Here is a 226,448-nt window from a genome sequence, read left to right on the forward strand (position 1 = left end):
GATCCGGGGTCCCGCTTCTTCTTGTGGAGCGGGGCAAATAGCGGGACCCCGGATCAAGTCCGGGGTGACGAAGGGCGGGCTCTTGCCACCACGCCCCATTTCCCCTACACGCCCACCCACGTTCCACCACGGAATGCGATCGATGGAGCGCCTACGGGTGCACGCTGGCCGGCGAGGTTTCGCCCGCCGGCGTCTTTTGCGTTGTGTGGTATGATGAGGATTTGAGGCGATGTTCGACAGTCTGAGCGACCGGCTTGGCGGCGTATTCGACCGCCTCCGCGGCCGTGGCGCGCTGACCGAGGCCGATGTGCGGACCGCGATGCGCGAAGTGCGCGTCGCGCTGCTCGAGGCGGACGTCGCGCTGCCGGTCGCCCGCCAGTTCGTCGACAAGGTCACCGAGGAAGCGGTCGGGCAGAACGTCCTGCGCTCGGTCACGCCGGGGCAGCAGGTCGTCAAGATCGTCAACGACGCGCTGGTCGAGATGCTCGGCGCGGACGAAAGCGAGCTGAACCTGTCGGTCACGCCGCCCGCGGTCGTGATGATGGTCGGCCTGCAGGGCTCGGGCAAGACCACCAGCACCGCCAAGATCGCCAAGCGCCTGTCGGGCCGCGACCGCAAGAAGGTGCTGATGGCGTCGCTCGACGTCAATCGCCCGGCGGCGCAGGAACAGCTCGCGACGCTCGGCAAGCAGATCGACGTCGCGACGCTGCCGATCGTTGCCGGCCAGCAGCCGGTCGACATCGCCCGCCGCGCACTCCAGTCGGCGAAGCTCCAGGGCTTCGACGTGCTGATGCTCGACACCGCCGGCCGTCTGCACGTCGATCAGGCGCTGATGGACGAGATGAAGGCGGTCGCCGACATCGCGACGCCGCAGGAAATCCTGCTCGTCGTCGACAGCCTGACCGGCCAGGATGCGGTCAACGTCGCGACCAACTTCTCCGAACAGGTGCCGCTGACCGGCGTCGTGCTGACCCGCATGGACGGCGATGCGCGCGGCGGTGCGGCGCTGTCGATGCGCGCCGTCACCGGCAAGCCGATCAAGTTCGCCGGCACCGGCGAAAAGATGGACGCGCTGGAGGCCTTCCACCCCAGCCGCGTCGCCGGTCGCATCCTCGGCATGGGCGACGTCGTCAGCCTCGTCGAGCGCGCCGCGGAATCGATCCAGCAGGAAGACGCCGAGCGGATGACCGCACGGCTGGCCAAGGGTCAGTTCGACATGAACGACCTGCGCGGCCAGCTGGCGCAGATGCGCCGCATGGGCGGCCTCGGCGCGCTCGCGGGCATGATGCCGGGGATGAAGAAGGCACAGGGCGCGCTCGCGCAGGCGGGTGGCGACAAGGTGCTCATCCACATGGACGCGATGATCGGGTCGATGACCGTGAAGGAGCGCTCCAAGCCCGAACTGATCAACGCCAAGCGCAAGATCCGCATTGCCAAGGGCTCGGGCACGACGGTGCAGGAGGTGAACAAGCTCCTGAAGATGCACCAGGAAATGTCCACCGCCATGAAGAAGATCAAGAAGATGGGCGGTCTGAAGGGCATGATGGCGATGCTCGGCAAGGGCGGCATGGGCGGCCTCGGCAACGCGCTCGGCGGCGCCGGCCTCGGCGAGATGATGGACAAGGCGGGCGGTGGCCTCCCCAAGGGCCTGCCCGGCCTCGGCGGCGGTCAGGACGGCATGCCCAAGCTGCCCCCCGGCTTCGAAAATCTTTTGAAGAAGAAGTAACCCACGCCCCAAACCGTCATCCCAGCGAAGGCTGGGATCTCCCGGAAAGGGCGAAACACCAACCAAAGACCCCAGCCTTCGCTGGGGTGACGATTACGAAGAAGGACAACTACAATGGCACTCAGCATTCGTCTGTCGCGTGGCGGCTCCAAGAAGCGCCCCTACTACCGCATCGTCGTTGCCGATGCGCGCAGCCCCCGCGACGGCAAGTTCATCGAGAAGATCGGCAACTACAACCCGCTGCTCGCCAAGGACGCCGAGAACCGCGTCGTGCTCGACGCCGATCGCGCCAAGTACTGGCTGTCGAACGGCGCGCAGCCGACCGACCGCGTCGCGCGCTTCCTCGATCAGGCGGGCGTGCGTGAGCGCGCCGCCCGTTCGAACCCGAACAAGGGCAAGCCGGGCGAAAAGGCCACCGAGCGCGCCGAAGAGCGTGCCGAGAAGCTGAAGGCGCAGGAAGAAGCGGCCGCCGCCGCTGCTGCCGCCCCGGCGGAAGAGGCTCCGGCCGAAGAGACCACCGAAGCCTAAGCATCGATACCGACCATGGTGCGTTGAGCCCCTCCTACCCGAGGAGGTTCACGCACCATGGCCATCGATCCCGATCCCCGCACCGCCCCCGACGAGACGTTCGAGGACGCTGCGGCTGACGCGCCCAATCAGGGCGTATCCTCCACCGATCCCGCCGAAGGGGATGACGATGCCCCAGCAGGAACCGACGGATCGCCCGACCAGGCCTGACGCGCCGGGTGCCGACGCGCCCGTGACCTTGGCCGTGGTGATTGGCGCACACGGCATCCACGGCCAGGTCCGCCTGAAGGTCTTCGCCGACGATATCGGCGCCTATAAGAGCTTCAACGGCGGCGCGCTGACGCTGAAATCCGCGCAGCCCGGCGCCAACGGCACGATCGCGCGCTTCGCCGAAATCCCCGACCGCACCGCCGCCGAGGCGATGCGCGGTACCGAACTCACCGTCCCCCGCTCGGCGCTGCCGCCGCTAGGTGAGGGCGAATATTACCACGCCGATCTGATCGGCCTGCCCGCCGTGTCCGCCACTGGCGAAGACCTCGGCCGCGTCGTGCTCGTCGAGAATTTCGGCGCCGGCGACGTGCTCGAAATCGAACGCGCCAATGGCAAGCGCTTCATGATCCCCATGAACGCCGACGCCGTGCCGGAGTGGAACCACGACGCGCTGACGGTGAACGCCGACTTCGTGGAGTAACGGTTCCCCAAACCCACCGTCACCCCGGACTCGGTCCGGGGTCCACTCCGCGGCGATGGGGGGCGGCTAGAGGCTTCGTCGTTCCCCTGCGGCCCGGTGGACCCCGGACCAAGTCCGGGGTGACGGGGTGGGGGTGGAAGCCGCGCCTCACCTCATCGCCACAAGCGCCCACGCTCCGCCAGCAAGTTCCGGATCGTCGTCGCCGCCACGCCTGCTTCGCCCATCGCATGGCTGATCTGGTCCAGCCCCTTCACCACGTCGCCCGCCGCGAATAGCCCGGGCACGCTGGTGCGCTGGTGGTCGTCCACCTCCAGGCACCCTTCGTCACTCGCCCGCGCCCCCGCCGCGATCGCCAGATGCGATCGGATCCGCGATCCCAGCGCCGGGTAGACGCTGTCGAATGCCATCCGCCCGCCCGCGGTATCGAGCGCGATCCGATCGCCCTCGATCGCCCAGCCGCCGCACGGGCCATCGACGCGCGCGATGCCCGCCTCGTCCAGCTTGGCCGCGCAGGCCGCGTCCAGCGCATGCTCCGCCTCGGGTGCGATCAGCGTCACGTCGCGCGTATAGCCACGCAGGAACAGCGCCTCACGCATGCCGTGGTCGCCGGTGCCGATCACGCCGACGCGTTTGTCGGTCACCTCATACCCGTCGCAGATGGGGCAATAGCGGATCAGCCCGCGTTCCAGCGCCGGGTCATGCACCTCGGGCAGGATTTTGGGCCGGTGGTTCACCACGCCCGTCGCCAGCAGGACGGTGCGCGCGCAAAAGTCGCCATCGTCGGTGACGATGCGGAAATCGTCGCCCTCCGGCAGGATCGCCGTGACCTTCTTTTCCTCGCGGTACGCGCCGTATTTTTCGGCCTGCTCGCGCATCCGCCGCAGCAGCTCCTTGCCCGCGATCCCCTCCGGATAGCCGGCATGGTTGCGCGTGCACGGGATCATCGCCGCGCGGCTCGACCCGCTGTCGAACAGCCGGATGGAGAGGTGGAACCGCGCCAGATAGATCGCCGCGGTCAGCCCTGCCGGCCCCGCGCCGATGATGATGCAATCGTCCAAGCCGTCGTCCCCTGAGCCGTCGCCTTGCCCCACGTCCGTCATGTATATACATTCCGTCTATACGGAGGCATGGCATGGGTAACGAATATCGCGCCAAGGTGTTCAAATCAGGCAATTCGGTCGCGCTGCGCCTGCCCAAGGCGCTCGGCCTGAAGGACGGCGACGAGATGCTGCTGCGCGAGGAGCGGGGCAGTTTCATCGTCGAACCCGCGCCGGTCGCCCGCCGGAAAATCGATCTGACCGGAATCTGGGGCTCCTGTCCCGATCTGAAGCCGCTCACGCCTGAGGAGCGGCTGTTCGATGATCCCCCTCGCATTTGGGACGATCCCGAATGGAAGGGTTGGCAGGGCGACGACCGATGAGGGTCATGCTCGACACCAACGCCCTGATCGCGGTGCTTGGCGGCGAACCCGAGATCCTGCGCGCTCGGGTGAGCGATTGTGAGGCGGGTGACGTTGGCCTGTCGTCGATCGTCTTTGCGGAGGTTGCGATCGGCAGCTGGAACGGCAAGCGCCCGCCGTGGGACGTGCTCGATCAGGTGTCGAGCCGGTTCGAGGTAGCGCCGTTCGATCATCTGGCCGCGAAAGCGTACGCCCGGTTGCCGTTCAAGCGCGGCAGCTTCGATCGCCTGATCGCCGCCCATGCCGTCGCGCTCGGATGTATCCTTGTCACCAACAACGAGGCCGACTTCGCCGACATCCCCGGCCTCGTAATCGAAAACTGGACCCAATGACCTTCGCCGCCACCGTCCTGACCCTCTACCCGGAGATGTTCCCGGGTCCCTTGGGCGTCTCGCTCGCCGGCCGCGCGCTGCGGGAAGGGGGCTGGACCTGCGATCCCGTCCAGATCCGCGACTTCGCCACCGACAGGCACCGCTCGGTCGACGATACGCCCGCGGGCGGCGGCGCCGGCATGGTGCTACGCGCCGACGTGCTCGCCGCGGCGGTGGACAGCGTCGCCGACGGCCGCCCGATCCTCGCCATGACCCCGCGCGGCGCCCCGCTCACCCAACAGCGCGTCCGCGCGCTCGCGAACGGCCCCGGCGTCATCATCCTGTGCGGCCGGTTCGAAGGCTTCGACGAACGGCTGTTCGAGGCGCGAAACATCGAACAGGTCTCGATCGGCGACTATATCCTGTCGGGTGGCGAGATGGGGGCGCTGGTGCTGCTCGACGCTTGCATTCGGCTGCGTCCCGGCGTAATGGGCGCGCCTTCCAGCGGGGATGACGAGAGCTTCGAAACGGGGCTGCTCGAATATCCGCAATATACCCGCCCCTATGAATGGGAAGGGCGCACGATCCCCGAAGTGCTGCGATCGGGGGATCGTGCGAAGATCGCGGCCTGGCGGCAACACCAGGCAGAGGTCGATACACGGCTACGGAGGCCGGACCTTTGGGAGCGCCATGAGGGCGCTCGGGTCCAACCTCCCTCTGGCGCGCGGCGACGTAAGGACTGAGACTCATGAACCTCATTCAGCAGCTCGAAGCCGAGCAGATCGAAAAGCTGACCGCCAAGCGCGCGATCCCCGAATTCCGTCCCGGCGACACGCTGAAGGTCGGCGTGAAGGTCGTCGAAGGCGAGCGTACCCGCGTCCAGAACTACGAAGGCGTGTGCATCGCGCGTTCGAACAAGGGCATGGGCTCGTCGTTCACCGTCCGCAAGATCAGCTTCGGCGAGGGCGTCGAGCGCGTCTTCCCGCTCTATTCGCCGAACATCGATTCGATCGACGTCGTCCGCAAGGGCGCCGTGCGTCGCGCGAAGCTCTATTATCTGCGTGGCCGCACCGGCAAGTCGGCGCGTATCGCCGAGCGCCGCGACACGCGCCCCGCGAAGGGCACCGCCGCCGCGGAGTAATCCGCAGCGTCGCGAGACACGAAGGGCGCGGGGGGCAACTCCCGCGCCCTTTTTCGTGCGTCCTGTCGTCACGCGCCGAAGCCGTCACCCCAGCGAAGGCTGGGGTCTCTTACGGCTCCTGGCGCACGCGATAACCGGGAGATCCCAGCCTTCGCTGGGGTGACGGCTATACCGACGGGAGTGCTCCAGACCCCGGACACGCCCGCCACCGTCACGCCGCTGAGGCCGGGCCGCCCATCGCCTCCACGAACGCCTGCCACGCCCCACTCGGCTCCAACCGCGTCCGTGCCGCGGCCGGCACGCGCACGCCCACCACGCGCGTCAGGTCGAACCCCGCCAGCGCCGCCATCGCGACGCCCGGCACGCACAGGCTGTACGGCATCACCGTGATCCCCAAACCCGCCGCGACATAGGCGCTCGCGCGGTCGTCGCTCACCGTTCGCGCCGCCATGAACGGGCGGACGCCGCGCGTGGTGAAGAAGCGGCTGACCAGCGGTAACGCCTCGCACTGGCGCCGCACGATCATCGTCTCGCCGGCGATCGCCTCCGCCGACACGCTGGCATGGTGGGCGAGGGGGTGTGCCGCCGCCATCGCGACGCCATAGCCCTCCTCGAACAATCGCACGTCGCCTCCGTCGTCGAGCGCATTGCGCGCCACGCCGGGCCCCAGCAGCGCATCGATCCGGCCGTGATCCAGTTTGCCCTGCAGCTCGCTCGCTCGCCCTTCGACGATCTCGATCCGCTCGTCCGGCGCCGCGACCCGCGCGGCGGCGAGTGCCTCGCCCAGCGCGATGGTGGAGACGGTCGGCGCCACGCCGATGCGGATCAGCCGGTGCGGCGGCGTCGCCTGCACCGCGCGTTCGGCGGCGGCGAACTCCGCCTCGATCCGCCGGGCATGATCGGCAAAGCGCGTGCCCGCCTCGGTCAGCCGCACCCGCCGCCCGCTGCGGTCGAACAGTTGCTGGCCGAGCAACGTCTCCAGCTTGGCGATCCCCGCCGACAGCGTCGGCTGCGTCACCCGCGCGCCGACAGCAGCCGCGGAAAAGCTCCCCTGATCGACGACACCCAGAAAATAGCGGATCAGATAGCGATCGATCATAGAGGCCATCTATACGTCGCCGCGTCCGCTGTCGATTTTCCATGGCGCCCGTGCCTGTGGTAGCAGGGGCGCGAAGACATAGGAGCGGATGTGACACCCGATTTCGATTTCGCCCTCGGCGAGGCGGCGGACATGATCCGCGACTCGACGCAGCGCTTCGCCACCGACCGGATCGCGCCGCTCGCCGCGAAGATCGACGCCGACGACTGGTTCCCCCGGGATGAGCTGTGGACCGCGATGGGCGAGCTCGGCCTGCACGGCATCACCGTCGAGGAAGCCGACGGCGGCCTCGGCCTCGGCTATCTCGAACATGTCGTCGCGGTGGAGGAAGTCAGTCGCGCGTCGGCGTCGATCGGCCTCAGCTATGGCGCGCATTCGAACCTCTGCATCAATCAGATCCGCCGCTGGGCGAGCGCGGAGCAAAAGGCGAAATACCTGCCCAAGCTGATCAGCGGCGAACATGTCGGCAGCCTCGCCATGTCCGAAGCGGGCGCGGGCAGCGACGTCGTTTCGATGAAGCTGCGCGCCGAGGCGAAAGGCGACGGCTACGTCCTCAACGGCACCAAATTCTGGATCACCAACGCGGCATATGCCGACACGCTCGTCGTCTATGCCAAGACGGGTGAGGGGTCGCGCGGCATCACCGCCTTCCTGATCGAGAAGGACATGCCCGGCTTCAGCATCGGGCAAAAGATCGACAAGATGGGCATGCGCGGTTCGCCCACCGCGGAGCTCGTGTTCGACGATTGCTATGTGTCTGCCGACCAGATCATGGGGCCCTTGAACGGCGGCGTCGGCGTGCTGATGAGCGGCCTGGATTACGAACGCGCCGTCCTCGCCGGTATCCAGCTCGGGATCATGCAGGCGTGCCTCGACGTCGTCGTCCCCTTCGTCCGCGAACGGAAACAGTTCGGGCAGCCGATCGGCCAGTTTCAGCTGATGCAGGGCAAGATCGCCGACATGTACGTCGCGCTCAACTCGGCGCGCGCGTACGTCTATGCCGTCGCCAAGAGCTGCGACGCCGGCAAGACCACGCGTTTCGATGCGGCCGGCGCGATCCTGCTCGCCTCCGAAAACGCGGTGAAGGTCGCGCTGGAGGCGATCCAGGCGCTGGGCGGCGCCGGCTACACCAAGGACTGGCCGGTCGAACGCTTCCTGCGCGACGCCAAGCTGCTCGACATCGGCGCCGGCACCAACGAAATCCGCCGCATGCTGATCGGCCGCGAACTCATCGGCGCCGCGCCGAAGGTGGCGCAGTGAGGGCCTCCCAATTCCTCCCTGCGCGCAGCGCGGGGAGGGGGACCGTTCGCGCAGCGAATGGTGGAGGGGCGGCGCGCAGCGCCGGCTCCGCCGGCCCCTCCACCACGCCGCTGTGCAGCGCGGTCCCCCTCCCCGTGCCGGGGAGGATCTGATGGGCCCCACGCTCCCCACCACCGTCACCCGCGACGGCGAAGCCTTCGCCCGCAACGCCACCCACAACCGCGCGCTCGCCGATCGCCTGCGCGCCGACGTCGCGGCGGCGGGTCTCGGCGGCAACGCCAAATCCCGCGAGCGCCACACGTCGCGCGGCAAACTGCTCCCCCGGATGCGGGTCGAACGCCTGCTCGATCCCGGCAGCGCCTTCCTCGAAATCGGTCAGCTCGCCGCCTACGGCCTCTACGACGACGAGGTGCCGGGCGCCGGCATGATCGCCGGGATCGGCCGCGTGTCGGGCCGGCAGGTCATGATCGTCTGCAACGATGCGACGGTGAAGGGCGGCACCTACTTCCCGTTGACCGTGAAGAAGCACCTGCGCGCGCAGGAGATCGCGCAGGAAAATCGCCTGCCGTGCATCTATCTCGTCGACAGCGGCGGCGCCAATTTGCCGCATCAGGCAGAGGTCTTCCCCGACCGCGATCACTTCGGCCGCATCTTCTTCAACCAGGCGAATATGTCGGCGTTAGGCATCCCGCAGATCGCCTGCGTCATGGGCAGCTGCACCGCGGGCGGCGCCTATGTCCCCGCCATGTCCGACGAGACGATCATCGTCCGCGGGCAGGGCACGATCTTCCTCGCCGGCCCGCCGCTGGTGAAGGCCGCGACCGGAGAGGTCATCAGCGCCGAAGACCTAGGCGGTGCCGACACGCACGGCCGCCGATCGGGGGTGGTCGACCACGTAGCCGAAAACGACGATCACGCGCTCAGCATCGTCCGCGATATCGTCGCGACGCTGCCCGAACAGACCGGCCCGCAGATCGCGCCCGCCCGCGCGCCGCTCTACCCGGCGGAGGACCTCTACGGCCTGATCCCCGACGACGTCCGCGCGCCGTACGACGTACATGAAGTGATCGCCCGCCTGGTCGACGGCTCCGAATTCCACGAGTTCAAGGCGTTGTACGGCGCCAGCCTCGTCTGCGGCTTCGCGACGATCCACGGCCTGCCCGTCGCCATCCTCGCCAACAACGGCGTGCTGTTCAGCGAAAGCGCGCAAAAGGGGGCGCACTTCATCGAACTCGCCTGCCAGCGCAAAATCCCGCTGCTGTTCCTCCAGAACATTTCGGGCTTCATGGTCGGCGGGAAATATGAGGCGGAAGGCATTGCCAAACATGGCGCCAAGCTCGTCACCGCCGTCGCCACCGCGAGCGTCCCCAAGATCACGATCCTGATCGGGGGCAGCTTCGGCGCGGGCAATTACGGCATGTGCGGCCGCGCTTATTCGCCCCGCTTCCTGTTCACCTGGCCCAACAGCCGGATCAGCGTGATGGGCGGCGAACAGGCGGCAAGCGTCCTCGCCACTGTCCACCGCGACGCGGACACGTGGACGCCCGACCAGGCCGAAGCCTTCAAGGCCCCCGTCCGCGCCAAATACGAAGACGAGGGCAACCCTTGGTACGCCACCGCGCGGCTGTGGGACGACGGCATCATCGATCCCGCGCAGACCCGCGACGTTCTCGGCCTCAGCCTCGCCGCCTGCCTCAACGCTCCCATTCCGGAGCGGCCGAGCTTCGGCGTGTTCCGGATGTGAGGGCGAACGTGACCTTATTCCTCCCCGGCACGGGGAGGGGGACCATGCGCAGCATGGTGGAGGGGCAGCCCCAAGCGGCGCCCTTGCTTGGCTGCCCCTCCGTCACCGCTTCGCGGCGCCACCTCCCCGTACCGGGGAGGATCTAATGCTCCGAGCATCGAGTGGCACCGTCCATCGCGCACGTCGTCAGCGCCAGGAGATGTCGCTGCCCGAAATCCTGCTCTGGCGTGCACTCAAGCAACGCCCGGCCGACCTCAAGTTCCGCAAGCAGCACCCAATCGGCGCCTACACGCTCGACTTCTTCTGCGCCGCTGCCAAACTCTGCGTGGAAGTCGACGGCGAAGCGCACGAGCGCGGCGACCAACCTGCATTCGACGCCAGCCGAGACGCGTGGCTTGCGCTCCACGCCATCGAAACGGTGCGCCTTCCCGCAACCGTCATCCTCCGCGACCTCGACGCGGCGGTGACGGCGATCATCGCAGCCGCCCGCCCGAGGCTGCCCCTCCGTCAGCCCTGCGGGCTGCCACCTCCCCGTTTCGGGGAGGAATAAGGACAGCCTATGATCCTCGCCATCCTCGCCATCCTCGCCGCGCTCGACCGTCGCGACGGCGCCGCCATCTGCAACGTCGCCCATGCGCTCCGCACCGACGGATGCGCCGCCATATGACGCTGTCCTACACGCTGCCGCCTGTGGTAAGAGGAGCACGCATGGCCTCGCTCCTCGCCCCCGCCGCGCATACCCCGGTACGTTTCTCGCCCCCGCGGCCCCCGGTTTCCGGGACACGACGTACCCTCCACTTCGTCCACTTCCAGCAACAATTCCCCCGGAGCGTCCCGTGATCGAATCGCTGCTCATCGCCAATCGCGGCGAGATCGCCTGCCGCATCATCCGCACCGCGCGCAGCCTCGGCATCCGCACGATCGCGGTCCATTCCGATGCCGATGCGACCGCGCTGCACGTCCGCGAGGCCGACGAGGCGGTCGCGATCGGCGGCGCGCGTCCGGCCGAAAGCTATCTGATCGGCGAGCGCATCATCGCCGCCGCGCAAGCCACGGGCGCGCAGGCGATCCACCCTGGCTACGGCTTCTTGAGCGAAAACGCCGACTTCGCGCAGGCGGTGCAGGACGCCGGCCTGATCTGGGTCGGTCCCAATCCCGACAGCATCCGCGCGATGGGGCTGAAGGACGCCGCCAAGGCGCGGATGATCGCCGCCGGCGTGCCCGTCACGCCCGGCTATCTCGGCGAAGACCAGTCGCCCGATCGCCTGAAGGCAGAGGCCGACGCGATCGGCTATCCCGTGCTCATCAAGGCGGTGGCGGGCGGCGGCGGCAAGGGCATGCGCCGCGTCGACGATGCCGCCGATTTCGCCGAAGCGCTCGCCAGCTGCCAACGCGAGGCGGCGGCCTCGTTCGGCGACGATCGCGTCCTGCTCGAAAAATACGTCCTCTCGCCGCGCCATATCGAGGTGCAGGTGTTCGGCGACAGCCACGGCAACGTCGTCCATCTGTTCGAGCGCGACTGCTCGCTCCAGCGCCGCCACCAGAAGGTGATCGAGGAAGCGCCCGCCCCCGGCATGGACGCCGCGACCCGCGAGGCGGTCTGCGCCGCCGCCGTCCGGGCCGCGCAGGCGGTCGATTACGTCGGCGCCGGCACGATCGAGTTCATCGCCGACGCCAGCCAGGGCCTGAACGCCGACCGCATCTGGTTCATGGAGATGAACACCAGGCTGCAGGTCGAACATCCGGTGACCGAGATGATCACGGGGCAAGACCTCGTCGAATGGCAGCTCCGCGTCGCCAGTGGCGAGCCGCTACCCTGCCGGCAGGACCAGCTGTCGATCCACGGCCACGCGATGGAAGCGCGCCTGTACGCGGAGGATCCCGCCAAGGGCTTCCTCCCCAGCATCGGCCGCCTCGACGCCTTCGACCTCGGCGACACCGTGCGCGTCGATACCGGGGTGGAGCAGGGCGCAACGATCACCCCGTATTACGACCCGATGATCGCCAAGGTGATCGCGCACGGCGACACCCGCGAAGAGGCACGCGAGACGCTCGCCGATGCGCTCGATGCTGCGATCGTCTGGCCGCTGCGCAGCAACGCCGGCTTCCTCGTCGAGGCGCTCGACCACCCCGCATTTGTCGCCGCGACCCTCGACACGGGCCTGATCGCCCGCGAAGGCGACGCGCTGATGCCGCCCGCGCTGCCCAGCGAAGAGGTGCTGGTCGAAGCCGCCCAGGCGCTCGCCGGCCCGCAACCGGTGCCGGGCTTCCGCCTTAACGCCGCGCCGCGCCAGATGGCGATGCTGTCGGTTGCGGGCGAGCCGGTCGAGGTCGATTTCGCCGACGCGCCTGCACGGTCGCGAACCCCCGCCGTCGACCGCCTGCTCGTCACCGAAGGCGGCCAGACGTGGGAGATTACCCCCTATCGCCCCGCCGCCGCTGCGGCCGGCGGGGCAGGGGACGGCGCGATCCTCTCCCCCATGCCGGGCCGCATCATCGCCGTCGACGTCACCGCCGGCCAATCCGTTACCAAGGGCCAGCGCCTCGTCACGCTGGAGGCGATGAAGATGGAACACAGCCTCACCGCCCCGTTCGACGGCGTGGTCGCGGACCTCACCGCCACGCCCGAGGCGCAGGTGCCCGAGGGCACGCTCCTCGTCCGCATCGAACCGCAGGGAGAGCAATAATGGCCGGCCGCTTCTACGACGACTGGCAGGTCGGCGACCGCCTGACCCACGACATCCGCCGCACCGTGACCGAGACGGACAACCTCCTGTTCTCGACCATGACGCACAACCCGCAGCCGCTGCATCTCGATGCCGAAGCGGCGAAGGCGAGCGAGTTCGGCCAGATCCTCGTCAACGGCACCTTCACCTTCGCGCTGATGGTCGGCCTGTCGGTCGGCGACACGACGCTCGGCACGCTCGTCGCCAACCTCGGCTACGACAAATTGGTGATGCCCAAACCCGTCTTCATCGGCGACACGCTCCGCGCCGAGACCGAAGTCGTGGAATTGCGCGACAGCAAGTCCCGCCCCGAGGCCGGCCTCGTCACCTTCCGCCACATCCTCCTCAACCAGCGCGACGAACCGGTCTGCCAATGCCTGCGCACCGCGCTGCTGAAGCGGAAGGGGGCGTAACGCCGGCCCCAAGCACGGGGGCAACCCGTACCGCACCGCAGCAAAGTTTTTCTTGCGGTTCATCCCCTAGGTTAGTGGGCTATCCGGCCCCATCCGCTACCCAGCGCAACGATTCCAAAAGGGGCTGAACCGTGACCATCATCAGCGAACTCCTCGCCGCCGCCAGCGCCGCAGCGCTTGCCCAGGCCGCTCCGCAAACCGCGCCGCAGACCGAACCCGCCCAGTCGGCACCCGTCGCCGACGCCGCCTCGACCGCGGATGAAGGCCAGGACATCATCGTCACCGGCACCCGCGCCACGGGCCGCAGCCGCCTCGACAGCGTGGCACCGGTTGATGTGCTGAGCGGCGCCAGCCTGCAACGGCAGGGCACCACCGAACTCGCGACGGCGCTGGCCACCGTGGCCCCCTCGATCAACTTCCCGCGGCCCAGCGCCAACGACGCCACCGACGCGATCCGCCCGGCGACGCTGCGCGGCCTGTCGCCCGACCAAACGTTGGTGCTGATCAACGGCATTCGCGGCCACACCTCGGCCAACCTCAACACCAACGGCACGGTGGGCCGCGGTTCGGCAGCGGTCGATCTCAACACCATCCCGACCGTGGCGCTCGACCGGATCGAGGTGCTGCGCGACGGCGCCTCGGCGCAATATGGCTCGGATGCGATCGCCGGCGTCGTCAACCTGCGCCTTCGCGAAGCCCGCTCGGGCGGCGGCGCGCAGGTGAATTACGGCTTCTACGACACGCAGGTCGACACCGCGAACAACAGCCGCCATGTCACCGGTGAGCATACCGTTACCGCCTCGGCATGGCAGGGCATCGGCTTCGGCAGCGACGGCTTCATCACGCTGTCGGGCGAATATCTGAAGCGTCAGCCGACCAACCGCGCCGACATCGACACCCGCGTTTCGCCCAACCGCGTGACCGGCCGCTATGGCGACCCGGAGGTCGAACAGTTCACCGGCTTCGTCAACGCCGGCACCTCGCTGACCGACAATATCAGCCTCTACGCCTTCGGCGGCTATCAGGATCGTGACACCCGCGGCGCCGCCTTCCCGCGCATCCGCGCCGCCAACGCCAGCGCGACGACGATCGCCCAGCTGACGCTTGCCGGCGTTCCCAATGGCTTCCTGCCGATCATCAACACCAAGTCGAAGGACATCAATTCGGCGATCGGCCTGCGCGGCACGGTGTCGGACTTCGACGTCGACCTGTCGCTGAGCTACGGCCGCAACACCGTCGACTTCCGCACGCTCAACTCGGCGAACTACGCCTACGGCTCGAGCACCCCGCGCAACTTCTACGATGGCGCGGTCGCCTACGACCAGTATGTCGCCGGCCTCGACGTGACCCGCAAGTTCGACGTCTTCCAATCGCTGAACGTCGCCTTCGGCGTCGAAGGCCGCCGCGAAGGCTATAAGATCACGCCGGGCGAGCGTGCCTCCTACGATTACCCTGCCGGTGCGACCGATGCGGTCGCCGGGTCGGCACCGGGCGCGCAAGGCTTCGGCGGCTTCGCGCCGCGCAACGCCACCAAGCGCAACCGCCGCAGCGGCAGCGTCTACCTCGACCTCGAAGCGCAGCTGACCGATGCGCTCCTGATCGGCCTCGCCGGCCGCGCCGAGGATTATTCGGACTTCGGCAGCACCGCCAACGGCAAGTTCTCGGCGCGCTACGACGTCGCGCCGTGGTTCGCGCTGCGTGGCACCATCTCCACCGGCTTCCGCGCGCCGTCGCTGCAGCAGCAATATTTCACCCAGGTTGCCTCGGTCGTCACCAATGGCGTGCCGATCCTGACCGGCACCGTGCCGTCGACCGATCCGGTCGGCGTGGCGCTCGGCGGGCGTCCGTTGCAGGCGGAAAAGTCGACCAATATTTCGGTCGGCACCGTCATCCGCGCGGGCGGCTTCGACCTGACGGTCGACGCCTATTCGATCCGCATCCGCAACCAGATCGGCCTTTCGGAAAATATCGCGGGAACCTTCAGCCCGGCGGTCGCGACGCTGCTCGCGCCGTTCAACGTGTCGGCGGCGCGCTTCTTCATCAACGGCCTCGCCTCGACCACCAAGGGCATCGACGCGGTCGCGCATTACCGCTGGCGCACGGAGAGCGCGGGGGCGTTCGACTTCACGCTGGCGGGCAATATCAACAAGATCGACGTCACCCGCGTCCCGACTTCGACCGCGACGCTCAACCCGGCGCCGACCTTGTTCGCGCGCAGCCGCGTCCTGACGCTGGAACAGGGCACGCCGGGCGAGAAGATTACCGGCACGATCGACTGGTCGCTCGACAAGCTCGGCGCGCTCGCCCGCGTCACCTATTACGGCGACGTCAACCAGCCGGGCACGCTGGCGAGCGGCACCGCCGACGTCCGCACCGGCCAGCACGCGATCACCGATTTCGAGCTGCGCTATTCGGCCCCCAAGGGTGCGCAGATCGGCCTCGGCGTCAGCAACCTGTTCGACGTCTATCCCGATCGCCAGATCGCCGCGAACAACTCCACGGGCGTGCTGGGCTTCCCTTATTACTCGCCGTTCGGCTTCAACGGGCGCTACCTCTACGCCCGCGTCGGCATCAACTGGTAAGCAGGGAGAGGCGGGGGACGTTACAGTCCCTCGCCACCCACCCATTGCGCGTGCGCGAACCGCCGCGCGAGCGTCCAGTTCTGCTGGCGGATATCGGGCACCGCCACGACCTCCCACAGGTCGCCGCGCGTCATCGGCCCGATGCAGAACAGCCGGTCGTCGACCGTCCCGTCGGCATGGATCACCTGCGACTGGTGGTCGACGTCCAGCCCGATGCGCAAGCTGTCGGGGCGGGCCAGCCCCGCGGCGATCAGCTGCCGCAGCAGCGGCTCCTCGGATCGCAACAGGTCGCCCTGCGGCCCGGTGCAATTGACGATCCGCCGCGCCGACGTGACCTCGATCTCCTTGCAGCCCCGCGGTCGCCAGGTCAGCGAGGCGCCATCGCCCGCCGCCTTGGCACCGACGATCCGCCCCGCCACGAATTGCAGCCGGCCGCTCTCGACCAGCGCATCGATCTTGGCCGCGATTGAGGGCGCCAGCCGATGCCGATGCACGTCCCAATAGGGCCGCACATGCCGCAGGAACCGCGCCCGCGTCACCGCATCCGCCGCGCCCCACATCAGCTGCGTGACGGGGCGCAGCTCGTCCACCGCAGCGCGCCAGCCGATCGTCGCGGTGCGGCCCCGCACATGCCGTACGAGCGCCGACAGCGTCCCCGCCGGCTTCTCGCGCAACCCCGGCTGCCCCGGCAGGTCGGCATGCGCCCGCGGCGACAGCCCGCGCCGCGACAGTGCCAGGATTTCGCCTTGGAACCCTGCCGCCTCCAGCGTCAGCGCTGCGTCGATCGCGGTCAGCCCGCTGCCGATCAACACTACGCGATCGGTGTCGGTCAGGTCCGCCGCAATGTCGCCCGCCCAGGGATCGGGCAGATAGCAGCCCGTCGGCAGCGCGGCCGGATCGAGCCCGCCCGGCGTATGCGGCGGCAGGTTGCCCAGCGCCAGCACCGCCGCATCCGCTGCAATGGCCTCGCCGCTCCGCAGCGACAGCGTCACGCCCCCGCCGCTGCGGTCGATCGCGCATACCTCGCCCTCGACCAGCGCGATCCGCCCCGGATGCGCCGCCATCGCCGCGTCCAGCAGCCCGCGCAGATAGCGCCCGTAGATCCGCCGTGAGACGAAGGTCTTGGAATCGCCCAGCCCCTCCGCCTCCAGCCAGCGCACGAAATGGCCGGGATCGTCGGGCAGCGCGCTCATATTGCCTGCGCGTACGTTCAGCAGATGCTCGGCATGCGCCGCGCTATAGGCGACGCCGCGCGCCATCTGGTGGGGCCGCCGCTCGATCAGCGTCGCGCGTGGCCCCTCGTGGCGCAGCAGGTTGATCGCGAACAGCGTCCCCGAAAAGCCGCCGCCGACGATGACGACATGCTCGTGCTGGCGCGGCGGGGCGGGCGGGCAGTCCGGCAGGCTGGTCATGGGGCGGAGCGCTATCCCCTTCGCCGGTGGCGGGCAAGCCGGTCAGGGCGCGCTGGGCTCGGTCGCGGCGGGTTCGGCGAGGGGGAGCGCGGACACCAGCTCCAGCTTCTGCGGCACGGTGCCGAGTTCGATCCCCTCCTCGCGCATCCGACGCAGCAGGACGATCAGCACGTTGCTGCGTGCGCTATACGCCGCGCGCGGGCTTTCGACATGCGCGAAGCAGTTGAAGCGCACGCGCCCGTCGGCGATCCCGTCGATATACGCCTTGGCCTCGGGCGTATCGAGGATCGCCGGTTCCGCCGCGAACGTCTCCAGCACCAGCTCGCGCACGCGATCGGCATCCGCCTCGATCGGCACGGTGAATTGCACCTGGATACGCCCCAGCGGCGCGCTCAGCGTCTTGTTGAGCACCGATTTCGTGATCAGCTCCGAATTGGGCACGATCAGCGTCGAATGGTCGGCGAGCTCGATCTCGGTCGAACGCACGTTGATGCGCTTCACGTCGCCCTCGTCGGTGCCGACGCGGATCAGGTCGCCGATCTTGATCGGCCGCTCGGCGAGCAGGATCAGGCCGGACACGAAGTTGGACGTGATCGCCTGCAAGCCGAAACCGATACCGACCGACAGCGCCGACAGCAGCAGCGCGATCCGCTCCATGCCGATGCCGAGCGAAGCGAGCGACCAGATCACCGCCAACGCGATGCCCACGTAGCGCGCGACCAGCCGGATCGAATTGCGCACGCTGCCGTCGAGGTCGGTGGTCGGCAGATAGCGCTGGTCCAGCCAGCCCATGAACTGCCGCACCAGGAACAGCCCGATGGCGAGCACCGCGATGAAGCGCAGGATGCTGCCGGGCGAAATCGCGATCCCGCCGATCTGCACGCCGCGCGCCAGCCCGCTCAGTCGATCGAGTACCGATCCGAAGCCCGCACCGAATGGGTACAGCATCAGCCCCAGCGCGATGGCGAGGATCGCCAGCCGGAGCGCCGCGGACAGCAGTACGCCGAACTGGTCCACCGCACTGCCGCCCACGCCGACGCCGTGGCGCAGTGTCGTGCCGACGCGGCTGTCGCGCTGGAACAGGCTGGTCGCGACATCGTCGATGACGATCATCAGCAGATAGGTGCAGATGCCCAGCAGCGTTGTCCACAGCACGAACTGCAACACCGTCGCCGCCAGACCGATATAGCCCGCCAGCAGCGCTAGGCCGGCGCCCGTGACGACCAGCCACAGCGCCACCGTCGCCGCGCCGACGCCGACGCCGACGCTGGTCGCCGCCTCCTGCGCATCCGCGCCATTCGCGGCAGCGCGCGCGCGCAGCCGTCCGATCACCAGCAGCGTGCCGCCGATCAGCAGCAGATTGGCGATCGCCTCCGCCACCTGCGACGCCAGCAGCACCGGCGGGCTGGCGCCGATCGCGGTGTTGAACGCATCCAGCAGGATGACGACGAAGGTCAGCGCGGCGAACACCCAGACCGTCGGTCGCAGCGCGGTCGCGACCGCATCGGTCAGCGGCACCACCCGCCACGATGGCTGGCGCGCCATCAGGAACGCGGCGCCCGCCGCGGCGGTGAAGCCCGAAAAGCCCGCAGCGCCGATCAGCGCGTCGGCCAGCTGGCTCCAGGCGGGTGCGATCAGCGCCGCCCAGCGCAACCCCTGCACCAGCACGAAGGCGGCGGCGGTCGGCATCGCGGTGCCGATCAGCACCCGCCACATCGCATTGGCCGATCGACGCACGCGGTGGCCCGGCGCGTCGCTGACCAGATAGCGCTGGCCGATCCCCCGCAGCCGCTGCCGCACGGGGAACAGCAGCAGCAGCGCCAGCGCCGCGCCGAGCAAAGCGGTCCACGGCTTGCCCGCGCGCAGCGCGACATCGCCCTGCGACCATTCGCGCCGCATCAGCGTGGCGACCCGGCGCGCATCGCGCGGCATCGCGGAGAGCAGTTCCTCCCAGAAAACGGGCGAGACGGGGGAGGGCGATCGGACCGAGATACGCTGCCCGATCTCCGCCGCCTGCGCCTCGTCGATCTCGGCGACCAGCTGCCCGGCCTCCACCGCGATCAGCTGTCCGCGCTTCACCTTCGAATCGAGCGCATCGCGCGCCTGCGCCAGCGCCTTGCGTTCGGCGCGAATGTCGGGCGCCTCGGTGACGCCGGCGGCCGGCGGCCCCAGTCCGGCGATCCGGGCATCGACCAGCGCCAGCTGCCCACGCAGCTGATCCGCCGCATCGCGCGCGTCACTTTGTGCGGCGAGCGCCCGCGTACGCAGATCGGCCCGGCCCGCACGATCGACCTTGCCATCGAGCGCCGAATCGACCGCGGCAAGGTCGGTCTCCGCCCCGGCGAGTTCGCGGCTCGCAGTGTCGATGGGGGAGGGCTGGGCCAGCGCCGGAATCGCCAGGGCAAGCAGCAGCATCGCCCATGTCTGCGCCACCGCCCTCGTCACCCTGCCCAAGCCGCCAGCTCCCATGCGTTGCGAAGCCCGCTGCCTAGTCGAAGAGGGGGCCGAAAGTCACGCGGGGTAAGAGGACGGCCACGCCACCCCTTCCTTCACCCCAACCCCGTACCGTCATCCCCGCGAAGGCGGGAATCCAGACTGGCTGAGCTGTCGGCCCTGCCGCCGCCGTCAGGGAATATGGATCCCCGCCTTCGCGGGGATGACCGTGTGGGGGAGAGGCAGGCCGTCGCCCCAACCCCTCACCGCCAGCCGGCATCCACCCAGTAATTATGCCCCGTGCACATCTTCGCATCGTCGGAGCTGAGGAACAGCACCAGCGCCGCCACGTCCTCGGGCAGGATGCGCCCGTCCAGGCACTGGCCCGCGACGATCTCCGCCTCGCCCTCGGGCGTGTACCATTTTTCCTGCCGCGGCGTCTTCACATTGCCCGGCACCACCGCATTCACGCGGATGTTGCTGCGGCCCAGGTCGCGCGCGAGGCTGCGCGTCAGGCCCTCGATCGCCGCCTTGGCGGTCTGGTAGACGATCAGGTCTTCGAGGCCCAAATGCCAGCTGATCGACCCGAAGTTGACGATCACACCGCCGCCCGCCGCCTGCATCGCCGGCACCACCGCTTTGGCGGCGAAGAACTGGTGGCGCAGATTGACGTTCATCCGCTCGTCCCAATAGGCGGGCGTGACGTCGGCGACCGTGTGGCGATCGTCGTTGCCGGCGTTGTTGACCAGCACGTCGACCCCGCCCAACGCCTTCTGCAAGTCGGCGAACACACTGGCGACCGCATCGAGGTCGGTCAGGTCCAGCCGCCGGAACAGCGGCACATGCGCCGCGCCTGCGCCCAATCGCTCGACCAGCGCCTGCGATTCGGCCTCGGCAACGTCGACGAAGGCGACCTTGGCGCCCTGCCGCACGAACGCCTCGACCAGTCCGGCACCGATCCCCGATCCGCCGCCCGTCACGATCACGCGCCGATCGCGCAGCGAGGGGTAGATGGCGCGGGTGTCGGTCATCGTCGTGTCGGTCATTGCAGCAGCCCCCGTGCGGCCAGATTGCGGATCAGCGCACCGATCCCGAAGTCCCATGCCGGCGCATCCTTCGAATGGACCACCCGGTTGACCAGCCGCCCCAGCCGCGGCGTCGCGATCGCCACCGTATCGCCGACCTTGTGGGTAAAGCCCTGACCGGCGACGTCGCGATCCTGCGTCGGCGCGAACAAGGTGCCCAGGAACAGCACGAAGCCGTCGGGATAATGATGCTCGCTCAGCGCCTGCCGCTTCAATTCCTCGGGATCGCGGCTGATCTGGTTCATCGCGCTGCTGCCATCCAGCGTATAGCCGTCGGTGCCCTCGATCCGCAGCGTGATCTCGGCGTTGCGGACGTCGTCCATCGTGAATCGGTCGTCGAACAATCGCACGAACGCGCCCAGCGAGCAGGAGGCGTTATTGTCCTTCGCCTTGCCCAGCAGCAGCGCCGATCGCCCTTCGAAATCGCGCAGATTGACGTCGTTGCCCAATGTCGCGCCCACCGCCTTGCCCTGGGCGTCGACCAGCAGCACGACCTCGGGCTCCGGGTTGTTCCACGTCGAGTCGGACCGTACGCCGACATCCGCGCCCCAGCCCACCGTCGACAGGACGGGTGATTTGGTGAAGATTTCCGCATCCGGGCCGATCGCGACCTCCAGATATTGCGACCACAGGCCCTCGTCGATCAGCGCCTGCTTCAGCGCCGCGGCTTCGGGCGATCCCGGCACCACCGCGCGCATGCTCCCGCCGATCCGGCCTTCGAGTCGGCCGCGCACTTCGGCCGCCGCGCTCGAATCACCCCGGGCGCGCTCTTCGATCACGCGCTCCATCGCCGATACGGCGAAGGTCACGCCCGCCGCCTTCACGCATTGCAGGTCGATGGGGGAGAGCAGGCGGACCGGGCCGTCGACCGACAGGCCGATCGCATCGAGCGCACCGATCGCCTCGCCCTTGGTGGGATCGAAGGCGGCGGCGGCGACCAGATCGGCGATCGTCGGTGTGACGCGGCTCATGTCATGGACGATGCCGTCCACCACCAGCACGGGGCAGGGGCCTTCGCCGCGATCGATGCGGCCGATCCAGCGACCTTCGCGCCATTCCGCGCCCAGCGCGTCGGCAGGGTCGAACACACACGCAGTCATGGGCCGGAACTCTCCCGTTATTTGTCTGTCAATTTAGCGGTTAGCGTTACCACTCGTTGTTCTCAGCCAGCCTGTCAACGCTTGCCGCCATGCGGGCCACGCTGGATCGGGCATCGCGTGCCGTCACGGGTTGCCAATGGGGCATGTCGCTGCTAGGGGCACCGTTCGCACGGCGCGGACCCCTTGTCTGCGGCCGCATTAGCTATTGACCGGAGTGATTGGGTTTTATGCAGATCGTCGTCCGCGACAACAATGTCGACCAGGCTCTTCGCGCGCTCAAGAAGAAGCTGCAGCGTGAGGGTGTGTATCGCGAGATGAAGCTGCGCCGTCACTACGAGAAGCCGTCGGAAAAGCGCGCGCGCGAGCGTGCCGCTGCGGTCCGTCGCGCCCGCAAGCTCGAGCGCAAGCGCGCTGAGCGCGACGGCGCACGGTAAGTCATTGTAAAACCGCCGGTGTGCGTGTGCAGAACACGTGCGCCGGCGTGACTTTTGCGACTTTTGAACCGGTGACGGCCGGCCCGGCACCACAGCTCCAGGTGCTCTGATGTCCACCGTCACCGCCGTTCCGCTGCAGCCCGTCAAGCGCAGCTATCTCGTCTACCTCTGGGTCGGCATTGCGCTCGCCTGCATCGCGGCGTTCGCGCTCGCGCGCCAGGGCGACGACTTCCTGACCCGCAACGCCCGCGCCCGCGGCGTCGTCACCACCCCGTCGGGCCTTCAGTACAAGGTGCTGCAGCCCGGCGCGCCGGGTGCGCCCAAGCCGACCGATGCGGACGTCGCGCTGATCAACTATGAAGGCAAGCTGCTGAACGGCACCGTCTTCGAAAAGTCGCAGCAGCCGACGCCGCTGCCTGTTGCCGGCCTGGTCCCAGGTTTCACCGAAGCGCTGAAGCTGATGCCCAAGGGCGCGAAGTACCGCGTCTGGATCAAGCCCTCGCTCGGCTATGGTGCTGCGGACAAGGGGGCGATCCCGCCCAACTCGACGCTCGTCTTCGACATCGACCTGATCGACTTCCTGCCGGAAGCGGTGGTCCGCCAGATGCAGATGCAGGCCCAGCAGGGTGGCATGCCGGGCATGCCCGGCGCGATGCCCCCGGGTGCGGTCCCGCCAGGCGCGCAGCCCCGCCGCTGATCCGCTATCTCGACACGTAAAAAAGGCCGGCGCTGGTATCCCCAGCGCCGGCCTTTTTTGTTGGCGGTCGTCACCGGCTCCGTTCGCCTGAAGTCTGTCGACGAGCAGGTCGCGAACATGCCGTCATCCCAGCGAAGGCTGGGATATCCTCGTCAATGGGCGTGACGGCAGCCGAGCTAGACCCCAGCCTTCGCTGCGGTGACACGGCGATCGACCACGCAATCCATTCCCCATCCGTCATTGCGAGCGTAGCGAAGCACTCCAGGGCGTCCTGGCCCGACTCTGGACAGCTTCGCTCTGCCGCAGCGATGCAATCACCGGCCAGCGACAGGCCCACCGCTCGCCAGGAACAGCGCCACCGTATCGCTCAGCCGCGCACCCTTCGCCTGCACCAGCTGTGCGCGCGCCTGCGCATCGGCGGCGGTGGCGTTGAGCAGCACCAGCGAATCGACCCCGCCCAGCGCCAGCTGCCGGCGGGTGAAGGTCAGCGCGCGGTTCGACGCATCGCTCGCCCGCGTCGCGGCATCCAGCGCCACGCCATCGGTCGCAAGGCCGGTCAGCGCATCGGACACGTCGCCGAACGCGGTCAGCACCGCGGTGCGATATTGCGCCTTGGCGCCATCCAGCGCCGCCTCGGCCGCACGCTGCTGATGGCGCAGCGCGCCGGCGTGGAAGATCGGCTGGGTCAGCCCACCGATCAGCGTCCAGAACGGATTGCCGTCCTTGAACATGTCGCCGAAGCGCTGCGCCGATCCGCCCGCGGTGCCGCTGAGCGTGATCGAGGGCAGCCGCGCCGCGATCGCGGTCCGCACATCAGCGCCCGCGCCCTCCAGCTGCGCCGCCGCCGCGCGCACGTCCGGCCGCCGCGCGACGAGGTCGGAGGGGAGGACGGCGGGCAGGCTGGTCGGCAATTGCAGCGCCGCCAGCGTCGGCAGCTCGGGCAAAGGATCGCCCGCCGGCCGGCCGAGCAGCGCGGCGATGACGACGCGCTGGTGCGCTTCCTGCCGGACGAGCGGCGGCAACGCACCCTCCGCGGTGGCGAGCGCGGTCTGCTGTGTCGCAACGTCCGCCGCGCCGATCGCGCCCAGGCGCTGGCGTTGCAGCTGGCTCTTCAGGATGTCGCGATTGACCGCGATGGCGATCTGCGCCGCCTGCACCTGATCGGCCAGCACCGCGCGCTGGATGATCGCCTGCACCAGATTGGCGACGACGCTGGCGCGCGCGGCATCCAGCCGGTGGCGCTGCACCTCGGCCTGCGCACGCGCCGAACGGATCTTGGATCGCACCCCGCCGAACAGATCGACCGGATAGCTGACCGCGACCTGCGCCGTGTGCAGCGTGTACAGCTGCTGGTTCTGGTCGGCGACCGCGGGCGACAGCGCGTTGGAGACGCGGGTGCGCTCCGCCTGATAGCTGCCATCGATCTGCGGCAGGGCCTGTCCGCCCGCCGCGCCGGCCAGTTCGCGCGCCTGTCGCAACGCGGCATCGGCGACGGCGATGTCATTGTTGCGCGCCAGCGCTTCGCCGACGAGCGTGTTGAGCTGCGGACTGCCGAACGCCGTCCACCAGTCGGCGGCAACCGGCGCGGTGGTAAAGCCCTGCGCCGGCCCGGTCGCGGGGGCGATCGTGGCGGGTGTGGCGGCGGCAGGCAGGGGCGCATGCGCGTCGAGGTCGTGGACGGTACTCGCGCACGCCGCGGTCGAGCAGGCAAGCAGGATGACGAGGGTGCGGGTCATGCGAGGGCCTCCTCACCGGCAGCATCGGGGTCGGGGTGGGGATGGTGGCCGACGTCGCGGCCATGCGCCCCGCGATCCTCGGGCGGCACGCGCTTCGAGAAGCGGTCGATCAGCACCGGCAGGATCAGCAGGATCAGTACTGGCGCCAACGTCATGCCACCGACGACGACGAGCGCCAGCGGCTTTTGCACCTGGCTGCCGATGCCGTGCGACAGCGCTGCCGGCAGCAGGCCGATCGCGGCGACCAGACAGGTCATCACGACCGGGCGCAGGCTGTGGCGCACCGTGGTGGCGAGCGCCGTCTTGCGGTCGTGTCCTTCGTCGACGGCATTGTTGTACGTCGTCACGACGAGGATGCCGTCCATCACCGCGATGCCGAACAGCGCGACGAAGCCGATCGCGGACGAGATGCTGAACGCCGTGCCGGTCAAGGCCAGCGCCAGCACGCCCCCGACGACGGCCAGCGGGATCGCCGCAAAGGCGAGCAGGCTGTCGCGGATCGACCCGAAATTGGCGTAGAGTAGCAGCAGCATCAGCAACAGGCTGATCGGCACGACGATCTCGAGACGCGCGATGGCGTTGTTGAGATTGTCCAGCTCGCCCGCCCATTCCAGATGATAGCCGCTCGGCAGGTGCACGGTACGCTGGATGCGTGCCCGCGCCTCGTCCACCGCGCCGCCCAGATCGCGGCCGCGCACCGAGAATTTGATCGGGATGTAGCGTTCCTGATGCTCGCGATAGATGAACGACGCGCCGCTGGTCAGGTGGACGTTGGCGACCTCGGACAGTGGCACCTGGATCGTGGTGTTGCTGCCGTCGGTCGCGGGCGCGCCGATCGTGATGCGGCGGATCGCCTCGATCGAATCGCGCTGTTCGGACTTCAGCCGAACGATGATCGGGAAGTGGCGGTCGGTGCCGGCCTCGTACAGGTCGGCGGTCGAGCTGCCGCCGATCGCCGCGGCGACTGTCTGGTTCACGTCGTCGGGCGTCAGGCCATAACGCGCAGCCTTGGCGCGATCGACATCGACGCGCACGGTCGGCTGGCCCAGCGACTGGAACACGCCCAGATCCTCGATGCCGCGGACCTTGCTCATCTGGTCCTTGATCTGGTCCGCGTATTTTTCCAGCGTCGGCAAATCGGGGCCGAACAGCTTGATCGAATTGGCGCCCTTCACGCCGGATGCGGCCTCTTCGACGTTATCCTCGATATATTGCGAGAACGAGAAATCGACGCCGGGGAAGCGCTGTTGCAGCTTCTTCGACAATTCCTCGGTCAGCGTTTCCTTGGTCACGCCGCGCGGCCAGCTGTCGAAGGGCTTCAACGGCACGAAGAATTCGGCGTTGAAGAACCCGGTCGAATCGGTGCCGTCGTCGGGGCGGCCCTGCGCCGACAGGACCGACTGGACCTCCGGGTATTTCATGATGATCCGCCGCACCTCGTTGACGACCGGCTGGCCGCCTTCGAGGCTGATTGACGCAGGCAGCGTCGCGCGGATGTACATATTGCCTTCTTCGAGGTGCGGCAGGAATTCGATGCCGAGCGAGCGCACACCGACAACGGCGACCAGCAGCATCAGCATCGCACCACCCAATGCGATCACCCGGTTGCCCAGCGCGAAGGCGGCGGCGGGTTCGTAGACGCGGCGCAGCCGGCCGACGATGAACGTCTCCACCTCGGACAATTTGTCCGGCAGCAGCAGCGTCGCCAGCACCGGCGCGACGGTGAAGGTCGCGATCAGGCCACCGGTGATGGCATAGGCATAGGTCTTGGCCATCGGGCCGAAGATATGGCCCTCGACGCCGGTCAGCGTGAACAGCGGCAGGAAGCTTGCGATGATGATCGCGGCGGCGAAGAAGATGCCGCGGCTGACCTCGCTCGACGCGCCCAGCACCGCCGAGAAGCGGTTGGCGAGGGTGAAATGGCCCTTCCCATTTTCGACGTGCGCCGATCGCTCCACCATGTGGCGGAAGATGTTCTCGACCATGATGACGCTGGCATCGACCACCAGGCCGAAATCGAGCGCGCCGACCGACAACAGGTTCGCGCTTTCCCCCTGCAACACCAGGATCAGGATTGCGAAGGCGAGCGCGAAGGGGATGGTGGCGGCGACGATGATCGCACTGCGCAAATTGCCCAGGAACAGCCATTGCAGCGCGAAGATCAGGATGATGCCGACCACCATGTTCTCGAGCACGGTGTGGATGGTCAGGTTGATCAGGTCCGACCGGTCGTAGATGCGCTGCAACTGCACGCCCGGCGGCAGGATGCCGGAGGCGTTGATGTCCGCCACTTCCTTCTGCACCGCCTTGATCGTGGGCATCGACTGGGCGCCGCGCTGCATCAGCACGATGCCCTGCACGATATCGTCCTGGTCGTTGTAGCCGGCGACGCCCAGCCGCGGGCTGTTACCGATCGTGACATGCGCCACGTCCTTCAGCAGGATCGGCTGGCCGTTGGCGCTGCCCACCAGCACGTTCTCGATGCCGCTGACCGACTGGATCAAGCCGACGCCGCGAACGATCGCGGCCTGGCTGCCGAAGTTGATCGTCTGGCCGCCGACGTTGCCGTCGCTCTTGGCGATCGCCTGCAGGACCTGGCTGACGGTGACATTGTGTGCGGCGAGCCGGTCGTTGTCGATCACCACGTCATAGGCGCGCAGCTTGCCGCCCCAGCCGGTGACATCGATCACGCCCGGAATGCGCTTGAACCGGCGTTGCAGCACCCAGTCCTGCAACGTCTTCAGATCCATCACCGAATAGCCCTTGGGCGCGGTGAGTTTGTAGCGGAAGATCTCGCCCACCGGGCTGGTCGGCGACAGCGTCGGCTGCGCCCCGCCGGTCAGCGGCGGCAGCTGCGACAGACGGTTGATGACCTGCTGCTTGGCCTGTTCGTTGGTGTAATCATAGCTGAACTGGATCTTGATGTCGGACAGGCCGAACAGGCTGATCGCACGGATCGCGGTCAGGTGCGGGATGCCCGCCATCTGTACCTCGATCGGGATGGTGACGTTGCGCTCCATCTCCTCCGCGGACAGCCCTTGCGTCTGCGTGATGACCTCGACCATCGGCGGTACGGGGTCCGGATAGGCCTCGATATTCAGGTTGATGAAGCCGATGACGCCGGCGAGCAGCATCGTGACGAAGACGCCGACGATGAGCAGCCGCTGGCGCAGCGCGAAGGCGACGATGCGGTTCATTCGCCCAGACCCGCTTCGTTGACGAACAGCGCGCCCGCCGTGACGATGCGCTCGCCCGGTTGCAGGCCGGAGGTGATCGTGACCTTGCCGTCCTGTGCGTCGCCGGTGGTGACATTGCGCGAGACGAGCAGACCGTCGGGGCGCACGACCCAGACGCGCGCATTGTCGCCTTCATGGATCACCGCGACCGCGGGCACGACGATGGCCTTGGTCGAGGTGGCGCGGTGGATCGCGAAGCTCGCGAACATCTGCGGCTTCAGCGCGCCGTCGGGGTTGGCGATCGCGGCACGCACCGGCAGGCGGTGCGTCACGGGATCAAGCGCGGCGCCGACCAGATCGATGCGCGCGGTGAACTGGCGGCCGGGCAGGGCGGGGGTGGTCACCGTCGCGGCATCGCCGACATGGATCGACGCGGCCTGCGTTTCGGGCACCTGCGCGACCAGCCAGACGCGCGAGGGGTCGGTGATCGTCATCACCGGCTTGTCGCCGCCCTGCGTCACATATTGGCCGGGCGCCACGTCGCGCGAGGCGACGAGGCCGCTGATCGGCGCATGCAGGGTGGTGACGTCATGGATGCCGGTGACTTCGCCGACGCCCTCCAGCCGGTTGATCTCGCCCGGCGACTTGCCGAGCACCGCGAGCTTGTCGCGCGCCGCGCCCAGGGCTGCGGCGTTGGTGCGCGCGGTCGCCTGCGCCGCGGCGAGGTCGGCCTGGGCCTGCTGATAATCCTTCAGCGCGCCGCCGGCGGTTTCGTAGATCTGCTTCTGCCGTTCCGCGGTCCGCTGTGCCGTCGCGAGTTGGGCCTGCGCATTCTGATACGCCGCACGTGCCGCGAACAGGCCGCTGCGCGCGTCCACGAAGTCGGTGGTCCGCACCAGCATCAGCGCCTGGCCCCGGCCGACGCGCTGGCCCGCATCGACCAGCACGCGCACGACCTGCCCCGAATAGGGCATGACGACCGGCGTGCTGCGATCGCCATCGACGGTGATCGCGCCGCTGGCCAGCGTCGCCGCGTCCGACAGCGAATCGCCGACGCGCATCGTCGTCAGCGCGGCCATCTGTTCGGCGCTGGGGCGGAAAGTGCCCGGCGGCGAGGCGGGCGGCGGCGCCTCGTCGTGATGCGTCAATTTACCGATCAGCGAGACGAGCAGACCGATGCCGACCAGCACCGCCGCGGCGATCCCCAGCCACCGCCATTGCGCCGAACGACCCAGGGTCGTGGCGGGGGGAAGCGTCTCCGGGGTGTCGGTGGCGTGCATGGTGCGTCTCGCAGGCAATGAGGCTGGAGCCGGTAGGCCGGCTCGCTTACAGAATGCTGACAAATGCTGCGGCGCGAAAGGGTCCGATGCGGATTTTGTTGGTGGAGGACGATCGCGGACTGGCCGATGCGCTGACGGCGGCGATGGTGCAGCGCGGGCTGACGGTCGACCTCGCCACCGATGCGGAGGAGGCGGAGGCGTATCTGGCGACCGCAGGCCATGCCGCGGTGTTGCTCGATCTCGGCCTGCCCGACGACGACGGCCTCGCGGTGCTGCGCCGCATGCGCGCGCGGGGCAATACCTGTCCGGTGCTGGTGCTCACCGCGCGCGGCGGCGTCGACGTACGCATCCGCGGCCTGAACGACGGTGCCGACGATATCCTGGTCAAGCCGTTCGACCCGGACGAGCTGCACGCACGCATCCTCGCGGTGTTGCGCCGGCAGGGCGGCTATCTCGGCAATGCGCTGGCGTGCGGGGCGTTGCGGTTCGACGTGGATACGCGCGTCGCCTGGGTGGGAGAGCAGCGGCTGACGCTCTCCGCACGCGAAACCGAATTGCTCGACCTGCTGCTGCGCCGCCTGGGCAAGGTGGTGCCCAAGCGCCTGGTCGAGGATCATCTGTTCGGCGTCGGCGGCGATCTCGGCTCGAACGCGGTCGAGGTCTATGTCCACCGCCTGCGCAAGCGGCTGGACGATGCGGGCAGCGGCGTGCGGATCGAGACGGTGCGCGGCGTCGGCTATCTCCTCCGCCCGGCGACATGAGCAAGGGCTGGCACCTGCGCCTGCCGCGCTCGCTGTTCGGGCAGGTGGCGCTGCTCTACGGCGCGACGGCGCTCGCCGCCGCGATCCTGCTGCCCTTCGGCACGGCGATGCTGCTCCACCAGATCGCGGGCCAATATCAGCGCGTGATGCTGGAACGGCAGGCGGATGCGGTGGCGATGCTGCTGCCCGGCGACCGGCCGCATCGCGCGGTGCGCGCGGTGGACCTGCTGGCGGGCGGACTGACGCTCGCGGTCGTCGATCGCTCGCGCCACGTGCTCGCCGAACGCGGGCCCGCGCGGCCCGAACTGGTGACGGGGATCGCCCTCGATTCGCGCACCCGGCACGTCCGCCGCGGTGCGCTCGCCGCGGTCAGCCGTCCGGTCGGCGGCCGCTGGGTCGTGGTGTCGCAGGATGCCGCCGCGCCGGAGGTGGTGACCGACGATATCGTCCGCACCTTCCTGTCGCGCTTCGTCTGGCTGCTGCTGCCGGTGACGCTCATCGTGCCGCTGGTCGGCGCGTGGATGGCCCGGCGGCTGACCCGGCGGATGAGCGCGGTCTCGACGATCGCCGCCGACATCGGCCCGCGCACGCTTGATCGCCGCCTGCCGCAGGGCACGTTGCCCGCCGAGGTCGAGCCGCTGGCGATCGCGACCAATGCCGCGCTCGATCGCCTCGAACAGTCGTTCGTCACCCAGGCCGCCTTTGCCGCCGACGTCGCGCATGAACTGCGCACGCCGCTGTCGGTCATCCGCCTGCGCGCCGACGGCGTCGCCGATCCCGCGGTGCGCACCGCACTGCTCGCCGAGGTGGATCGCGCCGCGCATGTCATCGCCCAGCTGCTCGCGCTCGCCGACCTCGAACGCCCGCCAGAGGATGCCGGCACGCCGGTCGACCTGCTCGCGCTCGCCGAACAGGTCGTCGCCGACCGCGCGCCGATGGTCATCGACGCAGGCTATCGCATCGCGCTGGAGGATCGCGCGCCGACGCCGGTCCGCGGCTATGCGCACGCCATCCAGCTCGCGGTCGAAAACCTCATCGAGAATGTCCTGCGCCACACCCCGCCGGGCACCGGCATCACCGTTGCAGTCGGCCCCGGCGCGCAGGTGAGCGTCTCCGACGACGGACCGCCGATCGACCCCGCTACGCTGGCGCAGATGACGCGGCGCTTCTGGCGCGGCAGCGCGACGCGCAGCGGCGGCAGTGGCCTCGGCCTCTCGATCGTCGCACGGGTCGCCGCGGCGCACGATGGCGCGCTCCACCTGTCGGCCGGGGCGAACGGCCATGGCCTCCGCGCGCAATTGACGCTGGAACGCGCCGACATCGGTGGCGCCGGCGAACGGCCCCGCTGACCGCATGATGGATAGCGCTTGCCCTTCAAAGCGTTAAAGCGGACCCTCAGAACTTCTGCGATGCAACGGCGTTGTGCGTGCGGTTCGGAAGGCAGGCGCCTTCGAGGATGAGGGTCGAGTGAGGCATTCGGGGTCAGAGGCGCAACCGGCCGGACAGCTGGCGGCGATGTATGCGGCATCGTCGGTCGGGCTAGCGATCCTCGATCCCGATCTGCGCTATGTCTGGGTGGACGATCGGTTCGCGCGGCTCAGCGGCGTGTCGGTCGCCGATCATATCGGGCGCACCGTGGGCGAGATCACGCCCGACCGCGCCGACCCTGCCGTGGCGCTCGCCGCACGGGTGCTGGCGGGCGAAACGGTCAAGGGGCTCGAGATGACCGGCCCCGACGGCACCAGCGTGTGGCGGCAGAACTGGCTGCCGATCCGCGACGGCGCGGGCCAGCTCACCGGTATCGGCGTGTCGGTGCAGGATGTGACGGAGGAACGTCGCGCCGAACGCGCCATCGCCACGCTCAACCGGATCAACACCGCGCTCGCGGCCGAACACGACCTCGAACGGCTGGTGCAGATGGTCACCGATGCCGGGGTCGAGCTGACCGGCGCGTCGGTCGGCGCCTTCTTCCATAACGTGATGGACGACAGCGGCGAACGACTGCACCTGTTCACGCTGTCGGGCGGCGATCGCGGCGACTTCATCCGTCTGGGCCGCCCGCGCGGCACCAATGTGCTGGGCCCGATCTTCCGCAACGAGGTGATCCGGTCGGACAACATCACCCGCGATCCCCGCTACGGCGCCAACGCCCCCTTTGCCGGCATGCCGCCGGGCCACCCAGAGGTGACGAGCTACCTCGCCGTGCCGGTGGTGTCGCGGCACGGGCAGGTGCTGGGCGGCCTGCTGTTCGGCCACCCCCATGCCGATCGCTTTTCGCAGCGTCACGAGGACCTGATCCTCGGTCTCGCCGCGCAGGCGGCGGTGGCGATCGAGAATGCGCGCCTGCTCGCCGCGGTCCAGTCCGCCAACGAACGGCTCGAACGGCGGGTCGAGGAACGCACCGCCGAGCGCGACCGCGTCTGGAACCTCTCGCGCGACCTTCTCGTCGTGGTCGAACCCGATGGCCGGTTCCGGTCGGTCAACCCCGCCTGGACCGCGCTGCTCGGCCATTCGCAGCACGATGTGGCGGGGCGACCCGTCACGGATTTCATCCACCCCGACGATATCGCCATGACCCAGGCGGCGCTCGCCGCGGCGGCGTCCGGCGCGGACGTACCGGTGGTCGAAAACCGCTATATCGCCCATGACGGATCGCTGCGGTGCATTTCCTGGCTGACCTCGACCGAAGGCGGCCTGATCTACGGTTCGGGCCGCGACGTGACGGAGGCGCGGCGGAAGGACGAGGCGCTCCAACGCACGGAAGAGGCGCTGCGGCAAAGCCAGAAGATGGAGGCGATCGGCCAGCTGACCGGCGGCGTCGCGCACGATTTCAACAATCTGCTGACGCCGATCCTCGGCGGTCTCGACTTCCTGCGCCGCAAGCTCCCCGACGGCGACCGCGGTCTCCGCCTGCTCGACAGCGCGATCCAGTCCGCCGAGCGGGCCAGCACCTTGGTGCAGCGCCTGCTCGCCTTCGCGCGGCGCCAACCACTGCAGCCCGATGCGGTCGATCTGGTCGCGCTGACGCAGGACATGGCGGCGCTGCTCACGACGACGGTCGGCCCGCAGATCCAGCTGGTCATCGACGCGCCCGAACGGCTGCTGCCGGCGATTGCCGATCGCAACCAGGTGGAAATGGCGCTGCTCAACCTCGCGGTGAACGCGCGCGACGCGATGCCCACGGGCGGTGTGATGCGTGTCGCGCTCGGCCAGCGGCATCTGGCGGAGGCGGAGCACCCGCTCGCGCCCGGCGACTATGTCTTTCTTAGCGTCTCTGACACGGGCCACGGCATGGACGCCGCCACGCTCGCCCGCGCGATCGAGCCGTTCTTCTCCACCAAGGGCGTCGGCCGCGGCACGGGTCTGGGCCTGTCGATGGTCCATGGTCTCGCAAGCCAGCTCGGCGGCACGTTCCGGCTCGCCAGCACGCCGGGGGCAGGGACCGTCGCCGAACTGTGGCTGCCGGCCAGCCTCGTGTCCGTCGCGCCCGTTCCCGACGCGACCGGCGCGGCGCCGGTGCATGGCGCGGGCTGCGTCTTGCTGGTCGACGACGAGGGTGCGGTGCGGGCCGCGGCGGCGCAGATGCTGCACGATATCGGCTATCGCGTGGTCGAGGCCGATAGTGCGGACGCCGCGCTGCGCCTGATCCACGAGGGCCTGTCGCCCGACCTCATCGTCTCGGACCATCTGATGCCCGGCATGACCGGCACCGAATTGGCGCGCCGCCTGCGCGCGGACCGCCCGGACCTCGGCGTGCTGATCGTCTCGGGCTATGCCGATGTCGAGACGCTCTCGCCCGATCTCGCCCACCTTTCCAAGCCGTTCCGGGAGGCCGACCTCGCGGCGGCGCTGGCGGGTCCCAAGGTGTTCGCCACCCCGGTGCGCGGGGCCGAGCCTGGCGTGGAGGCCGCGTCCTCGCTTCTGTGACGCCGCACGGCGATCGGCTACATCCGGTCGTTTAATACCTTTCGCGCTTCAGGATTTCCCATGCCCGTCACCGATATCGCCACGCGCGTCTACAATCACGGATGGCGGCTGGACCCGGTGGTGCGCAGCCTGCTCGACACCGATTTCTACAAATTGCTGATGCTGCAGCTCATCTGGCAGCGGCATGCCGACGTGCAGGCGACCTTCGCGCTGATCAACCGCACCACGTCGGTGCGCCTGGGCGAGGTGATCGACGAACGCGAGCTGCGCGAACAGCTCGATCATGCCCGGTCGCTGCGCTTTTCGAAGCGCGAACTGATCTGGCTCGCCGGCAACAGCTTCTACGGTAAGCAGCGGATGTTCGCGCCCGATTTCCTCGCCTGGCTCGCCGACTTCCGCCTGCCTGATTACGAGCTGCGCACCATCGACGGCCAGTTCGAACTCCATTTCGAAGGGCCTTGGACGCACACGACGATGTGGGAAATTCCGGCGCTCGCCATCGTCAACGAACTGCGTTCGCGCGCCGCGCTGAAGGGCAGGGGGCGGTTCGAACTCGATATCCTCTACGCCCGCGCCAAGGCCAAGCTGTGGGACAAGGTGGAGCGGTTGCGCGCCATCCCCGACCTCGTTCTGTCGGACTTCGGCACGCGGCGGCGTCACGGCTTTCTGTGGCAGCGCTGGTGTGTCGAGGCGGTGAAGGAGGGGCTGGGCAGCCGCTTCATCGGCACCTCGAACGTCCTGCTGGCGATGGACAATGATCTGGAGGCGATCGGCACCAACGCGCACGAACTGCCGATGGTGCTGGCGGCGCTGGCGGGTGACGATGCCGGGGTCGCCGCCGCGCCGTATCGCGTGCTGGAGGAATGGCGTGCGCATTACGACGGCAATCTGCTGATCGCACTGCCCGACGCCTTTGGCACCGCGGCCTTCCTGCGGCATGCCCCCAACTGGCTGGCCGACTGGACCGGCTTCCGCCCCGATTCGATGCCGCCGATCGAGGGGGGCGAACAGATCATGGCCTGGTGGCAGGCACATGGCGTCGATCCGCGTCAGCGGCTGCTGATCTTCTCGGACGGTATGGACGTCGACAGTATCGAAGCGACCGCGCGCCATTTCCGCGGCCGGGTGCGGACCAGCTTCGGCTGGGGCACCAACCTGACCAACGACTTCCGCGGCTGCGACCCTGAGGGCGGCCATGCGCTGGAGCCCATCTCGCTGGTCGCGAAGGTCATCGCGGCCAACGGCCGCCCGGCGGTGAAACTGTCGGACAATCCCGCCAAGGCGACCGGCGATCCCGCTGAAATCGCGCGGTACCGCCGCATCTTCGGCGACGAGGGCCGGCCGGCGCGCAGCGTCACGGTGTGACGCCGCCTTCCCGTTGCCGCGGTCGCGACCGATCGAGATTGGTCCGTTTTGCACAAAATGTTAACATGCGCGGCCCATAAGCTCCGCCGGAACGGAGTTGATTGTGTCGGTCATCGGGACATTCCTGCGCAGGGCAGAGCGGGCGTTCGATCGCGCGCTGGGTGTCCCCCACCATGATGCGGCTCTGCGTGCCGATCTGATCGACACGATGATGCTGCGCCCCTTGGGCGTGCTGACCGCAAGCCTCGGCTTTCTGCTGATGAGCGCGTCGGCCTGCTGGTTCGCGCGGACCGGCTGGGCCTTTGCATGGCTGATCGCCGACCTCGTCCTGCTCAAGGCGCGCGTCGTGCCGGCGTGGATCGCGTGGCGGACCAACCGACGCGTTCCCTATCGCACCGCCCGCATCATCATCCTGCTGGCCAGCGTGATGTTCGCGACCTTCGGCGTCGGCTGCGCGTTCAGCTTCGCGACCGGAATCCAGGAATTGCAGCTGGCCGCGACGATGGCGGTCATGGCGCTGTTCACCGGCCTTGCCATTCGCTGGGCCGCGCTGCCGCGGCTGAGCATTGCGATGCACGTCATCGTGGGCGCGCCGATGGCCTGCGCGCTCGCCGGGATCAACGCCTTCGTGTTCCTGCTGTTCGCGGTGCTTGCGATCGGGTCGATCGTGCTGACCGTCCAGAACAATCGCACGTTGCTGGCGGTCCTCGCCGCCAAGCGTCAGGCGCAGCAACTCGCGCGTACCGACGTGCTGACGCAGCTGGTCAACCGCGCCGGCCTGGATATCGAGCTCGAACGCCTGGCGGCCACCAGCACCCGATCCGTGTCACTGCTGTTCCTCGACCTCGACGGGTTCAAGGGCATCAACGATCATTATGGCCACGCCGCCGGCGACCGGGTGCTCGTGGAGATCGGCGCGCGCCTGCGCGCGGTCGCCGGCGAAAAGGTGGTGGCGCGGCTCGGCGGCGACGAGTTCGTGATCGTCCTGCCCGATGCCGGCGCCCAGTCGGCGGAGGCCATGGCCGCCGCCGCGCGCCACGCCATCACCCATCCGATCCATCTGCGCGACCAAGGCGCCCTGGTCAGCGTCGGCGTCAGCCTCGGCTGTGCGAGTGGCTCGCTCGCGGTCGATGGCGCTGCCCGGCTGCTCGCCGATGCCGACGCCGCGCTCTATGCCGCCAAGCGGCGCCGCCATCGGCAGGCCGCCCGCCCGGCCGCGCCGCGCAACGCGGCCTGACGCTGCCGTCTACAGCGTCTTTTCGTAGACGGTGTAGGTCTTGTTGACCCGGCTCTGGATCGTCTCGGCGATCGATCGCATCCCCTGATTGTCCTCCAGGATCCAGCCGATCTCGCCGCGGCTCGCGCCATAGCGCTCCACCGATGCGCGGCGGATATATTCGATCATCATGAAGGCGAGCTGGCTCGCCATCCGCGACGATTGCAGCTCTTTCACCACGCCCATCAGCGGCACGCGCATCGTGCGCACCTTGGGATGGCGCAGCCACAGCAACAGCTTCGCCCAGCCGAACGGCAGCAGCGATCCGTTCAGCGGCTTGATCGCTTCGTTGAGGTCGGGAAGCGTGATCATGAACGCCACCGGCTTGCCGTCCAGTTCGGCGATGCGGATCAGGTCGTTGAACACGATCGGCTTCAGCTTGACGCCCACGTCCTTGATCTCGGGCGGGGTGAGGGGGACGAAGCCCCAATTGTCGCTCCACGCATCGTTCAGGATGGCGAGGATGATCGCCGCCTCTTCCTCGAACTTGCGCTTGTCCACCTCGCGCACGACGATGCGCGGATTGTTCTCGCCCGATTTGATGATCCGTTTGACGATCGGCGGGAATTCCTGGGTGATATCCAGCTCGTAGGTGAAGAGCTGCTTGGCCGTCGTATAGCCGGCACGCTCGATCCACCCCTGATAGTCTGGCTTGGCATGGCCCATCATGATTGTCGGCGCATGGTCGAAACCCTGCACCAGCAGACCCGGCTCTTCCCAGATCGACTGCGAGATCGGTCCCAGCGCACGCGTGATGCCCTGCGCGCGCAACCAGTCCTCGGCCTTGGCGAGCAGCGCGATGAAGATATCCTCGCGCTCGGCATCCATCAGGCCCCATTGGCCGACGCCGGGGCCGAAGCCCTGCACCGCCGGCATGGTCAGCGCCAGCGTATCGATATGCGCGGAGATGCGCCCGACCACGCGGCCGCCCTCGCGCGCCAGGAACAATTGCGCCTTGGCATGGCTGTACCAGCCGTTCTTCTCGGGCGTGATCAGGCCCAGCGCCTCGCCCTTCAGCGGCGGCACCCAGTGGGGATCGTCCTTGTACAGCCGGAACGGCAGGTCGACGAACGCCTTGCGGTCGCTCTTGCTGGTGACGGGCGTAATCGTCAGGTCGCTCAAGATAGGCCTCCCATTTGGAACGCGATCTAGCACGTCGGGCAACGGGGTCGAGTGACGATTCCGTCATCTGTGATCGAGAGGATGCGGCGTCCCACGCCTGTAAATGCCACGCTGTCGCCACTATCTACGGGCAATGGACCACGCCATGGAAAGCTCGCTGACCCTTTCGCGCAACCCCGCTCCGGCGGCGGCCGCCGCGCGGACCCCGCGCCCGCGGATTGCCGACGACAAGGCGATGCTGCGCGCCGCTGCCGAACTGACGCGCGACCTGATCGCGCCGCGCCCCGGCATCTACTGGGCCGATCTAATCGCCTCTGCGGTGATCGGCTACGGTGCGCTGGCGGTCGCGGTGACGGTGCAGGGCACCGGCTGGGTCGTGCTTGCTGCGGTGGTATCGGCGCTGGCGCTGTACCGCGCGCTCAGCTTCATCCACGAAGTCAGCCACATGAAGCACAGCGCCTTGCCGCGCTTCCGCGGTGGCTGGAATGCGCTGGTGGGCGTGCCGATGCTCACGCCCAGCTTCATGTACGAAGGCGTGCATAACCTGCACCATGCCAAGACGCGCTATGGCACGTCGGAAGACCCCGAATATCTGCCGCTCGCGCTGATGAAGCCGTGGACGCTGCCCGCGTTCGTCGTCATCTCCGCGCTGGCGCCGATCGGTCTTTTGATCCGCTATGCGATCCTGTCGCCGGTTTCGCTGCTGTCGCCCAAGCTGCGCACGACGATCGTCGAACGCTATTCGGCGCTGGCGATCAACCCGTCCTTCCGCCGTCGCGCGCCGGAGGGTGAGGCGAAGGTGCTGTGGAACCGCGTCGAAACCGCCGCCAGCGTCTGGGCGATTGCGATCGTCACGCTGACCGCGACCGGCGTCTTCTCGCTGCGTGGCGTGCTGATCGCGCTGGCGATCGGCTCGGGCGTCGCGGTGGTCAATCAGGTGCGCACCCTCGTCGCGCATCTGTGGGAAAATGACGGCGAGCCGATGAGCGTCACCGCGCAATATCTCGACTCGGTCAACGTGCCCCCGCCCGCGCTGCTGCCCGCGCTGTGGGCGCCGGTCGGCCTGCGCTACCATGCGCTGCACCACCTGCTGCCCAGCTTGCCCTACCACTCGCTGGGCGAGGCGCACCGCCGCATCACCGCCGCGCTGGAGCAGGATTCGCCTTATCACAAGGCGAGCTATGCCGGCCTGCCGGGCTTGGTGAACAAGATCGTGCGGAGCACTTTCGTCGCCCGCTAATCCGGCGTAGGTTGATACGATCGGGGCAGATCGAGGGGGAATGGCCGCATGAGCATCGTGTTGGCCATGGCCCTGCTTGCCGAAGCGGTCACCGCAACGCCGAACCCGCTGCCGAAGGGCACCGTCACGGTCGCCATACGTGCTAACGACGATGAGGTGGCGGCCTTCACCGAAACCGTGGCATCGTCGCTGTCCGCCGCTGACTTCCTCGTGCTGCCGCCAGCCGGGCCGAGCCGCTATCAGGCCCGCGTCACGATCGATCGCGATATCCGTGGCCTCGTCACCGCGCCCGCACCGGTGGCGGGGCCCGACGTCAGCGTCGGCAATTGGGGCACAGGCGTCCGGATCAGCCTGCCGACCCGCAAACAGGATCTGCGACCCCTGGTCGTGACGCGCATGACGCTGACCCTCGTCGACGTACGCAGCGATCGCACCCTATGGACGGGCACCGCGGTCACGACGCAGGTCGGTGGCACGGCCGCCGACGATCCGCACGCGCTCGGCACGAAGCTCGCCGACGCGCTGGTGGTGCGCATGCCCGCTCTTTTGGAAGGTGCGCTGTCGATCCCCTGACCGGCGGATCACCCCATCTGATCGAACAGGCTCGGCATGGTGCCACTCGTCTGCGCGGCTAGCGTCGCGGCGGCATCGCGCGTGCGCTCGCTCCACCCGCGCGCCTGGCGCTCCTCGCTGCTCATCGCATCATACTGCGTCACCAGCGTTTGGCTGTAGGCCGCGAAGCTGCCGCCGTGGATCGCGCCCGTCGCGCCCTCCCGCTCGCGCGACTGAAGCGCGGCCTTGGCGGCGCTCACCTCGGTCCGTGAAAAGCCGCCGCCCTGGTTGAGCGCGATCGCCGCCAGCGCCCGGCCCGACAGCTCATCCAGCTTGGGCGTCGCCGTCTTGCCAGCGCTCTTATACTGGGCGTCCAGCGTTGCGCGCACCTCGTTGGACAGCGCGGTAAAATCCTTCTTGGCGTCGGCGATCTGCGCCGCGGCGCGCCTGGCCGGAAGCGAGATCGTCGCCACGTCGCCCGTCGTCGTACCGCTCGCCGTCGCGGTCTTGCCCGTCGGCATGGCGGACGTCGTTGTGGCTGTCGCTGGCGTGGAGGCGCGGGTGGCCATCCCATAGCGCGACGCCAGCTGCGCCCTCATCAACGCCGCGGCGCTGGTCCCGGTCAGATTCGCCACGCTCGGCCCCCATCATCCGCAGTCGCGCCAAGAAGGCGACCTCGACGACCGACGGTAATCCATCATGGTTAACGAACGATATGACGGCGGCCGTGTTGGATCGGCGGTCAGACTGTCGTGTGAGATTGGCGACCTAACCATTTGATCCCAGGGTTGAATGTAGGCGCCGCGCATTTGGCGCTGTCCTACACGCTGCCCATTTGCCAAACCGTTGGACGCTCTTTCTCATCCCTTCTGCACCGCCCGATCGTCATCCCAGCGAAGGCTGGGATCTCTGCATTATGGCATGCAGCAGGACCCGCAGGAGACCCCAGCCTTCGCTGGGGTGTCGTCGTCAGTCGTCCGGCTTGGACCCAAACCTGAGTCGCCCGGCCCACACACGGGCGATCATCACCATTCCGGAAACGATCGGGTCAGAGCGTTTCCGTTAAGGTGTTCATGTTGTCTATCTTCGCGCTTATTCCTCGGTGCGGATCAGCACCGCCTCGCCGATCAGCAGGAACAACAGGAACGGCGCCCAGGCGGCTAGGAAGGGCGGATAGGCACCCAGGTTGCCCATCGCCAACGCGAAATTGTCCGCGACGAAATAGGCGAAGCCCAGCGCCATCCCGATCACCGCGCGCACGAACAGCTGGCCCGATCGCGCGATACCGAACGCCGCGACCGCGCCCAGCAACGGCATCAGCACCGCCGAGAGGGGGCCGGAGAACTTATGCCACAGCGTGCCCTCCAGCGACTTGGTCGGCCGCCCCGCATCGCGCAGGTCGCCGATCGCGGCATTGAGCTGCGTAAAGTCCAGTCCGTCGGGATTGACGTTGCCCAGCGTGAACTGGTCGGGGCGCACATCGCCGGCGATCGTCACCTGGCCCAGCGACTGGAGCTTGCCGCTCGCCACGTCGAAGCGCGTCGCCGGCTCGATGTCCCAGCCGTTCGCCACGCGATGGCCGTGCGGCGCGGTGATGATCGCTTCCAGCCGCCCGGCGGTACGATCGTAGACGGTGATGTTGCCCAGCCGCGTGCTGGCGCCCCGTCCGCGCACTTGCTGCACCGCGATCAGGTCGTCGCCATCGCGCACCCAGACGTTGGTGCGCTCGCCCCGGTCGATCGGCAGCGCGCCGTAATCGACGTCCTTCCACTGATCGAGCGTCGCGGTCGCGCGCGTCACGATCCGCTCGTTGAACACGAAGCTCACCGCCGCGACGCCCAGGCTCGCGACCAGCAGCGGCGCCAGCACCTGATGTGCCGACAGGCCCGCAGCTTTCAGCGCAATGACCTCGCTGTTCTGGTTCATCGTGATTAGCGTCAGGATCGTGCCGAGCAGCACCGAAAAGGGCAGCAGGAACGCGATGATCTGTGGCGCGCGCAGCGTCACATACGTCCACACCTGCGCCTGCGTGTTGCCCGGATGCGCCAGGATCGATCCCGATTCGCTCAACAGATCGAGCGTCTGCAGGATCAGCAGCAGCGCGGCGAGCAGCCCGAAGGTGCGCACCAGGAACATCCGCCCCATGTAGATGGCGACGGTGCGCGAAGGGAAGAAGCTGCTCATGCCGCCACTCCCTTCTTGCGACCCCGGCCGGGCAGGTAGCGGGTGATCGCCTTCCCGATCTTGCCGAACGCGCGCTCGATCGCACCGATCGGCTGGCCGCCGGGGACATAGGCGATCTGGTAATACATCCAGATGATCAGGCCGGCGAAGATCAGGAACGGCACCCACAGCGCGATCAGCGGGTCGATCCGCCCCAGCTCGCCGATCGACGCGGCATATTCGTTCACCTTGTGGTACGCGACGATCATCACGATCGCCAGGAACACGCCGACGCCCGAGCTCGATCGCTTCGGCGGCACGCCCAGCGCCACCGCGAGTAGTGGCAGCAGGAACATCGTCGCCACCTCGACCAGGCGGAAATGGAATTCCGACCGGCTGCTGTCGCGCTGCTCCTCGCTCGACGAACTATGGCCAAGCTTGGCGAGTTCGGGCAGCGTGAACTCCAGATTGCGCCCCCCGCGCTGACGGAAATTCTCGTAGCGGGGCAGGGGGATGGGCAGATCGTGGCTGGTGAAGGTCAGCACGCGCGGCACGGTGAAATTGGGCGCCTTGTGCACCAGCGTGCCGTTGGTCAGGCGGAAGATGATCGTGTTGGGATCGTCCGTCGCCAGGAACTGGCCCGACTGCGCCGTCACCGAATAGGTCGTGCCCTTGTCGCTATAGCGCACGAAGATGCCGTCCAGCTTGCGCCCACTGTCGTGGCTCTGCTCGATGCGCAGCGTCATGCGGTCGCCGAAATGGGTGAACTCGCCCACCTTGATCGACGCGCCCAGCGCGCCCGTGCGCAGTTCGAAGCGCAGCTGCTCGTAATAATAGCGGGCCTTGGGCTGGACGAAGCCGACGATCGCGATGTTGAGCGCGGCGAGGATCAGCGCATACATGAACGGCACGCGCAGCAGCCGCGAATAGCTGACGCCGACCGCACGCAGCACGTCCAGCTCGGAATTGGCGGCAAGCCGGCGGAAGGCGAGCAGGATGCCGAGCAGCAGCCCGATCGGAATGCCCAGGCCGAGATATTCGGGCAGCAGGTTGGCCAGCATCCGCCACACGACGCTGATCGGCCCGCCTTCGGTCGCGACGAAGTCGAACAGTCGCCGGATGCGGTCCAGCACCAGCAGCATGGCGGCGATCGTCAGCGTCGAAAACAACGGCAACGCGATCAGCCGGGCCATGTAACGATCGAGGGAAGTCATGCTGAACGAAGGCTCGCGCCGGGGAAAGGAGCCAAGGCTATAAGCGGGAAGGCGGGGCACGTCAGCCCCCGGCGACAGCCTGCGTCGCCGTCCGTCACTCCGCGGCGATCTGGTGCGGCGGGGCGGGGCGATCGCCTTGCGCCATGGCGGTCGCGATCGCGCGCTCCAGCCCGCCCAGCGTGAACGGCTTGCGCAGCACCTGATGGTGGCCGAACTCGCTGGCATTCGCCTCGCCGGCAAAGCCGGTGACGAACAGCACGGCGATATGCGGATAAGCGGGGCCGATCTCCGCGATCAGCTCAGGCCCCGTCTGCCCCGGCATCAGCACGTCGGAGATGATCAGGTCGATCCCCGCGTGGCTAGCCAGCAGTCCCGCCGCCTTGGTCGGCGCGTCGCAGGCGATGGCGTGGTGGCCCAGCTCGTCGAGCGCCCCCATGGTCGCCATCAGCACGCGCGGATCGTCCTCGACGACCAGCACATGCAATCCCTCCGGCGCGACCGCCGGCGCCGGCGGGGTCGCGGCCACTATGGTCGCCTCGGCCTGCGGCTGCTGCCGGTCGCGCGGCAGGTACAGCGTCACGGTGGTGCCCTCGCCCGGCGCGGTGTCGATCGCGATCGCGCCACCCAGCTGCTGCACCAGGGCGAAGATCTGGCTGAGGCCCAGCCCCGTGCCCTTGCCCGCGGCCTTGGTGGTGAAGAAGGGTTCGTAGACGCGCTCGACCACCTCGGGCGTCATGCCTTCGCCGGTGTCGGCCACCGCGATCGTCACGTAATCGCCCGCCGCACAATGATCGACCTGGTGCTCGTCCAGCGTCACCGCGCCGGTCGCGATGGCCAGCTCGCCCCGGCCATGCATCGCGTCGCGCGCGTTGACCGCGAGGTTCAGGATCGCATTCTCCAGCTGCACGCGGTCAGCGCGCACCTGCCAACCCCCGGCGGTATCGCGCGTCGTGACGGTGATGCCGTCGCCCAGCGTCCGGTCGATCAGCTCCGACATGCCCGACACCAGTTGTGCCGCCGCGATCGGTTCGGGCTTCAGCGATTCCTCGCGGCTGAACGCGAGCAGCCGCCGGGTCAGCGCCGCCGCACGATTGGCGCCATCGGCGGCATTGTCCAGGTGACGCGCCGCCGTGTCGGGATCGCTGGCAAGCGACCGCCGGGCGAGCTCCAGCCCACCCAGAACCACCGCGAGCATATTGTTGAAATCGTGCGCGATGCCGCCGGTCAGCTGCCCGACCGCGTCCATCTTCTGCGCCTGCCGCAGCTTGGCTTCCTGCACGCGCAGTTCGTCGGTCGCCTGCCGCACCGCGTTCGCCAACGCCTCGGCCCGTTCGCGCGCGGCATCGGCATCGGCCCGCGCCAGCGCCCGCTCGCCGATCGCGCGCACCGTCAACCAGCCGAGCACCACCGCGCCGATCACGATCAGCCCGCCGAACACGGCCAGCACGCCCGCGATCCGGCTCGACCGGTCGACGGTGCGCATGGCATCCGCGGTGCGCGCATCAAGCAGCGCACGCTCGCCCTCGATGATCTCGTCCAGCGTCCGGTCGATCGCTGCCAGCGTCGGCGACTGGCGCGCCTTGTAATAGCGGGCGAGCGCCTGAGCGTTTTTGCCATAAGTGGTGCTGAGCGCGGTCAGCGACAGCTCCTCGCCGCGCTGCTGGTACGCCTCGCGCAGCCGCGCCACCCGCGCGCTCTGCTCGCCAGTCTCGCGCGTCAGCCCTTCCAGCTTGTTGAGCTGCGTGCCCGCCAGCCGCCACTGGTCGTAATAGAGCTGGCCCAGCTCCTGCTCGGCCTTGCCACTGATGACGTAGCGGCCCAGCGACGCCTCCGATCGGGCGATCGTGCCCGACAAGGTGCGGGCCAGGATCATCACGTCATAGCTGTGCGCCTGCGCCGCAAGCGCGCGGTCGCGCTGGCGGTTCGCCTCGCCCAGCGTCACGATCAGCGCGACGAGCACCGCCGCGCCGAGCAGTCCCATCACGACCAGCGTGACGGTCCGCCACGCCGCATTGCGTTCGGAATCCCCCCCCGGGGCCATCTCGGCGCCGTCCCGCATCACGGCAGCGACGCTAACGCGTTTGTCCGGTCAAGGAAAGGTGAGGGCGACCGGCTTCAGCCGATCGCGCCCACGGCCTGCCCCGCAGCCCGGAATCGCTCGATCACCGTATCCAGCTGCGCCGCGGTATGCTCCGCGCACAGCGAACAGCGCAGCAGGAACGTACCGGCCGGCGTGGCGGGCGGGCGCGCCATGTTGACGTAGACGCCCGCTTCCAGCAGCCCCTGCCACATCGCGACGGCCTGGGTCTGGTCGTCTAGGATCACCGCGACGATCGCGCTGTCCGGCTGTTCGGTGCCGAGGCGGAAGCCCAGCGCCTTCAGCCCGCCATGCAACTGGCGCGCGTTCGACCACAATTGCTCGCGCTTGGCGGTCGCGGTCATCAGCTTGCGGATCGATGCCGTCGCGGTCGCGACAACGCTCGGCGGCAGGCTGGCGGTGAAGATGTACGCGCGGCAAGCGAGGCGGATCGCCTCGAACTTGGGGTGGTTCGAAATGCAGAAGCCACCGACCGTGCCGACCGATTTGGAGAAGGTGCCGACGACGAAGTCGACCTCGCCCTCCAGCCCCTGCGCTTCGTACACGCCGCGGCCGTTGGGGCCGTAGAAGCCCATCGAATGCGCCTCGTCGCTGAGCACCATCGCGCCATGCTTCTTGGCGACCGCGACCATCTCCTTCAGCGGTGCGATATCGCCAAGCATCGAATAGACGCCCTCCAGCACGACGAGCTTGCCCGCGTCCTTGGGCAGGCGCCCCAGCCGCTTGTCGAGGTCTTCGACGCTATTGTGGCGGAAGCGGACGATCTCGGCGACACCCTGCTTGCAACCGTCGTAGATCGAGGCATGGCTGTCGGCGTCGAGGATGACGTATTCGCCCTTGCCGACCAGCGTCGAGATCATGCCCAGATTGGCCATGTACCCGGTCGAAAAGACGATCGCGCCGCTGACGCCATAGAAATCGCGCAACGCGGCCTCGGCTTCCATATGGTCGCGAAAGGTGCCGTTGAGCATGCGGCTGCCGTTGGTGCCCGATCCGAACTGGTCGAGCGCGGCATGGCCGGCGGCGATGACGTCGGGGTCGAACGTCATGCCCATGTAATTGTACGTGCCGAGCAGGATCGTGTCGCGGCCGGCGATCACCGCTTCGGTCGGGCTCTTCACCTGCTCCATCACGATCGCGAACGGATCGGTGACGCCGGTATCGATCAGCGCCTGCCGCTCGGCGATCAGGCCGTCGAACTTCGACATCAGGTCGGTTTCGGGGGCAACCGGGGCGGGGTCGAGGTCCAGCGCTTCGGGCTGCAGGCCGGTCTCGGTCATGCCTCGGCCTTCAGCTTGGCGACCGCATCGGTCAGCTGGCCGATATTCTCGATTTCGGCCTGCATGTTCATCGTGATGATGATGTCAAACTCGTCCTCGATGGCCGCAACGAAATCCATCACCGTCAGGCTGTCCCATTCGAGGTCGCCCTGAAAGGTCGTCGCCTCGGTGAGCGTGACGCCCTTCTTGTTGAACGGTTCGATCTGGCTCTTGATCGTATCGAGGATCTGGGTGCGGTCGGTCATGATGGTCATCCGAATGGCGGCCAAATGCGGCGGTGTTGCGGCGCTATAGCAGCCCGCGGGCGCGATACCATCGTGCCGTTGCGGCAAGGCCGTGCTCGGGTGCGATCTCCGGCGTCCAAAGTTCGGCGGGCGGGCGCATCGCGGGGCGGGCGGTCCAGTCCGGGTGCGCGAGATAGCCGACGCGATCGGCGGTAAGCTTCGCACCGTCGCGGCGGACCGCGCGATCCAGCGTCGCGCCCAGCATCAGCGCCGCCTTGGGCAAATGCAGCGTCAGCACGCGCTTCCGCCCCACCGCCCGCGCGATCGCCTGCGCCATCGCGGCATGGGTCAGCACATGGCCGTCGTCGACCTCGTAAACCGCCGGCGATACCTGCGTCGTGGCGAGCGCCAGCAGCAGCCGCGCCAGATCGTCCACTGCGATCAGCGACACGCGCCCCCGTGGCGGCAGCAGGGCGAGGCCCATCCGCGCGGCGCGGAACAGGTCGCGCATCTCCATGTCGCCGGGGCCGTAGACGCCGCTCGGCCGCACGATGCTCCAGTCGAGCCCGCTCGCTTCGACCAGCGTCTCGGCCTCGGCCTTCGACCAGCCGTAGATCGACAGCTCCGGCTCACGCGCCGACAGCGACGAGACATGGACGAACCGCCGGACGCCTGCGGTCTGCGCGGCGGCGATCATCGCCCGCGTGCCGTCGATATTGCCGGCGACGAAGCCGGCCTTCGTCGGCGTGCTGACGACGCCCGCGACATGCACGACCGCCTCGGCCCCCTCGACCAGGGCCGCAAGGCTGTCGGGCCGATCGAGCGCCCCCTCGATCCAGGTCACGCCGTCCCGCGCGCGCTGCGGCCGGCGGGTAAGCGCGCGCACGCTATGGCCGGCGGACAGCGCCCGCTCGACAAGCGCGCTGCCGACGAAGCCCGTCGCCCCGGTGATGGCCAGCGTGGTCACGATCGACCCCTCGCGACACATGCCCCGTCATCCCCGCGCAGGCGGGGATCCAGACTGGCAAACCTCTCGGCTCCATCGCCTACGGTGGAGGGTATGAATCCCCGCCTGCGCGGGGATGACGGGGAGGGGGCGGGCCCCATCACACCAACGCCAGATGGTTGCGATGCACCAGGGCCGCGCGCGGCGCATAGCCCAGGATCGCCGCCTGCTCCTCCGACCGCGTCCCCACCAGCCGCACCGCCTCGGCCGCGTCATATTCGCACAGGCCCCGCGCAACCGTGCCGTCCGGCCCTTCGATCGACACCAGGTCGCCGCGCCCGAATGCGCCTTCGATCCCCGTCACGCCCGCCGCCAGCAGACTGCCGCCGGCGGCCAAAGCACGCGCCGCCCCGGCATCGACATGCACGCGCCCCCGCGCGGTCAGCCCGCCCGCCAGCCACGCCTTGCGCGCCGACGCGGCACGCTCCGCCACGAACAACGTATGGCGCGGATCGCCGGCCAACGGATGCTCCATCCTCCCGCTTGCGATGGCGAGGTGCGCACCCGCCCCGGTCGCGATCCGGGCGGCGGCGATCTTCGACACCATGCCGCCCGATCCCATGCCCGACGCCGATCCGCCGTCCGCCATCCCCGCGACCGCATCGATCCGCTCGACCCGCGCGACGTGGCGCGCATCGGGGTTGGTGTGCGGGTTGGCGTCGTACAGACCATCGACGTCGGACAGCAACACCACGCCCTGCGCACCCGCCGCCTGCGCGACGCGCGCCGCCAGCCGGTCGTTGTCGCCGAAGCGGATTTCCTCGGTCGCGACGCTGTCATTTTCGTTGATGATCGGTACGACGCCCAGGCCGAGCAGCCGTCCCAGCGTTGCCGCGGCATTAAGATAGCGCCGCCGATCCTCGAGGTCGTCCAGCGTCACCAGCATCTGCGCCGCCGTCAGCCCGTGCGCGCCGAGCAGCTCCGCCCATGTCTGGCTGAGCGCGATCTGCCCGGTCGCCGCCGCCGCCTGTGCATCTTCCAGACTGGCGCGGCCCCCCTTGGCAAGACCCAGCCGCCGCGCACCCAGCGCAATCGCTCCGGACGACACAACCGCCACCTGCTGCCCCGCCGCGACGCGCCCGGCGATATCCGCCACCAGCGTCGCCAGCCACGCGCGCCGCACCGCCCCATCCGGTGCCACGAGCAACGCCGACCCGACCTTGACGATCAGGCGAGGGCAGGCGGTCGGCGGAAAGAGTGCGTCCTGCATGGGATCAGAGCGGCGACCAGCTGATCTCGTCTTCGCCCTCGTCGCTGTCGGGCACCGCTTCGGGGCCGGGGCCGATGATCTCGAGCAGGCGGTCGAGCACCCAGTCGACGCCCGTCCCCGCCGCGCCGGATAGGGGGATGACGTCCGCCCCGCTCGCTTCGGCCAACTCGGCGGACAGCGCCTCGATCAGTTCGTCGTCGAGCATGTCGATCTTGTTGAGCGCGATCACGTGCGGCTTGTCGATCAGTCCGCCGCCATAGGCCTCCAGCTCGTCGCGAACGATGCGATAGCTTTCGGCGACGTCGGCGTCATTGGCGTCTACCAGATGCAACAGCACGCGGCAGCGTTCGATATGTCCCAGGAACCGGTCGCCGATGCCGGCGCCGTCCGCTGCGCCCTCGATCAGGCCGGGAATGTCGGCGACGACGAATTCGCGGTTGCGGTGGCGCACCACGCCCAGCTGCGGCCGAGTGGTGGTGAAGGCATAGGCGCCGACCTTCGCCTGCGCGTTGGTGACGGCGTTGATGAAGGTCGATTTGCCGGCGTTGGGCAGCCCCACCAGACCGGCATCGGCGAGCAGCTTCAGCCGCAGCCACACCCACGCCTCCTCGCACGGCCAGCCGGTGCCGTGCTGGCGCGGCGTGCGGTTGGTCGATGTCTTGTAGCTCGCATTGCCGCGCCCGCCGTCGCCGCCACGCAGGAACACCTCGCGCTGGCCGACCTTCGTAAAGTCGAGCAGCACCTCTTCCTTGTCTTCGGACAGCACCTGCGTGCCGACCGGCACCTTGATGATCAGGTCGTCGCCGCCGCCGCCGGTGCGATTGCTGCCCGATCCGCCATGGCCGCGTTGCGCGCGGAAGTGCTGCGTGTAGCGGAAGTCGATCAGCGTATTGAGGCCGGCCACCGCTTCGAACACGATGTCGCCGCCCTTGCCGCCGTTGCCGCCATCCGGGCCGCCATATTCGATGAACTTTTCGCGCCGGAAGCTGACGGCACCGGGGCCGCCGGTGCCCGAGCGAACGAAGATCTTGGCTTGGTCGAGGAAATGCATGCCGCCTCTTTAGCGAAAGGCGCGCGAACGGCCACCCCTGCCGGCGCATCCTCACGCCCTGCACCGCGGCGAGGCTGTACCGCCATAATGAGTAGCGCTATGAGGGGCGCAGTGAAGTCGGCGTCCGATCCCCAAGCCCCGTTGCCACCCCCCGCTCGGCTGGGGTGGGTGCGCGCATTCGATACCGCCCCCTTGCCGGCGGCCGAGCGCTATGAGGTCTGGCGCGATGGCGACGTCGCCAATCTGTCGACCCGCTACGAAACCACGCCGGAAGAGCCGTTTGCGGCGGCGATGGACTGGCTCGATCTCGGCACGCTCGGGATCGGCCACGCGGTGTTCACGTCGCAGCAGTGGGAACGCACGCGGCAGAAAGCGGCACGCGACGACAATGACGATTTCGTGATCAACGTGCGCCACGCCGGTGCCGCGATCTTCGAGATGGACGGACGGCAGGCCGTCGCGCCGGCAGGATCGATCGTCATCGCCGACATGGCGCGGCCGAAGCATCATTTCTCGGAAGCCTCGATCAGCACCGGCATGGCGTTGAAACGGGCGGATGTGGAGCGTCTGTTCCCGACGACCCGCGCGCTGCACGGGCATGTCGTCGCGCCGGAACATGCCGCGCTGCTCGTGTCGCATCTGGCACTGCTGCGCGGGCAGGCGGAGCATTTGCCGGCGACCAGCGGACCGATGCTGGCGCAGACGATCCTCGATCTGCTCTCGGTGTCGGTCGCGGCGAGCTTTGCCGAGAGGCCGGTGGACCGCGACCGGCATGAGCGTGCCTTGCGCGTGCAACTGCGAGCCGAGATCGAGCGCAACCTCGGCTCGCCCTCCCTGACGGTGGCCCGGCTCAGCCGCACGCTCGGTGTGTCGCGCTCCACCTTGTACCGGTTGTTGCAGGACGAAGGCGGCGTGCAGGCCTATGTCCGCACGCGCCGTCTGGAAAAGGTCGCGGAGACGTTGCGCCGCGAAGGCGGGCGCGGGACGATCGCGGCGCTCGCCGAACGCTGGGGTTTTTGCGATGCCGCTTATCTGGGGCGCGCCTTTCGCGAGACCTATGGCATGACGCCCGGCGACTATCACGCGATGCACGCGGCGGACCCGCTGGCCTGACGCGTCCGGGCGGCACCGCGCGCCAACAGGGCTATGGACCGGTTCGGGACCAAACTCTACTGTCAGGAACATGTCGCAGGCCCCTGAGAACGAACGCTTCCCTTCGGCGTCATCCTCCCGCCTGGGCTGGATTCCCTTTTTCGACACGGCGGCGCTGCCGCAGCGGGACCGCTTCAGCGCCTGGCGGGATTCCGAAATCCGCAACCTCTCCCAGCATTACGAAACCACGCCGACGCAGCCGTTCCAGGCGCGGATCGAAGGGCTCGATCTCGGCACGATGCTGCTCAACCACGTCCATATCTCGGCACAGGACTGGCACCGCGGCGCGGCGCATCTGCGAGATCAGGCCGACGGGCTCGTCGTCAACGTGCGGCACGCTGGCGGTGCCTGGGGCCGGATGGGCGATCGTGACGTCCGCGCACTGGATGGCGCGGTGGTGCTGACCGACATGGCGCTAGGCAATACCCATGTGTCCGAAGCCTCGGTCTCGACCAGCTTCGTGCTGCCCCGCGCGCTTGCCGAACGTGTCCTGCCCTCGGTCCGCAGCCTGCACGGCCATGTCGTGCCGGCGGAGCAGGCGGCGTTGCTGACCAGCCACCTCACGGCGCTGCGGCACCACGCCCGCCATCTGCCCGCGAGCAGCGGCCCCGCCGTGGCGCAGACCGTCGTCGATCTGCTCGCACTGGTGGTCCATGCAAGCCTCGGCGAGCGTCCCGGCGACGTCGAACAGCATGACCGCGCGCTCCGCGTTCAGCTGCGCGACGAAATCGAGCGCAACCTCGGCTCGCCCTCGCTCAGCGTCGCGCGCCTCAGCCGTACGCTCGGCGTGTCACGCTCGACGCTGTATCGGCTGTTGCAGGATGAAGGCGGCGTGCAGGCCTATATCCGCGCGCGCCGGCTGGCGAAGGTGGCGGAGGCGCTGCGCCGGCGCGGTGACCGCCAGACGATCGCGGCACTTGCCGACCAATGGGGCTTTTGCGACGCCGCCTATCTGGGGCGCGCCTTTCGCGAAACCTATGGCATGACGCCGGGCGACTATTACGCGATGCACGCGATCGGCCTGCCACCGGCCGGCATCGCGACCCCCATCGCAATACCGGCCGGCCGCATCGTCACCCCCTAGGCCGCGACACGCGGTTCGGCGGCAACGCGCATCCGTGCCGCGATCGGAGCCGTCAGGCGCGATCGCGGTCGGATTGATCGAGTGCGCCCCACGTTCCACCGCTCTGGGATTTGACCAATTCGGTGCCGCAGCGGCTGCACGTACACCGCCACCGTGATCCGTCCGACCAGACCCGACGACGCGAACGCTTGTGGCCGACGACCAGACAGATGGGAGCTAAAACGCGATTCATGCCAGGTCATCCACTCGATGCGGCCTCTTTAGGGAAAGAGAGTGTGCCGCATCAGGGGCTTGGCCATTGTCGGTGTTGCAGACGCTATTGATCGCGTCTCACGCTGGTGTCTCGCCCGGCGCCTCGTTGCGCAACAGCATGCCCACCGCCAAATCGCGCGCCTTGCTGCGTGGCAGGTCGAGCGCGCGCGCCATCGCCGCGCCGAGCAACGCGTCGCCCAGGGCCATCAGCATCAGGTGCAGCGTCTCTTCCTGGATCGGTCGTTCGGGCGGTTGCACGCCATCGGCGAGTTCGTCGACCAGATCATGGACCGCGGACAGGATCGGATCGAGCGCATCGCGATTGCCCGACAGGATCATCCAGCTCGCCAGCGCACCCGCGCCGCCGCTGTCGAAGGCATCGAAGACGAGGTCGACGATGCGCCGCGGATCGGGCTCCCCGCCGCGGTTGCCTAGCACCGCATCGCGAATCACCCCGGTGATCTGCGCCGCCATCCGCGCGATCAGCGCCTGTTGCAGCCCCTCCGCCGATCCGAAGTGGTGGAGCAGATTGGCATGCGTGCGGCCGATCCGCGCGCCGACCGCCTTCAGCGTCACCGCCTGCGGTCCGCTTTCGACCAACAATTGCTGTGCGGCGATCAGCGCGGCTTCCCGGCTTTCGGTCGGAGACAGGCGGCGGCGCAATGGGGCCGGGACGGGGGTTGAAGCGCTCAGGACGATGGCCTATTTACATTGATGTAAGCAAATGCGGATATCGTCCTAGTACGGAGGAAATCATGGCGAAAGCAACCACGCCGCACGATCTGGTCATCATTGCGCGCGACCGCCGCTTCGGTCGTGGCGCCCGGATGGGACGCTGGTGGCTGAATGACGACCCGATCGCGACCGCCTTCTACAATGCCTTGTCCGTCACCTTTCCCAAGGGGGAGGGCTTCTTCGTCGACAGCGTGCGCCGCTTTCGCGAGGGCACGTCGCCGCGTCTGACGCGTGAGATCAACGCCTTCATCAAGCAGGAGGTGCTGCACACGCGCGAACATGTCGCGTTCAACCGCCATGTCACCGATCAGGGCTATGACGTGACGCTCCTCGACCGCGACGTCGACGCGGCGCTGGCGCTGACCAAAGGGCGCCCGCCGATCGCCAGCCTGGCTGCGACGACCGCGCTCGAACATTTCACCGCGATGCTGGCGCATGAACTGATCGCCAACCCCCGCCATCTCGCCGGCGGCGAGGAGCAGGCACGCGCTCTGTGGCTGTGGCACGCGGCCGAGGAGATCGAACACAAGGGCGTCGCCTATGACACATGGCTGCACGCGACGCGCGACTGGCCGCGCTTCCGTCGCTGGTGGGTCAAGTCGTTCGTCATGTTGATGACGACGAAGCATTTCTTCGTCGGCCGGACGCGCGGCATGCTGGAGTTGTTGCGGCAGGACGGCCTTACCGGTCCGCGCGTCTGGGCGCGGCTCGCCTGGTATGCGTTCGGCAATCCCGGCATGGCGCGCAAGGTGGCGGGCGTCTGGGCGGCCTATTTCCTGCCCGGCTTCCACCCGTGGAAACACGACGACCGGGCGCTGATCCGGCTGGCCGAGAGCGATTACGAGGCGGCGGTGATGCCCAAGGCGGTCACCGCCTGACGCCGGTCAGTCGAGCGCGGCCAGAAACGCGACGGCGGCGTCATATTCGCGCCGCTTGTTCGCCCGCGCCTGCTCGGCGAGCAGATCGCTGCCCCACAATTCCGCCTGCCAATCCTCGTCGACATGCGCGGCGGCCCATAAGGTATCGGGATCGCCCGCCCGCTCGACCAGCGCGAGCGCCAGCACCAGCGACCCGGTGATCGTCACCACCGGCGACAGGCCCGCGAGGTGAAATGCGTCGAGCGTCGCCACCGCCTCGCTCAGGCGCGTCAGCGTCGCGGGGGGCTGGGCGCGGTGGATGATGCCCGCGGTCGGCTCGAAATGCACATCGTAGCGGGTGCGGGCCCAGTCGAGCCAGGGATCCCACGCCGCCTGCTGTCGCGCGATCAAATCGTCGGGCGACTCGGCCCGATAATAGAGCAGGTCGGTCGCACCATAAGCGGCCAGCCCCGCCGCGAAGGGCGCGGGGTCGGCCGCGATCCGGTCGATCGCCGCATTGGCCAGGCCGGTCAGCGGCATGGCGCGCGGGTCGAGCACCTCGGGCACCGCCCGCCATTCGCCCGCGACCGCCTCTGCCAGCGCGTCGGTCGGCAGCGCCAGCGGCACGCGGCCGGGCGTGCGCACCGGCCGCTCGTCGAGCGTCACGACCCGATCCGCGTCGACCGCCACCTCTGTCCAGAAGCGCTTCATGACTTCGGCGGCGTCCGCCAGCGGTGGGCGAGGGCGGCGGGCACCGTTGCGACGACGACCAGCGCCGACAGCGTGATCGCGACACCCAGCACCTTGGTGACCATATCGGGTGCGCGCACCGCCAGCATCAGGCCGAACACCGCGCCGACGCTGCCTGCGATGCGGCTGCCGACCATCGCCAGCCAGCGGCGCCGGGCGAGGGCATCGCCGCTCATGCCAGCAGTCCGGGCAGCGCGGCTACGCGCTCCGCCACCACGTCGGCGCCCGCATCGGCCAGGTCGCGGACGTCATGGTAGCCCCAGGCAACGCCCACCGCCCGCGCGCCCGCAGCCTTGGCCATCGCCATGTCGAAACTGGTGTCGCCGATCATCGCCGTTTCCTGCGCCGTCGCGCCCGCTTCGTCCATCGCGGCGATCAGCATCGCGGGGTCGGGCTTGGAGGGGTGACGGTCTGCGGTTTGCAGCGTGACGAAATGGTCGGTCAGGCCATGATGTGCCAGAATATGCGCAAGGCCCCGGTCCGACTTGCCCGTCGCCACGCCCAACAGCCAGCCATCACTGGCAAGGCCCTGCAAGACCGCGGCGATCCCGTCGAACAGCGGCTCTTCCGCCATCGCGCCGGTCGTACGCAGGTGGAAGAAGGCGTTCTTGTAATCCGCCGCCATCTGCCGGTGCAGTGCATCCTCCGCTTGCGGTAGCAGCGTTGCGATCGCCTCGACCAGGCTCAGTCCGACGATGCGGCGGATCGCGCTGCGCGGCGGTGCGGGCAAAGCGGCGATCCGGAACGCATCCTCCATCGCCTGGCAGATATTGGCCTGGCTATCGACGAGCGTGCCGTCGCAGTCGAACACGGCGAGTCTGGTCATCCTCCGACGCCTACCGGGCGAGGGCGGGCGCGCAAAGCGCAAATCGCCCCACCCCCGTACCACTATCGTCACCCCGGCCTTGAGCCGGGGTCCCGCTGCGTCTCAAATCGCTCGGCCTAACCCAATCCCGATCCTAATCCTTCGCGGCCGCCCACCGCATCAGCGCGGCGATGTCGTCCTTACCCTGCCGGTCGAAGCCCGCGATCACCCCCGCCCGGTCGGCGGCGGTCTTGTTCTGGCTCAGCTTGGTCGTGCCGCGGACTGCGCTGACGGTGATGGTGAAGCCGCGAATGCCCGACAGTTGCTTGGCAAAGGCCTCGGGCGCCACCTTGCCGCGATCCCAGGGATTGTCGCGCGGTTCGTGTAGTGCCGCCAACCGGTCCAGTTGTTCGGTCAGGCCCGCCGCGTCGACCTCGTGCGCGATGCCGTCGATTTCGATCGTCTGGTAATTCCACGTCGGCACCTGGTCGCCCGGCGCCGCATACCAGTTTGCGCTGACATAGCCGTGCGGCCCCGCCACGCTCGCCACCACCGCCGCGCCCTCCAGATGGCGGACGATGCGATTCGCGCGTGAGACATGGAAGCGCAGGCCGTCGTCATGCAGCGTCACCGGCGCATGCACCACCATCGGACCATCGGCGGTCGCGGCGAAGACATGCGCGAAGCCGATCCGCTCGGCCTCCGCCAGCAACGCCGCCGCCTCCGGCCGAAAGAGTGGATTGGGGTGCATCAGCCCCGGCGGCCGCCCGGACCACCGCCCTTTGGCTTGCCCGTCTTCGGTCCGCCCGCCTTCGGACCGCTGCTCTTCCCGCCATCCTTGCCGGTCGGTGCCGCGCCACGCCGCCGCCGCTCGCCGCGGTTTTCCTTGCGCACCGTCTTGGCATGCGCCTTGGCGCGCTGCTTCAGAACGTCCTTGGGCGGCGGGCCCTTCTTGGGCTCCTCCAGCGGCAGCGCATCGCCCTGCGCCTCTTCGAAGCCCAGGCTTTTCAGGCTTTCGGCGAAGTGCGTCGGCAGGCTCGCGGTTTCGTCGATGCTGCCGCCATCGGGATGATCGACGCGGATGCGCCGGGCGTGGAGGTGCATCTTGCGGCTGATCCCGCCGGTCAGGAACGCCGCGGCGCCGCCGTACTTGCCGTCGCCGACGATCGGATGGCCGATCGCCGCCATATGCACGCGCAGCTGGTGCGTTCGCCCGGTAAAGGGTTGCAGCTCCACCCAGGCGCAGCGGTTGCCCGCACGCTCGATCACGCGATAGCGGCTACGCGCGGCCTGGCCGTTCTCCTCGTCGACGTGCATTTTCTCGCCGCCGGTGCCTGGCTGCTTGGCGATCGGCAGGTCGACCATGCCGTCCTCGATCGACGGCACGCCGACGACCAGGGCCCAATAGACCTTCCGCGCGGTTCGCCCCGAAAACGCCTTGGCGAAGAAGGCGGCGGCGCGGCTGGTGCGTGCGATCAGCAGCGCGCCCGACGTGTCCTTGTCCAGCCGGTGGACCAGCTTCGGCCGCCCCTCGGCATCATATTGCAGCGCATCGAGCAGACCATCGACATGCTCGGCGGTTTTGGTGCCGCCCTGCGTCGCGAGACCCGGCGGCTTGTTGAGGACAAGCGCCTGCAGATCCTTATGGATCACCATCTCGCGCGCGAAGGCGATCTGGTCCTCGCTCAGCGGCGGCCGTTCGCGCTTCGGCTTGGCGACGACGGCGCCCGTCTCGTCCTTCACCTCGGGTTCGGGCGGCGGCACGCGCAGCGTCTGGCCTGCCTTGATCCGGTCGCCCGGCGTCGCGCGCGCGCCATCGACGCGCAGCTGGCCGGTCCGCGCCCATTTCGCGACGGTGGTGAAGCTCGTGTCGGGCAGATGCCGCTTGAACCAGCGATCCAGCCGGATACCATCGTCGTCATAGCCGACGTTGAACTGGCGAATGCCGCCCTCGTCGCCGCTCATGCCACCGCACTCCCGAACAGGCCGCGGGCCAGCATCAGCCCGGCAAACAGCGCGCCGATCGCGCCCGCAACCGATACGAAGACGTACAGCGCTGCCGTGGCGACCGCGCCACGCTCCACCAGGGTCACGACGTCGAGACTGAACGACGAAAAGGTCGTGAACCCACCCAGCACGCCGATCCCTAAGAACAGGCGCCAGTTCTCGCTGCCCCCGATCCGCGCGAGCCCGCCCGCCAGCAGGCCCATCAGCAGCCCGCCGATCAGGTTCACGGCCAGCGTACCGTAAGGAAAATTCGGGCCGAGCGCGGTGAGGGCGATCCGGCCGGTCAGATACCGCGCCGCCGAACCCAGCGCACCGCCGGCCATGACGAGAAGAAGAGGAGGCATGATCGCTGCTTTAGAGCAAGTTCGCGCAAAGAGGAAATGCGCGGGTGAGGGGGGCGCTGACGTTGCTCCACCCACGTCGTCACCCCGGACTTGTTCCGGGGTCCACCGGGCCGCAGGGGGATGGCTGGAGCCGCGAACCATCCCCTTCGCCGCAGAGTGGACCCCGGAACAGGTCCGGGGTGACGAAGCGACTCTACCGCAACAACCCCGCCGCCCGCAGTGCGTCGTTCACGATTCCCGCCACGCCGCCATCCCGCGCACCGCCCGCATCGGCTGCCCGCCCCTCCGCCGCGCCCACCACCCGCGCAATGCCCCAGAAAGCGGCGATCCGCCGGGTCGACGACAGACCGACATCCAGCATGAACGGCCCCGCCTGACCGGCGGCCTCGGCGCCGTGAGTCGCGATCGGCGTGCCATGGCCCATGGCGAGGATGCGATGATCCTCGATCACCACGCGGCCATGCCGATCGCGCCACACGCGATGCGGATTGCCCCCGACCAGCGCCTCCTCGGCGGGCGTCTCGCCGATCCCGAACAGGCCACGCCACTGGTTCAGCAGCGCTTCGGCATTGGCGGGGTGGACGGTGGCGTCGGTCCCGCCATGCCAGACGGACAGTGTCGGCCACGGCCCATCGTGATGGCTGGCGCCCCGCACGGCGGCAGTCAGCGCCGCGGCATCGGGCAGGTCACGCCCGCGCATCCGCTCCAGCGCCTGGCTCACGCCGTGCGCGGTGCCATAGGGCAGGCCGCCGATGATCGCACCGCCCGCGAACACCTCGGGATAATTGGCCAGCATCGCCGCCGTCATCGCGCCACCCGCCGACAGGCCGGTCACGAACACGCGCGACGGATCGACGCCATGCGCCGCCCCCATCGCCGCGATCATCGCGCGGATCGACGCCACCTCGCCATGGCCGCCGGCCATGTCCTCGGGCGCAAACCAGTTGAAGCACAGATTGGGGTTGTTCGCGCGCCGCTGCTCGGGGAACAGCAGCACGAACCCGGCTACGTCGGCGAGCTGAGACCAGCCCGCGCCGCTGTCATAGCCCGCAGCGGTCTGCGTACAGCCGTGCAGCACGACCACCAGCGCGGGCCGGGGTTGCAGCTGGGCGGGCACATAGACGCGCGCGCGCAGATTGCCCGGATTGGCACCGAAATCGGTCAGATCGCTCAGCCGATCCTCGCCATGGGTGGTCGTCATGGCATCGGCCATGCGCTGGCCGACGAGGCGACCGATCGTGTCCGACAAGCGGGGCATGTTGGGGTCTCCGACCGGGCGGGATCATCGGTGAACCCGTCTTGCTGCATCGCACAATATGGGCGCGGGCGAGCCGAAGGCAAGCGCCGATCGGCCCTGTGGCCCCAACCCGGGCTATCGGACCAGCAGGTCCACCCGGCTGCCGCCGCCCGGCCCCGGCGTCACATGGACCACATAGGCCGCATCGCCGCGGGTGCCGCCCAGCACGTGCTCGTCGCCCTGTGCCTGATGCTCCGCGCTATAGCCCGCCCGCGTCACCCGCGCGTTATACCAGTCGAGAATGCGCGCAGCCGGCGCACTGCTCGCGAAGCTGACGACGCGCAGCCCGCAGGCATCGTTGCCCGCCGCCTCCTGCACGCGTGCATCGGGGTAGAGCGGCACCGCGGCGGGCAGGCGCGCCGCCCAGGTCGCCGAATAGGAGACGCGCTGCGCACAGCCCGCATCCGCCGGTCGCTGCCGTGCCGCCAGCTCGGCCAGCGTCAGCGCCCCCGCCGCCGCCTTGCACGATGGGCAGTCGCCCTTGGCGGGCGGCGTTGGCTTCAGGTCGGCGGCCGTGACGCCATCCGGCCGACCGGCGGTGGGGTCGGCGGGGATCGATAGCGGGTCCGGCCGGCTCGGGGGGCGCACGGCGTCGGTATTGGCGGTCCGGGTCAGCGCGGGATCGACCATGATCTGGTCGCGCAGCGCCGCGGTCAGCGCAGGGTCGCGCTGGTTACCGGCCGCGCCCGCGGTCAACTCCTTGTCCAGGCTGTCGAGGTCCTGCTGCGTCGCGGCCGGCTTGGCACATCCGGCGAGCAACAGCGCAGCAGCGGCAAGAAGGCGATTCGCATGCATCGCGGGCGATCATGGCGCATCGGCCGTTAAGTCGCCATCCGCGGGCTTGGTTAACGCGCGCTTCGCCGGTTGCCCCCGCATCTTGCCGCGCGATGGGGCAGGGGCCATGTTCGTGTCATGCTGAACATCATCTCCGTTGCGATCGGCCTCGTCACCCTGGTGCTGGGTCTGGTTGCGTTCGTACCGCTGCTCGGCTGGATGAACTGGCTGGTCATCCCGATCGGCATCGTCGGCGCCGCAGTGGGCGCACTGTCGTCCTCGACCAGCGGGCGCAACCTCAACCTCGTGCTGATCGTCATCTTCGCGATCCGCCTCAGCCTCGGCGGCGGCATCTTCTAAACGACAACGGGCCCGGTCTTTCGACCGAGCCCGCATCGTCAGCCTTGTTGGATGATCAGCGGCAGGTCACCTGACCGCGATCGATCGACTGGCCGAGCAGCGCGCCGCCGCCCGCGCCGATCAGCGTGCCGAGCAGGCGCGATCCGCCGCCCGCGATCACATTGCCCAGCGCGCCGCCGGCCAGACCGCCGACCACCAGACCGGTCGTCCCGTCGTTGCGGCGGCAGTAATACCGCCCGTTACCGCCGCGATAGATGCGGTCGTTCCGGGTCAGCCGGCGCTGCTGATAATAGCGGCCGTCGCGGTAATAGTTTTCCGCGTAATAAGCGCGCTGGCCCGGCGGCAGGCGGTTATAGTCGTAGTTGCGATAGCGGCGCCAATCGTCGCGGCGATCCTGGCGGATATCACGCAGGTCTTCGCGGCGATCACGACGGGCGTCGCGGACCTGATCGGCATATTCGCGGCGCGCATCGCGCACGTCGCGACGCGAATCGGCATCGCGCAGGTCGTTGCGGTAGTCGCGGCGCGCATCGCGCACCTCGTTGCGATATTCGCGATCCGCTTCGCGGCGCGTGTCCTGCGCCTGTGCGGGGATCGCGCTCAGCGTGGTGGCCGCCAGCGCGGCGGACAGAAGGGCAATACGCATCGTCTTGGCTCCTTTCGGATGATGTGGGCAAAGAACCGCCAGCGCGCACAAGGAGTTGCGTGAACCGAAAACTACCGTCGGTTCATCCCCGCGACAGGCGCCGGCGGCGCGGTCGATCAGCCGAAGGTGGTATCCAGCGTGATGTCGCAGTTGAGCACCTTGGACACCGGGCAGCCCGCCTTCGCTTCATTCGCGATCCGCTCGAACTCGTCGCGCTCCATGCCGTCGACATGGCCGGTCAGCGTCAGGTCGGACCGCGTGATGGTGAAGCCGTCGCTATCCTTTTCGAGCGTCACCTTCGCCTTGGTTTCCAGATTGCCCTGCGTCTTGCCGGCGCCGGCCAGCGCGAAAGCGAGCGCCATGGTGAAGCATCCGGCATGCGCGGCGGCGATTAGCTCTTCGGGATTGGTGCCGGGGCCGTCCTCGAACCGCGTGTTGAAGCCATATTGGGCGTCGGTCAGCAGGCCCGACTGGGTCGAGATATGGCCCTTGCCGTCCTTGCCCAGGCCTTCATACCGGGCCGATGCGCTGCGGGTCGTCATGTACGTCTCCTCGTGTTTCACGAGGCCATACGCAGAACGGGCGCCGCAGGTTGCCCCACAGCGCCCGTTCCGGTCTAATTTATCCGAAGCTTAGCGGCAGCGACGGTTGCCACCGCTGCGCTCGATCTCACGGCCCAGCAGGCCGCCGGCGACGGCGCCGCCCAGCGTACCCAGCGTCCGGTCGCCGCGGGTGTCGATCGTGCGGCCCAGCAGCGCGCCACCGACCGCGCCGACGACGGCACCGGTCGTGCCATCGGGCTTGCGGCAGCGCAGGCGACCGCGGTTGTCGCGCCATTCGCGATACTTGTAGCGCTGTGCGCCCGCCTGCGAAACCGGTACGACCATCGTCGCCGGTACGACCATCGCGGCACACCCCATCGCCAGCATCAACTTACGCATCTGAATCTCCCGTCATCGTTTGACTGTGGTTCGATAACGTCGGGCTATAATGACGGTTGCATGAACTGGGCACAACGTTCCGTTCAGGAAACCATTCAGGACTTTAGCGGGGTTTCCGTTCCAGTTTCCGCCTCGGCCGCCGGTTTGCGATAGCGGTTGGCGAGCAACGCCGCCCCCAGGATGAACCCGCCGGGTGCGAGCAGGATGACGGCGGCAAGGCCGATCTGGCGTTTGGTAATGGACATAAAGCGCAGGATAGCAGCGATAGGTGAACGACGGCTTGTCGTGCTACTTCGACCCCACCCCGTCACCCCGGCCTTGAGCCGGGGTCCCGCTTCTTTTTTCACCGCTCGAAAAGCGGGACCCCGGCTCAAGGCCGGGGTGACGAACGGGGTGTGGGCTACCCAGAGAACGCGATCAAAACGGCACCTTGAACTTCACCATCGCGCGCGGGCTGCTCATGCCGTTGGGCAGACTGCCCTGTTCCGCCTCGCCCGATACCCCGACCTTGCCGATCGTCGTCCGCGCGCGGATCGGCTTTTCGGCGTAGCGCGTCTCGTCGACGGGGCGCAGCCGGTTGGCATCGATGGGTCGTCCGCAAATCACGATCGTGCCGTCGGCGTCGGGCTCACCGCACGCAGCCTTCGGCGCATCGGGAGCAGGGGCGGGCTTCACCGGCCGCATGTCCGCCGGCAACGGCGGCCCCGCGACCGCCTGCATCGCCATCATCATCGCCAGCCGCATGGGGTTCGCTCTCCCGATTTTGGGAAAAGCTGACCGTCGATTACGGCAAAGCGATGGCCGGCCTTAGCGATAATTGAAGCTGATGCTGATCCGCTCACCCTTGGCCGCATTGGGCACCACCTCATGCCGCAACCAGCTTTCCCACAGGAAGACGCTGCCCGGCTTCGGCTCGGCATAGACGAAGGTCGCGTGATCCTCGCCCGCATCCGGCCGACGGGTGGGAGCCGCCATCATCATCGGCAGCCGCGGATCCTCCAGCTTCAGTGCGCCCGCACCCGCCGGGGTGGCGATATAGATCGTGCCGCTGACCGCGCTATGCGGGTGGATATGTCCCGAATGCGTGCCGCCGGGCTTCAGGACGTTGACCCACAGGCTGTCGAGCTTCAGCTTGCGCCCACCCAGATCGAACGCGCACGCCTCCGCAAAGCGCGCGACATGCTTGTTCAGCAGCTTGACCAGGTCGGCAAAGCGCGGATCGCGCGCGGGCAGGTCGTTCAGCGACGCATAAGAGGTATAGCCGCGATAGCCATGTGCCTTGGACCAGGCGACGCCCGCGCGATCCTCGCGCGCCAGATCGAGGCACGCCTCCTCCAGCTCCTCGATCAGCCCGGCATCGCCAAGGTCGTCCTCGTAGAAGCGCGTCGCGAACAGCGTACGGACCGTCATTGTGCCAACCTCATCGCGATATCGTTCATGAACCGCACGTCGTCCCCATCGGCCAGCCACGGCGCCTCCGCCCCGATCGCGCCCAGCATGTCGGACAGCGGGTCCAGCTCCGCCTTGGCGTAATTGCCGAGCACGTATCCCGTTACGCGATCCTTATGCCCCGGATGGCCGATGCCGATCCGCACCCGGCGGAACTCCGGCCCCAGATGCTGGTCGGTCGAGCGCAGCCCGTTATGCCCCGCCGTGCCGCCGCCACGCTTCACCTTCACCTTGAACGGCGCGAGATCGAGCTCGTCGTGAAAGACGGTCAGCGCATCTGACCCTAGCTTGTAGAAGCGCAGCGCCTCGCCGATCGCGCGGCCGCTTTCGTTCATGAAGGTCGCGGGCTTCAGCAGCAGCACCTTGTGGCTGCCGATCCGCCCTTCCTGCGTCCAGCCCTGGAACTGCTTCTTGACCGGCCCGAAGCCGTGCATGTCGGCGATCAGGTCGAGCGCCATGAACCCGACATTGTGCCGGTGCATCGCATATTGCGGCCCCGGATTGCCCAGGCCTGCCCAGATCTGCATGGCGCGGTGTCTTTCCTCTTTTCGTCATCCCGGCGAACGCCGGGATCCATGGACGCGATGCCCTTGCGGATCGAGTCCCATCGGCCGCCCGTATCCATGGATCCCGGCGTGCGCCGGGATGACGAAGGTAGGGACGGCTTACAAACAAAAAGGGCAGGGGAGCTGCTCGCCACCCTGCCCCTTTCGCAAACCGGATCGATCCGGATCAGCCCTCGGCCGTATCCTCGTCGCCCTCTGCTTCCGCAGCGGCTTCGGCAGCCTGGGTCTCGGCGACCTCGGCTTCCAGCGCCTCGTCGGCGGCGGTCGGGACCGTCGGCGGCACGATCGTCGCGATCGCGAAGTCGCGATCCTCGATCGCCGGCGTCGCGCCCTTGGGCAGCGTCACGTCGCTGATGTGGATCGAATCGCCGATCTCGCGGCCCTTCAGCGAAATCGTGATCTCGCTGGGGATGTCGGCGGCGTCGACGACCAGCTCGACCTCGTGGCGGGTGATGTTGAGCACGCCGCCCTGCTTCAGGCCACGGCACTCGTCCTCGTCCGCGAACACGACCGGCACCGCGACGGTGACCGTGGTGTGCTCACCGATGCGCAGGAAGTCGACATGGACCGGACGGTCGGTGACCGGGTGGAACGCCACGTCCTTCGCCAGCGTGCGCTGACCGCCGACCATGATGACCGAGTTCATGAAGTGACCCGTCATCAGCGCCTTGACCAGCGCCTTCTCCTCGAGATGAACCGAGGCCGGCTCCTTGTTCTGGCCGTAGATCACGGCGGGGACGCGGCCATCACGACGCAGCGCCCGGGAGGCTCCCTTGCCAACCCGGTCGCGCGTCTCGGCTGCGAGCGTAAGAGTGTCGCTCATGCAGAATACCTTCCGAAACGTGCTAATGTGTCTTTCCGCAGCCTCGCCTCCAGGGATGACCAAGGCCGGAAGCGGGCGCGCATAGCGGGAAGGGCGGGAAAAAGCAACTATTCCTCCCCGCAAGCGGGGAGGATTTAATAGCGCACCCGCTCCGCCTTCAGCCCCAGCTTCGCGAGCTGCGCCTGCACCGAATCCGGCCCCGCCAGATGCCCCGCGCCCACCGCGATGAACACCGTCCCCGGCTTGGTCATCCGCTGCTTGATCCACTGCGCCCAGTTGCGGTTGCGATCCACCAGCAGCACCTTGGCGACCTCGGGCGAGCTCTTCAGCTCGTCGTTCATTTCGCGCGCCAGCGCCTCGGGGTCGCCGCGCGCCCATTCGTCGACCATCGTCGCCATCTGCGTGTCGAGCTTGGGCAGCTCATCGACCGTGCTTTCCAGGAACTGGAGCTGCGCCTGGTCCGACAGGCTGCCGAAGAAGCCCAATTGCTGCTGCGGCGTCTCCAGCCCCGACAGCGGCTTGTGCGCCTGTTTCGCGGCCTCGGTAATCACCTCTTCCGGCCCGTTGGCGCTGTCGTACCCCAGCTTCGACAGCGGCGCGACCGACAGCTGCGTCGCCGCGAGCCACGGCTTGAACCGGTCGAGCGCATTGGCCGGCAGGCCCAGATCGGTCACCGCCTTGGTAAAGGCGGCGCGTTTGCCCTCGGGCAGGCGCTGCGTCAGCGGCGGCGTGCCGGGGGGCGCGACGCCGGTCGCCTGCACCAGCCCCTGCATCGTGGCAGGATCGGGCATCACGATCTCCAGCTTCACCTCGTCCGCTTTGTCGAACGCGCTTTTCACCGCCTCGTCGAACCAGGTCAGGCCGGGTTTCAGCACATGGATCGTCCCAAACAGATAGACGGTCGTCTGCTTGCCCTTCACCACCCACAGCGCCGGATCGGCATCGTTCGCAGCGCGCGCAGGCGCCTGGGCGGGTTGCTGCGCACAGGCCGGCAGCGACAGGCACAAAGCGACCGCAGACACGGCGGCGGCAAGGGTTCGTATCATGCGGGGACGTATCCGGGTGGTGGGGCCAGACCTTCACCTAATGCCGCGCCGCACCACTTGCTAGACGCGGCGCCATCGGCCAAAGCCGGGCGCGTCATGGCTGCCACACCGCTTTCCTTTCAGAAGATGATCCTGACGCTCCACGATTACTGGAGCGACAAGGGTTGCGTGATCCTCCAGCCCTACGACATGGAAATGGGCGCCGGCACCTTCCACCCCGCCACGACGCTGCGCGCGCTGGGGCCGGAGACGTGGAATGCCGCCTTCGTCCAGCCCTGCCGTCGCCCGACCGACGGCCGCTATGGCGAAAACCCCAATCGCCTTCAGCATTACTACCAATATCAGGTCATCCTGAAGCCGTCGCCGCCCGATCTGCAGGACCTGTATCTGGGATCGCTCGCCGCGATCGGCGTCGACATGACCCGCCACGACATCCGCTTCGTCGAGGACGATTGGGAATCGCCGACGCTGGGCGCCTGGGGTCTCGGCTGGGAAGTCTGGTGCGACGGCATGGAGGTGACGCAGTTCACCTATTTCCAGCAGATGGGCGGCTTCGACATGAAGCCCGTCGCAGGCGAGCTGACCTACGGCCTCGAGCGCCTCGCGATGTACATCCAGGACGTCGACAACGTCTACGATCTGCGGTTCAACGATCATGGCGTCAGCTACGGTGACGTCTTCCTCGAAAACGAGCGTCAGATGTCGACGTGGAACTTCGAGGTCGCCGACACCGCCACCCTGTTCGACGCCTTCAAGAAGGCCGCGGCGGAGTGCGAGAACAGCCTCGCCGCCGGTCTGCCGATTCCCGCGTACGAGCAGGCGATCAAGGCCAGCCACACCTTCAACCTGCTGCAGGCCCGCGGCGTCATCTCGGTGGCGGAACGCCAGGCCTATATCGGCCGCGTCCGCGACCTCGCCAAAGGCGCCTGCGGCGCGTGGATGGAGAAGAACGGGTGGGCGGCGTGACGATGGTCTGCGCCGTCAGGCGCTTGGCAATGACGATGTTCACGCGAAGCCGCGAAGACGCAAAGGTGTCGCGTCGAGAGGCTTTCGATCGTCTTTCTTCTCTTCGCGTCTTCGCGTCTTCGCGTGGATCAAACTTCTTCTTCGGCGCCGTCCAATGACCGACTTCCTCCTCGAACTCCGCTCCGAAGAAATCCCCGCGCGCATGCAGGACAAGGCGCGTGAGGATCTCGCCCGCCTGTTTGCCGCCGAACTCGCCAAGGCCGGCCTCGCCGCTACCGAGACGATCACCTACGCCACCCCACGCCGCCTCGCGCTGATCGCGCGCGGTCTGCCGCGGGAAACGCAGGCGGTCAGCGAAGAGCTGAAGGGCCCCAAGGCCAACGCCCCCGAACAGGCGCTCGCCGGCTTCCTGCGCAAGACCGGCCTGACCCGCGACCAACTCACCGAGCGGGACGGCGTCCTCTACGCCATCACCGAAAAGCCCGGCCGCGCCACCGCTGCCGTGCTGGCCGAGGCGATCCCCGCGATCGTCCGCGCCTTCCCCTGGCCGAAATCGATGCGCTGGGGCGCCGCTTCCGCATCGACGGAAAGCCTGCGCTGGGTTCGCCCGCTGCACGGCATCGTCGCGCTGCTGGGTGAGGATCTGGTCGACGTCGCAATCGCCGGCATCCGCTCAGGCGTCGCCACCTACGGCCACCGCTTCCACCACCCGGGCCAGATCACCATCGGCTCGGCGGCGGATTACGTCGAAAAGCTGCGCGCCTGCCACGTCATCGTCGATCAGGACGAACGCTGCGCGCTGATCCGTACCCAGGCCACTGCGCTCGCCGCCGAGGCGGGCCTGACCCTCGTCGAAGACGAAGGCCTCGTCGCCGAAAACGCCGGTCTCACCGAATGGCCGGTGCCGCTGCTCGGCCGTTTCGACGCCGACTTCCTCAGCGTCCCGCCCGAGGTGATCCAGCTCACCGCGCGCGTGAACCAGAAGTATTTCGTCTGCCGCGATGCGTCGGGCGCGCTGGCGAATGCCTTCGTCTGCACCGCCAATATCGAAGCGACCGACGGCGGCGCCAAGATCGTCGAGGGCAACCGCAAGGTCCTCGCCGCCCGCCTGTCGGACGCGCGCTTCTTCTACGACACCGATTTAAAGACCCCGCTCGAGGAACAGGCTGCAAAGCTCTCGAACATCGTCTTCCACGAAAAGCTCGGCACGGTGGCGGACAAGGTCGACCGCGTCGCCAAGCTCGCCCGCTGGTTGGTCGAAGAGGGCATCGTCGGCGGGGGTTCAAATCCCTCCAGCGCTATCAATTCACCCGTCACCCCAGCGCAGGCTGGGGTCTCCCGCGACGGCGCAGGACAAGAGCCGCATAAGACCCCAGCCTCCGCTGGGGTGACGGATATGGCCGACATGGCCGAACGCGCCGCGCGCCTTGCCAAGGCGGACCTCGTCACTGGCATGGTCGGCGAATTCCCCGAACTCCAGGGCCTGATGGGCGGCTATTACGCCGCCGCCCAGGGCGAACCCCGCGAAGTCGCCGAAGCCATCCGCGACCATTATAAGCCGGTCGGGCAGGGCGACGACGTGCCCACCGCGCCGGTGACGGTGGCGGTGTCGCTGGCGGACAAGTTGGATAGCGTAGCCCAGTTCTTCGCGGTCGGCCTGAAGCCGAGCGGGTCGAAGGATCCTTTTGCTCTACGCCGCGCAGCATTGGGCATCGCGAGCACGATCCAGCAAAATGCGCTTAGGCTCCCGTTCTACCCTGTCAGCGTCCGCGCAATGGGCAATACGGATGTTGGATCCACAGAGATGATGGATTTCATCATCGACCGCCTCAAGGTCCAGCAGCGCGAAGCCGGCGTTCGTCACGACCTGATCGACGCGGTATTCGCGCTCGGCGGCGAGGACGATCTCGTCCGCCTGCTCGCCCGCGTCCACGCGCTGCAAGCCTTCGTCACCACCGACGACGGCGCGAACCTGCTCGCCGGCTACAAGCGCGCCGCCAACATCCTCAAGAAGGAAGCGTACACCCCGGATACGGAGGGGAATCCGAAAACGCTGTCCTACACGCCCGAAAAGGCAGAGGCTGATCTGATCGCCGCGCTCGACTCGGCCGAACCCGCCGCCGCGGCCGCGGTGGGCGCGGAAGATTTCGAGCGCGCGATGGCGGCGCTCGCCTCGCTGCGGGCGCCGATCGATGCGTTCTTTGACACTGTGACCGTCAACGATGCCGACGCGGAGAAGCGGGACCACCGCCTCGCCCTGCTCGCCCGCGTGCGCGCGGCGGTCCACACCGTCGCCGACTTCTCGAAAATCGAGGGGTAGGAACCGGACCCCCGCGTATATTCCACATCGTCCACTTCCGAACGTTCGGTATGCTCTTTCCTCCCCGGGGATCAGGCCAACACGTCAGCTCTTAAGGACCAGCGATGACCCAATACGTGTACCGTTTCGGTGGCGGAGTTTCGGACGGCGGAAAGGGCGACAAGAACCTGCTCGGCGGCAAGGGCGCAAACCTTGCTGAAATGGCCTCGATCGGTCTGCCCGTGCCCCCCGGCTTCACGATCAGCACCGCTATGTGCACGCGCTATTACGAAGAGGGTGAGCAATTTCCCCAGTCGCTGCGGGACGAGGTGGCGCAGGGTATCGCGCATATTGAAGGAGTTACGGGGAAAAGCTTCGGCGACGCGTCCAATCCTCTGCTCGTCTCGGTCCGCTCCGGTGCGCGCGTGTCGATGCCCGGCATGATGGACACCGTCCTCAACCTCGGCCTCAACGACACCACGGTCGAAGGCCTTGCGACCAAGTCCGGCGATGAACGCTTCGCCTGGGACAGCTACCGCCGCTTCATCCAGATGTACGCGGACGTCGTGCTCGAACTCGACCACGGTGCCTTCGAGGAAGCGCTGGAGATCGCCAAGGAAGATAACGGCTTCACGCTCGATACCGAACTGACCGCCAGCGATCTCAAGGCATTGGTCGCGGAATATAAGAGCCTGGTGGAAAAGGAATGGGGCAAGCCCTTCCCGCAGGACGTGCACGATCAGCTGTGGGGCGCGGTCGGCGCGGTGTTCGGATCGTGGCAGTCGGAACGCGCCAAGGTCTATCGCCGCCTCAACGACATCCCCGCCGACTGGGGCACTGCGGTCAACGTCCAGGCCATGGTCTTCGGCAACATGGGCGACACGTCCGCCACCGGCGTCGCCTTCACCCGCGATCCCTCGACCGGCGCCAACGCTTATTACGGCGAATTCCTGATCAACGCGCAGGGCGAGGACGTCGTCGCCGGCATCCGCACGCCGCAATATCTGACCAAGACCGCCCGCGAAGAGGCCGGCGCCAAGCCCGCCTCGATGGAAGAGGCGATGCCCGAGGTATACGCCGAGCTGGCGGCGGTCTTCGACCGCCTCGAAAAGCATTACCGCGACATGCAGGACATCGAGTTCACGGTCGAACAGGCCAAGCTCTGGATGCTCCAGACCCGCTCGGGCAAGCGCACCGCCAAGGCCGCGCTCAAGATCGCGGTCGACATGGCGAGCGAAGGCCTGATCACCCGCGAAGAGGCGATCCTGCGGGTCGACCCGATGGCGCTCGACCAGCTGCTCCACCCGACGCTCGACCCCGACGCCCCGCGCGACGTCATCGCCAAGGGCCTGCCCGCCTCGCCGGGCGCGGCCTCGGGCGCAGTCGTGTTCGACGCCGACACCGCGGAAAAGCGCAAGGCGGCGGGCGACAAGGTCATCCTCGTCCGCGTCGAAACCAGCCCCGAAGACATCCACGGCATGCACGCCGCAGAGGGCATCCTGACCGCCCGCGGCGGCATGACCAGCCACGCCGCGGTCGTCGCGCGCGGCATGGGCCGGCCCTGCGTTTCGGGCGCCGGATCGCTCTCGATCTCGGCCAAGGACAAGGTGATGAAGGTCGCCGGTCGCGAGATTCGCGAAGGCGATACGATCACGATCGATGGCGCCAGCGGCGAGGTAATGTTCGGCGCGGTTGCCACCGTGCAGCCTGAACTTGCCGGCGACTTCGGCACGCTGATGGAATGGGCCGACGGCGTCCGCCGCCTGAAGGTGCGCGCCAACGCGGAAACCCCGCTCGACTGCCAGACCGCGCGCGATTTCGGTGCGGAGGGCGTCGGCCTGTGCCGCACCGAACACATGTTCTTCGACGCCGACCGCATCACCGCGGTCCGCCAGATGATCCTCGCCGACAGCGAAGCCGGCCGCCGCGCCGCGCTCGCCAAGCTGCTCCCCGCGCAGCGCAGCGACTTCACCGCGATCTTCGAGGTGATGGCCGGCCTGCCGGTAACGGTGCGCCTGCTTGACCCGCCGCTGCACGAATTCCTGCCGCACGAGGAGAATGAGTTCGCCGAAGTCGCCGCGGCGGCTGATGTCGATGTGGAAATGCTCAAGCGTCGCGCCGCCGAGTTGCACGAATTCAACCCGATGCTCGGCCACCGCGGCTGCCGCCTAGGCGTGACCTATCCCGAAATCTACGAAACCCAGGCGCGCGCGATCTTTGAAGCCGCGCTCGACGTCGCCGACAAATCGGGGGCGGCACCGATCCCAGAGGTGATGATCCCGCTCGTCGCCACCAAGCGCGAGCTCGATCTGATGAAAGCGGTGGTCGATCAGGCGGCGCAGGCCGTCTTCGCGGAACGCGGCAAGACCATCGACTATCTCGTTGGAACAATGATCGAATTGCCCCGCGCCGCGCTGAAGGCAGGCGAGATCGCCGAGACGGGGGAATTCTTCTCCTTCGGCACCAACGACCTGACGCAGACGACGCTGGGCGTCAGCCGCGACGACGCCGCCCGCTTCCTCGGCGCCTATGTCGAAAAGGGCATCTACGCCAAGGACCCGTTCGTCAGCCTCGACGTCGACGGCGTCGGCGAGCTGGTCGAACTGGCGGCAGAGCGTGGTCGCAAGACCCGCCCCGGCATCAAGCTCGGCATCTGCGGCGAACACGGTGGCGACCCGGCGAGCATCGCCTTCTGCGAAAAGGTCGGCCTCGATTACGTCTCGGCCAGCCCCTACCGCGTGCCGATCGCGCGCCTCGCGGCGGCGCAGGCTGCCCTGAAGTAACCCTTCCTCCCCTCCCTGGAAGGGAGGGGCCGGGGGTGGCTTGGCCCGCGAGGACGCGCGGCGGTGCCCCATGGGCCGACCCACCCCCAACCCCTCCCTTTCAGGGAGGGGAGAAGATCAAAGTTGAAACCTCATTCAGGTTTGCTTGACCCCGCGCCGCCGGCCCCGCTATCGCCGCGGCAACGACAGGAGAGAGGCGTTGAAGAAGCTCTATCCCGATGCCGCCGCGGCCCTCGAAGGCCTGCTGCATGACGGCATGACGATCTGCGCGGGCGGCTTCGGCCTGTGCGGCATTCCCGAACGGCTGATCGACGCGATCCAGGCCTCGGGCGTCAAGGATTTGACGATCGCCAGCAACAATGCAGGCATCGACGGCGAAGGCCTCGGCAAGCTGCTGCGCAGCCGCCAGGTCAAGAAGATGATCTCGAGCTACGTCGGCGAGAACAAGGAATTCGAGCGCCAGTATCTCTCCGGCGAACTGGAGGTCGAGTTCTGCCCACAGGGCACGCTCGCCGAACGCTGCCGGGCAGGGGGCGCAGGCATCCCCGGCTTCTACACCAAGACCGGCGTCGGCACGCTGGTGGCCGAGGGCAAGGAGGTGAAGACCTTCGACGGTCAGGATTACATTCTCGAACGCGGCATCCGCGCCGACCTCAGCATCATCAAGGGCTGGAAGGCGGACGAGAGCGGTAACCTCATCTTCCGCAAGACCGCGCGCAACTTCAACCAGCCGATGGCCACCGCCGGCAAGATCTGCGTCGCCGAAGTCGAAGAGGTGGTGCCGGTCGGCAGCCTCGATCCCGATCACATTCATCTGCCCGGCATCTACGTGAAGCGGATGATCGTCGGCGCGCCCTACGACAAGAAGATCGAATTCCGCACCGTCCGCGAGCGGGAGAGCGCATGATGCGTCGCCTGGCCCTCGCACTGGCCACCACGGCGCTGCTGACGGCCTGTGGCGGGCGTGGCGAACGGGCGGCGACGCTGCCCGCGCCGGGACAGACCTATAGTGCCGACGGCAAGGTCGTGCAGATCACCGGGCTGAAGGCGCTGCCCGCGCCGGGCGCTGCTGTCGGCGCCGACGCCGCAGTCGTCCCGCCGCAGTTCCAGTTCCTCTACGGCTCGGGCGAAGCGCTGGCGCTCAGCCGGCAGGCGTTCCGCGCGCTCGTCTCCTACGCCACCTATCGCAAGGCGGCTGGCGACAGCGTCGTCCTCGCGCCCAACGCCACGCTCGCCGCGCCAAGCTGGACCGCCTGCGCCGGCAAGCCGCGCGCGGCGGTGTTCGATGCGGACGAAACCGTGATCCTCAATCTCGGCGTCGAGGCACTGGCCGCGCGCGATCCCGCCGCCCCCTTCGATGCCGCGCAATGGGCGCGCTGGGAGCGGACCGGCGCCAAGGCCGTCGTAGCGGCTCCGGGCGCGATCGAGGCCTTCGCCGCTCTGCGCGCCGCGAATATCGCGATCATCATCAACACCAATCGCGATGCTTCCACCGCGCCGGGCACCGTCGCCACGCTGAAGGCCGCCGGTCTCGGCGACTTCACGCCGGGGGACAATCTGTTCCTGCGTCAGGGGATCAACGGCAAGGACGCCCGCCGCGCCGCGATTGCGCAGCGCTATTGCGTCGTCGCGATGGCGGGCGATCAGCTCGGTGATTTCAGCGACCTGTTCGGAGCGATCGCCTCCCCGGCCGACCGTCGCCGCGCTACCGATGCGGGCGCGATCGGCGAGATGTGGGGCAACGGCTGGTTCGTCCTGCCCAACCCCGTCTACGGCACCGGGCTGAAGGGTGGCTTCGACGAGGTCTTCCCGGCCGACAGGCGCTGGGTCGACGGGGGCGCGCGATGAGCGACAAGCCCGTCCCGATGAACCTCGATCGCTATGCCGACCTGATCGGCGGCAGCGCGGAGTTCCTGCGCGTCTGGGCCAAGCAGGACGGCCCCGTCACCTGTTTCGTCAATCCGGTGCCGATCGGGCCGGATCCGTTCGCCTTCGGCCTCGCCATGGTCGATTGCGTCCGCCACGCCGCCAGGGCCTATGCCGGTGCGGTGAACATCGACGAGGAGGCGGCCCTCGCGCGCATATGGGAAGGGCTCGACGCCGAGCGCGCCGCGCCCACGACCGATCCGATCTCCATCACCGCCAAGAGGGATGTGCATTAATGGCTTGGGACCGCAATCAGATGGCGGCACGCGCCGCGCAGGAACTGCGTGACGGCTATTACGTCAACCTCGGCATCGGTATCCCGACGCTGGTCGCCAACAACATCCCTGCCGGAATGACCGTGACGCTGCAGAGCGAGAACGGCATGCTCGGCATCGGACCGTTTCCGTATGACGACGAGGTCGATCCCGATCTGATCAACGCCGGCAAGCAGACGATCAGCGAGCTGCCGCAGAGCGCCTATTTCGGCAGCGAACAGAGCTTTGCGATGATCCGCGGCGGGCATATCGACCTGACCGTGCTCGGCGCGATGGAGGTCAGCGAGGGCGGCGACATCGCCAACTGGATGATCCCCGGCAAGATGATCAAGGGGATGGGCGGCGCGATGGACCTCGTCGCCGGCGTCAAGCAGATCATCGTCGTGATGGACCATAATGCCAAGGACGGCAGCCCGAAGTTCATCCCCGCCTGCACGCTGCCGCTGACCGGCAAGAACGTCGTCGACATGATCGTCACCGACCTCGCCGTCTTCCGGCGGCCCGATCACGTTTCGCGCTTCCAACTGGTCGAACTCGCGCCCGGCGTGAGTGCCGACGAGGTCGCGGCGAAGACGACGGCCGCCTATCAGGTGGCGCTGTAACGATCGGCAGGCGGCGCCCGGACGCCTGAGGAGGGACGATGCGCTGGCTGATCGGGATCGGGTCGCTCGGGCTGATCGTCGGCATCCTCTGCGCGACCGTGTCCGGGCCGCGATGGCTCACCATAGCCGATGGCGTGATGGGCGGTGGCCGCGGTGTCGAGCGGGTCGCGGACGGCGTTCCGTTCGGGTCGCACGGGCAGACTCTGGATGTGTGGCGGCCCGCCGGGGCGCCGCGCCGTCGACCCGTGGTGATGTTCATGTATGGCGGCGGTTGGGTGAATGGTGACCGCGCCGCTTATGCCTTCGCCGCACGCGCGTTCGCCAGGGCCGGGTTCGTCGTGGTGGTGCCCGATTACCGCAAGGTGCCGGGCGTGCGCTTCCCGGCCTTCGTCCAGGACGGCGCCGATGCGCTGCGCTGGGTGCATGATCACGTCGCGCAATACGGCGGCGATCCGGAGCGGATCGCGGTCGCCGGCCATTCGGCAGGTGCCTATAATGCGGTGATGCTGGCGATCGACCCGCGCTGGTTGCGCGATGTCGGCTTGGCGCCCGATACGATCAAGGCGGTGGTGGGGCTGTGCGGCCCGTACGACTTCTTCCCCTTCGACTCGAAGCGATCGATCGATGCCTTCGCCGGAGTAGCGGACGGTCCGGCGACGCAGCCGGTCCATTATGCACGTCCCGGGTTGAAGCCCATGCTGCTGGTGACGGGCAGCGCCGACACGCAGGTGAAGCCGCGCAACGCGATCGCACTAGCGCAGCGGTTGCGGGCGGCGGGTTCGCCGGTGGAGTTGCGCGACTATAGCGGGCTCAGCCACGAGGATGTGGTGATGGCGCTCTCGGGGCCGTTCCGCGGCAAGGCGCCGGTGCTGCACGACAGCGTCGCGTTTCTGGATCGGATATTGGGGAAGGGGAGGGTGCCATGAGCTACACACTGATCACCGCCAACCGCAATTATTCCAGCTGGTCGTTGCGGCCCTGGCTGTTGATGACGGCGCTCGGCATTCCGTTCGAGGATCGGATCGAACCCTTTGCGCAAGCCGATAGCTGGCAGGCGTACCGCGCCTTCTCGCCGACCGGTCAGGTGCCGGTCCTGATCGATGGCGATCGCACGATCTGGGACTCGCTGGGCATCGTGATGTACCTCGCCGATCGGCATGAGGGTGTCTGGCCGGCGAACGAGGATGCGCGCGCCTGGGCGCAGAGCGCGGTCGCGGAGATGCACGGCGGGTTCGCGGCGTTGCGCAACGAGCGGACGATGAACGTCGGGGTGCGCGCCGATCCCAAGCCGGGCTCCGCCGCCTTGGCGCGCGATGTCGCCCGCATCGCGGAACTGTGGGGCGAGGGGCTCGATCAGTTCGGCGGTCCCTGGCTGGCCGGCGGGGCCTTCACCGGGGTCGACGCCTTTTACGCTCCCGTCGCGTTCCGCGTTCGCACCTATGGAATCGACGTGGGAGAGGCGGGGCAGCGCTGGACCGCGGCGGTGCTTGCCCATCCCGCCACGCAGGAATGGGAGCGCGCCGCACTCGCCGATCCGACCCGGGATGCGCGCAACGAGGCCTATCTCGCAATGTGCGGCACCGTCGTCGAAGATCATCGTGGCTAGGCAATAATCTGTCGCACAGCCTTTCGTCGACGCATCGTTTCGGTTAACGCGAGCCCCATCATGGCATCCCGACCACAGACCCTGTACGAAAAGATCTGGAACGCGCACGTCGTCGAAACGCGCGACGATGGCACGTGCCTCATCTACATCGACCGCCACCTCGTCCACGAAGTCACCAGCCCGCAGGCGTTCGAAGGGTTGCGGGCCGCCGGGCGCCGTGTGCGCCGTCCCGAACTGACGCTGGCGGTGCCCGACCACAATCTGCCGACGACGCCGCGCGTCGATGCCAATGGTCGCCTGATCCCGATCGCCGATCCCGAAAGCGCGCAGCAGCTCGACGCGCTCCGCCGCAACACCGCGGAGTTCGGCGTCGATTACATCGATGCGACCGCTGCGGAGCAGGGCATCGTCCATGTCGTGGGCCCGGAACTCGGCTTTACGCTGCCCGGCACGACCCTGGTCTGCGGCGACAGCCACACGTCGACCCACGGCGCGCTCGGTGCGCTCGCCTTCGGGATCGGGACCAGCGAGGTCGAGCATGTGCTCGCCACGCAGACGCTGCTGCTCAGCCCATCGAAGACGATGGAGGTCCGCGTCGACGGCACGCTCGGCTATGGCGTCAGCCCCAAGGACGTGATCCTTGCGATCATGGGCCGCGTCGGCGCGGCGGGCGGCACCGGCCATGTCTTCGAATATACCGGCGACGTCGTGCGCGCGATGTCGATCGAGGGGCGGATGACGCTCGCCAATATGTCGATCGAGGGCGGTGCGCGTGCCGGCCTCGTCGCCCCGGACGACACGACCTTCGCCTATCTGAAGGGTCGGCCGATGGCGCCCAAGGGCGACGAATGGGATCGGGCGGTGGCTTGGTGGCGTAGCCTCGCGACCGATGCCGGCGCGCGCTACGACAAGAGCGTCACCTTGCACGCCAGCGAGATCGCACCGTCGCTGACCTGGGGCACCAGCCCGGAGGACGTCGTACCGATCACCGGCGTCGTCCCCGAACCCGACAGTTTCACCGACCCTGCCAAGCGCGAGGCGGCGCGGCGCAGCCTCGACTATATGGGCCTGACGCCGGGCACGGCGATGCAGGACGTGGCGATCCAGCACGTCTTCATCGGCAGTTGCACCAACAGCCGGATCGAGGATCTACGTGCCGCCGCGGCGGTCGCGGATGGCCGCCGCGTTGCGGATGGCGTGCGCGCGATGGTTGTCCCCGGGTCGGGGCTGGTCAAGCGGCAGGCGGAGGCGGAGGGCCTCGACCGCGTGTTCGTCTCTGCGGGCTTCGAATGGCGCGAACCCGGCTGCTCGATGTGCCTCGCGATGAACCCTGACAAGGTGCCGGCGGGCGAACGCTGTGCCTCGACTTCGAATAGAAATTTCGTGGGACGTCAAGGACCTGGCGCGCGCACTCATTTGTTGTCGCCAGCGATGGCGGCTGCTGCCGCGGTCACGGGACGGCTCGCCGATGTGCGCGATGTGATGGGAGGACGATGATGAAGAAGGTTCTGGTATTGCTCGTGGCCGGCGCGATGATGAGCGGCGTGGCCGCCTATGTCGCGGGTGCGCGGGTGCTGACCCATCCGGTCGCCTTGCAGCGCTGACGCCGTATGCAGCCCGTCACGACAGTCAGCGGCACCGCTTACCCTTGGGGTGCCAAGAATATCGACACCGACATCATCATCCCGGCGCATTGGCTGAAGACCATCACGCGCTCCGGGCTGGGTCGCGGTGCGTTCGAGACGGTGCGCGCGCAGCCCGGTAACGTCTTCGACGATCCCCGCTATGCCGGCGCGCCGATCCTGATCGCAGGCGATAATTTCGGTTGCGGATCCAGCCGCGAACACGCCGCCTGGGCGCTCGCCGACATGGGTGTGAAAGCCGTCATCGCGCCCAGTTTCTCCGACATCTTCTCCGGCAATGCCTTCAAGAACGGAATCGTCCCCGTGGTGCTGCCGCAGGAGGCGGTGGATCGGCTGGTCGAGGTGGCGAAGGAGCAGCCGATCACCGTCGATCTCGAGACGATGACGGTCACGACGCCGTACCAGGATCGTTTCGCCTTCCATCTCGACCCGTTTCGTCGCCGTTGCCTGATGGAGGGGCTGGACGAAGTCGGTCTGACACTGGCAAGAGATACCGCGATTTCGAAATTCGAAGGTGCGGTCGAGCAGAGCCGCCCCTGGATCGGGAGTAGGAGCGGGTATGCGAGCATTGCTGTCGACGGCGCCGGGCGGACCTGAAACTCTAGAGCTGACAGGATCGCCTGATCCCGTACCGGCTACGGGGCAGGTCCTGGTCGCGGTGAAGGCCTGCGCGATCAACTATCCCGACGTCCTGATCATCGAGGACAAATATCAGTTCAAGCCGCAGCGCCCCTTCGCACCCGGCGGTGAGATCGCTGGGGTCATCGAGGCGCTGGGTGAGGGCGTGACCGACTGGCAGGTCGGCGATCGCGTGATGGGCGTGATCGGCCATGGCGGCCTTGCGAGCAAGATCGCTGTCGAGCCGCAGCGCCTCTACCGCTTGCCCGAAGAACGCAGCTTTGCCGAGGGCGCGGCGCTGATCCTCACCTATGCCACCACCATCCATGCGCTGCTCGACCGCGGTCGCCTGGCGGAGGGGCAGTCGCTGCTCGTCCTCGGTGCGGCGGGCGGCGTCGGCCTGGCGGCGATCGAACTCGGCAAGTCCTATGGCGCGCGTGTCGTTGCGGCGGTGTCGTCGGAGGAGAAGGCGGTGGCGGCCAAGGCCGCAGGCGCGGACGAAACGATCATCTACGGCCGCGCGCCGTTCGACAAGGATCAGTCCAAGGCGCTCGCCGAACAATTCAAGGCGGCGGGCGGGCGCGGCGGCTTCGATGTGATCTACGATCCGGTCGGCGGCGACTATGCCGAGCCTGCGCTGCGCTCAATCGCGTGGGAAGGGCGTTATCTCGTCGTCGGTTTTCCGGCGGGTATTCCGAAGCTGCCGCTCAATCTGACGCTGCTGAAGAGCTGCGATGTCTGCGGCGTGTTCTGGGGCGCGTTCGCTGCACGCGATCCGCAGGCGAATGCTGCGCATGTCGACACGCTGTTCCGTTTGTGGCGGGAGGGGCGCATCGCGCCGCGCGTCACGGAAACCTTTGCATTCGAACGGGGTGGCGATGCGATCGCCAAGATGGCCGCACGCGCGGCGATCGGCAAACTGGTGGTCGAGGTCGGTTGACCTCGGCCACCGGGCGGGGCGTTTAGCGTACCGCGAATACGACGGCCAGGATCATCGCCCACAAGAACAGCGAGATCCCCGTGCCGATCATCACGCCCGTCAGCGGCGTGGCGCGGTGGTGGTGCGTGCCGGAATGCGTGCCGGCGGTGAGAGGCGCGTTGGTCATTGTCCTTCTCCAGCGGGTCGATCTTTGCGTCGTACCCTATATTCAATATCTCATAACGCGCTTAACGGTTCCATAACGTAGGCGTTACGTTTCACTTATTTTCATGTTCAATCTCGACGGCTGGCCGTGCGGCGCGGCAGCGTGCGTTGCGCGGGCGGTCGCCCGCTCCTATGTGGAGACCGAAGTAGACCGCCCCGGGGGGAAATGGCCGCGATGACGATGTTCGACGATCGGGAAAAGGCACTGGAAGGGCAGTTTGCTCGCGCCGAAGAAATGGCGTTTCGCATCACCGCGCGCCGCAATCGTCTGCTGGGCCAGTGGGCCGCCGAGCTGATGGGTTTGACGCCGGAGGAAACGGATTCCTACGCGAAGTCGGTCGTCCAGGCTGATTTCGAGGAAGCTGGCGATGAGGACGTCGTTCGCAAGCTGCTGGGCGACCTCACCGCCGCGCGGGTCGAAACCGACGATGCCACCGTGCGCCGCGCACTCGCCGACAAGGCGGTCGAAGCGCGTCGTCAGTTGATGCAGCCGGAGTAAGCATCGCGATGCCGATGGCCGCTGACGATATCGCCGCGCTGATCCGCGCCGCCATTCCCGATGCCGAGGTCGAGATCACCGATCTTGCCGGTGACGGAGACCATTATGCCGCACGCGTCGTGTCGGCGAGCTTCGCGGGTCTGCCGCTGCGCAAGCAGCATCAGGCGGTCTATGCGGCGCTCGGCGGCCGGATGGGCGGCGAACTCCATGCGCTGCAACTCAAGACCGCAGCAGCCTGAGGATAGAGACCATGACCGACGATACCCACGCCCGCATCGACGCCGTCGTAAAGAACAATGCCGTGGTGCTGTTCATGAAGGGCAGCCCGCTGTTCCCGCAATGCGGCTTTTCGAGCCGCGCGGTGGCGATCCTCGACCATCTCGGCGTCAGCTATGAAAGCGTCGACGTGTTGCAGGACCAGGCGATCCGTCAGGGCATCAAGGCCTATTCCGATTGGCCGACGATCCCGCAGCTCTATGCCGGCGGCGAGTTTATCGGCGGGTCGGACATCATGATGGAGATGTACGAAAGCGGCGAGTTGGCGACGCTGCTGAAGGGCGAAGCCGCCGCACAGTAAGTGCAGGCTTCGATACCTGCCCGGTGAGATCGGGCATCGGGCGGGCGCCGTATGGCGTCCGCCTTTTGTTTTTGTGGCTGTTGCGGGCGTAACGGGCCGAAAATCGGGCAGGGGGGGGCGGCCTCGCGCGGCCATATCGGCCGGGTGCGGGTGGGCCGGTGCGTGATACGATCCCGCGGCTGGCCCACCCTGCTGAAGCGTCGAACGCTCGGCTGCCCTGATATAAGCATCCAGCGTGCCAATCGTCCTAACCAACGGAAATGGTGGCACCTAGTTGGTTAACGCCACGGAGCTGGCGGGCGAAGCTGTAAAATCCTTCGACATTACGCATGCTTCTTGGAGTTTTTACGACTTGCCACCCCGACGTCCTCTATTGACTACGCTCGTAATCGCACTGATAACAGCTGTAGTCGATAAAGGAGCGTAACCGTGGCCGAACGAATCAGCGATGCCGAGCATGCGGTGATGGAGGTCCTGTGGGACGAATCGCCGCTCACCGCCCAGGACGTGGCGGAGCGGGTCGATCCGGCGCGCGGCTGGAGCGCCAATACGGTCAAGACGCTGCTGGGCCGGCTGCTCGCCAAATCCGCGATCGCCCATCAGGAGGATGGCCGCCGCTATCTCTACCGCCCGATCGTCGCCCGCGACGATTACGTGTCGGGCGAATCGAAGCGGCTGATCGACCGTCTCTTCGGCGGCAAGCTGACCCCGCTCGTCGCCCACCTCGCCGAGCGTGACGAGCTAAGCGCGCAGGACATCGCCGAAATCGAAGCGCTATTGAAGGACCTGAAACAATGAGCGCGCTGCTGCCAGGCGCGCCGTTCCTCGGCTGGCTGATCGAGGCGCTGGCCGCCTCGACGCTGCTGATGGTGCTGGTGCTACTGATCCGCCGTCCGGTCCTCGAAGCATTCGGGCCGCAGATCGCCTATGCGCTATGGGCCTTGCCACTGCTCCGCCTGCTGCTGCCGCCTTTGCCGGCCGGCCTGCGGCAGGCGGCCGCAACTCCGCTCAGCCAGGCGAGCGAGACGATTACGATCATGGTCGTGGGGCAGGGCGACGCCGCCGTCGCGCCGGCTGTCGCACCGATGGCCGAAGGTGCGTCGATCGCCTGGGGGCCGATCGTCGGTGGAACGCTGGCGCTGCTGTGGGGCGCAGGCGCGCTCGGCTTCCTGTTGTGGCATCTCACCAGTCACACCCGCTTCTGTCGGCGCCTGCTCGGCACGGCAGCGCATGTTGAAGAGATGCGCGGAGTGCGCGTCATCGCCAGCGATGCGGCGCCCGGGCCGCTCGCATTCGGCGTGCTCCGCCGCTACGTCGCCTTCCCGCTCGACTTCGCCGATCGCTATGATGCCGACGAGCGCGAACTCGCGCTGGAACATGAGATCGGCCACCACCAGCGCGGCGATCTGATCGCCAACTGGATCGCACTGGCGGTGCTCGCGCTCCACTGGTTTAACCCCGTCGCCTGGCGGGCCTTCCGCGCCTTTCGCGCCGATCAGGAGCTAGCCAACGACGCCCGCGTGCTCGCCGGCCGCTCCGCGATCGACCGTCACGCCTACGCCTGTGCCATCGTGAAGGCAGCGCACGGCGGGGCCGTGTCCGCCGCCTGTCACCTCCACACCATCGACGATCTGAAAGGGAGAATCCGTATGCTGACCACCATGCCGCGTTCGCGTCGGCGTCTCGCAACCGGGGGCGTGCTGATGTCCGCCGTCGTGCTCGCCGGCCTTGGCCTCACCGCCTCGGGCACCAGCGCTGCCAAGGCGATCAGCGGGAAGGTGGGCGACACGATCGGCGTCGACCTCCAAGCCCAGCCGCCGGCGCCGCCGGCCCCTCCCGTCGCTCCCGCACGGCCGGCACCCGCCACCGCGCCCGACGTGGCGGCGATCGCAGACGTGCCCGCGCCTCCTCCGGCGCCCGACGCGCCCGACGCGCCTGCCGCACCGCCGGTCCCCGCCACGCCTTCGAAGTCCCACCGCATCGTCATCAACAAGATGCGGGACGGCAAGACGGCAACCTTCACCTCCGACATGAACGGCCATTTCGATGATGCCGCGATCGAAAAGATGGTGGCCGACGCGCAGGCGAACATGCCCGAAGTGACGTCGCGTAACTGCACAGACGGTGTCGACGGCAACCCGCGCAAGTTCGTGATTCAGACGGTCAGGAACGGCAAGCGCGCGATGATCGTATGCAACAATCGGATCGAGGCGGCGTCGGCGTCCGCTGCGGCGGCCGGGGCATATGCCACCGCGAAGGCGGGTGTGATGTTCCACCACAAACGCGACGCGTTGCAGACCGCGCTCGCCAGCGTCACGGCAACCCGCGTCAGCATCGCCAATAACGCCAGCATCCCGCCAGCCGACCGTGCCTCCGCCCTGAAGGACATCGACGAGGCGCTGGTCGAGTTGCGCAACGAGATGGCGGGTATCGGCAAGGACTGACGTTCCGATACGATACCGGCCTCGAACCTCCCCGCGCACGGTCCCGCGTGGGGAGGTTTTGCTTGCGCCCGGGGCCACCGCACGCCACATCGATGGACAATGCCCGCGCATCCGACCGGAATCCCGATCCAGCTCGAGCCGCTCGTGACGCGCGTGCTCGCGCCCAACGCCTCGCCCTACACCTATAGTGGCACGCAGACGCACGTCGTCGGAACCACCGATCTCGCGATCATCGATCCCGGTCCCGACGATCCCGCGCATATCGCCGCTCTGCTAAACGTCATCGCCGGCCGGCCCGTGACGGCGATCGTCATCACGCATCACCACCGCGATCACAGCCCCGCCAGCCGACCGCTTGCCGCCACCACCGGCGCACCGATCGTCGGTCCGCGCGCGCACCATGTCGCGGATGACACCCTTCGTCTGGATGCCGCCTTCGACGCCGATTACGCACCTGATCGCGTGTTGGATGAGGGCGACACTGTCAGTGGAGAGGGCTGGACGCTGCAAGCCATCGCGACGCCCGGCCACACATCCAACCATTTCGCCTATGCGCTGGCCGAAAGCGGCGCATTGTTTTCGGGCGACCATGTGATGGGTTGGGCGACCAGCGTCGTCTCGCCGCCCGATGGCGACATGGGCGACTACATGGCGAGCCTCGACAAGCTGCTCGGCCGCGACGATCGCGTCTATTATCCTGGCCATGGCGAGGCGGTGGAGACGCCGCAGCGGCTGGTGCGCGGCATGCTCGGCCATCGCAAGCAGCGCGAGGGGCAAATCCTGCGCCTGCTCCGCGAAGCCCCGATGGCCATCCCAGCGATGACCGCGCGTATGTACGTCGGGCTCGACCCGCGGCTGCTCGGCGCGGCGGAGCGATCGGTGCTCGCGCATCTGTACGACCTGCGCCGTCGCGCACTGGTGGAGGAGGAGGGAGACACATGGCGGATCCGCGCGTGATCGATCCGGCACCGACGCCGGCTCGCGGATCGATCGGATCGTTCCTGGGCAAGGCCGCTGGCGTCATCGTCCTGCTGGGGCTCGCCGTGCTGCTCGGCCTGTGGGCGATCCAGCGCTATGTGGAACGGCGGCTCGCGCCCGATCCCACCACGGTCGCCAGCGCCAGCCTGCAGGGATTGCGCGAGCAGAACCGGCTGTCGGCCTTTGCCGCGCGCTTCGTCGCCGTCTCCACCTCGCGCCAGTCGCAGCTTGGCCTCTCGACCGAAAAGACGCTGATCATGCCGGGCACCGTCCGCTACGAAGTGGACCTCGCCAAGCTGACGCCCTCCGACGTCATTTGGGACGCCGGCACCAAGACACTGTCGGTGCGCCTGCCGCCGGTGGAGATCGATGGGCCGCAGATCGATCTGGCGCAGCTGCGCGAATATGGCAGCGGCGGCATCCTGTCGCACGTCACCGATGCCGAGGCGCGGCTCGATACGGCCAACCGGCGGGCCGGGCAGGCGGAGCTGGTGCGGCAGGCGCGCGACGCCGCACCGATGAAGCTCGCCCGCGATGCGACGCGCCGGGCAGTGGAGACCAGCTTCGCCATGCCACTGCGCGCTGCCGGTATCGACGCGCAGGTGAAGGTGCGCTTCGCCGACGATCCGACGCCTGCGGGAGAGCGTTGGGACACCAGCCGGTCGTTGCAGGAAGTTCTCGGCAACGCCGAGTGAGGCGCGGCGTTGAGCCCGGCGCGGGTATCGCCTAACGGGGGTGTCATGGAACTGACGACCAATCTGGCAGGGCTGGACCTGCGCGCCGAGATCGACCGCCTCCGCAAGGAGCGCAACGCCGTCATCCTCGCGCATTACTATCAGAAGCCCGAGTTGCAGGACCTTGCCGATTTCGTCGGTGACAGCCTGGATCTCAGCCGCAAGGCGCAGGCGACCGATGCCGACGTCATCGCCTTTTGCGGCGTGCGCTTCATGGCCGAAACCGCGAAGATCCTCAGCCCCGACAAGACGGTCGTGCTGCCTGATATGGACGCCGGATGCAGCCTGGAAGACAGCTGCCCGCCCGAACAATTCGCCGCCTTCCGCGCCGCACATCCCGATCACATCGCGCTCACCTACATCAACTGTTCGACCGAGGTGAAGGCGCTCAGCGACATCATCGTCACCTCCTCGTCCGCGGAAACGATTCTCGCGCAGCTGCCGCGCGATCAGAAGATCATCTTCGGCCCCGACCGCAATCTCGGCGGCTACCTCCAGCGCAAGACCGGGCGCGAGTTGTTGCTGTGGCCGGGCGTGTGCATCGTGCACGAGGCGTTCAGCGAAACCGAGCTGCTGAAGCTGAAGGCGCAATATCCCGGCGCCCCCGTCGCGGCGCATCCCGAATGCCCGGCGGTGATCCTGGATCACGCCGATTACGTCGGCTCGACGCGTGGGATCCTGGAATATGCCAATGCGATGCCCGGCGACACGCTGATCGTCGCGACCGAGCCGCACATCATCCACCAGATGGAAAAGGCAATGCCGACCAAGCGCTTCATCGGTGCACCGGGCGCGGACGGCAATTGCAACTGCAACATCTGTCCGTACATGGCGCTCAACACGCTGGAAAAGCTTTACATCGCTTTGCGCGATCTCACGCCGCGCATCGAAATCGAGGAAGGGCTGCGCATCAAGGCGAAGAAGAGCCTGGATGCCATGCTGGCGCTCGCCTCGACCAGTGTCGGCAAGGGCGACCTGGGGCCGGCACCGGTGGCGCCGGTCCCCGTCACGGGGGACTGACGCGTTAGCGCGACGATGTCGGGGTCGACGCGCCGAGCAGGTCGCGCGCGGCGTCGAGGTGGATCGCCACCATCGTCAGCCCCATCGCATCGGCCAGTTCGAGTGCAGCGGTGAGCAGTCGGCGCAATTCGGCCTCGTCAGCACCGTCGGTCATATATCCCCCTCCCGTTCCCGTGACACCTGATAGCCGCTTTTTCCCTTCCGGCGTCTCAATAGGATGATCCAGTCATGCGCTTCCGTCTGGACGGCTTCGATACCGACGTCTTTATCGCCGCCACCTTGGCGGAGGATCTGGGGGAGGCGGGCGATATTACCTCTGCCGCGGTAATCCCGGCGGAGGCGCGCTTCGCCGGTGTGATGGACACGCGCGAGCCGATTGTGGTCGCGGGCCTGGGCTTGGCGGAGGGCTTTTTTCACGCGCTCGATCCGCAGGCGGTGATCACGCCGCTCGCGGCCGATGGCGATCGTGTGCCGGCCGGCACAGACTTGATGCGGATCGAGGGATCGGCGCGCGCGATGCTGACCGCCGAACGCTCGGCGCTCAACACCGTCCAGCATCTGTCCGGCATCGCCACGCTGACCTGTCAGTACGTCGATGCGATCGCGGGTACGGGCGCGACCCTGCTCGATACGCGCAAGACGATCCCTGGACTGCGCCGGCTCGAAAAATACGCCACGCGCGTCGGCGGGGCGCAGAACCATCGCATGGGCCTGTGGGATGCGGCGATGATCAAGGACAATCACGTCGCGGTCGCGGGTGGCATCGCCGCGGCGGTTCAGCGTGCGGTCGCAGCCGGGATCGAGCGGATCATCGTCGAGGTCGACTCGCTCGACCAGATTGCGCCTGCGCTCGACGGCGGCGCGACGCATCTGCTGCTTGACAATATGGACCCTGATACGTTGCGCCAAGCAGTGGCAATGATCGGCGGACGGGTGCCGACCGAGGCGTCGGGCGGCGTGCGCCTCGACACGATTGAGGCGATCGCGGAAACGGGCGTGACCTACATTTCGGTTGGGCGGTTGACCCAGTCGGCGCCGGCGGCGGATATCGGCCTCGATTTCGCGCTGCTGTGATCGAGGCGGCTTGCGCGGCGCTGCTGCGCGGCTAGGCTGCCGCGCATCTGTTCTGCTTGGGGGCACCCATGATCAAACCACCGTCGATCGCGCGTTTCGAACAATTCTACTGGGCCTCGGTCATCCTCGGCCTGATCAACACCGCCCTCAACTGGAAGACCTCACAGGCGCTGATTGCCGCCAATCCGGTGCTGGCGGGCGCCAGCTGGATCGTGCCGGTGACGCAGCTGATCGGCCTGCTGATCGCCGTACTGCTCTGGTTCTTCATCGTCCGCCGGCCCAGCGTCGTCGCCAAGTGGATCCAGGTCGTCTTTGCTGCTCTTGGCGCGTTCGGCATTGCCTCGGCACTGTTCATGCTGGCCATGGGGCGTGTCCCGGTCACCTTACAGGTCGTGCTCGGCCTCGTGGCCAACATCCTCTACATCGCCGCCGCGGTGATGCTGTTCAAGCTGGACGCCAAGGAATGGCTGGGCGAGGGGCGCGACCCCGACGATGTCGAGGCGCCGCGCGTATGATCGGCCGGCTTCTGCTCGCCGCCACGGCGATCGCGCTGCCGGCCGCGGCACAGGCGCAAAGCTATCGCTGCTCGGCCCCGACCCAGATCGATCGGCCGCGCCCCGATCTGGCCGACGCCCGCCAGCCGCAGCGGTTGCTTCCGATCGGCGGCTATACGCTGGCGATCACTTGGGCCCCGCAATTTTGCCACGAGCATGCGCGCGATGCCTCTGCCCGTTTCCAATGCGGTAGCGGCAATCGCTTCGGCTTCACGCTGCACGGCCTGTGGCCGGATGGCGTGGGCAAGGACTGGCCGCAATATTGCCAGGCGACGCCGCTGCTGTCGCGACAGGTGATCCAGCAGAACATCTGCTCGACGCCGTCGGCGCAGCTGCTCCAGCACGAATGGTCGAAGCACGGCACCTGCATGTCGGGCTACACGCCGGAGCGCTATTTCGCGCAGTCCACCGGCCTCTACGCCAAGCTGCGCTATCCCGACATGAACGCCTTGTCCCGCGGCACGCTGACGGCGGGCAAGTTGGCGCAGGCGATGGCCGACGCCAATCCGGGCCTCACCGCCGACATGATGCGGATCACCGCGAACCGGCGCGGCTGGCTGGACGAGATCTGGCTCTGCCTCGACAAGACGTTCCGCTATCAACGGTGTCCGGCGCATCAGGGCGGGTTGGCGCCCAATGCCAGCGTGAAGATCTGGCGCGGCATGCGCTGATTCCTTCGCCGTCCGGGCCGGTACGCACCGGCCCGGCGGTCAGCCGATGATCGTCGCCGTCGCCGGGTGATGGCGGTCGAGATGCTTGCGGATGATCCGCAGGTTGCGCGTGTTCGATCGGAAGAAAAAGTCGGGCACCGCACCGACGAAGGGGATGAGGCCCAGCGCCCAGTCGATCCCGACATTGCCGAACATCCGCGCCATCTGAAGCTTCGACATGCCGAGGTTGCGCGCTTCCCACACCAGCCAAGACCCGACCAGCGCCGCGATCGTCGTTCCGACGACGGGCACCAGGTCGAGCAGCACGTCCATGCCGACTTTGCGATTGGTGCCGGGCAGCGTGAACAGCCCCTCCATCACGCGCTCCATCGCTTCTAAGCGGATGCGGACCGAGGCGGGGTCGCGCCCGGTCGGTAGCGTTGCGATCAGCGGACGCATGTCCATGGGACGGGGCCGGCGGGGCGTGGTCTGTGCCATGCCGCTTAATTGGTGTCGTCGCGCAGCCGGTTCAACGGGTGCCAGGCCCGCGTGTTCGGGCGCCACTGCCTCAGCCGCAGCGCGACCAGCGACCAGCGCAGCGGACGCGCGATCGGGATGAACGCGGTGTCGACCGCCAGCGCCGCATCGGCCAGGCCGATCAGCCGTGCGCGGTCGGCCATCGTCGGCGCATCGCGCGCGGCGATCAATGCAGCACGGGCCTCGTCGCCGCACGCCGCGCAGGCGGTGGCGAGGTACCAGCGCGCGCTGTCATAGGGGGCTACCTGATCGACGAGGCGCAATTCGGCAGGTGCGGTCAGCGCGACGCGTTCCGGCGTGATCCCGATCGCGTAGAGCGCCGCGGCCATCTGGCCATAGAGTAAGGTCGCGCCGGGACCCGGCGGCAGGGCGATCCGCAACCGCACGGGCGCACCGAACGCGGCGACGCGCGCTTGGGCGTCCGCGATCCGCTGCTCGGGAGACAGCAGCGCCCAGCCTGGTATGGCGGGTGGCGCGCCGGAGTCGAGCGACTCTGGCAGGATGCGCTCGGCCGTCTCCCACCCCGGCATCACCGCCGCCGTCACCGCAGCGCGATCGATCGCGCCGTTCAGCGCCGCGCGATTGCCGGGATCGGCGAGGAAGCCGTCGCGGGACGCGATGGCGAAGCCGAACAGGCCGACGGCAGGGTCGAGGCGGAGATTGGCGGGCGCGACCTGTGCGACGCCGAGCAGCGGCCAGTCGGCGAAGGTGCCGCCGGTGACGTAATCCGAATCGCGAGCGACGAAGCGGACGATGGCGCGTGCCGCACGTTCGCCGATCAGCCGCACGTCGTCTTCGGGGCGGGTCGTGCGGTGATCCTCGGGATCGGCGCGCGTCCGGTCGAACGCCGGGCGGAGCAGCAGGCTATGATGGGCGGCGCTGGCGATCCGCATCGGCCCTGCGCCGCCCGCACTGCCGATCCCGCCGCTGCGCCACAACGCGAGTTCGGGCTGGGCGAACAGTTTGAGCAGATCGGGGCGAGGGCGCAGCAGTCGCACTTCGATGACCTGCGGCGTCATCGTGACGATCTCGTCGATCGCCGTCAGGAAGGGGGCAAGGGGGTTGCGCGAGCCGGGGGCGATCTGGCGCCGTAGCTGCGCGACGACCTGGTCGGCGGTCACCGCGCTGCCATCGGGCCATTGGGCGTCGCGGAGGCGGAAGATGTAGCTGGTGCCCTGATCGATGACGATCCAGCGTTCGGCGAGCCCCGGTTCGATCTGGCCGCTGGCATCGAACCGCACCAGCCCCTCTGCCGTCGCATCGAGCAGCAGCCGGGTCGGCGTATTGGGTAACGTTCGGCTGGGATCGGCGAGCCGGGGTGCGGTGCCGATCGCACTGGCGACGACCGGCCCCGAATCGGGGCGCCGGTCGCAACCGGCGAGCGCCGCAGTCAACGCCAGCGCAAAAGCAATGGTGCGGACGGCGGGACTCGAACCCGCACTCCATAGGAAGCCGATTTTAAGTCGGCTGCGTCTACCGGTTTCGCCACGTCCGCACACATGGGCACGACAAGCGCACGTGGGTGCGGGCGTCAAGTCACGACCGGTATTTCATTGCCGTGCGGACCGAAGATAGTCCGCCGGACGACGTGGCAATGCCCCGCGTCACACGTTCAGACGGGCGCGCATTTCCTTGCCGGGCTTGAAATAGGGGACGCGCTTGGCGTCGACATCGACGGTTTCGCCGGTGCGCGGGTTGCGACCGACGCGGGCTTCGCGAGCGCGGGTCGAAAAGGCACCGAAGCCACGCAGTTCGACGCGGCCGTTCGCGGCAAGCCGCAGCGTGATCTCGTCGAAGAAGGTGGTGACGATCGCCTCGACGTCGTGGCTCGTCAGCTCGGGGTTGAGATCGCAGAGTTTTTGAACGAGTTCAGATCGGATCACGGTACGGGCTCCCCCCGGCGCCAGGTTGCGGAGATTGATGAAGATCAATGCCCAAGACGTATAGGGCCGCAGCGAAACCGATCCAATGAAAAATATGTCAGGTCAGGACATTTCTGCCCCGACCTGACACATGGGTAAGTGTTACTTACTTCTTTTCGGCGTCCGAGCGGGCCTTCAGCGCCTCGCCCAGAATGTTGCCGAGCGTCGCGCCCGAGTCGGACGAGCCGTACTGAGCAACCGCCTGCTTCTCTTCGGCGATCTGCATCGCCTTGATCGAGAAGGTGGGCTTCTTCGAACGATCGAAGCCGGTGACCATCGCGTCGAACTTCTGGCCGACCTGGAAACGCTCCGGACGCTGTTCGTCACGGTCGCGGCCGAGATCGGTGCGCTTGATGAAGCCGGTCGCGCCATCGTCGCCCTGCTGCACTTCGAGGCCCGCATCGCGGACTTCGAGGACGGTGACGGTGACGATCGCGTTCTTGTTCAGACGGTCGCCCGCTGCCGCGATGCCGCCGGCCGCCGGGCCGCCGCGCTCGAGCTGCTTCATGCCGAGGCTGATGCGCTCCTTCTCGGCGTCGATGTCCAGAACGATCGCCTGAACGGTCTCGCCCTTGCGGTGCAGGTTGAGGGCATCCTCACCCGACACGCCCCAGGCGATATCCGACATGTGGACCATGCCGTCGACGTCGTTGTCCAGGCCGATGAACAGGCCGAACTCGGTCGCGTTCTTCACTTCGCCCTCGACGGTCGAACCGATCGGATGGGCAGCGGCGAACGCTTCCCACGGATTGTTCTGCGCCTGCTTGAGGCCGAGGCTGATGCGACGCTTGTCCTCGTCGACCTCGAGCACCACGACATCGACTTCCTGCGAGGTCGAGACGATCTTGCCCGGGTGGACGTTCTTCTTGGTCCAGGACATTTCGCTGACGTGGACCAGGCCTTCGATGCCCGGCTCCAGCTCGACGAACGCACCATATTCGGTGATGTTCGTGACGCGGCCCGACAGCTTGGCGCCGACCGGATACTTCGCGCTCGCGCCATCCCACGGATCGGACTCGAGCTGCTTCATGCCGAGGCTGATGCGCTGCGTGTCCTTGTTGATGCGGATGATCTGCACCTTCACGGTGTCGCCGATCGCGATCATCTCCGACGGATGATTGACGCGCTTGTACGACAGGTCGGTGACGTGCAGCAGGCCGTCGATGCCGCCCAGGTCAACGAACGCACCGTAATCGGTGATGTTCTTGACGACGCCGTCGATGATCTGGCCTTCCGCCAGGCTCTGGATCAGGCCCGAACGCTGCTCGGCGCGGGTTTCTTCCAGCACGGCGCGACGCGACACGACGATGTTGCCGCGCTTGCGGTCCATCTTCAGGATCTGGAACGGCTGCGGGATGTCCATCAGCGGGGTGACGTCGCGGACGGGGCGGATATCGACCTGCGAACCCGGCAGGAACGCCACGGCACCCGACAGGTCGACGGTGAAGCCGCCCTTGACGCGGCCGAAGATCACGCCCTCGACGCGGGCGGTCTTGCTGAATTCGAGCTCCAGCTTGTCCCAGGCGGCTTCGCGGCGGGCGCGGTCGCGGCTGAGCATCGCTTCGCCATGCATGTTCTCGACGCGGTCGACATAGACTTCGACTTCGTCACCGACCTTCAGATCGGCCTTCTGGCCCGGTGCGGCGAATTCGCGCAGCGGCACGCGGCCTTCCGACTTCAGACCGACGTCGATGACGGCCATGTCGTTTTCGATCGCGGTGACGGTGCCGTGAACGACACGGCCCTCGAAGCTGTCGGCACCGCCGAACATGTCATCGAGCATCGCGGCGAAATCGTCGCGGGTGGGTTGGGGCTGGGTAGCCATAGGGTTAGAGTGTCCTCGAGTTTTTATGTTTCCGGCCAAGCGGTTGGGTCCGCTGGTCTTGGCTGAAAACGCCGCGGCGACCCCATGCCGGTCGCGGCATCCATCGGGCGGGCGTGCAGCGGGAGGAATGCGATGCGCTGAATGCGAAAAGGGCGCGGTCCGCCAAGCGGTCGCGCCGTCCCCCGCCGAACACCTGCTCGCCGGACCGGCGCGCCATAGGGGAAATGCGGGCTTTTGGCAAGGCGCGGCAGGGGCGTGGCGGGATGGTCGCGAATCGCCGTTCGGGGGCGCGAGGGCCCGCGGAAGTGGACGAAGTGGACGATACGTTATCGTCGGAAACCAGGGGCCCGCAGCGCCCGGCCGGGATCGGCGGGGCGAGGGGCGGGCGGGTCATGGAGGGGGTGTAGCAGAAACGGGGTGTGTAGGGCAGTTGTCTGCTATGCCGATCTGCACGAACGCCATATACGTTTACGCTTGGACTAGCTTGTGGGAGGGGTCGCCACCATATTGCTGATCACCTCTTCGACGTCCTTGTCTAAGTTGAGGTCGCTAGCGCTGTGAACAAGGTAAAGACCTGCTCCTGAGACTTTTCCGCTCTCGGGGTTGCCGAAAAAATGTGGTCCTAGTTCTCGTAGATACCGTGGCTCAGAAATGAAATGATTTTTGTCTTGATGGTCGACGCATTTATAAAGCGCGTGGGCGACCAAATCCGCGACCTGAAGAGCGGAGTCTTCACTCTTTGATTTTGCGGAAAGATTGCTAATCGCAATATTTTTTAGTTTTGAAGTCATTGGGTGCTTGGGGTTGCGCTGACATACCCGTAGAAAAGAGCGCAATTTATCGTAGTCGAAATTTCCCTTCTCGAAAATAATGGTCAAGTTTTCTGGAGGTATATCGTTTTTCTCCATAAACCAACCCACCCTCTATAGAAGATATTGGGCACATTTGTTGTAATAAAATTTATTATTGCTGCTGATGCTGGTTTTGTAATCCCCGAGCGTTTCTTTGCGGGATATGATACCAAATAACTTTTTGCGGTGTGCGGCAATTTCTCGAATGAAAAATATCTTCTGATAATGCTCTAATTTGGAGCAGTGAAGATCCTTCTTTCCTACGTCAATCGCCACGCGATCTAACGTTTGTCGAATGCTTTCGAGACTGTCATCAGGAAAAAGCGCAGCTCCCATAGTCATATATGGGGAAGCGCCTCTGGACGTGGTGGGCGATCGAACGAGATCGATTCCGCTGTCACCACTTTCGTCAACGAATAGAGTGAATCGTCTTTTCATGTCGACGATGCTAGCCGCAAGTGACACATCATCAAGCGATTATTCTAGATCATGCAGAAACGCTACCATCGGCCGACTACGGCGCGGCCCCAAGTTGGCTTGGGGCTGAATTACGCTGCGTAATCGTCCATCAGAGCACCTGTATATAGTCAAAAAAGGAGTGGGGCGGTTTAATTGCGGAGAGCCGTCTGGCTTGGCGGGTGGGGTGTTTGTCGCGAAAGGGTGCGTCATTCGAACCTAGTCGCCCGCCGCGCCTCCACCAGCGCGATCGCCTTTGCGACGCTCGCCTTGATCGTGAGCGCGCTCGTAGCGAGCAGTGCGGCATCGGCGGCCATCGTAAGCGGGGCGGCGGAGCGGGCGCTGTCGCGGGCGGCGCAGTCGCGGATGTCGTATAATCGCCGCCAATTTGCGGCTGTGTAACTGTCCCGTCGTAAACAGTCCATAATGGACCCAGCAGGCCAATAAGGTCGTCTGGGGAACATCATGACATCCAAATTCATCCGCGTCGCCGGGGTCGGTGGCGCGTGCCTGATGCTCGTCGCACCGCAACTGGTGCTGGCGCAAACTGCCGGAACGATCGCTGCCGAGGACAAGGCCGGCGAGGACATCATCGTGTCGGGCAAGAAGCTGCCGACCGCGGGGATCGAGATCGTCGATGCGCCCAAGGCGCGTGCGATCGTGACGCGGGACTATATCGAACATACCGTTCCGGGGCAGTCGATCTTCAACGCGATCAACATGGTGCCCGGCGTTAATTACGTCGCGGGCGATCCTTATGGCGGCAACGGCGGCGGTATCCGCATCCGCGGATTCGATGCATCGCGCATCGCCTTCAGCTTCGATGGCCTGCCGCTGAACGATGCCGGCAACTATGCCATCTATTCGAGCCAGCAGATCGATCCCGAACTGGTGCAGACGGTCAACGTCAGCTTCGGGTCGACCGACGTCGATACGCCCACCGCCAGCGCCTCTGGTGGGACGGTCAACTATCGCACGATCATGCCGACCGAACAGGTGAGCGCGACCGCGGTCTATTCGCATGGCCGCGGCAACATGAACCGCGTGTTCGGCCTCATCAACACCGGCGACCTCAATGCCAGCGGTACGCGGGCCTGGGTCTCGGCAAGCCACCAGAGCTACGCACTCTATCCCTATTCGGTCGTGCGCAAGAGCCAGTACAATGCGCGCATCTATCAGCCGCTGGGGTCGGGCAAGGATTTCCTGTCGCTGGCCGGCTTCTTCTACCAGCATCGAAACATGGGCTTCGGCGGGCCGTCGGTCGCCACGGTCAATACGATTCTGGGCGGCGTGCTGCCGATCTCCACGGCGAGCAGCGCGACGCCGGTGCGCGTCGACCTGACCCGCGCGCAATATGACCGCGTGATGGGCGCGGCGACGACGTTCACCAACACGCCGGACTGCACGCTCGCCTCCGCGACGCCCGGCAACGGGACGGTGCAGGACGACCGGTCGCTCTGCACCAATACGCGTCAGGTCGGGATCAACCCGGTCGATACCGGCAATGCGCGCTTCAACAGCCTGTTCACGCTGTCCGATCGCCTGACCTTCACGCTGGATGGCGGCTATAGCTACACGATGGCCAATGGCGGCGGCTCGACCGTGTTTGCCGAGAGCGACGCCAATGCCGGCGCGCGCGGCGTGTCGCGCAACCAGATCGGCCGCATCGGTGCAGGCATTGCGGCGGGGCGCGACCTGAACGGCGATGGCGACATGCTCGACTATGTCCGCGTCTTCTACCCTTCCAACACGCAGACGCATCGGCTGATCGCGATCGCGGGCCTGCGGTACGACGTCGACGCCGCCAACCTGCTGCGCCTTGCCTATACCTGGGATCGCGCCCGGACGGCGCAGACGGGCGAGGCGGCGTATCTGGGCGTCAACGGCTATCCGACCGCCGATTTCGGCGGGCGCGACGGGTCGGTCGCGGTGCGCGATGCGGCGGGCAGCGTGCTGAACAAGCGCAACCGGCTGACCTATTCGATCCTGCACCAGCTATCGGGCGAATATCGCGGCCGACCCTTCTCGGACGACCTGTCGATCACGCTGGGCCTGCGCGCGGCCTTCTTCCGCCGCAACATGAGCAACGCCTGCTACACGATCCCGGGCAGCGGCAGCGAGGCCTATTGCACCTCGCAGAGCGCGCAGCAGGTCGCGGCGGACAGCCGCAGTGCCGGCTTCGGCGCGCCGTACGTGGGGCGCATCCGCGAATATCACGCCTTTCTGCCCAATGCCGGCCTGGTCTGGCAGATGACGCCGACGACGAGCCTGTACGCGAGCTACAATCGCGGCTTCTCGGCGCCGACCACGGACATCTACGCCTATGACGACAAGGTCATCTCGCTGAAGGATCAGGAGGCGGTGCCCGAGCGCACGGACTCCTACGATGCGGGCCTGCGCTATTCGCGCGGCATCGTGCAGGCACAGCTCGGCGGCTGGTACATCCGCTACGACAACCGCATCGTCAGTACGACGGTGCCGCTGGACGGCGGCGGCACGATCAGCGCCAGCCGCAACGTCGGCCGGGTCGACAGCAAGGGGATCGACGCGACGCTGATCGTCAACCCGACGCGCTGGCTGTCGCTGTACGGCTTCGGATCGTACCTGAAGGCCGAGCTGAAGGAGAATATCCTGAACGCCGCGACGGGCGCAGTGCTGATCGCCACCAAGGGCAAGTCGCTGGTCGACACGCCGAACTGGCAATATGGCGGCCGCGCGCAGGTGACGCTGCCGTCCGTCGTGATGGGGGCGTCGGCCAAGCACGTCGGCGATCGCTTCATCACCGACGAGAATGACGCCATTTCGGCGGGGTATACGCTGCTCGACCTGGATGCGCAGGCGAAGCTGGACTGGGCCGGCCTGCCCAAGACGTACCTGCAGATCAACGTCACCAACCTGCTCGACACGCGCTATTACAGCAATGTCGGGACGGCGGCACGGATCCGGGATGGCGGCTGGGTCAACTTCGGCAATGGGCGTACGGTCGTCGCCAGCCTGCACTTCGAATTCTGAGCGGGCGCGCGGCGGATCGGCGGGGCATTATGCCCGGCCGGCCCGCCGCGCCTCGACCAGGGCGATCGCCTTTGCCACGCTCGCCTCGATGGTGAGCGTGCTCGTATCCAGCAAGGCAGCGTCGGCGGCCATCGTCAGCGGTGCGGTGGAGCGGGCGCTGTCGCGGGCGTCGCGGGCGCGGATGTCGGACAGGACCTGTTCGTAGGCGACGTCGCTGCCGTGCCCCTGCAATTCGCGGTGGCGACGTTGGGCGCGGACCTGGGGGGTGGCCTTCACGAACAATTTGGCGTCGGCATCGGGGGCGATGACGGTGCCGATGTCGCGGCCGTCGAGCACTGCGCCACCGGGCTGGCGGGCGAAGCGCTTCTGGCGCTGGAGCAACGCGGCGCGGACGAGCGGATGCGCCGAGACGATCGAGGCGAGCTGGCCGATCGCATCCTGGCGCAGCGCGGGATCGTCGAGCAGGCTTTCGTCGAAGTTGCAGGCGGCGACAGCGTCGGCCTCGATCGCCGGGTCCAGCTCCATCCGCTGCACGGTCAGCGCGACCGCGCGGTAAAGCAGGCCGGTGTCGAGATGCGGCAGGCCGTAATGGCGGGCGAGCGCCTTGGCGATCGTGCCCTTGCCGCTCGCGGCGGGTCCGTCGACGGCGATGATCATGCGTTGAGCCATTGCGGGGCGGCGCCGAGGCGGGTCGCGGTATCGACGAACAGCGGGTAGCTGGTTGCGATCGGCGCTGCGTCGTCGATGCGGACGGGGCGGCTGCTGTGCATGCCGGCGACCGCCATGCTCATCGCGATGCGATGGTCGAGCAGCGAGGCGACGCGGTCGCTGCCGGTGCCGGGCAGGGGCTCGCCGTCGCGGCCTTCGATCGACAGGCCGTCGTCATGTTCGGTCAGGCGCACGCCGGCGAGGCCGAGCGCGGCGGCCATGGCGGCGATGCGATCCGATTCCTTGACGCGCAATTCATGGGCGCCGCGCGCGATCGTCGTGCCTTTCGCGAAGGCGGCGGCGACGAACAAAATGGGATATTCGTCGATCATGCTGGGGGCGAGATCGGCAGGCACCTCGATCGCCGACAGGCTCGCGTGGCGGACGCGCAGATCGGCGACGCGCTCGCCGCCGATCTCGCGCCCGTCGACCTCGTCGATCGACGCGCCCATCAGGCGCAGCGCGGTGAGCAGGCCGGTGCGCGTCGGGTTCATCAGCACGTTGCGGATCGTCACGTCCGATCCCGGCACGATCGACGCCGCGACCATCCAGAAGCCGGCCGACGAGGGATCGCCGGGGACGGTGATGTCCTGCGGCCTCATTTCCGCCTCGCCGTGGATCGCGATCAGCTTGCCGTCGGGCGTCTCCTCGACGGTCAGCTCCGCCCCGAAGCCGCGCAGCATGCGCTCGCTATGGTCGCGCGTTGGCACCGGCTCGATGACGCGGGTGATGCCGGGGGTGTTGAGGCCGGCGAGCAGCACCGCCGACTTCACCTGCGCCGAGGCGACGGGCAGCGTATAGGTGATCGGGACCGCCGGGCAGGCGCCGCGCATGGTGAGCGGCAGGCGCGCGCCCGGGCTGGTCGTGAAGTCGGCGCCCATGGCGCTGAGCGGTTCGGTCACCCGCGCCATCGGCCGCTTCGACAGGCTGGCATCCCCGACGAACGTCGCGGTGATCGGATGGCTGGCGACCAGGCCCATCAGCAGCCGGGTCGACGTGCCCGAATTGCCCATGTCGAGTGCGGTCTGCGGCTGGAGCAGCCCGCCGACGCCGACGCCGTGGACGGTCCAGATGCCGTCGTCGCTGCGATCGATCTGCGCGCCCATCGCGCGCATCGCGGCGGCGGTGGCGAGCACGTCTTCGCCCTCCAACAGGCCCTGGATGCGGCTTTCGCCGACGGCGAGGCTGGAGAACATCAGCGAGCGGTGGCTGATCGACTTGTCGCCGGGCACGGTGACGGTGCCGCGCAGGGGCCCTGCGGCGGCGATGGAGAGCGGGCGGGGAGGGGAGGCGTTCGACATGGCTGGCCGCGGGCTTTGACAGTCCCCTTGCGCTATGGCAAGGCGCGCTCCACCTCGGGCCAAGGGCGACCTTTGGCTCGCGAAACCCATTTCCGAAAGGTATCAGACGGCATGGTCAAGCCGGAATGGGGCACGAAGCGTACGTGCCCGAAATGCGCGACGCGCTTCTACGACCTCGAAAAGGACGATCCCGTCACCTGCATCAACTGCGGCACGACGTGGAATCCGGAGCCGATCCTGAAGTCGAAGCAGCCGCTGCCGTTCGAGCAGATCAAGCCCGATTCGAAGGAAGCGGACAGCGATCTCGAGGGTGAGGACGAGGATCTGGAAGCGCTGGGCGAGGAGGAAGAACCCTCGGCCGACGACGAGGTGGACCTCGGCGGCGACGACGATCTGGGCGTGGAAGCGCCGACCGAAGACGACGATCATTAAGTTCTGAAACGCGCTGAGGCGCGTTTCGCGGTGCCGGCCCGCTCCCCCACCCGGCCGCCCACCGAGTATCCTTGATGGGTGGTCGGGTGGGGAAGCGGGCCGGCACCGCCGCGAAATTCGCTCTTCCGCGAATTTCAAACATAATTGTGGATAAGTGCATGGCAGGCGCAAATCGGCGCTTGCCATGCCAGGGCGCCCCGGTTAGTGGGGCGCCTCCCGGAACGATGGGGCCGTAGCTCAGCTGGGAGAGCGCTGCAATGGCATTGCAGAGGTCAGGGGTTCGATCCCCCTCGGCTCCACCATTCGTTCCGAAGAGGCCGAAAAGCCTGCTCAAACTTTCCCGATAATCCCACGCACCGAGCGATTGTTACGATTGTAGCAGGACGTGGTCTGTAGCGCCCTTGCCCAAGCCTAGGCGAGATTGAGCGACGCTTCGTTGACCTGGGCGATTTCGAGCAGGACGTCGGACGTCTGCCGCGACAATTCGCGCACCTCGTCGGCGAGGACCGCGAAGCCGCGGCCCTGATCGCCGAGCCGGGCCGCTTCGATCCGTGCATTGAACGCCAGGATGCGGGTGTCGGCGGCAATCTTCGTCACCGTGGCGAGCATGGCATGCGCGCGGCGGGTCAGCGCCTCGCGCTCCTCGACGACGCGCTCCATCGAGCGTTCGTGCGTGACGTCGACGTAGGTCAGCACCGCGCCGCCGTTCGCGATGGGCGTAAAGGTGATTTCGAAAATCTGGCCGTTCTCGAAATGATGGTCGAGCCGCTGCCGCTGGCCCTGCCGTTGCCACTGGCGGTGATTGTCGAGCACGCGGGCGACGCGATCGTCCGACCATCCTACCGCCTGGCCGATTTGCGCGAGATAGTCGGCGAGCATCGTACCGGCGGGCAACTCGCCCTCGGTCAAACCGAAGGTCGCGCCGACCTGCGTATTGATGAGCAGGATCCGCTCATCCGCGCCATAGACTAGCATGCCGTGGCGCATATGCGCCATCACCGTGGCGAGATGCTCCGCCGTGTCGATCGCGGGCGCCTGGCTGGCGTCCGGTTGCGGGCGATCGGGTGAGGGCGGGTCGAGCAGGGCCATAGGAGGCCGCCTGTAGGCGGTTGGTAGCGATATCGCGAGGGCGAATGTTTGGCCCGCAGCCGGGGTGGCGGCAGGCGCTGGATTCGGCACGGGAACTTGGGCAGGTTCGGGAGACCGCGCGTATCGGGCGCGTGGCGAACCGGGAGGGGTTTCATGATGATTGTCCGCTTGGCGCTGTGCGCTGCACTGCTCGGGTGCGCTGGGGGTGCCGCTGCACAGGAAGCGAAGGCACCGCTCGTCAATCCGGAGGCGGGTGTGCCCGTCTTTGCCGGCGATATCACGGACCGGCCCTATCAGGTGATCGGCGAGGTGAAGGCCGGGGTGCGCAAGGCGACGGTGTTCAGCAAGTCGTCGTCCGAGGCAAAAATCTATCGCGAGCTGTGGGAGCGGGCGAAGAAGATGGGCGCCGACGCGGTGATCAACGCCAAATATGGCGAGGCGCACGTCACCGCGATCAGCTGGGGCAAGACGAATGCCACGGGCACGGCGGTGAAGTTTACCAACGCGGGGAAATAGGCTCGGGGCGCGCGACCCGGTTCGGCGCGGTGTTTGTTCGACAGCGCTAATGGTGGGTCAGACCGCGGCTGTCATTGCGAGCGTAGCGAAGCAATCCAGAGCCGGACCAGGACGCCCTGGATTGCTTCTCTCCGCTAGCAATGACGTATCAGGCTGGGACGGTGCGGCTGGAGCCTTTGGCCGTCCCCGCGCTGAGAAGTGGACCCCGGAACCAGTCCGGGGTGACAGGAGATCTGGGGCGGGTGGGGCCTTACTTGGCCGCCACGCGCCAGATCGTATTGCCGACGTCGTCGGCGACCAGCAGCGCGCCGGTGCGGTCCGATTCGAGGCCGACGGGGCGGCCGCGCGCTTTGCCGTCGGCGTTGAGGAAGCCGGTCAGCACGTCCTGCGGCTTGGCGCCGTCGGCCGGGAAGCCGCGCGCGGCGAAGGGCACGAAGACGACCTTGTAGCCCGACACGGGCTTGCGGTTCCACGAGCCGTGCTCACCGATCAGCGCGCCCTGCGCGTAGCGGTCGCCCAGCTTCATGCCATTGGCGAAGGCGAGGCCCAGTGCAGCGACGTGCGGCCCGAGCGCGTAATCGGGGCGCTTCGAATATTGCTGCAGGTCGGGGCGCTGCGGCTCGACGCGGTTGTCGGGATAGCCACCCCAGTAGAACCACGGCCAGCCGAACTGGTCGCCGAGCTCGACCTGCGTCAGGTAATCGGGCGCGAGGTCGGAGCCGAGCATGTCGCGTTCGTTGACGACGGTCCAGATCTGCTGGTTGTACGGGCTGATCGCCATGCCCTGCGGGTTGCGCAGGCCGCTGGCATAGATGCGGAAGGTCTTCTGTTCGGGATAGACTTGTAGGATGTTGGCGCGGAATTTCTCCGCCTCCAGCCCCTTTTCGGCGATGTTTGAGGCCGAGCCGACGCCGACGAACAGCGTCTTGCCGTCCGGCGCGGCGATCAGCGTGCGCGCCCAATGGTTGCCGCCGCCGTTCAGCTTGACGACCAGTTCGGGCTTGGCGGTGATCTGCGTCGCGCCGTCGGCATAGGGCACGCGGACGAGCGCGTCGGTGTTGGCAATGTAGAGCTGGCCGTCCAGCAGCGCCATGCCGGTCGGCGAGTTGAGGCCGGTCATGAAGACATGGCGTTCTTCGGCAACGCCATCGCCGTTCGCGTCGCGCAGCAAGGTGATGCGGTTGGCAGACGGCACGCCGGCACCCGCCTTGTTGAGCAGGCGGCCCATGACCCAGGCCTCGATGCCGCCGCCCTTGCGGGGCGGCGAATTGGTTTCGGCGACCAGCACGTCGCCGTTGGGCAGGCGATACAGCCAGCGCGGATGGTCGAGGCCGCGCGCGAAGGCTTTCACCGCCAGGCCGGCGGCGGGGGTGGGCGTTTCGTTGCCCTGCCAGCCGACGACGTCGGCCACCTTGACGGTGGGCAGCGTCTGGTCGCGCGGTTCGGTGATGTCGGGGCGCTTGCCGGCGACCTGATCGACCGACAGCTTCGCCGTATCCGGCCAGGCGAGATAGACGACGACCGCCACGGCGATGACGGCGATGAGCGCGGCGACGCGCAGGACGTGCTTCAGCATGGGGCTAGGATAGGGGGCGCGGCGCCGGCGGGGAAGGGGCGTGTGCGGTTCATCGATGCGGTGGTGACCGGCTTTCCGTCATTGCGAGCGGAGCAAAGCAATCCAGGGCGTCCTGGTCCGGCTCTGGATTGCTTCGCTCCGCTCGCAATGACGGGTCGATGGCGGGCGCCCAAATAAAAAGACCGCCGACGCGAGAGGGGATCGCGTCGGCGGCCCGTCATCCCGGCCGGAAGGGTCGCTCCCTCCAATAGCCGGGACGAACCGTATGCCTCAGGCCGGCGAGCCGACCAGCAGATCGTAGCGATCGGCGTTCATCACCTTCGTCCACGCCTTCACGAAGTGATCGGCGAACATCGGCGCGGCATCGCTGCACGCATAGACTTCGGCGATTGCACGCAGCTGCGAGTTGGAGCCGAACACCAGGTCGGTGCGCGAGGCGGTCCACTTCTGCTCGTGCGTGTGGCGATCGGTGCCGACGAACTCCTCGTCGCTGTCGTCGCTGACCTGCTTCCACGCGGTGCCCATGTCGAGCAGGTTGACGAAGAAGTCGTTGGTCAGCTGGCCCGGACGGTCGGTGAAGACGCCGTGCTTCTCCGCCTTGGGATGGTTGGCGCCGAGGACGCGGAGGCCCGCGACCAGCACCGCCATTTCCGGCGCCGACAGGCCGAGCAGCTGGGCGCGGTCGATCATCAGCTCCTCGGTCGGCACGTTATACTTGACCTGCAGATAGTTGCGGAAGGCGTCGGCCTTGGGCTCCAGCACGTCGAAGCTTTCCGCGTCGGTCTGTTCGGCGCTGGCGTCGGTACGGCCGGGGGTGAAGGGCACCTCGATCGCATGGCCCGCGGCCTTGGCCGCCGCCTCGATCCCCACCGAACCGCCGAGTACGATCAGGTCGGCGATCGAGACCTTCTTGTCACCCTTGCCGTCGAAGTCCGCCTTGATGCCGTCGTAGACGTTAAGCACCTTGGCGAGCTGCTCCGGATTGTTGACCTCCCAATCTTTCTGCGGAGCGAGACGGATGCGGCCGCCATTGGCGCCGCCGCGATGGTCCGACCCGCGCCACGTCGCCGCCGACGCCCAGGCGGTCGTCACCAGTTCGGCGACCGACAGGCCGGAATCAGCGATCGCGCTCTTCAGATCGGCGACGTCGCCGCCATCGATCTGCGGATAGTCGGCAACCGGGATCGGGTCCTGCCAGATCAGCTCTTCCTGCGGCACTTCCGGGCCGATCAGGCGGATCTTCGGCCCCATGTCGCGGTGCGTCAGCTTGTACCAGGCGCGCGCCCAGACGTCGGCAAAGTATGCCGGGTCGGCGCGGAATTTCTGGCAGATCGCATTGTACGACGGATCCACCTTCAGCGCCATGTCGGCGGTGGTCATCATCGTCGGCACGCGCTTGCCGGCGGTGTGCGCCGCTGGGGCGAGCGTCTCGTCGGGATCGCCGACAGGGTGCCATTGATGCGCGCCGGCGGGGCTCTTGGTCAGCTCATACTCATGGTCGAAGAGCATGTCGAAATAGCTCATGTCCCATGTCGTCGGCGTCGGCGTCCACGCGCCTTCGATGCCGCTGGTGATCGTGTGATCACCCATGCCGCTTTCGTGCGTCGAGGCCCAGCCGAGGCCCTGCGAGGCGATGTCGGCGCCTTCCGGCTCGACGCCGACGAGCTTCGGATCGCCCGCGCCATGCGCCTTGCCGAACGTGTGGCCACCGGCGGTGAGGGCGACGGTCTCCTCGTCGTTCATGCCCATGCGGGCGAAGGTCTCACGCATGTCGCGCGCCGAGCCCTGTGGCATCGGGCAGCCGCCCGGACCTTCGGGATTGACGTAGATGAGGCCCATCTGGATCGCGGCGAGCGGGTTTTCGAGCGCGCGGCCCTCCTGCTCCTCGATACGGGTCTGGCCGAGCCATTCCTCTTCGGTGCCCCAATAGACGTCCTTCTCGGGCTCGAACACGTCCTCGCGTCCACCGGAGAAGCCGAAGGTCGGGCCGCCCATCGATTCGATCGCGACGTTGCCCGCCAGGATGAACAGGTCCGCCCAGCTTAGCTTACGGCCGTACTTCTGCTTGATCGGCCACAGCAGGCGGCGCGCCTTGTCGAGGTTGCCGTTATCGGGCCACGAGTTGAGCGGGGCGAAGCGCTGCTGGCCCGCCGACGAGCCACCGCGGCCGTCGCCGGTGCGATAGGTGCCGGCGGAGTGCCAGGCCATGCGGATGAAGAAGGGGCCATAGTGACCATAGTCGGCCGGCCACCAGGGCTGGCTGTCGGTCATCAGCGCGGTGAGATCGCGCTTCAACTGGTCGTAATCGAGCGTCAGGAATTCGGAGCGATAGTCGAAGTCGTCGCCCATCGGATTGCCGCTGACGCCCTTCTGGTGAAGGATGTCGACCGACAGCGCCTCGGGCCACCAGTCGCGCGAGGTGCGGCCCAGCAGGCTTCGCAGGGCCGCGGGCTTCTTGTTCGGGTCGCTGAGTGGGCTGCCTTCGGTGATCGCGTCCATGTCCTGCTCTCCCTCAAAACGCTACGTCCGCTGCGGGCATGAACGCCGCCGCAGCGATGCTGTTGCCATGGGATATCGCAGTCCGTCTGATCGGGATAACGCTTAATCGCGAAGGGTGTGATCGGGTGAGGCGATTAGTGGGCGGCCAATCGACGATCCGTCACCCCGGCCTTGAGCCGGGGTCCCGCTTCTTCTTCCCCATCGGGTAAAGCGGGACCCCGGATCAAGTCCGGGGTGACGGGAGTGGAGGGTTGGATTGTAGGAGCGGCCTGTAGTGGCGCGCGTTACGCCTCGTCCGCGCTCCGCAAACCCGGCAGGCGCCGGACGCGGTCGGCGACCCATTTGCCGGGGTTGCGCAGCGGGCGGTCGAAGCGGATGCGCAGGACGATGCGGGTGCCGCTCGCCTCGTTCCACACCTCGTGATCATAGGTGTCGTCGAACACCAACGTCTCACCCTCCGACCAGCGCACCACGCGATCGCCGACGCGCATGCGGACGTCGCCGTCGCGCGGTACGACGAGGCCGAGGTGACAGGTGATCAGCCTCTTGGTGGCGCCGCGCCGGATCGCGTGATGCGCGCCCGGCGGCAGAATCGCGAGTGCGGCGCTGTCGAGGCCGGGGATGGTCGAGACGATGCGGTGGGTCTGCGGACAGGGGGCGGGGGTGTCGCCGTTGCGGCTCCACAGCGTCAGCACCCGACCGGCCGGCTGGGGGCCGCCCGACAGCGCGGTCACGGCCTCGTCGCGGATTGTGCGCCAGTGATCGCGGAGCAGGGCGGTCCAGGCAAATTCGCGCATGTCGAGCACCGGGCCGGTGGCGACGAGCGAGGAAGCGGCGATGACGCGATCGATGCGCCGGCGCAGGCCGGCAGGGATGTCGAGGCCGCGCGACGGCCCCTGCGGCTCGGGCGACGGTGCCAGGGTGGGCGACTGCGGGGGCGTCGGGGCCAGCGCGCCCGAATCCCGCCACATTGCCGATGCCGTCCTGGTCGTCGCGATCGTCATGCCCCTGCCGTCGTCATCCTGGCGTACGCCCGGCCATGATGCCGTATGCGCCGCTCATCCTGATTGTTTTGCGGGGCTTGGGTATCGGCATACCGGGGCCAAATCATGACCGAAAGATGGAGTGTGCGGCGAGATGGCGTCCTCGCTGGCGGCGCCCGTCGTGCCACGCTACAGCAGGGGCCATGGCGTATCTTTCCCGCGCATTCGCGCCCGTACTCGTCCTTGCTCTGGCCACCGGCGGCATCGCCCAGGTCAAGGCGCCCCGCTCCGCAGTGGCGGGTCAGGCGGCCCCCGCGGTCAAGGTCGATCCGACCGCCTGGCTCTATAAGGGCAGCGACCTGCCGCACGATCCGGCCTGGGTGTTCGGCACCCTGCCCAACGGCTTGCGCTATGCGGTGCGCAAGAACGGGGTGCCGCCGGGCCAGGTGTCGATCCGCGTGCGCATCGATGCGGGGTCGCTGAACGAGACGGACAGCGAGCGCGGCTTCGCGCACTTCATCGAGCATCTGTCGTTCCGCGGATCGGAATATGTGCCCGATGGCGAGGCGAAGCGCGTGTGGCAGCGGTTCGGTGCGACCTTCGGGTCGGACAGCAATGCCTCGACTACGCCGACGCAGACGCTCTACAAGCTCGACCTGCCGTCGGCGACCGAGCAGACGGTCGATGAAAGCCTGAAGATCCTGTCGGGCATGATGGAGCAGCCGACGCTGACCGATGCGGCGGTCTCCGCCGAACGGCCGATCGTGCTGGCCGAGCGCCGCGAACAGCCTGGGCCGCAGGTGAAATTGCAGGAAGCGATGAGCAAATTGTTCTTCGCCGGCCAGCCGCTCGCCGAACGTTCGCCGATCGGGACGCTCCAGACCTTGGAGGCGGCGAATGGCGCGAGCGTGAAGGCGTTCCACGATCGCTGGTATCGGCCCGAAAACGCGGTCGTCATCATTTCGGGCGACATGGATCCGGCACTGCTGGGCCGGATGGTGACGCAGCATTTCGCCGACTGGAAGGGCAATGGCCCGGCGACGCCGACGCCCGATTTCGGCAAGCCGTCGCCCAACGAACCCACCTCTGCAGTGATGGTCGAACCGGGCCTGCCGCCGCTCGTCATGATGGGTGTCGTGCGGCCGTGGCAGTACAATGACGATACCAAGATCTTCAATCAGAAGCGGATGGTCGACACGATCGCCGCACGGGTGATCAGCCGGCGGCTGGAGCGGCGCGCGCGTGCCGGCGCCAGCTTCGTGCAGGCGGGCGTCGACCTCGACGACCGGTCGCGCTCGGCGAACATGACGACCGTCATGATTCTTCCCGTCGGCGATCAGTGGGAACAGGCGCTGAAGGACGTGCGCGCGGTGATCGCCGATGCGCAGAAGACCGCGCCGACGCAGGCCGAGATCGACCGCGAATATGCCGATTACGAAGTCGCGATCCGCAACGGCGTGGAGACCGCACAGGTGGAGGCGAGCGCCAAGCAGGCCGACGACATGGCCGGCGCGCTCGACATCCGCGAAACCGTGACCGCGCCCGCCAACAGCTATGCGATCCTGACCGACGCCAAGGCGAAGGGCATGTTCAATCCGGCCGACGTGCTCGCCTCGACGAAGAAGATCTTCGCCGGCGTCGCGACGCGCGCGCTGGTCAACACGCGGACTGCGGAAAAGGGCGCGGCGGAAAAGCTGGCGGCGGCGCTGAAGGCCGACGTGTCGACGCTCACCATCAAGCGCGCGGCGCAGGCGGCGGTCGATTTCAGCAAGCTGCCCGCGCTCGGTAAGCCCGGCACGGTCGTGTCACGGACGCAGATCGCCGGGCTGCCATCGGAAAAGGTGGTGTTTTCGAACGGCGTACGGTTGCTGACCTTCGCCAATCCCGACGATACGGGGCGCGTGTTCGTGCGCGTGCGCTTCGGGCGCGGCTATAACGCGCTGCCCGCGAGCAAGCCGAGCCCCGCCTGGGCGGGTGACCTTGCGCTGATGGAAAGCGGGATCGGCAACCTCAGCCAGGACGACCTCGACCAGTTGACGGCGGGGCGGCAATTGGGCCTCGATTTCGGGATCGACGACGATGCCTTTTCGATCGCGACGCTGAGCAGTCCCAAGGATTATGCCGACGAACTGACGCTGACGGCGGCAAAGCTCGCCTATCCCCGCTGGGATGCGGCACCGGTCGCGCGGGCGAAGTCGTCGGCGCTGACTGCGATCCCCGGCTATGATTCGTCGGCGGACGGCGTGCTGTCGCGCGACCTCGAAGGGCTGCTGCACGACGGCGACCAGCGCTGGCTGACGCCGAGTGCGAAGACGGTGTCGTCGCTGACGCCGGAGCAGTTCAAGGCGTTCTGGGCGCCGCTGCTCGCCAGCGGCCCGATCGAGGTCGACGTGTTCGGCCAGATCAATGCCGACGAGGCGATCGCCGCGGTGGCCAAGAGCTTCGGCGCGCTGCCGCCGCGTGTGGACAGCTCGACCGCGCCGCCGCCGGTGCGCTTCCCCGCGCATGTCGCGAGCCCCGTGCTGCGCTATCACAACGGCCCGGACAATCAGGCGAGCGCAGTCATCGCCTGGCCGACGGGCGCGGGCCTGGCCGACATCGCCGAGGCGCGGCGGCTGGACGTGCTGGCGCAGGTGTTCAGCGACCGCCTGTTCGAACAGATGCGCCAGGCCGAGGGCGCGAGCTACAGCCCCGGCGTCGCGAGCAGCTGGCCCCGGGGCCTGCCCGGCGGCGGCCGCCTGATGGCGGTGAGTCAGGTCGCGCCCGCCAATGTGCCGCTGTTCTTCAGCCTCGCCCGCAAGATCGCCGCGGATCTGGCCAAGACCCCGGTCACGGCCGACGAGTTGGAGCGCGTGAAGGGTCCGCTGCAACAGAGCTATGCCCGCGCCGCGACGAGCAGCCTGTTCTGGCTGCGCGAAATGTCGGGCGGCACCTACGACGAACGCCGCATCGACGCGGTCCGCCGCCTGGGCCGCGACTTCGGCGAGGTGACGCCGCAGGTGTTGCAGGCCACGGCAGCGAAATATCTGGTGCCGGAGAAGGACTGGACGCTGGCGGTCCTGCCGCGGAAGAAGTGAGGGGGGCACCTGGGCCGCGGCGGGACCTGACCCATTCCTCCTCCGCCAGGGGAGGTTGCAGCGAAGCTGACGGAGGGGGAGGGCAGGGTGAAGCTCAGCGGTTCGAAAAAGAATCTCTCCGATGCAAAAGCGCTGAGACGAAATCTTACGCTGCCTGAAATCCTGCTCTGGCGAGAGCTTCGCAAACTGCCACTTCGGATCCGGAAGCAGGTGCCCGCAGACCCGTACATCCTCGATTTTTACTGTAGCAAGGCCCGTCTCGTCATCGAAGTCGATGGAGAAGCCCATTCCCGCGGCGATCGCCCCGCCCGCGACGCCCAGCGCGATGCGTGGCTAACCAAGCAAGGCATCGCGACCCTGAGGCTAGGGGCCAATGACGTCCTTCGCGATTTCGACGCGGTGATGCGGCTCATCATCGCGCAACTTAGCGCTCGCGGAAGCACCCCCTCCACCACCCGCTTGCGCGGGCGGTCCCCCTCCCCCGCTAAAGCGAGGGAGGAATGGCAAGACGGATCATCTCCGCCAGGACCGAAGGCGTGACAGAAGGGGGAGCGCCGCGCCGCCCCCCAAACGCATCACCCCTTGTACAACCCATCCAGTCGCTCGCCGTATACGCCGCGGATCACGTGGCGGCGGATCTTCAGGCTCGGCGTCAGCTGTTCGTTTTCGATCGCGAAGGGTTCGTCCGCCAGGATGAAGCGGCGGATGCGTTCGGTGACGGACAGGTCCTTGTTCACGCGTTCCACGGCATGGCCGATCGCGGTGCGATATTCGCTATTCTCCGCAAGACGCGCCGCCTTGCACGCGGTGCCGTTCGCCGCGCACCATTCCTGCGTCCATTCTGGGTCGGGCACGATCACCGCGACCATATAGGGCCGGCGATCGCCAGCGATCATCGCCTGGACGATCTCGGGCTGCAGCGTCAGCATGCCCTCGACCTTTTGCGGCGCGACATTCTCGCCCTTGTCGTTGATGATCAGGTCTTTCTTGCGGTCGGTGATCTTGATCCGGCCCGCCGCGTCGATCTCGCCGATGTCGCCGGTGTGCAGCCAGCCGTCGCGCAGCACGCGCGCGGTCTCCGCCTCGTTGCGCCAATAGCCGTGCATCACCAGCTCGCCGCGGACCAGGATTTCGCCGTCGGGCGCGATCACCACCTCGGTCGCGTCGAGCGGCGGGCCGACCGTGTCGACCTTCACGCCAGCGCGCGGCCGGTTGCATGAGATCACCGGCGCCGCCTCGGTCTGTCCATAGCCTTGCAGGAAGGTGAGGCCGAGGCTCTGGAAGAACAGCCCGACCTCCGGTGTCAGCGGCGCGCCGCCCGAGACCATCGCCTTCATCCGCCCGCCGAAGCGCTTGGCGATCTTCGGCTTGAACAGCGTATCGACCAGCAGCTTGGTCGGCCGGTCGGTGAGCGAGAGCCGCCCCGCACTCTGCTTCGCGCCGATCTCCAGCGCCTTGTCGAGCAGCCAGGCGGACATTCCGCCCTTCTTCTCGATCGCCTTGCTGATCCGGGTGCGCAGCACTTCGAACAGTCGCGGCACGACAAACATGATCGTCGGGCGGACCTCCTCGATATTGGCGGCGAGCTTGTCGAGGCCCTCGGCATAATAGATCTGGCCGCCAAGCCCGATCGGGAAATGCTGCCCGCCGGTGTGCTCATAGGCGTGGGAGAGCGGCAGGAACGACAGGAACACCTCGTCGTCCCAGCCGAAATCCTCGGAGATCAGCGCCGCGCAACCGTTCACGTTGTGCAGCAGCGCGCCATGGTGCTGCATCACGCCGCGCGGCGCGCCGCCGGTGCCGCTGGTGTAGATGATGCAGGCCAGGTCGTTGCGCTGGAAATCCGCCTCTGCTGCGACGCGCACGGGATCGGCGGGATGATCCGCGATCAGCCGGTGCCAGTCGTGGAAATCGATGCTGGTGGAGGGCGCGCGCATCGGGTCGATGCCGATCACCGTCTGCCCCTGGTTCGATCGCAGCACCGCGGGCATCAGCGTCTTGGCGAGCTTTTCGGTCGATACGATGATCGCGCAGGCACCCGAATTTTCGATGATGTGCGCATGGTCGCGCTCGGTATTCGTCGTGTAGGTCGGCACGGTGACGCAGCCCGCCGCCATGATGGCGAGGTCGCTGATGCACCATTCCGGCCGGTTTTCGGCGACCAGCATCACCCGGTCGCCGCGCTTCATGCCGATCGCCTTCAGGCCCGCGGCAAGGCTCGACACCTGCCGCGCCGCTTCCGCCCAGCTCGTGGCGACCCATTGGCCGTCGCGCTTCGCCCACAGGAAGGGGGCGTCACACTTTTCCGCCGCGCGCGTGAAGAACATGGTGACGAGGTTGGGGAAGTGTTCGAGGGTGCGCATGGCTCTCTCCTGCATGCCGGCGGCGCGTGTGGATCCCGCGCCTGCCGTAACGTCCGTGACGCGCTTTTTATTCCGAGGGGCGGTTGGCGACGGGGGCCATGGGCAGCGGTTTGGTGACGCGGCCCGTCTCGTCGATCGCGGCGCCCTCGCTGCGCGGATCGGCGGCACCGACCCAGCGGTTGCCCTTCCATTCGATCGCATTGGCCTTGAGGCCCAGCGGGGCGATCTGCGTCCGTTCGCCGAGCTTGGCGAGCGCCGGCTGGAGCGCTTCGGCGGGCGTGCCTTTTTCCAGCGTCGCGACCGGGCCGGGCGCGTAGACGAGGCCGAGGCGGATTGCGTCTTCCGCCGACAGATTCCAGTCGAGCACGCCGATCAGCGCCTTGGCGATCTGCGCGATGATCGTCGATCCGCCCGCCGCACCGAGCGCGAGGCGCACCTTGCCCTGCGCGTCATAGACGATCGTCGGCGCCATCGAGCTGCGCGGCCGCTTGCCGCCCTCGACCCGGTTGGCGACCAGATAGCCTGCGTCGACGGGCACGATATCGAAATCGGTCAGTTCGTTGTTGAGCATCGTGCCGTCGATCATCAGCCCCGATCCGAACGGCCCCTCGATCGTGGTCGTCACCTCGACGACGTTGCCGTCGCGATCGGCGACCGCGAGGTCGGTGGTGCCGGCCACCTCGCTGACCGGCGCGGCGGTGCGCGGCGGCGCGCCCGGCGGCGTACCGGCGCTGACCGTCGCCATCGTCGTACCGGGCGAGATCAGCACAGACCGCTGCGCGATATAGGCGGGGTCGAGCATGCCTTTGATCGGCACACGCACGAAATCGGGATCGCCGACGTACATGTTGCGATCGGCATAGGCGAGGCGCGAGCTTTCGGCGAACAGGTGCCAGGCAACCGGGCTGGCCGGACCCAGCTTGCCCATGTCGAACCGTTCAAGCTGCTTCAGGATCATCAGCACGGTGACGCCGCCGGACGAGGGCGGGCCCATGCCGCAGATCTTGTACGTGCGATAGGGCACGCACAGGTTCGGGCGCGGCTTCGCCTCATAGCTGGCGATGTCGCCGGTGGTCATCTGCGACGGGTTGCGTGCGGCGCCGTTGACCGTCGCGACGAGCTTCTGCGCCTGCGGGCCGACGTAGAAGCTGTCGGGGCCGAGCGTCGCGATCCGTTCGAGCAGTGCCGCCTGCGCCGGATTGCGGATCAGGCCGTCGGCGCCGGGGGTGAAGGTAGCGCTGCCCTGCGGCGTCAGGTCGCCGCCGTACGAACGAACCGCATTGTTGAAGCGCGGCGAGGGCTGGAAGCCCTGCTTGGCCAGCCGGATCGCGGGCGCGAACAGGCGCGCCCAGGGCAGTTTGCCGCCGTTGCGATGCGCCAGCGCCATGCCGCGCAGCGCACCCGGCACGCCGACGCTGCGGCCGCCGGGGACAGCATCGGCATGCGACAGGGGCTTGCCGTCGGCGGTGTAGAACCAGCGTGGGGTGGCGGCGTGCGGTGCGGTTTCGCGCGCGTCGATCGTGTCGATCTGGCCGGTGCGGGCGGCGTGACGCACCCAGAAGCTGCCACCGCCCAGGCCGGAGCTTTGCGGCTCGACGACGTTCAGCGCCAGCATCGTCGCGATCGCCGCATCGGTGGCGCTGCCGCCGGCCTTCAGCATCTCGACGCCCGCCGCCGCCGCGCGCGGATCGGCGGCGCTGACCATGCCGGGCACGTTCGGCCCGGGTGCCGTCAGGCCGGGCGCCCTGGGTCCGACCGGGGTCTTCGCCGGTGCCGCGAGGGCGGGCAGCGGCAGCGATAGGACGGCGAGCGTCAGGGCAAGTCTTGTCATCGCGGCGAAACCTAACGCCTCGCCGCGTTAGGGCAAGCCGTTACGCCCCTACGGCATCCGTCACGCAGGCGAAGCCGTCGCGGGCGAGGCATGTGTCGAGATCGGTCAGGATGCGCCGGGCGAGGCCGGGTCCTTCGAAGACCAGTGCCGAATAGAGCTGCACGAGCGATGCGCCTGCCCGGATACGCGCATAGGCCTCCGCGCCGCTGTCGACGCCCCCCGCCGCGATCAGCGCGATGCCGCCGCCGCTGGCGGACCGCACATCGGCCAGCCGCTGGCGGGCGAGCGCGGCCAGGGGCGCGCCCGACAGGCCGCCCGTCTCGCCGGCCTGCGGGCTGCGCAGCGACGGGCGCGATACCGTGGTGTTGCCCATGATAATCGCATCGATCCGCCGTTCGATCGCCGCACGGACGATGCCGTCGATCGCCGCCGCATCGAGATCGGGAGCGATCTTCAGGAACAGCGGCGTGCCGCCCCGCGCTTCGGTACAAGCGGCGAGCAGTTCGTCGAGCGCCGCGCCATGTTGCAGGTCGCGCAGGCCCGGCGTGTTGGGCGACGAGATGTTGATCGTAACATAATCGGCGAGGGGGGCCGCCGCCGTGACGCCGGTGACGTAATCGGCGACGCGATCGGTCGCGTCCTTGTTGGCGCCGACGTTGATGCCCAGCCGCCCGCCGTGCCGCTTGGCGGCGCGCGCATTGGCGAGGCCCGCTTCCAGGCCGCCATTGTTGAACCCCATCCGGTTGATGACGGCGCGATCCGCGACCAGCCGAAACAGCCGCGGCTTGGGGTTGCCCGCCTGCGGCAGCGGCGTCAGCGTCCCCATCTCGACCGCGCCGAAGCCCATCGCGAACAGCCCGTCGACCGCGACCCCATCCTTGTCGAGACCCGCGGCGACGCCGAGCGGATTGGGAAAGTGCAAGTTGGCGATCTGCGTCGCGAGTCGCGGGTTTGAAGTGTGAGCCGCGACGGGCAGTTTTCCGCGCACCGCCAGCGCTTTGAGCGTCAACCCATGCGCCCGTTCGGCGTCGAGTGTGAAGAGAAGCGGGCGCAGGGTCTGATACATGGCCGGGCTCATCGCATCGGGGAGGGCGAAGGTCAAAAGCGTCTTCGTCATCCCGGCGAACGCCGGGATCCATGGTCACGATGTGCTCAGCGAATCCTGTCCGACCGCCGTCCCGCATCCACGGATTCCGGCGTGCGCCGGGATGACGAATGGGGAGGGCGCTCTGCCCACACCCCATCCGTCATTCCCGCGAAGGCGGGAATCCATAACCTCTACCGGTGCGGCACCATAGAAGCCCTGCGCGTCTGGATTCTCGCCTACGCTGGAATGACGAGGAGAGGGCGCCCTGCACGAAGTCCGCGCCCCTTCCGCATCACATCGCCTCAAACGCCACACCCCCGCTTGACCCCGCCACACAAACCCCTATCTGGCAATCGGATCGCATTGATCCGATTTGCGAGCCGTTCTCAACAACCGGCGCGCAACAAGCAGTTCGGAGCCATGCGCCTTTCCAGCCTCGCCGATTATGCGGTCGTGATGATGTCCGCTGCCGCGCGCCATTGCGGTGCCGCGGGTCGGCTGAACGCGACGCTGCTCGCTGAGGAAACCGGCGTGCCGCTGCCCACCGCGCAGAAGCTCGTCAGCCGCCTGTCGTCCGCCGGCCTGATCGAGAGCGCGCGCGGCACCGGCGGCGGCTTTCGCCTGTCGCGTCCGCCCTCGGCGATCAGCCTTGCCGACATCGTTGAGGCGGTCGAGGGCCCCATCCAGCTGACCTCCTGCATCGAGGGCAGTCGCCACGATTGCGCCATCGAGGGCGCGTGCCAGGTTCGCCCGCATTGGGGCATCGTCAACGAAGCCGTCCGCGACGCGCTCGCCGGTGTCAGCCTTGCCCATCTCTCCCGCGCGCCGGCCGCCGCCGCCGCGCCCCGCATTCCTGTACAGGTGTAACCCATGGCCACCAAGAACGCCGAAGCCTATGCGGCCGTCTCGAAGACCTACGAATGGGGCTTCACCTCCGACATCGAACAGGACTTCGCGCCCAAGGGGCTGAGCGAAGACACCGTCCGCTACATCAGCGCCAAGAAGGACGAGCCCGAATGGATGCTCGACTGGCGCCTGAAGGCGTTCCGCCTGTGGCAGACGCTGGAGGCGCCGGACTGGGCCAAGCTCAACGTGCCGCCGATCGATTACCAGGATGCGTACTATTACGCCGAACCCAAGGCGAAGCCGAAGCTCGGCTCGCTGGACGAGGTCGATCCCGAAATCCTGCGCGTCTACGAAAAGCTCGGCATTCCACTGGAAGAGCAGAAGATGCTCGCCGGCGTCGAGGATGGCAGCGAGCCCAAGCGCCGCGTCGCGGTGGACGCGGTGTTCGACAGCGTGTCGGTGGCGACGACGTTCCGCAAGGAACTGGAAGCAGCGGGCGTCATCTTCCGCTCGATCAGCGAAGCGATCCGCGAATATCCCGATCTGGTGAAGAAGTGGCTCGGCAAGGTCGTGCCGCAGCGCGACAATTACTTTGCGACGCTCAACAGCGCGGTCTTCAGCGACGGCACCTTCGTCTACATTCCGGAGGGCGTGCGCTGCCCGATGGAGCTGTCGACCTATTTCCGCATCAACGCCGAAAACACCGGCCAGTTCGAACGCACGCTGATCGTCGCCGATAAGGGCTCGTACGTCTCGTACCTCGAAGGCTGCACCGCGCCGATGCGCGACGAGAACCAGCTGCACGCCGCGGTCGTCGAACTCGTCGCGATGGACGATGCCGAGATCAAATATTCGACCGTCCAGAACTGGTATCCGGGCGACGAGAACGGCCTCGGCGGCATCTACAATTTCGTCACCAAGCGCGCGCTCTGCCAGGGCAAGAACAGCAAGGTGTCGTGGACGCAGGTCGAAACCGGCAGTGCGATCACTTGGAAGTACCCAAGCTGCGTGCTCGCGGGCGACGGTTCGGTCGGCGAATTCTACTCGGTCGCGGTGACCAACAACCGGCAGCAGGCCGACACCGGCACCAAGATGATCCACCTCGGCAAGAACACCAAGTCGACCATCGTGTCCAAGGGGATCAGCGCCGGCCGCTCCGACAACACCTACCGCGGTCTGGTGCGCGTCGCCCCGACCGCGGAGAACGTCCGCAACTTCACCCAGTGCGACAGCCTGCTTCTGGGCGACCAGTGCGGCGCGCACACCGTGCCGTACATCGAGGTCAAGAACCCCAGCGCGCAGATCGAGCATGAGGCGACCACGTCGAAGATCAGCGAGGATCAATTGTTCTACGCAATGAGCCGCGGCCTCGATCAGGAAGCCGCCGTCGCGTTGATCGTCAACGGCTTCGCCCGCGAAGTGCTGCAACAGCTGCCGATGGAATTCGCCGTCGAGGCGCAAAAGCTGTTGGGGATTTCGCTGGAAGGCTCCGTCGGATGACCCAATCCCCTCGTCATGCCGGACTTGTTCCGGCATCCACCGTGCAACACGGGCAGCCTCCCCGAGTGGAGGAGTGGACCCCGGAACAAGTCCGGGGTGACGGTGGGATGTTGAGCGACGTCGGACTCTACAAATGACGATCGTCGGCTGGTCGAGTTTGGCGCTGGTCATCGCGACTAGCTTGGCAAGTACGATGGCAATTGTCGTCTCACTGCTATTTTTCGTTATCCATCTTTCAAAGAAGAAGCGTTCCCGCTGATGCTGAAAATCGAAAACCTCCACGCCGAGATCGACGGCAAGCCGATCCTCAAGGGCCTCAGCCTCACCGTCAACGCGGGCGAGATTCATGCGATCATGGGTCCGAACGGCGCGGGCAAGTCGACGCTCGGCTACGTCCTCGGCGGCCGTCCCGGCTATGAGGTGACCGAAGGCTCGATCCTGTTCCGCCCCACCGCCGTCACCCCGGCCTTGAGCCAAGGTCCCGCTTCTGCGGACGGCGGCGAGGACAGCGGGACCCCGGATCAAGTCCGGGGTGACGATGAATGGATCGACCTTCTCGAGCTCGAACCCAACGAGCGCGCCGCCGCCGGCGTGTTCCTTGGCTTCCAATATCCGGTCGAAATCCCCGGTGTCAGCAACGTCCAGTTCCTGCGCGAGGCGCTCAACGCCCAGCGCGCGACGCGCGACGAAAAGCCGCTGTCGGGTGCCGAATTTCTGAAGCTCGCCCGTGCCCAGGCCGCGAGCCTCGAGATGGACGCCGAGATGCTCAAGCGCCCGGTCAACGTCGGCTTTTCGGGCGGCGAGAAGAAGCGCAACGAGATGGTCCAGATGGGCATCGTCGATCCCAAGTTCGCGATCCTCGACGAAACCGACTCCGGCCTCGACATCGATGCGCTGCGCATCGTCGGCGACGGCATCAACCGCATCATGCGCAAAGCCGACAAGGCGGTGCTGCTGATCACCCATTACCAGCGCCTGCTCGATTACGTGCAGCCCGACCACGTCCACGTGCTCGCCGACGGCCGCATCGTCCGCTCCGGCGGCGCTGATCTCGCGCGCGAACTGGAACGCGAAGGCTATGCGGGGGTGGTCGCGTGAGCATCCTGCAAATCCTCCCCAGCACGGGGAGGGGGACCATGCGGAGCATGGTGGAGGGGCAGCCCCAAGCGGCGGCTCTGCTTGGCTGCCCCTCCACCACCGGCTGCGCCGGCGGTCCCCCTCCCCGTGCCGGGGAGGATTTGGGGGCGAGCGCGGCCGACGGTTCTACTTCTCTTCGCGTCTTCGCGTCTTCGCGTGAACATCATCTGAGCACAGCTGCATGACCGACGTCCTCGACCTGCCCACCACCCGCGACGAGGCGTTCCGTTGGGCCGACATGCCCGCGCTCACAGCCGCGCGCGCGCTGGCGGCAACGACGGCAACGATTCCGCAAGCGATCCTGGCCGACGCCATTCGGCTGGTGTTCGCGGACGGCCAACTCACCGACCAGCCCGCCACCCTCACGATCGCCCCGACGACGCTCGCCAGCGACCACCCGCTCGCCCGCCACGCGGCAGGGAAGGGGCACGCGATCACGCTCGCGCCCGGCAGCATCACAACGATCGAGATCGCGCGCGTCAATGCCGGCGAGGACAGCCATACTCCGCTGACCATCACCCTCGGCGAGGACGCCGTCCTCACTTTGGTCGAGACCTATACCGGCGCCGGCTGGACCAACACGCTGACCCGCTTCCACCTCGGCAAGGGCGCCCGTGTCATGCGTGCGGTGCGGATCGTACAGGACGCCGGCTTCGTCTCGACCCGGGACGAAGTGGTCATCGCCGAAGCCGCCCGCTTCGTCAGCGTCGCGCTCGGTGCCACCGCCGCCGGCACGCGCCTCGACGCCGCGCTGACGCTGAACGGCGACGGCGCCTATGCCGAACTCGGCGGCGCGCTGCTGACCCGCGACGACCAGCGGCAGGAATGCGCGGTCCGCGTCCGCCACGCGCACCCCAACGGCCAGAGCCACCAGCTCTGGCGCGCGGTCGCCGCCGATCGCTCGACCGTCAGCCTCGCCGCCGCGGTCGAGGTCGCGCGCGACGCGCAGAAGACCGACGGCGAACAGTCGCTGCGTGGCCTGCTGCTCCAGCGCACCGCGACGGTGAACCTCAAGCCCGAACTCGAAATCTTCGCCGACGACGTGAAATGCGCCCACGGCGCGACGGTGGGTGAACTCGACGCGCGGGCGCTCTTCTACATGCAGAGCCGCGGTATCCCCGCGCCGCGCGCGAAGGCGCTGCTGACGCGGGCGTTCGTCGCGGATGCGCTCGACCGGATCGCGGATGAAGCGGTGCGCGAGGTGTTCGCCGCCGACGCCGATGCGTGGCTGGAGCGCGCGTTGTGATGGCGTCCCTCCAAATCCTCCCCGGAACGGGGAGGGGGACCATGCGCAGCATGGTGGAGGGGCAGCTCCAAGCGGTAGCCTTGCTTGGCTGCCCCTCCGTCACCGCTGCGCGGTGCCACCTCCCCGTGCCGGGGAGGAGTTTTGGAGGCTTACATACCCTCCACTTCGTCCACTTCCGCGGCCGCGGAGCCGTCGCATGACCGCCACCGAAGCCCCCCTCGATCGGCTCGCCGACTTTCCCGCGATCCCTGCCGGCTGGGCGTATCTCGACACCGCTGCCACCGCGCAGAAGCCGCAACCCGTGCTCGACGCGATCGCACGCGCCTATGGCGAAACCTACGCGACCGTCCACCGCGGCGTGTACCAGCGTTCCGCCGACATGACGCTCGCCTATGAGGCCGCTCGGCAAACGGTGGCGCGCTTCATCGGCGCAGGCTCCCCGGATGAGATCGTCTTCACCCGCGGCGCGACCGAGGGGATCAATCTCGTCGCGCAATGCTGGGCGGCGACGCAGCTGAAGGCCGGCGACCGTATCCTGCTGTCGATGCTGGAGCATCACAGCAATATCGTGCCGTGGCAGATGGTTGCCGAACGGGTCGGCGCCGCGATCGATGTCGTGCCGCTGACGGACGGCCATCGCATCGACCTCGACGCGATGGAGCGCATGCTGACGCCGCAGCACAAGCTGGTCGCGCTGGCCCATGTCTCGAACGTGCTCGGCTCGGTTCTCGACGCGAAGCGCGCGACCGATCTCGCGCATGCTGTCGGCGCAAAGATCCTGCTCGACGGCTGTCAGGCGGTGCCGCGCGTCGCGGTCGATGTCGCTGCGATCGGCTGCGATTTCTACGTCTTCTCCGGCCACAAGCTCTACGGCCCGACCGGTATCGGCGTGCTTTGGGGCAGGGGCGATTTGCTCGCCGCGATGCCGCCGTATCAGGGGGGCGGATCGATGATCGATCGCGTCACCTTCGCCAAGACGACCTATGCGCCCCCGCCGGGCCGGTTCGAGGCGGGGACCCCGCATATCGTCGGCGCGCTCGGCCTCGCTGCCGCGATCGATTACGTCGAAGGCATCGGCCTCGCGTCGATCCACGCCCACGAAGCCGCGCTCGTCCGCGATGCCCGTGCCGCGCTGTCGTCGCTCAACTCGGTTCGCCTATTCGGGCCGGAGGACAGCGCCGGCATCGTCAGTTTTGCGGTCGAGGGGGTGCATCCGCACGACGTCGGCACCATCTTGGACGAAGGTCGCGTGGCGATCCGCGCCGGCCACCATTGTGCGCAGCCGCTGATGGAAGCGCTGGGCGTCGACGCGACCGCGCGCGCGAGCTTCGCGGTCTATAACGGCCCGCAGGATATCGAGGCGCTGGTGAAGGGCGTCGAGCGAGTAACTCGGATTTTTGGGTAGGGATTTTCGGATGAGCGATACGATCCGTATCGAAGAGGTGGACGCAGTCGAAACGCCGCCGCGCGCCCGCGTCGAAGACGCTGTTGGACGGCGCGTCGAGGATGCGGCCGAGCCGCGCCAGCGCGACTATCTGTCGGGCTTCCTCCAGCAGCAGCCGCAGGGCGATGCGCCCGGCGAGCCCGGCGGCGCGCTGTACGAAGGCGTGATCGACGCGCTCAAGGAAATCTACGACCCCGAAATCCCGGTCAATATCTATGATTTAGGCCTGATCTACGGCGTCGAGGTGACGGCCGAGGGGCAGGCGGTGGTAACGATGACGCTCACCACGCCGCACTGCCCGGTGGCGGAATCGATGCCGGCCGAGGTGGAGATGCGCGTCGCCGCGGTGCCGGGCATCGCCTTCGCCGACGTCAACCTCGTCTGGGATCCGCCCTGGGACCCGCAGAAGATGTCCGACGAGGCTAAACTCGAATTGGGGATGCTGTGATGGCCACCACGCTTCGTCAGCGCCCTGCGCCGCTGATCCTCACCGCATCGGCGGATGCGCGCATCGCCGACCTGATGGCGCGCGCGCCCGACGGCGCGATCGGCGTCAAGCTGTCGACCCCGCGCCGCGGCTGCTCGGGCCTCGCCTATTCGGTCGATTATGTCACTGAAGCCAAGCCGTTCGACGAGCGGATCGAGACGCCCGGCGGCACCCTGTTCGTCGACGGCGGGTCGATCCTGTATCTCGTTGGATCGACGATGGACTGGGTGGAGGACGATTTCACCGCGGGCTTCGTCTTCAACAACCCCAATGCCAAGGGCGCCTGCGGCTGCGGCGAGAGCTTCACCGTCTGAGGCGCCACCCCGGGGGGGCGCCTCCTGGGGTTTCAGGCGCGGTTGGCGGCGCTGAGCACCGCGCGGACCGAGGCGGTGGCGATGTCGGTATCGAGGCCGACGCCGAACACGGTGCGGCCATCGGCCGTGCGGCATTCGACATAGGCCGCGGCCTGCGCATCGGCGCCATGGCCGATGGCGTGTTCGCTATAGTCGACCACGTCGAGGTCCGGCCCGGTCGTTTCGCTGAGCGCTGCAATGACGCCCGAAATCAAGCCGTTGCCGCGACCAGAGATCGAGCGCTCCTCGCCGTCCACTGCGACACGACCGACGAACAGCCGATCCCCGGCGGTGCCGCGCTCCTCGTAATCGCGCAGCACGAACCGATCGCCCTCGCGGGGCAGGTAGGTCGCCTCGAACCGCCCCCAGATGTCGGCGGCGCCGAGTTCGCGGCTGGTTTCGTCGGCCAGCGCCTGCACATGGCGGCTGAAATCGGCCTGGAGGCGCTTGGGCAGCTTCAGCCCCTTGTCCTGTTCGATCACCCAGGCGACGCCGCCCTTGCCCGACTGCGAATTGACGCGGATCACCGCTTCGTAGCTGCGGCCGAGATCGGCGGGGTCGATGGGCAGATAGGGGACTTCCCACGCCTCATCATTCTGTTGTTCGCGGGCCGCAAACCCCTTCTTGATCGCGTCCTGATGGCTGCCCGAAAAGGCGGTGAACACCAGCTCGCCAGCATAGGGGGTGCGGGGATGGACGGGAATGCGCGTCGCATATTCCACCGTCTTCACGATGGCATCGATGTCCGACAGGTCGAGCCGCGGGTCGACGCCTTGCGTGTACATATTGAGCGCGACGGTCACGAGATCGCAATTGCCGGTGCGCTCGCCATTGCCGAGCAAACAGCCTTCGACGCGATCGGCGCCGGCCATCAGCCCCAGCTCCGCCGCGGCGACGCCGGTGCCGCGATCGTTGTGGGTGTGGAGCGAGATTACCACCGCCTCGCGGTTCGGAATGTTGCGGCCGAACCATTCGATCTGGTCGGCATAGACGTTGGGCGTCGCGCACTCGACCGTCGCGGGCAGGTTGAAGATGATCGGCTTGTCGGCGGTGGGTTGCAGAACGTCCATCACCGCCGCGCAGACCTCGACCGAGAAATCGAGTTCGGCGGTCGAGAAGGTTTCGGGGCTGTATTCGAAACGCCAGTCGGTGTCCGGGCGCTTGGCGGCCTCGTCGCGCAGTACCTTCGCGCCCTCGATTGCGATCCGCTTCACCTCGTCGCGGGTCATGCCGAACACGATCTTGCGCCAAGCCGGCGAGACGGCATTGTAAAGGTGGACGATCGCCTGTTTGGCGCCGTCCAACGACGCGAAGCTCGTTTCGATCAGGTCGCGGCGCGACTGCGTGAGCACCTGCACGAACACGTCGTCGGGGATGCGATCGTTCTTTACCAGACCGCTGATGAAGTCGAACTCGGTCGCGCCGGCGGACGGGAAGCCGACCTCGATCTCCTTGAGACCCACCTTCACCAACAGGTCGAAGAAGCGCGTCTTCTTTTCGGCGTCCATCGGGTCGATCAGCGCCTGATTGCCGTCGCGCAGGTCGGTCGACAGCCAGCGTGGCGCCTGGGTGATCACCCGCGACGGCCATTGCCGGTCGGGGAGGTCGATGGTGGGGAAGGGGCGATATTTGGTCGAAGGATCGCGAAGCATGGGGAGTCCCGTCGTCGGCCGCGGCACGCGCGCGGCAAGGTGGCGCTGAAGCGTTATCCGGCCCTTAGGGGAGCGTGCATGAGCAGTGGCCGCCCCTAAGGGCGGGTAAGTCGCAGAATGGTGGCGGCGCTCATCATCACGGCTGCGTCATGACGGAGCGCGGCGGCTTTGTCCACCCGCCAAACGGGCGGTGCGTGCGGAAAAGTTTCAGGCTGTCCCGCACGCACACGTGCTTTATTGCGCGGAGAAGGCCGCGTTGATGTCGAGCTTCACGTCGTCGGCGACGACGGGCAGGGCATAGCCGAGGCCGAAGTCGCTGCGCTTGATCATCGCGGTGCCGCGGAAGCCGAAGTTCAGCTTCTTGCTCATCGGGTTGGTGCCCGCACCGACGAAGGTCGCGTCGATCGTCACCGGCTTGGTGACGTTCTTGATCGTCAGATTACCGGTGATCTTGGCGCGATTGCCGTTGGCGACGACCGAGGTCGAGACGAAGCGTGCGGTCGGATAGGTGGCGGCGTCGAAGAAGTCCTTCGATTCCAGATGATGCTTGAACTGCTCCGACGTGGTGGACAGCTTGTTGATCGCGAACGTGACGTCGAGCTTCGTCGCGGCGGGGCGCTTCGGATCGATGGTCAGCGAGCCGCCTTCCGCGCCGAACTGGCCGGACAGCATGCTGAAGCCCATGTGGTTGAGCGTCCACGTCACCTGCGTGTGCGCGGGGTCGACGGCATAGGTGCCGGCGGTCACGGCGGCGGCATTGGCCGAGCCGGGCAGGCCGGCGGGGGCCTGTGCGATGGCGGGCACGGCGGCAGCGGCCAGGACGGCGGCGAGAATCAGGCGCATGTGGTGGGTCTCCCTGGGAACAATCGTTTCGCGTTTGACCACAACGCTGCGCAGGGGAAAAGTGCCGGTTCGGAAACGGTTGGTTGCTTTCGACGTGTACGAAAGGTCACAAAAGTCACGCCGAGGAGGGTATTTTTCGAAGGCAGTGATAGCGCGCTTGAAAGCAGTGCATGGTTTCGCGCGACGATCGGCCAATGGGCCGTCACACTACCATACAATCCGGAACATTTCAAGAACGAATCGGTGGAGGGCGCGTCTTGGCGAGCGTTCCGTGCCCACCCTGACCCCGTCGCTGCCCTAGGCGTCTCTTCCCTCTCCCAATAGGAGAGGGAAGGAGCCCGCGAACCGCTTAGTTCTTCGCCTTGTCGACCAGCTTGTTGGCGCCGATCCAGGGCATCATGGCGCGCAATTCGGTGCCGACCTTTTCGATCGGATGCGCGGCGGCCTGCTTGCGGCTGGCCTTCAGCTCGGGCTGACCGGCGCGGTTGTCGAGGACGAAGTTCTTGACGAAGCGGCCCGACTGGATGTCGGCGAGCACGCGCTTCATTTCCTTCTTCGTTTCCTCGGTGATGATCCGCGGGCCGGTGACGATGTCGCCATATTCGGCGGTGTTGCTGATCGAATAGCGCATGTTGGCGATGCCGCCTTCATACAGCAGGTCGACGATCAGCTTGGTTTCGTGGAGGCATTCGAAATAGGCCATTTCAGGGGCGTAGCCCGCCTCGGTCAGCGTTTCGAAACCCGCCTGGATCAGGTGGGTGATGCCGCCGCACAGCACGGCCTGCTCGCCGAACAGGTCGGTTTCGCATTCCTCGCGGAAGTTGGTTTCGATGATGCCAGACCGGCCGCCGCCGACGCCCGACGCATAGGCGAGCGCGACGTCATGCGCGTTGCCGCTGGCGTCCTGATGGATCGCGATCAGGCAGGGAACGCCGCCGCCGCGGACGTATTCGCTGCGCACCGTGTGGCCCGGGCCCTTGGGCGCGATCATGATGACGTCGATGTCCGCGGGCGGCTCGATCAGGCCGAAATGCACGTTGAGGCCGTGCGCGAAGGCGAGCGCCGCACCGGGCTTCATATTGCCCTTGAGGTCCGCGTCCCAGATCGCCGCCTGATGCTCGTCGGGCGCCAGGATCATGACGATGTCGGCCCACTGCGCCGCTTCCTTGTTCGACAGCACCTTGAAGCCGGCGTCGATCGCCTTCTTGGCGGTCGCCGAGCCTTCGCGCAGCGCGATCGCCACGTCCTTGACGCCGCTGTCGCGCAGGTTCTGCGCGTGGGCGTGGCCTTGTGACCCGTAGCCGACGATGGCGATCTTCTTGTCGGTGATGAGGTTCAGATCGGCGTCGCGATCGTAATAGACCTTCATGGCAATATCCCTTTCGTAATGTCCGTCATGCCAGCGCAGGCTGGCATCTCGTGGGGCAGGGGCAGTGCGCTCTTACCCGGAGACCCCAGCCTTCGCTGGGGTGACGATGGTTGTGTGGAGTGGGTGTGGTGGGTCAGGCCGCCTCTTTGCCGCGGGCGATGGCGACGATGCCGGTGCGGGCGACCTCGATCAGGCCGACTTCGCCCATCAGTTCGACGAACTTGTCGATCTTTTCGATCGATCCCGTCACCTCGAACACGAAGCTGGTCGTCGTCGCATCCACCACGCGGGCGCGGTAGACGTCGGCGAGGCGCAGCGCCTCGATCCGGTGATCGCCGGTACCGGCGACCTTCACGAGCGCGAGTTCGCGTTCGACATGCGCGCCCTGCGCGGTCAGGTCGGTCACCTTGTGGACGGGCACCAGTCGGTCGAGCTGGGCGATGATCTGTTCCATCGTCGCCGGCGAGGCGCTGGTGACGATGGTGATGCGGCTGACGGTCTTGTCGGCGGTGATCTCGCTGACCGTCAGGCTTTCGATATTATAGCCGCGTGCGGTGAACAGGCCGGCGATCCGGGCAAGAATGCCGGGTTCGTTATCGACGATGACCGCCAAAGTGTGGCGTTCGGTGGCTTCGGTCTTGATGTGCATCCGGATCGTCACCCCAGCGAAGGCTGAGGTCTCCCTGTTATGTAAACGCGCTCTTGCGGGTCGGGACCCCAGCCTTCGCTGGGGTGACGGTCAGGTCACACCAGCGCTTTCGCCTCGTCGTCCATCGTGCCGCTGACCTCATTGGCCTGCAGGATCATGTCGGTGTGCGCGGCGCCGCTGGGGATCATCGGGAAGCAATTGGCGAGCTTCGCGACGCGGCAGTCGACGATCACCGGGCCGTCGTGGTCGAGCATCGCCTGGATGCCGTCCTCCAGCTGATCGCGACTGTCGATCAATATGCCCTTCCAGCCGTATGCCTCACCCAGCTTCACGAAGTCGGGCAGGCTGTCCGAATAGCTTTCGGCATAGCGGCTCTCATAGGTCAGTTCCTGCCACTGGCGGACCATGCCCATATATTCGTTGTTGAGGATGAAGATCTTGACCGGCAGGCGATATTGCGTCGCCGTCGCCAGTTCCTGGATGTTCATCTGGATGCTGGCTTCGCCGGCAATGTCGATGACCAAGGCATTGGGATTGCCGAGCTGCGCGCCGATTGCGGCGGGCAGGCCGTAGCCCATCGTGCCGAGACCGCCGCTGGTCAGCCACTTGTTCGGCTTTTCGAAACCGAAATGCTGCGCCGCCCACATCTGATGCTGGCCAACCTCGGTCGTGATGATCGGATTGCGGGCGTGCGTCGCCTCCCACAACGCCCGGATCGCGCGCTGCGGCATGATGTCGCTGGCGGTTTCGGGGAAGTCGAGGCAGCCGACCGCGCGCCAACCGGCGATGCGGCGCCACCAGTCGGTGGTGTCGGGCTTGGGATGCTGGCGCGCCTTCCAGATGCGGACCATGTCCTCCATCGCGTGGCCTGCATCGGCGATGACGGCGAGGTCGACGCGGACGTTCTTGTTCACGCTGGACCGGTCGATGTCGATATGGACCTTGCGGCTGTTCGGGCTGAACGCGTCCAGTCGCCCGGTGACGCGATCGTCGAAGCGGCTGCCGATCGCGATGACCAGATCGGCCTGGTTCATCGCCATATTCGCCTCATACGTCCCGTGCATGCCGAGCATGCCGAGGAACTGTTGCGACGAGGCGGGGAAGGCGCCGAGGCCCATCAGCGTCGAGGTGACCGGCGCGCCCGAGATACGGGCGAGCTCGATCAGCAGCTGCGACGCCGCCGGACCCGAATTGATGACGCCGCCGCCGGTGTAGAGGATCGGGCGCTCGGCGGCGGCGAGCATGTCGACGACCTGCTCGATCTCGCTTTGCGGCGCCTTGACGCGCGGGCGATACGTTTTGTGCTGGATCGGGCCGGGCTTGGTATAGCGCGCGGTCGCGACCTGGACGTCCTTGGGAATGTCGACGACGACGGGGCCGGGGCGACCGCTGGTCGCGATATGGAACGCCTCGTGGATCGTCGGCCCCAGCTTCGCCGGGTCCTTCACCAGATAATTATGCTTGGTGCAGTGACGCGTGATGCCGACTGTGTCGGCTTCCTGGAAGGCGTCGGTGCCGATCAGCCCCGTTGGGACCTGGCCGGTGATGACGACCATCGGGATCGAATCGAGCAGCGCATCGGTGATGCCGGTGACGGCATTGGTGGCGCCGGGGCCGGAGGTGACGAGGACGACGCCGGGCTTGCCGGTCGACCGCGCATAGCCCTCCGCCGCATGGGTCGCCGCCTGTTCGTGGCGGACAAGGATGTGCTTGATGCGCGTGCCGTTGGCGTTCGCCCGGAACATCGCATCATAGATCGGCAAGACTGCCCCGCCGGGGTAGCCGAACACGACCTCCACGCCGAGATCGCACAGCGCCTCGACCAGGATGTCTGCTCCGCTCTTTTCGCCCACGGTTCGTCTCCACCAGAATTGCGTTTGGTGCGGCGCGGGTAGCCGGGCGAACCGGGAGGGTCAACCCTTTTCTATAATAAACTTGCTATGGCGACATCTATTTCATTCGAATCTGTCGCAACGTGCCAATCTTTGGGCGGTTGATGGCGAAACCAGGTATATTGCCGTTTCGCGTAGCGTCGCGTGTCGAGTTGGACCTGCGCCAGTGCGGCGTCGCGCGTGATCGCGTCGCGCAGGTATTCGCCGATCGGCGGCACGCCGATCGCCCGACGGATCGGCGCGTCGGCGGGCAGGTCGTGGCGGGCGAGCAGCGTGGCCACTTCCTTGATCGCGCCATTTGCGAACATCGCCTCGCAGCGGGTGTCTATCCGGTGGAACAGCGCCGAACGGTCGGGGAGCAGGACCGCAGCGGCGAGCCGGATGCGGTGGCCGATGCCGCCGACCCGTTGCGCCTGCCAGTGCACGAGCGGCCGGCCGGTTGCGCGCACCACTTCCAGCGCGCGCGCCACGCGCGTGGTGTCGGCGGGGGCGAGGCGGGCGGCGGCGGCGGGGTCTTCCTGAGCGAGGAGACGATGCGCCTCGGCCACCGGCAGCCCGCGGACTTCGGCGCGGATGGCGGGGTTGATCGGGGGTACGGGCGCGATGCCGTCGAGCAACGTGCGCATGTAAAGGCCGGTGCCGCCGACCAGGATGGGCAGGCGGCCTTCGGCATGGACTGCGTCGATCGCTGCGCGCGCCTCTTCGGCCCAACGCGCGGCGGAATAGGTCGCATCGGCGCCGTCGACATGGCCGAACAACCGGTGGGGCGCTCGCGCCTCCTCGTCGACATCGGGGCGGGCGGTGAGGATGCGGAGATCGGCGTAGACCTGGCTCGCGTCGGCATTGATGACGACGCCGTCGTGGCGTTCGGCGATCCGGATCGCCGCAGCGGACTTGCCGCTGGCGGTCGGCCCTGCGATGAGCGCGACGCTCGGTTTGGGGTGGGAGACGGACATGTTCACGGCGACGCTCATAGGCGAAGCGCTGACGCGAGGCGACCTGTCGGCCGCGGTCGACCGGCTGGCGAATGCGGGATGCGCGCCCGACGCGGCGGTGTGGCTGGACGAGAGCGTCGCGGCGGATGTCCTGTTTGCTCGCGACGCGGCGGCGGGGCGCGGGGCGCTGGAGGGCGCGTTCGCCGCCACCGACGTTATCGTTCAGCCGACCGCGTCGCGGCGGAAAGCGCTGCTCGTTGCCGACATGGATTCGACGATGATCACCGTCGAATGTATCGATGAACTCGCAGACTATGCCGGGATCAAGGCGGAGGTGTCTGCCGTCACCGAGGCGGCGATGCGCGGGGAGCTTGATTTCGAAGGCGCGCTGGACGCCCGTGTTGCGCTGCTCGAAGGGCTCAGCGAAGACGTAATCGCGCAGTGTCTGGCCGAGCGGGTGACGATCATGCCGGGTGCCAAGGCGCTGGTGCGGACGATGCGCGCGCATGGCGGGCATGCGGTACTGGTGTCGGGCGGCTTCACGCGGTTCGCCGAGCCGGTGGCGGCGGAGATCGGTTTCGACCGGGCGATCGCCAATGTCCTGCTCATCGAAGACGGCAGGCTGACGGGCAAGGTCGCCAAGCCGATCGTGGGGTCGGCGACCAAGGAGGAGACGCTGCGTGCCGCGATTGCGGAGCGTGGAATCGATCCCGCGCTGAGCCTGGCGGTGGGGGACGGTGCAAACGATCTTGCGATGATCGGCGCGGCGGGGCTGGGCGTGGCCTATCATGCCAAGCCGATCGTCGCTGCCGCCGCGGCGGCACGTGTGGATCACGGGGATCTGACGGCGCTGCTGTACGCGCAGGGGTATGTGCGACAGGATTGGGTAGCGTAAGCGGCTGGAGCCGCGCCAAACCTCCCCGTCACTGTGGAGGTATTGCGACCTACGTAGACGCGGGATGTCGCTGGAGGCTCAGGTCGCCCCCTCGCCGCGGAGTGGACCCCGGAACCAGTCCGGGGTGACGGGGTGGGGAGGGGGGGGGCTCTGAACCTCGCCGACGTTAGGGCGCCACCACCACGCAGGACAGACCCGATGCCGCGCAGGCCTTCTGCGCCGCCGCCTTGTTGGCGAAGCCGCTGGCCTGCAGCCGGATCACGTTGCCCGCCTTAGCGTAGACGGGCTGCGCGCCACCCAGCTTGCCGCGGACGCGCGCCCATTGCGTGCTGGCATTCGCCTGTGTGCTGAACGCGCCGAGCTGGATCTTCCACGATCCGCCCATGGCGGCGGGGGCAGCGGCGGCGGCCGGCGCTTTGCGGATCGGCTCATGCGGCGCGATCCGATCATTGACCGGGCGATCGGGCGAGCGCTGGTGCGGCGGGATGACGTCCTCCGGCTTGCGCGGCGGCGTCTTCGCGGGACGGGGCGCTTCGACGGTGCGGGAGGGCGGGACGCTGGTCGTCGCCACGGCGGTGTTGCGCTGGGCGGCAGGCGGCGCACTGCGAAGCTCGTCGCGATAACGCTGGGCCAGCGCCGTGCCGCGCTCGCGATCGGCCGGAGTGATGTACTGGTCCATCTGCGCGAGCGTTTCGGACGCGGCCTTGAGCCCCGCCTGCGAAGCCAGCGTCATCAGCGCATAAGCTCGCGGATAGTCGCGCGGCACGCCGTCGCCGTTGAACAGCATCGTGCCGAGCACCAGCTGCCCGCGCGGCTCGCCGCGGGCGACCGACTTTTCCAGCCACGGCGCAGCCTCGGCCTTGCGGCCCGACTGGAACAGCGCGAGCCCGTAATTGTCCTGTGCCTGATAGTGACCTTGGAGCGCCGCCTTGCGGAACCAGCTTTCCGCAAGTGCCGGATCGACCGGCACCCCGCGCCCAAGCTTATACGCCTGGCCGAGGTTGAACTGCGCATCGGCGTCGCCCGCCACCGCCGGCCCGCGCCATTGTGCGACCGCGCCATCATAGTCGCCGCGACCCCAAGCGTCGACGCCCGCCTTGACGCTCTGCGCTCCCGCCGGCGTGGCGAGCGCCATGCCCGCCGCCAGCGCCGCGCGCGCGAGTCCACCGAAGTTCCGCATTCCGCTGCCCTTTTCGATCCCGTGTTGCCGCCACCATGCCCCGCCAGACCGCGCAAGGCAAAGCGGCATCGCCGCACACTGTCCCATTAACGGGTTCTTAGCCTCGATCTGACAGGTATCGCGACAGATTTGGACGGTTCGAAGGGAAGCTATGCGCGTCCTCGCGGTGGCATCGCAAAAGGGTGGGTCGGGCAAGACGACCTTGTCGGGGCATCTCGCCGTGCAGGCGCAGATGGCCGGCAACGGCCCCGTCGTGCTGATCGACATCGACCCGCAGGGCAGCCTGTCCGAATGGTGGAACGAGCGGACCGCCGACTTTCCCGCCTTCGCGCAGACCACGGTCGCGCGGTTGCAGGCGGATCTGGAGGTCTTGCGGCAGCAGGGTTTCAAGCTGGCGGTAATCGATACGCCGCCTGCGATCACCATGGCGATCCAGAGCGTCATCTCCGTGGTCGAACTCGTGGTCGTGCCGACCCGGCCCAGCCCGCACGATCTGCGCGCGGTGGGTGCGACCGTCGACCTGTGCGAGCGGGCGGGCAAGCCGGTGGTGTTCGTCATCAACGGCGCGACGCCGCATGCCCGCATCACCAGCGAAGCCGCGATCGCGCTGTCGCAGCACGGCACGGTCGCCCCCACCACCATTCACCAGCGCACCGATTTCGCGGCATCGATGATCGATGGCCGAACCGTGATGGAGGTCTACCCGGACGGACGATCGGCCGAAGAGATCGCGGAATTGTGGACGTTTGTCGCCGATCGCCTCGAAAAGAATTTCCGCCGGACCGTGTTCAGCGTGCCGAATGCGTCGGGCCATGCCGGTTTCGGCGCGCGTCCGGCAGGCGGTGGCTTCGGTCGCCGGGTGATCGGGGGCTGATCGCGTGACCGCTTCGCCCAAGCCTATGGCAGCCTTGTCGTCCGGCCTGCTCGCCCGCAAGGGACAGGCGCGGCCGGCGATGCGCAGTGGCGCGCTGATGAGCTTTCCTCCCAGCCAGAGCGACGATCTCGGCTGGAACGACATGGGGGCGGGAGAGGGCGTGCCGCCGGTATTGGTGCAGCGCGACCTGCTGGAAGCGCGCATCGGCAAACCCGCTGCCGTGGCCGAGGTCTCCCTGGCCGCGGCACATCGCATCCGCCGCGAGACGCAGACCGAGGGCCAGACGGCCTTGGCGCTGCGCATCGATGCCGATCGGCATCTGCGGCTGCGGTTGGCCAGCGCCATCACCGATCGATCCGCACAAGACCTACTGACCGACGCCCTCGACGCGCTGCTCGTCGCGGTGCCCGAGGTCGATACGCTCGTCGCGCAATTATCGCGCGCAAGGACTCGGCCATGACCCGGCCGCACCGCACCAGGGTCGCGAAACACTGGGGGTTTATCCGATGACACCGCGTCTCATCCTGTCGCTCGGCCTGTCCGCGCTCGTGCTCGGCGGCACGATGGTCGGCTGTACCGCGACCGGCAACCACCTTGCCAAGGCGAGCGACCGCGCTGCCGCACGTTCGGCCAAGGCGGCGCACCGCGACGCCGAAAAGGCCGCGCGCGCGCTGGCGACGCGGGACCCGTCCGCGGTGGCTTATGCCGAAAGCGCGGTATCGCACGCGCCGCGCGACGCGGGCTATCGCATGCTGCTGGGCCAGGGCTATCTGCAGGCGGGGCGCTTCGCATCGGCGCGCGATACCTTTGCCGATGTCGTCGACCTGATGCCGAGCAACGGCAAGGCCGCGCTGAACCTCGCGCTCGCGCAGATCGCGACAGGCGACTGGTCCGCGGCGCGCGCGACGCTGGACGCCCATGCCAAGGATATCCCCGCGGCCGACCTTGGCCTTGCCACTGCGCTGGCCGGCAATCCGGCGGGCGCGATCACGATCCTCGATGCTGCGGCGCGCGCGCCGGGCGCGACCGCGAAGATTCGCCAGAACCTCGCGCTGAGCTATGCGCTCGCCGGGCGCTGGGACATGGCGCGGATCGCCGCGGCGGCGGATATGTCGTCCGCCGATCTCGACGCACGGATGGAGCAATGGGCCGCCTTCACCCAGCCGAAAGGTGCGCCGGATCAGGTCGCGAGCCTGCTCGGCGTGCGGCCGGTTGCCGATGCGGGCCGGCCGGTGGCGCTGGCGCTCAACGCGCCGACGCCGGTGACACCGATGCCGGATGCGCCGGTGCAGACTGCCGCGGTCGAGACGCCCGCTCCGGTCGCGGCTGAGGCGCCCGCACCGGCTGCCCAATTCGCGAAGGTCGATCTCCCACCGCAGCACGAGGCGGTGCAGCCATCGCCGACGATGCTGATCCGCGCCGATGCCATGCCGGCCAAGCTGGCGCTTGCCGCGAGCGGTCGGCGCCATGTGGTGCAGGACGTGCCTGCGGCGACGCCGTTCGCCCGTGCCGCGCCGACGGGTGACTGGTTCGTCCAATTGGGTGCGTTCAGCAACCCGGCGGTGGCCCGGTCGGGCTGGACCAATGCGACCCGCCGTTTCGCCTCGCTGTCCGGTCATCAGCCGACGGGCGCGCGCTTCGCCGCCGAACAGGGGTCGCTGTACCGTCTGTCGGTGGGTGGCTTTACCCGCGATACGGCGGTGCAGATGTGCCGCGCCTATCGCGCCAAGGGCGGCGCATGCTTTGTCCGGCGCGAGGCGGGCGACCGCATCGCGCAATGGCTACGGACGCCCGTACAATTGGCGTCGCGCTGACGGGCAAGGTGGGAGCGCGGGTCGCCTAAGCGATCTCGCGCCCGCCCTTCCAAACGCGCAGCACCCGGCCCTGTACGGGTAGACCGTCGAAGGGCGTATTGCCTTCGGAGGCGAAGGCGGTGCCATCGACCTGCCAGGGCGTTTCCGGATCGAACAGCATCAGGTCCGCCGGCTGCCCGCTGGCGAGCGTGCCCGTCTCCAGTCCCAGCACGCGCGCGGGGTTGACCGACAGCATCGCCAGCAGCCGTTCGAGCGGCAGCAGCCCGTCACGCACCAGCATGAGCCCCAGCGGCAACAGCGTCTCCGCGCCCGCCATGCCGGCCGCCGAATCGACGAAGGGCATGCGCTTCGCCTCCGGTCCGTGTGGATCGTGGCCGGAACACAGCACATCGATCGTCCCGTCCGCGATCGCGGCGCGGGCGGCCTGCCGGTCGCTCTCGCTGCGCAGCGGCGGTGAGACATGCGCGTAGGTGCGAAAATCGCTCATCGCGATATCCGACAGATGGAGATGGGCGGGCGTGATGCCGCAGGTGACGCGTACGCCGCGACGCTTGGCGGCGCGGATCAGGTCGAAGGACGCAGCGGTGGTCGCCTGCCGGATGTGCAGCCGGGCGCCGGTTTCCTCCGCCAGCATCAGGTCGCGCGCGACGGCCAAGGCTTCGGCGATGGCGGGGGCGGCGGGCAGGCCGTGCCGCGTCGCGGTCTCGCCATCGGTCGCGACGGCACCCGCGGTCAATGCGCCATCTTCGGCATGAGCGACGACGGCTATGTCGAGGTCACGGGCGTAGGCGAGGACGCGCAGCATCACACCGGAATCGGCGATCCAGCCGCGCCCCGTGCCGACCGCGCGCGCGCCAGCGGAGGCGCAGATCGCCATTTCTGCCATCTCGGCCCCGGCCAGGCCGCGCGTCGCCGCGGCGATGGGGTGAATCCACAGGTCTGGTTTACCGATCAGCGCGGCGCGCTGGACGATACCGGGATCGTCCAGCACCGGATTGCCATCCGGCATCAACGCGACGCGGACGATGCCGCCGGCCCGGAAGGCGGCGCGATCGATGCGGAATACGCCGAGGTCGACGATGCCGGGGCTCAGCGTCTTGCCGCCGCAATCGACGATGGTGGCATCAGCGGGCAGCTCGATCGTGCCGCTGGCGACGATCGCGCCGTCGCGGACCAGCAGGCTGCCGCCGCGGACGCCGCCGGCGGGGCAGGCGAGGCGGGCGTTGGTGAAGGCGATCGCGCTCATGCCCAGCCCTCCACCTTGCGTGCGCGTCGCGTGAGCACATCGAGGCAGGCCATGCGTACCGCCACCCCCATTTCCACCTGTTCGGTAATCGCCGATTGCGGCCCATCCGCGACGCTGGAATCGATCTCGACACCGCGGTTCATGGGGCCGGGGTGCATGACCAACGCGTCGGGTAATCGAGCGATTCGCTCGGGCGTCAGGCCGTAGCGCAGCCGGTATTCACGGCTTGACGGAATGTAATCGCCCGCCATCCGCTCGTTCTGCACACGCAGCATCATCACGACGTCGGCACCGACCAGCGCCTTGTCAAAATCGGTGAAGGGCGTGACGCCCATCCGCTCGATCGCCTTGGGCATCAGCGTCGAGGGGGCGCAGACGCGGACCTCTGCGGCCAGCGCGGTGAGCGCGAGGATGTTCGATCGCGCGACGCGGCTGTGCAGCACGTCGCCGCAGATCACCACGCGCTGGCCGGCGATGCTGCCACGGCGGCGGCGGATGGTCAGCGCGTCGAGCAGCGCCTGCGTCGGATGTTCGTGGCGACCGTCACCGGCGTTGAGCACCGGGCAGTCGACCTTGTCCGCGATCAGCCGCACCGCGCCGCTCGCCATATGGCGGATGACGATCACGTCGGCGCGCATCGCGTTCAGTGTCTGCGCGGTGTCGATCAGCGTTTCGCCCTTCTTCACGCTCGACTGCGCGGCATGCATGTTGACGACATCAGCGCCCAGGCGCTTGCCCGCGATTTCGAAGCTCAGCAGCGTGCGCGTGCTGTTTTCGAAGAAGGCGTTGATCTGCGTCAGGCCGTCAAGGCGCTTGTCGGGCGCCGCATGATTGCGGTTTGCGGCGATCCACGTTTCCGCCTCGTCGAGCAGAAAGGCGATCTCATGCGGCTGAAGGCCGTCGATACCGGTCAGGTGCCGGTGCGGGAAAACGGCGCCGCCCGGAAGCTGGGCGGCGGGGCTGTGATCGGAGGCTTGCATCAAGTCGCCCGGTTAGCGGGCGTCCGGGGCAGGGGCAACCGGGAAGGGCTGGGAACGCGTCGATCCGGCGCTGTGCCGCGGTGGCAGGCCGAACGTCCCCGGCAGACATCGGACAAAAAAATAGCGGCCCGAAGACCGCTATTTCCCAACCGAAGTTGTCAAAGCAACTTAGTTGCTGTCAGCCTTGCCGCTGTTGTCGTCAGCGACGACGACGATGCCAGCAGCAACGGCTGCGACCGCCAGAACGGCGATCAGGATGCCGCCGCCGGCCAGCTCGTTCTTCTTGCCCGACACCGAACCGGTGCGGACCGACTTGGCGACCGACAGGCTCGCCGCCGGATTCGCCGGAGCGGCAACCGCCGGAGCAACCGCCATCGTCGCAGCCGCAGCGGCCATCAGATACTTCCCAAGACGCATAAAAACTCCCTCTTCAAGTTCGTCACGGTCGCCCTGCCATAAACAGGTAAACAAGACAACCACTCACGCCGGCCGTTTACGCTCGCGGACAGCATTTCATACGACACCGGACGATGCCGTCTCCGCGGTCATAGCAGGGGTCGGTCCGGCATGACCCCCCCCATATGCCGCGCCTCCAACGCCTGATCGGGCCAGAGTATCCCTTCAACCCGTCAGCCGACCTGCACGGTCCAGCGCTCGGTACCCTGGAGCCCCAGAGCGGTCAGTCGGCCGGTCTGGTAGGCGCCCGTATCGACGCCGATGCGATAGCCCTGCACGTCCAGATTTTCGCTGATCGTGTGGCCGTGGACGATCACCTTTTCCAGTGGGCCGTTGTGATTGAGAAACGGCTTGCGAATCCAGCGCAGGTCGGCGCTGCGCTGGGTCGACAGATCGGTATCGGGGCGGACGCCGGCGTGGACGAAGGCATAATCGCCGATGACGATGAGGTCCTCGAATCGCTCGACGAACGCCTGATGCTCGGCCGGCACGTGGCGCTGCATAGCCTGATGCAGTTCGTCATAGTCCATGCGGTCGTAATCGGTGGAATCGACGCCGTAGCTCAGGATCGTTTCGCGTCCGCCGATTCGGCAGAACATGCGTAGCGCTTTGGGATCGCCCTTCAGCGCATCGAGAAATACCTCTTCGTGATTGCCGAGCAGGAACCGGGTGGCGGGGCCTCCGGCTGCCAAACGGTACAACCGCTCGATGACCCCGGCCGAATCTGGGCCGCGATCGACCAGATCGCCGAGGAAGATCAGCGTCGTCCGAGCCGGTCCGCGCGTCGCTTCGTCCGCGTCGATTGCGGCGAGCAAGCGGCTCAGCTGATCGTCACAGCCGTGGATATCGCCCACCGCATAGACGCGTTCGCCATCGGGGATCGCAGGGGTGGGAGCGGCCGCCGCGCGGCGCCCCTGTAGCAACTTTTTGAGCATGAAATCCCGTCAGTCGAGCAGGCAGGGCAGATAGGGCGCCGTACCGGTGGCGGCAACACCCTGAACCCAGACTGACGGGCGGCGCCTATCCGGCGAGGCGGAGCGCGTCGCGTGGCGATCGGGGCGCGGGCTGGTCCGGCCAGATGCCGCGTGTGTCGAGCACCAGTTTGTCCGCGCGCTCCTCCAGCGGCACCGACCGGAACACGTCATGGTCGACCAGCACGATCATGATCGGGCAAGCATCGATCGCTGCGTCGATGTCGATCAGTTTGGCGCCATGGGCCTCCAGCGAGGCGGGGAGCCGGTCGGCGTAGGGCTCGACGATCGCCAGGCGTGGACCGAACCGTTCGCCCAGCGCCTCGGCAACGCGCAGCGCCGGGCTCTCGCGAAAATCGTCGATATTCGCCTTGAACGCGAGGCCCAGGCACGCGACCGGTGCGCCGGGGTGCGCCTCGATCAGCGCTGCGGCCTGGGCGATGACGTGATCGGTCTTGCCGTCGTTCACCAGTCGAGCGGTACGGATCAGCGGCGTGTTGGCGGGATCGGCATGGACGAGGAACCACGGATCGACCGCGATGCAGTGGCCGCCGACCCCGGGGCCGGGTTGCAGGATGTTGACGCGCGGATGGCGGTTGGCGAGGCGGATCACCTCCCACACGTCGACGCCCATCGTATCCGCGACGAGGCTCAGTTCGTTGGCGAAGGCGATGTTGACGTCGCGGAAGGCGTTCTCGGTGAGCTTCGTCATCTCCGCCGCGCGGGCGTTGGTGGTGACGCACGCACCGCGGACGAAGCGGCGGTAGAAGGTCAGCGCCTTGCGCGCGCAGCGTGGCGTGATGCCACCGATCACGCGATCGTTGTCGATCAGTTCCACGAGGATGCGGCCGGGCAACACGCGTTCCGGGCAATAGGCGATGGCGACGTCTGCAGCTTCGCCGGCCCGGCCGGGCACGCGCAGATCGGGGCGTAACTGGGCGAGCAGGTCGCGGACCCGCTCGGTCGTGCCGACCGGCGATGTCGATTCGAGGATCACCGTGTCGCCCGCCTTCAGCACGGCGGCGATCGTCGTAGCGGCGTCAAGCACGAAGCGGATGTCGGGCGCGTGATCGTCCGCGAACGGTGTCGGCACCGCGATGACGAAGACGTCCGCCGGCTCGATCGTCAGCGAAGCGCGCAGCGATCCTCGTGCGACCACGCCGGAGACGAGGCCGTCGAGGTCGACCTCCTCGATATGCACCCGGCCCGAATTGACCGTGTCGACCACTGATGGCGTGACGTCGACGCCCAGCACGCTCGCGCCAGTACGCGCGATCACGGCGGCGGTGGGCAGGCCGATATAGCCCAACCCGAGGACGACGACCTTCAATTCAGAGTCCGAAACCATCGGCGACGATCCTTGCGATCCGGCTGCTGGCATGACCGTCGCCGAACGGATTGTGGGCGCGGGCCATCTCCGCATAGGCCGCCTTGTCGTCGAGAAGGGTGAACACTTCGGAAACGATGCGCTCTTCGTCCGTGCCGACGAGGCGCGCGGTGCCCGCTGCAACCCCCTCCGGCCGCTCGGTCGTGTCGCGCATCACCAGCACCGGCTTGCCGAGTGCAGGTGCTTCCTCCTGCACGCCGCCCGAGTCGGTCAGTGCGATCGTGCAGGCGTCGAGCGCACGGATGAAATGCGGATAATCGAGCGGCGCGATCCGCGCGACGTTCGGGGCGGCGGGCAGAACGGCGTCCATGACGGCCGCGACATTGGGATTGGGGTGCATCGGGAAGAGCACGGCGACGTCCGGCCGTGCGGCGATCCGCGCGATCGCCCGCCCGATTGCCGCCATGCCGTCGCCGAAATTCTCGCGGCGATGCGTCGTGACCAACACGATCCGCTTGCCTGCGAAGCGCGTGAGTAATGGGGCGAGATCGCTGGCGAGGTCGGGCTGTTCGGTGATGCGCGCGCGGGTCCAGTGCAAAGCATCGATCACGGTGTTGCCCATGACATGGACGCCGGCGGTTACGTTTTCGCGCGCTAACGCCGCCGCCGCCGTCTCGGTCGGCGCGAAGTGCAGGTCGGCGATCGGGGCGACGATGCGGCGGTTCACCTCTTCGGGCCACGGGTGATAGATGTCGCCGGAGCGCAGCCCCGCTTCGACGTGCGCGACGGGAATCTTGCGATAATAGGCCGCGAGCGCCCCCACCATGGCGGTCGCGGTGTCGCCCTGGACGATGACGCGGCTGGGAGAGACGCGATCCATCACCTCGCCCAGTGCGATCAGGAGGCGCGCAGTAAGCCGGTCGAGCGACTGTCCCGGTTCCATGAGGTCGAGGTCGACATCCGGGGCGAGGCCCGCGATCGCGAGCACCTGATCGAGCAATCCGCGGTGCTGCGCGGTCACGCAGGTGACGACGTCCATGCCATCGACCTGTTGCAGTGCCCGGACGACCGGGAACAATTTGATCGCTTCCGGGCGGGTGCCGAAGATCACAAGAGTTCGGGGACGGCTTGTCGTAGTCATTCCCTACGGTTAGTGCGGCGCGTGTTAATAATCGAGTAAACGTTGGCGCCCTTTTTACCAGGCGTCACGCCAGGTTTAGGGAAACTCATGACGATCAAGCGCGTACGCAAGGCGGTTTTCCCGGTCGCGGGCCTCGGTACCCGGTTTCTGCCAGCGACCAAGGCGATGCCGAAGGAGATGCTGACGGTCGTCGACAAGCCGCTGATCCAATATGCGGTGGACGAGGCGCTCGAGGCAGGGATCGAGCAGATCATCTTCGTCACCGGCCGCGGCAAGCATGCGCTCGAAGACCATTTCGACATCGCCTACGAACTGGAAGACACGATGCGTGCGCGGGGCAAGAGCCTCGATATCGTCAACGGCACGCGCATGAAGCCGGGCAGCCCGGTCTATATCCGCCAGCAGGAGCCGCTGGGTCTCGGTCACGCCGTCTGGTGTGCGCGGGAGATCGTCGGCGACGAGCCGTTTGCGGTGCTGTTGCCCGACGAGTTGATGGTCGGCACGCCAGGCTTCGTCGCGCAGATGGTCGCGGCCTATGAAAAGGTCGGCGGCAATATCGTCGGGGCGTTGGAAGTGGCCGACAGCGAGACGGACAAATATGGCATCATCTCGCCGGGGAGGGTCGACGGACGGCTGACCGAGGTCACGGCGCTGGTCGAAAAGCCGGCGAAGGGCACCGCGCCGTCCAACCTGATGATCCCGGGGCGCTACATCCTGCAGCCGGAAGTGATGCGTATCCTCGAGCGCCAGGAAAAGGGTGCGGGGGGCGAGATCCAGCTGACCGACGCCATGGCGCAGCTGATCGGCCAGCAGCCGTTCCACGGCTTCACCTTCGATGGCGCACGCTACGATTGCGGGGACAAGGCGGGCTATATCCAGGCGAACCTGGCACTTGCGCTGGCCCGACCGGATATCGGACCGGCAGTGCGCAGTTTCGCGCAGACGCTGCTGGGCTGATCCGTCAGCCGCCGCAGGTGCGGCAGCCGGGGTCCTTGGGCAGCGACAGGGTGCGGAAGCGCAGGTCGAGCGTGTCGGCGAGCAGCAGCTTGCCGGCCGCATCCGTGCCGAAGGGGTGTAGCGCGCGCAAAACCTCGAGCGCAGCCAAGCTGCCGATCATGCCGGCCATCGGCCCCAAGACGCCGTCCTCGGAGCAACTGACGCCTGCTCGTTCGGGATCGTCGCCGACGAAACAGCGATAGCAGGGTTTGTCCGCTTCCCAGCCACGGAACACGCCGAGCTGCCCGTCAAACTGGCCGATCGCCGCCGACACCAACGGCACGCGCGCGGCATAAGCACCATCCGCCACGGCGAGCCGCGTGGCGAAATTGTCGCAGCCGTCCAGAACGACATGCGCATCGGCGAGCAGGGGCGCGATCGACGTGGCATCGATCCGTCGGCATATCGCATGTGCCTCGACATGCGGGTTAATCCGCCGGGCGGCGGCGCCGGCGGTGTCGGCCTTCCGGTGCCCGATGTCCCCGGTGGTGTAGATCGTCTGGCGTTGCAGGTTGGACAGATCGACCGAATCGTCGTCGACGATCGTCAGCGTGCCGATCCCGGCTGCGGCGAGATACTGGATCGCGGGCGAGCCGATTCCCCCCGCGCCGATGACCAGCACATGCGCCTGTCGCCAACGCTGCTGACCGGCGCCCCCCACGTCCTTCAGGATGATATGGCGGGCGTAGCGAGTGAGTTCGGCGTCCGACAGGATCACGCGCAGCGGCTCGACCGGCGCGTCATTGCGGCCATGAGAAGGTCAGGCTGGTGCGATACCAGTTGCCGGGATCGACGGCGCCAACGGGTGTGCCGTTGCGCATCATGCTCGACACGAGGCCGGCGGAATATTGCTCGACCGATGGGCAGCCGATGGCACGGGGGACGATGCGCCGCGGCTGGGAGGTGGTGGAGAACAAGACGGCAAGATCGACCTTGAGCGTCCAGCCGGCGGCCGTCTGGATCGCGGCGGTGCAGCGACCGGCCTGGACCTCGCTCCGCACGAACGCGGACAGGTTTACGCCGTCATCGAAAACCCGGGTCGACGGCAGCGGGCGCAAGGTGCTCCAGTCCTGCGGCGGCATCGGTGCGGGCGATGCGACGGCAAGCTGCGCTGCAAGGAACCATGCGATCATCATCGTCCAGTGGACCCGAATCCTCCGCTACCACGCGCAGTATCGTCCAAAGTTTCAACACTTTCCAGTGTCGCGCGCTGGACGCGGGCGGGCACGATCTGAGCGATCCGGTCGCCGCGCGCGATCGGGAACGGGGCGTCGCCCAGATTGATCAGAATCACCTTCACCTCGCCACGATAATCGCTGTCGATCGTCCCCGGCGTGTTGAGGCAGGTGATACCGTGTTTCAGTGCGAGCCCAGATCGCGGGCGCACCTGAACCTCGAAACCGTCAGGGATCGCGAACGCGAAGCCGGTAGCGACCGCCGCGCGCGCGCCGGGGGCCAGGGTCAATGCCTCGGCCGCAACGACGTCCATGCCGGCCGCGCCATCGGTGGCATACGCAGGCAGGGGCAGGCCTTCGCCATGGGGCAGGCGCTGGATACGGATCGAGATGGCGGTCATGGCGTCGCTCTTAGCGCCCCGGCGCGGGGCTTGTCGAATGTGGCACGATCAGCCGTTGTGGACGATGGCCAGCGTGTTGCCCGTCGGATGGCCGTACAGGTCGCTGAGTAATCGCGTCCTTCAGCCGATCAGGACGTGGCGAAGGCGTCCGCGATGCGGGCGGCGATGCGTGTCGCGACATCATCCTTGCCCATGCGCTCCCACGATTCGACCCCGTCTGCCGTCACGAGGTGGACCGTGTTCGCATCGCCGCCGAAGACATCGCCCGACACGTCGTTGGCGACGATCCAGTCGGCGCCCTTGCGATCGCGTTTGGCGCGAGCGTGCTCGATCACCTGTTCGGTTTCCGCCGCGAAGCCGACGACGAGACGGGGGCGGTTCGGCCCTTGCGCGACCGTGGCGAGGATATCGACGTTCTCGGTCAACACGATCGCGGGCGGGGCGTTGCCCTTCTTGACCTTCTGCGGCGCGGCCTCGACGCGCCAGTCGGCGACCGCGGCGACCATCACGGCCGCGTCGGCGGGGAGTGCGGCCTGCACCGCGTCCGCCATATCTTGCGCCGACACCACGTCTACGCGGCGGACGCCCTTCGGCGTGGCGAGCTGGACCGGTCCCGCTACCAGCGTTACCTCCGCTCCCAATGCTGCCAGCGCGCCGGCGATGGCGAAGCCTTGCTTTCCCGACGAGCGGTTGGCGATGTAGCGCACCGGATCGATCGCCTCATGCGTCGGGCCCGCAGTAACGAGGATATGGCGGCCGGAGAGGCGCGTATCGGGCGGGGCGAGCGCGCGATCGATGGCTGCGGCGATCGCGTCTGGTTCGGGCAGGCGGCCGGGGCCATATTCGCCGCAGGCCATCGTGCCCTCGTCCGGCTCCAGCAAGGTAACGCCGTCGCGGCGCAGTTGCGCGACGTTGCGCGACGTTGCGGGATGCTGCCACATCCTCACGTTCATCGCTGGCGCGGCGAGAACGGGCTTGTCGGTTGCGAGCAGCAGGGTTGTTGCGAGATCGTCGGCGATCCCGGCCGCCATGCGCGCGATCAGGTCGGCGGTGGCGGGGGCAACGACGATCAGGTCGGCCTGACGGCTGAGCTGGATATGACCCATCTCCGCCTCGTCCTTCAGATCCCACAGACTGGTGTAGACCTGGTCCTCGCTCAGCGCCGCGAGCGTCATCGGCGTGACGAAATGGCTCGCCCCGTCGGTCATCACGCAGCGCACCGCATGGCCGCGCTTCTTGAGCAGGCGGATCAGCTCGCACGCCTTGTACGCGGCGATGCCGCCGCCCACGATCAGGAGGACACGTTTCATCGCACGATCCTTTTCACCGTGATCCGCCGCCGGTCGAACACGGCGCTCGACAGGTCTCGCAGCGCATCGGGCACGAAGACGAGACCGACGAGCAGCACCGGCGCGATCAGCAGGCCCCAATAGAAGGTGTCGAGCCGCCCGAAGACGCTCAGTACCAACGCATAGCCGCTGAGCAGGACGACGATCCGCAGGCCCAGCCCGGTACTCCACGCCGCCCAGCCGAACAGCGACAGGCCGACGAGGGGGGCCGCAAGCCACATCGGGAGCAGCGCCAGCCCCGTCGACAGCGTCATCGTCCGCACGAAGAAGCCGAAGCCGAGTTGCCCCGACCAGCCCGGCGACAGCGGATCGAGCGGGCGGACGAAGGCGGCGACGGCATGCGCATGGAGCGCCAGGACCGCAGCGAGCAGCACGCAAGCGATGGCCCAGCCGATCGCCTCACGCAGGCGTCCCTCGACCAGCGCCATCGCCAGCATGACGATCAGGTACAGCCCCGAAGTCTCGCGGATCACGGCGGCGGCAAGACCGATGGCGATGGCGGGCAACGGATCGCGGCTGCGGTAGAGCGCCAGCGACAGCGCAAGGAGAAGGCCGGCCCAGATTTCGTGGAAGGCGGACAGGCTGGGCTGAACGAAGGGGATCAGCCCCGCGCCGAGCAGCATCATCGCGACGATCCGTGGCGGCAGGCGTGTGAACACGCCGCGCAGCCGTACCCACCAGGCGACGACGACGGTCGCTGCCAGCAGATCGAGCAGCATCAATACCACCGGTCCTGGCAGGGCTGCCTCCACCACGGCAAGCGTCGGCAGCCGTACGGTGACGAAGGGCCGCAGCGGATAATCGCCCGCCCGCATCGCATCGATCGCGGCAGGATAATAGGACGCACCGTGACGCACCGCCTCGACGATGCCGTCGTATAACGCGATGTCGGTCTGGCCGTCGGCGACCCGCGCGCCGTCGGTCGCCGCAGCCGGGACCGGCGTCGCGAAGACCAGCAGCGTCGCAAGGAGCAGCCCGACGAGCGCCACCACCACCAACCAGGCATCGCGCACGTTCAGCCCGGCAAAGCGTGACGGGCGCGCGATCCAGAGCGGGACGAGCGGCCGGCGCAGCATCGGCGTCAGTGCAGCACCAGCCATGTCGCCGCCACGCTGGCACAGGCGGTCAGCACGGCAACGGCGGCATAGCGCCAGCCGCCACCGATGCGCACGACCTCGATCTCGCGCAGCGGCGGGGCGGGGGGCTCGCCGCCGGGGGCGGGGTAGCGCGCCTCGATCCGGCGGATGAGGTCGGGCAGGCCGGCGATGGTGCGCACGTCCTGGATCAGACGATCCGCGATCGCGGCTTCGGGCCCCAATTCGGTGCGGATCCATTCGCGCACGAACGGCGCGGCCGATTCCCACAAATTGATATCGGGGTCGAGGCTGGTCGCCACGCCCTCCACCATCACCATCGTCTTCTGGAGCAGCAGCAGGTGCGGCTGCGTCACCATGTCGAAATCGCGGGTGATGCTGAACAGGCCGTCGAGCATCATGCCGATCGACATGTCCTTCACCGGCAGGCCGCGCATCGGTTCGCCCACCGCACGCAACGCGGTCGCGAACTCGGCGACATTGTGGTGCGCGGGGACATAGCCCGCTTCGAAATGGATTTCGGCGACGCGGCGATAATTGCCGGTGATCAGGCCGTAGAGAATCTCCGCCAGCCACACCCGCGCGCGCCGATCGATCCGGCCCATGATGCCGAAGTCGATCGCGGCGATCTTGTCACCGGGCAGGGCGAACAGATTGCCCTGATGCATGTCGGCGTGGAAAAAGCCCTCGGCGATCGCCTGGCGAAGAAACGCCTGCACCAACGTGTTGGCGAGCTTCTTCACGTCATAGCCAGCGTCGATCAGCGCCTGACGGTTCGACAGCTTGATGCCGTCGATCCATTCCATCGTCAGCACGCGCGTCGACGAGCGCTGCCAGTCGATCGCGGGAACGACGAAATCGGGCTCTGCCGTCATCGCCTCGGCGAGTTCGGATGCGGAGGCGGCTTCACGCTGGAAGTTAAGTTCGCGCAGCGTCCAGCGGCGGAAATTCTCGACCGTCAGGCGGGGGCGCAGGCGCTTGGCCTCGCCGCCCAGGCCTTCGAGCTGCGCGGCGGCCCATTGATAGGTGTCGATCGCGCGCGTGAAATCCGCCTCGACACCCGGGCGCAGCACCTTCACCGCGACCTGCCGGCCATCGGTGGTGATCGCGCGATGGACCTGTGCGATCGACGCGGCGCCGACGGGGGTTTCGTCGATCTGGGCGAAGACGGCGCTCGGCGGACGGCCGAGGCTGGCCTCCATCGCGGCGCAGATCGTGTCGAAGGGGACGGGGGGCAGCTGGTCTTGCAGGCGCAGCAGGTCGTTCGCGGCGACGTCGCCGACGAGGTCCGGCCGGGTCGCGAGCGTCTGGCCGAGTTTGATCGCCGCGGGGCCGATCGCCTGGAAGGCATCGGCGTAGCGCGGGGTTGCCGGCACACGCGCACCGAAGCGCGCGACACGGGCGAGGCGACGGACGGGGGCGGGGGTGTTGCGATCCTGCTCGATCCCGCGCAGCGCGCCGTGGCGCGCAAGGATGCGGCCCCACTTCAGCAGTCGCCAGATATGGACGACGGAGGTCGTCACGCGAGCGCTCCTCCCGTCCGGGAGGAGCATGGCCGGTACGCCATCAAATCTTCCAGCCCGAATGGATCGCGACGAGGCCGCCCATGATCGGCTCCACCTTCGTCCGCACGAAGCCGGCATCGGCGATCATGCCCTTGAACGTCGGCATGTCGGGGAAGCGGCGGATCGATTCGATCAGATAGCGATAGCTGTCGGCATCCTGCGCCAGCAGCTGGCCGAGCTTGGGCACCAACTTGTGCGAGTAGCCGTCATAGACTTCCTTGAACCCCGGCCAGGTCGTGGTCGAGAATTCGAGACAGAAGAAGCGGCCGCCGCGGCGCAGCACGCGATGTGCCTCGCGCAACGCCTTCGGGATATCGGTGACGTTTCGGATGCCGAAGGCGATGGTATAGGCGTCGAAGAATTTGTCCGGGAAGGTCAGCGTCTCGGCATTCGCCTCCGTCCATACGAGGCTGTCGAGCCCGCGCTTGGCAGCGCGTTCCATGCCGACGGCGAGCATGTCGGGGTTGATGTCCGCCACCGTCACCGATGCGCCCGATTCCGCGATGCGGAAGGCGATGTCGCCGGTGCCCCCAGCCATGTCGAGCACCTGCTCGCCCTCGCGGGGTTGCAGCCGGCGGACGAAGCGGTCCTTCCACAGCCGGTGCATGCCGCCCGACATGGCGTCGTTCATCAGGTCGTAGTTCTTGGCGACGCTGGAAAAGACGCCGCCGACGCGGGCGGTTTTTTCTTCCGGCGCGACATCTTCGTAGCCGAAGGAGACGGTTCCGGTGGGGGCGGTATCGGTCATGGCACCCGCCCTAGGGTCCAAACCCCATCAGAACAAGGATCGTGATCGTCCTGGGGAGCCCGCCGGCAAGGCGCCGGGCGCAGACGCGTGGCCGCGCTATGCGCAAGCCAGCGACGTCGCCGGCGGGCTTCCCAAGACGAGCGCGCAGCGGCGGGCCGATTCTGGCGCGATGCGGCGTCGCCTCGTCGGTCGCGATGCTTTGGCATCGCTCCCTCCTTACTCCTGCTCCGGCGCCGGAATCGGCTCCGTCCCACCTTGTTTCGATGGGGTTTGGGCCCCGGCGATGGCTTGTGGCGGGGGCAAACGCTACCTAGCTTCGGCGGCGTGCCAGAGCTTCCCGAAGTCGAAACCACCATTCGCGGGCTGACCCCCGTCCTCGCGGGTCAGCGCCTGACCCATGTCGAGCCGCGCCGCGCCGATCTGCGCAAGGCGATCCCCGTCGATCTGCGCCAGCGGCTGACGGGCGCCACGGTGACGGCGCTGGGCCGGCGTGCCAAATACGGGATGATCGATACCGATCGCGGCGACACGCTGATCTTCCACCTCGGCATGTCGGGGCGCTGGCGTGTCGACCCGGCCGAGCGACTCGCGCACGACCATCTGCTGATCGAGACGGGGGAGGGGCGCAGCCTGGCGCTCAACGACGCGCGGCGATTCGGCTTTCTCGATCTGTGGGAGACGGCGGCGATCGACGCGTATCCGCCCTTCGTGGCGATGGGGCCGGAGCCGCTGGGTGAGGGCTTTACCGGCGCCTATCTGCACGATGCGTTGCAGGGCCGCGCGGCGCCCATCAAGGCAATGCTGCTCGACCAGCGGATCGTTGCGGGCCTCGGCAACATCTATGTGTGCGAAGCGCTCCACGTGGCGCGGATTTCGCCGACGCGGCCGGCGGGGCAGATCTCCGCGAAGCGACTCGAGGCGCTGGCCGTGGCGGTGCGGGAGGTGTTGCTCGCGGCGATCGAGGCTGGCGGATCGACGCTGCGGGACTACGCCCGGCCGGACGGCGAGCTGGGGTATTTTTCCAAGCAATTCCTGGTCTATGGCCGCGAGGGTGAACCGTGCGCGTGCGGCGGGACGGTGCAGCGGCGGGTGGATAGCGGGCGGTCGACGTTTTACTGTCCCAAGTGTCAGAGGGGGTAGATCGCTCGCCACGCCTTCGTCATTCCCGCGCAGGCGGGAATCCAGAGACGCTACCCTGTCGGTTTCCTCTCCGACGTTAGAGGTTATGGATCCCCGCCTTCGCGGGGATGACGACCGAGCTTAGGGATGACGAAAGAGGAGCGAAACGGTTGACCCCGCTTCCCGCAATCGCTAAGGGCGCTGCCTTCGAGACGGCGTAGGGTGTTCCCGGCGCCTCTTTCACATCGACCACATTACTCGCAAGGACGTACCGAATGGCGAATACGCCGCAAGCCAAGAAGCGCATCCGTCGCAACGCACGCCGCGCCGAAATCAACGGCAACCGCGTCGGCCGCATCCGCACCTTCGTTAAGAAGGTCGAGTCGGCGCTTGCTTCGGGCGACAAGGCTGCGGCGACCACGGCGCTGTCGGCCGTTCAGCCGGAGCTGGCCCGTGGCGTCGCCAAGGGCGTGCTGCACAAGAACACCGCGAGCCGCAAGTTCGCGCGTCTGACCAAGGCCGTGACCGCGCTCGCCTGAGCCCTCCCTCACGTCCGCAAATCAGCCCGTCGGGACCGTCCCGGCGGGCTTTTTTGATGCCCAAAATGGATGGGTCTGGAACGAAAAGTGAAAGGCAGGACTCACCGCGATTCGTGCCCCGAGTCCGGCGTAGTCGCGGGTCTCAATCCCTGTATTAATACAGCAAAACCAATAGCTTATAAGATTTCCGAACGCATTTCCGCGGGCGGAGGGCTGTCAATCCTCTTTATTTCAGGAATGTGACCTGCGGGGGGCTTGATCGACTCGGTGGAGGCTTCATAACTCGCCTTCACCGCGGCGCCGTTCTGGGCCAGCGGGGACTTGAACAGCGTGGGCATGCCGAACGGCCGGTGGTCGTAAGGGGGATCTGTCTGTCTGAACTACAGCCACTGGGGTGACACGCGTCGCTTCCGGTAACGAAGGGGCGTGCGTTGAACGATCGGCAGGTAGCGGCGGTGACGGAGAGCGAGGCGCAACGCGCCTGGGCGCGCGTCCGCAGCAACCTGCGAGAATCGGCCGGCGCGCGGCTGTTCGAACAATGGCTGAAGCCGATGGAGCTGATCGAGGACGGTGATCCCGACGCGATCCGCCTCGCGCTGCCGTCCGCGTTCATGACCAACTGGGTTCGCAACCATTATGCGGACCGGCTGATGCTGGAATTCCGGGCCCTCTTGCCGGGCGTGCGTAGCGTGTCGATCGAGACGCGGGTGGCGGCCCCGGCGGTGAAGCTGGTTGCCGAGGCGCCTGCGACCCCCGCGCCGCAGCCCGCCGCCGTGCTGCCGTTCGTGCAGCCGGTGCCCGCCGTCGTCGCCAGCGATGCACCGCGCGCCGAGCGGCCACCGCTCGACCCGCGCTTCACCTTCGATCGCTTCGTCGTCGATGCGGCGAATCGCGTTGCGTTCAACGCCGCGCGCGCGCTGGCCGAACCGGGCGTGCCGCGCTTCAGCCCCTTGTTCCTCCATTCGGGGACGGGGCAGGGCAAGACGCACCTGATGCATGCGATCGGCCACGCTTTCCTGGCGCAGCATCCGGACGCGACAGTGCTGTGCATGTCGGCCGAACGCTTCATGTTCGATTTCGTCAGCGCGCTTCGGGCGCGTGACACGCACGCCTTCAAGCAGCGTCTGCGCAGCGCCGATCTGCTGCTGATCGACGACCTGCAGTTCATTGCCGGCAAGGATTCGACGCAGGAAGAATTCTTCCACACGATCAACGAGATCATGGGGGCGGGCCGCCGCCTCGTCATTTCCGCCGATCGCTGCCCCCAGGCGCTGGACGGAGTCGAGGCGCGGATCATCAGCCGCATGTCGGTCGGCCTCGTTGCCGACATCAAGGCGCCGGACCTCACGTTGCGCCGTGCCATACTGGACAGGAAACTCGCAGACCTGCCCGAGGCAAAGGTTCCCGCAGAGGTACTCGACCTGCTGGCCGCGCGCATCCACGCCAATATCCGCGAACTGGAAGGCGCGCTGAACCGCGTCATCGCCTATGCGCAGCTGACCGGCGACCGCATCGACCTGGACTTCGCGCTGACGACGCTGGGCGACGTGCTGCGCGGGGCGCAGCGGCGGGTGACGATCGACGAGATCCAGAAGCTCGTCAGCCAGCATTTCGAGCTGAAGCCGCTCGATCTGGTGTCGGCGCGCCGCAGCCGCGCCGTCGCCCGCCCGCGCCAGATCGCCATGTATCTGGCCAAGCGCCTGACGACGCGCTCGCTGCCCGAGATCGGCCGCAAGTTCGGTGGGCGCGACCATTCGACCGTCATCCACGCGGTCCGCAAGATCGAGGAATTGCGTGATCAGGACCGCGATATCGATGCGGCGGTGCGAACGCTGATGCGGGAATTGGAAGCTTAAACCCTAATTCCATCATCGATGAGGCTGGAGTTGTGCGTGTTGCTACAACTACCAATTATGTCGATGTTGAAGGTGATTATGGCTTCGTGGATGGTGCCGTGGTCACATGCGATCGATGTGTCCACTCTGAGGAAAGCTGTGGCATCGGCGACAGTTCGTTCCGTCGATGCGCTACGCTGCTGCGGCCGAATTGCGCGCGATGAGAGCCATTACTACGAGGTAGGCTGAAGTAGCAGCCTTCTGCGGCGGATCGAAATGATGGCGCAGACATGATTGGTTCGTCATTGCGAGCGCAGCGAAGCAATCCAGAGACGGACCCGGACGCCCTGGATTGCTTCGCTGCGCTCGCAATGACGGATGGTGGCTGATGCGAAGGCATTCTTCCTACAGCATCAGGCCCATGGCGTCCTGTGCCTGGCGCAGCACTGGGGCGGCGAGGTCGCGTGCCTTTTCCGCGCCCTTGTTGAGGATCGCGTCGATCGCGCCGCGGTCGTCGAGCAGGCGGACCATCTCGTTGCGGATGGGCCCGAGCTTCGCGACGGCGAGATCGGCGAGGTCGGGCTTGAACGCGCCGAAGCCCTTGCCCGCATAGTCACTCAGCACGTCCTGCGGCGTGCGATCGGCGAGCGCGGCGAAGATCGTCAGCAGGTTCCGCGCTTCGGGCCGCTCCGCGAGTTCCTCGACGGTGGCGGGGAGCAGGTCGGGGTCCGTCTTGGCCTTGCGGAACTTGTCGGCGATCGTCTCGTCGCTGTCGATCAGCTTGACGACCGACTGTTCGGACGGGTTCGACTTGGACATCTTGGCCGACGCATCGCGCAAGCTCATGATGCGTGGCGCCGCGGCGCTGACCAGCGGTTCGGGAAGCGTAAACAGGTCGACGCCGTAATCGGTGTTGAACTTGGTCGCGATGTCGCGTGCCAGCTCCAGATGCTGCTTCTGGTCCTCGCCGACGGGCACGTGTGTGGTGTTGTAGAGCAGCACGTCGGCCGCCATCAGCACCGGATAGTCGTACAGGCCGACGCTGGCGCCTTCGCGGTTCTTGCCCGCCTTGTCCTTGAATTGCGTCATGCGATTGAGCCAGCCGACGCGCGCGACGTTATTGAGCAGCCAGCTGAGTTCGCTGTGCGCAGGCACGCGGGCCTGGTTGAACAGGATCGAGCGGTCGGGATCGATGCCCGATGCGATCATCGTCGCCGTGACCTCGATCGTGTTCGCGCGCAGCTCCGCTGGCGCGATATATTCGGTGAGGCCGTGAAGGTCGGCGATGAAATAGAGCGTCTCGCCGCCCTCCGCCTGGATCGCATCCTGCATCGCGACCCACTGCTTCACCGCGCCGAGATAATTGCCGAGGTGGAGGTTGCCGGTGGGCTTGATACCGGACACCACTCTTTTGGAGAGGGGGCGCTGAGCGGACATGAACGAACCTTAGGACTGGGAACGGAGAAGCTGGCGAATGTCGCGTGGCTTGAGGGCGCCGGTCGCGAACACCGCGGCGGCATAGACGAGTGCGCCGGTGCCGACCAGCACCGCCATCGCCGCCCAGCGGATCAGGCTGGCGCCTGTGGTGTAGGGCTGGAACAGGTCGTTGAGGAAGTACATCACCGCGCCCATCGCGAGCGCGGCGGCGAGCAAGCGCGGCGCGCGGCGCTTGAGTTGTGCGTCGACGACGAACTGGCCGCGCTTGACGAGCGTGCGATACAGGAGCGCGACGTTCACCGTGCTGGCGATCGCGGTGGCGAGCGGCGGCCCCATATGCTGGAGCGGCACGATCAGCGCGAGATTGAGCGCCAGGTTCACGCCCATCGAGATCGTCGCATAGCGCACCGGCGTCTTTGTGTCGGATCGCGCATAATAGCCCGGCGTCAGCACCTTCACGAGGATGTAGGACGGCAGCCCGATCGAAAAGGCGGCGAGCGCCTGGGCGGTGAAATGCGTGTCGGTCGCATCGAACTTGCCGTGCTGGAACAGCGCGGCGGCGATCGGCGCGCCGCAGACGACCAGCGCGACCGTGGCGGGCAGGGTGAGCAGCAGGGCAAGCTCCATGCCGCGGTTCTGCGTCGTCATCGCGGCGGCATCCTCGCCGCGGCCGAGCAGCCGCGATATGGTCGGCAGCAACACGGTGCCGAGGCCGATGCCGATGAGCCCAAGCGGCAATTGGTTCAGCCGGTCGGCGGCATAGATGTACGACACGGAACCGGACGGCAGCAGCCGTGCGGCGAGCGCGGTCGACACCACGAGGTTGATCTGCACCGCGCCCGCGCCGGCGGCGGCCGGGCCGATCAGCGCCATCAACCGCTTCACATCGGGACCCAGGCGCGGCAGCTTCAGGCGCAGCGTCACGCCCGCCCGGCGGCAGGCATACCACAACCACAGCAGTTGCAGCGCGCCCGAGACGGTGACCGCGATCGCCTGATTGCGCGCGGTCATCAGCGGAAGCTCGTCATGGAAGAACAGCAGCGCGGCGATCAGCGTCGCGTTGAGCAGGATCGGCGCCGCCGCATTCACCCAGAAACGGTGCAGCGAATTGAGGATGCCGCCGAGGAGCGACACCAGGCTGATGAACAGCAGATAGGGGAAGGTGAGGCGGGCGAGCTGGACGGCGAAGTCGAATTGCTTTGGATCGACGCCGTTGAACCCGCCCGACAGAGTGTAGGTAACGGGCCATGCCGCCACTTCCATCACCGCGGTCATCACGATCAGGACCGGCAGCAGGATCGACAGCGCATCCTCGGCAAAGGCGATGCCGTGCGCCAGGCCGCTGCCCTCCTTCGCCTTGTCGCCCTCGGCCACCTTGCGGTTGAACATCGGGATGAACGCGGCGGAAAACGCACCTTCGGCGAAGAGGGCGCGGAACAGGTTGGGCAGGCGGAACGCGATCATGAACGCGTCCGAGGCGAAGCCTGCGCCCACGAAGCGGAAGAACAGCGAATCGCGGACCAGCCCCAGCACGCGGCTGGCCAGCGTCAGCCCGCCGACCGAGCCGAGCGCCTTGGTAAGGTTCATGGCGCCCGGCCCCGTCGATCAGAAATCAGGCGTGGCCGACGTCGCCGACCGAGAAGGCGCCGTTCTGCTCCGCCTGCGCGAGGTAGAGCTGGCCGAAGTCGATCGGCTCGAGCAGCAGCGGCGGGAAGCCACCGTCGCGGACGCAATCGGCAAGGACGCGGCGCGCGAACGGGAAGAGCAGGCGCGGCGCTTCGCCCAGCAGGAACGGCTGGATCGCATCGGCCGGCACGTTGCGCAAGCCGAACAGGCCGGCATAGGTCAGGTCGACGATGAACGCGGTCTGGCCCTCGGCTTCTGCCTTCACGTCGATCTTGAGCAGGACTTCATGGACTTCCTCGCCGACCTGCGCGGTGCCGATGTTGAACTGCACGTCGATCGCGGGCGGGTTCGGGTTCTGGAAGATCGCCGGTGCGTTCGGGTTCTCGAACGAGAGATCCTTGACGTATTGCGAGATCAGGCCCGCCGCGGGTGCGGTGTCTTCGCCATTGCCGGTCGGCTGCGTGTCGATCGTGGTGCCGTTGTCCTGGTCGGCCATGGAGACAATCCTTCGCGAGAATAAGCGGTGAAGAAGCAGCGAGGCCGTGGGACCGAAGCGGCCCCTCGGACGTTCGATGCCGATGGCGCCCGCGCCTAGCAGCGCCGGTGGACTGTTTCAACGGCGGTAAAGGCCGCGGAGGCGGATCGATGCTGTGGTTTGAAACCTAACGGCTTTCGGCCTATGTATCGATCAAGATCGGAGGCACGGTGTTCTACGTAGTACTTCTCGCAATGGTGGCGGCGTTTCTGGCGCTGCGCCTGTACAGCGTGCTCGGCAAGCGTACCGGCCACGAACAGCAGCCGTTGCCTCGCGCCGCTGACGATCGCGCGGCGACGGCCGTGCCGGTGGTCGCCCGCCCGGTGGACGCCGCGGCAGAGACGCGCGAGCCGGTCGGTCGCAATATCGAACCGCAGGCCGAGGCCGGGTTGCGCGCGATCATCGGTGCCGAGCCCGGTTTTGATGTCCAGCAATTCCTCGGCGGTGCGCAGGCGGCGTATCGCATGACGCTCGAGGCCTTCTGGTCGGGCGACGAAGGGAGCCTGTCCGAACTGGCCCAGCCCGACGTGGCGCATGCCTTTGGCGAGGCGATCGCAGCCCGGCGCGAGGCGGGTGAGACGCTGGAGAACCGCCTGATCTCAATCGAACGGGCGGTCATCACCGATGCCGCGCTCGACGGCCGCGAAGGCCGGATCACGGTGTGCTTCGACGCAGATATCGCAGCGGTGACGCGCGATGCGGAGGGGCAGGTGGTCGCCGGGTCGCTGACCGACGCCGTCGAGACGCACGACCTGTGGACCTTCTCGCGGACGCTTAAGAGCCGCGATCCCAATTGGAAGCTCGCCGACACCGACGAGGTGTGAGCGTCGCACGCTACACGGTGCCAGCTGCGCGACGGAACGGCGTCGGCCCAGCCGCACCGCCCTTGCCCCGCACGCATAGCTTCGGCACAGCCACATGTCGTGGCCTCGCGCAGGGCGGGCGGACAATCGGGGTTTTCGGTATGAACGGGCATCGCGCCTTGGCCGGCGTTACGCTGGCTCTCGCCCTCAATGCGTGCGGCGGGCGCATCGTGCCGGTGGATGGCGGCTATGCCCCGCCGCCGACGACGAAGCGGCCAACGCAACCGTCGGTCACCCCGCCGCGTCGAGGGGGCAGCGGAGGCCAGGCTAACGTTATCGCCAGCGGGCGCAGCTTCGACGGGCGCATTCAGCCGTCGACGCCGCTGCTCGCGACACCGGTGACGGTCGATCCTTCGGCCACTACGGCGGCGACCGCAGGCGTCACGCCGGGACCGGCGATCGACACGCTGCCGATAACCGAAGCACAGGCGGAGGCGGCCCGTCAGGCGTTCCTGACCAGTTGCCCCGGCCTGATGCGCCGCACCGATGCTTCCGGCCTGACGCGCGGCACCGATTGGCAGCCGGCATGTGCCGCGGCGGTAACTGTGCCGCGTGGCGGGGCGCGACAATTCTTCGCGACCTATTTCGAGGCGGTGCAGGTCGGCGACGGAAGGGCCTTCGCCACCGGATATTACGAGCCCGAGATCGCGGCGTCGCGTGAGCGGCGCGCCGGTTATGAGGTGCCGATCTACGCCCGGCCCGACGATCTGATTGATGTCGACCTTGGCCAGTTCAGCGACGCGCTGAAGGGCAAGAAGGTGCGCGGGCGGGTGCAGGGCAGCGCCCTGGTGCCCTATTACGATCGCGCGGCGATCGACCGTGGGGCATTGCAGGGCAAGGCGCCGGTGCTTGCCTGGGGGGCGGACGAGGCGGCGGTGTTCTTCCTGCAGATTCAGGGATCGGGCCGGCTGCGGCTGCCGAACGGCGAGATCATGCGGGTCGGCTACGACACGCAGAATGGCCGCGACTATACGGGGATCGGCGCGCTGATGAAGGCGCGCGGGTTGCTCCAGCCGGGGCAGACCTCGATGCAGGGCATCGTCGCTTGGCTGCGCGCGCACCCCGAGGAGGGCCGCGCGATCATGGAGGAGAATAAGAGCTTCGTCTTCTTCCGTGAGCTCGACACGCCGCCGGTGGGCGCGATGGGCTATGTGGTCAACGGCGGGGTCAGCGCGGCCGCGGACGTGAAATACGTGCCGCTGGGCGCGCCCGTCTTCCTGTCGATGGATCGGCAGGATGCGACCGGCCTGTGGGTGGCGCAGGACACCGGTGGCGCGATTAAGGGCAGCAACCGCTTCGACACCTATTGGGGCGCGGGGCCGGTGGCGGAGGCAACCGCGGGCGGCATGGCGGCGCGCGGCACCGCGTTCCTGCTGCTGCCCCGGGGCACGCTGGCGCGTTTCCAGAGCGGCTCCTTTGGAACGACGGTCGGTGCGCCAGCTCAACCCTGACGAGGCCGACCTGTGGGCGCGGGTGATGGCGACGGTGAAGCCGTTGCGTGGCGTCGTACCGGCCGCGCGGCCTGCGGCCCCAACGCCCGTCGCACCCACCAAGACGACGAAGCCGTCGAAGGCGCTCACCCGCGCGCTCGGCCCGGTGCCGGCACCAGCGGCGCGCATGGCCGCCCCACCCGCGCCGCCGCGGCAGAACACGCTCGACGGGGGCTGGGACAAAAGGCTGTCGCGCGGGATCGTCATTCCCGACAGTTCGATCGACCTGCACGGGCATAGCCTGTCGTCGGCGCATGCGTTGCTGGACGAGGGCCTCGCCCGCGCCATCGCGCGGGGCGACCGCGTGCTGCTGCTCGTGACCGGCAAGCCGCCGCGTCCCGAGAGCGAACGCCCGCACGCCCGTGGAGCCATCCGCGCCGCGATCGCCGACTGGCTCGCCGCGTCTCGCCACGCCGATGCAATCGCGGCGGTGCGGGGCGCGCATCCGCGGCATGGCGGGCAGGGCGCGCTTTACATCGTGCTGCGGCGGGGACGGCAGGGCTAGCGCAACAGGATCAGCGCCGCGCCGCACAGGATCGCGCTGATCGCCGCGACGCGGTGCGCCGTCACGGGCTCGCGTAGCGCTGCGAGCGGCAGCGTCATGCCGCGCGGGTGATGATGTCGGCGTAGATGGTGGTGAGCGATTGGAGGTCGGCTACGGCAACGGCTTCGTCGACCTGGTGCATCGTCGCGTTGAGCAGGCCGAATTCGACCGTCGGGCAGAGCTTCGACAGGAAGCGCGCGTCGGAGGTGCCGCCGGAGGTGGAGAGTTCGGGGACGAGCCCCGTCTGCGCCTCGATCGCGGCGCTGACCATCGCGGTCCAGGGGCCGGGCTGGGTGAGGAAGGCTTCGCCCGAGGCCTTGCCGGTGACGATCGCCGCGGGGGCGTAGGCGTGAACGACGGCGCGGACGCGGTCGATGAGGTCGGCCCCGCGCTGTTCGTCGTTGAAGCGGATGTTGAGGCGCGCGCTCGCCTTCGCCGGGATGACGTTGTGCGCGGGGTTGCCGATCGCGATGTCGGTGATCTCGAGGTTCGACGGCTGGAACCAGGCGTTGCCGTCGTCGAGCGCCATTTCCTCAAGCGCGGCGAGCGCGCGGGCGAGCTTGCCGGCGGGATTGTCGGCGAGATGCGGGTAGGCGACGTGACCCTGCCGGCCCGGCACTTCGATCCAGATGTTCACCGATCCGCGGCGGCCGATCTTCACCATGTCGCCGAGCTGGCGGACCGAGGTGGGTTCGCCGACGAGGCAGAGGTCGGGCTTGATGCCGAGAGCGGCCAGCCGTTCGATCAGCACGGGTGTGCCGTAGGTGGCTGGGCCTTCCTCGTCGCCGGTGATGAGCAGGCTGAGCGTCGGGCCGCTCGCGCGCGCCGCCGCGGCGACGAAGGCGGCAACCGCGCCTTTCATATCGACCGCGCCGCGGCCGTAGAGCAGCGGGCCGCGGATCTCGCCGGACCAGGGGGAGCCCTGCCACCCCTCGCCGGGCGGCACGACGTCGACGTGGCCGGCGAAGGCGAGATGTGGACCGCTCCCCTTGCGCAGGGCGATCAGGTTTTCGACCGGGCCGTCGGGGGCGTCGCCGCTGACGACGCGGTCGATCGTGAAGCCGATGGGCGTGAGCGCCGCCTCCAGCACGTCGAACACGGCGCCCCGCGCGGGGGTGACGCTGTCGGCGCGCAGCAGCGCCTGGGTCAGCGCGACGACGTCGAGGGGGGCGCTCACGCGGTGGGCTGCTCGAATTGTTCGATGACCCAGTCTTCCTCCTGCGCGGCCCCGATCCAGTCCTGCATCCACGGGTGCTGGACGACCGCGTCGATATAGGCTGCGGCGAAGCGCGCGATCGGCAGCTGGTAGGAGATGATGCGCGTGCAGACGGGCGCGAACATGATGTCCGCCGCGCCGAAATCGCCGAACAGGAAGGCGCCGTCGCTGCCGAAGCGGGCGCGGGCCTGCGCCCACAATTCCATGATGCGCTTGAGATCGACGATGACGTCATCGTCGGGGCGCTTGGCCGGGAATACCTGACGGATGTTCATCGGGTGCTTGCGGCGCAGCGCAACGAAGCTGGCGTGCATTTCCGCCGCCATCGAGCGGGCCATGGCACGTGCAGCCTCATCGGCGGGCCAGAAGCGATCGCGCCCGACCTTGTCGGCGAGATAGTCGACGATGGCGAGACTGTCCCACACCACCGCGTCGCCATCCCACAGGATCGGCACCTTGCCCGACGAGGGGGCGAATTCGGCGCCTTCGCGGCGGCGGTCCCATTCGGCGTCGTACAGCGGCACGACGACCTCTTCGAAAGGGAGGCCGGATTGCTTGGCGGCGAGCCAGCCCCGCAGGGACCAGCTGGAATAGGCCTTGTTGCCGATGATGAGCTTCATGGTGGCTGGGTTAGCGGCGGGGTGGGGTGAGGTCCAGCGGGGCGAGGGGGCGTAAGATAGACAACATGGACACCTTAACGAAAACGATCGGGGGCGATTGTTTCGATTTGTGTGGTGATCGGGTGGGGAGGGGCGGGTGGGCTATCATCGGCCGCGGGGGTAGGCAGGCGCGGGGGTGTAGGACAGGGGGTGGTTGGTTCTGGTTTGATTGGAGGGGTTTGTGAGGGGTTTGGTCCAACAGGCGTTGGGGCGATTTGGCGGCCTGCTTTCCTTCGTCATCTTCGGGGCCCGCCGTCGGGCGTTGCAGAAGAAGCGGGATCCCGGCTCAAGGCCGGGATGACGGAGGTTTTTGGGGGCATTGATTGCGTCACAACCCGTCACCGCGTCACCCCGGACTTGTTCCGGGGTCCACTCTGCGGCGAGGGGGTGGTTTGAGGCTCTTGCCGTCCCCCTGCGGCCCGGTGGACCCCGGAACAAGTCCGGGGTGACGGGGTCGGTTGGGAGCGCGCAGGCCTTTCAGTCATGCCAGTCCACCTAGGCGCCGTCACCCCGGACTTGATCCGGGGTCCCGCTTTCAGGCCTCGCAGAAGAAGCGGGATCCCGGCTCAAGGCCGGGATGACGGGGGTTCTTGGGCGGCATTATTCGCCTCATTCACCCCGTCACCCCGGACTTGGTCCGGGGTCCACTTTGCGGCGAGGGGGGTGGTTTGAGGCTCTTGCGTTCCCCTCGCGGTCCGGTGGACCCCGGAACAAGTCCGGGGTGACGGTGTGGGTAGCCTCAGCCGATCGCTTCGATCACCGCGGCGCGGAGTTCGGGGATGCCCATGCCGCCTTCGCTGGAGGTGGCGAGGATGTCGGGGTGGGCGGCGGGGCGTTTGCGCGCCTCAGCGGCGGTGCGGTCCATGACGTCCGCCAGTTCGGTCGCCTTCACCTTGTCGGCCTTGGTCAGGACGAGGCGGTAGCTGACGGCGGCCTTGTCGAGCATTTCGAGGATGTCGCGGTCGACGTCCTTGATGCCATGGCGCGAATCGATGAGCACCAATGCGCGCTTCAGCGTGTCGCGACCGCGGAGGAAGTCGTTGACCAGGAAGCGCCATTTCTTGACGACATCCTTGGGCGCCTTGGCGAAGCCGTAGCCGGGCATGTCGACCAGCCGGAAGGCGAGCGGGCTGCCGATGTCGAAGAAGTTCAATTCCTGCGTCCGGCCCGGCGTATTCGACGTGCGCGCCAAGCCGTTGCGCCCGGTGAGCGCATTGAGCAGCGACGACTTGCCGACGTTCGAACGGCCGGCGAACGCCACCTCCGGCACCACGGGCGCCGGTAGATGTTCGAGGCTGGGGGCCGACTTCAGGAAGCCGACGGGCCCCGCGAACGTCTTGCGCGCCGCCTCGAGCATCTCGGGCGTGAAGCCCTCATGCTCGGGCGCTACGATTTCGTCGCTCACTTGGCCGCCGCGATCTTGAGGTCGGGGTGGCGGGCATAGAGGATGCGCTGCTGCAGGATCGCGAGGAAGTTGGACGCGATCCAGTAGACCTGCAGGCCGACCGGATAGCTGGCCATCACGAACATCAGCACCCAGGGGATCACCGCGAACACCTGCTTCTGCGTGTCGTCCATCGGCGCCGGGTTCAGCTTGAACTGGAAGTACATCGAGATGCCGAGGATGATCGGCACGACGCCGATCGCGATCAGGTGCGGCGGAGTGAAGTGCAGATAGCCGAACAGGTTGACCGGGGTCAGCGGATCGGGCGCGGACAGATCCTTGATCCAGGCGACGAACGGCTGGTGCCGCATTTCGATCGTCAGCATCAGCACCTTGTACAGCGCGTAGAAGATCGGAATCTGGATCAGCGTCGGCACGCAACCGGCGACGGGATTGACCTTTTCCGTCTTGTAGAGGCCCATGACCTCCTGCTGCATGCGCGGCTTGTCGTCCTTGTAGCGTTCCTGCAGCGCCTTCATCTTCGGCTGCAGCGCGCGCATCTTGGCCATGCTGGCGAACTGGCGCTGGGCGATCGGGAACATCAGGCCACGGATCGTGACCGTCAGCAGGATGATCGCGACGCCGAAGTTGCCGACCATGCGGAACAGCCAGTCGAGATAGGTGAAGATCGGCTTTTCGAGGATTTCGAACCAGCCCCAGTCGATCGCCTTGTCGAGCTTGGTGACGCCCTGATCGTTCTCGTAATGCTGGAGCGCCTTCACTTCCTTGGCACCCGCGAAGAAGCGCGTCGTCTGCGTGATCGCACGGCCCGGCGGCAACAGCTTGGGCGCGAAGGCGTAGTCGGCCTGATAGGCGGTGTTGGCGCCGGCACGGAACTGGCCGTCGAACTGGGCCTGCTGATCGGGGATCAGCGCGGTGAGCCAATATTTGTCGGTGAAGCCGAGCCAGCCGCCGGTGGTGGCGAACTTTTCAGGCGCCTTGTCGAGGTCCTTGAACTTGACGCCATAATCGGCGCCGCCGTTGTGGACGGACATCGGGCCGGTGTGGATCTGCCACGTGCCGGGGTCCTTCGACACGCCGACGCGGTTGACGTAGCCATAGGGCGCGACCGGCACCGGCGCGGCGCCGGCGTTCTGCACCGTCTGCTTGACGGTGAACATGTACTGATCGTCGACCGACAGTTCGATCGCGAAGCGCTGTCCGCTGGCGTTGGTCGCGGTCAGCGTGACCGGCTTGCCGGGGGCGAGGATGGGCGACGAGGCGGTCCAGACGGCATCACCCGCGGGCGGCTTCAGCCCGTCGTCACGCCAGCTGAAGCCGGCGAAATAGGCCTCCGGCGCGCCGCTCGGCGAGAGCAGGCGGATGGGCGGCGAGTCCTTGGCGATCGTTTCCTTGTACTTGACCAGTACGAGGTCATCGATGCGCGCGCCCTTCAGGTTGATCGAACCCTGGAGCGTCGGAGTCTGGATGCGGACGCGCGGGGAATCGCCCAGCACCGCCTGGCGGCTGCGGATGGCGGCGGGTGCGTCGGCGGTGGGATCGGCGGTCTTCGCGGTCACCGGCACCGACTTGCCGTTGACGATCTTCGTCACCGGCGGGTTCGACACGGGGAAGAACTTGCCCTGGATCAGCGGCCACGCGAACAGGATCAGTGCCGCGATCACCGCGAACAGGACGAAATTCTGGCGTTCTTTGTTCAAGGTCTTGCCCCGTCGTAGCTCAAGGGACCGGGTCGGGTCCGTGCCCGCCCCATGGATGGCAGCGCGCGATCCGCTTCACCGCCAGCCAGCCCCCTTTGACCGCGCCATAGCGGCGAAGTGCCGTGATTGCATAGGCCGAACAGGAGGGTTGGTAGCGGCAGCTGGGCGGCAGGATCAGCGATGGGCCTAGCTGCCAACCGCGCGCGATCAGGATGAGAAGGCGCGCGATCACCGTTTCGGCTTTCGGGGCCCGCGCGGTCGCGAGGGCGAATCCTCGCCGCGCGCGATCTTGCCCAGCGCTTTCGCAAATTCGGCCTTCAGCAGCGCATGGTCGCGCTCGATCCCGCCGTCCCGGCCGATCAGAACGTGGTCGGCGCCGCGGATGCCGCCGGCCGGCAACAGCTCACGCGCCAACGCCCGCAACCGCCGTTTCATGCGGTTCCGGACGACGGCGTTGCCGATCTTCTTGGTGACGGTGAAGCCCACGCCCATGGCGGGGTCACCATCCTTGCGGTCGTGCACCAGCAGGACGAATCCCGGCATCGGCGCACGCCGCCCCGCATTCGCCGCGAGAAATTCACTGCGACGCGAGAGAGTGCGGATGCCGGCGACGGCGCCGACATCCACGGGCGTGCTTACGCCGACAGCTTCTTGCGGCCGCGCGCGCGGCGCGCACGGATCACCGCACGACCGCCGACGGTCGCCATCCGCGAGCGGAAGCCGTGGCGACGCGCACGCACCAGGTTGCTCGGCTGAAAGGTCCGCTTCATGATTCATCCCTCGGATACGTCGAAATAGAAAAGGGCCACCCCGAAGAGGCGGCCGTGATGGGGCGCGCTTAACCAGCAGGCGCGGCGAAGTCAATGCGGTGACGCGGGCCGCGGTGGGAGAGGGGACCCTCATGGCGCGCGATGTGGCGCTTGTGTGTTACATCTACAAGACGCGCTGGAAAGATGGCACGCGCGATCGATCCGAAATGGTCATTCCCCCTCCCGCGAAAGCGGCTATGACCGATCCCCGGGGGGACGGACATGACGGCGATCGTGCGGACGGTGGCGTATCTGGGGCTGGAGGCGCGCGGCGTCGAAGTGCAGGTGCAGCTGATCGCGGGCCTGCCCGCCTTCAATGTCGTGGGCCTGGGCGACAAGGCGGTGGCGGAAAGTCGCGAGCGGGTGCGCGGCGCGATCGCGGCGATGGGGCTGGCGCTGCCGCCCAAGCGGATCGTCGTCAACCTGTCGCCCGCCGATCTGCCCAAGGAAGGCGCGCATTTCGATCTGCCGATCGCGCTGGCGCTGCTGGGCGCGATGGGCGTCGTCGATGTCGAGGCGCTGAGCCAGTATCTCGTCGTCGGAGAACTGGGGCTCGACGGGCGGATCGCGCCGTCGCCGGGGGTGCTGCTCGCCGCGCTGCATGCGGGCGCCGAAGGGCTGGGGCTGATCTGTCCCGCGGCGCAGGGGAGCGAGGCGGCATGGGCGGGATCGGTCGAGGTGCTGGCGGCGCCGGACCTGCTGTCGCTGATCAACCATTTCAAAGGCCATGGCCTGCTGGGCGCGCCGGTGCCGGGCGAGGTCGAACCATCGGGCCACGGCCCGGACCTGCGGCAGGTGAAGGGGCAGGAGGTCGCCAAGCGCGCGCTGGAGATCGCCGCGGCGGGTGGGCACAATCTGCTGATGGTCGGGCCACCGGGTGCGGGCAAGTCGCTGATGGCGTCATGCCTGCCTGGCATCCTGCCACCGCTCGATGCCGCCGAGGCGCTGGAGGTGTCGATGGTCCAGTCCGTCGCGGGGACTCTGACCGGCGGGCGGCTGACGCGCAACCGGCCGTTCCGCAGCCCGCATCACAGCGCCTCGATGGCGGCGCTGACCGGAGGCGGGCTGAAGGTGAAGCCGGGCGAGGTGAGCCTCGCGCATCTCGGCGTGCTGTTCCTCGACGAACTGCCGGAGTTCCAGCGCGCGGTGCTCGATTCGCTGCGCCAGCCATTGGAGGCGGGGGTGGTCAGCGTCGCGCGGGCCAATGCGCACGTCACCTTTCCGGCGCGGGTGCAGCTGGTCGCGGCGATGAATCCGTGCCGGTGCGGGCATCTGGGCGACGCCAGCCTCGCCTGCGCCCGCGCGCCGAAATGCGCGGCGGATTATCAGGCGAAGGTCTCGGGCCCGCTGCTGGACCGCATCGACCTGCACGTCGAGGTTGCCGCGGTCAGCGCCGCCGACCTCGTGCTGCCGCCACCGAAGGAAGGATCGGCCGAGGTCGCCGCGCGCGTCGCGGCGGCCCGCGCGATCCAGAGCGCACGCTATGCGGGGGAGGCGCCGCGGACCAACGCCGAGGCGGACGGCACGGTGCTGGACGCGGTTGCAACCCCCGACGATGCCGGCCGCCGCCTGCTCGCCCAGGCCGCCGAAGCGACCCGCATGTCGGCGCGTGGCTACACCCGCGTGCTGCGCGTCGCGCGGACCATCGCCGATCTGGCGGGCGCAGACGACGTGGGGCGCGTCCATGTCGCGGAGGCGTTGAGCTATCGACGACGGGCGCCGACCAGCTAAGCCGCGTTGCGGAGGGCATGATGAAGCTTGAGGACACGCCGGCGTGGGACGACGCCTTCGGCGCCGCGTTGATCGGCAAGCGCGTCCTCGTCGGCATCACGAGACAGACCGCAGCGGGGCTGCTGCAGGAGCAGGTGTTCGGCACGGTCGAGACGGCCGACGCGCATGGCATCAAGCTGGTGCTGGGCGGCGAGCGGTTCGGCCTGCCACCCGACCCCCGCGCCTTTCAGGCGGCGGCGCCGGGGTCCTATCGGCTGCGCTCCACCGGAGGGACGCTGACCGACCCCGACGTCACCGCAATGTGGACGATAGAGTAGGTCCGGTTGGGGCGGCGATCCGGCGAGGACCGGCGGGGCGCACTTTCTTGTCCGGTTCGGGCGGGCAACCCTTGCGGTGCGCGGCCTGACCCGCTAGGCGCGCTGACTTCGCTGCCCCTGTGGCGAAATTGGTAGACGCATTCGACTCAAAATCGAACGCCGCAAGGCATGCTGGTTCGAGTCCGGCCAGGGGCACCACTTCCGGTCAAACAGAGGCATCGCGCGCTCTTTGACGGGAGATCCGGACGAGCCCGCCGAAAGGCGCGCCGCCGGACCTTCGTTCCCGATCCCGTCCTGCGCTCCGCCTACCAGTTGCGGCGGTAGCCGATCGTCAGCGTGGCGCCGTTGGCGGGCACGCGGCTGCTGTTGAGGTTGCTGCGCAGCAGCTGGCTGTACACCGGGAAATATTGGGTGTTGAACAGGTTCTCGATCCCGGCCGTGATCGTGTCCCGGTCGGTCGGGCGCCAGCGGCCGGTCACGTCGAACACCGTATATTGTTCGACCTTGCGGCGGCCGAAGCTCTGCACGCCGTTCAGCCGATAGTCGCGATCGCCCGACAGGAGCCCCTGAAACCGGATGTCGAGCCGCTCGACGGGGGTGACCTCGACATAGGCGGTGACCTTGAGCGGGGGGATGCGATAGCCGGTCATCGGGCGCGACGCGGCGGCGTTGGCGGGGCGTTCGCGGCCGCGGATCCAGGTGGCGGTCGCGCCGGCCCGGACGCGGTCGATCGGTTCGCCGACATCGAGCGATCCCTCGAGGCCGCGGATGCGCTCGGCGGTGCGTACCAGGATCAGGCCGTTGTTGAGGCTCTGCACGTCGCCCAGTTCGGACGTGGTGCGGAATGCGGACGCGGTCATGCGCGCCTTGCCGAACCGGCCACGCCAGCCGACTTCATAGCTGTCGATCCGGACCGGCTGCAGGTCGGAATTGCGGATGTTGAAGCCGAGGTTGGCGTTGCGCAATTGCAGCCCGATATCGGGCAACTGGAAGCCTTGGGAAAAGGTCGCAAAGAAGTCCTGACCCGCAACCGGGGTTACGGTCGCGCTGCCGTTGAAGGTCCAGGCGCCATAGGAAATGGTGCCGCCAGGGATCGTGCCCGGCCGCGCCGCACGCGATTGCGAGAGCGGGATGAAGTCGTCGAAGCGGGCGCGGGCACGGTCGTAACGGGCGCCCCCTTCGACCGCGAGCCAGTCGGCGAACCGGTGCTGCGCCTGGACGAAGCCGCCATAGGTCAGCGTCGTCAATTCCGGCATGTAGAGGAGAGTCGCAATCCGGTTGAACACCAGACCCCGGCTCGCGTCATAAGCGACGGGGTCAAACACATCGAGCGGCATGTCGCTCTGTTCGTGGGTGAGATCGCCACCCCAGGTGAGCGAGCTGCGCTCCCCTAGCGGTGTCTCGATCGTCAGCCGGCCGCCAAAGACCCGGCTGTTCTGCGTCACCTGATCGACGTTGCGTCCGCGCGTCGCGATGCCGCGCGCATCGAACGGCGTGTAGCGCGAGAAGAAGTCACGGTAATAGCCGAGCGCGGTCAGCCGGCTGCCGAGCACGTCGCGCGCGGCGAGATTGGCCGTCAGCACCGTGCTGTAGAGCTGGTTCTGGTCGGCGAGCTGTATCCCGCGCAGGGGGCGGGCGGCGGCCGCGCCGGCGGGCAGGCGATCGACCGCGGGGTCGGAGACGAAATCGGTATGCTGATCGGCGCGATAATGGCTGGCCGACAGCTGGACATAGGCTCCGCCGACGCGCAGCCCGGCCTTGCCGCCGACGTTCCACACGTTGCTGTCGAACAGGTCGCCCTGGCTGGGTTCGGGCGCGCGGCGGTTGCCGTTGCCGTCGAACCCGCCGCCGATCCGCTGATAGCCGCCGTTGACGATGAAGTCGAAGCTGCCCGCGGAGCCCGAGACGAATTGCTGTACCCGGCCACCCAGACTGTCGGTCGTCAGGTTGGAGAGCGATCCGGTGCCCGCCAGCACCGTTTCCGCCCGGAGCGGCCCGCCGGCGGGGCGGGTGTTGATCGAGATGATGCCCCCGGTTGCGCCGCTGCCGTACATCGCGCTGCTGCCGCGCAGCACCTGCACCTGCGCGATGTTGGAGGGTTCGAGGCCGATGAGGCCGCGGGCGCTGTCGCGGTTCGTGTTGTACGGCACGCCATCGACCAGGATCAGCGCCCCGCGCCCGCGCAACGTCTGGCCAAAATCGGTGATCGTGCGGCTGGAATCGGCGAGGCCCGGCACGGTCTTGGCAAGGATGGTCGCCAGCGTATCGGACGCGGAGCGGGCGAGTTCGATCTGGCTTTGATCGATCGTGGTCAGCTGATGGCCTGACGTGACGATATCGCTGCGCGACCGTTGCGCCGTGACGACGATGTCGTCGACATTGGCCTCGTCCTGTCGAGGGGGAGTGGTCTGCGCGGTCGCGGCCGTCGTTCCCAACAGCGCGCTGACGATGGTCAGATACACATACTTCATTACCGCCCCCTAATTGACTACGATTCGCAATAGCAACATCGCAAAGTGAGTCAAATATGGACGGGAGGTGGGTGCCGACCACGCGCGTGCGGAAACGGTGATGCGTTCAGCGGTCGGGGGCTTTTTCAGGACATATCAAGGCGACGAGGACGCCGGGTGGGGCGGCAGATGGCGTTCCTACCGCGACCGCCGGCGCCGGCGCCGCAACCGGCGCGGTGCGCGGCGCACCGGTTTTTGCGGAGGACGGCGCGGGGATTCGCTCGCGGCCTCCGACGCGCGCCGGAAACGGCGCCACATCACCTTCAGCCACTGTGTCAGCCTGTCCATGCCCCCGGCGATACGCAAGCAAGGCCTGAAATCTGCTGAACCCCTTCGTCAACGCAGGTTCAGCCTTCGTGTCATTCGTCGGCCCGCGCCGTTCCTCTGCACCATTTCCTCACGCGCGTGCCGTGCGGCGACGGTTGCTCCGGCGCGGATGTGCGCCTAAGGTCCGGCCGCTTTCTCCCCCATGCGATAGGACCCCATGAGCCCCGCGCCGCGCTACAAACGCATCTTGTTGAAATTGTCCGGCGAAGTGCTGATGGGGGAGGGCGGTGGCCTGTCGATCGACCCCACCGTCACCGCGCGCGTCGCCGAGGAAATCGCCGACGTGAAGGCGCAGGGCTATGAGCTGTGCATCGTCGTCGGTGGCGGCAATATCTTCCGGGGCATTTCCGGTGCGGCGCGTGGCATGGAGCGCGCGACCGGCGATTATATGGGCATGCTCGCGACCGTCATGAACGCGCTCGCGGTGCAGAATGCGCTGGAGCAGATCGGCGTCGAAACGCGCGTACAGTCGGCGATCCCGATGTCGTCGGTGTGCGAACCCTTCATCCGCCGCCGCGCGATGCGGCACCTGGAAAAGGGGCGGATCGTGATCTTCGCAGCCGGCGTCGGCTCGCCGTTCTTCACCACCGATTCGGGCGCGGCGCTGCGCGCCGCCGAGATGAATTGCGACGCGCTGTTCAAGGGCACCAGCGTCGATGGCGTCTACAACGCCGACCCCAAGCAGGATGCGAGCGCCAAGCGCTTCGAAACCGTCAGTTATGACACGGTGCTCGCGCAGAATCTGAAAGTCATGGATGCCAGCGCCGTCGCGCTGTGCCGTGATTCGAACATCCCGATCGTCGTCTTCAACATCCGCGAACACGGCAATTTCGCCGCGGTGCTGCGCGGTGAGGGCGTCTCGACGGTCGTGCAGAAGGAAGTGGAGTAACCCATGGCTGCCTATGACAAGTCCGATCTCGAGCGCCGCATGGCGGGTGCGGTCGAAGCGCTGAAGCACGACCTTGCCGGTCTGCGCACCGGCCGTGCGTCGACCGCGTTGCTCGATCCCGTTACCGTGGAAGTGTATGGCAGCCACATGCCGTTGACGCAGGTCGCGACCGTTTCCGTGCCGGAGCCGCGCATGATCTCGGTCCAGGTGTGGGACAAGTCGAACGTCGGGCCGGTGGAAAAGGCGATCCGCTCGGCGGGCCTGGGCCTCAACCCGATCAACGACGGCCAGACGCTGCGCCTGCCGATCCCCGACCTGACCGAAGAGCGCCGCAAGGAACTCGCCAAGCTCGCCGGCAAGTACGCCGAAGGCGCGCGCATCGCGGTGCGCAACGTCCGCCGCGACGGCATGGACAACCTCAAGACCGACGAGAAGAAGGGCGTGTTCAGCGAGGACGAGCGCAAGCGCCACGAAACCGAGGTGCAGAAGCTGACCGACGCGACGATCGCCGATGTCGATGCGGCAGCGGCGGCGAAGGAAAAGGAAATCCTGGGCAAGTGACGGGTAAACAGCGCCAGCTGTTTGGCTCATGCCGGGGGCATGAGCGGCCCGGCACTCCTTCGGGAGTGCCCGCGTGAGCAGCGCACCCCTCCTCTCGGCGGTTCCGAACACCGGCCTCGTGCCGCGCCATGTTGCGATCATCATGGATGGCAACGGCCGCTGGGCGAAGGCCCGGCACCTGCCGCGCGTCGCCGGGCACAAGGCGGGGGTGGAGGCGGTGCGCCGCGTCACCCGCGCCGCGCGCGCGATGGGGATCGAGGCGCTGACGCTGTATGCGTTCAGCTCGGAAAATTGGCGCCGGCCCGAGGAAGAGGTGGGCGCGCTGATGGGCCTGCTGCGGCTGTTCATCCGCAGCGACCTGGCTGAGCTGGTCGAAGAGAATGTCCGGCTGCGCATCATCGGCGACTATCGCCGGTTCGCACCCGATCTGGTCGCGCTGGTCGACGATGCGGTCGCCAAAACCGCGGGCAACACCGGCCCGGTGCTGGTGATCGCCCTCAACTACGGGTCGCAGGCGGAGCTGGTCGCGGCGGCGCAGACTCTGGCGGCGCGGGCGGCGGCGGGGGAGATCGACCCTGCGTCGATCACGCCCGAGCATATCGAGGCGGAGTTGCAGACCGCGGACCTGCCGCCGCTCGACCTCGTCATCCGATCGTCGGGCGAGCAACGACTGTCGAATTTCCTGTTGTGGCAGGCGGCCTATGCCGAGCTGCTGTTCGTCGAGACCCTGTGGCCCGATTTCAACGGCGACACGCTGGCCGATGCGGTGACCGCATTCGGGCAGCGTCAGCGGCGTTACGGCGGCCTGTGAGCGACGCTGCCCCGGGCAAGCGCCCGTCGGACCTGGCCGTGCGCGCGGTGACCGGTGTCGGCATGATCGCCGTCGCGCTGGTCGCGCTGGCGTTCGGCGGCTTTGCGCTCTGGTTGCTTGCCGCGGTGATCGGCGTGTTCATGATGGCCGAATGGAGCGAGCTGAACGGCGCGTCGCCGCAGACCAAGCGGCTGGGCCAATATGTCCTGTTCGTGCCGCTGGCGATCATGTGCCCGATCGCGGCCGGTCCCAATTTCTTCGCGCTCGGGCTGCTGGCCGGCGCCTTCTTCTTCCTCGGTATCGTCACGCGGCGCCCGGCGCTGGCGCTCGGCGTCTTATATTGCGGACTGCCGATCTATGCGTTGCTGCTGATCCGGCATGAGCCGGACGGCCTGCGCAACGCCTTGTGGGCGCTGAGCCTCGTGTGGGCGACCGATATCGGCGCCTATTTCGCCGGACGGACGATCGGCGGGCCGAAGCTGGCACCGGCGATCAGCCCCAACAAGACCTGGGCCGGGCTCATCGGCGGGATAGCCGCCGCGACCGTGCTCGCGCTCGTGATGAGCCGCGTCTATCTGCTGCCGGTGCGCTTCGTGGCGGCGACGCCGGTGCTCGCGATCCTGGCGCAGGCGGGCGACCTGTATGAAAGCCATCTGAAGCGCCGTGCTGGGGTGAAGGATTCGGGCAGCGTGATTCCGGGCCATGGCGGCGTGCTCGACCGGCTGGATGGCGTGGTGCCGGTGCTGCCGATCGCGGCGCTGCTCGTCGTGGTGCCGCTGGGATTTCCTGCGTGAAGACCGTCACCATCCTGGGCGCCACCGGATCGGTCGGCACGTCGACGCTCGATCTGGTCGAGCGCGAGCCGGACCGGTTCCGCGTTCGCGCGCTGACCGCCAATTGCGACGTCGCAAACCTGGCGGCAGCCGCGATCCGCACGAAGGCGGAGGTGGCCGTCGTCGCGGACGAGAGCTGTCTGCCCGACCTGCGCGCGGCGCTGGCGGGAACGGGCACCGAAGCCGCGGGCGGGCGGCAGGCGATCTGCGACGCTGCGGCGGGTGCGGACTGGACAATGGGCGCCATCGTCGGCTGTGCGGGCCTGGAGCCCGTGATGGCGGCGATCGCGCATGGCGGCACCGTCGTGATCGCCAACAAGGAGCCGTTGGTATCGGCGGGCGAGGTGATCCTGGCCGCCGCTGCGGCGTCGGGCGCGACGCTGCTGCCCGCGGACAGCGAGCATAACGCGATCCACCAATGTTTCGACTTCGCGCGCCCCGAGCGGGTGCGGCGGATCATCCTGACCGCCAGCGGCGGGCCGTTCCGCGACTGGTCGCTGGAGCGGATGGCCGACGTCACCGTCGAACAGGCGGTCGCGCATCCCAATTGGTCGATGGGCGCGAAGATCAGCGTCGACAGCGCGACGATGATGAACAAGGGTCTCGAGCTGATCGAGGCGGCGCGGCTGTTCCCGGTCGACAACGACCGGATCGAGGTGGTGATGCACCGCCAGTCGGTGATCCATTCGATGGTCGATTATGTCGACGGATCGATGCTGGCGCAGCTCGGCCCCAGCGACATGCGCGTGCCGATCGCGCATACGCTCGCCTGGCCCGACCGGATGGCGACGCCGATGGAGCCGCTGGACCTCGTCAAGATCGGCCGGCTCGACTTCGAGGCGTGCGACCCGGTGCGCTTTCCCGCGCTGTCGCTGGCGCGGGCGGCGCTGGAGGCGGGCGGTGCCCGTCCGGCGATCCTCAACGCGGCCAACGAGGTGGCGGTCGCCGCCTTTCTGGCGCGACGGATCGGCTTCCTCGAAATTGCCGCAATCGTCGCCGATACACTGGAGCGTTACGACCCGCAGGCGCCCGCCACGGTGGAATCGGTCCTGGCGGTCGATGCCGAGGCACGGCGGATAGCGGACGAGCAGGTTCGGGGCCGAAGCACGGGCCGGACCGGGGGGCGTGTAGAGGTTCACGCGTGAAGGATTGCGCAGCTTGATCCAGTCCCCCGGTATCCTGATGGCGGTCCTCGCCTTTCTGTGCGCCATCGGGCCGCTCGTGTTCATTCATGAGATGGGCCATTATCTCGCCGGCCGCGTCTTCGGCGTGAAGGCGGAGGCGTTTTCGATCGGGTTCGGGCGCGAGATCGCGGGCGTCACCGATTCCCGTGGCACGCGCTGGAAATTCGGCTGGTTGCCGCTGGGCGGCTATGTCCGGTTTGCGGGCGACATGAACCCCGCGAGCCAGCCCGATGCGGCTTGGCTCTCGTTGCCCGCCGAGGAGCGGATGCGCACCTTCCAGGCCAAGCCCTTGTGGCAGCGCGCGATCATCGTCGCGGCGGGGCCTGCGGTGAATCTGATCCTGGCGGTGCTGATCCTCGCGGGTTTCGCCTATAGCTATGGCGTCGATCGCACGCCCGCCGTCGTCGGCGCGGTGGTGGACGGCGGTGCCGCGGCGAAGGCGGGCCTGCGTGCAGGCGACCGGATCGTCGCGCTCGACGGCCGCGGGGTCGACACCTTTTCCGATTTGGCGCGCTACGCGCTGATCCGGCCGGGCCAGCAGGTGACGGTGACGGTGGCGCGCGCCGGCCGCGATATCGAGACGCCGCTGACGATCGGCACGGTCCATCAGCGCGACCGGTTCGGCAACGAATATCGCATCGGCCGGCTGGGCTTGCAGAGCGGCGACCCGGTGCTCGCCCCCGTCAGCCTTGCCGAGGCGCCGATCGCCGGCGTGCGGATGACGGGCGAGATCATCGGCGGGACGCTGGAGACGATCGGCCAGATCATTAGCGGTCGCCGCTCGATCGACGAACTGGGCGGCCCGATCCGCATCGCAAAGATTTCCGGCGAACAGATGGCGTTGGGCGTTTCGGCCTTCGTCTGGCTGGTCGCGATGCTCTCCATCAATCTGGGGTTCATCAATTTGCTGCCAGTGCCGATGCTGGATGGCGGACACCTCTTCTTCTACGCGATCGAAGCGGTGCGGCGTCGTCCCCTCGAACCTCAGGTACAGGAATGGGCATTTCGCGGCGGATTGGCTGCGGTATTGGCGTTGATGCTGATCGTCACGTTCAACGATTTGGGCGCGGTTGGTCTGTGGCAGCGGTTGGCCGGGTTGATCGGCTGACCGGGTTGGGGCAGGGCGTTGCGCTGCGGTTCCCGACGTTACGTGGGTATCCTGACGTTTTTGGGGTGGGTTGAGTGACAGCGATGACAAGTTCCAAGTTCGCCGGCCTGGGTGCCGCGCTGCTCGCCGGCACCATGCTGTCGGGTGTGCCCGCCATGGCGCAGACGGCGGCCGCTCCGGCCCAGGTGCCGGCAACGACACCCGCGGCCGGCGCACAGGCGGCAACAGCCCCCGCCGCCACGCCGGCGCCCGTGCGCACGATCAAGTCGCTGCGCGTCGAAGGATCGCAGCGCATCGAGCCCGAAACGGTGCTGTCCTATACGAAGCTGCGCGTCGGCATTCCGTACACCGCGGAAACGCTGGACCAGGCGCTGAAGGACCTGCAGGCATCCGACCTGTTCGTCCAATATCAGATCGACGGTGTGCAGACCGGCGACATCGTGCTGAAGGTGCGCGAGAACCCGATCATCAACCGCGTGATCCTGGAAGGTAACAAGGCGCTGAAAAGCGACAAGATTACCAAGGAAATCAAGCTCGCGCCGCGTCAGATCTTCACCCGCACCGCGGTGCGGCAGGACGTCAGCCGCATCCTGGAACTGTATCGCCGCCAGGGTCGATTCGCCGCTGTCGTCAATCCGAAGATGGTCAACCTCGACCAGAATCGCGTCGACGTGGTGTTCGAGATCAACGAAGGGCCCAAGTCCAAGGTCCGCCAGATCAACATCATCGGCAACGAGGTGTTCAGCGACGGCAAGCTGCGCGGCGAGATGGCGACGAAGGAATCGCGCTGGTTCCGCCTGCTGTCGTCCAACACGTCGTACGATCAGGATCGCCTGAATTACGACCAGCAGAAGCTGCGCCAATTCTATCTGACGCAGGGCTATGCCGATTTCCGCGTCACCAGCGCCGTCGCCGAGCTGACGCCCGACAAGCGCGACTTCATCATTACCTATGTCGTCGAAGAGGGTAAGCGCTACAAATTCGGCGACGTCACCGTCGACAGCGAAATCCGCGACTTCGACAACAAGAAGCTTGCGGCATCGCTGCCGGTCAAGAAGGGCGACTGGTACAACGCCAAGCTGGTCGAGGATTCGATCGATCAGCTGAGCCAGTCGGCCGGCCTGTTCGGCTATGCCTTCACCGACGTGCAGCCGGATTACAGCCGCGACCCCGAAACGCTGACGATGGGGATGAACTTCCACATCGGCCAGGCGCAGCGCACCTATGTCGAGCGGATCGACATCAACGGCAACACGCAGACGCAGGACAAGGTCGTGCGCCGCGAAATCCGTCTGGCGGAAGGCGATGCGTTCAACAGCTTCCAGGTGAAGCGCAGCCAGGATCGCATCAACAGCCTGGGATTCTTCCAGGACAAGATGGAGATCAAGCAGAACCCCGGTTCCGCACCCGATCGCGTCGTTCTGGAAACGACGCTGGAAGAACGCAGCACCGGCGAATTGCAGCTGTCGGTCGGCTATTCCAGCCTCGAACGCTTCATCATCCAGGCGAACATCACGCAGAACAACTTCCGCGGCAAGGGCCAGGTGCTGCGCGCGGGCGTGAACTATTCGACCTATTCGAAGTCGGTCGAACTGGGCTTCACCGAGCCGTATCTGTTCGACAAGAACGTCGCGATCGGCGTCGACGTGTTCCGTCGCGACTTCAACTCGTTCAACTATATCGGCACGCAGCGCCAGACGACCTATTCGCAGGTGTCGACCGGGTTCCAGGTGCGCGCGGGCGTGCCGCTGACCGAATATTGGTCGCTCGCCGGTCGCTATGGCCTGTCCTACGATCAGGTCGGTCTCGATTCCGCGACCTATTTCACCAACGGCGTCTGCGATCCGCTGAAGGCGGGCCGCTATCTCTGCGAAGCGATCGGCAACCGCTGGACGTCGACGGTCGGCTATTCGCTGATCTACGACAGCCTCAACAGCCGTCTGCGCCCGACCGCGGGCCAGCGCTTCGCCTTCAATCAGGACTTCGCGGGCCTGGGCGGTGACGTGAAGTATATCCGCACGCGCCTCGAAGGCTCGAAGTTCTGGAACGTGGGCAGCGGCTTCATCGGGTCGATCGTCGGCGAGGGCGGCTATATCCACTCGCTGGAAAAGAGCCGCGGCCCCGGCATCGACAGCGTCCGCATCACCGACCGCTTCTACCTCGGCGAACCGCAGTTCCGCGGCTTCGACATCCGTGGCGTCGGCCCGCGCGTGCAGCGTCAGGCCTATACGACGGACGCGAACGGCAAGCAGATCCTCGTCACCGATCGCGACCAGATCGTCGACGACGCGCTGGGCGGCCGCGCCTATTACCTCGTCCGTGCCGAGCTGGAGATCCCGTTGGGCTCCGGCGCGCGCGAACTGGGCCTGCGTCCGTCGGTCTATGTCCAGGCGGGCAGCCTGTGGGGCCTAACCAAGCCGCTGCCGACCGCGAGCTTCCCGACGATCACCGATTCGGCCGGCAACGTGACGGTGCTGCCGATCCAGCGGCTGCTGACCGATTCGGCGGGGCGCCAGCTCTATTACAACACCTACACGCCGGACGGCGCGACCGCACCGGCGCTGCGTGCGACGACCTGTTCGATCGGCTATTCGGCGGTTGCGGGCGGCGCATGTTCGGGCAGCGAGACGAACACGATCGCGTTCGATCAGGCGATCTCGCCGTTCAAGGAAACCTATTACGGCAGCAGCCCGACGCCGCGCGTCAGCATCGGCATCGGCGTCAACTGGACGTCGCCGTTCGGTCCGCTGCGCATCGACCTCGCCAAGGCGCTCGTCACCCAGAAGGGCGACGATCCCAAGCTCATTACCTTCAACGTAGGGACGCAGTTCTAATGAAGACGATTACCAAGACGTGCGCCGTGGCGATCGCCTCGGCTTCGGTCGCCCTGCTCGCCGGTGGCGCCTCGGCGCAGACCGCCGGCATCGCCACCGCGCAGCCCGACGCGGCGATCTTCAGCGCGAAGGCGTTCGAAACCGCCAACACGCAGATCGGCACCACCTATAAGGCGCAGCTGGATCAGGCCGCTGCGGCGCAGAACGCGCTGAACACGAAGCTGCGTGGCATCCTCGACACCAACAAGGACGGCCAGATCAGCCAGGCGGAAGCCGCCGCGGCCGAATCGAACCCGACGGTCGCCAAGCAGGTGCGCGATGCGCAGGCCGCCGCGCAGCCGGGCATCGAAGCCGCGCAGAACCCCGCGATCAAGGCGCAGGCCTATGCGCTGGAACAGATCGTCGGCAAGTATGACCCGGCGCTGCGCGCGGTCGTGACGGCCAAGAAGATCAACCTGGTGCTGTCGCCGAACGCGATCCAGTACGCGCCGCCGGCGACCGACATCACGCGCGACATCATCGCCGAGATCGATCGCACGACGCCGACCGTCTCGATCACGCCGCCGGCCAACTGGCAGCCGCAGCAGCAGACCGTCGAGCTGCTGCAGCAGTATCGCCAGATCGTCTACGCGAACGCCCAGCGCCGTCAGCAGGCGGGCGCTCCGGCTCCGGCGGCTGCGCCGGCCGCCGGCACGCCGCAGGGCCGCTAAGGACCCGCGTCGGTGAGCGAAGACGCACAGACCATGGGGCCGCTCGATATCGGGCGGGTCATGGCGGCGCTGCCGCATCGCTACCCGATGCTGCTGGTCGATCGTGTCGAGGAGATCATCCTCGACCGGTCGATCGCGGCGATCAAGGCGGTGACGATCAACGAAGGCTTCTTCCAGGGGCATTTCCCCGGTCGTCCGATCATGCCGGGCGTGCTGATCGTCGAGGCGCTGGCGCAGGCGGCGGGCGTGCTCGCGGTCGAAAGCCTGGGCCTCGCCGGATCGGGCAAGCTCGTCTATTTCATGGCGATCGAAGGCGCGAAGTTCCGCAAGCCGGTCGAACCCGGCGTGCTGCTGCGCCTGGAGGTCGAATTTGTCCAGAAGCGGTCCAGCGTCTGCAAGTTCGCAGGTGTAGCGAAGGTCGACGGGCAAGTCGTTGCCGAGGCTAACTTTACTGCGATGATCGCCGATCCGCCCAAGGCGTAACGCGTGTGACTTTCGCTGACTTTTGACTTTTCGGCGGCGCTCCGTTACGGGCGCCGCTTCCCTTTCAGGCTGGTCGGAACCAGCCGCATACGGAGCGTGTGACGTGAAGAAAGATACCCACCCCGACTACCACATGATCAAGGTCCAGATGACGGACGGTACCGTGTTCGAAACCCGCTCCACCTGGGGCAAGGAAGGCGACACGATGCAGCTCGACATCGATCCGCTGGCGCACCCCGCCTGGACCGGTGGCCGTGGTCAGCTGCTCGACGCGGGCGGCCAGGTCGCGCGCTTCAACAAGCGCTTCGGTGGCGGTCTCACGCTCCGCAAGAACTGATTGGATCGTTGACTCGGCGTTAACCATCGACGCACTAAATTTGATCGATGTTTGCCGCCGAGTTCGAACCTGCAGAACCCAATGGCCGGCGCCGCTCCCCGCGTGCGCCGGTTTCGTTGGATGCGCATATCGGCAAGGCCGTTCGCACCTTGTGCAAGGTGGTCGATATCTCGATCCACGGCGTTCGCTTGCAGACCTATTCCGCGCTGGCCAAGGGCAGCACGATCTGGCTGACATTGCCAGAAGCGGGCACGATCGCAGCCGACGTGATGTGGTCCGATGATTATCTCGCCGGTTGCCAGTTTAAAAAGCCGTTGGAAATCGACGTTTTCGATCGATTGCTCGCGCAGAATCGCTGACTGCGCTATGACGGGCGCGTAAAGCGTCTTGCTGCGATGCAGCATCACCGATTATGGATGCGAGGATGAACCAGCCCTCTGCGCCGACCGGACCGGTGCCGACGATGTTCGAAGCCATCGTCCGCCAGATGACCGTCACCGCCACCTACAACAAGGGTGCGGTCACGATCGCCCCCCACATCCTCTACACGCGCCATGGCGAGATCTATGTCGATGCGACCACGGTCGAGCGTGACGGCAAGCCGCCGCGCGAGGAGAAACTGGGCACGTTCAAGCTTGACGGCCTTGGCGATCCGACGCTGACCGCGAACAGCTTCCGCCCGAGTGCGTTGTTTGAGCCTGAGGCGGAGAAGTATGTCGGCGTGACGCTGATGGCGGTGGAGCTGGGGTAAGGTTCGGTAAAGTTACGGGTGACGCAGACTCTCCCGTCACCCCGGACGTGTTCCGGGGTCCACCGGGCCACCCGGGGAGGGCAAGAGCCTCCGGCCTCCCCCTCGCCGCAGAGTGGACCCCGGAACGAGGCCGGGGTGACGAAGCGTGAGGGGCGGGGGCGCACGGTTGCCCGCGCGCCCCATCCTTTTTAGCGGCAGCGGACCTGCGACTGGTTCTGGTCGATCGCCTTGCCGGCGAGCGCGCCGGCTGCGCCGCCGAGCAGCGTGCCGACGATGCGGCTGCGGCCGCCGTCGATCACATTGCCCAAGATGCCGCCCGCGGCGCCGCCGATGACGAGGCCGGTCGTGCCGTCGCTGCGCTTGCAATAGTAACGGCCGTCATTGCCGGCATAGACACGCTCGTCCGCGCTGAGCACGCGCTCGCGATAATTGTCGCCGCTGCGATAATAACGCGACGGGTCGTAGCCGTTTTCGTCGCGGTCACCGGGGTAGCTGTTGTTGTTGTTGTAATAGCCCGCGGCCGGCGCTTCACGATAGCCGCCGGTGCCGGTGTAGCCGCTGCGGGCCGAGCGGTAACGGTCGACCTCTGCGCGATAGCGGGCGAGTTCGGCGTCGAAGCGCTGCTGCGCGGCGTTGAAGCGCGCCTCGTCCTGCGCCGACTGGGCGACGACCGGAGTGGCGGCGGTGAGCGCGGCGGCCGCAGCCGCGGCGATCGACAGCGATTTCAGCATGGCGATGGTCCTAAACTAGCTAGTCCGTTGATTCGGACCCGTAACGGCCATACGCGGAATGCCCCCTGCCGGTTCCTGAACGGGCGTGGTGGGGAGCGAACACCGGGTTGTTGCCGCGGAATGCGCCACGGTCGTCCGTCATTGCGAGCGCAGCGAAGCAATCCCGGGCGTCCTAGTCCGTCTCTGGAGCGCTTCGCTGCGCTCGCAATGACGGGATGGGGGCGATGTTCACCCGATCGTGACGAAGCTGTCCATCACCCGCTTGCGGCCAGCGGCTTCGAAGTCGATCTCCAGCTTGTTGCCCTCGATCTCCGCGATCGCGCCATAGCCGAATTTTTGATGGAAGACGCGCATGCCGACGCTGAGGTCGCTGCGCCCCTTGTTGCCGATGCTGACCGCACTTGCCCGGCTTTCCACGATCCGCGTCGGCTGGGTGGTGAAGCCGGAGCCGGACCCCGCTGCGCGCTGCCAGCCCGGGCCGCGACCGGTGCCCCGCGCGACATTGGCGAAGGGATCGGCGCGCTCGCTCCAATTGGCGCGCCACAGGCTTTCGCCGCCCGACATGGTGGTGTCGCTGTCGGTATGGTCGGGCGGCAATTCGCCGACGAAGCGGCTGGGGATGCTGGACGTCCACTGGCCGTAGATGCGGCGGTTGGCGGCGTGCAGAATCGTCGCGCGGCGCCGCGCGCGCGTGATCGCGACATAGGCGAGGCGGCGTTCCTCCTCCAGGCTGCGCGTGCCGCCTTCGTCGATCGCGCGTTGCGAGGGGAAGAGACCCTCTTCCCAGCCGACGAGGAACACGGTGTCGAATTCGAGCCCCTTGGCGGCGTGGATCGTCATGATCGTGACCTCGGGCGCCTGCACCGCGCCTTCCTTGTCCATCACGAGGCTGACGTGTTCGAGGAACGCGCCGAGCGATTCATATTCTTCCATCGCGCGGACGAGTTCGGACAGGTTTTCGAGCCGCCCGGATGCCTCGACCGACTTTTCGGCCTGCCACATGGCGGTATAGCCCGATTCGTCGAGCATCTGCCGCGCCAGTTCGGCATGCGGCAGGTCGCGCGCCCGGTCGCGCCAGCGGGCGATGTCGCCGACGAAATTGCCGAGCGCGCGGCGCGCCTGCGGGGTCAGTTCGTCGGTGTCGAGAATGCGCGCCGCGGCGATGGTAAGCGGCACACCTTCCGCGCGGGCAAGCTGGTGGATCTTGGCGATCGCCTTGTCGCCGAGGCCGCGCTTGGGAACGTTGACGATGCGTTCGAAGGCGAGATCGTCCGACGGCTGGTTGACGATGCGCAAATAGGCGAGCGCATCGCGGATTTCGGCGCGTTCGTAGAAGCGATAGCCGCCGACGATGCGGTACGGCATGCCGATCGAGATGAAGCGGTCTTCGAACTCGCGCGTCTGATGCTGCGCGCGGACGAGGATGGCGATATGGTCGAGGGGGGTGCCGTTACGCTGCGCGGCCTCGATCTCGTCGCTGACCCGGCGCGCTTCTTCCGGCCCGTCCCAGACGCCGAGTACGCGCACCTTTTCGCCCACGTCGAGCTCGGTCCACAGCGTCTTGCCGAGCCGCCCGCCGTTATGGGCGATCACGCCCGACGCGGCGCCGAGGATATGCGGCGTCGACCGGTAGTTCTGTTCGAGGCGGATCACCTTGGCGCCGGGAAAATCCTTCTCGAACTTAAGGATGTTTTCGACCTGCGCGCCGCGCCACGAATAGATCGACTGATCGTCGTCGCCGACGCAGGCAATATTCTTGCGCGTCTGGGCGAGCAGCCTCAGCCACAGATACTGGACGATGTTGGTGTCCTGATATTCGTCCACCATGATGTATTTGAAGCGCTCCTGATAGGTGCGCAGCACATCGGCATGGGTCTTCAGGATGGTGAGCATGTGGAGCAGCAGGTCGCCGAAGTCGCAGGCGTTCACGCTGCGCAGCCGCGCCTGATATTGCGCGTACAGCTCGCCGCCGCGCCCGTTGGCGTAGCGTTCGCTTTCGCCGGCATCGATATCGGCGGGGATGAGGCCCCGGTTCTTCCAATCATCGATCAGGCCGGCGAGGCTGCGCGCGGGGAAGCGCTTTTCGTCGATGTCGGCAGCGACGATCAGTTGCTTGAGCAGACGCAGCTGGTCGTCGGTGTCGAGGATGGTGAAGTTCGACTGCAGCCCGACCAGCTCGGCATGGCGGCGGAGCATCTTGGCGCCGATCGCATGGAAGGTGCCGAGCCACGGCATGCCCTCCACCGCGTCGCCCACCATCCGGCCGACGCGCTCGCGCATCTCGCGCGCGGCCTTGTTGGTGAAGGTGACGGCGAGGATTTCGGAGGGCCACGCCTTGCGCGTCCACAGCAGATGCGCGAGCCGCGCGGTCAGCGCGGCGGTCTTGCCCGTACCCGCGCCGGCCAGCATCAGCACCGGGCCTTCGGTGGTGAGCACCGCATCGCGCTGCGGCGGGTTCAACCCCTTCAGATACGGCGGATCCTGCAGGGCGGCGGGGGAGGCGGTGTCGGTCACCGGCGAACAGGTAGGGAACGGCGCTTGGCTCGGCAAGCTGCGAGCGCGGGAAGCCCGGAAAAATCGGGGCAGCCACCGGTGCGGCCGCCCCGTAGTTCAGGGAGCATCGGGCGACAGAAAGCCGACCGATACATCGCGACCCACAGGGGGAGGGGAGCCGCGGTGGCATCCCGCTAGCGGCGGAATGTTGCGAAGGGATGGCAACTTTGTTGCCAGATGCCTTTATTTGGGGGTTAGAAGGGCGGCATGAGTCAAGCCCCTGCCGCCGAAGTCCCGGACGCCGCCGTCACGCCAGCCTCGCCGCGCCGGATTTTGACCGCGAGCCTCGTCGGTACGGCGGTCGAATTCTACGATTTCTACATTTACGCCACCGCCGCGGCGCTGGTGTTTCCGGCGCTGTTCTTTCCGGGGGAGAGTGCGTCGGCGCGGCAGATGATGAGCTTCGCGAGTTTTGCCGTGGCCTTCTTCGCCCGGCCGATCGGCGCGGCGGTGTTCGGGCATTTCGGCGACCGGATCGGCCGCAAGTCTACCCTGGTCGCCAGCCTGTTGCTGATGGGCGGATCGACGGTCGCGATCGCCTTCCTGCCGACCTATCAGCGCTTCGGTCTCGTCGCGCCGCTGCTGTTGTGCCTGATGCGATTGGGGCAGGGGCTGGGGCTGGGCGGCGAATGGGGCGGCGCGGCGCTGCTCGCTGTCGAGAATGCGCCGCCGCATCGGCGCAATACGTGGGGCATGTTTCCGCCGCTGGGGGCGCCGGTGGGGTTCATCCTGGCGAATGGGCTGTTCCTGCTGCTGGGGCTGACGCTGAGCGACGATCAGTTTCGTGCCTGGGGGTGGCGCCTGCCGTTCCTGCTCAGCGTGGTGCTGGTAGCGCTCGGCCTGTGGATCCGGCTCAAGCTGACCGAGACGCCCGCTTTCGTCGAAGCGGCTAAGGCGGAGGCGCTGCCCAAGGTGCCGCTCGCGACGCTGTTCGCCGGTCATGGCCGTGCGCTGCTGGCCGGCACCGGCGGGGTGGTGGCGTGCTTCGCGCTCTTCTACCTCGCGACCGCCTTTACGCTGAGCTACGGCACGACGACGCTGGGATATGACAAGACGGCGCTGCTCGGCGTCGAGCTGGTCGCGATCCTGTTTCTGGCCGCGGGCGTGATCGTCGCAAGCGTGCTGGCGGACCGGACGGGGGCGGAGCGGATGCTGGTGATCGGCTTTCTAGGCTGCATCGTCGCCGGCGCGCTGATGGGGCCGATGCTGGGCGCCGGGTCGCTGGTCGTGGTGTTCGCGTGGCTGGCCTTCGCGCTGTTCGTGATGGGCTTTGCCTATGGCCCGCTTGGCGGCTGGCTGCCGACGCTGTTTCCGGCAGGCGTGCGCTACACGGGCGTGTCGATGACGTTCAACGTCGGCGGCATTCTAGGCGGGGCGCTCGCGCCGATCGCTGCACAGGCGCTGGCCGCCCGCGGGCTGTGGTGGATCGGCCTGTATCTGGTCGCGGCGGGTATGGTGAGCCTCGCCGGCCTTGCGCTGTTGCCGCGGGTCAGGACCGCCGGCTAAACCAGCGCGGCCAGCGCGACACGCTGCGCTTGGGGACGTCGGCCTCGGAATAACCCGTCGCGTTGAGCAGGAAACTGGCGAGCAGCAGCGCCTGGTTGCGGCTGAGCACCAGCCGCGTCGTCGCGATCTGCTGATTGTCGAGCGCCTGTGCGGACGGCGTCGTCTGCACCTCCAGCTCGATGCCCTTGGGCAAAGGATGATGCACCCATCCGACCACCGCCTGCGGCCCCGACCGCCGCGGGGCATCGTAATGGTGGGGAATCAACTGCGTCGCCATGGCTCCCTCCTGTTGCGATCAGGCGGCCCGCAACAGTGTGACACGGGCCTTTCCATGCACGCGGCTGGTATCGATGGCGAACCCGGCGACCTCGACCTCCTCGTCGCGTGCGGTCTCTATGCTGACCCAGGTCGCGGCGTTCGTCCAGCCCAGCCGCGCCAATTTATCCAATGCAACCAAGCCTGCACCGGTGCCGTAGGGCGGGTCCATCATGATGAGGTCGAGCGGCGCGCGTGCTGGCCCCAGCGCCATCACCGACCCGCTGCGCACGTCGCCGCGCGTGCCGAGCTTGGCGAGGTTGGCCTTGAGCGCATCCAGCGCCGCACCGTCCTGTTCGACGAACAGGCAGGACGCCGCACCGCGCGACAGCGCCTCGATCCCCAGCGCGCCCGATCCTGCGAACAGATCGGCGACGGCGAGCCCTTCGAAGCTGCCGAGGCGGCTGGTGAGCATCGAGAACAAGGCCTCGCGCGTGCGATCGGCGGTCGGGCGCGTCGCGTCGCCCTTGGGCGCGACGAGCGGACGCCCGCGCCACTGGCCGGCGATCACCCTCACGAGCGGCCCCCGCGCGGTCCGCCCTTCGGCCCGCCCTTGAACCCACCGCTGGGCGGACGCCCGTTCGACGGCCGCGACGATCCGCGACCGCCCGCGGGGCCGCCACGCGCCGGTCCGTCGCCACGCGGGGGGCGGGGGCCGGAGCGGGAGGCGTCGGGCTTGTTCCGGCCGAAGCGGGGCGCATCGCCCAAGCGGTTGCGATCGGCGGTGCGATCGCCGCCACGGTCGTCTGCCCGTTCCCACGGCTTCATCGCCGAGCCACCGGTGGGGACGTTGGCCTTTTCCTCGCGGGGCCGCGCGTCGTTTCGGGTTCGCGTGCGGGCGGCGCGGTCGGTCGTCGCGGGCGTGCGGAAGCCGGGGCGGGGCGCTTCGCCGGTGGCGGCGGAGCGCGGGGTCGACGTGCGGGCCGCGGCGGGGCGTTCCACGCCACCCTCGGGACGCGGGCGCGATCGCGTCGGGCGCTCACCTGTCGTCGTCGGCCGTGCGGTTGCCGGCCGCTCCACGCCACGCTCGGCGCCGCGACGCGTGCGGGTGGTGCGATCGACGCTGGGCGCGGTGCGGAAGCCGGCGCGGGGAGTGGCCGCGATCGGCTCGTCCGGTGCGCCGCCCTTCAGCGTCTTGCGGAAGCCGACGATCTCATGCTGCTTCACCTCGCCGATCCCGCCGACCGGCAGGTCGCCGAGTACGAACGGGCCGTAGCGGGTACGGATCAGGCGGCTGACCTGAAGGCCCAGATGTTCGAGGACGCGGCGGACCTCGCGGTTCTTGCCTTCGGTGATCGTGATCTCGATCCACACGTTGGCGCCGGTGCGGCGCTCGATATTGGCATCGATCGAGCCGTAGCGAATGCCCTCGATTTCGACGCCCTCGGCCAGTTCTTCGAGCTGTTGCTGCGTGACGTTGCCGTAGGCGCGCGCGCGATAGCTGCGCTCAACGCCGGTTGCGGGCAGCTCGAGCTGACGCTTGAAGCCGCCGTCGGTGGTGAGCAGCAACAGCCCCTCTGTATTGAGGTCGAGCCGCCCGACGGGGACCAGCCGCGGCAGATCGTTGGGCAGGCGATCGTAGATCGTCGGCCGCCCCTTGGGGTCGCGTTCGGTGACCAGCAGGCCGGTCGGCTTGTGATACAGGAACAGCCGCGTCGGTTCGGGCGAGCCGACGGGCTGGCCATCGACGGTAACGCCGCGCAGCGACGTCAACACGGTGGCGGGGGTATCGAGCACCTTGCCGTCGAGCGCGACGCGGCCTTCGGCGATCATGCGTTCGATCTCGCGGCGGCTGGCGACGCCCGCGCGGGCCAGCAGTTTCGCGATCCGGTCGCCGGGCGTCTTGCCCGCGGCGGCAGGGGTGCGGGGGTCTTTGGGGTCGGCCATCGACGCCCCATACGCGCAATTGTGCCGAGCGTGAAAAAATTTGCATCACTTGCCGCCAGATGCGCGTTACCCGAATCGGGCGTGACAAGGGATAACGCCGTCAACCAAGGGGCGTGTCGTCATATGTTGTTCGGGCGGAAGAAGCGGCTGATCGAGCGGCTGCTGGTGGTCGAGGACGAGCCACTGATCGCCTTCGATACCGAACATATCCTGCGCGAGGCGGGCTATACGATCATCGCGACGGTGGACCGCGTGGCACAGGCGGTGGCCGTGCTGGAATCGGGAGAGGCGCTGGACCTCGTCCTGGTCGACGTCAATCTGGCGGACGGATCGGGGCTGGACGTCGCGCGCAGCGCCCGCGAGGCCTCGGTGCCGGTGCTGTTCGTCACCGGTCGCTTCCCGCCCGAGGCGGAGGTGCTGGCGACCGGGCGCCTCGTCAAACCCTATCAGCAGCGCGACCTGATCGGATCGATCGAGGCGATCGACTCCGCGCTGGCGGGCAAGCGCCCGCGCAAGCTGCCCACCGGCTTCGCGCTGTTTGCCGCACCGCCGGGGGAAGCGCCCGCCGCGTAATCCCGCTGGTCGGCGGCGAATAAGCCGTTAGTGTTGCCGCCATGTTGACCGGCAACAATCTCTACTTCCTCATCGTCGCGGCCTGCGCCGCGCTCGTCATCGCGATCATGCGCCGTTCGCCGGCGATCCGGGCGCGGCTGACGCCGCTGGCGCCCTATGCGGAACGCGGGCCAATCGCGGTGTTCTTCATGGGCATCTCGTCGGGCCTCGCCTTCACGATGATCGGCGCGACGCTGACGACGCGGCTGAAGCAGGACGGGCTGGACAAGGCGACGATCACCGCCTTCACGCTGGGCTTCCTCGTCTACAATCTGAAGCCGTTATGGGCCTGGATGGTCGATGGCGTGCGCCTGCCGGTGATCGGCGCGCTGGGGCAACGCGTGTCGTGGATCCTGCTGGCGGGCGTAATGGTGATGGCGGCGGTCGCCAATCTGGCGCTGGTCGACCCGGCGGCCAATTTGCAGGCGACGATCATCGCGGTCGTGCTGGTCGGCTTTGCCGGCGCGACCTACGATATCGTCATCGACGCCTATCGCATCGAGACGCTGGAGCCCGAACAGATGGGCGTCGGTTCGGGCATGACGCAATATGGCTGGAAGATCGGGTCGGTGCTGGCCGGATCGCTGGCGCTGGTGATCGCGGCCCGATCGAACTGGCATGTCGCCTATCTCGCCTGCGTGCTGTTCGCGCTGCCAGCGATGATCGTCGCGCTGACCCGCGGCGAGCCGGCGCGGCGGCGTGAACCGGCGCAGCGGCGCGGGCTTGCCGAGGTGCGCGCGTCGATCGTCGGGCCATTCCTGGAATTCTTCCGCCGCCACGGCGCGTGGCTGATCCTGGCCTTCATCCTGCTCCACAAGATCGGCGATACGCTGGGGCAGCAGGCGCTGCGGTTGCTGCTCGACGACCTGGGCTTCACCAATGACGAGATCGCGCTGTACGACGTGGTCATCGGTTTCTGGGCGTTCTGGATCGGTCTGGCGCTGGGCGGTGTGCTGTATGCGCGGCTGGGGCTGAAGCGATCGGTGATGCTCAGCCTGATCCTGATGATGGTGTCCAACGCCAGCTTCGCGCTGCTGGCGGCGTCGGGGCATTCGAACCTTGGCCTCGCGGGTGCGATGGCGTTCGAGAATATGGCGAGCGGGATCGGCGGCGTCACCGTCGTCGCCTATTTCTCGGCGCTGTGCGACCTGCGCTTCACCGCGTCGCAATATGCGCTGATCTCTGCGGCGGCGAGCATCGTCGGCCGTATCCTGACCGCGACGACGACCGGGCAGTTGGTCGACCGGTTCGGCTATGTCGCTTTCTATTGGGGCACGACCTTTGCCGCGCTGCCCGGGGTGCTGCTGTTCTGGTGGATGAGCCGGTCGGGCCTGATCGACCGTTCGATCGGCAGCGCCGGCACGGCGGGCGACGGCGACGTGCGGGAAGAACCGAAGGACTGACGCGTCAGAAGGCGTTGCGGTGGACCAGCACCCGCAGCGTCATCAGGATGATGCGCAGGTCGCGGAACAGCGTCCAGCCGCGCAGATAGGCCAGATCATGGTCGACGCGGCCGTGCAGGTCGTCGGCATGCTCGGTGGCGCCGCGATAGCCGCGAACCTGGGCGAGGCCGGTGATGCCGGGCTTGATCGCGTGCCGCTGCCAATAGCGGGGCTCGACGTCCCAGAATAACCGGTCGCCCGCCAGGCTGCCGAGTGCGTGGGGGCGCGGGCCGACGATGCTCATCTCGCCACGCAACACGTTGAGCACCTGCGGCAGCTCGTCGATGCTGGTCGCGCGGATGAAGCGCCCGACGCGGGTGACGCGCGGGTCGCCGCGTTGCGTTGACCGATTGCCCGCCAGATCGGCGCCGTCGACGCGCATGCTGCGGAACTTGAGGACATGGAACAGCCGGTTGCCGCGCCCGACGCGGGGCTGGCGGAACAGCACCGGCCCGCGGCTGTCGAGCTTGATCGCCACCGCCGTGAGGAGCAGTATGGGGGAGAGCAGCACCAGTGCGCCCCCCGCCACCGACAGGTCGAACGCGCGCTTGAGCAGGCGGCTGCGCGTGTCGAGCGGCCCCAGCGACACGACCGCGCTGGGCATATCGGCCAGGTGCGACAGGCGGACGGGGCCCAGGCTCTGCCATTCGGGCAACAGCACCTCGCCCTGAACGTTGGCGCCGCGGAGCAGCCGCGCCCAGGCCTCGCGGCGGTCCGCTGCGCAGGCGACGATGACGCGCTCGGCGTCGGCGGTCCGTTCGCTGAACGTGGCGAGGATATGGTGGGGCAGCGCGGGCGCCGTGATGTCGATGCCGGTCATGTCGATCGCCGGCAGCCGGGCGATCGACGGATCGTGCAGCGCGGCGGGCTGAATGCCGTCGATGACGACCATCGTGGCGATATGCCAGCCGCCGGTATGCGCTTCGGCGAGTTCATGGAGGGCCCAGCGTCCCGCCACCATCAGCGCGGCGGCGATCACGACGCCGGCCAGCAGCAGGCGGAACGACACGTCGACTTCGGCGTGCAAGTAGGACACCAGCAACAGCGCCGTTCCTGTCGCGGTCAGCAGCGCGGTCACCGCATCGCGCGTCGTCCGCCGCCAGTTCTGAAAGAACCGGCCGCTATATGGCTTTCGCTGGAGCACGATACCGAAATAGATCGGCAACAGCACGGCGAGATCGTTGACCACCCAGACGTCGAGCGCGTCGTTCAACGTGACCGCGCCGGCCAAGGTGAAGGACGCCAGCAGCGCGACCAGATCAAGCGTGATCAGCGCCGCGTAAATGCCGAGGCGAAACCCGCGCCCGGCGATCGTGCCGCTGGCCGGTCCGGGCCGCACTGAGGCGGCTGGGGTCACTCCGCCGCCGCCGGCAGCTCCGTCCGCGGCGAGACGGGGGACAGGCCGGCACCATGGGCGGCGACCGCGTCGGTCATCGCGGCGATCATCATCTCGATATGCCGATCGCGTGCGAGCGTGCCGTTGAAATGGTGGTCTGCGCGGTCGAGCGTCACCATGCGGACGGGCGGATAGTGGCGGAGCAGGCGGGCGCCGCGCCCCAGCTTCATGGCCATGTCGGCAAGGCCGGGGTCTTCGTCGCTGAAGACGAGGTGGACGTGGGCGCCGCGTGCCGAGAGCGCCTGGAGCTGTTCGCGCACCTGTGCGGCTTCCGATCCGGGCTTGGGCGGCAGCAGGCTAGTCGCGGCGTGACGCAGGCGGACGGCGCTCCGCTTGGCGAGGACGCGGGCGATGCCGGGCAGGTCGGCCTCGCCCTTCAGCATCCGGCGCCATTCGCCCGGATTGCGCATCGCGCGGATATAGCCCTTCAGCGACCGTTTGTTATCGCGTACCGCGACGCGGATATCGTCGCCATAATGCCAGATGAACTTCTGGAGGTTGAGCACCACGCTGCCCACCGCGCGTTCGTCGGCGAGCGTCACCTGCAAGGCGGTGTGCGCGCCTGAGCACAGGCCGGTGACGATCGCGCGGGGGAAGCCATGTGCCTCCAGGCATTCAAGGCTGGCGACGCCCTCCGGAATGCGTTCGGGGTCGTAATGCGGGTGACGCGGATTGTCGCCTGCCGGGCTGTCGCCCATGCCGGTCAAATCCATCCGCAGCGAGGCAAAACCCTCTCCCGCCAGCCGGCGTGCGAGGCGCACATAGGCGCGGCCGTTGCCGATATGATGGGTGCTGCCTTCGTGCATCAGCAGAGCGGCGACGGGCGCCGCCGGGCGGCCGGCGGGCCGACACAGCATGCCGAACAGCGCTCCGTTTGCACCGAAGCGCAGCGGCTCTTCGATATAAGTGTCGGTCAAGAGCGATATGGCGTCAGACAGCGGCGGGATGGCGGCGCCGGCGGGCGTCCCGGCGTGTTGGGCCGCCCAGTCGGCGACGGCGGCGAAGGTGTCGACCGGCGTCTCGTTGGTCGTGGGGTCCTGCATCCAGCCGTCGTAATCGGCGAACGGCAGTTCGGTGACCGCGCCACCGGCGTCGCGCCAGCGCTGCGCCAGCTTGCCCGAACGCCGGTCCGTCCGCGGCGGCACGAACAGCGCCGTCTGGACGGGCGCGTCCGCGGCCGTGAGGTCGATCGCCGCCACTTCGCGCTGAAACGCGGCGGTCCAGCGAAAGCCGTTGGTGTTGAGCGGCTGATCGCCCTCCAGCGGCGGAACGGGATCGAGGCCCGAGAGGCTTGCCACCGCTGCCGAGGCGCGGGTTTCGCGGAGGAACGCTTGACCCGACAGCACCGGCGCGAGCAGAACGAGGGCGCTGACATCATCGAGGCGTTTGGCCGCCAGCATGGCGACCGCCGCGCCCAATCGCACGCCGGCCATCATCACCCGATCTACCCGAGCATGGCCACGCAGCCATGCCGCCGCGGCTTCGGCATCGGAGATCAGCCCGTCCAGCGTCACCGGCCCGTCGATCGAGTCTCCAGTCCCGCCATAATCGAAGCGGACCGCCGCGACCCCGCGCGCGGCAATTGCCTCGCCCAGCGCCATCAGGCCGTGGTGGGTACACACCTCCTCCTGCGCGAAGGCGGGGCACAGCACGACACCGACCGGCGCATGGGCGCCCTCGGCCGGCGCATGCAGCCAGCCGAACCGGCCGTCGATATAGATCGGGGTCATCGCCATCGGACGCTCAGTCGAGGCCCAGCGTCGCGCGCACGCCTGCGGGCCAGGCGGCAAGGTCGAAGCCGTGATGACGCAGCAACGCCAGCACCAGTCGCTCCATGCCGAACGCGCAACAGGCGGTTTGCGCCGGCGCGCCGTCGGGCGTCCGGATGTTCCAGGTGTCGCCGAAATAGGTCATGTGATAGTTGAAGCTGAGGCAGGCGGTCGGCCCGGCGCCGTCGTTGACCGGCACCAGCAGCTCAAACTTCAGATTCTGCATCCGCTGATTGTCGGCAAGCAATTTGCCCGCGCGGCCGAAGAACGGGTCGTTGGCGACGTCGACCTCGAACGGCAGCTCCAGCGTGCGGACGAAGTCCTGCCCGCGCTCCATCCAGTCGGCGCGGAAGGCGAGCACCTGTTCGGGCGTGCCGATCCGCACATATTCGCGCATGCGGAACAGCTGCAGCCGCGTCGGTTCCAGCGAGGGTTCGTGGCGGAAGCAATAGGAGGCGACGTCGACCAGGTGGCCGTTGTCACCGAGCACGCCGCGTTCGGCGACGATCGGATAGACCGCATAGCAGGCGGCGGGCGTCAGCACGAGATCGGCAGGCTGCTGGTTCCCCATCCAGTCCTCGCCACGTTCCATCTGGCCCATCAGCTTGTGATGCGCGCGATCGTCGCCGCAGAAGCAATGGACCGTCCCCGCGAAATGCGGGAAATTCTTCATGTAGCCGCTCTTTTCGAACGTCTTCTGCGCCATGGCAGGCGGAAATCGCATCACCTCCGGCTTGTCTTTCAGCCCTGCCGCGGTGATCGCGCGCTCCAGGCCGTCGAACACCGCCTCGAACGTGCCGCTGCGACCCCAAAGGCCGTCGATACCGGTCGGGAAGACGAGACCGGCCTCGATCAGGTGGGTACGGAAACTGGTGGGCATATCCATGATTCAGAGCGTTCCCAGTTCGGCGCGCTGTGCGAACAGCATGGCGCCGGTGCCGCTGGCGATGCGGTCGTTGTTGATCATCAACTGCGCCGACAGGATGTCGCGCAGATGACGGCCGATGCTGAATTCGGTGCCGTTGCGATATCCAGCCATGCCACAGATGCGCAGCGCCTCCAGCACCACCTCATGGCATTGCGTCGATACGTCGTGCTTCAGCATGTTGAGCACGGTGGCGCGCGCCATGCCCTGCGGCCAGCCGGTTTCCTGCGCATCGGCGACGGCGCGGTCGTTGCCGAACGCATAAGTGGCGTCGAACTGGTCGATCAGCGTGCGCAGCCGCGCCTGCATGCCGTCGAGCAGGCCGGCGGCGTGCATCAGGCGATGCGCGCCGGGCTGCGTCTGACTTGGCTGGCGGCGCGCGGCGGTGCGCAAGAAGGCGCGCGCGCGGGTCAGCGCCTCAACCGCGATGCCGGTCCATACGCCGCCCCACATCAGGTGCGATGCGGGGACCATCGCTTCGGCGGCGATATCGGCGAACGGGGCGGCCATAATCTGTGCGGCCACCCCCTCGGCGCGGAAGGTGAAGCCGACCGTGCTGGTGCCGCGCATGCCCAGCGCGTCCCAGCCGCCGGTCGATTCGAACGTCGCATCTTCGCGCGGCACGACGACGAGCACCTGATCGGACGGGGGTGCTTCGGCGTGGGTGCGGGCGGTCACGAAGAAGACGTCGGCGTAATCGCCGTAGGAGACGGTGGGCGCCTGCTTTTCCAGCGTGAAGCGACCATCGTGCACGTCGACCGCGCACCGGCTCGACCGCATGTCGCCGCCGATCCCGACCTCCGACGTGATCGAGGCGATCAGCAGGTTCTCGGTCGCGATCCGGCGTGCGAAGTCGCGCTGCCAGGGTTCCTCCAGCGCATGCATCACAAGGCAGGCGAGCTGGCTATGGTGCATCGCATAGACCATTGCGGTCGAAGCGCAGGCGCGGCCCAATCGCTGGCACTGCCCGACGATATCGGCCATCGTCGCGCCGCTGCCACCCAAGGCCATGGGCACCAGTGCGCCGAGTAGCCCTTCCTGCCGCAGGGCCTCGACGGCCTCGGCGGGAAAGCGGCCTTCCCGATCCACCGCGTCGGCATGCGCGGCGGCGACGGCGACGACCCGCTCGATCGCGGCGGCCATCGCACGTCCGGTCGCGGACGGATCATGCAGCATCGGCATCTCCCCGAATGCTCTCGATCGCGGCCGTCAGCGCAGCGATGCTGCTGAAGGTCGCGCGGGTGAGCAGCTGGTCCGGAAACACCACGTCGAATTCCTCTTCGATCGCGAGCATCACGCCCACGGTCTTGAACGAGGTGAGACCGGCGGCGAACAGGTCGTCCCGCGGCGACAGCGACGCTGCCGGCCTCAACAGCCCGCCGGCGTCGTCGAGGATGTTGCGCAATTGGTCTTCCACGAAAATGTCCTCAGCAAGGGAAGTATTGGATTTACCGCGACTTGATCATGTCTGAAACGGCAGAGCGCAGGAAACCGACTGCGCTGGGGCCGTAGCGTCGTAACATCCGTTTGGGTTCGAGCATTACGCGCCAGAGCCACTCCAGATTGAAGCGGACCATCATCTCAGGCGGTGGCGGTGTCGTACCCAGCAGCAGGCGAAACGATTGGCCGACGCACAGCGCCCATGCCGGTGGCAGCAGCGCGCGATAGTGATAGGCGAACAGCTCGCTCTTGGGGGCGCCGATGCACAGAAAGATCAGGGTCGCGTCGAAGGTCGCGATCGCATCGGCGAGCGAGCGACAATAGGCGGCGTCTTTCTCGAAGCCGAACGGCGGCACCAGTGTCTCGACCGCAAAGGCGGGCGCGAAGTCCTTGAGCCAGCATTCGATGCCCTCCGCCGTGGCGCGGCTGTCGACGACGAAGAACCCCCTGTGGCCTGCCAGCGCGGCGGGGTCGGCGAACATCCGCTCGATCACGGCGCGCCCGGCAACGCGGCCCGGCAGAGAGAGCCCGCGCAGCTTCGCGAACCGATAGACCGGGAAACCGTCCGCGACGATGATCTGGGCGCTTTGTAGCGCGCGATTGAATTCGTCGTCCTTGCGGGCCAGCGCGATATGCTGGATGTTGGGCGTGACGAACACGCCCAGGCCTTCATCGACACTGCGCGGCGTCTGCAGCATGTATTGGGCTGCGCCGTCCTCATCGAGATCGCGGATGCGCATGCCCAACACCGGCTTGCGCAGACGGCGTTCCACCCCTTTATAGGGTTCGCCGTGCTTCGGATCGGTCGTAGTGTCGGACGTCAAGACCACGCACTCCGGAAACGGGCTCGAAAATTCCTTAGGCCGCAAAGCCTTAACATTGCGTTTTCTGTTTATTGCAGCCAACGAATTTATAAAAGCATGTCTGGCACTTAGCAGCCAAGTCGAACCATTGGCTCATTGCGGTAACGCCGTTCGGCGGCGCTGCCACGTTGCGTAGACTGCTCCCAGCGGCGTGAAGCCCAGTTTGTCTCGCGCGATCAGGCTGCATCCGATCGCGTTGACCAGCATGGTCGCACTCGTCGCGATCGCCGCGCCTTGCGCGCCCAAAGGCGCCGACAGCAGCACCAGGCCGCCGATCAGGACGAGGGTCGCAAGGCCGTTGACGCGCAGCAACGCGCGCGCATAGCCGGTCATGCCGAGCAGTTCCGGTGTGGTGGTGGTGAGCGCAGCAGCGACCTGGCCGATAATCAGGACATGAAGCGCGGTGGCGGCGGGCAGGAACTGCTGGCCGAACAGCGCGAGAATCCGGTCTGGGAACACAATCACGACGAGGATCGGCGGGATCGCGAGTGTCAGCGCGAAGGCGATCGCGCGGGCAGCCTCTTGCCGAAGGCCGGCGAGATCGCCGATCATGTAGAGCCGGGCGAAGCGCGGCGCGACCATCGACGCGACGCCGCTGACGAACATGTAGATCACCAGCACCACCCGCCAGGCGATGGCGTACAGGCCCACTTCGTCGGTAGAGGCCATGATGCCGAGGATGAAGGGCGGTGCCGCGCTGATGAGCAGCTGGACCAGTTCCAGGCTGAACAGGGACAGGCCGGTACCGAGCAGAGGTTCGGGCGGATGGGACGCCCCGCCCGGCGTGACCACCGGCAGATCGCGCAGCAGCATCACGCCGCCGATCAGCGTCGCGAGCGTCATACTCGCCGCCACGGCCGCCAGCCCATGTGCGTCCGACATCGGTAGTGCGAACACCAGCACGCAGAACAGCCCCGGCCACAGCCAAGTATAGACGATCTGGCTCTGCGTGACGCGGTGGAGCCCGGCGAGTGCGCCAGCGACGAGATTGGCGAAATTCTGTGGCAGGATGGCCAGTGCGCCGATCACGAACAGCGGTGCCATGTCAGGCTTGCGCATCACGTAGGCGGCGAGCGGCCAGGCCGCGAGCAGCGCAAGGGCGGTTAGCGCGAGCGACAGCAGGAGCACCATGATCGCCGCCCGCCGCATCGCCGCCCGTGCGCCCGCCGCATCGTCCGCGGCAAGCAGGCGTGCCATTTCGCGGGTCAGCGCGCGGTCAATGCCCAGGCGGCCGAGGCCTGATGCGATCATCAGCGCGCCGAACACGATATAGAAGGCACCGACCTGATCCAGCGACAGGCGCAACGCGATCATTAGGTGCATGCCGTAGCGGCAGGGTATGTCGATCAGCCGCGTGCCGACCGTCACCAGCGACCCGCCATAGCGCTGGTGCAGACGACGCAGCAGGGATTGTTCGGCCGCGGTGCTCATCGACGGCGTCCGCTCGCTGCGGGTAATTCGCGGGCGTAGAGGGCGATCGCCATGATCGACGTAATCTCCCCGGGAGCGAGGGTCATGGGGAGCATTTCCGATATCAGCAGCGAATAGACGAGATAGTCGCGGAGCGCGGCGAGGAAGGGCGTGTCATGCAGGCGGCGGGCGCTATCCATCAGCAGCACGCCGCGCAAGGGGACGGCGGCGATCAGCAGCGCGCCGATGATGCCATATTCGAAAATGATCCCCATCCAGGTGATGTCACCCAGAAAGAAGAAGTGGTTGAAATAGGTCATCAACCCGGCGGGATCGATCGGGCTGATCGTGCCGACGCCAAAAATCCAGCGAAAGGGATCGGTGCCAAGAAATCCGATCGCCTTCATTGTCGAGATATAGCGGACGTCGAACGCGAAGGCTTTGTCGGTGCTGAAGATCGACGCCATGAACGGCACCGAGAACAGCGCGGCGAGCGCGAAGGGAATGAGTGCCAGCATCAGCAACCGCAGGCGCGGCCCGGCAGCCAGAAAGCCGTTGATCGCCGCCATCAGCGTCAGGCCGAGCACGAAGGTGCGCATGCGGACGAGGCCGAACACCATGGCGAAGCCCGCCCCCCAGGCCGCGAACCAGCGCGGCTGCCAGCGCACGGTGAAGCGGCGCCAGGCATAGAGGATGCCGATCAAGCCGAAGTACATTGGCATGCGGATGCGATTGCCGCGCGCGTCCGCCGACAGAAGTGGCGAGTCGCCCGCCACATAATGTTCGGCATAGGCCGATTGCGGCGCCAGCCGCCAGATTACGAGCAACAGGACGAAGGTGACGACCGCACAGATCAGGAAGGCGGCGGCGATTTCGCGCAGCGTCGGTCGCATCCAGCGGAGCAGTCCGAGCAGCGAGAAGATGTAGAGCAGCGGCAACAGCTTCAGCTGAGATGCCAGCGCGATGAAGAAGGTCTGCTGAAAGGTGAAGAGCGAGATGAAGGTGGGGACGAGCACCAGCCACAGGATGGTCACGACCATCTGCCGCGACCCTTCCGGCCGGCGCCCGGCGAACAGGATCAGGCACAGCGGCAGCGACAGCAGCGGAAACGCCTTGGACAAGGCCCAAGCGGGTTTGAGCAGCTTCACATAATGAAAGCTCTGCCCGAACAACGGCAGCAGCGCGACGAGCAGCGCGACATAGGCCCAGCGGACGTCGGCCGCCTGCATCCAGCCGCGCAGGCTGCGTCGCGGAAAGGGCAGGGCGCGCGTCGCGGCGGTCATGTCAGCGGCCGAAGACGGCTCCGCCGCCCAGATTGTAGTTCAGGCTGCGGCTGAACGGCAGCAACTTGTTGATATGCTGGTCGATCCACAGATTGGCCTCGGCGATCGACGAGCGTGGCACGAACACGATATCCTGCGATTGCAGATCGATGCCGGTGGCGATGCCGCTTTTCGTATAGGCCTTCAGATCGACCTGACGCTGTGCGATCGAGCCGTCGGGATTGCGGTGGATCACCACTACCTTCCGCGTGCGCGCAGTGTCGAGCAGGCCGCCGGCGCCGATCACTGCCTGCATCGGGTCCATCGTCGCGGTGAGCTTCACCGGACCAGGCTGGCGCACTTCGCCACCGACATAGACGACGCCGCCATATTGGCGCACCGCCACCGTCGGGCGGGCATCCTCGACCACACCCTGCCGGCGCAAATCGGCGGAGATGAGCGCGGCGACCTCGTCGATCGTACGGCCGCCGACGGGGACGTTGCCGACCAGGGGTATCGCGATGCGGCCATCGGGACCCACCGGTCCGGCATGATCCAGCTCGGCATTGTAGGGGAAGCTGATCGCCAATTCGTCGCCCGGCGCGATGCGATAGGCGGTGCGATCGACGACGGGGGCGGCGAGAGCGGCCGCGGTGGGGGCGGGGGCTGGCACAGGCGCTGCCACCATAGCCCGCGGCGCCGGCGGCGTCCGCACGATCGGCGCGACCTGCGCCAGCGCGTCCATCGTCGGCGAGACCAGCGCCAGCACCGCCGCTATGGTCGCCAAGCCGTATCTGCCCATCGTCACCGTCCTGTTGCCCGCGCGCCACCCGGCCGTCCCACTGCAAGACACGGGACGGGCCGCTTCGCGTAAGCCGATATAGCGGAAGGCTTAATGGAAAGGTAAGAGGAACCGACCATAAGGCGCACCAGCCCTTTCCAGCAGCCTTGGACATTCCACCAGATGCTTGATTTCACGTCTTCGTCCGAGCAGCAGGAAACGGAGACGCGCCACGGGCAATTCGCACTGCGCGACCTGCTCAACGGCATTTTCTATTATCGCCGACTCGCGTTGATCGTCGCGGGATCGATCATCGGACTTGGCGTCCTGGTCGCGTTGCTGTTGCCGCCCACCTATAGTGCCGAAGCGCGGCTGCTGCCGCTGAGCGCCGGCATCTACGACATGCAGGACGCCGGGCGCGCGCCCTTGCCGGGGCAGGTGCTCGACCCGGGGGCGGTCGCCAATGTCGAGCTGCAGATGCTCGACAGCCTGGAGCTGCATCGCGACGTGGTGCGCGCGCAGCTGGGTCCCGCCGCGTCGCCGGCGGAGATCAATGCGGCGCTGGAGAAATTCCAGTCGCACCTGCACGTCACCAAGGCGAACGAAGCGAACGTCATCCAGCTGACCTATACGGCGCGCGACCCGCAACGGGCCGCCGACGCGCTGCGCCAACTGATCCGCCGCTATTTCGAAAGCCGCGCGACGGTGCTGACCTCGGGGCGCGTCGCCTTCCTCGAACAGCAGCGCAACGCGATCAAGCGCCAGCTGGACGAATCCAGCGCGCGGATCACCGCCTATCAGCAGCAGAACGGCATCGTCGACATCGCGGCGCAGGTGGCGGGCGCGGTCGCGCAGGACGACCTGCTGCGCAAGAGCAAGCTGGAAAGCGATGCGGAGCTGGCCGACGGGCGTCGCAGCCTGTCGAGCCTGAGCAGCCAGGCCAAATCGGTTCCTGCCGATATCCGCTTGTACAACGACAATACCGAGGCGGCGCGGGCGCTGGGCGAGATGCAGGCGCAGTTGCTGGGGCTGCAGGCTAAGCGCGCCGATCTGGCGTCGCGCTTCATGGCGACGTCGCCGCAGGTGACGCAGCTGGACAAGCAGATCGCCGCATTGCAGGCGACGATCACCCAGCAGAAATCGTCGCTGGTCATGACGCAGCGCACGGGCCGCAACCAATATTTCGATTCGACCAAGGACAAGCTGATCCAGTCGCGCGCGACCGTGGCCGGTGCGGAGGCGCGCGGCGCCGAACTGGCAGGGCAGCTCGGCCAGTCGCGGGCGCGCCTCGCGCAGCTGAATGCGATCAGCGACCGGCTGACGACGATGAAGCTCGACCGCGACGTGCTGGCGGACAGCTTCAAGTCGCTGTCGTCGCAGGTCGAACAGGCGCGCGTGCAGCTGAACCAGACGACCGAGGCGGGCAGCCCCAACGTCCGCGTCATCGAGGCGCCGACCCCCCCGACCAAGCGCACCAACCCGCCATTGCTGCTGATCGCCGGCAGTATCTTCGCCGGCATCCTGATCGCGGGCGCGGCGGTGTTCATCGCCGGCAGCCTGCGCGAAACCTTCCTGACCCCGGTAGAGGTCGAGCGGGCTTTGGGCCTGCCGGTGCTCGCCGCCCCCGTCGCCGAACAGGGCGAGGGCGTGGCGCGCGATTACAGCCGGCTGATCGCGGCGGTCGACGCGCACCACCAGGGCAGCGGGCGGGCGGTGCTGCTGGTCGCGCCGAGTTCGCGGATGAGCCTGCAAACCGCCGCGCTGGGGCTGGGCCGTGCGATGGCGCGCCGCGCCGGTGCGCGCGTGCTGCTCGTCCGCTTCGCCAGCGATGCGCCGGTGCCGGAGACGGCCGCGAGCCTGGAACTCGAGCCGTTCGAAGACATGATGACGACGATCATCGGCACCGCGGCCTGTTCGCTGCAACGGCGCGACGTGCGCCTGCTCGCCGAGCTGCGCGATCGGTTCGACTATATCGTCGTCACTGCGCCGCCGATGGCGGTGGGGTATGAGGGGATCGAGCTGTCGCAGGCGGTCGATGTCGTCGTGCCCGTGGTCGAAGCGGAGGCGACGCGTCGCCCGGTGGCGCGAACGCTGGTGACGCAGCTGCGCGATGCCGGCGCGGTGCTGATCGGCGCGATCCTGCTCGGCCGGCGCTGGCATATCCCCCAGCGCCTGTATCGCCTGCTGATCGAGCGGCGGGCCTAGGCAAAGCGACGCGCGCCGGCGCGTAGCGGCTTGACGACGCACGCCATTCGGGGCGACGCCCTTCGGCAAACGCTGGAGAGGACGCCCGATGCCCGATGCCTTCATCTGTGACGCGATCCGCACGCCGATCGGCAAATTGAACGGCGCGCTCGCGAGCGTGCGGGCCGACGATCTCGCGGCGATCCCGTTGCGCGCGCTGATGGAGCGCAATCCGTCGGTCGATTGGGACGCGGTGGACGATGTGCTGCTCGGCTGCGCCAATCAGGCGGGCGAGGACAATCGCAACGTCGCGCGCATGGCGGTGCTGCTCGCCGGCCTGCCCGACGGCGTACCGGGCGCGACGGTGAACCGGCTGTGCGGTTCGGGGCTCAACGCGGTCGGCAGCATCGCGCAGGCGATCCGCTGTGGCGATGCGGCGTTCGGGATCGCGGGCGGGGTCGAGAGCATGACGCGCGCGCCTTATGTGATGGGCAAGGCGGCCGGCGCGTTCGATCGGGCGCAGCAGATCGAGGATACGACGCTCGGCTGGCGCTTCGTCAACCCGGCGATGCGGGCGGCCTATGGCGTCGACACGATGCCGCAGACCGCGGAGAATGTCGCCGACCAGTGGCGCGTGGCGCGTGAAGATCAGGACGCCTTCGCGCTCGCCAGCCAGCAGAAGGCGGCGGCGGCGATCGCCAGCGGGCGGCTGGCGGCGGAGATCGTGCCGGTGACGATCCCGCAGCGGAAGGGCGATCCGATCGTCTTCGACACCGATGAACATCCGCGTGGCACCAGTCTGGAGGCGCTGGCGAAGTTGAAGCCCGTCGTACGGGCGGACGGCACCGTCACCGCGGGCAATGCCTCGGGCCTGAACGATGGCGCCGCGGCGATGCTGGTGGCGGGCGAGGCGGCGGCGGCGCGCCACGGGCTGACGCCGCGGGCGCGGGTGCTCGGCATGGCATCTGCCGGGATCGCGCCGCGGATCATGGGCGTCGGGCCGATCGAGGCGGCGCGCAAGCTGTGCCGGATCACCGGAATCGGCCTCGACCAGCTCGACGTGATCGAGTTGAACGAGGCCTTTGCTGCGCAGGCGATCGCGACGCTGCGCGACCTGAGCATTGCGGCCGACGACCCGCGGGTGAACCGCAACGGGGGGGCGATCGCACTGGGCCATCCGCTCGGCATGTCGGGCGCGCGGATCGTGATGAGCGCGGTGGAGGAGCTGCACCGCAGCGGCGGCCGCTACGCGATGGCGTTCATGTGCATCGGCGTCGGCCAGGGGATCGCGCTGATGCTGGAGCGCGTCTGACCGACGCGCTCCAGCCGGCCGGTCAACCGATCGCCATCAGGCTGGCGTTGCCGCCGGCCGCGGTGGTGTTGATCGAGGTCGACACCTCCTCGACCAGCCAGTCGAGGCGATAGCCGGCGCAGGCTGCCTGGGGCAGCACGATCGGGCCGGGCAGCGCGGCCAGCTTAGCCAGCGCGGCGGACACGTGCGCGGCCTCGCCCTCGATCAGCGCGCCTGCGAAGGCCGGCGCGTGCCGCCAGTCGTCGGCGATGCGGACGCGGGCGGTGACGCTTTGCGGCAGCTCGGCCAGCGCCTTGGCGAGCGATCCTGCGTCGCCGACGACCGCGTCGTTCCCACAGGCGAGCGCGGCGCCGATCTGTTCGATCAGGCCGTCTCGCGTCTGCGGCAGCATCAGCACGCGCCCACGCGGGTGGAGGGCGTAGAGGTTGCGCTCGCCGACCGGGCCGGCCAGCTCGGTCGCAGCACCCAGCATCGATGTGGCGATCGCGTCGCGGACGCGCGTGGCTAGCGCGCTCTCGCCCCGATCCTCCAGCCAGACCGCGAGGTCGCGCGCCGCGGGATCGGCATGGTCCGATACCACTGCCGGCGGCAGGTCCGCGCCCGACACGAGCCGGCCGAGGTACAGCGGCCCGCCCGCCTTGGGGCCGGTGCCCGACAGGCCGCGCCCGCCGAACGGCTGGACGCCCACCACTGCGCCGATGACGTTGCGGTTGATGTACAGATTGCCCGCCTTAACCCGGCTGGTGACGTGCGCGATCGTCTCGTCGAGGCGCGTGTGCAGGCCGAAGGTCAGGCCATAGCCGGTGGCGTTGATCCGGTCGATCAGCCGGTCCAGTTCGGCGCGGCGGAAGCGGACGACGTGCAGGACCGGGCCGAACACCTCGCGCTCCAGTTCGGCGATGTCGGACAGTTCGACGATCGTCGGCGCGACGAAGGTGCCATGTGCGGTATCGCCCGCGAGCGCGAGCTGTTCGACGCGGTGGCCGCCCGCGCGCATCCTGGCGATGTGCGCGTCGATATTGGCCTTCGCCTCTGCGGTGATGACGGGGCCGATGTCGGTCGCCAGCGTGTCGGTGCGGCCGATCGACAGTTCGTGCAGCGCGCCCTTGATCATCGCGAGCGTACGGTCGGCGACCTCCTCTTGCAGACACAGGATGCGCAGCGCCGAACAGCGCTGGCCCGCGCTGTCGAACGCGGAGGCGATGACGTCCGCGACCACCTGTTCGGCGAGCGCGGAGGAATCGACGATCATCGCATTCTGCCCACCGGTTTCGGCGATGAAGGGAATGGGCGATCCATCGGGAAGCAGACGCTTGGCGAGTTCCTTCTGGATCAGCCGCGCGACCTCGGTCGATCCGGTGAACATCACCGCCATCGTCTCTGGCGCTGCGACCAGCGCCGCGCCGATCGCGCCGTCGCCGGGGACGAAGTGCAGCACGTCCGTCGGCACGCCGGCCTCATGCAGCAGGCCCACGCCCTGGGCGGCGATCAGTGGCGTTTCCTCGGCGGGCTTGGCGAGCACCGCATTGCCCGCGACGAGCGCTGCCGCGACCTGTCCGATGAAGATTGCCAGCGGGAAGTTCCACGGACTGATGCAGGTGACCACGCCCAGCGGGCGATGGCCGGTGCCGAGCGTCGCGCGCGCCTGTTCCGCGTAATAGCGCAGGAAGTCGATCGCCTCGCGCACCTCGGCAATGGCGTTGGGGAGCGACTTGCCCGCCTCGCGCACGGTCAGCGCGAGCAGCTGCGGCATGCGCGCCTGCATCGCGTCGGCGGCGCGATCGAGAATCGCGGCGCGCTCCGCCGGGGTGGTCGCGGCCCAGCCGGGCGCGGCGGCCTGCGCGGCGTGGGCGGCAGCCTGCGCCTGCTCCACCGACACCTCGTGCGCCGTACCGACGCGGTCGCGATGATCGGCCGGGTTCAGCACCGCGCGGGGCGTGCCGACGACGCCGGCGTCCCACGGGCCTTCGCCCGCCATCGTCTCGCTGAGCATCGCCAGCGTGGTTTCGTCGCTGAGGTCGAGGCCGGCGGAGTTGCGGCGCGCGCCGTACAGGTCCTGCGGCAGGGCGATCTGCGGGTTCTTCTGTCCCGGCGCGGCCATCGCGCGCACTGCCTCGACCGGGTCGGCGATCAAATCGGCGATCGACACTTCGGGATCGGCGATGCGATTGACGAAGGACGAGTTCGCGCCATTTTCCAGCAGGCGGCGGACGAGATAGGCGAGCAACGTTTCGTGCGTGCCGACCGGCGCATAGATGCGGCACGGGCGGTTCAGCTTCTCCGCGCCGACCACTTCGTCGTACAGCGGTTCGCCCATGCCGTGCAGGCACTGGAATTCATAGTCGCCGACCGTGAAGTCGGTGCCCGCCAGATGGTAGATGGTGCTGAGCGTCTGCGCATTGTGCGTCGCGAACTGCGGGAACACCGCATCGCGCGCGCCCAGCAGCTTGCGGGCACAGGCGATATAGGCGACGTCGGTGTGGATCTTGCGCGTGTAGACGGGGAAGTCGGCGAGGCCATCGACCTGCGCCCGCTTGATCTCGGCGTCCCAATAGGCGCCCTTAACCAGCCGGACCATGATCCGGCGCCCCGACCGGCGGGCGAGGTCGACGATCCAGTCGATCACGAACGGGCAGCGCTTGCCATAGGCCTGCACCACGAAGCCAAGGCCGTCCCAGCCGGCGAGATCGGGATCGGTGGCGAGGCTTTCGAGCAGGTCGAGCGACAGCTCCAGCCGGTCGGCCTCTTCGGCATCGATGTTGAAGCCGATGTCATAGCCCTTGGTCATCACCGCGAGCGCCTTCACGCGCGGCAGCAGCTCGCCCATCACCCGCGCCGCCTGGGCGCGGACGTAGCGAGGGTGGAGCGCCGACAACTTGATCGAGATGCCGGGCCCATCGAAAATGCCGCGCCCGGCCGAGGCTTCGCCGATCGCACGCACGGCGTTTTCGTAATCGCGATAATAGCGGTCGGCATCCGCAGCCGTCGTCGCTGCCTCGCCCAGCATGTCGTAGCTGTAGCGGAAGCCGCGCGCCTCCAACGGGCGGGCGCGCTTCAGCGCCTCGGCGATCGTCTCGCCGGTGACGAATTGTTCGCCCATCATGCGCATCGCCATGTCGACGCCGCGGCGGATCACCGGCTCGCCCGCGCGCGCGATCAGCCGGGTGAGCGCGGCCCCCAAGCCGCTGTCGTTGACGCTGCCGGTCAGCTTGCCGGTGACGACCAGACCCCAGGTCGCGGCATTGACGAACAACGAGCGACCGTCGCCGACGTGGCTGCGCCAGTCGCCGCCCGCGATCTTGTCACGGATCAGCGCGTCGCGCGTCGCCGTGTCGGGGATGCGCAGCAGCGCCTCGGCGAGGCACATCAACGCGACGCCCTCCTGGCTCGACAGCGCATATTCCTGCACCAGACCCTCGACACCGGTGCCCTTGTGCTTGGCACGGAGCGCGGTGACGAGCGCCGTCGCGGTTGCGGCGGCATCGCGTCCGATCGCGTCGGGCAATGTCGCGGCGTCGAGCAGCGGCGCGAGGCAGTCCGCCTCCGGACGACGATAGGCGGCGGTGATTGCGGCGCGCAGCGGCGTCTGCGGGCGGACGGGCGGCGCGAAGTCGGCGAAGGGCGGGCGGGTCATGGTGCGTGGTCCTCTCTACGATCCGCCCATATCGACTTTTCCGCTGGCGATCCGTCCGAAATGGGAGCAGGATCGCGCCGAACGACCTGATTTTCAGAAGCATCGCAGGCCAAATGGACGGCAAACCATCCCACAACGCGCCGATTGATGCGTTCGATCGGCGGATTATCGAGGTGCTGCGCGACGATGGGCGCCTGTCGGTCACCGAGCTTGCCCGCCGCGTCGGTCTGTCGAAGACGCCATGCCAGGTCCGCCTGCGCCGGCTGATCGACCAGGGCTATATCCTGGGCTTCCGCGCGGTCATCGATCCGGTGCGCCTGGGCCTCGATCATATCGCTTTCACCGAGGTGAAGCTGTCCGACACGCGGGAGGCGGCGCTCGATGCGTTTCGTCGTGCCGTGCTGCGCATTCCCGAGGTGGAGGAATGCCACATGATCGCCAGCAGCTTCGATTATCTGCTGAAGGTCCGCACCCCCGACATTCGTCGATACCGCGAAGTGCTGGGCGAGCGCATTTCGGCGCTGCCGCATGTCGCCAACACATCGACCTTCGTGGCGATGGAAACGATCCGCGACGCGGGCGTGTAGCGCTTGCGCGTCGCGAGCCGTTGGGTCACGCTGCCGCCATGATCCGCTGGCTCCCCCTGCTGTTGCTGACCGCCGCCACGACGGCGTCTGCCGATCCCCGCGCGCCCATCCTGTCGCCGGCGCGGATCAAGGCCGATGTGAAGACGCTGAGCGCGGACGATTTTCACGGGCGCGGCCCGACCCAGCCGGGCGAGGCGGTAACGCTCGCCTTCCTCGAGCAAAGGTTCGCCGCGCTGGGGCTGCGACCGGCGGGGGATGCGGGGTATCGCCAGACCGTCCCGCTGCTGCGCTGGACGCGCGAGACTGCCCGGTTCGACCTGTCGCTGAGCGGCAAAATCCAGTCGCTGCGGCCCGGCGTCGAGATCGCGGCATCGTCGCGCATCGTCGGGACGACGGCGCTCGATCGCGCGGGCGTCGTCTTCGTCGGCTATGGCGTGGTCGAACCGCGGCTCGGCTACGACCCGTATCGCGGCGTCGACGTGCGCGGGAAGGTGGTGGTCGCGCTCGCCGGCGATCCCGATGTCGAGGCGGGGCGCGATCTGGGCTTCGGCGGGCGTGCATCGAGCCCGGCGGCGCGCACCAAATTGGCCGAGGCGCAGAAGCACGGCGCCGCCGCCTTCTTCCAGATCCACGATACCTTCCCCTCGAGCTACCCCTGGTTGCAGCTCGCCAATAGCGATGCGGTGCCCGGCTATGCGCTGGATACGGGCAGCGTTCCGCCGGCCTTCGGCATTCGCGGGACGCTGCGTAACGATATCGGCGTCGCGCTGCTGCGGCAGGGCGGCATCGATTACGCCGCCGCCAAAGGCGCGGCGCAGCGGGCGGACTTCCGCGGTATCGCGCTGAACGGCGTCGCCTTCTCGGCCGATGTCCGCACCAGCCTCGATCGGGCGGTCAGCCACAATATCGTTGGCATCCTGCCGGGCACCGATCCCGCTGCGGGCAGTATCCTGTATGGCGCGCATTGGGATGCCTATGGCGAGAATGCGTTCGATCCGCCCGCCGACCGTATCCGCAACGGTGCGGTGGACAATGGCACGGGTACGGCGACCCTGCTGGAGATCGCACGCGCCTTCGCTGGCGCGCCGCGTCTGCGCCGTTCGGTCGTGTTCGCGCTATGGACTGCGGAGGAAAAGGGCCTGCTCGGTGCGAGCTGGTATGCCGATCATCCCGCGCTGCCGCTGGCCACGACGGCGGCGCAGTTCAACCTCGACCCGCATGTCGTGCTGGGGCGGACGCGCGACCTGGAGCTGATCGGGGTCGGCCGTACGCCGCTGGAGCAGGACCTTGCCCGCGTCGCGGCGGCGCAGGGGCTGCGGATCGTGCCGGAGGAGAATACCGAGGCGGGCTGGTATTACCGCTCCGACCATTATGCCTTCGCGCAGAAGGGCGTGCCGGGCGTCTACTTCCGCGCGGGACGCGATCTGGTGCGCGGGGGTGCCGCTACGGGCGAGCGGGAGCGGGCGCGCTACAATGCCGAATGCTACCACCAGACCTGCGACGCGTTCAAACCGGGCTGGGACATGACGGGCGCGGCGCAGGAGGGCAGCGTCGCCTATGCGCTGGGGCGCGAGATCGCGGCCGGCTCGACCTGGCCGACGTGGAACGCCTCCGAACCGTTCGCCGCCGAACGTGCGAAGAGCGACGCGGCGCGCCACTGACGCGCCGCATCGCTGTCCGGCTCCGGCCGGCCTCCCGGTTAAAATGCGCCGTGGGCCCGGAATGCGAAGACGTTGGCTGGCCCGCGATCCCGATTGTAGCCGGGATTGGCGATGAACTGATAGTCGACGGTCAAGTCTACCCCCCGCTCGGCGGCGACTTTGTAATAGGCCTCGCCGATCCGCTCATCGCCGGGATTCGGCAGGCGGCCGTCCCCGACGAGGACGCCAAGGCCCCCGGCATCGAGATAGCGTTGATGTTCGCGGCTGATTGCGTTGACGATGAAGACCGCCCCCAGCGTATCGCCGCCGCGTCCCCAACCGGCACCGCGCAGCGACAGCCCGGCCTGCGCCGTCCGGTCGATGTCGGTGAAGTCATAGGGCTCGACCTGACCGTCCGCGATGCCGGCGCGGGCGAAGACGCCGAGCGTGTCGGTCGCGGCCTGTTCGACGTTGATGCCGATGCCCGCCCGCGATCGGCGGCTGCGCATCAGGCCCGTATCGGCGGCGTCGCCGGTCCGGGCCGCCAGCGCCAGCGCTTCGTCGAAGCGCCCAAACCGGCCGCGGTTGCGGAAGATCGTGACGCGCACCGCGCCGGGGCGGCCAGCCAGTTGGTGGCGATGCTCCACCTCGGCATCGAGCTGATACTGGCCGAAGCCGGTCTCCAGCGTCTCGCCGTTGGGGACCTTCGACAGGTTGAAGGCGCCCAGGCGCAGCGTCCATGCGGCCCGATACCATTCGGCAGCAATGCCGGTGCTGTAGCCCCAGGCGTCGGCGGCATAATCGAAGCTGCCCGTATCGACCGCCGACCAGTTGAGGAAGTCGGCGCGCGGATCGTGGGCGTAGATGTTGGTGTCGAACACGTCGCCGACGCCGAATTTGCCGACGGTCAGCACCAGACGATCGGCGGTGCGCGATCCGGCGAGCTGGTTGGCGACGCCGGCCACCGCCTCGCGCGCGCCGCCCAAGTCGATGGTCTGGCGCAGGAAGAGCCGTTGCAGGCGGGTGTAGGGTTCGTTGCGACCGACCTTATAGGCTTCCGCGCTGGGGAAACCGGCGACGCCAAGCGTGTTGGACAGGCCGAAGCCCTGATCGATCTCGGGGTTCACCCACAGCTCGCCGCCCGCCCATGGCCGCACGCCGGCGAACAGAGTGACGTCGACGGTTTCCTTCGCCTGACGGGGCGTCAGGCTGTTGGCGCCGGCATAGGGCGAGGTGAAGCCGGGGGTGGCTTGCAGGACGAACGTCGCCTGCCCGTGGACCGCGTAGCGCTGGTCGTCCGGCATCGCGTCGTGCGCGATCGGCGTGGCGGGCGCGGTGACAGCCGGCGCGCGGTCCTGGACGGTCTGTGCCGCAGCGGGCGCGTGCGGGATGAGGCCGGCGAGCGCGCAGGCGCCCGCCAGTGGGAAAAGCCGGGTCATGATAAGTCCCCTTGGACGGTGCCGGTTACAGCTGTTGTGTCAGCGCGAGGTGGATGATGCGGACGAGTACGAAGCCGCCGGCGACGACGAGGTAGAGCCGCAGGATGCTGAGCCACGCTTTCTCGCCCCGGCCGAGGACGGCGGGCGCAAGCGTATCGAGCGGTGGCATCCGCCAGTCCGCCCGGCCGCGACGATCGATCGCCTCTGCCGTTCCGCCGGTCAGCAGGCGCAGGCCGACCCAGCCGATCAGCGCCAGCGCCGATCCCCCGCCGAGAATCCACAGCATCGCCGCCGCGCCGATCGTCGGGAACAGCACCGAAGCGGTCAGGATCACCGACAGAAGGACGAGGACGGCGATCACCGCACCGGTGAACAGGTTCAGCCAGCGCCCGTTGCGCCATGGCCCCAGCACCGCCGTGTCGTTGCAGAGCAGCAGCAGGAACACGGTCGCGCTGGGCAGCAGCACGCCCGCGAGCGACTGCACCGCATTGGTCAGCAGACCCAGCGGCGTGCCCGGGATGAGCACCAGCGTCGCCGCGACCGCGATCAGCCCGGCAAAGACGAGGTAGAAGGGGATCGATTCCTTCGGTGAGCGGTGCAGCGAATGCCGGATGCCGAACGTGTCGCCGATGGCATAGGCCGTGCTGAGCGACACCGCCGCCGCGCCGATGATCGAGGCATCGATCAGCGCGATGGCGAACAGGATGCCCATCAGCCGACCGGCATGCGCCTCGATCCCGCGTGCGATCGCGCCGGCATCGGTGAAGTGGCCGACGCCGGCCGTGCCGGCGAACGCGGCGGCGGTGAAGGCCATCATCGCGACCGCCCCGACGATCACGACGGCGATGCCGACCCACAGATCGATCCGGCTATAGGCCATGAAGCGCGGTCCGATCCGCTTGTCGATCAGATAGCTCTGCTGGAAGAACAGCTGCCAGGGCGCAACGGTGGTGCCGACGATCGCGATGATCAGGAGCATGACGTCGGCGAGCTGCCCACCCGCGGGCATGCGCGGCACGACCATGTCGCGCGCGATCTGCCCAACCGGCGGGTGGATCGCGACGGCGATCGGAACGAGCAACAGCGAGCCGAACACCAGCACCATCATGAAGCGTTCGAACCGGCGGAAGCTGCCCGTGCTGGCGGCGGCGACGATCAGGATGGACGCGATCGCCACGCCGGCAAGCCGCGGCACGCCGAGATAGTCGAGGCCGAGCGCGATGCCGATGAATTCGGTGACGATGGTCAGGGCATTGAGCAGGAACAGGTCGATGACGCTGAACGCCCCCCAGAACCGGCCGAAGCGCTGGAAGATCAGCCGGGCGTGGCCGACCCCGGTCACCGCGCCGAGGCGGAGCACCATTTCCTGGTTCACGTAGATAACGGGGACGAGCAGCAGCAGCGTCCACAACAGGCTGGTGCCGTAATTCTGGCCGGCTTCGGTATAGGTGCCGAACGCGCCGGCATCATTGTCGCCGACCATGACGATCAGGCCGGGGCCGACGATCGCGGCCAGCGTCAGCAAACGGCGCCGCCATCCCCGGCGCGCGCCGGTGTCGGTTTCGGCGATGGTGCCGAATGCACCGATGATGTCGCCCGTATGGGCGCTGTCGAGATGAGCGGTGGCGCGCGGCTGGCGCGCACCGCCGGGGCCGGTCAGGGCCAAGGCATGCAAGGTCATGGCACGAACTCCGCGTGCGGGTAATCTTTCAGGGGTGCGGGCAGATCAGGCGGCGCGTGACGCCGCCACGCTTCGCCGCGTGCTACCGCCCTCGGTCAAAACGGGACGGGACGCGGCGAGGCGGATGCGCCGGCTGAATGCTTCGACGCGGGTGGTTTCCACGTGCCGTTCGACACGCGCGACATAGATGGTCATTTGCGACCTCCTTGGTTCCGGTGGCTGTCCCGGTCCAGGAGATCGCGGCACCGCATCAGGCGGTGGGCACGAACTCCGCGACCGGGTCACGTCCGGCGATGCCGATCAGGGGAGCAAAGCTCCTACTGTCGCCCTCGCTGGACATGGGGGTAGATCGAGGGTTCATTACAGTCCTTGCCTTCGGCGCACCGACGCGCGCCGTGGGATCGAGTCGCGACCGCCGCGACCGATGGCGCCAGATACCCATCCGGGGTATAGGATCAAGCCCTAAAACCGGAGCAGGCATGAGCCACGTCGAAAAAGAGAAAAAGAAACTGCTGAACCGCCTGAAGCGGCTGCGCGGGCAGATCGAAGCGATCGAACGCGCGGTGGAAGAGGATCGCGAATGTGCCCGCGTATTGCAGCAAGCGACGGCCTGCCGCGGGGCGCTCGACGGCTTCATCGCCGAGGTGATCGAGGACCACATCCGCGAGCATCTGGTCGACCCGGCATCGCCACCCGACAGCCCCCAGCGCGCTGCCGCCGACGAGCTGGTCGAAATCGTCCACGCCTATCTGACGTAACCGGCATTCGGCGCGGCGACGCTGAATGCGCGCGCGTGACCAGGGCGACATATGAAGCCCGCCCCGCAGATGCGGTGGCAGACGTGCTGCAACCGGACCATGGCGGGGCCAGGACATGTGACGCTGGCCGGCTAGTCAGCCGTCCTTATGGGATCAGCCGGTCGGCACGGAGGCGCTCGAAGAGGGCGAAGAAGGCATCGTCCGTCGGCTGGTATCCGGTGAACCCCAGCCGCCGGCTCTTGCTCATATCGGTGACCACCTCGATCGGACGGCCGAGGTCGGCATCGGTGTGCCAGGGGGAGGCGAGACGGCCGAGGTCTGGCTCGGCCAGCCGTTCGCGCGTCGCGATCTCGCGCCATAGCGCGGCGTCGTTTGCCATCTGCCGTTCGAGCGGGCGCACGATGCCGTCGAACGGCACTGCCGCAATGCCGAACCAGTCGGCGATGCGGTGCCACATCCACTGCCAGCGAAAGACGTCGCCGTTGACGACGTTGAATGCCTCGTCGTGCGCCGCCTCAGTGTCCGCCGCCCAGATGAGGTGGCGTGCGAGCTGCCGCGCATCGGTCATGTCGGTGAGGCCCGACCATTGCGCCGCCGAGCCGGGAAACGTGAACGGCCGGCCCGTTTCGCGGCACAGTGTCGCGTAAACGGCGAGGGTCGTGCCCATATTCATGGCATTGCCGACGGCGAGACCGATCACGGTATGCGGGCGGTGGACACTCCAGGTGAAGCCATCGCGCGCGGCGGCGGCGAACACTTCGTCCTCCTGCGCATAATAGAAGTTTTCGACGTCGAGCCGCCCCTGGTCCTCGCGGAACGGCGTTTGCGGCAGCGTGCCCTGACCATAGGCCTCGAACGGTCCGAGATAGTGTTTCAAACCGGTCACCAACGCGACATGGCGCGGGGCCGTCGGCTTGGTCAGACCGTCGAGAAGGTTGCGGACCATGGCCGCGTTGACGCGGATGTTTTCGGCCTCGCTGTCCTGCCGCAACCATGTCGTGATGAAGACGGCGTCGGGCGCAATGCCACGCAGCGCCGCTGCGGTGGCGCTCGCGTCCAGCAGATCCGCGGCGATCGGCTGCACGCCCGGCTGGCGGGTCGGACGACGGGCAAGGCCATGGACCGTCCAGCCCTGCTCGACCAACAGGTCTGTCGTCGCACTGCCGACGATCCCGCTCGCGCCAACCACCAATACCGTCTTCGCCATAGCTATCTCCTTGTCACGCGGAAGCTAGGCACTGCCCCGACACGCTTCTAGACGGCACCATTCGCGTACCCAGGCACCAGGAGGTAACCACATGCAACCGGGAACGCCCGATGAGGAATGGCGCGAGGATTGCGCGCCGCGCCGCGTGTTGGAGCTGTTCGCGACCAAGTGGACCAGCATGGTGCTCCACACGCTGTCTGCCCGTCATGGCGGCGCCGCGCGCACCGGTGTGCTCCACCGAAGCCTGCCCGGCATATCGAAGAAGATGCTGACCCAGACCCTGCGCGATCTGGAGGCGAGCGGATTGCTGAGCCGGCATGTGCAGAGCGCCATACCGCCCGCCGTCGAATATCGCCTGACGGCGCTCGGGCGGCGCTTCGTGGAGCCGGTTGAGCTGCTCTACGCCTGGGGGCGGGACAATGCCGACGCGTTGGACGCGCTGCATCCCCGCGCGACGTCACGCCGGGTGTGACGAATCCGCCGACTGGTTCCCAGGAGAGGGATGTCGGCGCAGACGCGACGAGATGCGTACGAAGACAGTGGTGTCGCCCGGTCATGTCCCGTACACTCGAGAAAACGTACCCGACCACGGGTGTTTAGGATTGAGGTGTGCCGTGGACAAATGCAGCATGCAAAAGGCGTTCGAGCACCTCGAGGCTGCGATGACCATTCTGGATGCGGAGGGGCAGACCGCCGCTGCGGCGCAGCTGGATCACGTGATGCAGATGATTCAGGCGAGCATCGCCGCAGCGTCGGGCGCGTTATAAACCGTCGCTAACATCGTCTCGACCCGCTCCAGACCCGATCGCGTCAAGAGGAGGTCGAACGTTGGGTCTCCATCCTCCTCGATGATCCCGCGCTGTTGCAGCACTTTAACCCAACGCTGGGCGGTCGAGGGCGCGATGGTCGCATACGCCGCGATCTCGTCGATACCGATGCTGCGGCCTTCCGCCTCCGCCAGATAGATGCCTATCAGGAGCGATCCGATCGGATCGGTGCTGAGGTCGGTTCCGAACAGCCGGACGCGCATGTCGTGGACATGACGGATGCTAAGTGCGGCCGCCCATAGCCGCGCTGGCGGTAATTTGCGCCCGTTATCCCGCCAGAACAGGGTCGCGATGAGGCGATCGGGGTCCGAGAAGCGCGTTACGAGCAGATTGGCCGCGATCGTCGTGCCATCCGGGCGGAGATAGCGTTTTTGGAACCGGAGCGGGGCGGCGCCGTCTTCCAGCATTGCGAGCATGTCGACGCTGCGCTGCAAATCGCGGGGGTCGGTGATGTCGCGGAAGGAGGCGCCGATGACATCGCTTTCCCGTCGCTTGAGCAGATCCAGAAATGCCTGGTCGGCCTGGAGGATGACCCCGTCGAGTGAAGAGACACAATGTGCAGCCGGCATTCGTTCCACCGTTATTCATGCACCATTAACATACATTGGGCGGGTTCATTCACAAGTCCTTCGTGGGGAGCAATACTTTGGTACAGATAGTCAAATTTATCTGAGAAAGGATAACATATAACGTCTGATCTGGATGTATATTGTAAATCAAGCCACTCGACGGGATGTGTGATTGATGTTCTCTGGTGGCGTGTGGACGGCATTCGGACGACGAGAAACCGGACTGCTGCCGAAATCCGGGCGTGATCGAGTGGACGCGTTTCGATTGTCAGCATAACGCGCCCGACTATGCCTGCCGGTCCATGCGGCTTTTTGACATGGCGCAAATCGGGAGAAAGAAAAAATACGCTATCAAAGGGCTGCGGGATGGCTAGACCCGTTCCGTGACTATGGCCGACGTCCACGATCCCCGTTTACCGTTTCCAACATCGGGGGGCGATTGCGCGGCGACGTTGAGGGCGATCAACTGGGTCGCGCATCCCCTCGGCGATCCGCTTGCCTGGCCGGCGCCGTTGAAGACCGCCGTACAGATCGTGCTGTCCTCTGGCTTCCCGATGATGGTGCATTGGGGCGCGGAGCTGTTTACCTTCTACAACGATGCCTATGCATGCAGCCTCGGGCGCAAGCATCCCGGACAGCTGGGACAGCCGGCGCGCGAATGGTGGTCCGAGATGTGGGATCAGCTGACGCCGATCTTCGATCGCGTGCTGGCGGGCGAAACGGTGTTCGTCGAAAACGGCCGCTATACGCCGGATCGCGACGGTGTTTCGAAGGAAGCCTTCTTCACGCACTCGCACAGCCCGCTTTGGGATGCGGATGGCCGGGTTGCGGGTATTTTCCTCGTCGTCACCGAAACCACGTCGGAAGTCGTCGCCAAGCGGGATCGCGATGCCGCCACGGAGCAGCAGCTTCTGCTCAACGAGGAACTGGCGCATCGCATCAAGAACACGATGAGCGTCGTGCAGGCGATCGCGCACCAGACGCTGGACAAGGTGGAGGATCAGGAGGCGGTTACCGCCTTCGGCAAGCGGCTGTCGGCACTGGCCGCGGCGAACGACGTGCTGACGCGGGACCAATGGTCCACGGCCAAGCTGGGCGACGTTGCGACCGGCGCGCTGGCGACCTTTGGCGAGGATCGGTTCGTGCTGTCCGGCCCCGACGTGATCATCGGACCTCGGGCGACGCTGTCGCTGTCGCTGATGCTGCACGAACTGGCGACGAACGCCGCCAAATATGGTGCGCTGACGGCGCCGGCGGGCAGGGTTGCGGTCGATTGGGTGGTGCGCCGCGAGGGCGACAAGGACGTCCTCGACTTGCGGTGGACGGAGCGCGGCGGGCCGCCGGCGGCGGAGCCGACACGCAAGGGTTTCGGATCGCGGCTTATTCGCATGGGTCTAACTGGCTCCGGAGGCGTTGAACTCCGGTATGAGGCGCAGGGCCTTACCGTCGCGGCGACGGCCCCGCTCTATCAGGTTCAAGAGGCGTAGCGCGTCAGCACACGACATGGGACAGTCTGAACCCCTTACCCGTTGGCCGGTCCTTGTGGTCGAAGACGAACCGATCCTGCGGATGGATGCGATCGGCATGGTCGAGAAGGCGGGGTTCGAAGCCGTCGAGGCGATGAGCAGCGCCGACGCGATCCGGCTGCTGGAAGAACGGCTGGACATTCGCCTGGTCTATATGGACCTCGACATGCCGCGCAGTCGCAAGGGCATCGAAATTGCAGCGGCGATCCGCAAGCGGTGGCCGCCGATCGAAATCATCCTGACAGCCGCCTATTTCACGCGCGAGAGCGTACACCTGCCCGAGAGAACCGAATTCTACCCCAAACCCATCAACCGCGACGAAATCGTCGATGCCATGCGGCGTCTCGTAAACCGCTCAACCCCGTGATTCTCCTCGCCATCTTATAGAGGTGGGTCCGGCCGGGGCCCGTTGCCGTGCCGTCCGGTGCCCCATTCGTCAGGTGATAGCGAAGCGTCGCTCCTTCACATCGCGGTGACGGCACCCACCGCTGTAATCGTGGCGCGGCGCCGTGCCGTCTGTTGCTGCTCCGACAGCGGTTTGCCGAGCGCGGTCTTTCCGTCTTCCCGCTCCGGCATCCGTTCGCCGAGGAAGCCGATCACGACGAGGGCGGCCAGTACGAATGCCGCCACCGCTCCGAGAACGGCATACATGGGTTTCCCTGTCTTCATGCGCTCGACCTGTCCTGTGTTCGACTGCGCGACCAAACCACCGGATCTGCAAAAGGAGCCTTTATGGTAGGGATCCAGACCTAGCGCGGGGCGGCGACTGCGCCCGAAATCTAGCCGGCGGGTCTGCCGCGATAGGATTCGAGCCCTGTCCGTTCGGGGGAACCATTCGCCACGCTGAAGCGGTTGCGCCAGACTTTCCCGATCAGGAGTTTCGCATGAGCATGGCTTCGGCACTCGGCCTTGGTGGCCGCAAGGTTCGCTACGCTATCGTTGGCCTGGGCGACATTGCGCAGGAGGCGTTGATGCCGGGCGTGTCGCATACCGGTAATTCGACGATCACCGCCCTGGTATCGGGCGACCCCGAGAAATTGACGAAGCTCGGCAAGCGATATGGCGTCAAGCATCTGTACGGGTACGAACAATTCCCGGCCTTGCTGGCATCGGGCGAGATCGACGCGATCTATCTGGCGACACCGAACTGGCGACATGCCGAATTTGCGGTGCCGGCACTCGAAGCGGGGATCCACGTCCTCAGCGAGAAGCCGCTCGACGTGTCGTCGGCCAAGGCGCGCGAGATCATGGCCGCGGCGGTAAAGGGCAAGGCGAAGCTGATGACCGCCTATCGCCTGCATTTCGAACCGGCGACCCTGGATGCGATCCGCCGCATTCGTGCGGGCGAACTGGGTGACCTGATCGCCTTCACCGCCTGTTTTACGCAGATGGTCGATCCGGCCAATCATCGCGCGAAGAACGGGATCGAGGCGGGGCCGCTGTTCGACATGGCGCCCTATCCGATCAACGCGATCCGCTATCTTTTCGAGGCGGAGCCGCTGGAAGTCGTGTCGGCGGTAGCGACGCGCCATCCGGAATCGGGCTTTGGCGACCTCGACGATACGTTTGCGGTGACGCTGCGCATGCCGGGCAGCCGCCTGGCCCAGTTCACGGTCAGTTACTATGCGAACCAGGTCGATATCCTGACGATCGCGGGCACGAAGGGATCGATCCAGATGGATCCTGCCTTTGGCTTCGGTCAGGGCCTCGCACACCGACGCCGTATCGGCGACAAGGATAGCCAAGAGACGTTCAAGGCAACGGATCAGTTTGGCGGCGAACTGAAATACTTCTCCGACTGTATCCTCGACGATCGCAGTCCGGAGCCGGATGGCGAGGAGGGGTTGGCCGATCTACTGATCATCGAGGCCATCGTGAAGGCGCTGGAAACCGGACAGTCCGTGAAGGTGCCCCACATCGGCCGGACGCGCCGGATCGATCCCGACGCGCAGGAACAGACGCTGCGGGCGGTGTCGGCGCCCGATCCCGTCAACGCCGCATCGCCGACCGGCGAGTGATCGTCCCGTCGCGGCCGCGGGCAAGGACCTGCGGCCGCGACTGGTAACCGACAGGATCATTTAGACGGTCTCTGGAACCGAATGCTTGCCGTACGACTTCAATATAAGTTGCTGATCTAGATGAAAGTCGACGCGCGTGGCCCGTTTGTTTTTCCTCCACGCGCTGGGCGCGAGCGCGCGCGAATGGGATGGCGTGATCGCCGACCTCGGCAAACACTATGAGTGTGTTCCGCTCAACCTGCCGGGCTTTGGTGGCAGCGCGGATAGCGAATGCGATGTCGCGGGGCTGATCGACTGGTTCGGTGGTGAAGTGGCCCGGTATCAGCCGCAGTCCTGGGCGGTGATCGGGCATAGCATGGGCGGCAAGATCGCCACCTTGGCCGCGGCGCGTGGGCGAGACGGTGATGTGCGGTTCAGTGGGCTTGCCGCGGTGGTTCTGCTGGCGGCGTCCCCTCCCGCGCCGGAGCCGATGGAGGAGGACCGGCGCCGCCAGATGATCGACTGGTTTGCCGATGGCGCGATCGATGCGGACGACGCTGCCCAATTCGTCGACGACAACAGCGCCGAACGGCTGCCCGAACCGCTACGCGCACGGGCCATCGCCGATGTCCGCCGTTCCGGGCGGAAGGCTTGGACGGGCTGGCTGGAACGCGGCAGCCGCGAGGATTGGCGGGAGGCCGCCGGGCAGATTGTGGTGCCTGCGTTGATCATGGCGGGCGGCGAGGACGGTGATCTGGGAGAGGACGCGCAGCGACGCTTCAATCTGCCGCATTATCCCGCGGGTCGAATCCGCGTGATCGACGGGGCGGCGCATCTGCTGCCCTATGAGCAGCCAGAGGCGGTAGCCGAGGCGATTGCGGATCACGTCTCCGCGGCCTTCGCCCGCGCGCTGCCGCCGGCAGTGATCGCGCTGCTGGCGTCGGATCGCGTCAGCACACGCACGCGCGCGGTCTTGACGGCGCGTCACGCGGCGCCGGGCCCGATAACGCTGCTGTCGGAGCGTCAGGCGGCGACGCTGGCGGCACTGATCGAGACCGTCTTGCCGGGGGCGGGCGATCCCGGCGAGCTTGCACGGCGGATCGATGCGATGCTGGCGGCCGGGCAGTGCGACGGCTGGCGGTGCGCGGAGTTGCCCGCGGATGCCACGTGCTGGCCCGCGGCGCTCGACACGCTCGACGCGATGGCAGGCGGATTTGCGGACGCCGATCCCGCTGGGCGAGAGCGCTGTTTAAGCAGCTTGGCCGTAGGCGAGGCGGCAGAGGCCGGCGGAACGTTGTCCCCCCATCAGATGCAATTGTGGTTTGCGGAGGCTCGTGGGGAGATCGCGCGTCAATGGATGGCGCTGCCGGCGACGATGGCGCGCATCGGTTACGATGGATTCGCGATCGGTGGCGATGGCCCGAGCAAGCAGGGCTATGTCCGCGCCGCCGCGGATACGCTCGAACCCTGGCAGCGACCGGCGGACGCGCGCGCGTGAGCCCTGCCATCGGGACCGGCAACGATCCGGTCGACGTCGTGGTCATCGGCAGCGGAGCCGGCGGGGCGCCGCTGGCGGCGCGGCTGGCACAGGCGGGCGTCTCGGTCGTCGTGCTGGAGGCCGGGCGCGCCTTTCAGCCGGACGATCACGTCGCCGACGAGCTGGCGGCCGACATCTATTGGATGGAGGAGCGGCTGAGCGGCGGTGCCGATGCCACCGCGTTCGGCGCCAATAACAGTGGCATGGGTGTCGGCGGATCGACGCTGCATTGGGGCGCCTTTTGCCCGCGGCCCGATGCCCGGGATCTTCGGCTGCGCTCGCTGAGCGGCCAAGGTGAAGACTGGCCGATCCCGCATGCCGAACTGATCGGCTATGTCGAGGCGGTCGAGCGGTTCATCGGCGTGTCGGGCCCGGCCGCCTATCCCTGGGACCCGGCGCGGCGTTACGAACTGCCGCCCGTGCTGCGCAACGCCTCCGCCGACGCCATGGCGCGTGGCTGCGCGGCGCTGGGCATCGCCGCAACCGATGCACCGGCTGCGCTCGTGTCGCAGGATCGCGCCCAGCCGCACTGGGGCATACGGCAAGCCTGCATCAACTGCGGCACCTGCCACCAAGGCTGCCGTGTCGCCGCCAAGGCCAGCGCGGATACGAGCTGGCTGCCGCTCGCCGTGGCGCATGGTGCCGAGGTGCGCGCGGAATGCCGGGTGATCGATCTGGAGCGCGATGGCCGCGGCGATGTAACCGCGGTCGTCTACGATCGACGTGGACAGCGCCTGCGCCAGCGTTGCGGCGCCGTCTTCCTGTGCGCGGGCGGCGTGGAGACGCCGCGGCTGCTGCTGAACCTCGGTCTCGCCAATTCCAGCGGGCAGGTCGGGCGCAACTTCATGGCGCATGTCGCGACGCAAGTGTGGGGGCGGTTCGATGCGGATATGCGAATGAACCGCGGCTATCCTTCGTCGCTCATCAGCGAGGATATGATGCGCCCCGCGGATCTCGATGCCGCAGGCGGGTATCTGATGCAGAGTCTGGGCGTGTTGCCCGTCACGCTCGCCAACAATCTGGCGCGTGGGGCGGGGCTGTGGGGGCGGGCGCTGGTCGATCTGCTGGACGACTATAATCGGCTGGGCGGCATCGGCATCAACGGCGAATGCCTGCCGTCCGACGCCAATCGGTTGACGCTGTCGGATGAGACCGATGCCTACGGCCTGCACAAGGCGCGCATCGATTTCAGCTATGGTGCAAACGAACGTGCGATCGATGCCCATGCGCGCGCGACGATGACCGCGATTTGGGAAGCTGCTGGGGCCCGCGATATCCTGGCGGTGGATCGCTCTGCGCATACGATCGGGACGTGCCGGATGGGTGTCGACGGAGACCGAGCGGTGGTCGATCCCGACGGCCGCAGCTTCGACATCGCGAACCTGTTCATATGCGACAATTCGGTGTCCCCGAGCGCGCTCGCCGCCAATCCGGCGCTGACGATCATGGCGCTGTCGCTGCGCACGGCCGACCGTTTCCTCGCCAATCGACGTTAAGGAGAAGACCATGGATCTGGGTATCACCGGCCGGATCGCGCTGATCAGCGGCGCGGATTCGGGGATGGGCAAGGAAACCGCGCGGCGGCTGCTGGAAGCGGGCGTGCGGGTCGCGGTTACCGACAAGCCGGACGGCACGCTGGACGAAGCGGTGCGCGAGCTGTCGCCGCTCGGCGAGATCGTGGCTGTGACGGGCGACGTGACCAAGGCGGACGAGGTTACCGCGATCTGGCGGCAGGTGCGCGAAAAGCTGGGTGATCCCGACATCTACGTCAACGCCGCGGGCGTCACCGGGGCGACCGGGGATTTCCTGGAGGTGGACGATGCCGGCTGGCTGGAGACGCTGGACATCAACCTGATGGGAGCGGTGCGGATGTGCCGCGAGGCGATCCCGGCGATGCGCGCCAAGGGCTGGGGCCGCATCGTGCTGTTCGCATCGGAGGATGCGGTGCAGCCTTATATCGACGAGCTCGCCTATTGTGCGTCCAAGGCCGGCATCCTGAGCCTCGCGAAGGGGCTGTCCAAGGCCTATGGCTGCGATAACGTATTGGTGAACACCGTGTCGCCGGCCTTCATCGCGACGCCGATGACTGATAAAATGATGAGAAAGCGGGCCGAGGAAAAGGGCGTGTCGTTCGACGAGGCCATCGCCAGCTTTCTGGAGGAAGAGCGCCCCGGCATGGTGCTGAAGCGGCGTGGCAAACCCGAGGAAGTCGCCGCGGCCGTCGCCTTCCTGTGTTCGGAGCGCGCCAGCTTCATCAACGGCGCGGGTATCCGCGTCGATTCCGGGTCGGTGTTCACGATCGCCGGCTGAGGCGTGGCCGGAGGCCGCCTGCTCAGTCGCAGGCGGCTTCGTCGTTGAGGACAGACAGCGCCATCAGGTGGGCGAGGTGGCTCAGGCCCTGAGGCAGGTTGCCGAGGAAGGCGCCGGTCTCCGGGTCGACCATTTCGGCCAGGATGCCATGACCGTGGGATAGAGCCGCAGTTAGCTGGTCGAGCATCGCCCGCGCCTGGACTCGCTGGCCGAGCAAGGCTCGCGCTTCGACCATCCAGAACGAACAGGCGAGGAAGCAGCCTTCCTCGCGCGGCATGCCGGTGTAGCGATAGTGGAAGGGGCCGCTCCCCAGCTCGCGGTCGATCGCATCTAGCGTCAGGCGCAGCCGCTCCTTCCCATCGAAGCCGAAGCGGACGGCGAGGGCCAGCGAAGCGTCGATCGCGTCGGCGCCGGGGTACATGACGAACGCCTGGTGCTTGTCCGACCAGCATTCCGCCTCGATCCAGTCTTTAATTCGGTCGCGTTCGCGCTGCCAGCGTTCGCGACAGGTGGTGGGCAGCTGGCCCTGATCGGCCAGTTCGACCGCGCGGGCGAGCGCCTGCCAGCAGCTGATCTTCGACATCGTGTAATGGCGTTCGTCCTGCAATTCCCACATGCCCGCGTCGGGCAGGCGCCACCGATCCGCGCACTGATCGGCGAGGTGCGAGAGGAATTCGGCGCTGGCGCTGTCGAGAATGTTGCCGTTGGCGACGAAGCAGGATGCGGTTTCGAAGATGTCGCCAAAGACGCCATGCTGCGCCTGATCGGTTGCAAGGTTGCCGGTGACGACGGGCTGGCTGTCGCGGTAGCCGGGCATCGCCCATTCGGAGACGTTCGGCACCACGCCGCCGCCCAAGGTGTAGCACACGCGCGTTCCCGTCTCGCGCAACTGGTTGAGCAGCCAGGTGAAGGCGGCCTTCGCCTCGGCCTGCGCCCCCGCCGTCAGGAACGCCTTGATCGTGTACCCGGCGTCGCGCACCCAGGCGTAGCGATAGTCGTAGTTCTTCTCGCCACCGATCCCTTCCGGCAGCGACGTCGTCGCGGCGGCGGCAATCGCGCCCGACGGCGAATAGAGCAGCAGTTTGAGGGCCAGCGCACTGCGCAGGAAGGCGGGGCGATCGGCACCGCGATAGGTAACGCCGGCCGCCCAGTCGCGCCATTCGGCATCCGATGTATCGATACGCGCGTCGATCTCCGCGATCGGCGGCACGACCAGCGGCTCGTCGCGCCCGGCGACGATCGCAACGGTGCGCCGTTCGCCGGCCGCTACGGTGATCCAGCCGCTGATCCCTTCGTCGGACCATTGGCACGCCACCTCGGGATCGTGGACGAACAAGCCGAGCACGCGTTCGACATGGAAGACGGTGTGTTTGCCGATCGTCGAATGATAGGGATTGACCGTATCGCCGCGCCGCCCGGGACGCATCGTCAGCGCGAACCGTACTTCGCCTTCCAGCCCTTCGACGCGCCGTGCGAGCTCCGCCCAAGGCAATCGGCCTGCGGTGCCGCTGTTGAGCGATTCCGTCAGTCGCGCGCGTCCCGTTGCGGTCGTGAACACGGTTTCAAGGACATTGCTATCCTCGCGGTAGCGGCGTTCGATCGTGAACGGTGCGTCCGGCGTCAGGCTGAACCGGCCGCCGCGATCCGCGTCGAGCAGACGGTCGAACAGGGGCGGCGAGTCGAGATTGGGGACGCACCACCAGTCGATCGACCCGTCGCATCCGGACAGCACCACCGATCGCCCGTCGCCGAGCGCGCCATAGCCGGCGAGCGGCAGGTAACCGTCCACGCGGACATGCGCAGGATCGGCGGGCCGGGGACGCAGGCGATCGATCAGCTCGGTCAGCATCCGGCGGGGCGCCGGATCGGCCGCGTATAGTCCTGTGTCATCCGCGGCTATCCCGACTAGTTCAGTCGCTTACAATGTTCATGATCCAGGTTAGTTTCTGACGAACGCACGATCCGGATGTCTATGCGTCCACCATTCATGCTGGTGGCTGCGCCATGCCGTAGGGAGGGAGGCGGTAAACCAGCGGAAAGCATTGAGCAGCCGCCTATCTTCCGCCCCCTGTATGACCTCGCCTAGGTGCGTCGTCGCTAGCCCCATTCACCGGGGCCAGCGACGGTATCGCTTAGGCTAGGGTCCGAACGCTCGGTTCCCGGTCCCAATAGCGCTTCTTGGCCGCCTCGACGAATCCGGGCAGATCGGTGATCCCCTGGTCGGGCTCCACGCCGGCCTTGTCGAGCAGAGGCTGGGCTGCCGCATTATGCCCGATCGCCTTCAGGTGGCCGAAGGCGTCCATAACCCATTGCACCGCGGCGCCTTCCTTGACGAGCTTGGCGCAAGCCGCCTCCGACAGGATCGCCGCGCAGGCATCGACCGTCACCGACGGCTGGCCGAACAGCTGTGCATCCGCGGCGATCGTGCTGCCGTCGGACAGCGGGACCTTGCCGACCTTGGGCGCGATCGTCTTCGCCGTGCCGCCAGCGGCCTTCACCGCATCCTGCACCGCCTTGAGCTCGCCGGCGTCGGTTCCGTCTGCGATCAGGATGCCGACGGTGCGCCCCTCCAGCGTGTGCTTTTCCAGCGGGCCGCGGATGATGCGCAGCGCGGGCGAGGGGGCCATGTCGAGCACCGGAGCGGCGGTCTTCGACGCGGGCGGCAGGTCCATGGCGAGGCCAACGGCGACGCGCTTCGCCAGATTCTCGTCGACGTTGCGCAGATTGGCCATCATCGCGATGCGGATATGCTCCAGGCTGACCTTGCTCAGCTCGAACACCAATGCCGAGGCGATATGCGCCTGCTCCGCCGGGTCCATCGACCGGAAGAACATCCGCGCCTGGCTATAATGATCGGCGAAGCTTTCCGGGCGGATGCGCAGCTTCTGGCCCTGTTCTTCCGACGGGAAGGTCTTGTAGCCGCCGTCCGGATCCTCGCGTGCGCCGCCTTCCTCGCCCGCTTGCACCAGGCTGTTAGGCTCGTAATTGGCGCGGCCCTTGGGCACCGCCATCTGCATATGGCCGTCGCGCTGCTGGTTCATGAACGGGCAGCCCGATGCGGCGGCGCGCCCCTTCGCGCTGTTGATCGGCAGTTGGTGGAAGTTGACCGATCCTAGCCGCGACAGCTGCGTGTCGGTGTAGCTGAACAGCCGCCCTTGCAGCAGCGGGTCGTTCGAAAAGCCGATACCCGGCACGACATGGCTCGGCACGAATGCGGCCTGCTCGGTTTCGGCAAAGAAATTGTCGGGATAGCGGTCGAGCACCATCCGCCCGACGATGCGGACCGGCAGCACCTCTTCGGGGATGATCTTCGTCGCGTCGAGCACGTCATAGGGCTGGCTGTTGGCGAACTCCTCGTCGAACAGCTGGACGCCCAGCTCCCATTCCGGGAAGTCGCCACGATCGATCCGCTCGAACAGATCGCGGCGCTGGAAATCCGGGTCGGCGCCGGCGATCTTCACCGTCTCGTCCCAGATCGTCGAGGCGAGGCCCGCCTTGGGCTTCCAGTGGAATTTGACGAAGGTGCTCTTCCCCTCCTTGTTGATGAAGCGGAAGGTGTGGACACCGAACCCCTCCATGTTTGCGAAGGTGCGCGGCAGCGTGCGGTCCGACATCGCCCACATGACCATATGGGTGGATTCGGGCATCAGGCTGATGAAATCCCAGAAGGTGTCATGCGCCGTCGCCGCCTGCGGATAGCCGCGATCGGCCTCCATCTTGGCGGCGTGGATCAAGTCGGGGAATTTGATCGCGTCCTGAATGAAGAAGACGGGGATGTTGTTGCCGACGAGGTCCCAATTGCCCTGCCGCGTATAGAATTTGACCGCGAAACCGCGCACGTCCCGTGGCGTGTCGATCGATCCCGCACCGCCCGCGACGGTCGAGAAGCGGGTGAACACTTCAGTCCGCTGCCCCTTCTTCTGGAACAGGTCGGCGACGGTGATATCGGCCAGGCTGTCGGTGCATTCGAAATAGCCGTGAGCCGCGCTTCCGCGCGCGTGGACGATGCGTTCGGGAATGCGCTCATGGTCGAAGTGATTGATCTTCTCGCGGTAGATTTCGTCTTCGAGCAGCACCGGGCCACGCGCACCGGCTTTCAGCTGGTTCTGATTGTCGGCGATCGGCGTGCCGTGATTGGTGGTCAGCACCGGATGTGCGTCGTCAGCGACCTGATGGGTCTCGCCGCCCGTACCAGGGTTGCGCGGCATGGCTTCGGTCATAATGGCTCCTTGCATTTGCAGGGCAAACGAGCCGTCAGGACCGTCGGGTACGGGGATGATTTCGATCAATACGATTTCGCGTGGGGCGCCGGACCGCCCCTGAGTTGGCGTTGGGTTCGATAGGCAACGGTCGAGCGGGCGGAATGATCGATCAGCTGCCTTCGTCGTCTGCTACGCCTCCCGTTCGCCGACCACTACCCAGTGCTAAAACTGCGCTGTTCGGATGCGCACGGTCAGAGCCAGTTCGTCGCGAGCGGTCAGAACCTTGCGGCGCACGTCGATCGGCAGCGCCGGGTGCGCCTCGAGAAACCGGCCGACGACGTCGAGCGCCGCGGCATCGCGCTGGCCGCCGATGAAGGCGTCGATCCAGGCGGGGAGGAAGAAGATGCGGCGGTTCTGGCGGATCCATTCCAGCCGGTCGAGCGCCGGGCGGAGGAAGGGGAGGGTGAGCGCCGCCTGCTCGATCGTGTTGAAGGCGCCGAGGCTTTCGCTCGCCCACGCTTCGTTCAATGTCGCATCGTCGAAGTATCGCGTGAAATAGGCTGCCTTGACGGCGCGGTCGGGTGTCGCGGCGTGGGCGACGAAGGCGTCCTTTACAGCCTCGCTCGATCGGTCGAGCTGTTGCTCGGCTGCGTACACGGCTGCGGCGTCGGGCGCGCCGACGGCGATCAGGCGGCGGACGATCGCCCAGCGCGTCGGCTGGCGGATTGCGATGCCGACCAATGTCGCGCGCCCGGCAAGTAGGCCGCGCAGGCGATCGAGCGCCAGCGGCGTCCGCGCCGTCGCGATCAGGCGATCGAGGGCATCCTTGCGCAGGCCGTAGCCGAGCTTGGTATCGTCGATACGGGCAAGCAGCGTCTGTTCCCAGCGGGGCCGCAGCGGCGCGGCCGCGTCGTCGGGCAGATAGACATCGAGAGCGGCGGCACCGCGCGACAGGATGGTCCGCGAAATCTGTTCGTCGGTTTCGCCGGGCAGGTGATCGAGCAGCATCGCGATGTAGCGCGCCGGCGAGAAGCGGACGTCGCGGACCGTGTCCCACACCGCGCTCCAGAGCATGGCGCGCAACAGCGGGTCCTTCACCGTGCCGACGTGACCGACGATCCAGGCGATGGTGCGGTCATCGGGCAAGAACAGGCCGTAGCCCTGATCGTCGTCGTTCGGCCAGACATAGTCCGGTGTCGGCAGCCCTGCCGCCCCCGTGACAATCGCGCTCGTCCCGTCGAATGCCGCGTCGAGCACCACGTCGGCGCGGGTCGTATAGCCCAGCCGCACGCGCACCTTCATCGGCCATGCGCCCCCGCGATCGCCGGGCAGCGACCGCGCCGGCCGCTGGACAAGCGTCAGCGACCCGATTGTGTTGCCGTTCGTCGTGAGCTGCGTGTCGATGCGGGGCAAGCCGGCGCGCAGCATATATTGGCTGCCGAAGGCGGTGAGGTCGACGCCCGACGCGGTGCCGACCGCGCCGAGCAGGTCCTGCCAGGTGGCGTTGCCATAGGCGTGGTCGGTCAGGAAACGGTGGAGGCCGCGGCGGAACCCCGCCTCGCCGACGAGGAAGGCGAGCTGTTTGATGACCGCCGGCGCCTTGTTGTAGACGATCGGGCCGTAATTGCTTTTTGCGGCATCGAGATTGTCGAGTGGCTGCCACAGCGCCTGCGTGCCGCTGGTCGCATCGGCGCGATAGGCGGGCGTCTTGGTCGACAGGAGGAAGGTGGTCCAGGCGTTGCTGTCGGGCTGCAACTCGGCCTGGATGCGCGCAGCCATGTAGGTTGCAAAGCCTTCCTTCAGCCACAAGTCGTCGAACCAGCGCATGGTGACGAAGTCGCCGAACCATTGGTGGCTGATCTCGTGGTAGATGGTGGCGTCGCGGCCGACGCGCTGTGGCAGCGTCGGCGGCTCGCGGAAGATGAAGCGGTCCTCGTTGTAGAAGACGGCGCCGACATGCTCCATGCCGCCAAACGGAAAGGCGGGCGCGAGCAGCAGGTCGAGCTTGGCGAAGGGGAAGGGGATGCCGAACCAGTCGCTGAGCCAGCGTACCGCGGCGCGGTTTGTCGCGATTTGCGCCTCGGCATCGACTTCGGCGCGGCGCGATGCGCGCGCGTACAGGGTAATCGGCCGTTCCCCCGCTGGCGCGGACGTCCAGTGCGTCCAGGGGCCTGCGGCGAAGGCGGCGAGATAGGTGGAGATCGGCTCGGTTTCGGCGAAGCGCCAGCGCGTGCCGCCGGTCACCGGCTGTTGCGCGTCGAGCGGGCCGTCGGCGATCGCCGTCCAGCCGCTCGGTGCGGTCAGCGTCCAGCGGAAACGCGCTTTCAGGTCGGGCTGGTCGAAGCAGGGGAAAAGCAGATTGGCGTCGGAGGGGACAAGCAAGGTGTAGAGATAGGTCTGGCCATCCTTGTCGTCATGATAGCGGATGATCGACGCGCCGGACGCTGCGATCGGTGTCGCGAAGCGTGCTGAAACGAGGTTGGCGCCCGTCTTCAGCAGCGCCGCGGGCAGGACGAGGTGGCCGTCGATCCGCTCGGCGTTGGACAGCGGG

Annotated in this window: 213 protein-coding genes and 3 tRNA genes (1 of these 216 running past the window's edge); 105 read left to right on the plus strand and 111 right to left on the minus strand. The window is 67.5% G+C overall.

Annotated features, from left to right (window positions below; genetic code table 11):
- The first annotated feature begins 229 nt into the window (after positions 1–229).
- The 4 genes from ffh to rimM all read left to right on the plus strand — a co-directional run bounded on the left by ffh (position 230) and on the right by rimM (position 2,945).
- Positions 230–1,726: a signal recognition particle protein gene (gene ffh, locus ACGVWT_RS11125; RefSeq protein ID WP_017978249.1), complete on the plus strand. Its 1,497-nt coding sequence runs from the start codon at positions 230–232 to the stop codon at positions 1,724–1,726.
- Positions 1,727–1,840: 114 nt separating this feature from the next.
- Positions 1,841–2,254, plus strand: coding sequence for a 30S ribosomal protein S16 (rpsP, locus tag ACGVWT_RS11130; RefSeq protein ID WP_116460789.1), 414 nt, complete (start codon positions 1,841–1,843; stop codon positions 2,252–2,254).
- Between the two features lie 57 nt (positions 2,255–2,311).
- Positions 2,312–2,464: a hypothetical protein gene (locus tag ACGVWT_RS11135; protein ID WP_165800837.1), complete on the plus strand. Its 153-nt coding sequence runs from the start codon at positions 2,312–2,314 to the stop codon at positions 2,462–2,464.
- A complete protein-coding gene (gene rimM / locus ACGVWT_RS11140; protein ID WP_315461942.1) occupies positions 2,418–2,945 on the plus strand; it encodes a ribosome maturation factor RimM in 528 nt (175 codons plus the stop codon). The genes ACGVWT_RS11135 and rimM overlap by 47 nt, the downstream gene beginning before the upstream one ends.
- 152 nt (positions 2,946–3,097) lie before the next feature.
- Here the strand turns inward: rimM and ACGVWT_RS11145 are convergent, their stop codons facing one another.
- Positions 3,098–4,045: an NAD(P)/FAD-dependent oxidoreductase gene (locus tag ACGVWT_RS11145; RefSeq protein ID WP_315461943.1), complete on the minus strand. Its 948-nt coding sequence runs from the start codon at positions 4,043–4,045 to the stop codon at positions 3,098–3,100.
- Between the two features lie 32 nt (positions 4,046–4,077).
- On the opposite strand from ACGVWT_RS11145, the gene ACGVWT_RS11150 reads away from it, so the two are divergent.
- From ACGVWT_RS11150 to rplS, 4 genes are read left to right on the plus strand one after another with little or no spacing between them, the layout of a single operon-like run.
- Entirely contained in the window at positions 4,078–4,365 is a 288-nt protein-coding gene (locus tag ACGVWT_RS11150; RefSeq protein ID WP_315461944.1) for an AbrB/MazE/SpoVT family DNA-binding domain-containing protein, read from the plus strand.
- Positions 4,362–4,736, plus strand: coding sequence for a type II toxin-antitoxin system VapC family toxin (locus tag ACGVWT_RS11155; protein WP_315461945.1), 375 nt, complete (start codon positions 4,362–4,364; stop codon positions 4,734–4,736). Before ACGVWT_RS11150 ends, ACGVWT_RS11155 begins: the two co-directional genes overlap by 4 nt.
- A complete protein-coding gene (gene trmD / locus ACGVWT_RS11160; RefSeq protein WP_394426390.1) occupies positions 4,733–5,458 on the plus strand; it encodes a tRNA (guanosine(37)-N1)-methyltransferase TrmD in 726 nt (241 codons plus the stop codon). The genes ACGVWT_RS11155 and trmD overlap by 4 nt, the downstream gene beginning before the upstream one ends.
- A gap of 5 nt (positions 5,459–5,463) precedes the next feature.
- Positions 5,464–5,856 (plus strand): 50S ribosomal protein L19, encoded by a 393-nt coding sequence (gene rplS, locus ACGVWT_RS11165; protein WP_017978256.1) that lies wholly within the window; start codon positions 5,464–5,466, stop codon positions 5,854–5,856.
- 211 nt (positions 5,857–6,067) lie between these two features.
- Here the strand turns inward: rplS and ACGVWT_RS11170 are convergent, their stop codons facing one another.
- A complete protein-coding gene (locus tag ACGVWT_RS11170) occupies positions 6,068–6,955 on the minus strand; it encodes a LysR family transcriptional regulator (RefSeq protein WP_315461947.1) in 888 nt (295 codons plus the stop codon).
- Positions 6,956–7,087: 132 nt separating this feature from the next.
- Here ACGVWT_RS11170 and ACGVWT_RS11175 point away from each other — a divergent pair, with 132 nt between their 5' ends.
- The 6 genes from ACGVWT_RS11175 (at position 7,088) to ACGVWT_RS11200 (ending at position 15,680) form a co-directional block, all read left to right on the plus strand.
- The gene (locus ACGVWT_RS11175; RefSeq protein ID WP_116461389.1) at positions 7,088–8,215 is read left to right on the plus strand and encodes an isovaleryl-CoA dehydrogenase; all 1,128 of its coding nucleotides are present in this window, start codon (positions 7,088–7,090) and stop codon (positions 8,213–8,215) included.
- Positions 8,216–8,366: 151 nt separating this feature from the next.
- The gene (locus ACGVWT_RS11180) at positions 8,367–9,959 is read left to right on the plus strand and encodes a carboxyl transferase domain-containing protein (RefSeq protein WP_394426394.1); all 1,593 of its coding nucleotides are present in this window, start codon (positions 8,367–8,369) and stop codon (positions 9,957–9,959) included.
- A gap of 145 nt (positions 9,960–10,104) precedes the next feature.
- The gene (locus ACGVWT_RS11185; protein ID WP_315461948.1) at positions 10,105–10,509 is read left to right on the plus strand and encodes an endonuclease domain-containing protein; all 405 of its coding nucleotides are present in this window, start codon (positions 10,105–10,107) and stop codon (positions 10,507–10,509) included.
- A 286-nt stretch (positions 10,510–10,795) separates the two neighbouring features.
- Entirely contained in the window at positions 10,796–12,646 is a 1,851-nt protein-coding gene (locus tag ACGVWT_RS11190; protein WP_315461949.1) for a biotin carboxylase N-terminal domain-containing protein, read from the plus strand.
- Positions 12,646–13,098: a MaoC family dehydratase gene (locus ACGVWT_RS11195; RefSeq protein ID WP_315461950.1), complete on the plus strand. Its 453-nt coding sequence runs from the start codon at positions 12,646–12,648 to the stop codon at positions 13,096–13,098. The genes ACGVWT_RS11190 and ACGVWT_RS11195 overlap by 1 nt, the downstream gene beginning before the upstream one ends.
- A gap of 131 nt (positions 13,099–13,229) precedes the next feature.
- The gene (locus tag ACGVWT_RS11200; protein ID WP_315461951.1) at positions 13,230–15,680 is read left to right on the plus strand and encodes a TonB-dependent siderophore receptor; all 2,451 of its coding nucleotides are present in this window, start codon (positions 13,230–13,232) and stop codon (positions 15,678–15,680) included.
- Between the two features lie 20 nt (positions 15,681–15,700).
- Here the strand turns inward: ACGVWT_RS11200 and ACGVWT_RS11205 are convergent, their stop codons facing one another.
- From ACGVWT_RS11205 to ACGVWT_RS11220, 4 genes are all read right to left on the minus strand, one after another.
- Entirely contained in the window at positions 15,701–17,092 is a 1,392-nt protein-coding gene (locus ACGVWT_RS11205) for an FAD/NAD(P)-binding protein (RefSeq protein ID WP_315461952.1), read from the minus strand.
- Between the two features lie 42 nt (positions 17,093–17,134).
- On the minus strand, positions 17,135–19,507 hold the full coding sequence (locus ACGVWT_RS11210) for a DUF3772 domain-containing protein (protein ID WP_394426571.1): 2,373 nt from the start codon (positions 19,505–19,507) through the stop codon (positions 17,135–17,137).
- Between the two features lie 281 nt (positions 19,508–19,788).
- A complete protein-coding gene (locus ACGVWT_RS11215; RefSeq protein WP_315461954.1) occupies positions 19,789–20,571 on the minus strand; it encodes an SDR family NAD(P)-dependent oxidoreductase in 783 nt (260 codons plus the stop codon).
- The gene (locus tag ACGVWT_RS11220; protein ID WP_315461955.1) at positions 20,568–21,710 is read right to left on the minus strand and encodes a fumarylacetoacetate hydrolase family protein; all 1,143 of its coding nucleotides are present in this window, start codon (positions 21,708–21,710) and stop codon (positions 20,568–20,570) included. Before ACGVWT_RS11220 ends, ACGVWT_RS11215 begins: the two co-directional genes overlap by 4 nt.
- Positions 21,711–21,937: 227 nt before the next feature.
- Between ACGVWT_RS11220 and rpsU the strand changes: the two genes are divergently transcribed.
- Together rpsU and ACGVWT_RS11230 are read left to right on the plus strand one after the other, a co-directional pair.
- On the plus strand, positions 21,938–22,144 hold the full coding sequence (rpsU, locus tag ACGVWT_RS11225) for a 30S ribosomal protein S21 (RefSeq protein WP_017978269.1): 207 nt from the start codon (positions 21,938–21,940) through the stop codon (positions 22,142–22,144).
- Between the two features lie 109 nt (positions 22,145–22,253).
- Positions 22,254–22,841 (plus strand): FKBP-type peptidyl-prolyl cis-trans isomerase, encoded by a 588-nt coding sequence (locus tag ACGVWT_RS11230; protein ID WP_294282505.1) that lies wholly within the window; start codon positions 22,254–22,256, stop codon positions 22,839–22,841.
- Positions 22,842–23,155: 314 nt separating this feature from the next.
- Here the strand turns inward: ACGVWT_RS11230 and ACGVWT_RS11235 are convergent, their stop codons facing one another.
- Genes ACGVWT_RS11235 through ACGVWT_RS11245 form a run of 3 tightly spaced genes read right to left on the minus strand, consistent with a single transcriptional unit; the run spans position 23,156 to position 29,033 of the window.
- Positions 23,156–24,577, minus strand: coding sequence for an efflux transporter outer membrane subunit (locus ACGVWT_RS11235; protein ID WP_315461956.1), 1,422 nt, complete (start codon positions 24,575–24,577; stop codon positions 23,156–23,158).
- Positions 24,574–27,774: a CusA/CzcA family heavy metal efflux RND transporter gene (locus ACGVWT_RS11240; protein ID WP_315461957.1), complete on the minus strand. Its 3,201-nt coding sequence runs from the start codon at positions 27,772–27,774 to the stop codon at positions 24,574–24,576. The genes ACGVWT_RS11235 and ACGVWT_RS11240 overlap by 4 nt, the downstream gene beginning before the upstream one ends.
- A complete protein-coding gene (locus tag ACGVWT_RS11245; RefSeq protein ID WP_315461958.1) occupies positions 27,771–29,033 on the minus strand; it encodes an efflux RND transporter periplasmic adaptor subunit in 1,263 nt (420 codons plus the stop codon). The genes ACGVWT_RS11240 and ACGVWT_RS11245 overlap by 4 nt, the downstream gene beginning before the upstream one ends.
- An 86-nt stretch (positions 29,034–29,119) precedes the next feature.
- Here ACGVWT_RS11245 and ACGVWT_RS11250 point away from each other — a divergent pair, with 86 nt between their 5' ends.
- From ACGVWT_RS11250 to ACGVWT_RS11270, 5 genes are all read left to right on the plus strand, one after another.
- Positions 29,120–29,794 (plus strand): response regulator transcription factor, encoded by a 675-nt coding sequence (locus tag ACGVWT_RS11250; RefSeq protein ID WP_018251091.1) that lies wholly within the window; start codon positions 29,120–29,122, stop codon positions 29,792–29,794.
- Positions 29,791–31,143, plus strand: coding sequence for a HAMP domain-containing sensor histidine kinase (locus tag ACGVWT_RS11255; protein ID WP_315461959.1), 1,353 nt, complete (start codon positions 29,791–29,793; stop codon positions 31,141–31,143). Before ACGVWT_RS11250 ends, ACGVWT_RS11255 begins: the two co-directional genes overlap by 4 nt.
- Positions 31,144–31,261: 118 nt before the next feature.
- Positions 31,262–33,721, plus strand: coding sequence for a PAS domain-containing protein (locus ACGVWT_RS11260; RefSeq protein ID WP_394426406.1), 2,460 nt, complete (start codon positions 31,262–31,264; stop codon positions 33,719–33,721).
- A gap of 60 nt (positions 33,722–33,781) precedes the next feature.
- Positions 33,782–35,086, plus strand: a complete 1,305-nt coding sequence (gene pncB / locus ACGVWT_RS11265; protein WP_315461961.1) for a nicotinate phosphoribosyltransferase — start codon at positions 33,782–33,784, stop codon at positions 35,084–35,086.
- A 103-nt stretch (positions 35,087–35,189) separates the two neighbouring features.
- Entirely contained in the window at positions 35,190–36,323 is a 1,134-nt protein-coding gene (locus ACGVWT_RS11270; RefSeq protein ID WP_315461962.1) for a diguanylate cyclase domain-containing protein, read from the plus strand.
- 9 nt (positions 36,324–36,332) lie between these two features.
- Here ACGVWT_RS11270 and ACGVWT_RS11275 read toward each other — a convergent pair whose 3' ends face one another.
- Positions 36,333–37,487 (minus strand): N-acetyltransferase, encoded by a 1,155-nt coding sequence (locus ACGVWT_RS11275; protein ID WP_315462120.1) that lies wholly within the window; start codon positions 37,485–37,487, stop codon positions 36,333–36,335.
- A 142-nt stretch (positions 37,488–37,629) separates the two neighbouring features.
- Here ACGVWT_RS11275 and ACGVWT_RS11280 point away from each other — a divergent pair, with 142 nt between their 5' ends.
- Both ACGVWT_RS11280 and ACGVWT_RS11285 read left to right on the plus strand, forming a co-directional pair.
- Positions 37,630–38,724 (plus strand): fatty acid desaturase, encoded by a 1,095-nt coding sequence (locus ACGVWT_RS11280; RefSeq protein WP_315461963.1) that lies wholly within the window; start codon positions 37,630–37,632, stop codon positions 38,722–38,724.
- A 48-nt stretch (positions 38,725–38,772) separates the two neighbouring features.
- Positions 38,773–39,297, plus strand: coding sequence for a hypothetical protein (locus ACGVWT_RS11285; RefSeq protein ID WP_315461964.1), 525 nt, complete (start codon positions 38,773–38,775; stop codon positions 39,295–39,297).
- Between the two features lie 8 nt (positions 39,298–39,305).
- Here ACGVWT_RS11285 and ACGVWT_RS11290 read toward each other — a convergent pair whose 3' ends face one another.
- The 9 genes from ACGVWT_RS11290 to obgE all read right to left on the minus strand — a co-directional run bounded on the left by ACGVWT_RS11290 (position 39,306) and on the right by obgE (position 49,522).
- The gene (locus ACGVWT_RS11290; protein WP_315461965.1) at positions 39,306–39,797 is read right to left on the minus strand and encodes a hypothetical protein; all 492 of its coding nucleotides are present in this window, start codon (positions 39,795–39,797) and stop codon (positions 39,306–39,308) included.
- A gap of 571 nt (positions 39,798–40,368) precedes the next feature.
- Positions 40,369–41,460: an LPS export ABC transporter permease LptG gene (gene lptG / locus ACGVWT_RS11295; protein ID WP_116460812.1), complete on the minus strand. Its 1,092-nt coding sequence runs from the start codon at positions 41,458–41,460 to the stop codon at positions 40,369–40,371.
- Positions 41,457–42,632, minus strand: coding sequence for an LPS export ABC transporter permease LptF (lptF, locus tag ACGVWT_RS11300; RefSeq protein ID WP_315461966.1), 1,176 nt, complete (start codon positions 42,630–42,632; stop codon positions 41,457–41,459). Before lptF ends, lptG begins: the two co-directional genes overlap by 4 nt.
- Before the next feature lie 115 nt (positions 42,633–42,747).
- Positions 42,748–44,712 (minus strand): ATP-binding protein, encoded by a 1,965-nt coding sequence (locus tag ACGVWT_RS11305; RefSeq protein ID WP_315461967.1) that lies wholly within the window; start codon positions 44,710–44,712, stop codon positions 42,748–42,750.
- 56 nt (positions 44,713–44,768) lie between these two features.
- Positions 44,769–46,031 carry a serine palmitoyltransferase gene (gene spt, locus ACGVWT_RS11310; protein ID WP_315461968.1) on the minus strand — a complete coding sequence of 421 codons (1,263 nt, stop codon included), beginning with the start codon at positions 46,029–46,031 and terminating at the stop codon, positions 44,769–44,771.
- Entirely contained in the window at positions 46,028–46,276 is a 249-nt protein-coding gene (locus tag ACGVWT_RS11315) for an acyl carrier protein (RefSeq protein ID WP_043060150.1), read from the minus strand. The genes spt and ACGVWT_RS11315 overlap by 4 nt, the downstream gene beginning before the upstream one ends.
- 43 nt (positions 46,277–46,319) lie before the next feature.
- Complete coding sequence (locus tag ACGVWT_RS11320; RefSeq protein WP_315461969.1) at positions 46,320–47,243, minus strand: NAD(P)H-binding protein; 924 nt, start codon at positions 47,241–47,243, stop codon at positions 46,320–46,322.
- Positions 47,244–47,361: 118 nt separating this feature from the next.
- Positions 47,362–48,471 carry a glutamate 5-kinase gene (gene proB, locus ACGVWT_RS11325; protein WP_315461970.1) on the minus strand — a complete coding sequence of 370 codons (1,110 nt, stop codon included), beginning with the start codon at positions 48,469–48,471 and terminating at the stop codon, positions 47,362–47,364.
- Positions 48,472–48,475: 4 nt separating this feature from the next.
- Positions 48,476–49,522, minus strand: coding sequence for a GTPase ObgE (obgE, locus tag ACGVWT_RS11330; RefSeq protein ID WP_116460817.1), 1,047 nt, complete (start codon positions 49,520–49,522; stop codon positions 48,476–48,478).
- A 99-nt stretch (positions 49,523–49,621) separates the two neighbouring features.
- On the opposite strand from obgE, the gene ACGVWT_RS11335 reads away from it, so the two are divergent.
- Positions 49,622–50,635 carry a helix-turn-helix domain-containing protein gene (locus ACGVWT_RS11335; protein WP_315461971.1) on the plus strand — a complete coding sequence of 338 codons (1,014 nt, stop codon included), beginning with the start codon at positions 49,622–49,624 and terminating at the stop codon, positions 50,633–50,635.
- A gap of 70 nt (positions 50,636–50,705) precedes the next feature.
- A complete protein-coding gene (locus tag ACGVWT_RS11340; protein ID WP_315461972.1) occupies positions 50,706–51,758 on the plus strand; it encodes a helix-turn-helix domain-containing protein in 1,053 nt (350 codons plus the stop codon).
- A 330-nt stretch (positions 51,759–52,088) separates the two neighbouring features.
- Here ACGVWT_RS11340 and ACGVWT_RS11345 read toward each other — a convergent pair whose 3' ends face one another.
- A complete protein-coding gene (locus ACGVWT_RS11345) occupies positions 52,089–52,673 on the minus strand; it encodes a TetR/AcrR family transcriptional regulator (RefSeq protein WP_043060135.1) in 585 nt (194 codons plus the stop codon).
- A gap of 92 nt (positions 52,674–52,765) precedes the next feature.
- On the opposite strand from ACGVWT_RS11345, the gene ACGVWT_RS11350 reads away from it, so the two are divergent.
- Positions 52,766–53,623: a metal-dependent hydrolase gene (locus ACGVWT_RS11350; RefSeq protein ID WP_315461973.1), complete on the plus strand. Its 858-nt coding sequence runs from the start codon at positions 52,766–52,768 to the stop codon at positions 53,621–53,623.
- 6 nt (positions 53,624–53,629) lie between these two features.
- On the opposite strand, the gene ACGVWT_RS11355 is transcribed toward ACGVWT_RS11350, so the two are convergent.
- The 8 genes from ACGVWT_RS11355 to ACGVWT_RS11390 form a co-directional block, all read right to left on the minus strand.
- On the minus strand, positions 53,630–54,313 hold the full coding sequence (locus ACGVWT_RS11355; protein WP_315461974.1) for an ATP12 family chaperone protein: 684 nt from the start codon (positions 54,311–54,313) through the stop codon (positions 53,630–53,632).
- Positions 54,310–54,528 carry a hypothetical protein gene (locus ACGVWT_RS11360; protein ID WP_315461975.1) on the minus strand — a complete coding sequence of 73 codons (219 nt, stop codon included), beginning with the start codon at positions 54,526–54,528 and terminating at the stop codon, positions 54,310–54,312. Before ACGVWT_RS11360 ends, ACGVWT_RS11355 begins: the two co-directional genes overlap by 4 nt.
- Positions 54,525–55,178, minus strand: coding sequence for an HAD-IA family hydrolase (locus ACGVWT_RS11365; RefSeq protein WP_315461976.1), 654 nt, complete (start codon positions 55,176–55,178; stop codon positions 54,525–54,527). The genes ACGVWT_RS11360 and ACGVWT_RS11365 overlap by 4 nt, the downstream gene beginning before the upstream one ends.
- Positions 55,179–55,311: 133 nt before the next feature.
- Positions 55,312–55,908, minus strand: coding sequence for an FMN-binding negative transcriptional regulator (locus tag ACGVWT_RS11370; RefSeq protein WP_315461977.1), 597 nt, complete (start codon positions 55,906–55,908; stop codon positions 55,312–55,314).
- On the minus strand, positions 55,908–57,122 hold the full coding sequence (locus tag ACGVWT_RS11375) for an RluA family pseudouridine synthase (protein WP_315461978.1): 1,215 nt from the start codon (positions 57,120–57,122) through the stop codon (positions 55,908–55,910). Before ACGVWT_RS11375 ends, ACGVWT_RS11370 begins: the two co-directional genes overlap by 1 nt.
- Complete coding sequence (crcB, locus tag ACGVWT_RS11380; protein WP_315461979.1) at positions 57,119–57,508, minus strand: fluoride efflux transporter CrcB; 390 nt, start codon at positions 57,506–57,508, stop codon at positions 57,119–57,121. The genes ACGVWT_RS11375 and crcB overlap by 4 nt, the downstream gene beginning before the upstream one ends.
- 193 nt (positions 57,509–57,701) lie before the next feature.
- Positions 57,702–58,766: a PHB depolymerase family esterase gene (locus ACGVWT_RS11385; protein ID WP_315461980.1), complete on the minus strand. Its 1,065-nt coding sequence runs from the start codon at positions 58,764–58,766 to the stop codon at positions 57,702–57,704.
- Positions 58,767–58,880: 114 nt separating this feature from the next.
- Positions 58,881–59,600, minus strand: coding sequence for a hypothetical protein (locus ACGVWT_RS11390; RefSeq protein WP_315461981.1), 720 nt, complete (start codon positions 59,598–59,600; stop codon positions 58,881–58,883).
- Between the two features lie 117 nt (positions 59,601–59,717).
- Between ACGVWT_RS11390 and ACGVWT_RS11395 the strand changes: the two genes are divergently transcribed.
- Entirely contained in the window at positions 59,718–59,939 is a 222-nt protein-coding gene (locus ACGVWT_RS11395) for a hypothetical protein (RefSeq protein WP_241892063.1), read from the plus strand.
- Positions 59,940–59,994: 55 nt separating this feature from the next.
- Here the strand turns inward: ACGVWT_RS11395 and ACGVWT_RS11400 are convergent, their stop codons facing one another.
- The 9 genes from ACGVWT_RS11400 to ACGVWT_RS11440 form a co-directional block, all read right to left on the minus strand.
- Complete coding sequence (locus ACGVWT_RS11400) at positions 59,995–60,585, minus strand: glycine zipper 2TM domain-containing protein (RefSeq protein ID WP_315461982.1); 591 nt, start codon at positions 60,583–60,585, stop codon at positions 59,995–59,997.
- Positions 60,586–60,701: 116 nt separating this feature from the next.
- Positions 60,702–61,127, minus strand: coding sequence for an OsmC family protein (locus ACGVWT_RS11405; RefSeq protein WP_315461983.1), 426 nt, complete (start codon positions 61,125–61,127; stop codon positions 60,702–60,704).
- Between the two features lie 90 nt (positions 61,128–61,217).
- On the minus strand, positions 61,218–61,526 hold the full coding sequence (locus ACGVWT_RS11410; RefSeq protein WP_018251088.1) for a glycine zipper 2TM domain-containing protein: 309 nt from the start codon (positions 61,524–61,526) through the stop codon (positions 61,218–61,220).
- Positions 61,527–61,621: 95 nt separating this feature from the next.
- Complete coding sequence (locus ACGVWT_RS11415) at positions 61,622–61,771, minus strand: hypothetical protein (RefSeq protein WP_315461984.1); 150 nt, start codon at positions 61,769–61,771, stop codon at positions 61,622–61,624.
- A gap of 172 nt (positions 61,772–61,943) precedes the next feature.
- A complete protein-coding gene (locus ACGVWT_RS11420; protein WP_116460830.1) occupies positions 61,944–62,270 on the minus strand; it encodes a 5'-nucleotidase in 327 nt (108 codons plus the stop codon).
- A gap of 63 nt (positions 62,271–62,333) precedes the next feature.
- Positions 62,334–62,936, minus strand: coding sequence for a TIGR02466 family protein (locus ACGVWT_RS11425; RefSeq protein WP_116460831.1), 603 nt, complete (start codon positions 62,934–62,936; stop codon positions 62,334–62,336).
- On the minus strand, positions 62,933–63,502 hold the full coding sequence (pth, locus tag ACGVWT_RS11430) for an aminoacyl-tRNA hydrolase (protein ID WP_315461985.1): 570 nt from the start codon (positions 63,500–63,502) through the stop codon (positions 62,933–62,935). The genes ACGVWT_RS11425 and pth overlap by 4 nt, the downstream gene beginning before the upstream one ends.
- A gap of 205 nt (positions 63,503–63,707) precedes the next feature.
- A complete protein-coding gene (locus ACGVWT_RS11435) occupies positions 63,708–64,364 on the minus strand; it encodes a 50S ribosomal protein L25/general stress protein Ctc (RefSeq protein ID WP_116460833.1) in 657 nt (218 codons plus the stop codon).
- Between the two features lie 134 nt (positions 64,365–64,498).
- Positions 64,499–65,410, minus strand: a complete 912-nt coding sequence (locus tag ACGVWT_RS11440) for a TraB/GumN family protein (protein ID WP_315461986.1) — start codon at positions 65,408–65,410, stop codon at positions 64,499–64,501.
- Positions 65,411–65,506: 96 nt separating this feature from the next.
- Between ACGVWT_RS11440 and ACGVWT_RS11445 the strand changes: the two genes are divergently transcribed.
- The 12 genes from ACGVWT_RS11445 to ACGVWT_RS11500 all read left to right on the plus strand — a co-directional run bounded on the left by ACGVWT_RS11445 (position 65,507) and on the right by ACGVWT_RS11500 (position 79,068).
- Entirely contained in the window at positions 65,507–66,376 is an 870-nt protein-coding gene (locus ACGVWT_RS11445) for a glycine--tRNA ligase subunit alpha (protein ID WP_207771664.1), read from the plus strand.
- 154 nt (positions 66,377–66,530) lie between these two features.
- On the plus strand, positions 66,531–68,696 hold the full coding sequence (glyS, locus tag ACGVWT_RS11450) for a glycine--tRNA ligase subunit beta (protein WP_315461987.1): 2,166 nt from the start codon (positions 66,531–66,533) through the stop codon (positions 68,694–68,696).
- 104 nt (positions 68,697–68,800) lie between these two features.
- Complete coding sequence (gene ppdK / locus ACGVWT_RS11455) at positions 68,801–71,458, plus strand: pyruvate, phosphate dikinase (protein WP_315461988.1); 2,658 nt, start codon at positions 68,801–68,803, stop codon at positions 71,456–71,458.
- A 199-nt stretch (positions 71,459–71,657) separates the two neighbouring features.
- Positions 71,658–72,365 carry a CoA transferase subunit A gene (locus ACGVWT_RS11460; RefSeq protein WP_315461989.1) on the plus strand — a complete coding sequence of 236 codons (708 nt, stop codon included), beginning with the start codon at positions 71,658–71,660 and terminating at the stop codon, positions 72,363–72,365.
- A complete protein-coding gene (locus tag ACGVWT_RS11465) occupies positions 72,362–73,306 on the plus strand; it encodes an HAD family acid phosphatase (protein ID WP_315461990.1) in 945 nt (314 codons plus the stop codon). The genes ACGVWT_RS11460 and ACGVWT_RS11465 overlap by 4 nt, the downstream gene beginning before the upstream one ends.
- Positions 73,303–73,620, plus strand: coding sequence for a DUF5076 domain-containing protein (locus ACGVWT_RS11470; protein ID WP_315461991.1), 318 nt, complete (start codon positions 73,303–73,305; stop codon positions 73,618–73,620). The genes ACGVWT_RS11465 and ACGVWT_RS11470 overlap by 4 nt, the downstream gene beginning before the upstream one ends.
- Positions 73,620–74,261 carry a 3-oxoacid CoA-transferase subunit B gene (locus tag ACGVWT_RS11475; RefSeq protein ID WP_315461992.1) on the plus strand — a complete coding sequence of 214 codons (642 nt, stop codon included), beginning with the start codon at positions 73,620–73,622 and terminating at the stop codon, positions 74,259–74,261. The genes ACGVWT_RS11470 and ACGVWT_RS11475 overlap by 1 nt, the downstream gene beginning before the upstream one ends.
- 38 nt (positions 74,262–74,299) lie before the next feature.
- Positions 74,300–75,187 (plus strand): alpha/beta hydrolase, encoded by an 888-nt coding sequence (locus tag ACGVWT_RS11480; protein ID WP_315461993.1) that lies wholly within the window; start codon positions 74,300–74,302, stop codon positions 75,185–75,187.
- The gene (locus ACGVWT_RS11485; protein WP_315461994.1) at positions 75,184–75,867 is read left to right on the plus strand and encodes a glutathione S-transferase family protein; all 684 of its coding nucleotides are present in this window, start codon (positions 75,184–75,186) and stop codon (positions 75,865–75,867) included. The genes ACGVWT_RS11480 and ACGVWT_RS11485 overlap by 4 nt, the downstream gene beginning before the upstream one ends.
- A 60-nt stretch (positions 75,868–75,927) precedes the next feature.
- On the plus strand, positions 75,928–77,364 hold the full coding sequence (gene leuC, locus ACGVWT_RS11490) for a 3-isopropylmalate dehydratase large subunit (protein ID WP_315461995.1): 1,437 nt from the start codon (positions 75,928–75,930) through the stop codon (positions 77,362–77,364).
- Between the two features lie 113 nt (positions 77,365–77,477).
- Complete coding sequence (gene leuD / locus ACGVWT_RS11495; RefSeq protein ID WP_116460844.1) at positions 77,478–78,107, plus strand: 3-isopropylmalate dehydratase small subunit; 630 nt, start codon at positions 77,478–77,480, stop codon at positions 78,105–78,107.
- Positions 78,070–79,068 (plus strand): NADPH:quinone oxidoreductase family protein, encoded by a 999-nt coding sequence (locus ACGVWT_RS11500; protein WP_315461996.1) that lies wholly within the window; start codon positions 78,070–78,072, stop codon positions 79,066–79,068. Before leuD ends, ACGVWT_RS11500 begins: the two co-directional genes overlap by 38 nt.
- Positions 79,069–79,090: 22 nt before the next feature.
- Here ACGVWT_RS11500 and ACGVWT_RS11505 read toward each other — a convergent pair whose 3' ends face one another.
- Entirely contained in the window at positions 79,091–79,234 is a 144-nt protein-coding gene (locus ACGVWT_RS11505; RefSeq protein WP_165800840.1) for a hypothetical protein, read from the minus strand.
- A gap of 213 nt (positions 79,235–79,447) precedes the next feature.
- Here ACGVWT_RS11505 and ACGVWT_RS11510 point away from each other — a divergent pair, with 213 nt between their 5' ends.
- The 8 genes from ACGVWT_RS11510 to nadA all read left to right on the plus strand — a co-directional run bounded on the left by ACGVWT_RS11510 (position 79,448) and on the right by nadA (position 85,524).
- The gene (locus ACGVWT_RS11510) at positions 79,448–79,771 is read left to right on the plus strand and encodes a DUF1476 domain-containing protein (protein WP_315461997.1); all 324 of its coding nucleotides are present in this window, start codon (positions 79,448–79,450) and stop codon (positions 79,769–79,771) included.
- A gap of 8 nt (positions 79,772–79,779) precedes the next feature.
- Positions 79,780–80,010 (plus strand): BolA family protein, encoded by a 231-nt coding sequence (locus ACGVWT_RS11515; protein ID WP_043060554.1) that lies wholly within the window; start codon positions 79,780–79,782, stop codon positions 80,008–80,010.
- 11 nt (positions 80,011–80,021) lie between these two features.
- The gene (gene grxD / locus ACGVWT_RS11520; RefSeq protein WP_017978331.1) at positions 80,022–80,348 is read left to right on the plus strand and encodes a Grx4 family monothiol glutaredoxin; all 327 of its coding nucleotides are present in this window, start codon (positions 80,022–80,024) and stop codon (positions 80,346–80,348) included.
- 429 nt (positions 80,349–80,777) lie between these two features.
- Positions 80,778–81,146, plus strand: coding sequence for a BlaI/MecI/CopY family transcriptional regulator (locus tag ACGVWT_RS11525; protein WP_017978332.1), 369 nt, complete (start codon positions 80,778–80,780; stop codon positions 81,144–81,146).
- A complete protein-coding gene (locus tag ACGVWT_RS11530; protein WP_315461998.1) occupies positions 81,143–82,792 on the plus strand; it encodes a M56 family metallopeptidase in 1,650 nt (549 codons plus the stop codon). Before ACGVWT_RS11525 ends, ACGVWT_RS11530 begins: the two co-directional genes overlap by 4 nt.
- Before the next feature lie 99 nt (positions 82,793–82,891).
- Positions 82,892–83,749: an MBL fold metallo-hydrolase gene (locus tag ACGVWT_RS11535; protein ID WP_315461999.1), complete on the plus strand. Its 858-nt coding sequence runs from the start codon at positions 82,892–82,894 to the stop codon at positions 83,747–83,749.
- On the plus strand, positions 83,731–84,465 hold the full coding sequence (locus ACGVWT_RS11540) for a DUF4230 domain-containing protein (RefSeq protein ID WP_315462000.1): 735 nt from the start codon (positions 83,731–83,733) through the stop codon (positions 84,463–84,465). The genes ACGVWT_RS11535 and ACGVWT_RS11540 overlap by 19 nt, the downstream gene beginning before the upstream one ends.
- Positions 84,466–84,510: 45 nt before the next feature.
- The gene (nadA, locus tag ACGVWT_RS11545) at positions 84,511–85,524 is read left to right on the plus strand and encodes a quinolinate synthase NadA (RefSeq protein ID WP_017978336.1); all 1,014 of its coding nucleotides are present in this window, start codon (positions 84,511–84,513) and stop codon (positions 85,522–85,524) included.
- 4 nt (positions 85,525–85,528) lie between these two features.
- Here nadA and ACGVWT_RS11550 read toward each other — a convergent pair whose 3' ends face one another.
- The gene (locus ACGVWT_RS11550; protein ID WP_315462001.1) at positions 85,529–85,678 is read right to left on the minus strand and encodes a hypothetical protein; all 150 of its coding nucleotides are present in this window, start codon (positions 85,676–85,678) and stop codon (positions 85,529–85,531) included.
- 74 nt (positions 85,679–85,752) lie between these two features.
- On the opposite strand from ACGVWT_RS11550, the gene nadC reads away from it, so the two are divergent.
- The 3 genes from nadC to ACGVWT_RS11565 all read left to right on the plus strand — a co-directional run bounded on the left by nadC (position 85,753) and on the right by ACGVWT_RS11565 (position 87,823).
- On the plus strand, positions 85,753–86,598 hold the full coding sequence (gene nadC / locus ACGVWT_RS11555) for a carboxylating nicotinate-nucleotide diphosphorylase (RefSeq protein WP_315462002.1): 846 nt from the start codon (positions 85,753–85,755) through the stop codon (positions 86,596–86,598).
- A gap of 68 nt (positions 86,599–86,666) precedes the next feature.
- A complete protein-coding gene (locus tag ACGVWT_RS11560) occupies positions 86,667–87,113 on the plus strand; it encodes a hypothetical protein (protein WP_315462003.1) in 447 nt (148 codons plus the stop codon).
- Positions 87,110–87,823 carry a ribonuclease T2 gene (locus ACGVWT_RS11565; RefSeq protein WP_315462004.1) on the plus strand — a complete coding sequence of 238 codons (714 nt, stop codon included), beginning with the start codon at positions 87,110–87,112 and terminating at the stop codon, positions 87,821–87,823. The genes ACGVWT_RS11560 and ACGVWT_RS11565 overlap by 4 nt, the downstream gene beginning before the upstream one ends.
- Positions 87,824–87,862: 39 nt before the next feature.
- On the opposite strand, the gene ACGVWT_RS11570 is transcribed toward ACGVWT_RS11565, so the two are convergent.
- The 8 genes from ACGVWT_RS11570 to ACGVWT_RS11605 form a co-directional block, all read right to left on the minus strand.
- The gene (locus ACGVWT_RS11570) at positions 87,863–88,267 is read right to left on the minus strand and encodes a DUF4112 domain-containing protein (RefSeq protein WP_116460854.1); all 405 of its coding nucleotides are present in this window, start codon (positions 88,265–88,267) and stop codon (positions 87,863–87,865) included.
- Positions 88,268–88,305: 38 nt separating this feature from the next.
- Positions 88,306–89,733 carry an ABC transporter substrate-binding protein gene (locus ACGVWT_RS11575; protein WP_315462005.1) on the minus strand — a complete coding sequence of 476 codons (1,428 nt, stop codon included), beginning with the start codon at positions 89,731–89,733 and terminating at the stop codon, positions 88,306–88,308.
- Positions 89,734–89,750: 17 nt separating this feature from the next.
- Positions 89,751–89,834, minus strand: a tRNA-Leu gene (locus ACGVWT_RS11580).
- Positions 89,835–89,943: 109 nt separating this feature from the next.
- Entirely contained in the window at positions 89,944–90,222 is a 279-nt protein-coding gene (locus tag ACGVWT_RS11585; RefSeq protein WP_207771662.1) for an integration host factor subunit beta, read from the minus strand.
- 145 nt (positions 90,223–90,367) lie between these two features.
- The gene (gene rpsA, locus ACGVWT_RS11590; RefSeq protein WP_020486448.1) at positions 90,368–92,086 is read right to left on the minus strand and encodes a 30S ribosomal protein S1; all 1,719 of its coding nucleotides are present in this window, start codon (positions 92,084–92,086) and stop codon (positions 90,368–90,370) included.
- Between the two features lie 479 nt (positions 92,087–92,565).
- Positions 92,566–92,994: a hypothetical protein gene (locus ACGVWT_RS11595; RefSeq protein WP_315462006.1), complete on the minus strand. Its 429-nt coding sequence runs from the start codon at positions 92,992–92,994 to the stop codon at positions 92,566–92,568.
- Positions 92,995–93,009: 15 nt separating this feature from the next.
- On the minus strand, positions 93,010–93,375 hold the full coding sequence (locus ACGVWT_RS11600) for a DUF3800 domain-containing protein (RefSeq protein ID WP_315462007.1): 366 nt from the start codon (positions 93,373–93,375) through the stop codon (positions 93,010–93,012).
- Between the two features lie 227 nt (positions 93,376–93,602).
- Entirely contained in the window at positions 93,603–93,818 is a 216-nt protein-coding gene (locus tag ACGVWT_RS11605) for a hypothetical protein (protein WP_394426454.1), read from the minus strand.
- 40 nt (positions 93,819–93,858) lie between these two features.
- Here ACGVWT_RS11605 and ACGVWT_RS11610 point away from each other — a divergent pair, with 40 nt between their 5' ends.
- Positions 93,859–96,405 carry a TonB-dependent receptor gene (locus tag ACGVWT_RS11610; protein WP_315462008.1) on the plus strand — a complete coding sequence of 849 codons (2,547 nt, stop codon included), beginning with the start codon at positions 93,859–93,861 and terminating at the stop codon, positions 96,403–96,405.
- Between the two features lie 27 nt (positions 96,406–96,432).
- On the opposite strand, the gene cmk is transcribed toward ACGVWT_RS11610, so the two are convergent.
- On the minus strand, positions 96,433–97,062 hold the full coding sequence (cmk, locus tag ACGVWT_RS11615) for a (d)CMP kinase (protein WP_315462009.1): 630 nt from the start codon (positions 97,060–97,062) through the stop codon (positions 96,433–96,435).
- Entirely contained in the window at positions 97,059–98,414 is a 1,356-nt protein-coding gene (gene aroA, locus ACGVWT_RS11620) for a 3-phosphoshikimate 1-carboxyvinyltransferase (RefSeq protein ID WP_315462010.1), read from the minus strand. Before aroA ends, cmk begins: the two co-directional genes overlap by 4 nt.
- A 111-nt stretch (positions 98,415–98,525) precedes the next feature.
- Between aroA and ACGVWT_RS11625 the strand changes: the two genes are divergently transcribed.
- Together ACGVWT_RS11625 and ACGVWT_RS11630 are read left to right on the plus strand one after the other, a co-directional pair.
- Positions 98,526–98,846 carry a TIGR02300 family protein gene (locus tag ACGVWT_RS11625; RefSeq protein ID WP_017978348.1) on the plus strand — a complete coding sequence of 107 codons (321 nt, stop codon included), beginning with the start codon at positions 98,526–98,528 and terminating at the stop codon, positions 98,844–98,846.
- Between the two features lie 226 nt (positions 98,847–99,072).
- Positions 99,073–99,148: transfer RNA gene (locus tag ACGVWT_RS11630), tRNA-Ala, on the plus strand.
- 109 nt (positions 99,149–99,257) lie between these two features.
- On the opposite strand, the gene ACGVWT_RS11635 is transcribed toward ACGVWT_RS11630, so the two are convergent.
- Positions 99,258–99,935 carry a methyl-accepting chemotaxis protein gene (locus ACGVWT_RS11635; protein ID WP_315462011.1) on the minus strand — a complete coding sequence of 226 codons (678 nt, stop codon included), beginning with the start codon at positions 99,933–99,935 and terminating at the stop codon, positions 99,258–99,260.
- Positions 99,936–100,088: 153 nt separating this feature from the next.
- On the opposite strand from ACGVWT_RS11635, the gene ACGVWT_RS11640 reads away from it, so the two are divergent.
- Positions 100,089–100,451: a heavy metal-binding domain-containing protein gene (locus ACGVWT_RS11640; RefSeq protein WP_315462012.1), complete on the plus strand. Its 363-nt coding sequence runs from the start codon at positions 100,089–100,091 to the stop codon at positions 100,449–100,451.
- A 250-nt stretch (positions 100,452–100,701) separates the two neighbouring features.
- On the opposite strand, the gene ACGVWT_RS11645 is transcribed toward ACGVWT_RS11640, so the two are convergent.
- The 3 genes from ACGVWT_RS11645 to ACGVWT_RS11655 form a co-directional block, all read right to left on the minus strand.
- Positions 100,702–102,027 (minus strand): sorbosone dehydrogenase family protein, encoded by a 1,326-nt coding sequence (locus ACGVWT_RS11645; protein ID WP_315462013.1) that lies wholly within the window; start codon positions 102,025–102,027, stop codon positions 100,702–100,704.
- Between the two features lie 270 nt (positions 102,028–102,297).
- Positions 102,298–104,526: a catalase/peroxidase HPI gene (gene katG, locus ACGVWT_RS11650; RefSeq protein ID WP_315462014.1), complete on the minus strand. Its 2,229-nt coding sequence runs from the start codon at positions 104,524–104,526 to the stop codon at positions 102,298–102,300.
- Positions 104,527–104,810: 284 nt separating this feature from the next.
- Positions 104,811–105,530, minus strand: a complete 720-nt coding sequence (locus tag ACGVWT_RS11655) for an aspartyl/asparaginyl beta-hydroxylase domain-containing protein (protein WP_315462015.1) — start codon at positions 105,528–105,530, stop codon at positions 104,811–104,813.
- 182 nt (positions 105,531–105,712) lie between these two features.
- Between ACGVWT_RS11655 and ACGVWT_RS11660 the strand changes: the two genes are divergently transcribed.
- Positions 105,713–108,586 (plus strand): pitrilysin family protein, encoded by a 2,874-nt coding sequence (locus ACGVWT_RS11660; protein WP_315462016.1) that lies wholly within the window; start codon positions 105,713–105,715, stop codon positions 108,584–108,586.
- A gap of 87 nt (positions 108,587–108,673) precedes the next feature.
- Positions 108,674–109,126 (plus strand): endonuclease domain-containing protein, encoded by a 453-nt coding sequence (locus ACGVWT_RS11665; RefSeq protein WP_315462017.1) that lies wholly within the window; start codon positions 108,674–108,676, stop codon positions 109,124–109,126.
- Between the two features lie 35 nt (positions 109,127–109,161).
- Here the strand turns inward: ACGVWT_RS11665 and ACGVWT_RS11670 are convergent, their stop codons facing one another.
- The 3 genes from ACGVWT_RS11670 to ACGVWT_RS11680 form a co-directional block, all read right to left on the minus strand.
- A complete protein-coding gene (locus ACGVWT_RS11670) occupies positions 109,162–110,949 on the minus strand; it encodes a long-chain fatty acid--CoA ligase (RefSeq protein WP_315462018.1) in 1,788 nt (595 codons plus the stop codon).
- 67 nt (positions 110,950–111,016) lie between these two features.
- Positions 111,017–112,780, minus strand: coding sequence for a gamma-glutamyltransferase (gene ggt / locus ACGVWT_RS11675; protein ID WP_394426466.1), 1,764 nt, complete (start codon positions 112,778–112,780; stop codon positions 111,017–111,019).
- A 40-nt stretch (positions 112,781–112,820) separates the two neighbouring features.
- Positions 112,821–113,897 carry a quinone-dependent dihydroorotate dehydrogenase gene (locus ACGVWT_RS11680; RefSeq protein WP_315462019.1) on the minus strand — a complete coding sequence of 359 codons (1,077 nt, stop codon included), beginning with the start codon at positions 113,895–113,897 and terminating at the stop codon, positions 112,821–112,823.
- A gap of 390 nt (positions 113,898–114,287) precedes the next feature.
- Between ACGVWT_RS11680 and ACGVWT_RS11685 the strand changes: the two genes are divergently transcribed.
- The 7 genes from ACGVWT_RS11685 to ACGVWT_RS11715 all read left to right on the plus strand — a co-directional run bounded on the left by ACGVWT_RS11685 (position 114,288) and on the right by ACGVWT_RS11715 (position 120,841).
- Positions 114,288–114,734: an SUF system Fe-S cluster assembly regulator gene (locus tag ACGVWT_RS11685; RefSeq protein ID WP_315462020.1), complete on the plus strand. Its 447-nt coding sequence runs from the start codon at positions 114,288–114,290 to the stop codon at positions 114,732–114,734.
- Positions 114,735–114,737: 3 nt separating this feature from the next.
- Positions 114,738–116,213 (plus strand): Fe-S cluster assembly protein SufB, encoded by a 1,476-nt coding sequence (gene sufB / locus ACGVWT_RS11690; RefSeq protein WP_315462021.1) that lies wholly within the window; start codon positions 114,738–114,740, stop codon positions 116,211–116,213.
- Positions 116,214–116,471: 258 nt separating this feature from the next.
- Entirely contained in the window at positions 116,472–117,311 is an 840-nt protein-coding gene (gene sufC, locus ACGVWT_RS11695) for an ABC transporter ATP-binding protein (RefSeq protein WP_394426471.1), read from the plus strand.
- 220 nt (positions 117,312–117,531) lie between these two features.
- Positions 117,532–118,596, plus strand: a complete 1,065-nt coding sequence (locus ACGVWT_RS11700; protein ID WP_315462023.1) for a SufD family Fe-S cluster assembly protein — start codon at positions 117,532–117,534, stop codon at positions 118,594–118,596.
- A 196-nt stretch (positions 118,597–118,792) separates the two neighbouring features.
- The gene (locus ACGVWT_RS11705; protein ID WP_315462024.1) at positions 118,793–120,001 is read left to right on the plus strand and encodes a cysteine desulfurase; all 1,209 of its coding nucleotides are present in this window, start codon (positions 118,793–118,795) and stop codon (positions 119,999–120,001) included.
- A gap of 10 nt (positions 120,002–120,011) precedes the next feature.
- Positions 120,012–120,488 carry an SUF system Fe-S cluster assembly protein gene (locus tag ACGVWT_RS11710; protein WP_315462025.1) on the plus strand — a complete coding sequence of 159 codons (477 nt, stop codon included), beginning with the start codon at positions 120,012–120,014 and terminating at the stop codon, positions 120,486–120,488.
- Entirely contained in the window at positions 120,488–120,841 is a 354-nt protein-coding gene (locus ACGVWT_RS11715; RefSeq protein WP_116460871.1) for an iron-sulfur cluster assembly accessory protein, read from the plus strand. The genes ACGVWT_RS11710 and ACGVWT_RS11715 overlap by 1 nt, the downstream gene beginning before the upstream one ends.
- A 32-nt stretch (positions 120,842–120,873) precedes the next feature.
- Here ACGVWT_RS11715 and leuA read toward each other — a convergent pair whose 3' ends face one another.
- The 6 genes from leuA to miaA all read right to left on the minus strand — a co-directional run bounded on the left by leuA (position 120,874) and on the right by miaA (position 128,241).
- Positions 120,874–122,532, minus strand: coding sequence for a 2-isopropylmalate synthase (gene leuA / locus ACGVWT_RS11720; protein WP_315462026.1), 1,659 nt, complete (start codon positions 122,530–122,532; stop codon positions 120,874–120,876).
- 234 nt (positions 122,533–122,766) lie between these two features.
- Positions 122,767–123,375, minus strand: coding sequence for a YceI family protein (locus ACGVWT_RS11725; protein WP_315462027.1), 609 nt, complete (start codon positions 123,373–123,375; stop codon positions 122,767–122,769).
- Between the two features lie 349 nt (positions 123,376–123,724).
- Complete coding sequence (ilvC, locus tag ACGVWT_RS11730) at positions 123,725–124,744, minus strand: ketol-acid reductoisomerase (protein WP_116460874.1); 1,020 nt, start codon at positions 124,742–124,744, stop codon at positions 123,725–123,727.
- A gap of 133 nt (positions 124,745–124,877) precedes the next feature.
- Positions 124,878–125,393: an acetolactate synthase small subunit gene (gene ilvN, locus ACGVWT_RS11735; protein WP_315462028.1), complete on the minus strand. Its 516-nt coding sequence runs from the start codon at positions 125,391–125,393 to the stop codon at positions 124,878–124,880.
- Between the two features lie 95 nt (positions 125,394–125,488).
- Positions 125,489–127,246 (minus strand): biosynthetic-type acetolactate synthase large subunit, encoded by a 1,758-nt coding sequence (gene ilvB, locus ACGVWT_RS11740; RefSeq protein WP_116460875.1) that lies wholly within the window; start codon positions 127,244–127,246, stop codon positions 125,489–125,491.
- A 71-nt stretch (positions 127,247–127,317) separates the two neighbouring features.
- Complete coding sequence (gene miaA, locus ACGVWT_RS11745) at positions 127,318–128,241, minus strand: tRNA (adenosine(37)-N6)-dimethylallyltransferase MiaA (protein ID WP_315462122.1); 924 nt, start codon at positions 128,239–128,241, stop codon at positions 127,318–127,320.
- Between miaA and serB the strand changes: the two genes are divergently transcribed.
- The gene (serB, locus tag ACGVWT_RS11750) at positions 128,240–129,115 is read left to right on the plus strand and encodes a phosphoserine phosphatase SerB (protein WP_315462029.1); all 876 of its coding nucleotides are present in this window, start codon (positions 128,240–128,242) and stop codon (positions 129,113–129,115) included. The two genes, miaA and serB, sit on opposite strands and share 2 nt — an antisense overlap.
- 166 nt (positions 129,116–129,281) lie before the next feature.
- On the opposite strand, the gene ACGVWT_RS11755 is transcribed toward serB, so the two are convergent.
- A complete protein-coding gene (locus ACGVWT_RS11755; protein ID WP_315462030.1) occupies positions 129,282–130,295 on the minus strand; it encodes an SPOR domain-containing protein in 1,014 nt (337 codons plus the stop codon).
- Between the two features lie 151 nt (positions 130,296–130,446).
- On the opposite strand from ACGVWT_RS11755, the gene ACGVWT_RS11760 reads away from it, so the two are divergent.
- The 3 genes from ACGVWT_RS11760 to ACGVWT_RS11770 are packed head-to-tail and all read left to right on the plus strand — an operon-like array spanning position 130,447 to position 132,983.
- Positions 130,447–131,169, plus strand: a complete 723-nt coding sequence (locus tag ACGVWT_RS11760) for a ParA family protein (RefSeq protein ID WP_315462031.1) — start codon at positions 130,447–130,449, stop codon at positions 131,167–131,169.
- A 25-nt stretch (positions 131,170–131,194) separates the two neighbouring features.
- On the plus strand, positions 131,195–131,629 hold the full coding sequence (locus tag ACGVWT_RS11765; RefSeq protein WP_315462123.1) for a hypothetical protein: 435 nt from the start codon (positions 131,195–131,197) through the stop codon (positions 131,627–131,629).
- Between the two features lie 46 nt (positions 131,630–131,675).
- Positions 131,676–132,983, plus strand: coding sequence for a tetratricopeptide repeat protein (locus ACGVWT_RS11770; RefSeq protein WP_315462032.1), 1,308 nt, complete (start codon positions 131,676–131,678; stop codon positions 132,981–132,983).
- Between the two features lie 25 nt (positions 132,984–133,008).
- Here ACGVWT_RS11770 and ACGVWT_RS11775 read toward each other — a convergent pair whose 3' ends face one another.
- The 6 genes from ACGVWT_RS11775 to wecB all read right to left on the minus strand — a co-directional run bounded on the left by ACGVWT_RS11775 (position 133,009) and on the right by wecB (position 139,104).
- On the minus strand, positions 133,009–134,229 hold the full coding sequence (locus ACGVWT_RS11775) for a dihydroorotase (protein ID WP_315462033.1): 1,221 nt from the start codon (positions 134,227–134,229) through the stop codon (positions 133,009–133,011).
- Positions 134,226–135,209, minus strand: a complete 984-nt coding sequence (locus ACGVWT_RS11780; RefSeq protein ID WP_063689960.1) for an aspartate carbamoyltransferase catalytic subunit — start codon at positions 135,207–135,209, stop codon at positions 134,226–134,228. The genes ACGVWT_RS11775 and ACGVWT_RS11780 overlap by 4 nt, the downstream gene beginning before the upstream one ends.
- 168 nt (positions 135,210–135,377) lie before the next feature.
- Positions 135,378–135,626, minus strand: a complete 249-nt coding sequence (locus ACGVWT_RS11785) for a hypothetical protein (protein ID WP_024310507.1) — start codon at positions 135,624–135,626, stop codon at positions 135,378–135,380.
- Positions 135,627–135,838: 212 nt separating this feature from the next.
- A complete protein-coding gene (locus tag ACGVWT_RS11790; RefSeq protein WP_315462034.1) occupies positions 135,839–136,600 on the minus strand; it encodes a metallophosphoesterase family protein in 762 nt (253 codons plus the stop codon).
- Positions 136,601–136,685: 85 nt separating this feature from the next.
- Positions 136,686–137,984: a UDP-N-acetyl-D-mannosamine dehydrogenase gene (gene wecC, locus ACGVWT_RS11795; RefSeq protein WP_315462035.1), complete on the minus strand. Its 1,299-nt coding sequence runs from the start codon at positions 137,982–137,984 to the stop codon at positions 136,686–136,688.
- Entirely contained in the window at positions 137,968–139,104 is a 1,137-nt protein-coding gene (gene wecB, locus ACGVWT_RS11800) for a non-hydrolyzing UDP-N-acetylglucosamine 2-epimerase (protein WP_315462036.1), read from the minus strand. Before wecB ends, wecC begins: the two co-directional genes overlap by 17 nt.
- Before the next feature lie 87 nt (positions 139,105–139,191).
- Here wecB and galU point away from each other — a divergent pair, with 87 nt between their 5' ends.
- Positions 139,192–140,061, plus strand: a complete 870-nt coding sequence (gene galU / locus ACGVWT_RS11805; protein WP_315462037.1) for a UTP--glucose-1-phosphate uridylyltransferase GalU — start codon at positions 139,192–139,194, stop codon at positions 140,059–140,061.
- A 4-nt stretch (positions 140,062–140,065) separates the two neighbouring features.
- Here galU and ACGVWT_RS11810 read toward each other — a convergent pair whose 3' ends face one another.
- The 7 genes from ACGVWT_RS11810 to ACGVWT_RS11840 all read right to left on the minus strand — a co-directional run bounded on the left by ACGVWT_RS11810 (position 140,066) and on the right by ACGVWT_RS11840 (position 146,432).
- The gene (locus tag ACGVWT_RS11810) at positions 140,066–140,818 is read right to left on the minus strand and encodes a molybdopterin-synthase adenylyltransferase MoeB (RefSeq protein WP_315462038.1); all 753 of its coding nucleotides are present in this window, start codon (positions 140,816–140,818) and stop codon (positions 140,066–140,068) included.
- Between the two features lie 22 nt (positions 140,819–140,840).
- The gene (locus ACGVWT_RS11815; protein WP_315462039.1) at positions 140,841–141,236 is read right to left on the minus strand and encodes a hypothetical protein; all 396 of its coding nucleotides are present in this window, start codon (positions 141,234–141,236) and stop codon (positions 140,841–140,843) included.
- Complete coding sequence (gene dut / locus ACGVWT_RS11820; protein WP_315462040.1) at positions 141,233–141,676, minus strand: dUTP diphosphatase; 444 nt, start codon at positions 141,674–141,676, stop codon at positions 141,233–141,235. The genes ACGVWT_RS11815 and dut overlap by 4 nt, the downstream gene beginning before the upstream one ends.
- Before the next feature lie 128 nt (positions 141,677–141,804).
- On the minus strand, positions 141,805–142,986 hold the full coding sequence (gene coaBC / locus ACGVWT_RS11825) for a bifunctional phosphopantothenoylcysteine decarboxylase/phosphopantothenate--cysteine ligase CoaBC (RefSeq protein WP_315462041.1): 1,182 nt from the start codon (positions 142,984–142,986) through the stop codon (positions 141,805–141,807).
- A complete protein-coding gene (locus tag ACGVWT_RS11830) occupies positions 142,983–144,125 on the minus strand; it encodes a hypothetical protein (RefSeq protein WP_315462042.1) in 1,143 nt (380 codons plus the stop codon). Before ACGVWT_RS11830 ends, coaBC begins: the two co-directional genes overlap by 4 nt.
- A complete protein-coding gene (ubiB, locus tag ACGVWT_RS11835; protein ID WP_116460891.1) occupies positions 144,107–145,642 on the minus strand; it encodes a 2-polyprenylphenol 6-hydroxylase in 1,536 nt (511 codons plus the stop codon). Before ubiB ends, ACGVWT_RS11830 begins: the two co-directional genes overlap by 19 nt.
- Positions 145,643–145,685: 43 nt before the next feature.
- Positions 145,686–146,432 carry a class I SAM-dependent methyltransferase gene (locus ACGVWT_RS11840; protein WP_116460892.1) on the minus strand — a complete coding sequence of 249 codons (747 nt, stop codon included), beginning with the start codon at positions 146,430–146,432 and terminating at the stop codon, positions 145,686–145,688.
- Between the two features lie 324 nt (positions 146,433–146,756).
- Here ACGVWT_RS11840 and mutM point away from each other — a divergent pair, with 324 nt between their 5' ends.
- The 3 genes from mutM (at position 146,757) to dnaA (ending at position 149,946) form a co-directional block, all read left to right on the plus strand.
- Positions 146,757–147,572, plus strand: a complete 816-nt coding sequence (mutM, locus tag ACGVWT_RS11845) for a bifunctional DNA-formamidopyrimidine glycosylase/DNA-(apurinic or apyrimidinic site) lyase (protein WP_315462043.1) — start codon at positions 146,757–146,759, stop codon at positions 147,570–147,572.
- 254 nt (positions 147,573–147,826) lie between these two features.
- A complete protein-coding gene (gene rpsT, locus ACGVWT_RS11850) occupies positions 147,827–148,090 on the plus strand; it encodes a 30S ribosomal protein S20 (protein WP_017978392.1) in 264 nt (87 codons plus the stop codon).
- A 431-nt stretch (positions 148,091–148,521) separates the two neighbouring features.
- Positions 148,522–149,946, plus strand: coding sequence for a chromosomal replication initiator protein DnaA (gene dnaA / locus ACGVWT_RS11855; RefSeq protein ID WP_315462044.1), 1,425 nt, complete (start codon positions 148,522–148,524; stop codon positions 149,944–149,946).
- Positions 149,947–150,330: 384 nt separating this feature from the next.
- Here dnaA and trpS read toward each other — a convergent pair whose 3' ends face one another.
- The 3 genes from trpS to secB are packed head-to-tail and all read right to left on the minus strand — an operon-like array spanning position 150,331 to position 153,484.
- Entirely contained in the window at positions 150,331–151,362 is a 1,032-nt protein-coding gene (trpS, locus tag ACGVWT_RS11860) for a tryptophan--tRNA ligase (RefSeq protein WP_315462045.1), read from the minus strand.
- A 9-nt stretch (positions 151,363–151,371) separates the two neighbouring features.
- On the minus strand, positions 151,372–152,949 hold the full coding sequence (gene murJ, locus ACGVWT_RS11865) for a murein biosynthesis integral membrane protein MurJ (protein WP_315462046.1): 1,578 nt from the start codon (positions 152,947–152,949) through the stop codon (positions 151,372–151,374).
- A gap of 25 nt (positions 152,950–152,974) precedes the next feature.
- Positions 152,975–153,484, minus strand: a complete 510-nt coding sequence (secB, locus tag ACGVWT_RS11870; RefSeq protein WP_043059051.1) for a protein-export chaperone SecB — start codon at positions 153,482–153,484, stop codon at positions 152,975–152,977.
- Between the two features lie 209 nt (positions 153,485–153,693).
- On the opposite strand from secB, the gene ACGVWT_RS11875 reads away from it, so the two are divergent.
- The 3 genes from ACGVWT_RS11875 (at position 153,694) to ACGVWT_RS11885 (ending at position 156,381) form a co-directional block, all read left to right on the plus strand.
- Positions 153,694–154,347, plus strand: a complete 654-nt coding sequence (locus ACGVWT_RS11875; RefSeq protein ID WP_315462047.1) for a Tim44/TimA family putative adaptor protein — start codon at positions 153,694–153,696, stop codon at positions 154,345–154,347.
- 140 nt (positions 154,348–154,487) lie between these two features.
- Positions 154,488–155,837: a murein transglycosylase A gene (locus tag ACGVWT_RS11880; protein WP_315462048.1), complete on the plus strand. Its 1,350-nt coding sequence runs from the start codon at positions 154,488–154,490 to the stop codon at positions 155,835–155,837.
- Between the two features lie 25 nt (positions 155,838–155,862).
- On the plus strand, positions 155,863–156,381 hold the full coding sequence (locus tag ACGVWT_RS11885; protein ID WP_315462124.1) for a Smr/MutS family protein: 519 nt from the start codon (positions 155,863–155,865) through the stop codon (positions 156,379–156,381).
- Positions 156,382–156,475: 94 nt separating this feature from the next.
- Here the strand turns inward: ACGVWT_RS11885 and dapE are convergent, their stop codons facing one another.
- The 7 genes from dapE to rpmH form a co-directional block, all read right to left on the minus strand.
- Positions 156,476–157,597 (minus strand): succinyl-diaminopimelate desuccinylase, encoded by a 1,122-nt coding sequence (gene dapE, locus ACGVWT_RS11890; protein ID WP_315462049.1) that lies wholly within the window; start codon positions 157,595–157,597, stop codon positions 156,476–156,478.
- On the minus strand, positions 157,594–158,256 hold the full coding sequence (locus ACGVWT_RS11895; RefSeq protein WP_315462050.1) for a glutathione S-transferase family protein: 663 nt from the start codon (positions 158,254–158,256) through the stop codon (positions 157,594–157,596). The genes dapE and ACGVWT_RS11895 overlap by 4 nt, the downstream gene beginning before the upstream one ends.
- 778 nt (positions 158,257–159,034) lie before the next feature.
- Positions 159,035–159,652 carry a ribosome biogenesis GTP-binding protein YihA/YsxC gene (gene yihA, locus ACGVWT_RS11900; RefSeq protein ID WP_116461407.1) on the minus strand — a complete coding sequence of 206 codons (618 nt, stop codon included), beginning with the start codon at positions 159,650–159,652 and terminating at the stop codon, positions 159,035–159,037.
- A gap of 44 nt (positions 159,653–159,696) precedes the next feature.
- Positions 159,697–161,400, minus strand: a complete 1,704-nt coding sequence (gene yidC / locus ACGVWT_RS11905; RefSeq protein WP_043059508.1) for a membrane protein insertase YidC — start codon at positions 161,398–161,400, stop codon at positions 159,697–159,699.
- 19 nt (positions 161,401–161,419) lie between these two features.
- On the minus strand, positions 161,420–161,632 hold the full coding sequence (gene yidD / locus ACGVWT_RS11910; RefSeq protein ID WP_017978408.1) for a membrane protein insertion efficiency factor YidD: 213 nt from the start codon (positions 161,630–161,632) through the stop codon (positions 161,420–161,422).
- Positions 161,629–162,027, minus strand: coding sequence for a ribonuclease P protein component (gene rnpA / locus ACGVWT_RS11915; protein ID WP_116460905.1), 399 nt, complete (start codon positions 162,025–162,027; stop codon positions 161,629–161,631). The genes yidD and rnpA overlap by 4 nt, the downstream gene beginning before the upstream one ends.
- A gap of 8 nt (positions 162,028–162,035) precedes the next feature.
- Complete coding sequence (gene rpmH, locus ACGVWT_RS11920) at positions 162,036–162,170, minus strand: 50S ribosomal protein L34 (RefSeq protein WP_017978410.1); 135 nt, start codon at positions 162,168–162,170, stop codon at positions 162,036–162,038.
- 261 nt (positions 162,171–162,431) lie between these two features.
- Here rpmH and ACGVWT_RS11925 point away from each other — a divergent pair, with 261 nt between their 5' ends.
- From ACGVWT_RS11925 to ACGVWT_RS11935, 3 genes are all read left to right on the plus strand, one after another.
- Complete coding sequence (locus ACGVWT_RS11925) at positions 162,432–163,940, plus strand: YifB family Mg chelatase-like AAA ATPase (RefSeq protein ID WP_315462051.1); 1,509 nt, start codon at positions 162,432–162,434, stop codon at positions 163,938–163,940.
- A 17-nt stretch (positions 163,941–163,957) separates the two neighbouring features.
- Entirely contained in the window at positions 163,958–164,257 is a 300-nt protein-coding gene (locus tag ACGVWT_RS11930; RefSeq protein ID WP_315462052.1) for a hypothetical protein, read from the plus strand.
- A gap of 113 nt (positions 164,258–164,370) precedes the next feature.
- Positions 164,371–164,455: transfer RNA gene (locus ACGVWT_RS11935), tRNA-Leu, on the plus strand.
- A gap of 107 nt (positions 164,456–164,562) precedes the next feature.
- Here the strand turns inward: ACGVWT_RS11935 and ACGVWT_RS11940 are convergent.
- Positions 164,563–166,728, minus strand: coding sequence for a TonB-dependent siderophore receptor (locus ACGVWT_RS11940; RefSeq protein ID WP_315462053.1), 2,166 nt, complete (start codon positions 166,726–166,728; stop codon positions 164,563–164,565).
- Between the two features lie 523 nt (positions 166,729–167,251).
- Between ACGVWT_RS11940 and pyrH the strand changes: the two genes are divergently transcribed.
- The 12 genes from pyrH to ACGVWT_RS12000 all read left to right on the plus strand — a co-directional run bounded on the left by pyrH (position 167,252) and on the right by ACGVWT_RS12000 (position 177,595).
- Positions 167,252–167,983 carry a UMP kinase gene (gene pyrH / locus ACGVWT_RS11945; RefSeq protein ID WP_315462054.1) on the plus strand — a complete coding sequence of 244 codons (732 nt, stop codon included), beginning with the start codon at positions 167,252–167,254 and terminating at the stop codon, positions 167,981–167,983.
- A gap of 3 nt (positions 167,984–167,986) precedes the next feature.
- A complete protein-coding gene (frr, locus tag ACGVWT_RS11950) occupies positions 167,987–168,544 on the plus strand; it encodes a ribosome recycling factor (RefSeq protein ID WP_017978416.1) in 558 nt (185 codons plus the stop codon).
- Between the two features lie 73 nt (positions 168,545–168,617).
- Positions 168,618–169,355, plus strand: a complete 738-nt coding sequence (locus tag ACGVWT_RS11955; RefSeq protein ID WP_082049222.1) for an isoprenyl transferase — start codon at positions 168,618–168,620, stop codon at positions 169,353–169,355.
- Positions 169,352–170,149: a phosphatidate cytidylyltransferase gene (locus tag ACGVWT_RS11960; RefSeq protein WP_315462055.1), complete on the plus strand. Its 798-nt coding sequence runs from the start codon at positions 169,352–169,354 to the stop codon at positions 170,147–170,149. Before ACGVWT_RS11955 ends, ACGVWT_RS11960 begins: the two co-directional genes overlap by 4 nt.
- Positions 170,146–171,333 (plus strand): 1-deoxy-D-xylulose-5-phosphate reductoisomerase, encoded by a 1,188-nt coding sequence (gene dxr / locus ACGVWT_RS11965; protein WP_315462056.1) that lies wholly within the window; start codon positions 170,146–170,148, stop codon positions 171,331–171,333. The genes ACGVWT_RS11960 and dxr overlap by 4 nt, the downstream gene beginning before the upstream one ends.
- 13 nt (positions 171,334–171,346) lie before the next feature.
- Positions 171,347–172,480 (plus strand): M50 family metallopeptidase, encoded by a 1,134-nt coding sequence (locus tag ACGVWT_RS11970; RefSeq protein WP_315462057.1) that lies wholly within the window; start codon positions 171,347–171,349, stop codon positions 172,478–172,480.
- Positions 172,481–172,563: 83 nt separating this feature from the next.
- Complete coding sequence (gene bamA / locus ACGVWT_RS11975; protein ID WP_315462058.1) at positions 172,564–175,314, plus strand: outer membrane protein assembly factor BamA; 2,751 nt, start codon at positions 172,564–172,566, stop codon at positions 175,312–175,314.
- A complete protein-coding gene (locus ACGVWT_RS11980; RefSeq protein ID WP_315462059.1) occupies positions 175,314–176,024 on the plus strand; it encodes an OmpH family outer membrane protein in 711 nt (236 codons plus the stop codon). Before bamA ends, ACGVWT_RS11980 begins: the two co-directional genes overlap by 1 nt.
- Before the next feature lie 33 nt (positions 176,025–176,057).
- A complete protein-coding gene (gene fabZ / locus ACGVWT_RS11985; protein ID WP_315462125.1) occupies positions 176,058–176,507 on the plus strand; it encodes a 3-hydroxyacyl-ACP dehydratase FabZ in 450 nt (149 codons plus the stop codon).
- 103 nt (positions 176,508–176,610) lie between these two features.
- Entirely contained in the window at positions 176,611–176,844 is a 234-nt protein-coding gene (rpmE, locus tag ACGVWT_RS11990; RefSeq protein WP_024310513.1) for a 50S ribosomal protein L31, read from the plus strand.
- A gap of 47 nt (positions 176,845–176,891) precedes the next feature.
- Entirely contained in the window at positions 176,892–177,203 is a 312-nt protein-coding gene (locus ACGVWT_RS11995) for a PilZ domain-containing protein (protein ID WP_116460916.1), read from the plus strand.
- Between the two features lie 65 nt (positions 177,204–177,268).
- Complete coding sequence (locus tag ACGVWT_RS12000; RefSeq protein ID WP_116460917.1) at positions 177,269–177,595, plus strand: hypothetical protein; 327 nt, start codon at positions 177,269–177,271, stop codon at positions 177,593–177,595.
- Positions 177,596–177,783: 188 nt separating this feature from the next.
- On the opposite strand, the gene ACGVWT_RS12005 is transcribed toward ACGVWT_RS12000, so the two are convergent.
- Positions 177,784–178,326, minus strand: coding sequence for a glycine zipper 2TM domain-containing protein (locus ACGVWT_RS12005; protein WP_315462060.1), 543 nt, complete (start codon positions 178,324–178,326; stop codon positions 177,784–177,786).
- A gap of 228 nt (positions 178,327–178,554) precedes the next feature.
- Positions 178,555–180,840: a UvrD-helicase domain-containing protein gene (locus ACGVWT_RS12010; protein WP_315462061.1), complete on the minus strand. Its 2,286-nt coding sequence runs from the start codon at positions 180,838–180,840 to the stop codon at positions 178,555–178,557.
- Positions 180,841–181,086: 246 nt separating this feature from the next.
- On the opposite strand from ACGVWT_RS12010, the gene ACGVWT_RS12015 reads away from it, so the two are divergent.
- Positions 181,087–182,385 (plus strand): MFS transporter, encoded by a 1,299-nt coding sequence (locus tag ACGVWT_RS12015; protein ID WP_315462062.1) that lies wholly within the window; start codon positions 181,087–181,089, stop codon positions 182,383–182,385.
- On the opposite strand, the gene ACGVWT_RS12020 is transcribed toward ACGVWT_RS12015, so the two are convergent.
- From ACGVWT_RS12020 to ACGVWT_RS12030, 3 genes are read right to left on the minus strand one after another with little or no spacing between them, the layout of a single operon-like run.
- A complete protein-coding gene (locus ACGVWT_RS12020; protein ID WP_116460921.1) occupies positions 182,369–182,662 on the minus strand; it encodes a hypothetical protein in 294 nt (97 codons plus the stop codon). The genes ACGVWT_RS12015 and ACGVWT_RS12020 overlap by 17 nt on opposite strands.
- Before the next feature lie 18 nt (positions 182,663–182,680).
- Positions 182,681–183,217: a 16S rRNA (guanine(966)-N(2))-methyltransferase RsmD gene (gene rsmD / locus ACGVWT_RS12025; protein WP_116460922.1), complete on the minus strand. Its 537-nt coding sequence runs from the start codon at positions 183,215–183,217 to the stop codon at positions 182,681–182,683.
- Positions 183,214–184,587 carry a pseudouridine synthase gene (locus ACGVWT_RS12030; protein ID WP_315462063.1) on the minus strand — a complete coding sequence of 458 codons (1,374 nt, stop codon included), beginning with the start codon at positions 184,585–184,587 and terminating at the stop codon, positions 183,214–183,216. The genes rsmD and ACGVWT_RS12030 overlap by 4 nt, the downstream gene beginning before the upstream one ends.
- Before the next feature lie 123 nt (positions 184,588–184,710).
- On the opposite strand from ACGVWT_RS12030, the gene ACGVWT_RS12035 reads away from it, so the two are divergent.
- Positions 184,711–185,160, plus strand: a complete 450-nt coding sequence (locus tag ACGVWT_RS12035) for a response regulator (protein ID WP_315462064.1) — start codon at positions 184,711–184,713, stop codon at positions 185,158–185,160.
- A 41-nt stretch (positions 185,161–185,201) separates the two neighbouring features.
- The gene (locus tag ACGVWT_RS12040) at positions 185,202–186,602 is read left to right on the plus strand and encodes an AmpG family muropeptide MFS transporter (RefSeq protein ID WP_394426522.1); all 1,401 of its coding nucleotides are present in this window, start codon (positions 185,202–185,204) and stop codon (positions 186,600–186,602) included.
- Positions 186,603–186,606: 4 nt separating this feature from the next.
- Here ACGVWT_RS12040 and ACGVWT_RS12045 read toward each other — a convergent pair whose 3' ends face one another.
- The 9 genes from ACGVWT_RS12045 to ACGVWT_RS12085 form a co-directional block, all read right to left on the minus strand.
- Entirely contained in the window at positions 186,607–187,998 is a 1,392-nt protein-coding gene (locus ACGVWT_RS12045; protein WP_315462065.1) for an exopolysaccharide biosynthesis polyprenyl glycosylphosphotransferase, read from the minus strand.
- Positions 187,995–189,773, minus strand: coding sequence for an alpha/beta hydrolase (locus tag ACGVWT_RS12050; RefSeq protein ID WP_315462066.1), 1,779 nt, complete (start codon positions 189,771–189,773; stop codon positions 187,995–187,997). Before ACGVWT_RS12050 ends, ACGVWT_RS12045 begins: the two co-directional genes overlap by 4 nt.
- 7 nt (positions 189,774–189,780) lie before the next feature.
- The gene (locus ACGVWT_RS12055) at positions 189,781–190,692 is read right to left on the minus strand and encodes an amino acid--[acyl-carrier-protein] ligase (protein WP_315462067.1); all 912 of its coding nucleotides are present in this window, start codon (positions 190,690–190,692) and stop codon (positions 189,781–189,783) included.
- 3 nt (positions 190,693–190,695) lie between these two features.
- Positions 190,696–191,907 carry an acyl-CoA dehydrogenase family protein gene (locus tag ACGVWT_RS12060; RefSeq protein WP_315462068.1) on the minus strand — a complete coding sequence of 404 codons (1,212 nt, stop codon included), beginning with the start codon at positions 191,905–191,907 and terminating at the stop codon, positions 190,696–190,698.
- Positions 191,897–192,148: an acyl carrier protein gene (locus ACGVWT_RS12065; RefSeq protein WP_315462069.1), complete on the minus strand. Its 252-nt coding sequence runs from the start codon at positions 192,146–192,148 to the stop codon at positions 191,897–191,899. Before ACGVWT_RS12065 ends, ACGVWT_RS12060 begins: the two co-directional genes overlap by 11 nt.
- Before the next feature lie 31 nt (positions 192,149–192,179).
- Positions 192,180–193,001 carry a WecB/TagA/CpsF family glycosyltransferase gene (locus ACGVWT_RS12070; RefSeq protein ID WP_315462070.1) on the minus strand — a complete coding sequence of 274 codons (822 nt, stop codon included), beginning with the start codon at positions 192,999–193,001 and terminating at the stop codon, positions 192,180–192,182.
- A 126-nt stretch (positions 193,002–193,127) separates the two neighbouring features.
- A complete protein-coding gene (locus tag ACGVWT_RS12075; protein WP_315462071.1) occupies positions 193,128–194,465 on the minus strand; it encodes a lipopolysaccharide biosynthesis protein in 1,338 nt (445 codons plus the stop codon).
- The gene (locus ACGVWT_RS12080) at positions 194,462–195,727 is read right to left on the minus strand and encodes a hypothetical protein (RefSeq protein ID WP_315462072.1); all 1,266 of its coding nucleotides are present in this window, start codon (positions 195,725–195,727) and stop codon (positions 194,462–194,464) included. Before ACGVWT_RS12080 ends, ACGVWT_RS12075 begins: the two co-directional genes overlap by 4 nt.
- Before the next feature lies 1 nt (position 195,728).
- Positions 195,729–196,508, minus strand: coding sequence for a polysaccharide biosynthesis/export family protein (locus ACGVWT_RS12085; protein WP_315462073.1), 780 nt, complete (start codon positions 196,506–196,508; stop codon positions 195,729–195,731).
- 162 nt (positions 196,509–196,670) lie between these two features.
- Here ACGVWT_RS12085 and ACGVWT_RS12090 point away from each other — a divergent pair, with 162 nt between their 5' ends.
- Together ACGVWT_RS12090 and pcaF are read left to right on the plus strand one after the other, a co-directional pair.
- Positions 196,671–198,692: a hypothetical protein gene (locus tag ACGVWT_RS12090; protein ID WP_315462074.1), complete on the plus strand. Its 2,022-nt coding sequence runs from the start codon at positions 196,671–196,673 to the stop codon at positions 198,690–198,692.
- 88 nt (positions 198,693–198,780) lie between these two features.
- Positions 198,781–199,983 carry a 3-oxoadipyl-CoA thiolase gene (gene pcaF, locus ACGVWT_RS12095; RefSeq protein WP_315462075.1) on the plus strand — a complete coding sequence of 401 codons (1,203 nt, stop codon included), beginning with the start codon at positions 198,781–198,783 and terminating at the stop codon, positions 199,981–199,983.
- 22 nt (positions 199,984–200,005) lie between these two features.
- Here pcaF and putA read toward each other — a convergent pair whose 3' ends face one another.
- Positions 200,006–203,617: a trifunctional transcriptional regulator/proline dehydrogenase/L-glutamate gamma-semialdehyde dehydrogenase gene (gene putA, locus ACGVWT_RS12100; RefSeq protein WP_315462076.1), complete on the minus strand. Its 3,612-nt coding sequence runs from the start codon at positions 203,615–203,617 to the stop codon at positions 200,006–200,008.
- Between the two features lie 113 nt (positions 203,618–203,730).
- Between putA and ACGVWT_RS12105 the strand changes: the two genes are divergently transcribed.
- Together ACGVWT_RS12105 and ACGVWT_RS12110 are read left to right on the plus strand one after the other, a co-directional pair.
- Positions 203,731–204,204 (plus strand): Lrp/AsnC family transcriptional regulator, encoded by a 474-nt coding sequence (locus ACGVWT_RS12105; protein ID WP_315462077.1) that lies wholly within the window; start codon positions 203,731–203,733, stop codon positions 204,202–204,204.
- 38 nt (positions 204,205–204,242) lie between these two features.
- Positions 204,243–205,865 (plus strand): M28 family peptidase, encoded by a 1,623-nt coding sequence (locus ACGVWT_RS12110; RefSeq protein ID WP_315462078.1) that lies wholly within the window; start codon positions 204,243–204,245, stop codon positions 205,863–205,865.
- Positions 205,866–205,903: 38 nt separating this feature from the next.
- Here ACGVWT_RS12110 and ACGVWT_RS12115 read toward each other — a convergent pair whose 3' ends face one another.
- The 3 genes from ACGVWT_RS12115 to ACGVWT_RS12125 are packed head-to-tail and all read right to left on the minus strand — an operon-like array spanning position 205,904 to position 209,159.
- Positions 205,904–207,283: a carbohydrate porin gene (locus ACGVWT_RS12115; RefSeq protein ID WP_315462079.1), complete on the minus strand. Its 1,380-nt coding sequence runs from the start codon at positions 207,281–207,283 to the stop codon at positions 205,904–205,906.
- A 25-nt stretch (positions 207,284–207,308) separates the two neighbouring features.
- On the minus strand, positions 207,309–208,964 hold the full coding sequence (locus ACGVWT_RS12120; RefSeq protein ID WP_315462080.1) for an NRAMP family divalent metal transporter: 1,656 nt from the start codon (positions 208,962–208,964) through the stop codon (positions 207,309–207,311).
- Between the two features lie 45 nt (positions 208,965–209,009).
- Positions 209,010–209,159, minus strand: coding sequence for a hypothetical protein (locus tag ACGVWT_RS12125; protein WP_315462081.1), 150 nt, complete (start codon positions 209,157–209,159; stop codon positions 209,010–209,012).
- Positions 209,160–209,443: 284 nt separating this feature from the next.
- On the opposite strand from ACGVWT_RS12125, the gene ACGVWT_RS12130 reads away from it, so the two are divergent.
- Positions 209,444–209,722 (plus strand): metal/formaldehyde-sensitive transcriptional repressor, encoded by a 279-nt coding sequence (locus ACGVWT_RS12130; RefSeq protein WP_315462082.1) that lies wholly within the window; start codon positions 209,444–209,446, stop codon positions 209,720–209,722.
- Between the two features lie 145 nt (positions 209,723–209,867).
- Here ACGVWT_RS12130 and ACGVWT_RS12135 read toward each other — a convergent pair whose 3' ends face one another.
- A complete protein-coding gene (locus ACGVWT_RS12135) occupies positions 209,868–210,929 on the minus strand; it encodes an SDR family oxidoreductase (RefSeq protein ID WP_315462083.1) in 1,062 nt (353 codons plus the stop codon).
- Between the two features lie 91 nt (positions 210,930–211,020).
- Between ACGVWT_RS12135 and ACGVWT_RS12140 the strand changes: the two genes are divergently transcribed.
- Positions 211,021–211,401 carry a helix-turn-helix domain-containing protein gene (locus ACGVWT_RS12140; RefSeq protein ID WP_315462084.1) on the plus strand — a complete coding sequence of 127 codons (381 nt, stop codon included), beginning with the start codon at positions 211,021–211,023 and terminating at the stop codon, positions 211,399–211,401.
- A 142-nt stretch (positions 211,402–211,543) separates the two neighbouring features.
- Positions 211,544–211,696: a hypothetical protein gene (locus ACGVWT_RS12145; protein WP_315471973.1), complete on the plus strand. Its 153-nt coding sequence runs from the start codon at positions 211,544–211,546 to the stop codon at positions 211,694–211,696.
- On the opposite strand, the gene ACGVWT_RS12150 is transcribed toward ACGVWT_RS12145, so the two are convergent.
- A complete protein-coding gene (locus ACGVWT_RS12150) occupies positions 211,660–212,325 on the minus strand; it encodes a PAS domain-containing protein (protein ID WP_315462085.1) in 666 nt (221 codons plus the stop codon). The genes ACGVWT_RS12145 and ACGVWT_RS12150 overlap by 37 nt on opposite strands.
- A 452-nt stretch (positions 212,326–212,777) precedes the next feature.
- Here ACGVWT_RS12150 and ACGVWT_RS12155 point away from each other — a divergent pair, with 452 nt between their 5' ends.
- Complete coding sequence (locus ACGVWT_RS12155; protein ID WP_315462086.1) at positions 212,778–213,812, plus strand: HWE histidine kinase domain-containing protein; 1,035 nt, start codon at positions 212,778–212,780, stop codon at positions 213,810–213,812.
- A 16-nt stretch (positions 213,813–213,828) separates the two neighbouring features.
- Positions 213,829–214,218: a response regulator gene (locus ACGVWT_RS12160; protein WP_315462087.1), complete on the plus strand. Its 390-nt coding sequence runs from the start codon at positions 213,829–213,831 to the stop codon at positions 214,216–214,218.
- Between the two features lie 95 nt (positions 214,219–214,313).
- Here ACGVWT_RS12160 and ACGVWT_RS12165 read toward each other — a convergent pair whose 3' ends face one another.
- Positions 214,314–214,502 carry a hypothetical protein gene (locus ACGVWT_RS12165; RefSeq protein ID WP_116461408.1) on the minus strand — a complete coding sequence of 63 codons (189 nt, stop codon included), beginning with the start codon at positions 214,500–214,502 and terminating at the stop codon, positions 214,314–214,316.
- A 233-nt stretch (positions 214,503–214,735) separates the two neighbouring features.
- On the opposite strand from ACGVWT_RS12165, the gene ACGVWT_RS12170 reads away from it, so the two are divergent.
- The 4 genes from ACGVWT_RS12170 to ACGVWT_RS12185 all read left to right on the plus strand — a co-directional run bounded on the left by ACGVWT_RS12170 (position 214,736) and on the right by ACGVWT_RS12185 (position 219,695).
- Positions 214,736–215,869: a Gfo/Idh/MocA family protein gene (locus tag ACGVWT_RS12170; protein ID WP_315462088.1), complete on the plus strand. Its 1,134-nt coding sequence runs from the start codon at positions 214,736–214,738 to the stop codon at positions 215,867–215,869.
- Positions 215,870–216,005: 136 nt separating this feature from the next.
- Complete coding sequence (locus ACGVWT_RS12175; RefSeq protein ID WP_315462089.1) at positions 216,006–217,346, plus strand: alpha/beta fold hydrolase; 1,341 nt, start codon at positions 216,006–216,008, stop codon at positions 217,344–217,346.
- Positions 217,343–218,881, plus strand: a complete 1,539-nt coding sequence (locus ACGVWT_RS12180) for a GMC family oxidoreductase (protein WP_315462090.1) — start codon at positions 217,343–217,345, stop codon at positions 218,879–218,881. Before ACGVWT_RS12175 ends, ACGVWT_RS12180 begins: the two co-directional genes overlap by 4 nt.
- 10 nt (positions 218,882–218,891) lie before the next feature.
- Positions 218,892–219,695 (plus strand): SDR family NAD(P)-dependent oxidoreductase, encoded by an 804-nt coding sequence (locus ACGVWT_RS12185; protein WP_315462091.1) that lies wholly within the window; start codon positions 218,892–218,894, stop codon positions 219,693–219,695.
- A gap of 22 nt (positions 219,696–219,717) precedes the next feature.
- Here ACGVWT_RS12185 and ACGVWT_RS12190 read toward each other — a convergent pair whose 3' ends face one another.
- The 3 genes from ACGVWT_RS12190 to ACGVWT_RS12200 all read right to left on the minus strand — a co-directional run.
- Complete coding sequence (locus ACGVWT_RS12190; protein WP_315462092.1) at positions 219,718–221,544, minus strand: glycoside hydrolase family 15 protein; 1,827 nt, start codon at positions 221,542–221,544, stop codon at positions 219,718–219,720.
- 283 nt (positions 221,545–221,827) lie between these two features.
- Positions 221,828–223,915: a catalase gene (locus ACGVWT_RS12195; RefSeq protein WP_315462093.1), complete on the minus strand. Its 2,088-nt coding sequence runs from the start codon at positions 223,913–223,915 to the stop codon at positions 221,828–221,830.
- Between the two features lie 204 nt (positions 223,916–224,119).
- Positions 224,120–226,448, minus strand: partial view of a M1 family aminopeptidase gene (locus tag ACGVWT_RS12200; protein ID WP_315462094.1) — the 3' portion only. 401 nt of this gene lie beyond the right edge of the window; 2,329 of the gene's 2,730 nt are visible here — the last part of the coding sequence; the start codon falls outside the window, past its right edge; its stop codon occupies positions 224,120–224,122.

The organism is Sphingomonas sp. S6, assembly GCF_043498045.1.
Lineage (GTDB): Bacteria > Pseudomonadota > Alphaproteobacteria > Sphingomonadales > Sphingomonadaceae > Sphingomonas.

Bases quoted from the DNA above. Each gene is read 5' to 3' on its own strand.
- ACGVWT_RS11485 (WP_315461994.1), top strand. From the start codon at position 75,184: ATGAGCTACACACTGATCACCGCCAACCGCAATTATTCCAGCTGGTCG.
- ACGVWT_RS11610 (WP_315462008.1), top strand. From the start codon at position 93,859: ATGACATCCAAATTCATCCGCGTCGCCGGGGTCGGTGGCGCGTGCCTG.
- galU (WP_315462037.1), top strand. From the start codon at position 139,192: ATGACGATCAAGCGCGTACGCAAGGCGGTTTTCCCGGTCGCGGGCCTC.
- ACGVWT_RS11775 (WP_315462033.1), bottom strand. From the start codon at position 134,229: ATGAGCGCGATCGCCTTCACCAACGCCCGCCTCGCCTGCCCCGCCGGC.
- ACGVWT_RS11375 (WP_315461978.1), bottom strand. From the start codon at position 57,122: ATGAGCGGCGACGAGGGCGGCATTCGCCAGTTCAACGTCGGCTATGAC.
- rplS (WP_017978256.1), top strand. From the start codon at position 5,464: ATGAACCTCATTCAGCAGCTCGAAGCCGAGCAGATCGAAAAGCTGACC.
- ACGVWT_RS11625 (WP_017978348.1), top strand. From the start codon at position 98,526: ATGGTCAAGCCGGAATGGGGCACGAAGCGTACGTGCCCGAAATGCGCG.
- ACGVWT_RS11600 (WP_315462007.1), bottom strand. From the start codon at position 93,375: ATGAAAAGACGATTCACTCTATTCGTTGACGAAAGTGGTGACAGCGGA.
- ACGVWT_RS11435 (WP_116460833.1), bottom strand. From the start codon at position 64,364: ATGAGCGACACTCTTACGCTCGCAGCCGAGACGCGCGACCGGGTTGGC.
- leuA (WP_315462026.1), bottom strand. From the start codon at position 122,532: ATGCTTCGCGATCCTTCGACCAAATATCGCCCCTTCCCCACCATCGAC.
- ACGVWT_RS11605 (WP_394426454.1), bottom strand. From the start codon at position 93,818: ATGGACTGTTTACGACGGGACAGTTACACAGCCGCAAATTGGCGGCGA.
- ilvC (WP_116460874.1), bottom strand. From the start codon at position 124,744: ATGAAGGTCTATTACGATCGCGACGCCGATCTGAACCTCATCACCGAC.
- ACGVWT_RS11770 (WP_315462032.1), top strand. From the start codon at position 131,676: ATGACACCGCGTCTCATCCTGTCGCTCGGCCTGTCCGCGCTCGTGCTC.
- ACGVWT_RS11370 (WP_315461977.1), bottom strand. From the start codon at position 55,908: ATGCACCCCAATCCACTCTTTCGGCCGGAGGCGGCGGCGTTGCTGGCG.
- ACGVWT_RS11880 (WP_315462048.1), top strand. From the start codon at position 154,488: ATGAACGGGCATCGCGCCTTGGCCGGCGTTACGCTGGCTCTCGCCCTC.
- ACGVWT_RS12115 (WP_315462079.1), bottom strand. From the start codon at position 207,283: ATGACCCGGCTTTTCCCACTGGCGGGCGCCTGCGCGCTCGCCGGCCTC.
- ACGVWT_RS11250 (WP_018251091.1), top strand. From the start codon at position 29,120: ATGCGGATTTTGTTGGTGGAGGACGATCGCGGACTGGCCGATGCGCTG.
- ACGVWT_RS11145 (WP_315461943.1), bottom strand. From the start codon at position 4,045: ATGACGGACGTGGGGCAAGGCGACGGCTCAGGGGACGACGGCTTGGAC.
- ACGVWT_RS11230 (WP_294282505.1), top strand. From the start codon at position 22,254: ATGTCCACCGTCACCGCCGTTCCGCTGCAGCCCGTCAAGCGCAGCTAT.
- ACGVWT_RS11170 (WP_315461947.1), bottom strand. From the start codon at position 6,955: ATGATCGATCGCTATCTGATCCGCTATTTTCTGGGTGTCGTCGATCAG.
- ACGVWT_RS11515 (WP_043060554.1), top strand. From the start codon at position 79,780: ATGCCGATGGCCGCTGACGATATCGCCGCGCTGATCCGCGCCGCCATT.
- wecB (WP_315462036.1), bottom strand. From the start codon at position 139,104: ATGACTACGACAAGCCGTCCCCGAACTCTTGTGATCTTCGGCACCCGC.
- ACGVWT_RS11570 (WP_116460854.1), bottom strand. From the start codon at position 88,267: ATGGACATGCGTCCGCTGATCGCAACGCTACCGACCGGGCGCGACCCC.
- ACGVWT_RS11710 (WP_315462025.1), top strand. From the start codon at position 120,012: ATGAGCGATACGATCCGTATCGAAGAGGTGGACGCAGTCGAAACGCCG.
- ACGVWT_RS12050 (WP_315462066.1), bottom strand. From the start codon at position 189,773: ATGGCGATGACCCCGATCTATATCGACGGCCGGTTCGGCTGGCTGCAT.
- nadC (WP_315462002.1), top strand. From the start codon at position 85,753: ATGCGCTTCCGTCTGGACGGCTTCGATACCGACGTCTTTATCGCCGCC.
- ACGVWT_RS11465 (WP_315461990.1), top strand. From the start codon at position 72,362: ATGATGCGTCGCCTGGCCCTCGCACTGGCCACCACGGCGCTGCTGACG.
- rpsU (WP_017978269.1), top strand. From the start codon at position 21,938: ATGCAGATCGTCGTCCGCGACAACAATGTCGACCAGGCTCTTCGCGCG.
- ACGVWT_RS11240 (WP_315461957.1), bottom strand. From the start codon at position 27,774: ATGAACCGCATCGTCGCCTTCGCGCTGCGCCAGCGGCTGCTCATCGTC.
- ACGVWT_RS11700 (WP_315462023.1), top strand. From the start codon at position 117,532: ATGACCGACGTCCTCGACCTGCCCACCACCCGCGACGAGGCGTTCCGT.
- ACGVWT_RS12125 (WP_315462081.1), bottom strand. From the start codon at position 209,159: ATGACCATCTATGTCGCGCGTGTCGAACGGCACGTGGAAACCACCCGC.
- ACGVWT_RS11480 (WP_315461993.1), top strand. From the start codon at position 74,300: ATGCGCTGGCTGATCGGGATCGGGTCGCTCGGGCTGATCGTCGGCATC.
- ACGVWT_RS11655 (WP_315462015.1), bottom strand. From the start codon at position 105,530: ATGACGATCGCGACGACCAGGACGGCATCGGCAATGTGGCGGGATTCG.
- ACGVWT_RS11320 (WP_315461969.1), bottom strand. From the start codon at position 47,243: ATGTGTCGCGAGGGGTCGATCGTGACCACGCTGGCCATCACCGGGGCG.
- ACGVWT_RS11305 (WP_315461967.1), bottom strand. From the start codon at position 44,712: ATGCGGGACGGCGCCGAGATGGCCCCGGGGGGGGATTCCGAACGCAAT.
- ACGVWT_RS12015 (WP_315462062.1), top strand. From the start codon at position 181,087: ATGAGTCAAGCCCCTGCCGCCGAAGTCCCGGACGCCGCCGTCACGCCA.
- ACGVWT_RS11815 (WP_315462039.1), bottom strand. From the start codon at position 141,236: ATGATGATCGCATGGTTCCTTGCAGCGCAGCTTGCCGTCGCATCGCCC.
- ACGVWT_RS12190 (WP_315462092.1), bottom strand. From the start codon at position 221,544: ATGCTGACCGAGCTGATCGATCGCCTGCGTCCCCGGCCCGCCGATCCT.
- crcB (WP_315461979.1), bottom strand. From the start codon at position 57,508: ATGCCTCCTCTTCTTCTCGTCATGGCCGGCGGTGCGCTGGGTTCGGCG.
- ACGVWT_RS11760 (WP_315462031.1), top strand. From the start codon at position 130,447: ATGCGCGTCCTCGCGGTGGCATCGCAAAAGGGTGGGTCGGGCAAGACG.
- ACGVWT_RS11535 (WP_315461999.1), top strand. From the start codon at position 82,892: ATGCCCGCGCATCCGACCGGAATCCCGATCCAGCTCGAGCCGCTCGTG.
- ilvN (WP_315462028.1), bottom strand. From the start codon at position 125,393: ATGCACATCAAGACCGAAGCCACCGAACGCCACACTTTGGCGGTCATC.
- ACGVWT_RS11410 (WP_018251088.1), bottom strand. From the start codon at position 61,526: ATGCGTAAGTTGATGCTGGCGATGGGGTGTGCCGCGATGGTCGTACCG.
- ACGVWT_RS12130 (WP_315462082.1), top strand. From the start codon at position 209,444: ATGAGCCACGTCGAAAAAGAGAAAAAGAAACTGCTGAACCGCCTGAAG.
- ACGVWT_RS11930 (WP_315462052.1), top strand. From the start codon at position 163,958: ATGATGAAGCTTGAGGACACGCCGGCGTGGGACGACGCCTTCGGCGCC.
- ACGVWT_RS12055 (WP_315462067.1), bottom strand. From the start codon at position 190,692: ATGGATATGCCCACCAGTTTCCGTACCCACCTGATCGAGGCCGGTCTC.
- serB (WP_315462029.1), top strand. From the start codon at position 128,240: ATGTTCACGGCGACGCTCATAGGCGAAGCGCTGACGCGAGGCGACCTG.
- ACGVWT_RS11440 (WP_315461986.1), bottom strand. From the start codon at position 65,410: ATGATACGAACCCTTGCCGCCGCCGTGTCTGCGGTCGCTTTGTGCCTG.
- ACGVWT_RS12195 (WP_315462093.1), bottom strand. From the start codon at position 223,915: ATGACCGAAGCCATGCCGCGCAACCCTGGTACGGGCGGCGAGACCCAT.
- ACGVWT_RS12120 (WP_315462080.1), bottom strand. From the start codon at position 208,964: ATGACCTTGCATGCCTTGGCCCTGACCGGCCCCGGCGGTGCGCGCCAG.
- trpS (WP_315462045.1), bottom strand. From the start codon at position 151,362: ATGTCCGCTCAGCGCCCCCTCTCCAAAAGAGTGGTGTCCGGTATCAAG.
- ACGVWT_RS12075 (WP_315462071.1), bottom strand. From the start codon at position 194,465: ATGAGCACCGCGGCCGAACAATCCCTGCTGCGTCGTCTGCACCAGCGC.
- ACGVWT_RS11350 (WP_315461973.1), top strand. From the start codon at position 52,766: ATGGCGAAAGCAACCACGCCGCACGATCTGGTCATCATTGCGCGCGAC.
- ACGVWT_RS11175 (WP_116461389.1), top strand. From the start codon at position 7,088: ATGATCCGCGACTCGACGCAGCGCTTCGCCACCGACCGGATCGCGCCG.
- frr (WP_017978416.1), top strand. From the start codon at position 167,987: ATGGCTGCCTATGACAAGTCCGATCTCGAGCGCCGCATGGCGGGTGCG.
- ACGVWT_RS11510 (WP_315461997.1), top strand. From the start codon at position 79,448: ATGACGATGTTCGACGATCGGGAAAAGGCACTGGAAGGGCAGTTTGCT.
- ACGVWT_RS11635 (WP_315462011.1), bottom strand. From the start codon at position 99,935: ATGGCCCTGCTCGACCCGCCCTCACCCGATCGCCCGCAACCGGACGCC.
- ffh (WP_017978249.1), top strand. From the start codon at position 230: ATGTTCGACAGTCTGAGCGACCGGCTTGGCGGCGTATTCGACCGCCTC.
- ACGVWT_RS11415 (WP_315461984.1), bottom strand. From the start codon at position 61,771: ATGTCCATTACCAAACGCCAGATCGGCCTTGCCGCCGTCATCCTGCTC.
- ACGVWT_RS12040 (WP_394426522.1), top strand. From the start codon at position 185,202: ATGTTGACCGGCAACAATCTCTACTTCCTCATCGTCGCGGCCTGCGCC.
- ACGVWT_RS11135 (WP_165800837.1), top strand. From the start codon at position 2,312: ATGGCCATCGATCCCGATCCCCGCACCGCCCCCGACGAGACGTTCGAG.
- ACGVWT_RS12170 (WP_315462088.1), top strand. From the start codon at position 214,736: ATGAGCATGGCTTCGGCACTCGGCCTTGGTGGCCGCAAGGTTCGCTAC.
- wecC (WP_315462035.1), bottom strand. From the start codon at position 137,984: ATGGTTTCGGACTCTGAATTGAAGGTCGTCGTCCTCGGGTTGGGCTAT.
- proB (WP_315461970.1), bottom strand. From the start codon at position 48,471: ATGCAGGACGCACTCTTTCCGCCGACCGCCTGCCCTCGCCTGATCGTC.
- ACGVWT_RS12135 (WP_315462083.1), bottom strand. From the start codon at position 210,929: ATGGCGAAGACGGTATTGGTGGTTGGCGCGAGCGGGATCGTCGGCAGT.
- ACGVWT_RS11255 (WP_315461959.1), top strand. From the start codon at position 29,791: ATGAGCAAGGGCTGGCACCTGCGCCTGCCGCGCTCGCTGTTCGGGCAG.
- ACGVWT_RS11640 (WP_315462012.1), top strand. From the start codon at position 100,089: ATGATGATTGTCCGCTTGGCGCTGTGCGCTGCACTGCTCGGGTGCGCT.
- ACGVWT_RS11340 (WP_315461972.1), top strand. From the start codon at position 50,706: ATGTCGCAGGCCCCTGAGAACGAACGCTTCCCTTCGGCGTCATCCTCC.
- ACGVWT_RS11335 (WP_315461971.1), top strand. From the start codon at position 49,622: ATGAGGGGCGCAGTGAAGTCGGCGTCCGATCCCCAAGCCCCGTTGCCA.
- ACGVWT_RS11355 (WP_315461974.1), bottom strand. From the start codon at position 54,313: ATGAAGCGCTTCTGGACAGAGGTGGCGGTCGACGCGGATCGGGTCGTG.
- ACGVWT_RS11395 (WP_241892063.1), top strand. From the start codon at position 59,718: ATGCTGAACATCATCTCCGTTGCGATCGGCCTCGTCACCCTGGTGCTG.
- bamA (WP_315462058.1), top strand. From the start codon at position 172,564: ATGACAAGTTCCAAGTTCGCCGGCCTGGGTGCCGCGCTGCTCGCCGGC.
- ACGVWT_RS11560 (WP_315462003.1), top strand. From the start codon at position 86,667: ATGATCAAACCACCGTCGATCGCGCGTTTCGAACAATTCTACTGGGCC.
- putA (WP_315462076.1), bottom strand. From the start codon at position 203,617: ATGACCCGCCCGCCCTTCGCCGACTTCGCGCCGCCCGTCCGCCCGCAG.
- cmk (WP_315462009.1), bottom strand. From the start codon at position 97,062: ATGATCATCGCCGTCGACGGACCCGCCGCGAGCGGCAAGGGCACGATC.
- ACGVWT_RS12060 (WP_315462068.1), bottom strand. From the start codon at position 191,907: ATGCTGCATGATCCGTCCGCGACCGGACGTGCGATGGCCGCCGCGATC.
- ACGVWT_RS11195 (WP_315461950.1), top strand. From the start codon at position 12,646: ATGGCCGGCCGCTTCTACGACGACTGGCAGGTCGGCGACCGCCTGACC.
- ACGVWT_RS11400 (WP_315461982.1), bottom strand. From the start codon at position 60,585: ATGCGTATTGCCCTTCTGTCCGCCGCGCTGGCGGCCACCACGCTGAGC.
- ACGVWT_RS11765 (WP_315462123.1), top strand. From the start codon at position 131,195: ATGGCAGCCTTGTCGTCCGGCCTGCTCGCCCGCAAGGGACAGGCGCGG.
- ACGVWT_RS11925 (WP_315462051.1), top strand. From the start codon at position 162,432: ATGACGGCGATCGTGCGGACGGTGGCGTATCTGGGGCTGGAGGCGCGC.
- rpmH (WP_017978410.1), bottom strand. From the start codon at position 162,170: ATGAAGCGGACCTTTCAGCCGAGCAACCTGGTGCGTGCGCGTCGCCAC.
- ACGVWT_RS11205 (WP_315461952.1), bottom strand. From the start codon at position 17,092: ATGACCAGCCTGCCGGACTGCCCGCCCGCCCCGCCGCGCCAGCACGAG.
- ACGVWT_RS11725 (WP_315462027.1), bottom strand. From the start codon at position 123,375: ATGCGCCTGATTCTCGCCGCCGTCCTGGCCGCTGCCGCCGTGCCCGCC.
- rimM (WP_315461942.1), top strand. From the start codon at position 2,418: ATGACGATGCCCCAGCAGGAACCGACGGATCGCCCGACCAGGCCTGAC.
- ACGVWT_RS11215 (WP_315461954.1), bottom strand. From the start codon at position 20,571: ATGACCGACACGACGATGACCGACACCCGCGCCATCTACCCCTCGCTG.
- nadA (WP_017978336.1), top strand. From the start codon at position 84,511: ATGGAACTGACGACCAATCTGGCAGGGCTGGACCTGCGCGCCGAGATC.
- dut (WP_315462040.1), bottom strand. From the start codon at position 141,676: ATGACCGCCATCTCGATCCGTATCCAGCGCCTGCCCCATGGCGAAGGC.
- ACGVWT_RS11685 (WP_315462020.1), top strand. From the start codon at position 114,288: ATGCGCCTTTCCAGCCTCGCCGATTATGCGGTCGTGATGATGTCCGCT.
- ACGVWT_RS11885 (WP_315462124.1), top strand. From the start codon at position 155,863: ATGGCGACGGTGAAGCCGTTGCGTGGCGTCGTACCGGCCGCGCGGCCT.
- ACGVWT_RS11235 (WP_315461956.1), bottom strand. From the start codon at position 24,577: ATGACCCGCACCCTCGTCATCCTGCTTGCCTGCTCGACCGCGGCGTGC.
- ACGVWT_RS11550 (WP_315462001.1), bottom strand. From the start codon at position 85,678: ATGACCGACGGTGCTGACGAGGCCGAATTGCGCCGACTGCTCACCGCT.
- ACGVWT_RS12185 (WP_315462091.1), top strand. From the start codon at position 218,892: ATGGATCTGGGTATCACCGGCCGGATCGCGCTGATCAGCGGCGCGGAT.
- pyrH (WP_315462054.1), top strand. From the start codon at position 167,252: ATGAGCCCCGCGCCGCGCTACAAACGCATCTTGTTGAAATTGTCCGGC.
- fabZ (WP_315462125.1), top strand. From the start codon at position 176,058: ATGGGGCCGCTCGATATCGGGCGGGTCATGGCGGCGCTGCCGCATCGC.
- ACGVWT_RS11150 (WP_315461944.1), top strand. From the start codon at position 4,078: ATGGGTAACGAATATCGCGCCAAGGTGTTCAAATCAGGCAATTCGGTC.
- ACGVWT_RS12150 (WP_315462085.1), bottom strand. From the start codon at position 212,325: ATGCCGGCTGCACATTGTGTCTCTTCACTCGACGGGGTCATCCTCCAG.
- ACGVWT_RS11790 (WP_315462034.1), bottom strand. From the start codon at position 136,600: ATGCTCAAAAAGTTGCTACAGGGGCGCCGCGCGGCGGCCGCTCCCACC.
- ACGVWT_RS11785 (WP_024310507.1), bottom strand. From the start codon at position 135,626: ATGCGTCTTGGGAAGTATCTGATGGCCGCTGCGGCTGCGACGATGGCG.
- secB (WP_043059051.1), bottom strand. From the start codon at position 153,484: ATGGCCGACCAGGACAACGGCACCACGATCGACACGCAGCCGACCGGC.
- ACGVWT_RS11470 (WP_315461991.1), top strand. From the start codon at position 73,303: ATGAGCGACAAGCCCGTCCCGATGAACCTCGATCGCTATGCCGACCTG.
- ACGVWT_RS11280 (WP_315461963.1), top strand. From the start codon at position 37,630: ATGGAAAGCTCGCTGACCCTTTCGCGCAACCCCGCTCCGGCGGCGGCC.
- leuC (WP_315461995.1), top strand. From the start codon at position 75,928: ATGGCATCCCGACCACAGACCCTGTACGAAAAGATCTGGAACGCGCAC.
- ACGVWT_RS11670 (WP_315462018.1), bottom strand. From the start codon at position 110,949: ATGCGCACCCTCGAACACTTCCCCAACCTCGTCACCATGTTCTTCACG.
- ACGVWT_RS12110 (WP_315462078.1), top strand. From the start codon at position 204,243: ATGATCCGCTGGCTCCCCCTGCTGTTGCTGACCGCCGCCACGACGGCG.
- ACGVWT_RS11980 (WP_315462059.1), top strand. From the start codon at position 175,314: ATGAAGACGATTACCAAGACGTGCGCCGTGGCGATCGCCTCGGCTTCG.
- lptG (WP_116460812.1), bottom strand. From the start codon at position 41,460: ATGAGCAGCTTCTTCCCTTCGCGCACCGTCGCCATCTACATGGGGCGG.
- ACGVWT_RS12020 (WP_116460921.1), bottom strand. From the start codon at position 182,662: ATGGCGACGCAGTTGATTCCCCACCATTACGATGCCCCGCGGCGGTCG.
- ACGVWT_RS11995 (WP_116460916.1), top strand. From the start codon at position 176,892: ATGTTTGCCGCCGAGTTCGAACCTGCAGAACCCAATGGCCGGCGCCGC.
- spt (WP_315461968.1), bottom strand. From the start codon at position 46,031: ATGACCGAGACCGGCCTGCAGCCCGAAGCGCTGGACCTCGACCCCGCC.
- leuD (WP_116460844.1), top strand. From the start codon at position 77,478: ATGCAGCCCGTCACGACAGTCAGCGGCACCGCTTACCCTTGGGGTGCC.
- ACGVWT_RS12165 (WP_116461408.1), bottom strand. From the start codon at position 214,502: ATGTATGCCGTTCTCGGAGCGGTGGCGGCATTCGTACTGGCCGCCCTC.
- ggt (WP_394426466.1), bottom strand. From the start codon at position 112,780: ATGACAAGACTTGCCCTGACGCTCGCCGTCCTATCGCTGCCGCTGCCC.
- rpsP (WP_116460789.1), top strand. From the start codon at position 1,841: ATGGCACTCAGCATTCGTCTGTCGCGTGGCGGCTCCAAGAAGCGCCCC.
- ACGVWT_RS11895 (WP_315462050.1), bottom strand. From the start codon at position 158,256: ATGAAGCTCATCATCGGCAACAAGGCCTATTCCAGCTGGTCCCTGCGG.
- ACGVWT_RS11840 (WP_116460892.1), bottom strand. From the start codon at position 146,432: ATGACCGATACCGCCCCCACCGGAACCGTCTCCTTCGGCTACGAAGAT.
- ACGVWT_RS12035 (WP_315462064.1), top strand. From the start codon at position 184,711: ATGTTGTTCGGGCGGAAGAAGCGGCTGATCGAGCGGCTGCTGGTGGTC.
- sufB (WP_315462021.1), top strand. From the start codon at position 114,738: ATGGCCACCAAGAACGCCGAAGCCTATGCGGCCGTCTCGAAGACCTAC.
- katG (WP_315462014.1), bottom strand. From the start codon at position 104,526: ATGGACGCGATCACCGAAGGCAGCCCACTCAGCGACCCGAACAAGAAG.
- ACGVWT_RS11540 (WP_315462000.1), top strand. From the start codon at position 83,731: ATGGCGGATCCGCGCGTGATCGATCCGGCACCGACGCCGGCTCGCGGA.
- ACGVWT_RS11420 (WP_116460830.1), bottom strand. From the start codon at position 62,270: ATGCGGCTGGCGATGATGATGGCGATGCAGGCGGTCGCGGGGCCGCCG.
- ACGVWT_RS11715 (WP_116460871.1), top strand. From the start codon at position 120,488: ATGGCCACCACGCTTCGTCAGCGCCCTGCGCCGCTGATCCTCACCGCA.
- murJ (WP_315462046.1), bottom strand. From the start codon at position 152,949: ATGAACCTTACCAAGGCGCTCGGCTCGGTCGGCGGGCTGACGCTGGCC.
- ACGVWT_RS11780 (WP_063689960.1), bottom strand. From the start codon at position 135,209: ATGCAAGCCTCCGATCACAGCCCCGCCGCCCAGCTTCCGGGCGGCGCC.
- ACGVWT_RS11155 (WP_315461945.1), top strand. From the start codon at position 4,362: ATGAGGGTCATGCTCGACACCAACGCCCTGATCGCGGTGCTTGGCGGC.
- ACGVWT_RS11475 (WP_315461992.1), top strand. From the start codon at position 73,620: ATGGCTTGGGACCGCAATCAGATGGCGGCACGCGCCGCGCAGGAACTG.
- ACGVWT_RS11315 (WP_043060150.1), bottom strand. From the start codon at position 46,276: ATGACCGACCGCACCCAGATCCTCGATACGATCAAGAGCCAGATCGAA.
- trmD (WP_394426390.1), top strand. From the start codon at position 4,733: ATGACCTTCGCCGCCACCGTCCTGACCCTCTACCCGGAGATGTTCCCG.
- ACGVWT_RS11595 (WP_315462006.1), bottom strand. From the start codon at position 92,994: ATGGAGAAAAACGATATACCTCCAGAAAACTTGACCATTATTTTCGAG.
- ACGVWT_RS12005 (WP_315462060.1), bottom strand. From the start codon at position 178,326: ATGCTGAAATCGCTGTCGATCGCCGCGGCTGCGGCCGCCGCGCTCACC.
- ACGVWT_RS11180 (WP_394426394.1), top strand. From the start codon at position 8,367: ATGGGCCCCACGCTCCCCACCACCGTCACCCGCGACGGCGAAGCCTTC.
- ACGVWT_RS11285 (WP_315461964.1), top strand. From the start codon at position 38,773: ATGAGCATCGTGTTGGCCATGGCCCTGCTTGCCGAAGCGGTCACCGCA.
- glyS (WP_315461987.1), top strand. From the start codon at position 66,531: ATGACCGACTTCCTCCTCGAACTCCGCTCCGAAGAAATCCCCGCGCGC.
- ACGVWT_RS11290 (WP_315461965.1), bottom strand. From the start codon at position 39,797: ATGCCGACGGGCAAGACCGCGACGGCGAGCGGTACGACGACGGGCGAC.
- ACGVWT_RS11680 (WP_315462019.1), bottom strand. From the start codon at position 113,897: ATGACGAAGACGCTTTTGACCTTCGCCCTCCCCGATGCGATGAGCCCG.
- ACGVWT_RS11185 (WP_315461948.1), top strand. From the start codon at position 10,105: ATGCTCCGAGCATCGAGTGGCACCGTCCATCGCGCACGTCGTCAGCGC.
- rpsT (WP_017978392.1), top strand. From the start codon at position 147,827: ATGGCGAATACGCCGCAAGCCAAGAAGCGCATCCGTCGCAACGCACGC.
- ACGVWT_RS12090 (WP_315462074.1), top strand. From the start codon at position 196,671: ATGCTTGATTTCACGTCTTCGTCCGAGCAGCAGGAAACGGAGACGCGC.
- ACGVWT_RS11660 (WP_315462016.1), top strand. From the start codon at position 105,713: ATGGCGTATCTTTCCCGCGCATTCGCGCCCGTACTCGTCCTTGCTCTG.
- coaBC (WP_315462041.1), bottom strand. From the start codon at position 142,986: ATGAAACGTGTCCTCCTGATCGTGGGCGGCGGCATCGCCGCGTACAAG.
- aroA (WP_315462010.1), bottom strand. From the start codon at position 98,414: ATGTCGAACGCCTCCCCTCCCCGCCCGCTCTCCATCGCCGCCGCAGGG.
- ACGVWT_RS12085 (WP_315462073.1), bottom strand. From the start codon at position 196,508: ATGGGCAGATACGGCTTGGCGACCATAGCGGCGGTGCTGGCGCTGGTC.
- ACGVWT_RS11365 (WP_315461976.1), bottom strand. From the start codon at position 55,178: ATGACCAGACTCGCCGTGTTCGACTGCGACGGCACGCTCGTCGATAGC.
- ACGVWT_RS12000 (WP_116460917.1), top strand. From the start codon at position 177,269: ATGAACCAGCCCTCTGCGCCGACCGGACCGGTGCCGACGATGTTCGAA.
- yihA (WP_116461407.1), bottom strand. From the start codon at position 159,652: ATGCTCGAGGCGGCGCGCAAGACGTTCGCGGGGCCCGTCGGCTTCCTG.
- pcaF (WP_315462075.1), top strand. From the start codon at position 198,781: ATGCCCGATGCCTTCATCTGTGACGCGATCCGCACGCCGATCGGCAAA.
- ppdK (WP_315461988.1), top strand. From the start codon at position 68,801: ATGACCCAATACGTGTACCGTTTCGGTGGCGGAGTTTCGGACGGCGGA.
- ACGVWT_RS11505 (WP_165800840.1), bottom strand. From the start codon at position 79,234: ATGACCAACGCGCCTCTCACCGCCGGCACGCATTCCGGCACGCACCAC.
- ACGVWT_RS11245 (WP_315461958.1), bottom strand. From the start codon at position 29,033: ATGCACGCCACCGACACCCCGGAGACGCTTCCCCCCGCCACGACCCTG.
- ACGVWT_RS11705 (WP_315462024.1), top strand. From the start codon at position 118,793: ATGACCGCCACCGAAGCCCCCCTCGATCGGCTCGCCGACTTTCCCGCG.
- obgE (WP_116460817.1), bottom strand. From the start codon at position 49,522: ATGCATTTCCTCGACCAAGCCAAGATCTTCGTTCGCTCGGGCACCGGC.
- ACGVWT_RS11360 (WP_315461975.1), bottom strand. From the start codon at position 54,528: ATGAGCGGCGATGCCCTCGCCCGGCGCCGCTGGCTGGCGATGGTCGGC.
- lptF (WP_315461966.1), bottom strand. From the start codon at position 42,632: ATGGCCCGGCTGATCGCGTTGCCGTTGTTTTCGACGCTGACGATCGCC.
- ACGVWT_RS11390 (WP_315461981.1), bottom strand. From the start codon at position 59,600: ATGCATGCGAATCGCCTTCTTGCCGCTGCTGCGCTGTTGCTCGCCGGA.
- ACGVWT_RS12105 (WP_315462077.1), top strand. From the start codon at position 203,731: ATGGACGGCAAACCATCCCACAACGCGCCGATTGATGCGTTCGATCGG.
- ACGVWT_RS11405 (WP_315461983.1), bottom strand. From the start codon at position 61,127: ATGACGACCCGCAGCGCATCGGCCCGGTATGAAGGCCTGGGCAAGGAC.
- ACGVWT_RS11220 (WP_315461955.1), bottom strand. From the start codon at position 21,710: ATGACTGCGTGTGTGTTCGACCCTGCCGACGCGCTGGGCGCGGAATGG.
- ACGVWT_RS12080 (WP_315462072.1), bottom strand. From the start codon at position 195,727: ATGACCGCCGCGACGCGCGCCCTGCCCTTTCCGCGACGCAGCCTGCGC.
- pncB (WP_315461961.1), top strand. From the start codon at position 33,782: ATGCCCGTCACCGATATCGCCACGCGCGTCTACAATCACGGATGGCGG.
- ACGVWT_RS11530 (WP_315461998.1), top strand. From the start codon at position 81,143: ATGAGCGCGCTGCTGCCAGGCGCGCCGTTCCTCGGCTGGCTGATCGAG.
- ACGVWT_RS11645 (WP_315462013.1), bottom strand. From the start codon at position 102,027: ATGCTGAAGCACGTCCTGCGCGTCGCCGCGCTCATCGCCGTCATCGCC.
- ACGVWT_RS11565 (WP_315462004.1), top strand. From the start codon at position 87,110: ATGATCGGCCGGCTTCTGCTCGCCGCCACGGCGATCGCGCTGCCGGCC.
- ACGVWT_RS12160 (WP_315462087.1), top strand. From the start codon at position 213,829: ATGGGACAGTCTGAACCCCTTACCCGTTGGCCGGTCCTTGTGGTCGAA.
- sufC (WP_394426471.1), top strand. From the start codon at position 116,472: ATGCTGAAAATCGAAAACCTCCACGCCGAGATCGACGGCAAGCCGATC.
- miaA (WP_315462122.1), bottom strand. From the start codon at position 128,241: ATGTCCGTCTCCCACCCCAAACCGAGCGTCGCGCTCATCGCAGGGCCG.
- ACGVWT_RS11445 (WP_207771664.1), top strand. From the start codon at position 65,507: ATGGCTGCCACACCGCTTTCCTTTCAGAAGATGATCCTGACGCTCCAC.
- ACGVWT_RS11830 (WP_315462042.1), bottom strand. From the start codon at position 144,125: ATGGCTGGTGCTGCACTGACGCCGATGCTGCGCCGGCCGCTCGTCCCG.
- ACGVWT_RS11385 (WP_315461980.1), bottom strand. From the start codon at position 58,766: ATGCCCCGCTTGTCGGACACGATCGGTCGCCTCGTCGGCCAGCGCATG.
- ACGVWT_RS12030 (WP_315462063.1), bottom strand. From the start codon at position 184,587: ATGGCCGACCCCAAAGACCCCCGCACCCCTGCCGCCGCGGGCAAGACG.
- ACGVWT_RS11500 (WP_315461996.1), top strand. From the start codon at position 78,070: ATGCGAGCATTGCTGTCGACGGCGCCGGGCGGACCTGAAACTCTAGAG.
- pth (WP_315461985.1), bottom strand. From the start codon at position 63,502: ATGCAGATCTGGGCAGGCCTGGGCAATCCGGGGCCGCAATATGCGATG.
- ACGVWT_RS12140 (WP_315462084.1), top strand. From the start codon at position 211,021: ATGCAACCGGGAACGCCCGATGAGGAATGGCGCGAGGATTGCGCGCCG.
- ACGVWT_RS11940 (WP_315462053.1), bottom strand. From the start codon at position 166,728: ATGAAGTATGTGTATCTGACCATCGTCAGCGCGCTGTTGGGAACGACG.
- ACGVWT_RS11755 (WP_315462030.1), bottom strand. From the start codon at position 130,295: ATGCGGAACTTCGGTGGACTCGCGCGCGCGGCGCTGGCGGCGGGCATG.
- ACGVWT_RS11425 (WP_116460831.1), bottom strand. From the start codon at position 62,936: ATGACGGTCCGTACGCTGTTCGCGACGCGCTTCTACGAGGACGACCTT.
- grxD (WP_017978331.1), top strand. From the start codon at position 80,022: ATGACCGACGATACCCACGCCCGCATCGACGCCGTCGTAAAGAACAAT.
- rpsA (WP_020486448.1), bottom strand. From the start codon at position 92,086: ATGGCTACCCAGCCCCAACCCACCCGCGACGATTTCGCCGCGATGCTC.
- ACGVWT_RS11210 (WP_394426571.1), bottom strand. From the start codon at position 19,507: ATGCTGCTGCTTGCCCTGGCGATTCCGGCGCTGGCCCAGCCCTCCCCC.